Origin of the sequence: Devosia neptuniae, from assembly GCF_025452235.1 — a bacterium.
In the GTDB taxonomy this organism is placed as follows: Bacteria; Pseudomonadota; Alphaproteobacteria; order Rhizobiales; family Devosiaceae; genus Devosia.
The window spans coordinates 3033313-3256999 of the sequence record NZ_CP104965.1; the positions used below are offsets into that span (position 1 = coordinate 3033313).

224 protein-coding genes, 4 tRNA genes, 3 pseudogenes and 1 other annotated feature (2 of these 232 running past the window's edge) are annotated in these 223687 nt (G+C 61.8%); of the genes and pseudogenes, 138 read left to right on the forward strand and 93 right to left on the reverse strand.

What is annotated here, in order from left to right:
- The 3 genes from cysN to N8A98_RS17690 all read left to right on the forward strand — a co-directional run.
- Positions 1-1724, forward strand: partial view of a sulfate adenylyltransferase subunit CysN gene (gene cysN, locus N8A98_RS17680; protein ID WP_262167270.1) — the 3' portion only. It extends 151 nt beyond the left edge of the window; only the last 1724 of its 1875 coding nucleotides appear in the window; its start codon lies off the left edge, out of view; its stop codon occupies positions 1722-1724.
- Between the two features lie 116 nt (positions 1725-1840).
- Positions 1841-2548, forward strand: a complete 708-nt coding sequence (locus tag N8A98_RS17685) for a DUF1345 domain-containing protein (RefSeq protein WP_262167271.1) — start codon at positions 1841-1843, stop codon at positions 2546-2548.
- A 75-nt stretch (positions 2549-2623) separates the two neighbouring features.
- Positions 2624-3751, forward strand: a complete 1128-nt coding sequence (locus tag N8A98_RS17690; protein WP_262167273.1) for an S-(hydroxymethyl)glutathione dehydrogenase/class III alcohol dehydrogenase — start codon at positions 2624-2626, stop codon at positions 3749-3751.
- 6 nt (positions 3752-3757) lie between these two features.
- Here the strand turns inward: N8A98_RS17690 and N8A98_RS17695 are convergent, their stop codons facing one another.
- Together N8A98_RS17695 and N8A98_RS17700 are read right to left on the reverse strand one after the other, a co-directional pair.
- Positions 3758-4270, reverse strand: coding sequence for a hypothetical protein (locus tag N8A98_RS17695; protein WP_262167275.1), 513 nt, complete (start codon positions 4268-4270; stop codon positions 3758-3760).
- 94 nt (positions 4271-4364) lie between these two features.
- Complete coding sequence (locus N8A98_RS17700) at positions 4365-4721, reverse strand: cupin domain-containing protein (RefSeq protein WP_262167277.1); 357 nt, start codon at positions 4719-4721, stop codon at positions 4365-4367.
- 72 nt (positions 4722-4793) lie between these two features.
- Here N8A98_RS17700 and N8A98_RS17705 point away from each other — a divergent pair, with 72 nt between their 5' ends.
- The 3 genes from N8A98_RS17705 (at position 4794) to N8A98_RS17715 (ending at position 6813) form a co-directional block, all read left to right on the forward strand.
- Positions 4794-5345, forward strand: coding sequence for an AAA family ATPase (locus N8A98_RS17705; RefSeq protein ID WP_262167279.1), 552 nt, complete (start codon positions 4794-4796; stop codon positions 5343-5345).
- Positions 5338-5802 carry a YaiI/YqxD family protein gene (locus N8A98_RS17710; protein ID WP_262167280.1) on the forward strand — a complete coding sequence of 155 codons (465 nt, stop codon included), beginning with the start codon at positions 5338-5340 and terminating at the stop codon, positions 5800-5802. The genes N8A98_RS17705 and N8A98_RS17710 overlap by 8 nt, the downstream gene beginning before the upstream one ends.
- Before the next feature lie 78 nt (positions 5803-5880).
- Positions 5881-6813, forward strand: a complete 933-nt coding sequence (locus tag N8A98_RS17715) for a polysaccharide deacetylase family protein (protein WP_262167282.1) — start codon at positions 5881-5883, stop codon at positions 6811-6813.
- A 168-nt stretch (positions 6814-6981) separates the two neighbouring features.
- Here the strand turns inward: N8A98_RS17715 and N8A98_RS17720 are convergent, their stop codons facing one another.
- Complete coding sequence (locus N8A98_RS17720; RefSeq protein WP_262167283.1) at positions 6982-7416, reverse strand: winged helix-turn-helix transcriptional regulator; 435 nt, start codon at positions 7414-7416, stop codon at positions 6982-6984.
- Between the two features lie 144 nt (positions 7417-7560).
- Here N8A98_RS17720 and N8A98_RS17725 point away from each other — a divergent pair, with 144 nt between their 5' ends.
- Both N8A98_RS17725 and N8A98_RS17730 read left to right on the forward strand, forming a co-directional pair.
- On the forward strand, positions 7561-8376 hold the full coding sequence (locus tag N8A98_RS17725) for an alpha/beta fold hydrolase (protein ID WP_262167285.1): 816 nt from the start codon (positions 7561-7563) through the stop codon (positions 8374-8376).
- 88 nt (positions 8377-8464) lie between these two features.
- Entirely contained in the window at positions 8465-9091 is a 627-nt protein-coding gene (locus tag N8A98_RS17730; protein WP_262167287.1) for an NAD(P)-dependent oxidoreductase, read from the forward strand.
- A gap of 328 nt (positions 9092-9419) precedes the next feature.
- Here the strand turns inward: N8A98_RS17730 and N8A98_RS17735 are convergent, their stop codons facing one another.
- From N8A98_RS17735 to dgoD, 3 genes are all read right to left on the reverse strand, one after another.
- Positions 9420-10139: a FadR/GntR family transcriptional regulator gene (locus N8A98_RS17735; RefSeq protein ID WP_262167288.1), complete on the reverse strand. Its 720-nt coding sequence runs from the start codon at positions 10137-10139 to the stop codon at positions 9420-9422.
- A gap of 72 nt (positions 10140-10211) precedes the next feature.
- Positions 10212-10979, reverse strand: coding sequence for an SDR family oxidoreductase (locus N8A98_RS17740; protein WP_262167290.1), 768 nt, complete (start codon positions 10977-10979; stop codon positions 10212-10214).
- Positions 10976-12148, reverse strand: coding sequence for a galactonate dehydratase (gene dgoD / locus N8A98_RS17745; protein WP_262167291.1), 1173 nt, complete (start codon positions 12146-12148; stop codon positions 10976-10978). Before dgoD ends, N8A98_RS17740 begins: the two co-directional genes overlap by 4 nt.
- A 137-nt stretch (positions 12149-12285) precedes the next feature.
- Here dgoD and N8A98_RS17750 point away from each other — a divergent pair, with 137 nt between their 5' ends.
- The 6 genes and pseudogenes from N8A98_RS17750 to N8A98_RS17775 all read left to right on the forward strand — a co-directional run.
- Complete coding sequence (locus N8A98_RS17750) at positions 12286-13191, forward strand: carbohydrate ABC transporter permease (protein ID WP_262167293.1); 906 nt, start codon at positions 12286-12288, stop codon at positions 13189-13191.
- Positions 13188-14033 (forward strand): carbohydrate ABC transporter permease, encoded by an 846-nt coding sequence (locus N8A98_RS17755; protein ID WP_262167294.1) that lies wholly within the window; start codon positions 13188-13190, stop codon positions 14031-14033. The genes N8A98_RS17750 and N8A98_RS17755 overlap by 4 nt, the downstream gene beginning before the upstream one ends.
- 32 nt (positions 14034-14065) lie before the next feature.
- Entirely contained in the window at positions 14066-15361 is a 1296-nt protein-coding gene (locus N8A98_RS17760; RefSeq protein ID WP_262167296.1) for an ABC transporter substrate-binding protein, read from the forward strand.
- Positions 15362-15424: 63 nt separating this feature from the next.
- Positions 15425-18109 carry a DUF8487 domain-containing protein gene (locus tag N8A98_RS17765; RefSeq protein ID WP_262167297.1) on the forward strand — a complete coding sequence of 895 codons (2685 nt, stop codon included), beginning with the start codon at positions 15425-15427 and terminating at the stop codon, positions 18107-18109.
- Positions 18106-19161: an ABC transporter ATP-binding protein gene (locus N8A98_RS17770; RefSeq protein ID WP_262167299.1), complete on the forward strand. Its 1056-nt coding sequence runs from the start codon at positions 18106-18108 to the stop codon at positions 19159-19161. Before N8A98_RS17765 ends, N8A98_RS17770 begins: the two co-directional genes overlap by 4 nt.
- 75 nt (positions 19162-19236) lie before the next feature.
- A pseudogene (locus N8A98_RS17775) lies at positions 19237-19437 on the forward strand (autotransporter outer membrane beta-barrel domain-containing protein); the annotation flags it as partial.
- A gap of 390 nt (positions 19438-19827) precedes the next feature.
- Here the strand turns inward: N8A98_RS17775 and N8A98_RS17780 are convergent.
- From N8A98_RS17780 to N8A98_RS17805, 6 genes are all read right to left on the reverse strand, one after another.
- On the reverse strand, positions 19828-20943 hold the full coding sequence (locus N8A98_RS17780; RefSeq protein WP_262167300.1) for an ABC transporter ATP-binding protein: 1116 nt from the start codon (positions 20941-20943) through the stop codon (positions 19828-19830).
- Positions 20944-20968: 25 nt separating this feature from the next.
- Positions 20969-21820, reverse strand: coding sequence for a carbohydrate ABC transporter permease (locus N8A98_RS17785; protein WP_262167302.1), 852 nt, complete (start codon positions 21818-21820; stop codon positions 20969-20971).
- The gene (locus tag N8A98_RS17790) at positions 21810-22745 is read right to left on the reverse strand and encodes a carbohydrate ABC transporter permease (protein ID WP_262167303.1); all 936 of its coding nucleotides are present in this window, start codon (positions 22743-22745) and stop codon (positions 21810-21812) included. The genes N8A98_RS17785 and N8A98_RS17790 overlap by 11 nt, the downstream gene beginning before the upstream one ends.
- Positions 22746-22800: 55 nt before the next feature.
- A complete protein-coding gene (locus N8A98_RS17795; RefSeq protein ID WP_262167305.1) occupies positions 22801-24015 on the reverse strand; it encodes an ABC transporter substrate-binding protein in 1215 nt (404 codons plus the stop codon).
- An 85-nt stretch (positions 24016-24100) separates the two neighbouring features.
- A complete protein-coding gene (locus N8A98_RS17800; RefSeq protein ID WP_262167307.1) occupies positions 24101-24910 on the reverse strand; it encodes a DUF4037 domain-containing protein in 810 nt (269 codons plus the stop codon).
- A 4-nt stretch (positions 24911-24914) separates the two neighbouring features.
- Positions 24915-26159 (reverse strand): alpha-L-fucosidase, encoded by a 1245-nt coding sequence (locus N8A98_RS17805; protein WP_262172056.1) that lies wholly within the window; start codon positions 26157-26159, stop codon positions 24915-24917.
- Positions 26160-26450: 291 nt separating this feature from the next.
- On the opposite strand from N8A98_RS17805, the gene N8A98_RS17810 reads away from it, so the two are divergent.
- Positions 26451-27464, forward strand: a complete 1014-nt coding sequence (locus tag N8A98_RS17810) for a LacI family DNA-binding transcriptional regulator (RefSeq protein WP_262167308.1) — start codon at positions 26451-26453, stop codon at positions 27462-27464.
- Between the two features lie 901 nt (positions 27465-28365).
- On the opposite strand, the gene N8A98_RS17815 is transcribed toward N8A98_RS17810, so the two are convergent.
- The 7 genes and pseudogenes from N8A98_RS17815 to N8A98_RS17845 form a co-directional block, all read right to left on the reverse strand.
- Positions 28366-28755, reverse strand: coding sequence for a hypothetical protein (locus tag N8A98_RS17815; RefSeq protein WP_262167310.1), 390 nt, complete (start codon positions 28753-28755; stop codon positions 28366-28368).
- Complete coding sequence (rlmB, locus tag N8A98_RS17820; RefSeq protein WP_262167311.1) at positions 28755-29507, reverse strand: 23S rRNA (guanosine(2251)-2'-O)-methyltransferase RlmB; 753 nt, start codon at positions 29505-29507, stop codon at positions 28755-28757. The genes N8A98_RS17815 and rlmB overlap by 1 nt, the downstream gene beginning before the upstream one ends.
- A gap of 85 nt (positions 29508-29592) precedes the next feature.
- Positions 29593-29677 (reverse strand) — tRNA-Tyr (locus N8A98_RS17825).
- A gap of 159 nt (positions 29678-29836) precedes the next feature.
- Positions 29837-31221: pseudogene (locus N8A98_RS17830) on the reverse strand (hemolysin family protein).
- Positions 31222-32009: 788 nt separating this feature from the next.
- Positions 32010-32858: a sugar phosphate isomerase/epimerase family protein gene (locus N8A98_RS17835; RefSeq protein WP_262167313.1), complete on the reverse strand. Its 849-nt coding sequence runs from the start codon at positions 32856-32858 to the stop codon at positions 32010-32012.
- Between the two features lie 85 nt (positions 32859-32943).
- Positions 32944-33017: transfer RNA gene (locus tag N8A98_RS17840), tRNA-Gly, on the reverse strand.
- A 70-nt stretch (positions 33018-33087) separates the two neighbouring features.
- On the reverse strand, positions 33088-34071 hold the full coding sequence (locus N8A98_RS17845) for a PAN domain-containing protein (protein WP_262167314.1): 984 nt from the start codon (positions 34069-34071) through the stop codon (positions 33088-33090).
- A 352-nt stretch (positions 34072-34423) separates the two neighbouring features.
- Here N8A98_RS17845 and N8A98_RS17850 point away from each other — a divergent pair, with 352 nt between their 5' ends.
- From N8A98_RS17850 to N8A98_RS17860, 3 genes are read left to right on the forward strand one after another with little or no spacing between them, the layout of a single operon-like run.
- Complete coding sequence (locus N8A98_RS17850; protein ID WP_262167316.1) at positions 34424-35659, forward strand: polysaccharide biosynthesis/export family protein; 1236 nt, start codon at positions 34424-34426, stop codon at positions 35657-35659.
- A gap of 29 nt (positions 35660-35688) precedes the next feature.
- Positions 35689-36477, forward strand: a complete 789-nt coding sequence (locus tag N8A98_RS17855) for a family 16 glycosylhydrolase (protein ID WP_262167317.1) — start codon at positions 35689-35691, stop codon at positions 36475-36477.
- A 33-nt stretch (positions 36478-36510) separates the two neighbouring features.
- Complete coding sequence (locus N8A98_RS17860) at positions 36511-37404, forward strand: polysaccharide pyruvyl transferase family protein (RefSeq protein WP_262167319.1); 894 nt, start codon at positions 36511-36513, stop codon at positions 37402-37404.
- 240 nt (positions 37405-37644) lie between these two features.
- Here N8A98_RS17860 and N8A98_RS17865 read toward each other — a convergent pair whose 3' ends face one another.
- From N8A98_RS17865 to N8A98_RS17905, 9 genes are all read right to left on the reverse strand, one after another.
- On the reverse strand, positions 37645-39138 hold the full coding sequence (locus tag N8A98_RS17865; protein ID WP_262167320.1) for a lipopolysaccharide biosynthesis protein: 1494 nt from the start codon (positions 39136-39138) through the stop codon (positions 37645-37647).
- A 49-nt stretch (positions 39139-39187) separates the two neighbouring features.
- Positions 39188-40183 carry a glycosyltransferase gene (locus N8A98_RS17870; protein ID WP_262167322.1) on the reverse strand — a complete coding sequence of 332 codons (996 nt, stop codon included), beginning with the start codon at positions 40181-40183 and terminating at the stop codon, positions 39188-39190.
- Positions 40180-41463: an O-antigen ligase family protein gene (locus tag N8A98_RS17875; RefSeq protein ID WP_262167323.1), complete on the reverse strand. Its 1284-nt coding sequence runs from the start codon at positions 41461-41463 to the stop codon at positions 40180-40182. Before N8A98_RS17875 ends, N8A98_RS17870 begins: the two co-directional genes overlap by 4 nt.
- Positions 41460-42665: a glycosyltransferase family 2 protein gene (locus N8A98_RS17880; protein ID WP_262167325.1), complete on the reverse strand. Its 1206-nt coding sequence runs from the start codon at positions 42663-42665 to the stop codon at positions 41460-41462. The genes N8A98_RS17875 and N8A98_RS17880 overlap by 4 nt, the downstream gene beginning before the upstream one ends.
- A 54-nt stretch (positions 42666-42719) precedes the next feature.
- Positions 42720-43079 carry a hypothetical protein gene (locus N8A98_RS17885; RefSeq protein ID WP_113121991.1) on the reverse strand — a complete coding sequence of 120 codons (360 nt, stop codon included), beginning with the start codon at positions 43077-43079 and terminating at the stop codon, positions 42720-42722.
- Positions 43080-43096: 17 nt separating this feature from the next.
- Complete coding sequence (locus N8A98_RS17890; RefSeq protein ID WP_113121992.1) at positions 43097-43768, reverse strand: sugar transferase; 672 nt, start codon at positions 43766-43768, stop codon at positions 43097-43099.
- 351 nt (positions 43769-44119) lie between these two features.
- A complete protein-coding gene (locus tag N8A98_RS17895; RefSeq protein ID WP_113121993.1) occupies positions 44120-44305 on the reverse strand; it encodes a hypothetical protein in 186 nt (61 codons plus the stop codon).
- Positions 44306-44708: 403 nt separating this feature from the next.
- On the reverse strand, positions 44709-46127 hold the full coding sequence (locus N8A98_RS17900; RefSeq protein WP_262167328.1) for an ROK family protein: 1419 nt from the start codon (positions 46125-46127) through the stop codon (positions 44709-44711).
- Between the two features lie 16 nt (positions 46128-46143).
- Complete coding sequence (locus N8A98_RS17905; protein WP_262167330.1) at positions 46144-47058, reverse strand: tagatose-bisphosphate aldolase; 915 nt, start codon at positions 47056-47058, stop codon at positions 46144-46146.
- A 184-nt stretch (positions 47059-47242) separates the two neighbouring features.
- On the opposite strand from N8A98_RS17905, the pseudogene N8A98_RS17910 reads away from it, so the two are divergent.
- From N8A98_RS17910 to N8A98_RS17925, 4 genes and pseudogenes are all read left to right on the forward strand, one after another.
- Positions 47243-48141, forward strand: a pseudogene (locus N8A98_RS17910) (sugar-binding transcriptional regulator).
- 407 nt (positions 48142-48548) lie between these two features.
- A complete protein-coding gene (locus tag N8A98_RS17915) occupies positions 48549-49541 on the forward strand; it encodes an ABC transporter substrate-binding protein (protein WP_262167331.1) in 993 nt (330 codons plus the stop codon).
- Between the two features lie 97 nt (positions 49542-49638).
- Positions 49639-50703 carry an ABC transporter permease subunit gene (locus N8A98_RS17920; RefSeq protein ID WP_262167333.1) on the forward strand — a complete coding sequence of 355 codons (1065 nt, stop codon included), beginning with the start codon at positions 49639-49641 and terminating at the stop codon, positions 50701-50703.
- Positions 50696-51445, forward strand: a complete 750-nt coding sequence (locus N8A98_RS17925) for an ATP-binding cassette domain-containing protein (protein ID WP_113121999.1) — start codon at positions 50696-50698, stop codon at positions 51443-51445. Before N8A98_RS17920 ends, N8A98_RS17925 begins: the two co-directional genes overlap by 8 nt.
- A gap of 8 nt (positions 51446-51453) precedes the next feature.
- Here the strand turns inward: N8A98_RS17925 and N8A98_RS17930 are convergent, their stop codons facing one another.
- Positions 51454-52473 carry a LacI family DNA-binding transcriptional regulator gene (locus N8A98_RS17930; RefSeq protein ID WP_262172058.1) on the reverse strand — a complete coding sequence of 340 codons (1020 nt, stop codon included), beginning with the start codon at positions 52471-52473 and terminating at the stop codon, positions 51454-51456.
- A gap of 131 nt (positions 52474-52604) precedes the next feature.
- Positions 52605-53783, reverse strand: coding sequence for an ROK family transcriptional regulator (locus N8A98_RS17935; protein ID WP_262167335.1), 1179 nt, complete (start codon positions 53781-53783; stop codon positions 52605-52607).
- Positions 53784-53934: 151 nt separating this feature from the next.
- Here N8A98_RS17935 and N8A98_RS17940 point away from each other — a divergent pair, with 151 nt between their 5' ends.
- The 8 genes from N8A98_RS17940 (at position 53935) to N8A98_RS17975 (ending at position 61465) form a co-directional block, all read left to right on the forward strand.
- Positions 53935-55011 (forward strand): Gfo/Idh/MocA family protein, encoded by a 1077-nt coding sequence (locus tag N8A98_RS17940; protein ID WP_262167336.1) that lies wholly within the window; start codon positions 53935-53937, stop codon positions 55009-55011.
- A complete protein-coding gene (locus N8A98_RS17945; RefSeq protein WP_262167338.1) occupies positions 55011-55832 on the forward strand; it encodes a sugar phosphate isomerase/epimerase family protein in 822 nt (273 codons plus the stop codon). The genes N8A98_RS17940 and N8A98_RS17945 overlap by 1 nt, the downstream gene beginning before the upstream one ends.
- The gene (locus tag N8A98_RS17950; RefSeq protein WP_262167339.1) at positions 55829-56629 is read left to right on the forward strand and encodes an alpha/beta fold hydrolase; all 801 of its coding nucleotides are present in this window, start codon (positions 55829-55831) and stop codon (positions 56627-56629) included. Before N8A98_RS17945 ends, N8A98_RS17950 begins: the two co-directional genes overlap by 4 nt.
- Position 56630: 1 nt before the next feature.
- Positions 56631-57320 carry a ribulose-phosphate 3-epimerase gene (locus N8A98_RS17955; RefSeq protein WP_262167341.1) on the forward strand — a complete coding sequence of 230 codons (690 nt, stop codon included), beginning with the start codon at positions 56631-56633 and terminating at the stop codon, positions 57318-57320.
- Between the two features lie 2 nt (positions 57321-57322).
- Positions 57323-58210: an ROK family protein gene (locus tag N8A98_RS17960; protein ID WP_262167342.1), complete on the forward strand. Its 888-nt coding sequence runs from the start codon at positions 57323-57325 to the stop codon at positions 58208-58210.
- A 120-nt stretch (positions 58211-58330) separates the two neighbouring features.
- Entirely contained in the window at positions 58331-59059 is a 729-nt protein-coding gene (locus N8A98_RS17965) for an SDR family oxidoreductase (protein WP_262167344.1), read from the forward strand.
- Positions 59059-60702 carry a GMC family oxidoreductase gene (locus N8A98_RS17970; RefSeq protein WP_262167345.1) on the forward strand — a complete coding sequence of 548 codons (1644 nt, stop codon included), beginning with the start codon at positions 59059-59061 and terminating at the stop codon, positions 60700-60702. The genes N8A98_RS17965 and N8A98_RS17970 overlap by 1 nt, the downstream gene beginning before the upstream one ends.
- A complete protein-coding gene (locus N8A98_RS17975; protein WP_262167347.1) occupies positions 60695-61465 on the forward strand; it encodes an SDR family NAD(P)-dependent oxidoreductase in 771 nt (256 codons plus the stop codon). The genes N8A98_RS17970 and N8A98_RS17975 overlap by 8 nt, the downstream gene beginning before the upstream one ends.
- Here N8A98_RS17975 and N8A98_RS17980 read toward each other — a convergent pair whose 3' ends face one another.
- From N8A98_RS17980 to N8A98_RS18040, 13 genes are all read right to left on the reverse strand, one after another.
- On the reverse strand, positions 61466-62746 hold the full coding sequence (locus N8A98_RS17980; RefSeq protein WP_262167348.1) for a D-tagatose-bisphosphate aldolase, class II, non-catalytic subunit: 1281 nt from the start codon (positions 62744-62746) through the stop codon (positions 61466-61468).
- Positions 62743-63687: a tagatose kinase gene (locus tag N8A98_RS17985; RefSeq protein WP_262167350.1), complete on the reverse strand. Its 945-nt coding sequence runs from the start codon at positions 63685-63687 to the stop codon at positions 62743-62745. Before N8A98_RS17985 ends, N8A98_RS17980 begins: the two co-directional genes overlap by 4 nt.
- A 184-nt stretch (positions 63688-63871) precedes the next feature.
- Positions 63872-65284, reverse strand: coding sequence for an amidase (locus N8A98_RS17990; protein ID WP_262167352.1), 1413 nt, complete (start codon positions 65282-65284; stop codon positions 63872-63874).
- Positions 65281-65856 (reverse strand): nucleoside 2-deoxyribosyltransferase, encoded by a 576-nt coding sequence (locus N8A98_RS17995; RefSeq protein ID WP_262167353.1) that lies wholly within the window; start codon positions 65854-65856, stop codon positions 65281-65283. Before N8A98_RS17995 ends, N8A98_RS17990 begins: the two co-directional genes overlap by 4 nt.
- On the reverse strand, positions 65856-66440 hold the full coding sequence (locus N8A98_RS18000) for an AAA family ATPase (protein ID WP_262167355.1): 585 nt from the start codon (positions 66438-66440) through the stop codon (positions 65856-65858). The genes N8A98_RS17995 and N8A98_RS18000 overlap by 1 nt, the downstream gene beginning before the upstream one ends.
- Positions 66441-66446: 6 nt before the next feature.
- Positions 66447-66749, reverse strand: a complete 303-nt coding sequence (locus tag N8A98_RS18005) for a cupin domain-containing protein (protein ID WP_262167356.1) — start codon at positions 66747-66749, stop codon at positions 66447-66449.
- 4 nt (positions 66750-66753) lie between these two features.
- Positions 66754-67530 carry an ABC transporter permease gene (locus N8A98_RS18010; protein ID WP_262167358.1) on the reverse strand — a complete coding sequence of 259 codons (777 nt, stop codon included), beginning with the start codon at positions 67528-67530 and terminating at the stop codon, positions 66754-66756.
- Positions 67527-68285: an ABC transporter permease gene (locus N8A98_RS18015; RefSeq protein ID WP_262167359.1), complete on the reverse strand. Its 759-nt coding sequence runs from the start codon at positions 68283-68285 to the stop codon at positions 67527-67529. The genes N8A98_RS18010 and N8A98_RS18015 overlap by 4 nt, the downstream gene beginning before the upstream one ends.
- The gene (locus tag N8A98_RS18020; RefSeq protein WP_262167361.1) at positions 68285-69094 is read right to left on the reverse strand and encodes an ABC transporter ATP-binding protein; all 810 of its coding nucleotides are present in this window, start codon (positions 69092-69094) and stop codon (positions 68285-68287) included. Before N8A98_RS18020 ends, N8A98_RS18015 begins: the two co-directional genes overlap by 1 nt.
- Before the next feature lie 13 nt (positions 69095-69107).
- A complete protein-coding gene (locus N8A98_RS18025) occupies positions 69108-69947 on the reverse strand; it encodes an SDR family NAD(P)-dependent oxidoreductase (RefSeq protein WP_262167364.1) in 840 nt (279 codons plus the stop codon).
- 2 nt (positions 69948-69949) lie between these two features.
- Complete coding sequence (locus tag N8A98_RS18030) at positions 69950-71344, reverse strand: amidohydrolase family protein (protein WP_262167365.1); 1395 nt, start codon at positions 71342-71344, stop codon at positions 69950-69952.
- 63 nt (positions 71345-71407) lie between these two features.
- Complete coding sequence (locus tag N8A98_RS18035; RefSeq protein WP_262167367.1) at positions 71408-72421, reverse strand: ABC transporter substrate-binding protein; 1014 nt, start codon at positions 72419-72421, stop codon at positions 71408-71410.
- A 158-nt stretch (positions 72422-72579) separates the two neighbouring features.
- Positions 72580-73608, reverse strand: coding sequence for an ABC transporter substrate-binding protein (locus tag N8A98_RS18040; protein WP_262167368.1), 1029 nt, complete (start codon positions 73606-73608; stop codon positions 72580-72582).
- Positions 73609-73732: 124 nt separating this feature from the next.
- Between N8A98_RS18040 and N8A98_RS18045 the strand changes: the two genes are divergently transcribed.
- Entirely contained in the window at positions 73733-74635 is a 903-nt protein-coding gene (locus tag N8A98_RS18045; protein WP_262167370.1) for a MurR/RpiR family transcriptional regulator, read from the forward strand.
- A gap of 5 nt (positions 74636-74640) precedes the next feature.
- Here N8A98_RS18045 and N8A98_RS18050 read toward each other — a convergent pair whose 3' ends face one another.
- Complete coding sequence (locus N8A98_RS18050; protein WP_262167372.1) at positions 74641-75597, reverse strand: nucleoside hydrolase; 957 nt, start codon at positions 75595-75597, stop codon at positions 74641-74643.
- Between the two features lie 306 nt (positions 75598-75903).
- Between N8A98_RS18050 and N8A98_RS18055 the strand changes: the two genes are divergently transcribed.
- The 7 genes from N8A98_RS18055 to N8A98_RS18085 all read left to right on the forward strand — a co-directional run bounded on the left by N8A98_RS18055 (position 75904) and on the right by N8A98_RS18085 (position 82118).
- Complete coding sequence (locus tag N8A98_RS18055; protein WP_262167373.1) at positions 75904-76329, forward strand: nitroreductase family deazaflavin-dependent oxidoreductase; 426 nt, start codon at positions 75904-75906, stop codon at positions 76327-76329.
- A gap of 121 nt (positions 76330-76450) precedes the next feature.
- Positions 76451-77464 (forward strand): glucose-6-phosphate dehydrogenase (coenzyme-F420), encoded by a 1014-nt coding sequence (gene fgd / locus N8A98_RS18060; RefSeq protein ID WP_262167375.1) that lies wholly within the window; start codon positions 76451-76453, stop codon positions 77462-77464.
- Positions 77461-78294, forward strand: coding sequence for a coenzyme F420-0:L-glutamate ligase (gene cofE, locus N8A98_RS18065; RefSeq protein WP_262167376.1), 834 nt, complete (start codon positions 77461-77463; stop codon positions 78292-78294). The genes fgd and cofE overlap by 4 nt, the downstream gene beginning before the upstream one ends.
- Positions 78295-78296: 2 nt before the next feature.
- Positions 78297-79247, forward strand: coding sequence for a putative F420-0 ABC transporter substrate-binding protein (locus N8A98_RS18070; protein WP_262167378.1), 951 nt, complete (start codon positions 78297-78299; stop codon positions 79245-79247).
- The gene (locus tag N8A98_RS18075) at positions 79247-80263 is read left to right on the forward strand and encodes an iron chelate uptake ABC transporter family permease subunit (protein ID WP_262167379.1); all 1017 of its coding nucleotides are present in this window, start codon (positions 79247-79249) and stop codon (positions 80261-80263) included. The genes N8A98_RS18070 and N8A98_RS18075 overlap by 1 nt, the downstream gene beginning before the upstream one ends.
- Positions 80260-81051, forward strand: coding sequence for an ABC transporter ATP-binding protein (locus N8A98_RS18080; protein ID WP_262167381.1), 792 nt, complete (start codon positions 80260-80262; stop codon positions 81049-81051). The genes N8A98_RS18075 and N8A98_RS18080 overlap by 4 nt, the downstream gene beginning before the upstream one ends.
- Before the next feature lie 65 nt (positions 81052-81116).
- The gene (locus N8A98_RS18085) at positions 81117-82118 is read left to right on the forward strand and encodes a TIGR03842 family LLM class F420-dependent oxidoreductase (protein WP_262167383.1); all 1002 of its coding nucleotides are present in this window, start codon (positions 81117-81119) and stop codon (positions 82116-82118) included.
- A gap of 23 nt (positions 82119-82141) precedes the next feature.
- Here N8A98_RS18085 and N8A98_RS18090 read toward each other — a convergent pair whose 3' ends face one another.
- Both N8A98_RS18090 and N8A98_RS18095 read right to left on the reverse strand, forming a co-directional pair.
- Positions 82142-82906 (reverse strand): 2-keto-4-pentenoate hydratase, encoded by a 765-nt coding sequence (locus N8A98_RS18090; protein WP_262167384.1) that lies wholly within the window; start codon positions 82904-82906, stop codon positions 82142-82144.
- 49 nt (positions 82907-82955) lie between these two features.
- On the reverse strand, positions 82956-83993 hold the full coding sequence (locus N8A98_RS18095; protein WP_262167386.1) for a LacI family DNA-binding transcriptional regulator: 1038 nt from the start codon (positions 83991-83993) through the stop codon (positions 82956-82958).
- A 348-nt stretch (positions 83994-84341) separates the two neighbouring features.
- Between N8A98_RS18095 and N8A98_RS18100 the strand changes: the two genes are divergently transcribed.
- From N8A98_RS18100 to N8A98_RS18125, 6 genes are all read left to right on the forward strand, one after another.
- On the forward strand, positions 84342-85478 hold the full coding sequence (locus tag N8A98_RS18100; RefSeq protein WP_262167387.1) for an ABC transporter permease: 1137 nt from the start codon (positions 84342-84344) through the stop codon (positions 85476-85478).
- On the forward strand, positions 85475-86512 hold the full coding sequence (locus tag N8A98_RS18105) for an ABC transporter ATP-binding protein (RefSeq protein WP_262167389.1): 1038 nt from the start codon (positions 85475-85477) through the stop codon (positions 86510-86512). The genes N8A98_RS18100 and N8A98_RS18105 overlap by 4 nt, the downstream gene beginning before the upstream one ends.
- Positions 86509-87549, forward strand: coding sequence for an ABC transporter ATP-binding protein (locus N8A98_RS18110; RefSeq protein WP_262167390.1), 1041 nt, complete (start codon positions 86509-86511; stop codon positions 87547-87549). Before N8A98_RS18105 ends, N8A98_RS18110 begins: the two co-directional genes overlap by 4 nt.
- Positions 87539-89644 carry an alpha-amylase family protein gene (locus N8A98_RS18115; RefSeq protein WP_262167392.1) on the forward strand — a complete coding sequence of 702 codons (2106 nt, stop codon included), beginning with the start codon at positions 87539-87541 and terminating at the stop codon, positions 89642-89644. The genes N8A98_RS18110 and N8A98_RS18115 overlap by 11 nt, the downstream gene beginning before the upstream one ends.
- Before the next feature lie 68 nt (positions 89645-89712).
- Positions 89713-91647, forward strand: coding sequence for an ABC transporter substrate-binding protein (locus tag N8A98_RS18120; protein WP_262167394.1), 1935 nt, complete (start codon positions 89713-89715; stop codon positions 91645-91647).
- Between the two features lie 62 nt (positions 91648-91709).
- Positions 91710-92696: an ABC transporter permease gene (locus N8A98_RS18125; protein ID WP_262167395.1), complete on the forward strand. Its 987-nt coding sequence runs from the start codon at positions 91710-91712 to the stop codon at positions 92694-92696.
- 34 nt (positions 92697-92730) lie between these two features.
- Here the strand turns inward: N8A98_RS18125 and N8A98_RS18130 are convergent, their stop codons facing one another.
- From N8A98_RS18130 to N8A98_RS18180, 11 genes are all read right to left on the reverse strand, one after another.
- Positions 92731-93648 (reverse strand): LysR family transcriptional regulator, encoded by a 918-nt coding sequence (locus N8A98_RS18130; protein ID WP_262167396.1) that lies wholly within the window; start codon positions 93646-93648, stop codon positions 92731-92733.
- A 16-nt stretch (positions 93649-93664) separates the two neighbouring features.
- On the reverse strand, positions 93665-95140 hold the full coding sequence (locus N8A98_RS18135; RefSeq protein WP_262167397.1) for a carboxylesterase/lipase family protein: 1476 nt from the start codon (positions 95138-95140) through the stop codon (positions 93665-93667).
- Positions 95141-95150: 10 nt separating this feature from the next.
- Complete coding sequence (locus tag N8A98_RS18140) at positions 95151-95945, reverse strand: ABC transporter permease (RefSeq protein WP_262167399.1); 795 nt, start codon at positions 95943-95945, stop codon at positions 95151-95153.
- A 1-nt stretch (position 95946) separates the two neighbouring features.
- A complete protein-coding gene (locus N8A98_RS18145; protein ID WP_262167400.1) occupies positions 95947-96798 on the reverse strand; it encodes an ABC transporter permease in 852 nt (283 codons plus the stop codon).
- Positions 96795-97853, reverse strand: a complete 1059-nt coding sequence (locus tag N8A98_RS18150) for an ABC transporter ATP-binding protein (protein ID WP_262167402.1) — start codon at positions 97851-97853, stop codon at positions 96795-96797. Before N8A98_RS18150 ends, N8A98_RS18145 begins: the two co-directional genes overlap by 4 nt.
- Before the next feature lie 13 nt (positions 97854-97866).
- The gene (locus N8A98_RS18155; protein ID WP_262167403.1) at positions 97867-98931 is read right to left on the reverse strand and encodes an ABC transporter substrate-binding protein; all 1065 of its coding nucleotides are present in this window, start codon (positions 98929-98931) and stop codon (positions 97867-97869) included.
- Between the two features lie 24 nt (positions 98932-98955).
- The gene (locus tag N8A98_RS18160; RefSeq protein ID WP_262167405.1) at positions 98956-99969 is read right to left on the reverse strand and encodes a dipeptidase; all 1014 of its coding nucleotides are present in this window, start codon (positions 99967-99969) and stop codon (positions 98956-98958) included.
- On the reverse strand, positions 99969-100589 hold the full coding sequence (locus N8A98_RS18165) for a 2-hydroxychromene-2-carboxylate isomerase (RefSeq protein WP_262167407.1): 621 nt from the start codon (positions 100587-100589) through the stop codon (positions 99969-99971). The genes N8A98_RS18160 and N8A98_RS18165 overlap by 1 nt, the downstream gene beginning before the upstream one ends.
- On the reverse strand, positions 100586-102031 hold the full coding sequence (locus N8A98_RS18170; RefSeq protein WP_262167408.1) for an NAD(P)-binding domain-containing protein: 1446 nt from the start codon (positions 102029-102031) through the stop codon (positions 100586-100588). The genes N8A98_RS18165 and N8A98_RS18170 overlap by 4 nt, the downstream gene beginning before the upstream one ends.
- A gap of 207 nt (positions 102032-102238) precedes the next feature.
- Entirely contained in the window at positions 102239-102799 is a 561-nt protein-coding gene (locus N8A98_RS18175) for a hypothetical protein (RefSeq protein WP_262167409.1), read from the reverse strand.
- Between the two features lie 27 nt (positions 102800-102826).
- Entirely contained in the window at positions 102827-104953 is a 2127-nt protein-coding gene (locus tag N8A98_RS18180; RefSeq protein ID WP_315974507.1) for a putative bifunctional diguanylate cyclase/phosphodiesterase, read from the reverse strand.
- Positions 104954-105174: 221 nt separating this feature from the next.
- Here N8A98_RS18180 and N8A98_RS18185 point away from each other — a divergent pair, with 221 nt between their 5' ends.
- On the forward strand, positions 105175-105543 hold the full coding sequence (locus tag N8A98_RS18185) for a DUF2200 domain-containing protein (RefSeq protein WP_262167411.1): 369 nt from the start codon (positions 105175-105177) through the stop codon (positions 105541-105543).
- Positions 105544-105600: 57 nt separating this feature from the next.
- Here the strand turns inward: N8A98_RS18185 and N8A98_RS18190 are convergent, their stop codons facing one another.
- The 5 genes from N8A98_RS18190 to N8A98_RS18210 form a co-directional block, all read right to left on the reverse strand.
- On the reverse strand, positions 105601-107898 hold the full coding sequence (locus tag N8A98_RS18190; RefSeq protein WP_262167412.1) for a succinoglycan biosynthesis protein ExoP: 2298 nt from the start codon (positions 107896-107898) through the stop codon (positions 105601-105603).
- Positions 107891-108805, reverse strand: coding sequence for a glycosyltransferase family 2 protein (locus tag N8A98_RS18195; RefSeq protein WP_262167414.1), 915 nt, complete (start codon positions 108803-108805; stop codon positions 107891-107893). The genes N8A98_RS18190 and N8A98_RS18195 overlap by 8 nt, the downstream gene beginning before the upstream one ends.
- The gene (locus N8A98_RS18200; RefSeq protein ID WP_262167415.1) at positions 108802-109818 is read right to left on the reverse strand and encodes a glycosyltransferase family 2 protein; all 1017 of its coding nucleotides are present in this window, start codon (positions 109816-109818) and stop codon (positions 108802-108804) included. The genes N8A98_RS18195 and N8A98_RS18200 overlap by 4 nt, the downstream gene beginning before the upstream one ends.
- Positions 109815-110906, reverse strand: coding sequence for a glycosyl transferase family 1 (locus tag N8A98_RS18205; protein ID WP_315974508.1), 1092 nt, complete (start codon positions 110904-110906; stop codon positions 109815-109817). Before N8A98_RS18205 ends, N8A98_RS18200 begins: the two co-directional genes overlap by 4 nt.
- A gap of 544 nt (positions 110907-111450) precedes the next feature.
- Positions 111451-112038, reverse strand: coding sequence for a HupE/UreJ family protein (locus N8A98_RS18210; RefSeq protein ID WP_262167418.1), 588 nt, complete (start codon positions 112036-112038; stop codon positions 111451-111453).
- Positions 112039-112185: 147 nt separating this feature from the next.
- On the opposite strand from N8A98_RS18210, the gene N8A98_RS18215 reads away from it, so the two are divergent.
- From N8A98_RS18215 to N8A98_RS18225, 3 genes are all read left to right on the forward strand, one after another.
- On the forward strand, positions 112186-112578 hold the full coding sequence (locus N8A98_RS18215) for an MAPEG family protein (protein WP_262167420.1): 393 nt from the start codon (positions 112186-112188) through the stop codon (positions 112576-112578).
- 59 nt (positions 112579-112637) lie between these two features.
- Positions 112638-112713: transfer RNA gene (locus tag N8A98_RS18220), tRNA-Trp, on the forward strand.
- A gap of 181 nt (positions 112714-112894) precedes the next feature.
- Positions 112895-113104, forward strand: a complete 210-nt coding sequence (locus N8A98_RS18225; RefSeq protein WP_035102601.1) for a cold-shock protein — start codon at positions 112895-112897, stop codon at positions 113102-113104.
- Positions 113105-113247: 143 nt separating this feature from the next.
- On the opposite strand, the gene N8A98_RS18230 is transcribed toward N8A98_RS18225, so the two are convergent.
- Positions 113248-113601, reverse strand: coding sequence for an antibiotic biosynthesis monooxygenase (locus tag N8A98_RS18230; RefSeq protein ID WP_113122054.1), 354 nt, complete (start codon positions 113599-113601; stop codon positions 113248-113250).
- Positions 113602-113729: 128 nt separating this feature from the next.
- Between N8A98_RS18230 and N8A98_RS18235 the strand changes: the two genes are divergently transcribed.
- The gene (locus tag N8A98_RS18235; protein ID WP_262167423.1) at positions 113730-114611 is read left to right on the forward strand and encodes a LysR family transcriptional regulator; all 882 of its coding nucleotides are present in this window, start codon (positions 113730-113732) and stop codon (positions 114609-114611) included.
- A gap of 24 nt (positions 114612-114635) precedes the next feature.
- On the opposite strand, the gene N8A98_RS18240 is transcribed toward N8A98_RS18235, so the two are convergent.
- Positions 114636-114932, reverse strand: a complete 297-nt coding sequence (locus N8A98_RS18240; protein WP_113122056.1) for a hypothetical protein — start codon at positions 114930-114932, stop codon at positions 114636-114638.
- A 67-nt stretch (positions 114933-114999) separates the two neighbouring features.
- The gene (locus N8A98_RS18245) at positions 115000-115281 is read right to left on the reverse strand and encodes a hypothetical protein (RefSeq protein ID WP_262167426.1); all 282 of its coding nucleotides are present in this window, start codon (positions 115279-115281) and stop codon (positions 115000-115002) included.
- 257 nt (positions 115282-115538) lie between these two features.
- Here N8A98_RS18245 and secE point away from each other — a divergent pair, with 257 nt between their 5' ends.
- The 9 genes from secE to N8A98_RS18290 all read left to right on the forward strand — a co-directional run bounded on the left by secE (position 115539) and on the right by N8A98_RS18290 (position 129119).
- The gene (gene secE, locus N8A98_RS18250; RefSeq protein WP_113122058.1) at positions 115539-115733 is read left to right on the forward strand and encodes a preprotein translocase subunit SecE; all 195 of its coding nucleotides are present in this window, start codon (positions 115539-115541) and stop codon (positions 115731-115733) included.
- A gap of 38 nt (positions 115734-115771) precedes the next feature.
- Positions 115772-116302, forward strand: coding sequence for a transcription termination/antitermination protein NusG (gene nusG / locus N8A98_RS18255; protein ID WP_035102605.1), 531 nt, complete (start codon positions 115772-115774; stop codon positions 116300-116302).
- A 154-nt stretch (positions 116303-116456) separates the two neighbouring features.
- Positions 116457-116885, forward strand: a complete 429-nt coding sequence (gene rplK, locus N8A98_RS18260) for a 50S ribosomal protein L11 (protein WP_035102606.1) — start codon at positions 116457-116459, stop codon at positions 116883-116885.
- A gap of 3 nt (positions 116886-116888) precedes the next feature.
- Positions 116889-117581 carry a 50S ribosomal protein L1 gene (gene rplA / locus N8A98_RS18265; protein WP_113122059.1) on the forward strand — a complete coding sequence of 231 codons (693 nt, stop codon included), beginning with the start codon at positions 116889-116891 and terminating at the stop codon, positions 117579-117581.
- A gap of 311 nt (positions 117582-117892) precedes the next feature.
- A complete protein-coding gene (gene rplJ, locus N8A98_RS18270) occupies positions 117893-118414 on the forward strand; it encodes a 50S ribosomal protein L10 (RefSeq protein ID WP_113122060.1) in 522 nt (173 codons plus the stop codon).
- Positions 118415-118480: 66 nt separating this feature from the next.
- Positions 118481-118852 (forward strand): 50S ribosomal protein L7/L12, encoded by a 372-nt coding sequence (gene rplL / locus N8A98_RS18275; protein ID WP_113122061.1) that lies wholly within the window; start codon positions 118481-118483, stop codon positions 118850-118852.
- A 407-nt stretch (positions 118853-119259) separates the two neighbouring features.
- The gene (rpoB, locus tag N8A98_RS18280) at positions 119260-123402 is read left to right on the forward strand and encodes a DNA-directed RNA polymerase subunit beta (protein ID WP_113122062.1); all 4143 of its coding nucleotides are present in this window, start codon (positions 119260-119262) and stop codon (positions 123400-123402) included.
- 78 nt (positions 123403-123480) lie between these two features.
- Positions 123481-127668 (forward strand): DNA-directed RNA polymerase subunit beta', encoded by a 4188-nt coding sequence (gene rpoC, locus N8A98_RS18285; RefSeq protein ID WP_113122063.1) that lies wholly within the window; start codon positions 123481-123483, stop codon positions 127666-127668.
- Between the two features lie 152 nt (positions 127669-127820).
- Complete coding sequence (locus tag N8A98_RS18290; RefSeq protein ID WP_262167446.1) at positions 127821-129119, forward strand: esterase-like activity of phytase family protein; 1299 nt, start codon at positions 127821-127823, stop codon at positions 129117-129119.
- 68 nt (positions 129120-129187) lie between these two features.
- Here N8A98_RS18290 and N8A98_RS18295 read toward each other — a convergent pair whose 3' ends face one another.
- Positions 129188-129655, reverse strand: coding sequence for a YbjN domain-containing protein (locus N8A98_RS18295; protein ID WP_262167448.1), 468 nt, complete (start codon positions 129653-129655; stop codon positions 129188-129190).
- A gap of 500 nt (positions 129656-130155) precedes the next feature.
- Between N8A98_RS18295 and rpsL the strand changes: the two genes are divergently transcribed.
- The 31 genes from rpsL (at position 130156) to rplQ (ending at position 148432) form a co-directional block, all read left to right on the forward strand.
- On the forward strand, positions 130156-130527 hold the full coding sequence (gene rpsL, locus N8A98_RS18300) for a 30S ribosomal protein S12 (protein WP_035080811.1): 372 nt from the start codon (positions 130156-130158) through the stop codon (positions 130525-130527).
- Between the two features lie 12 nt (positions 130528-130539).
- Positions 130540-131010: a 30S ribosomal protein S7 gene (rpsG, locus tag N8A98_RS18305; protein WP_035102613.1), complete on the forward strand. Its 471-nt coding sequence runs from the start codon at positions 130540-130542 to the stop codon at positions 131008-131010.
- Positions 131011-131022: 12 nt separating this feature from the next.
- Complete coding sequence (fusA, locus tag N8A98_RS18310; protein WP_113122066.1) at positions 131023-133113, forward strand: elongation factor G; 2091 nt, start codon at positions 131023-131025, stop codon at positions 133111-133113.
- Between the two features lie 55 nt (positions 133114-133168).
- Positions 133169-134359, forward strand: coding sequence for an elongation factor Tu (gene tuf / locus N8A98_RS18315; RefSeq protein ID WP_035102615.1), 1191 nt, complete (start codon positions 133169-133171; stop codon positions 134357-134359).
- 68 nt (positions 134360-134427) lie between these two features.
- A complete protein-coding gene (gene rpsJ / locus N8A98_RS18320; RefSeq protein WP_035102617.1) occupies positions 134428-134736 on the forward strand; it encodes a 30S ribosomal protein S10 in 309 nt (102 codons plus the stop codon).
- Between the two features lie 83 nt (positions 134737-134819).
- The gene (rplC, locus tag N8A98_RS18325) at positions 134820-135521 is read left to right on the forward strand and encodes a 50S ribosomal protein L3 (RefSeq protein WP_035102619.1); all 702 of its coding nucleotides are present in this window, start codon (positions 134820-134822) and stop codon (positions 135519-135521) included.
- Entirely contained in the window at positions 135521-136138 is a 618-nt protein-coding gene (gene rplD, locus N8A98_RS18330) for a 50S ribosomal protein L4 (RefSeq protein ID WP_035102621.1), read from the forward strand. Before rplC ends, rplD begins: the two co-directional genes overlap by 1 nt.
- Complete coding sequence (locus tag N8A98_RS18335; RefSeq protein ID WP_113122067.1) at positions 136135-136428, forward strand: 50S ribosomal protein L23; 294 nt, start codon at positions 136135-136137, stop codon at positions 136426-136428. Before rplD ends, N8A98_RS18335 begins: the two co-directional genes overlap by 4 nt.
- 15 nt (positions 136429-136443) lie before the next feature.
- Positions 136444-137283: a 50S ribosomal protein L2 gene (rplB, locus tag N8A98_RS18340; RefSeq protein WP_035102623.1), complete on the forward strand. Its 840-nt coding sequence runs from the start codon at positions 136444-136446 to the stop codon at positions 137281-137283.
- A gap of 3 nt (positions 137284-137286) precedes the next feature.
- Positions 137287-137565, forward strand: a complete 279-nt coding sequence (gene rpsS, locus N8A98_RS18345) for a 30S ribosomal protein S19 (RefSeq protein ID WP_113122068.1) — start codon at positions 137287-137289, stop codon at positions 137563-137565.
- A 1-nt stretch (position 137566) separates the two neighbouring features.
- A complete protein-coding gene (gene rplV, locus N8A98_RS18350) occupies positions 137567-137947 on the forward strand; it encodes a 50S ribosomal protein L22 (protein ID WP_035102626.1) in 381 nt (126 codons plus the stop codon).
- The gene (gene rpsC, locus N8A98_RS18355; RefSeq protein ID WP_035102628.1) at positions 137947-138687 is read left to right on the forward strand and encodes a 30S ribosomal protein S3; all 741 of its coding nucleotides are present in this window, start codon (positions 137947-137949) and stop codon (positions 138685-138687) included. The genes rplV and rpsC overlap by 1 nt, the downstream gene beginning before the upstream one ends.
- 15 nt (positions 138688-138702) lie before the next feature.
- A complete protein-coding gene (gene rplP / locus N8A98_RS18360; RefSeq protein WP_035102630.1) occupies positions 138703-139116 on the forward strand; it encodes a 50S ribosomal protein L16 in 414 nt (137 codons plus the stop codon).
- Between the two features lie 11 nt (positions 139117-139127).
- A complete protein-coding gene (gene rpmC, locus N8A98_RS18365) occupies positions 139128-139322 on the forward strand; it encodes a 50S ribosomal protein L29 (RefSeq protein ID WP_113122069.1) in 195 nt (64 codons plus the stop codon).
- A 12-nt stretch (positions 139323-139334) separates the two neighbouring features.
- Positions 139335-139592: a 30S ribosomal protein S17 gene (rpsQ, locus tag N8A98_RS18370; protein ID WP_035102633.1), complete on the forward strand. Its 258-nt coding sequence runs from the start codon at positions 139335-139337 to the stop codon at positions 139590-139592.
- The gene (rplN, locus tag N8A98_RS18375; protein WP_035102635.1) at positions 139589-139957 is read left to right on the forward strand and encodes a 50S ribosomal protein L14; all 369 of its coding nucleotides are present in this window, start codon (positions 139589-139591) and stop codon (positions 139955-139957) included. The genes rpsQ and rplN overlap by 4 nt, the downstream gene beginning before the upstream one ends.
- Complete coding sequence (gene rplX, locus N8A98_RS18380; RefSeq protein ID WP_092184714.1) at positions 139957-140268, forward strand: 50S ribosomal protein L24; 312 nt, start codon at positions 139957-139959, stop codon at positions 140266-140268. Before rplN ends, rplX begins: the two co-directional genes overlap by 1 nt.
- Positions 140261-140818 carry a 50S ribosomal protein L5 gene (gene rplE / locus N8A98_RS18385; protein WP_113122070.1) on the forward strand — a complete coding sequence of 186 codons (558 nt, stop codon included), beginning with the start codon at positions 140261-140263 and terminating at the stop codon, positions 140816-140818. The genes rplX and rplE overlap by 8 nt, the downstream gene beginning before the upstream one ends.
- Positions 140819-140848: 30 nt before the next feature.
- A complete protein-coding gene (rpsN, locus tag N8A98_RS18390; protein WP_262167477.1) occupies positions 140849-141154 on the forward strand; it encodes a 30S ribosomal protein S14 in 306 nt (101 codons plus the stop codon).
- A 12-nt stretch (positions 141155-141166) separates the two neighbouring features.
- A complete protein-coding gene (gene rpsH / locus N8A98_RS18395) occupies positions 141167-141565 on the forward strand; it encodes a 30S ribosomal protein S8 (protein WP_113122072.1) in 399 nt (132 codons plus the stop codon).
- A 38-nt stretch (positions 141566-141603) separates the two neighbouring features.
- On the forward strand, positions 141604-142137 hold the full coding sequence (rplF, locus tag N8A98_RS18400; protein WP_113122073.1) for a 50S ribosomal protein L6: 534 nt from the start codon (positions 141604-141606) through the stop codon (positions 142135-142137).
- Between the two features lie 12 nt (positions 142138-142149).
- Entirely contained in the window at positions 142150-142509 is a 360-nt protein-coding gene (gene rplR, locus N8A98_RS18405; RefSeq protein WP_113122074.1) for a 50S ribosomal protein L18, read from the forward strand.
- Between the two features lie 23 nt (positions 142510-142532).
- On the forward strand, positions 142533-143066 hold the full coding sequence (gene rpsE / locus N8A98_RS18410) for a 30S ribosomal protein S5 (protein ID WP_113122075.1): 534 nt from the start codon (positions 142533-142535) through the stop codon (positions 143064-143066).
- A 23-nt stretch (positions 143067-143089) separates the two neighbouring features.
- Positions 143090-143278 (forward strand): 50S ribosomal protein L30, encoded by a 189-nt coding sequence (gene rpmD, locus N8A98_RS18415; protein ID WP_035102649.1) that lies wholly within the window; start codon positions 143090-143092, stop codon positions 143276-143278.
- A 17-nt stretch (positions 143279-143295) separates the two neighbouring features.
- Complete coding sequence (gene rplO / locus N8A98_RS18420) at positions 143296-143796, forward strand: 50S ribosomal protein L15 (protein WP_262167485.1); 501 nt, start codon at positions 143296-143298, stop codon at positions 143794-143796.
- 127 nt (positions 143797-143923) lie between these two features.
- Positions 143924-145261 (forward strand): preprotein translocase subunit SecY, encoded by a 1338-nt coding sequence (gene secY / locus N8A98_RS18425; RefSeq protein WP_113122077.1) that lies wholly within the window; start codon positions 143924-143926, stop codon positions 145259-145261.
- Entirely contained in the window at positions 145258-145827 is a 570-nt protein-coding gene (locus tag N8A98_RS18430; protein WP_262167488.1) for an adenylate kinase, read from the forward strand. Before secY ends, N8A98_RS18430 begins: the two co-directional genes overlap by 4 nt.
- 180 nt (positions 145828-146007) lie before the next feature.
- Entirely contained in the window at positions 146008-146376 is a 369-nt protein-coding gene (gene rpsM / locus N8A98_RS18435; protein ID WP_035102654.1) for a 30S ribosomal protein S13, read from the forward strand.
- 79 nt (positions 146377-146455) lie between these two features.
- Entirely contained in the window at positions 146456-146848 is a 393-nt protein-coding gene (gene rpsK, locus N8A98_RS18440) for a 30S ribosomal protein S11 (RefSeq protein ID WP_035102656.1), read from the forward strand.
- A 100-nt stretch (positions 146849-146948) separates the two neighbouring features.
- On the forward strand, positions 146949-147974 hold the full coding sequence (locus N8A98_RS18445; protein WP_244445809.1) for a DNA-directed RNA polymerase subunit alpha: 1026 nt from the start codon (positions 146949-146951) through the stop codon (positions 147972-147974).
- A gap of 32 nt (positions 147975-148006) precedes the next feature.
- The gene (gene rplQ / locus N8A98_RS18450; RefSeq protein ID WP_262167497.1) at positions 148007-148432 is read left to right on the forward strand and encodes a 50S ribosomal protein L17; all 426 of its coding nucleotides are present in this window, start codon (positions 148007-148009) and stop codon (positions 148430-148432) included.
- Positions 148433-148496: 64 nt separating this feature from the next.
- Here the strand turns inward: rplQ and N8A98_RS18455 are convergent, their stop codons facing one another.
- The 3 genes from N8A98_RS18455 to N8A98_RS18465 form a co-directional block, all read right to left on the reverse strand.
- Positions 148497-149231, reverse strand: a complete 735-nt coding sequence (locus N8A98_RS18455; RefSeq protein ID WP_262167499.1) for a phosphotransferase enzyme family protein — start codon at positions 149229-149231, stop codon at positions 148497-148499.
- Positions 149232-149468: 237 nt separating this feature from the next.
- Positions 149469-149999, reverse strand: a complete 531-nt coding sequence (locus N8A98_RS18460) for a P-loop NTPase family protein (protein ID WP_262167501.1) — start codon at positions 149997-149999, stop codon at positions 149469-149471.
- A gap of 132 nt (positions 150000-150131) precedes the next feature.
- Positions 150132-151313: a type III PLP-dependent enzyme domain-containing protein gene (locus N8A98_RS18465; RefSeq protein ID WP_113122082.1), complete on the reverse strand. Its 1182-nt coding sequence runs from the start codon at positions 151311-151313 to the stop codon at positions 150132-150134.
- A gap of 199 nt (positions 151314-151512) precedes the next feature.
- Here N8A98_RS18465 and N8A98_RS18470 point away from each other — a divergent pair, with 199 nt between their 5' ends.
- Complete coding sequence (locus tag N8A98_RS18470) at positions 151513-152991, forward strand: DegQ family serine endoprotease (RefSeq protein WP_262167503.1); 1479 nt, start codon at positions 151513-151515, stop codon at positions 152989-152991.
- Here N8A98_RS18470 and N8A98_RS18475 read toward each other — a convergent pair.
- Positions 152988-153554: an HI_0983 family protein gene (locus tag N8A98_RS18475; protein WP_262167504.1), complete on the reverse strand. Its 567-nt coding sequence runs from the start codon at positions 153552-153554 to the stop codon at positions 152988-152990. The two genes, N8A98_RS18470 and N8A98_RS18475, sit on opposite strands and share 4 nt — an antisense overlap.
- A 125-nt stretch (positions 153555-153679) precedes the next feature.
- Here N8A98_RS18475 and N8A98_RS18480 point away from each other — a divergent pair, with 125 nt between their 5' ends.
- Genes N8A98_RS18480 through N8A98_RS18500 form a run of 5 tightly spaced genes read left to right on the forward strand, consistent with a single transcriptional unit; the run spans position 153680 to position 157811 of the window.
- Positions 153680-154993 (forward strand): replication-associated recombination protein A, encoded by a 1314-nt coding sequence (locus N8A98_RS18480; protein ID WP_262167506.1) that lies wholly within the window; start codon positions 153680-153682, stop codon positions 154991-154993.
- Between the two features lie 9 nt (positions 154994-155002).
- Positions 155003-155386, forward strand: a complete 384-nt coding sequence (gene crcB, locus N8A98_RS18485) for a fluoride efflux transporter CrcB (RefSeq protein WP_262167507.1) — start codon at positions 155003-155005, stop codon at positions 155384-155386.
- Positions 155383-156369: an RluA family pseudouridine synthase gene (locus tag N8A98_RS18490; RefSeq protein WP_262167509.1), complete on the forward strand. Its 987-nt coding sequence runs from the start codon at positions 155383-155385 to the stop codon at positions 156367-156369. The genes crcB and N8A98_RS18490 overlap by 4 nt, the downstream gene beginning before the upstream one ends.
- Positions 156366-157028 (forward strand): HAD-IA family hydrolase, encoded by a 663-nt coding sequence (locus N8A98_RS18495; protein ID WP_262167510.1) that lies wholly within the window; start codon positions 156366-156368, stop codon positions 157026-157028. The genes N8A98_RS18490 and N8A98_RS18495 overlap by 4 nt, the downstream gene beginning before the upstream one ends.
- 3 nt (positions 157029-157031) lie before the next feature.
- The gene (locus N8A98_RS18500) at positions 157032-157811 is read left to right on the forward strand and encodes an ATP12 family chaperone protein (RefSeq protein ID WP_262167512.1); all 780 of its coding nucleotides are present in this window, start codon (positions 157032-157034) and stop codon (positions 157809-157811) included.
- Here the strand turns inward: N8A98_RS18500 and N8A98_RS18505 are convergent.
- The 4 genes from N8A98_RS18505 to cysP all read right to left on the reverse strand — a co-directional run bounded on the left by N8A98_RS18505 (position 157808) and on the right by cysP (position 160885).
- Complete coding sequence (locus tag N8A98_RS18505) at positions 157808-158155, reverse strand: dihydropteroate synthase (RefSeq protein WP_262167513.1); 348 nt, start codon at positions 158153-158155, stop codon at positions 157808-157810. The genes N8A98_RS18500 and N8A98_RS18505 overlap by 4 nt on opposite strands.
- A 26-nt stretch (positions 158156-158181) precedes the next feature.
- Positions 158182-158997 carry a sulfate ABC transporter permease subunit CysW gene (gene cysW / locus N8A98_RS18510; protein ID WP_262167515.1) on the reverse strand — a complete coding sequence of 272 codons (816 nt, stop codon included), beginning with the start codon at positions 158995-158997 and terminating at the stop codon, positions 158182-158184.
- 2 nt (positions 158998-158999) lie between these two features.
- Complete coding sequence (cysT, locus tag N8A98_RS18515; RefSeq protein WP_262167517.1) at positions 159000-159836, reverse strand: sulfate ABC transporter permease subunit CysT; 837 nt, start codon at positions 159834-159836, stop codon at positions 159000-159002.
- Positions 159837-159901: 65 nt separating this feature from the next.
- Positions 159902-160885: a thiosulfate ABC transporter substrate-binding protein CysP gene (gene cysP, locus N8A98_RS18520; protein WP_262167518.1), complete on the reverse strand. Its 984-nt coding sequence runs from the start codon at positions 160883-160885 to the stop codon at positions 159902-159904.
- A gap of 406 nt (positions 160886-161291) precedes the next feature.
- Between cysP and N8A98_RS18525 the strand changes: the two genes are divergently transcribed.
- Together N8A98_RS18525 and N8A98_RS18530 are read left to right on the forward strand one after the other, a co-directional pair.
- Complete coding sequence (locus N8A98_RS18525) at positions 161292-161627, forward strand: ArsR/SmtB family transcription factor (RefSeq protein ID WP_262167519.1); 336 nt, start codon at positions 161292-161294, stop codon at positions 161625-161627.
- A complete protein-coding gene (locus tag N8A98_RS18530) occupies positions 161624-162091 on the forward strand; it encodes an SRPBCC family protein (RefSeq protein WP_262167521.1) in 468 nt (155 codons plus the stop codon). The genes N8A98_RS18525 and N8A98_RS18530 overlap by 4 nt, the downstream gene beginning before the upstream one ends.
- Positions 162092-162356: 265 nt before the next feature.
- On the opposite strand, the gene rimO is transcribed toward N8A98_RS18530, so the two are convergent.
- Positions 162357-163688, reverse strand: coding sequence for a 30S ribosomal protein S12 methylthiotransferase RimO (gene rimO, locus N8A98_RS18535; protein ID WP_262167522.1), 1332 nt, complete (start codon positions 163686-163688; stop codon positions 162357-162359).
- Between the two features lie 264 nt (positions 163689-163952).
- Between rimO and N8A98_RS18540 the strand changes: the two genes are divergently transcribed.
- A complete protein-coding gene (locus tag N8A98_RS18540) occupies positions 163953-164330 on the forward strand; it encodes a DoxX family protein (RefSeq protein ID WP_113122095.1) in 378 nt (125 codons plus the stop codon).
- A 71-nt stretch (positions 164331-164401) separates the two neighbouring features.
- Here N8A98_RS18540 and N8A98_RS18545 read toward each other — a convergent pair whose 3' ends face one another.
- Together N8A98_RS18545 and lipB are read right to left on the reverse strand one after the other, a co-directional pair.
- Positions 164402-164941 (reverse strand): DUF4282 domain-containing protein, encoded by a 540-nt coding sequence (locus N8A98_RS18545; protein WP_113122096.1) that lies wholly within the window; start codon positions 164939-164941, stop codon positions 164402-164404.
- A gap of 50 nt (positions 164942-164991) precedes the next feature.
- Positions 164992-165732: a lipoyl(octanoyl) transferase LipB gene (lipB, locus tag N8A98_RS18550; RefSeq protein ID WP_262167525.1), complete on the reverse strand. Its 741-nt coding sequence runs from the start codon at positions 165730-165732 to the stop codon at positions 164992-164994.
- A 77-nt stretch (positions 165733-165809) separates the two neighbouring features.
- Here lipB and N8A98_RS18555 point away from each other — a divergent pair, with 77 nt between their 5' ends.
- The 5 genes from N8A98_RS18555 to N8A98_RS18575 all read left to right on the forward strand — a co-directional run bounded on the left by N8A98_RS18555 (position 165810) and on the right by N8A98_RS18575 (position 169045).
- Positions 165810-166043: a FliM/FliN family flagellar motor switch protein gene (locus N8A98_RS18555; protein ID WP_113122098.1), complete on the forward strand. Its 234-nt coding sequence runs from the start codon at positions 165810-165812 to the stop codon at positions 166041-166043.
- Positions 166044-166224: 181 nt separating this feature from the next.
- The gene (locus N8A98_RS18560) at positions 166225-167418 is read left to right on the forward strand and encodes an MFS transporter (protein WP_262167528.1); all 1194 of its coding nucleotides are present in this window, start codon (positions 166225-166227) and stop codon (positions 167416-167418) included.
- 124 nt (positions 167419-167542) lie between these two features.
- Positions 167543-167629: transfer RNA gene (locus tag N8A98_RS18565), tRNA-Leu, on the forward strand.
- Between the two features lie 137 nt (positions 167630-167766).
- Positions 167767-168405 (forward strand): FMN-binding negative transcriptional regulator, encoded by a 639-nt coding sequence (locus N8A98_RS18570; protein ID WP_262167530.1) that lies wholly within the window; start codon positions 167767-167769, stop codon positions 168403-168405.
- Positions 168398-169045 (forward strand): LysE family translocator, encoded by a 648-nt coding sequence (locus tag N8A98_RS18575; protein ID WP_262167531.1) that lies wholly within the window; start codon positions 168398-168400, stop codon positions 169043-169045. Before N8A98_RS18570 ends, N8A98_RS18575 begins: the two co-directional genes overlap by 8 nt.
- Positions 169046-169094: 49 nt before the next feature.
- On the opposite strand, the gene N8A98_RS18580 is transcribed toward N8A98_RS18575, so the two are convergent.
- Both N8A98_RS18580 and N8A98_RS18585 read right to left on the reverse strand, forming a co-directional pair.
- Positions 169095-169259 (reverse strand): hypothetical protein, encoded by a 165-nt coding sequence (locus N8A98_RS18580; protein ID WP_162740262.1) that lies wholly within the window; start codon positions 169257-169259, stop codon positions 169095-169097.
- Positions 169260-169360: 101 nt separating this feature from the next.
- Entirely contained in the window at positions 169361-169732 is a 372-nt protein-coding gene (locus N8A98_RS18585) for an MmcQ/YjbR family DNA-binding protein (protein WP_262167533.1), read from the reverse strand.
- 132 nt (positions 169733-169864) lie between these two features.
- On the opposite strand from N8A98_RS18585, the gene mgtE reads away from it, so the two are divergent.
- From mgtE to N8A98_RS18615, 6 genes are all read left to right on the forward strand, one after another.
- Positions 169865-171280, forward strand: a complete 1416-nt coding sequence (gene mgtE, locus N8A98_RS18590; protein WP_262167535.1) for a magnesium transporter — start codon at positions 169865-169867, stop codon at positions 171278-171280.
- A complete protein-coding gene (locus N8A98_RS18595; protein ID WP_262167537.1) occupies positions 171281-171856 on the forward strand; it encodes a chloramphenicol phosphotransferase CPT family protein in 576 nt (191 codons plus the stop codon).
- Positions 171857-172209: 353 nt separating this feature from the next.
- Positions 172210-172890: a glutathione S-transferase family protein gene (locus N8A98_RS18600; protein WP_262167540.1), complete on the forward strand. Its 681-nt coding sequence runs from the start codon at positions 172210-172212 to the stop codon at positions 172888-172890.
- Positions 172887-173312: a DUF1489 family protein gene (locus N8A98_RS18605; protein ID WP_262167541.1), complete on the forward strand. Its 426-nt coding sequence runs from the start codon at positions 172887-172889 to the stop codon at positions 173310-173312. The genes N8A98_RS18600 and N8A98_RS18605 overlap by 4 nt, the downstream gene beginning before the upstream one ends.
- Before the next feature lie 234 nt (positions 173313-173546).
- A complete protein-coding gene (locus N8A98_RS18610) occupies positions 173547-174374 on the forward strand; it encodes a division plane positioning ATPase MipZ (RefSeq protein ID WP_262167543.1) in 828 nt (275 codons plus the stop codon).
- 93 nt (positions 174375-174467) lie between these two features.
- Positions 174468-175307 carry a division plane positioning ATPase MipZ gene (locus N8A98_RS18615; protein ID WP_262167545.1) on the forward strand — a complete coding sequence of 280 codons (840 nt, stop codon included), beginning with the start codon at positions 174468-174470 and terminating at the stop codon, positions 175305-175307.
- Between the two features lie 12 nt (positions 175308-175319).
- Here N8A98_RS18615 and N8A98_RS18620 read toward each other — a convergent pair whose 3' ends face one another.
- The 3 genes from N8A98_RS18620 to N8A98_RS18630 all read right to left on the reverse strand — a co-directional run bounded on the left by N8A98_RS18620 (position 175320) and on the right by N8A98_RS18630 (position 178533).
- Complete coding sequence (locus N8A98_RS18620; protein WP_262167547.1) at positions 175320-176339, reverse strand: serine hydrolase domain-containing protein; 1020 nt, start codon at positions 176337-176339, stop codon at positions 175320-175322.
- 258 nt (positions 176340-176597) lie between these two features.
- The gene (locus tag N8A98_RS18625) at positions 176598-176867 is read right to left on the reverse strand and encodes a hypothetical protein (RefSeq protein ID WP_035102719.1); all 270 of its coding nucleotides are present in this window, start codon (positions 176865-176867) and stop codon (positions 176598-176600) included.
- A 79-nt stretch (positions 176868-176946) separates the two neighbouring features.
- Positions 176947-178533 carry an SPOR domain-containing protein gene (locus N8A98_RS18630; RefSeq protein ID WP_262167550.1) on the reverse strand — a complete coding sequence of 529 codons (1587 nt, stop codon included), beginning with the start codon at positions 178531-178533 and terminating at the stop codon, positions 176947-176949.
- A 523-nt stretch (positions 178534-179056) separates the two neighbouring features.
- Between N8A98_RS18630 and N8A98_RS18635 the strand changes: the two genes are divergently transcribed.
- The 3 genes from N8A98_RS18635 to clpA all read left to right on the forward strand — a co-directional run bounded on the left by N8A98_RS18635 (position 179057) and on the right by clpA (position 182348).
- Positions 179057-179314, forward strand: coding sequence for an invasion associated locus B family protein (locus N8A98_RS18635; RefSeq protein ID WP_262167551.1), 258 nt, complete (start codon positions 179057-179059; stop codon positions 179312-179314).
- A gap of 289 nt (positions 179315-179603) precedes the next feature.
- Entirely contained in the window at positions 179604-179999 is a 396-nt protein-coding gene (clpS, locus tag N8A98_RS18640) for an ATP-dependent Clp protease adapter ClpS (protein ID WP_390888847.1), read from the forward strand.
- A gap of 9 nt (positions 180000-180008) precedes the next feature.
- Entirely contained in the window at positions 180009-182348 is a 2340-nt protein-coding gene (gene clpA / locus N8A98_RS18645; RefSeq protein WP_315974512.1) for an ATP-dependent Clp protease ATP-binding subunit ClpA, read from the forward strand.
- Between the two features lie 146 nt (positions 182349-182494).
- Here clpA and N8A98_RS18650 read toward each other — a convergent pair whose 3' ends face one another.
- Positions 182495-182995, reverse strand: a complete 501-nt coding sequence (locus N8A98_RS18650) for an SRPBCC domain-containing protein (RefSeq protein WP_262167553.1) — start codon at positions 182993-182995, stop codon at positions 182495-182497.
- A 217-nt stretch (positions 182996-183212) separates the two neighbouring features.
- Positions 183213-183944: an SDR family oxidoreductase gene (locus N8A98_RS18655; protein ID WP_262167555.1), complete on the reverse strand. Its 732-nt coding sequence runs from the start codon at positions 183942-183944 to the stop codon at positions 183213-183215.
- Between the two features lie 72 nt (positions 183945-184016).
- Between N8A98_RS18655 and N8A98_RS18660 the strand changes: the two genes are divergently transcribed.
- On the forward strand, positions 184017-184646 hold the full coding sequence (locus N8A98_RS18660; RefSeq protein ID WP_262167557.1) for a TetR/AcrR family transcriptional regulator: 630 nt from the start codon (positions 184017-184019) through the stop codon (positions 184644-184646).
- Positions 184647-184923: 277 nt separating this feature from the next.
- Complete coding sequence (locus N8A98_RS18665) at positions 184924-185277, forward strand: hypothetical protein (protein ID WP_262167559.1); 354 nt, start codon at positions 184924-184926, stop codon at positions 185275-185277.
- 51 nt (positions 185278-185328) lie between these two features.
- Here N8A98_RS18665 and N8A98_RS18670 read toward each other — a convergent pair whose 3' ends face one another.
- Together N8A98_RS18670 and N8A98_RS18675 are read right to left on the reverse strand one after the other, a co-directional pair.
- Positions 185329-185982 (reverse strand): YoaK family protein, encoded by a 654-nt coding sequence (locus tag N8A98_RS18670; RefSeq protein WP_113122117.1) that lies wholly within the window; start codon positions 185980-185982, stop codon positions 185329-185331.
- Positions 185983-186005: 23 nt separating this feature from the next.
- On the reverse strand, positions 186006-186497 hold the full coding sequence (locus tag N8A98_RS18675) for a hypothetical protein (RefSeq protein ID WP_262167562.1): 492 nt from the start codon (positions 186495-186497) through the stop codon (positions 186006-186008).
- A gap of 114 nt (positions 186498-186611) precedes the next feature.
- Positions 186612-186669 (forward strand) — a sequence feature (sul1 is cis-regulatory element that is thought to sense ions involved in sulfur or methionine metabolism; They are found in Alphaproteobacteria).
- A 57-nt stretch (positions 186670-186726) separates the two neighbouring features.
- On the opposite strand from N8A98_RS18675, the gene N8A98_RS18680 reads away from it, so the two are divergent.
- From N8A98_RS18680 to N8A98_RS18690, 3 genes are all read left to right on the forward strand, one after another.
- Positions 186727-188208 carry a SulP family inorganic anion transporter gene (locus N8A98_RS18680; RefSeq protein WP_262167564.1) on the forward strand — a complete coding sequence of 494 codons (1482 nt, stop codon included), beginning with the start codon at positions 186727-186729 and terminating at the stop codon, positions 188206-188208.
- 365 nt (positions 188209-188573) lie between these two features.
- Positions 188574-192029: a DNA polymerase III subunit alpha gene (dnaE, locus tag N8A98_RS18685; RefSeq protein WP_262167566.1), complete on the forward strand. Its 3456-nt coding sequence runs from the start codon at positions 188574-188576 to the stop codon at positions 192027-192029.
- Positions 192029-192397: a VOC family protein gene (locus N8A98_RS18690; protein ID WP_262167568.1), complete on the forward strand. Its 369-nt coding sequence runs from the start codon at positions 192029-192031 to the stop codon at positions 192395-192397. The genes dnaE and N8A98_RS18690 overlap by 1 nt, the downstream gene beginning before the upstream one ends.
- 6 nt (positions 192398-192403) lie before the next feature.
- Here N8A98_RS18690 and N8A98_RS18695 read toward each other — a convergent pair whose 3' ends face one another.
- Positions 192404-193666 carry an MFS transporter gene (locus N8A98_RS18695; RefSeq protein WP_262167570.1) on the reverse strand — a complete coding sequence of 421 codons (1263 nt, stop codon included), beginning with the start codon at positions 193664-193666 and terminating at the stop codon, positions 192404-192406.
- 293 nt (positions 193667-193959) lie between these two features.
- Between N8A98_RS18695 and N8A98_RS18700 the strand changes: the two genes are divergently transcribed.
- From N8A98_RS18700 to N8A98_RS18740, 9 genes are all read left to right on the forward strand, one after another.
- Complete coding sequence (locus N8A98_RS18700; protein WP_262167572.1) at positions 193960-194991, forward strand: substrate-binding domain-containing protein; 1032 nt, start codon at positions 193960-193962, stop codon at positions 194989-194991.
- A 78-nt stretch (positions 194992-195069) separates the two neighbouring features.
- Entirely contained in the window at positions 195070-196587 is a 1518-nt protein-coding gene (locus N8A98_RS18705; protein WP_262167574.1) for a sugar ABC transporter ATP-binding protein, read from the forward strand.
- Positions 196577-197584 carry an ABC transporter permease gene (locus tag N8A98_RS18710; protein ID WP_390888781.1) on the forward strand — a complete coding sequence of 336 codons (1008 nt, stop codon included), beginning with the start codon at positions 196577-196579 and terminating at the stop codon, positions 197582-197584. The genes N8A98_RS18705 and N8A98_RS18710 overlap by 11 nt, the downstream gene beginning before the upstream one ends.
- An 11-nt stretch (positions 197585-197595) precedes the next feature.
- Entirely contained in the window at positions 197596-198573 is a 978-nt protein-coding gene (locus N8A98_RS18715; protein WP_262167576.1) for a sugar-binding transcriptional regulator, read from the forward strand.
- Positions 198570-199559: an aldo/keto reductase gene (locus tag N8A98_RS18720; protein ID WP_262167578.1), complete on the forward strand. Its 990-nt coding sequence runs from the start codon at positions 198570-198572 to the stop codon at positions 199557-199559. The genes N8A98_RS18715 and N8A98_RS18720 overlap by 4 nt, the downstream gene beginning before the upstream one ends.
- Positions 199559-201283: a glycerol-3-phosphate dehydrogenase/oxidase gene (locus tag N8A98_RS18725; RefSeq protein WP_262167579.1), complete on the forward strand. Its 1725-nt coding sequence runs from the start codon at positions 199559-199561 to the stop codon at positions 201281-201283. Before N8A98_RS18720 ends, N8A98_RS18725 begins: the two co-directional genes overlap by 1 nt.
- Entirely contained in the window at positions 201259-202098 is an 840-nt protein-coding gene (locus tag N8A98_RS18730) for a class I fructose-bisphosphate aldolase (RefSeq protein ID WP_390888782.1), read from the forward strand. Before N8A98_RS18725 ends, N8A98_RS18730 begins: the two co-directional genes overlap by 25 nt.
- Before the next feature lie 23 nt (positions 202099-202121).
- Positions 202122-203624 (forward strand): FGGY-family carbohydrate kinase, encoded by a 1503-nt coding sequence (locus tag N8A98_RS18735; RefSeq protein WP_262167580.1) that lies wholly within the window; start codon positions 202122-202124, stop codon positions 203622-203624.
- The gene (locus tag N8A98_RS18740; protein ID WP_262167582.1) at positions 203621-205234 is read left to right on the forward strand and encodes a GMC family oxidoreductase; all 1614 of its coding nucleotides are present in this window, start codon (positions 203621-203623) and stop codon (positions 205232-205234) included. Before N8A98_RS18735 ends, N8A98_RS18740 begins: the two co-directional genes overlap by 4 nt.
- Before the next feature lie 10 nt (positions 205235-205244).
- On the opposite strand, the gene xth is transcribed toward N8A98_RS18740, so the two are convergent.
- The 5 genes from xth to ligD are packed head-to-tail and all read right to left on the reverse strand — an operon-like array spanning position 205245 to position 211110.
- A complete protein-coding gene (xth, locus tag N8A98_RS18745) occupies positions 205245-206018 on the reverse strand; it encodes an exodeoxyribonuclease III (RefSeq protein ID WP_262172065.1) in 774 nt (257 codons plus the stop codon).
- Positions 206015-206659, reverse strand: a complete 645-nt coding sequence (locus tag N8A98_RS18750) for an alpha/beta hydrolase family protein (RefSeq protein ID WP_262167584.1) — start codon at positions 206657-206659, stop codon at positions 206015-206017. The genes xth and N8A98_RS18750 overlap by 4 nt, the downstream gene beginning before the upstream one ends.
- A complete protein-coding gene (locus N8A98_RS18755; RefSeq protein WP_262167586.1) occupies positions 206660-207733 on the reverse strand; it encodes a tetratricopeptide repeat protein in 1074 nt (357 codons plus the stop codon).
- A gap of 6 nt (positions 207734-207739) precedes the next feature.
- Entirely contained in the window at positions 207740-208642 is a 903-nt protein-coding gene (ku, locus tag N8A98_RS18760; RefSeq protein ID WP_262167588.1) for a non-homologous end joining protein Ku, read from the reverse strand.
- Between the two features lie 41 nt (positions 208643-208683).
- Positions 208684-211110 (reverse strand): DNA ligase D, encoded by a 2427-nt coding sequence (ligD, locus tag N8A98_RS18765; protein ID WP_262167590.1) that lies wholly within the window; start codon positions 211108-211110, stop codon positions 208684-208686.
- Between the two features lie 213 nt (positions 211111-211323).
- On the opposite strand from ligD, the gene N8A98_RS18770 reads away from it, so the two are divergent.
- From N8A98_RS18770 to N8A98_RS18825, 12 genes are all read left to right on the forward strand, one after another.
- Complete coding sequence (locus N8A98_RS18770) at positions 211324-212274, forward strand: NAD-dependent epimerase/dehydratase family protein (RefSeq protein ID WP_262167592.1); 951 nt, start codon at positions 211324-211326, stop codon at positions 212272-212274.
- Between the two features lie 61 nt (positions 212275-212335).
- On the forward strand, positions 212336-213172 hold the full coding sequence (locus tag N8A98_RS18775) for an ABC transporter permease (RefSeq protein WP_262167594.1): 837 nt from the start codon (positions 212336-212338) through the stop codon (positions 213170-213172).
- 9 nt (positions 213173-213181) lie between these two features.
- A complete protein-coding gene (locus tag N8A98_RS18780) occupies positions 213182-214432 on the forward strand; it encodes an ABC transporter ATP-binding protein (RefSeq protein ID WP_262167596.1) in 1251 nt (416 codons plus the stop codon).
- The gene (locus tag N8A98_RS18785) at positions 214429-215463 is read left to right on the forward strand and encodes a glycosyltransferase family 2 protein (protein WP_262167599.1); all 1035 of its coding nucleotides are present in this window, start codon (positions 214429-214431) and stop codon (positions 215461-215463) included. The genes N8A98_RS18780 and N8A98_RS18785 overlap by 4 nt, the downstream gene beginning before the upstream one ends.
- 11 nt (positions 215464-215474) lie before the next feature.
- Positions 215475-215987, forward strand: a complete 513-nt coding sequence (locus tag N8A98_RS18790) for a class I SAM-dependent methyltransferase (protein WP_262167601.1) — start codon at positions 215475-215477, stop codon at positions 215985-215987.
- Positions 215984-216943: a polysaccharide deacetylase family protein gene (locus tag N8A98_RS18795; RefSeq protein WP_262167603.1), complete on the forward strand. Its 960-nt coding sequence runs from the start codon at positions 215984-215986 to the stop codon at positions 216941-216943. Before N8A98_RS18790 ends, N8A98_RS18795 begins: the two co-directional genes overlap by 4 nt.
- A complete protein-coding gene (locus tag N8A98_RS18800) occupies positions 216936-217805 on the forward strand; it encodes a glycosyltransferase family 2 protein (protein ID WP_262167605.1) in 870 nt (289 codons plus the stop codon). Before N8A98_RS18795 ends, N8A98_RS18800 begins: the two co-directional genes overlap by 8 nt.
- Positions 217806-218708 (forward strand): glycosyltransferase family 2 protein, encoded by a 903-nt coding sequence (locus tag N8A98_RS18805; RefSeq protein WP_262167607.1) that lies wholly within the window; start codon positions 217806-217808, stop codon positions 218706-218708.
- Positions 218705-219622 (forward strand): glycosyltransferase, encoded by a 918-nt coding sequence (locus N8A98_RS18810; RefSeq protein ID WP_262167609.1) that lies wholly within the window; start codon positions 218705-218707, stop codon positions 219620-219622. Before N8A98_RS18805 ends, N8A98_RS18810 begins: the two co-directional genes overlap by 4 nt.
- Positions 219619-220617 (forward strand): glycosyltransferase, encoded by a 999-nt coding sequence (locus N8A98_RS18815; protein ID WP_262167611.1) that lies wholly within the window; start codon positions 219619-219621, stop codon positions 220615-220617. The genes N8A98_RS18810 and N8A98_RS18815 overlap by 4 nt, the downstream gene beginning before the upstream one ends.
- Positions 220614-221648, forward strand: coding sequence for a Gfo/Idh/MocA family protein (locus tag N8A98_RS18820; RefSeq protein ID WP_262167613.1), 1035 nt, complete (start codon positions 220614-220616; stop codon positions 221646-221648). The genes N8A98_RS18815 and N8A98_RS18820 overlap by 4 nt, the downstream gene beginning before the upstream one ends.
- A complete protein-coding gene (locus N8A98_RS18825) occupies positions 221645-222715 on the forward strand; it encodes an NAD-dependent epimerase/dehydratase family protein (RefSeq protein ID WP_262167615.1) in 1071 nt (356 codons plus the stop codon). The genes N8A98_RS18820 and N8A98_RS18825 overlap by 4 nt, the downstream gene beginning before the upstream one ends.
- Here the strand turns inward: N8A98_RS18825 and N8A98_RS18830 are convergent.
- Positions 222697-223687, reverse strand: the 3' portion of a protein-coding gene (locus N8A98_RS18830; RefSeq protein ID WP_262167617.1) for a glycosyltransferase family 2 protein. It continues 77 nt past the right edge of the window; 991 of the gene's 1068 nt are visible here — the last part of the coding sequence; the start codon falls outside the window, past its right edge; its stop codon occupies positions 222697-222699. The genes N8A98_RS18825 and N8A98_RS18830 overlap by 19 nt on opposite strands.

Sequence of the window (223687 nt, forward strand, 5' to 3'; positions counted from 1 at the left end):
AGCTCGCCAGCCTCAAGAAGGAAAGCCGCAATCGCACCACGGGTGACGAGGGGATCGATTTCTCGCTGCTGGTCGATGGTCTTTCCGCCGAGCGGGAGCAGGGCATCACGATCGATGTGGCCTATCGGTTTTTCTCGACCGACAAGCGCAAATTCATCGTCGCGGACACGCCCGGCCACGAGCAATATACCCGCAACATGGCGACCGGTGCCTCCAATGCCGATCTGGCGCTGCTGCTGATCGACGCCCGCAAGGGCGTGCTGACGCAGAGCCGGCGGCATAGTTTCATCCTGTCGCTGATCGGCGTGAAGCATGTCGTCCTGGTGGTCAACAAGATCGATCTGGTCGATTACAGCCAGGACGTGTTCGATAGAATAGTTGCCGAATATCGCGCTTTTGCGGAGCCGCTGGGTTTCAAGACGCTGGCGGCCGTGCCGGTTTCGGCGCTGCGGGGCGACAATATTCTGGGCCAGAGCGCCAATACGCCGTGGTATCGCGGGCCGGGCCTCGTGCCCTATCTCGAAGGCATCGAAGTTGCCGATGACCGGGCCGGCCAGAAATTCCGGTTCCCCGTGCAATGGGTGAACCGGCCGAACCTCGATTTCCGCGGTTTTTCCGGCACGGTAGCGGCGGGCGTGGTCAGGGTGGGCGATGACGTGCTGGTGGCGGCCTCGCGCAAGCCGGCGGTTATCAAGGCCATTGTCACCATGGATGGTGAGCTTGAGCAGGCGGTGGCGGGGCAGGCGGTGACGCTGGTGCTCGACCGCGAGGTGGACGTGTCGCGTGGCGACGTGCTCACCCATGCGGGCGAGACGCCCGAATTCTCCAATCAGTTCCAGGCCCGCGTGGTGTGGATGAATGAGGAGCCGGCCTATCCGGGGCGCTCCTATCTGCTCAAGATCGGCTCGCAGATCGTCCCCGCGACGATCACCGATCTCAAGTTCCGCACCAATGTGAATACGCTCGAACATACGGCGGCGACCAAGCTGGACCTCAATGAGGTGGCAACGGTTACCATCGCGACGGACCGGGCGATTGCCTTTGATCCCTATGCGGCCAATGCCGTTACCGGCGGCTTCATTCTGGTCGACCGGATTTCGAATGCCACTTTGGGCGCTGGGACCGTGGAATTCGGCCTGCGCCGGGCGCAGAACCTGACCTATCAGTCCTTCGATGTGAACCGGCAGGTTCGCGCGGACATGAAGGGGCAGCAGCCGCAGATCGTGTGGTTCACCGGGCTTTCGGGCTCCGGCAAGTCCTCGGTCGCCAATCTGCTGGAAAAGCGCCTCACGGCTGAGGGCAAGCACGCCTATATCCTTGATGGCGACAATGTCCGCCATGGGCTCAACAAGGATCTCGGCTTTACCGAAGCGGCGCGCGTGGAGAATATCCGCCGTGTGGCCGAGGTTGCGAGGCTAATGGCCGATGCCGGGCTGATCGTGCTGGTCTCGTTCATCTCGCCCTTCGAGAAAGAGCGGCGGCTGGCGCGTGAAATCGCTGGCGATATCACCTTCACCGAAGTCTATGTAGATACGCCTATCGAGGTGTGCGAGGCGCGTGACCCCAAGGGGCTCTACAAGCGTGCCCGCGCTGGTGAGATCAAGAATTTCACTGGTATCGATTCCCCGTTTGAAGCGCCGACCAACCCGGAGCTGGTGCTGCATGGCGCCGAGCATGAACCGCTCGATCTGGCGGATCAGTTGCACGGCTTGCTGCGGTTTTAGGACCGGATTATTACGAGTCGCGGAAGGCGCGCTGCGCCCTCCCGCTTTCAATGCCGCAAGCCGCCTTGCTTCCCTCAACCAACTCGCTAGGCTCACCCCAATTGGGGGAGCGAATATTGGCCAAACGCAGGGCAAGGCGTACATCCAGCGGCAAGGCACATGCCTTGGCCGTGTGGATAGCATCGCGGCATTTGCCGCGGCATGGCACTTTCTTCATCGCTTTGGTCGTTGGGGCCGTGGTGCTGCTGCTCAGCCTTTGGCTGGCGCCGGCCTTTGCGGTGGTTTTCGGCGCCATTGCCATGTTCGTGACCTATCTGGCGCTGGTTGCACTAATGCTGCCACTGTTGAGCGCGGAATTCCTGCGCTCGCGCGCCGATGAGGCCGATACGCCGACCGGGCTGATCTTTGCCGTTGTTATCGGCGTAGTTGCAGTGTGCAGCGTCACGCTGTTCATGACGCTGAACGGCAGCGAAGGGCCGCGGGTCGTCGAGGTCAGCCTGAGCATCGTGTCGGTGCTGTTGAGCTGGTTCGTTGTCCACACCATGGCGTCACTGCATTACGCCTATGAGTTCTATGAGCGCGCGGTGGAGGGTGGCGATGCGGTGGCTGGAGGCTTGGATTTTCCCGAGGGCGACGGGCCGGACGGGTTGGCTTTCCTCTATTTTGGCTACGTGATCGGCACGGCCTTTGCGGTGTCCGATATCCGCGTCACCTCGGCCAAGATGCGCAAATTCGTGTTGGTGCATTCGGTGTTCTCGTATTTCTTCAACACACTGATCGTGGCGGCGACGGTCAATGTCGCGGTGGCTGTCGGGGCGGGGTGATGCCCTGGGCGGTTGCCGCCCCGGCCCGCTTTGTGCAACACCATCGCCAAAGATATGCCCCAAGGAGAATCTGTCATGAAGACCCGCGCCGCCGTCGCGTTCCAGGCTGGAAAGCCGCTCGAAATCGTCGAAGTGGATCTCGATGGCCCCAAGGCGGGCGAAGTACTGATCGAAATCAAGGCGACCGGCATTTGCCACACCGATGATTTCACCTTGTCGGGCGCCGACCCGGAGGGCCTGTTTCCCGCGATCCTCGGCCATGAAGGTGCGGGCGTGGTGGTCGATGTGGGCCCAGGCGTCACGAGTCTGAAAAAGGGCGACCATGTCATCCCGCTCTACACGCCCGAATGCCGCGAATGCTATTCCTGCCGCTCGGGCAAGACCAACCTGTGCACCGCCATCCGCGCCACGCAGGGGCAGGGGCTGATGCCCGATGGCACCTCGCGTTTCTCCTTCGAAGGCAAGCCGATTTTCCATTATATGGGCTGCTCGACCTTCTCGAATTACACCGTTCTGCCCGAGATCGCGGTCGCCAAGATCGATGCTGCGGCCGCCTTCGACAAGGTCTGTTATGTGGGCTGCGGCGTCACCACCGGCATTGGCGCGGTGATTAATACGGCCAAGGTCGAAATCGGCGCCACGGCCGTGGTGTTCGGGCTGGGCGGCATTGGCCTCAATGTCATCCAGGGCCTGCGCCTCGCCGGTGCCGATATGATCATCGGCGTTGATCTCAACAACGACAAAAAGGCCTGGGGCGAGCGCTTCGGGATGACGCATTTCGTCAATCCCAAGGAGATCGAGGGCGATATCGTGCCCTATCTCGTCAACCTCACCAAGCGCCGGGGCGATCTGATCGGCGGGGCCGATTACACGTTCGATTGCACCGGTAACACCACGGTTATGCGTCAGGCGCTGGAAGCCAGCCATCGCGGTTGGGGCAAGTCGGTGGTGATCGGTGTTGCCGGGGCAGGCAAGGAAATCTCGACCCGCCCGTTCCAGCTGGTCACCGGCCGCACCTGGATGGGCACGGCTTTCGGCGGCGCGAAGGGCCGCACCGATGTGCCGAAAATCGTTGATTGGTATCTCGACGGCAAGATCCAGATCGATCCGATGATCACCCATACGCTGCGCCTCGAAGACATCAACAAGGGCTTCGAGATGATGCATTCAGGCGAAAGCATCCGCAGCGTCGTGGTTTACTGACGCCGGTTATTGGCTCTCGTAGCGCTTTTGCATCACCCGCCCTTTGAAGGCGGGTGACTCGCTGACGAGTTTGAATGGCTTGTGCTGGAGGATTGCCTTCAGCAGTTCGCTTGCTTCCCCGTTTTGCGGGGTGAATGCATATAGGCGCTGGCCGGCTGCGCCATAGAGATAAAGCCCGTTGACCGAGGGCTTGTTGGTGACCAGTGATTTAATGTCGGCCAAGGCGATACTCGTGCTTGGCTTGCCCTTGGGCTCTATCAGCAGGTTATCGTCGTCGAAGCTGACCTGCATCGGCGTGCTCATGAAGCGCAGCAGCAAAGCTACGGGCAAGAGCACGATGATGCCGATCACAAAGGCAAAGCGGCCAATGCCGCCCTCGGCGCCGCTATTCACAAATTCGGCTGAGGCGTCGATGCCAAAGACGAAGAACACCAAAGCGAGCAGGGCGGCGAGATAGAGCAGACCTATGGCCATCACGCGCCGGCGCTCTTGCTGACGGAAGCTGATGGTGTTCGTCATTTTCTGCCCACTCATGGAAGTCAGTGCCGGAAGCTGCCTGATTCCCGGGCTGTTGTCTGAGAAATGGTGGCGGGACGGTGGCTTTCACCGCCGCTCATTCCAACCAAGTCGTCTCAAACAGCCCGGCCTCGTGAATATCGATATTCTCCAGCGGACCGGGGCCGGCATTCTCGAATTTGTGCGGCACGCCTGCCAGCGCAACGACGATCTGCCCTTCCACCGCCTCGAACACTTCGCTGCCGACGGTGAAACGCGCCCGGCCCTTGCGGATGATGAAAGTTTCGGGATAAGGATGGCTATGCAGCCGCGGCCCACCGCCGACTGCCTCGGTGTGATTGAAGATCACCGAAATGCCGGCCCCATCTGGCCCGCCCTCCCACTCTCCTGACCATCGATCCGCTGGCGAAGCGGGGTAAGCCCACGCTGTGCGCTCGATCACTTTTCCAGCCATTTTTCTCTCCCTTGCTCCGTGTGACGACCGCTTCGGCGGCGTCGGCCCATACCTCATGCTCAAGGACGCACCATGACCATGCACGCCGACAATCTTTTCATCATCACCGGTGGTCCGGGCGCCGGCAAGACCACGCTGCTCGATGCCGCCTCCGCGGCCGGCATTCGCGTCGGGCGCGAGGCCGCCCGGGCTATCATCCAGTCACAGACCGCCATTGATGGACCCGCGGTGCACTGGCGGGACAAGGCGCTTTTCGCCGAACTCATGCTCGACCGCGATATCCAGACCTTCCACACATTGAGCGCGTCGGCTGAACCAGCGCTGAGCGATCGTGGTATTCCCGATCTTGTCGCCTATGCGCGAATGTTTCCGCTCGCATACGACGCGCATTTCCAGCGAGCGGCCGAGCTCTACCGCTACAATCCCATCGCCTTCTTCGCTCCGCCCTGGCGGGAGATTTTCGTGACCGATGCCGAGCGTATAGAGGGATGGGAGCATGCCGTAAGCATCTACGCGCCGATGCGTGACGTTTATGCCGAACTGGGCTATCGCATTGTCGAGCTGCCAAAGGTGTCCGTCGCCGAGCGGCTGGCCTTTGTGAGAGATGTTATCGCCAATGCCTGACCCGACCATATTCGTCGATGCCGATGCCTGCCCGGTGAAAGACGAGGCAATGCGGGTCGCCGAGCGCCTTGGTCTGGTGGTCACTTTCGTCAGCAATGGCGGCGTGCGGCCGTCGCGCGACCCGATGGTGCGTGTTGTAGTTGTCGCAGCGGGCGCCGACGCGGCTGACGACTGGATCGTGGAACAAGCGCGGGCCAATGATATCGTGCTGACGGCAGATATTCCACTGGCGAGCCGCGCCATAGACAAGGGCTGCCACGTGCTCGGCTTCACCGGCAAGCCGTTCACACCGGCCTCGATCGGAATGGCGCTGGCAATGCGCGGTCTCAAGCAACATCTGCGCGAGACCGGGGAGATCAAGGGCTATAATCCCGGCTTCCGCCCGGCTGATCGCTCGACTTTTTTGAGTGCGCTCGATACTTTGGGACGCAAGGCGAAAGCGGCTGCGGGTAAGTAGTCGTTAAGGTCTCGCGAGGGGAATATTAACCATAATAGCAAAAAGTGAACTCAGCTGTGGTTGTGCAGAGTTCAGGTCGTGTCGCTTACGCGTTTTGCTGTTTGTCTCGTATTTGTCGGTGCGTCTCTGGGAGCCTGCGCCAAGCCGCCCAGCCATCTCACCGCCAGTGCCGACCTCGCGCCGCATGCCTATCAGGCGACGGATCGCACAATCACCAATTCCATCTTTGCCGCGTCAAAGCCGGTCACCGACCAGCCTATGCCCGAGCGGATTTTTACCTCGGGCCATCTGGCGGGCCGGACCCTGGCCGTGGCGTCGACTGCCGACATCATCCTACGCCCCGGCGAAGTTATCCTCACCTTCGATGATGGCCCGCGACCCGGCAAGACGCCTGCCATCCTGGACACGCTGGATGCGTTCGGCGTCAAGGCGACATTCCTCATGCTGGGACGGGCCGCTGCGGCCAATCCCAAGCTCGCCGCCAGCGTTGCGCTGGCTGGGCACACGGTGGGCAGCCACACCTATGATCATGCCGATCTGTCGGGCAAGACCCACCAGGAGGCGCTGGACGACATCGCCCAGGGCGAGCGCGCCATTTCGGCGGCGCTGGCGCAGTCAGGGCAGGTGCTGTCGCCGTTTTTCCGCTTTCCCTACCTGGCGCAGACCGGCTTCCTGCGCACTAATCTCATGCTGGGCAATATGGTGGTGCTCGACGTTGATATCGACAGCAAGGACTATTATTCCGAGACCAGCGAACAAGTCGCCGCCCGCACTATGGCGCGGCTGGAAGCGCGCGGCAGCGGCATCATCCTGTTCCACGATATCCACCAGCGTACGGTCGACATGCTACCCGGTTTCCTCGCCCAGCTCGAACAGAAGGGCTATTCGGTCGTCCGCCTCGTGCCCAAGGACAGCGGTGTCTTCGGTCGCGACGTTATCACGGCTGATGCGCCGGTAATCGACGGGGCGCTGCGACCGGGTGCTCCGCATCCAGGTCCTGTCCTACAGTAGTGTAGAGAGTAATTCGGAACGTCCAAGTTGAACGGATTTCATTGAGTTTTTAGGCCTGAGTGAAATCGGAGGTGCCCAATAACGGTAATCGGGAAGCGGACCAACAACTTTTTGTCAGCTGGTCAGAAAAGCAGCCATTAGTTGATGGCGGATTGGGGCGCGTTACGGTCATGCCTCCTCCAAGGCTGACCCTAACGACCGTCGTGACACCCTGCTATTTTTCAGCCTCTCGCCGAACGAGCCGATCTCGCTAAAGACGGGCAATAAGCTCTGCCCCAACTCCGACAAGACATAGGCTTCGGCGCCTTCGTGGCGGGTCAGTGTCGCCCCACGCTCAACCAGTCCGGCGTTCTCCAATTCACGCAGGTTCCGCGTCAACTCCTTTGCGCTGATTCCCTCAATCGAGTGGAGCAAGCGATTGAAGCGCTGTGCGCCGCCCAGGAATAGCGACCGCAAGACCAGCAACTTCCATCGGCCCGCGATCACCTCGATTGCCGCCTCGACCGGGCAGGTCGATGCGGCTTCGGGGAAGGCCGCATCAAGGTGTTCGTCCGCGATCCGAGCCGGGAGGTTACCTCGCGGTGCGTTGATGACTTCCGCCATTATCGGGCCCTTACGGTAAGGCTAAACAATCAGGCACTTATGGCAATGCTACATACCGATCCGAGATACCTCAATCCCCCGACCTGGCTCGACCGCACGGAGTATCCCTTCACCTCGCGATACTTCCAGACGCCCAGCGGACGGATGCATTACATCGACGAGGGTAAGGGTGAAACGCTCGTATTCATCCATGGCAACCCGAGTTGGTCATTCGAGTATCGTCGACTGATCGCGCATTTCAGGAACGACTATCGCTGCATCGCAGCCGATCACATTGGCTTTGGACTGTCTGATAAGCCCTATGAAGCGTCCTATCTCCCGCAGTACCACGCGAAAAATCTTGCATTGCTGCTGGATTCGCTCGAACTCGACAGAGCGACGCTGGTTATGCATGATTGGGGTGGCCCGATCGGCATGTCGTGGGCATTGGATCACCCGGAACGGGTTTCGCGCTTGATCGTGCACAACAGTTGGTGCTGGTCGGTCCAGGATCAAAAGGCCATCCGAGCTTTCAGCGATTTGGTTGGCGGGCCGGTTGGTCGCTTTTTGTGCCGCTATCTCAATGCTTTCCCGCGTGTGGTGATGCCGGCTTCGTTCGGCGACAAGGCGAACCTGTCGGATATCGCTCGCCGCCACTTTGTAGCGCCTTTTCCCACGCCTCGCTCACGCAAGGGAACATGGGTGTTTCCTCGAGCAATTATCGGGGAGAGCGAGTGGCTTGATGGGCTCTGGCAGCGTCGTGAGACGCTTTCGAAGCTGCCCCTGCTGCTGCTTTGGGGGATGAAGGACGCGGGGTTAACGGGCGATGTGCTCGCACAATGGGAAGGCGCTTTTCGGCGTCATACGACCGAACGGTACGCCGACGTCGGCCATCATGTCCCGGAAGAACTCGGTGACCGCGCGATCGCCCCGATCGAACGCTTCTTGACCGCCAATCCCGCGAACGAGGTGCACCCGTGAGCCGGCAAGGTGCTGTTCTCCCGATCGGCGCACGGGCAGGAACCCCTCGAAAATTCGTCGCAGTAGCTGCTTTGGTCAGGTCTGCACGATGAAAGTACTTGTTCTAGGCGCAAGTGGTCGACTTGGTCGACACATCGTCGGTGGCCTGCTGGGTCGGGGCCATAGCGTGCTCGCCTTCATTCACAGCAACAACGTTCTTGCCTCTCACAGCCAGCTTGAGGCGTTTCGCGGCGATGTCCAGGACGGAGTGGGGGTGGGCGCCGCCATTCAGGGCGTTGACGGGGTTGTCTCGGCGCTGAGCAGTGCGGCCGCGCCGCCGAAACGCGTGACGTCAAACGCGATGCGGCACGTCATTCCAGCGATGACGGCGTCTGGCGTTCGACGAATTGTTTCGGTGACTGGTTCAGCAGCGTGTCGGGACAACGAGCGCAAGTCGCCGCATCCGTTTCTACATGCGCGCCGCGAGCAGTTGATGCGGGTCATCCCGGAACTGGTGATCGATGGTGAGGAGCATATGAGAGCGCTTGAGGATTCAGAGCTCGACTGGACCGTGATTAGGGCGCCTCTGATGCAGGGCGAGTTCAATGGCAACTACACGCTCTCACTGGACCCGCCGCCGGTCCATACGACTTCGTCCTATGCAGGGGTTGCGACGGCGATGATTGATCAGCTTGCGTCGGATGAATGGTTGGCGGCTGCTCCGTTCGTCCGATAATCGCCGCCAGCCTGATGATTGCAACCCACAGGCACACGGCTGCACCAAGGACGCTAGGGATGACGTCCGCTTTCAGGACCCGGATCAGGTCCGTCCATCGACCGAACGGGGGCGCGAGGCTGGTGTTGCCCTGTGACGGCGAACGTCGGCATTTGGAAAATCGTACTGAGGATCCGAATGGCCGAAATGGGGTCGGCACCCGCCGCCCGGTAGGTTGCTACAATCGCCCTCCTACGGCCGCTTTGGCCGATGGGGGTCGTCCCGAATCGATAAATGCAGGCCGAGTCGATAGGTACCGGCAGGGCAAAGTCCACGCTGCGCGGACAAGCTATCCCTGATGCAAACCCACATCGACAATGGCAATGTTGAGCAGCCGGGTCATCGCCTCGAAGGCGCCGATGCTGTCCCGCATGCGGATGCGTTCGATCACTTCGCCATGATTGGGCAGGGAAGCGCCGGGCTCCCGGGCGCGGGAGATGGTCAAGCGGAACGAATAGGCCAGCGCCGCGCCGATCGTATTGGATAATTGCTGGAAGACGATGTTGCCGCTGGCCCGCAGCAGGGCGGTGTGGAAATCGATATCGGCCTTGTTGAAGGCTTCGAAATCCTGCGCTGATTTAAAGCGGCTCATGCGGGCAAAGGCGTCTTCGAGGGGTGCGATTTCGCCGGCGGTCGCCCGCAACGCGGCAAAACGGGCGGCTGCCGGCTCGATGACCTGCCGCGCTTCGATCAGGCTCAGCACCAGCTCGGCGCTGGGCTGCAATTCCATGGACCAGGCCAGTACGTCCGGATCGAGCAGGTTCCAGGCCTCCCGGGCGCGGACCACTGTGCCGATGCGTGGGCGGGTCGTGACCATGCCCTTGCTATCGAGCACCTTGATGGCTTCGCGCACCGCGCTGCGGCTGATGCTGAAGGTTTCGCAAAGGTCCGGTTCAGGGGGGAGCGCGCTGCCGGGCGGATATTGCAGGCTCAGGATGCGCTGCGCGAGGGTCTTGACGACATGGCGATGCACGCGCGGCTTGAGCAGGGGCTTGCTCGTTTCGGCCATGGACAAGGGAGGGATCCTTTTCGTCTGCGCTGGGGCAAGCCTTAACAGGGGTCTGGCGGCGACGCCAAGCGCTCACTCATGATAGAGCACCGAGCGGCCACCATCGATGGCGATTGAGGTGGCATTGATGAAAGGGGCTTCGTCGCTGGCGAGAAATACTGCCGTCATGGCCACCTCTTCCGGCTTGCCGATGCGTTTGGGCGGGTGGAGATCATAGGTGCGCTGCCGCTCGGCCGCCGGGTCGGGGAAGGTATTCCAATAGTCCAATGCCAGCTCGGTCTCGATATAGCCCGGCGCAATGGCATTCACCCGAATATTGCGCGCCGCATATTCGATGCCCAAGGCCCGGGTCAGGCCGAGTAGGCCGTGCTTGGCCACGGGATAGGGGAAGGTGCCGGGAATGATGGTGGAACTGTGCGAAGAGGCGATATTGACAATGCTGCCGGCATTGCGCTCCAGCATGGCGGGCAATGCTGCCCGACACATGCGCCACACGCCTTCGAGGTCGACCGCCATGCAGCGCTGCCATTCGGCATCGCTGGTTTGCAGCGGTTCGTGAAAGACATTGATGCCGGCATTGTTGACCAGCACGTCGATGCGGCCGAACCGCTCGCGCACCATGGCGATGGCGGCGTCCACAGAGGCCTGGTCGGTGACGTCGGTCTGCACGAACAGGGCATTCTCGCCCAGCCGTTCGGCTGTTGCCGCGCCTGTTGCGCTGTCGCGCTCGGCGATCACGGCGATGGCGCCTTCGCGCACAAAGGCCTCGGCTATGGCGGCGCCGATGCCGCGGCCTGCGCCGGTAATAATTGCGATCTTGCCGTTGAGCCGCATGTTCACCAATCCACTATGGTCCCATCCGCCAGCACCGCATTCTGCGTGTGCAGCACTTCCTGCTTATAGGGGTGCCTGGCGCATTCCGTCTCGTCTACCACGATGCCGAGGCCCGGCGCGTCGGGCACCTGCCAGAAGCCGTCCACGCGCCGGATCGGGCCTTGCACCACGTCGAAATACCATGGCACCGCGCCGACCATTTCTTCCTGGATGACGTGGTTGGGGGTCGAAACGGCGAAATGCAATGCGGCGACCCCGGCAATGGGACCCAGTGGATTGTGCGGGGCGACGCCGATGCCCAAGGCTTCGGCTCGGGCGGCGATCTTTTTAGCTTCCAGCAAGCCGCCGCAATGGCAGATATCGGGCTGCACGATATCGATGGCGCCGGTGGCAAAGAGCGCATCGAATTCGGTGCGATCGATCAGCCGCTCCCCGGTCGCCAGCGGCACATTGGTGCGCTGCGCCAAGCGTGCCAGGCTCTGGAAATCGCCCGGGGGCACCGGTTCCTCGATGAACATCGGCCGGCCCGGCGCCAGGGCCTCGATATAGGCGAGGGCGGCGCCGGCCGAGGCGGGGCGGCCATGAAAATCGACCATGATCTCGATGTCATCACCCACCGCGGAGCGCATCGCTTCCATCATGCGGGCGACCTTGTCCACCTCGGGCAGCGGCGCATGATAATGGGTATAGGGCACGAAGACCGCCTTGAAGGCGCGATAGCCGTTCTCGACCACTTCGCGCGCCCGCTCGACCAGCGGTTCGATGGAATCGGTCTCATAAACGGCCCGCATATCGCCCATGCCCAGATGGGTATAGACTCCGACTTTGTCGCGCACCTTGCCGCCGAGCAGCCGCCAGACCGGCACATTGAGATGCTTGCCAAGGATATCCCACAGCGCCAGTTCGATGCCGGATACCGCGCTCATGCCGATGGCGCCCAATCGCCAGAAGCTCTGCTTGGTCATGACACGGACGGCCTGCTCAATGTCGCGCGGGTCGCGGCCGAGCAATAGCGGCGTCAGGTCTTCAATGGCCCCCGCGACGGCGCGGGTTTTCCACTCCAGTGTCGCCTCGCCCCAGCCGAACAGGCCGGGCTCGTCGGTCTCGACCTTGACGAACACCCAATTGCGCATTTCGGCATTGACCACGCGTGTATGGATGGCCGTGATCTTCATTCTTTAATTGCCTATCATCTGATTATTGTGACTTGTGCAGGGCTGGTATCCGCCTGTCAAGGCGCCGAAGCGGCTAATCATAATATTGACGGCAATCATTCATCAGATTATTAAAAGCGGAGACGGAGGAGCGCTGCATGGTTTCCAGTTCGGCTTGGAATGGGGTTCGAAGGAATGGCGCCTTCTATGCGTCCATTGCCCCGTTCTTCCTGATTTTCCTGGCATTTTCCATTTTCCCCGTCGCCTTCTCGTTCTATCTGGGCCTGTCCGACTGGGACGGTTTCAGCGATCCGCACTTCGTCGGGCTGGCCAATTATGGCCGGGCCCTGAACGATCCGGTGTTCCAGAAGGCCATCTGGAACACGCTCTATCTGTGGTTCTGGTCGACCCTGTTCACCGTCGGGCTGGCGCTGGCGCTCGCCGTGCTGGTCAATGACCATGTGATCGGCGGGCGGACCTATTTCCGGTTGGTTTTCCTGCTGCCACTGCTGGTGGCGCCGGCGATCGCCGCCATCATCCTGCGGGTGTTCTTCACCTCCAATGGCGGCATCGTGAACATGCTGATGGGTGCCGCGCAGGGGCAGCCGAGCTATTTCAACTGGCTGGCCTCGGAGGTCTGGATCAAGCCGCTGGTGACGCTGCTGGTGATCTGGCGGTGGACCGGCTGGCACATGATCATTTTCCTGGCCGGACTGCAGGCCATTCCGCGTGATATCTACGAGGCGGCCCGCCTCGAGGGCGTCGGGCGCTGGGCGATATTCTCGCGCATCACGTTGCCCCTGCTCGTGCCTTCGCTGGTCTTTTCCATCGTCACGGCAACGCTGGGCGGCCTGCAGATGTTCGACGAGCCGTTCGTGCTCACGCAGGGGCAGGGCGGCACCAATAATTCCACCACCACTTTGGGCATGTATCTTTATGCCACCGCATTCACGCAGTTCGATTTCGGGCTGGGCGCGGCGGTTAGCTGGTACATTTTTGCGGCAGTGGTTGGCTTTACCCTGCTCAGCCGAGCGGTCAACCAGCGCCTGGGGGGGTCGGCATGATCAAGCTCTTGGCCAATCGGGAGCGCCGCTTCAACCTGCTGGTGACATTGGCGCTGTTTGTGGTGTCGCTGATCTTCGTGCTGCCGCTCTATTGGACGGCGGTGTTTGCGACGCGGACGCTGAGCGAGGTCTTCCAGTTTCCGCCGCCAATCTGGTTCGGCGATGCGCTGTTCGACAATTATGCGCGGATCGAGGCGGTGTTTCCTCCGTTCCGGCCGATCATCAATAGCCTGATCGTGGCCGTGCCTAAAACGCTCGGCCTGGTGCTGGTGAGCGCCTTGGCGGGCTATGGTTTTGCCCGCTATGTGCGGGCACCCGGACGCGGTTTCCTGCTGGCGGCGACCTTTGCCACCCTGTTCTTTCCGCCCTCGCTGGCGCTCATCCCGTTCTTTTTGCAGATGAGCTGGATCGGCTGGCTCAATACGTTCTGGCCATTGATCGTGCCGGCTGTCGCCTCGGGTTTCGGGGTCATCTGGATGTACACCTATATCGGCTCGACCGTGCCCCGCGAATTGTACGAGGCGGCCGAAATGGATGGCGCCAAGGGCTTTGCTACATTCTTCTTCGTCGTCCTGCCGATCATACGGCCGGGTCTGGCCGCCCTGGCGGTGTGGACGGTGATCGGCACCTGGAACGACTTCCAGCTGCCCTTGGTCGTGCTCGGCGATGGCACCCGTTTCACCGTACCGCTCGCGCTGACGACGCTCTCGACCACCCACTATTCCGATACGCCCGCCGTGATGCTCTCAACGCTCATGGGCCTCGTGCCGGTGTTCGTCCTGTTCGCCCTGCTCAGCCGACAATTCATCGCAGGGCTGACATCCGGCGCGGTCAAATCCTGATCGTGGCAATGCAAAGTTCAAGGAGGGAACTCATGCGACCAATCAAGACTGCTCTTCTCTCGGCCCTGGCCGCCCTGGCCCTGGCATCGGCACCTATGGCGCAGGAGGCGGCGCCCTATCGTCCGGGGCCCGAAACGTCGGGCACCATCAAGGTCTGGACCTGGCCCAATAATGATCGCACCTTTCAGGCGCTGATGCCGGCATTCAACGCGGCCTACCCCAATATCAAGGTCGAGGTGCAGGGCTTTCCCAATGGCGACAGCCAATATCTCAATACGCTGCAGCGCGCCCTGCTGAGCAATTCCGGTCCGGACGTGGCCATGATCGAGATCGGGGTGCTCGCCCTGCTACGCGAACGGCCGCAATGGGTGGATCTGGCGCAGGACCCCTATAATGCGGACGCGCTGATGAGCCAGTTCGCGCCCTTTGCCGCGGCCAATGTCACCCGGCCCGATGGCAAGATCGTCGCGCTGCCCAAGCACACTGGGCCTGGCGGGCTGTTCTATCGGCGCGACATTTTCGCGGAAGCGGGCCTGGCCAATGCGCCGGGGGATGTCGAGGCGCTGTTCGCCGATTGGAATAGTTTCATCGAAGAAGGCCAGAAGGTGGTCAAACCCAATGAGCGCTGGCTGATCGCCAATGGCATGGAAATCGTGTCGACGATGATGGCCCAACGCGGGGTCAACTGGTTCGATGCCGAGGGCAAGCTGCAGCTGGAAAATCCGGTGGTGCTCGAAGCGTTGCAGGTGGTCGACAAGGCCGCCGATGCCGGTCTCATCTCGCCTTTTGCCATGTGGTCGCCGGAATGGCAGGGGGCCTTCGGCCGCGGCCAGATCGCCACGATCATGTCCGGCAACTGGTTTGGCGGGTTGCTCAAGCGCGCCTTTGCGCCGGACGATGACGGCAAGTGGGGCGTTGCTGCGGCTCCCGCCGATAGCACCGGCAATCGCTCCTTCAACGCCGGGGGCGATCATATCGGCATCCTTGAAACCTCGCAGAACAAGGAAGCCGCCTGGGCCTTTATCAGCTGGGTGGTGACCGATGGCGAAAGCCTCAAGCAGCAATACCAGAACGACGACCTTTATCCGGCCTGGACGCCAGCGGGCACGACCGAGTGGATCAATTTCGCTGATCCCTATTACGACGGCCAGAACGTCAACGAGGTCTTTGCCCAGGTTCAGGCCAATCTGATCCCCGCCACGCTCAATACCGACGACAGCGTGGTGAGCGCTGCCATGCAGACGGTGGTCAACAATATCGTCCAGGGCGTTTCGACGCCCGAGCAGGCGCTGGAACAGGCCAAGGCCGAAGTCGCCGCGCGGCTTTGAATTTCCAGGGCGGCGGGTGGTCCCGCCGCCTATTCCTCAATCTTTATCGCACGAGACGTTTTCATGCTTTCCAGCCTCGATCTTTCCGGTACCTGGTCCTTCGCGCTTGATCCCAAGGGGGTGGGCCTCGAACAGGATTGGGCCGCAAGCCAGCTTGCCGATACGATCGCGCTGCCCGGCAGTGTCGACGAGGCCGAAAAGACGCCGCTGACCACGACCACGACCATGGCCTATCTCAGCCGGCGCCACCCCTATATCGGCAAGGCCTGGTATCAGCGCATGATCACCATTGCCGCCGAGCAGGGCGATCTGTTCCACTGGCTGTTCCTCGAACGTCCGCATGGGCAGGTCGATCTTTATGTCGATGGCACCAAGGTGGCGCGTGACGAAAGCCTGTCGACGCCCAACCGCTTCTTCCTGGGCAAGCTCGCTGTGGGCGAGCATGTGCTGACCATGCAGATCGACAATAGCCGCTTCGAGGCGGTCGGGGATTCCCACCTGCCGCGCAATCCCGATGTCGCCCATTCCAAGTCCGACCATACCCAGACCAATTGGAATGGCGTGGTGGGGCGCCTAGAATTGCAGTCACAGGTCGCGGGCATTGCGCGGTTGGCGGTCTTTGCGCCATCCCGGTCGATCCGTATCGAGCTTGATCTTGAGGCCTATGACACCGAAACCTTCTGGCCCACCTTCTGGAAGGGTGAGCACAAGGACATGGTCCGGCTCACGCTGCGCCTCGCCGGGCAGGAAAAGCTCGTGGTCGATCATCCGGTGCAGATCACGTCGGCGCTGACGCATGCGAGGATCACGCTGGACCTGCCGGAGGCCGCGCGGCTATGGGATGAGTTCGATCCCGTGGTGCATCAGGTCGACGCCGAATGGCTGCGGGACGGGCAGTCGCTCGATCGGGCGACGAGCCAATTCGGCATTCGCTCGATCACCACCGAGGGGCGTCATATCCTGCTCAACGGGCGCCGCATCTTCCTGCGCGGCACGCTCGATTGCTGCATTTTCCCCCTGACCGGCTATCCGCCCACCGACAAGCCTGGCTGGCGCAAGGCCATGGGTACGGCCAAGGCCTATGGCCTCAACCATATTCGTTTTCACTCCTATTGCCCGCCCAAAGCGGCCTTCGAAGTGGCGGACGAGCTCGGGCTGATCTTGCATGTCGAGACACCCATCTGGGCGTTTCTGGGCACCGATCCGGCGCTTGATCGCTATATCCATGCCGAGGCCGATCGCATCGTGGCCGAATATGGCAATCACCCGAGCTTCCTGATGTTTACCGTGGGCAACGAGGTCTATGGCGGGCGCATGCATGCCTTCCTCGAACGGTTCGTCGAGGGCTGGCGCAGCCGCGACGACCGGCGCATCTATAATGGCGGTTCGGGCTGGCCCACCACCGAACGGGCGCAATATGTCAGCAAGCCCGAGCCGCGCAGCCATCGCTGGGGTGAGGGCATGGGAAGCCGCCTCAACGCGCGGCCGCTGGAAACGCGCACCGACTGGTCGGAATGGGTGGAGAAAGTGCCCATGGCGCTGGTCAGCCACGAAATCGGGCAATGGTGCGTTTACCCGGACCTCCAGGAAATCGCCAAATATACTGGGGTTGTCGAGGCGCGGAATTTCATGATGGTGCGCGACGACCTTGCCGCCAAGGGCATGCTGGACCAAGCCGATAGCTTCATGCGCAATAGCGGGGCCTTGCAGACTATGCTCTACAAGGAAGATATCGAGGCGGCGCTCCGTACCCCCGATTTTGCCGGTTTCCAGCTGCTGGGCCTGCAGGATTTCCCGGGTCAGGGCACGGCGCTGGTCGGCGTGGTCGACGCCTTCTGGGACGAAAAGCCCTATGTCACGCCTGAGCGGTTCCACGAATTCTGTGCGCCCACCGTGCCTTTGTTGCGCGCCGATGGCTTCGTGATGCGCCAGGGCGAGGTTTTCGCCGCCGATCTGCAGATTGCCCATTATGCCGCCGGCGCCCTGCCGGCGGGTCAGGTGACGGTGCGGGTGGTGGACAATGCCGGGCATCAGCATGGCGAATGGTCATTGCCGGTGCGGGATCTCGCCACCGGTGCCTTGCATGACATTGGCACGGTGGAGATCCCCACCGCGGCACTGCCCGAGGGGCTGCATGAAATACTTGTCACCGGCGATGGCTTTGCCAATCGCTATGAATTGGCGGTGCTGGCGGGCGGCGATCAGGCGACGCTCGATATCGTGCATGACCTTGATGCCGACCTGCTTGCCCAGGTCGAGGCGGGTCGGAGCCTTGTTCTGGCGGCGGCCCCCGAAAGCATGGTTCCCAATGCCGAACTTGGCCACACCGTGCTGTTCTGGAACACGCTATGGACCCGCGATCAGCCGCCGCACACGCTTGGCCTGATCAATGATCTCGACCATCCGGTGTTTGCGCGCTTCCCCGCTCTGGAGCATAGCAGCTGGCACGAATGGGAGCTGACCCATGGCCGCCGGGCGTTCGATGTGAGCGGGTTGCCAGCACGGCATATCATCCGCGTCATCGACGACTGGAACAAGAACCGCGATCTGGCGCTGGTGGCCGAAATACGGATCGGCAAGGGGCGATTGCTGCTCTGCGCGGTTGATATCGAAACCGATCTGGACCGGCGGCTGGTCGCTGCCAAGTTGCGGGTCGCACTCGCCAACTACGTGTCGGGCGAGGCCACTGCGGCGCCGGAGGTTGCGGGAGCCGATGTGCTCTCCTGGTGGGAAAGGGTGCGAGCATGAGTGAGATCGTCCTCAAACAAGTCCGCAAAAGCTATGGCGGCTCCGAAGTCATTCATGGGGTCGATCTGCAGGTTGGGGAGGGCGAGTTCTGCGTGTTCGTGGGACCGTCGGGCTGTGGCAAGTCGACCTTGCTGCGCATGATTGCGGGACTTGAGGATATCAGCGGCGGCACGGTCGAGCTGGGTGGCCGGGTGGTCAACGATGTCGAGCCCTCGGCGCGGGGCTTGGCGATGGTGTTCCAGTCCTATGCGCTTTATCCGCATATGAGCGTCAAGGCGAATATGAGTTTTGGGCTGCGGATGACCGGGCACTCCAAACAGGAGACCGAGGCCCGTGTAGTGGAAGCCGCGCGCATCCTGCAACTCGATAGTCTTATGGACCGCAAGCCGAGCCAGTTATCGGGCGGACAGCGGCAGCGGGTGGCGATCGGGCGCGCCATTGTGCGCCAGCCCAAGGCGTTTCTGTTCGACGAACCATTGTCCAACCTCGATGCCGAATTGCGCGTCGCCATGCGGGTCGAGATTGCCAAGCTGCATCGCGATCTCGGCGCGACCATGATTTACGTCACCCATGATCAGGTCGAAGCCATGACGCTGGCCGACAAGATCGTGGTGCTGCGCGCCGGCGTGGTCGAGCAGGTGGGCTCGCCCGCCGAACTCTATACCAATCCCGGCAACGTGTTCGTCGCGGGATTCATCGGCTCGCCGCGGATGAACTTGCTGTCTGCTGTCTCTGATGGCCAACGCGTGTCGCTCGGCGCCGTGCAGTTCAAGCCATCGTTGAACGCGCCGCCGCCCGCCGGTCCGGTGACGATCGGCATCCGGCCCGAACAGTTCGAGGCCCAGCAGGATAGCGTCGTACTCAAGCTCGCGGTCGAGGTTGTCGAAAATCTGGGCGCCAGCTCGATCGTGCATGCCCGCCTGCCGGACGGGCAGGAAGTGCTGGTCGAGCAGCGCGGCAAGAGTCGTGCCGGGGACGGGGAAATGATCGAGGTTCGCGTCGAGCGGCAGGAAATCCTGTTCTTTGGCGCCGATGGCATCCGGCTACGGTGATTTGAGCAGCTGCCAAGGCCGCGCGAACAGCGCGATTGCTTTGCTGGCGCTGTGACAGCATGGCGATGACGACGGTACGCCTATCGCCTGTATCAAGGGAGCGTCAGCGCGCCTACAGATGGTGACTGGTACCTGCGGTCCGCCTTGATCAATGGGGCTATCCCGACGGGGCCGCTTTATCAGGCCGGAGCTCCGGTCTACGAGGCCTATGCAGCGATGCTGCAGAGTTTCAACGAGCTTGAAACCCTCCAGCAGCGCGTCGGCAACCGGTCCTGGACGGCCGGTATGATCGAAACGGGCGCCTTGCCCGAAGCGGTCGGCGCCAAGAGCGGCATCTGACGGCCGATGCCGGGCAATCTCGTAAATCCTGTCAGTCAGCTTGATATTGTCGCGGCTGCCATGGGATCGTATTCGGCGGTCCGCAGAATGGCCCATCCCGGTCGTTGCAAACGATCCGAGAAATTCCCAAAGCTGCCATTCGCGTCGGCGGACTTAAAGTCCAGAGCAGCCATTTCGAGCGAGAGCGCCGCGTCGACATACATATCGTCCCGATAGATTATGGCCGAGATCGCGACTGCAGCCAGCTGGTCCGGCGGGCTGACTGACACTGTTGCCGACGCCGAAATCGGCCAGGGTGTCGATTGTGTCGGGATCGCCGGGACGCTTTTAGTCGCGGGCGGTCTTGGCCTCGACGCGGGGATAGACCTCTTGATGGTCGGTCAACCGAATCCCAGTCTCCATGTCGAAAAGCAGGATGTTGGCGGCGTCATAACTAAAGCTGACCGGCTCACCTATGGCGAGCTTAGGTCGATTGCCCAGTACAGCAACGACAATGTCGTCGCCGGCCTCGAGCTGCAAGTGCGTTTCCGCTCCGGTCGGTTCGATGCTGCGGACGCTGGCGGCAATGCCGTCCGAAGTCAGCTCGATATGCTCGGGGCGGATGCCCAATTGGATGGATCTGCCATCATATTTCGCTGGAAGCGGGGGCAGGGGCCAGAGAACGCCATTTGCGGTCTGTAAGGCGGGAGCACTATCGGCATCGACCACGACGCCTTTAATCAAGTTCATGGACGGCGAACCGATAAAGCCGGCGACGAAGCTATTGGACGGGGTGTCGTAGATGTCGAGCGGCGTCCCGACCTGCTCGATATTGCCCGAGCGCATCACCACGATGCGATCAGCCATGGTCATGGCTTCCATCTGGTCGTGCGTCACATAGATCATCGTCGCGCCGAGCCGGTGATGTAGCGCCTTGATCTCGCTGCGCATCTGCACCCGCAGCTTGGCGTCGAGATTGGAAAGGGGTTCGTCGAACAGGAACACCGCCGGATTGCGCACGATGGCGCGGCCCATGGCGACGCGCTGCCGCTGGCCACCGGAAAGCTGGCGCGGATAGCGATCAAGCAGCATGCCGATATCGAGAATGCCGGCGGCGCGGTTGACCTCGCTTTCGATTTCGTCGCGGCTGCGTTTGGCCAGTTTGAGTGCAAAGGCCATGTTATCGCGCACCGTCATATGCGGATAAAGGGCATAGCTCTGGAACACCATGGCGATGTCCCGCTCCTTAGGCTCGAGTTCGTTGACCACGCGGTCGCCGATCTCGATTTCGCCATCGATTATGGATTCAAGGCCCGCGATCATCCGCAGCAAGGTCGACTTGCCGCAGCCGGACGGCCCGACCAGCACGACGAATTCACCGTCGCGCGCGGCGAGGGAGACGCCATGGAGCACCTCGGCGGTGCCATAGGCCTTAACGGCACTGCGGATGGTAATACTGGCCATTCAATTGCTCCGTAATTCTGAGGGTCTAGCGTCCACCCATGCCGGCATTGAGGGCGATGGAATTATAGATGAGCTTTTGCAGCAGGATCGCGAGGATGATGCCTGGCAGCATGGAAAGCGTGGCGCCGGCCATGATGTAGTTCCAGGCCGTGCCTTGCTGCGTCTGGAACAGGGTGAGGCCCACCGGCAGCGTGGCATTGTCGGCGCCGGTCATCACGATCAGCGGCCAGAGGAAGTTGTTCCACTGACCGATGAAGGTGAAGAGCGACAGTAGCCCAATCGCCGGCATCGACAGCGGCACGATGATGCTGACCAGGATTCGCAATCGTGAGGCGCCGTCGATCCGTGCCGCTTCTTCCAGTTCGGTCGGGATGGACATGAAGAACTGGCGCAACAGGAACGAACCGAACGTGCCGAACGCTACCGGCAGGATCACGCCCTGGAAGGTATTGACCATGCCCAGATTGTTGACGATCAGGAACAGCGGGATGATTAACATGATGCCGGGCACCATGAGGGTGGCGAGATAGCCCATGAGCAGGGCATCGCGCCCCGGAAACTTGAGCCGCGCGAAAGCGTAGCCCGAGAGGCATGAGACGACCACGGTGATGACCGTAACGCTGATCGAGACGATGAGGCTGTTGAGAAAGAAGCGCCCGAACGGCAGTTGTGTCCATGCGGCCGCGAAGTTGTGCCACTCGAACACATTCGGCAGGATACGCACCGGAATAGCCAGCACTTCGGCATTGCTGCGCACCGCGTTCGACACCATCCAGAAGAACGGAAACAGGAACAGCAGCGCCACAAGCGCCAGCGCGCCGTGGTTGAGAATGTCGAGCGCCAGCGCCCCGCCGCGGGATTTGGACTTAATTGTCATAGTGCACCCATTTGCGCTGGAGCCAAAATTGCATCGCGGTAAGCGCCATGATCATCGCGAACATCACCCAGGCGATGGCCGAGGCGTAGCCCATCTGAAAATTCTGGAAGCCCTTCTGGTAGATGGCATAGCCCAGCGTCGCCGTGGCATTGCCCGGCCCGCCGCGCGTCATCACATAGATTTGGTCGAACACTTGCAGGGAGGTGATCGCGGTCATGACGGTACCGAAGAACAGCGTCGGCGAGATCATGGGCAGCCGGATTTTCCAGAACCGGTCCCAGGCCGTGGCACCATCAATGCGCGCCGCTTCGAGATAGTTCTGCGGCACCATGTCGAGCGCTGCATTGAACAGCACCGTATTGTAGCCCACACCCGCCCAGAGCGAGACCACGATCACCGCCTGCATGGCCAGCGTCTGGTCGGTCAGCACGCTCGGCACGTGGATCGACAATGCGCCCATGACGAAGTCAAAGAAGCCATCCGGCGCGAAAATCAGCATCCACACGATGGCGACGGCAATGCCCGGCGTGAAGGTCGGGAGAAAGAAGATCACCCGGAACCACTTCTGCCCGACCTTGAGGCTGGATATCCAGACCGCCAGTCCCAGCGAAATGATCAGGTTCAACACCAGATATTCGGCGGTGAAGAACAGCGTATTGCGCAGCACCGGCCAGAATTGCGGATCGGCGGTGAACAGGCGGGTATAGTTGGCGAAGCCAACGAAGGCAGGCTGGCCAAGCAGCTTCCAGTTGGTGAAGCTCAACACCACCGAAGCGATGATCGGCAGCACGAGAAACAGGATCACGCCGATCAAGCTGGGCAGCAGGAAGAAGAAGGCGGTGCGCCCTTCTTTTACGTCTAGCCGGTTGCGGCGGCGTGCGGCCGACCGGCTCACCGTTATGGCAGTCTCTTGCGCAATCGTCATTAAGTCCTCCTCCCCACCTCTCCCTCGAAAGGGAGAGGTGGCCGGGCCTCCTGGCCTACATCGGCAATTGGCTCTGGATATTGGCCAGCACTTCTTCGGTGGTGCTGTCGCCGTTGAGGGCCAGCGGCATGTACTGGGTCACCAGGTTCTCGAACTCATTCCAGTATTCGTTGAGGCGGAATGGGGTGGAGTGTTCGAACATGTACTGCAGCGTTTCGCGCGTACCGGCCACGTCCTTGGCGGCGACATCGTACCAGTAGGTTTGTTCGGCCAGACGCCCGGGTAGTGCCCGGCCGGCGGACGCCAGGATTTCGGCGGCCTTGGGGCCGGTCAGCACTTTCAGTGCCTTATAGGCCTCCTCCTTGTGCTGGCTAGCCGCGGCTATACCCCAGCCGGACCCTGCGGTGATGAAGCGGGATTCGCCCTCGCCACGCGGCAAGGGTGCAACGCCAATGTCGAAATCGACGCTATCCTTGGTCTGCAGCAACACCCAGGGGCCGTCGATATACATGGCCGCGCTGCCGGCTGCAAAGCGACCGCTGCCAGTAATGGCGCCCGTGCCCGAGGCAAAGACCGGTGAGGCCTTATCGACCGAAACGAGATCGGAGAATTTGGTTACCGCATCGACATAGCCGGCATTGGTGATGTCGAACTGGTTGGAATCATTAAAATATTCCGCACCCAAGGCGACCGGACCTGCAATGAAGTCGAACGCCTGCACGGCGTAGCCGTAATTCCCGCCCTCCGTCAGCGCATCCGCCGCGGACTTGAAGTCGTCGAAGGTCCAGTCCAGTGCCGGCTCTTCCAGGCCCGCTGCGGCGAACTTGTCGCGGTTATAGTAGACCAGCCAGGGACCCACATCATAAGGCAAGGCATATTGGGTACCGTCATGGCCCAGGCCGGCAATGATCGAGGATTCGAATTCCGCAGTGTCGAGCCCGTCGGCCTCCATGTAGGAATTAAGTGGCTCCAGGATCGAATAAAAGCTCGGCATGCGCATGGACTGCATCGCCACCAGGTCGGCGATCTGGCCGGACGATGCCAGCACCGGCAGGCGGGTCCAGTAGTCGGTCCAGCCGGAAAACTGCGGCGTCACCGTGATGTTGGGATATTCGGCGGTGACCAGGTCGGCCAGACTTGTAAAGAGCGCAGTATCATTCTCGTCGCCCCACATTTGCCAGGTCAGGTTGACCTGCTCCTGGGCGTGGACCGTGGCAATCAGTGAACTGCCGGCCAGAGCCGCAGCAGCCAGAACAAGCGAAAGTCTCACGATAGTCTCTCCTCTGATATCGTTCGGTTTGTCGTTTTGTTCGTCCGGAGTTCTTGAGCCCCGGCATAAAGCTGGCAGCCCTTTGTCAGGCCGCCACCAGCAGTTCCAGATCGGCGATCATGGCAATGAAGTCCTGGCGCTGCCGCTTGAGGGCATCTGCGTCACTGCCGGCACTCAGGATCGATGTCATGCGGGAAACGAAATCCGGCGGCAGGCGCTCGAGTTCTGCCGCCATCGGCAGGTTCCAGCCATCGCCCGGGAAATAGGCGCGGTTGAGCGCGAACACGACCTGCAGGATCGCATTGGCGAGCTTGCCCGTGAGCCCCACCAGAAACACCAGATCGCGGCGCGCGACCTTGCTCTCATAATGGTAATCCTGGGCCCAGTATTGCAGCACCTCCCAATATTGCTGCAGCACCGAGGTCGCGAGCGCCTCGGGATAGACAGCAAGCTGCTGTTTCCAGCCGTCCAGCACGCCCTCGGGGTCAAAAGTGATCTGCTGGTTGGCCAGGTCGGTTGGTAGGTGATAGCCCCAAATCGTCCATTCGAACGTCTTGGGCACGGCCGTGCCGCCGAGCCACGCATCAAGATCGCGCCGCACGCCGGCATAGCTGCGCATCCACACGCCATCCATGCGAAAGCCCCGAGCCTCCCACTCGCGCATGGCGCTCTCGAAGCGCTGCCACTGCTCGGTCTGCCGGACATCGGGACCACGATACGCATCGGCATAGACACGGAAATCATAATCCGATTGCTCGTCCGACCGCCCTTTGCCACGCGATCCCGCCAGAGCCACGGCACCATTGCCGTTCTCGGCGAGATCGGCGATCAGCGGCGTCATCGTCGCGATGAGGTCGGCTTCGCGATCCAGTGCGCCGGTGTCGGGCTCGAGCACCGCCCTAATCCTTTAGGATCAGTTCGATCACCGGCACCACGACGTCCGGCTTGATCACCGGCAGTTCCAGCGTCAGCATGCTCTCGCCGACGGCTACCCCAATATTGGAATCCACCTCGGCCTTGGGATCGAGCCAGTGAATCTCACTGGCGTCATGCAGGAACTGCGCATACTTCACCTTCCCGCCGAGCCCATCGATGTGGATATGGCGGAAAGGCCAATTCTGGATATGCAGATAAAGCCGGTTGCCCTTCTGGGTGAATTTGGTGCCATTGGGCGCTGTGAAGGCCGATGGCCCCGCGCCATAGATGGCGCGCCCATTGAGCCGCAGCCATTCACCATAGGTTTCGAGGGCTGAGATCGCCCGCTTGTCGAAGGTGCCGCGCGCCGTCGGCCCTACATTCATCAGCAGGTTGCCGCCCAGCGACACCGTATCGATGAGAATATTGATGAGCTGACCCGCATCTTTCCAGGTGCTCTCGTCGCGGTGATAGCCCCAGGAGCCACTGAACGTGTGGCACACTTCCCAGCGTACCGGCTTTCCGTTCACCGTCGGCGCCACGCGCGGCGTGTATTGTTCCGGCGTCGCCAGGTCCTTGGGGAAATTGCCGTCGGTCGGCAGGTCAAGCCGGTCGCCGACGATGATGTTGGGCTGCAACTGACGAACCAGGCCAATCAGCTCTTCGCTCTGCCAGTCATCGCGGCCCTTGCCGGGCATGCCGCGATATTCGCGCTTGGGGTAGCTGAAGTCGAACCAGATGACCGAGATATCACCGAAATCGGTCAGCAGTTCGGTGACCTGATTGCGCATATATTCCGCATATTTGCGAACGTCGCGCGTCTTGTTCATCTCGATCGCATCGGGATGGTTGCGCAGCGGATGGATGCCGTCGATCGGGAATTCGGGATGGTGCCAGTCGATCAGCGAATAATAGAAGCCGACCTTGAGCCCCTCGGCCCGGTAATCCTCGACATAGGGCTTCAGCAGGTCCTTGCCATAGGGGGTGTTGGTCGCCTTGTAGTCGGTGAACTTACTGTCCCACAGGCAGAAGCCTTCATGATGCTTGGCGGTCAGCACCACATATTTCATCCCCGCTTGCTTGGCGCGCCGCGCCCATTCGCGTGGATCGTAGAGATCGGGATCGAAATGCTCGAAATATTTGGCGTAGTCCGCCGGGGCGATTTCCTCGCGATGCTGGAGCCATTCATGCCGCGCGCCCAGGGCGTAGAGACCAAAGTGGATGAACATTCCGAAACGGTCATCCGTGAACCAGGCCTTGCCCGGCGTAGTGTCAATGCTGCCGCCAAAAGTGAGAGCGCTATCCAACGTCGTTTCCTCCTCTTCCGATATCATCGAACCGGTTCGATATTTATCCTCTTTTGGCGGGCCGCCGAAGTCAAGCCAAAATCGTTAACCTGGTGCTATGCTACATTTGCATTGCGCAAGAGACGAAAAATGGTAGCTATTGCGGCGAGATACGACAACAGAGCCATGCTGCGAGCGCGGTTTGGAGTGTAGAAGCGGTTCGAGAAAGATTCGATGGCCACCATCCGAGATGTTGCCAAACTTGCCGAAGTGTCGGTCTCGACAGTGTCTTTGGCGCTCAGCAATCCGGGCCGCGTCAGCGCGAAAACCCTTGAGCGTATTCGCCAGGCGGTTGCCGCCGTGGGCTATGTCGCCGACCCTTTGGCTCAGAGTCTGGCCCGTGGCCGCAGCCGCATGATCGGTTTCGTCGTCGGCAATGTGGGCAATCCGTTTTTCGGCGACATCCGCCGGGAGCTCGAAAACTACGCCCTCGAACACAACCACTTCGTGCTCATCACCGATTCCTCGGGTGAGCCCGATCGCGAGCAGGCATTGGTCGAGCACCTCATCGGCCTCAAGATCGCCGGTCTGGCGCTGGCGCCGTCAAGCTTTGGTCCGGAATACGTGAATTTCATCCAGAGCCTCAAGGTGCCGATGGTCTGCTTCGACCAGAAGGTCGCGGGCATCGAGCGCGATTTCGTCGGTTCGGATAACTACTTGGCCGGCGCCATGCTGACTGAGCACCTGCTGCAATTGGGCCACCGGCGCATCGCCTTCATCGCCGGCCCGCAGCATATGCACACCGCTTCGGAGCGCTATCGCGGCTTTGCCGAGACCATGGCCAGCGCTGGCGTCGAGGTGAACCCCAATTACGTCGTCGACGGCCAGTTCACCCGTTCGGGCGGCTATGGCGCGGCCATGCGCCTGCTTATCCAGCCCGAGCGACCCACCGCAATCCTGGGCGCCAATAATGCCGTCGCCCTGGCTGCCCTTCAGGCCATGCAGGAACTGGGCTTCAACTGCCCCAACGATATTTCGCTGGCGATGATCGATGATGTGGCCTGGAGCAATGTCATCACCCCGCGCATCACCATGGTGGTGCAAGACACGCTCAAGCTCGGCGGCATCATCGCGCGCCGCCTGCTGCACCGCATCACCAATTCGGAAGCCGCGATCGACCCGCCGCAGGATTTCGTGCTGAGCCCGAAATTCGTTCCCGGCAACTCCTGTCGACGAATTTCAAGTTAGTTGCTGCTCATATGGAACAGGTACAAGCCTTGAATAACACGAGTTCTGAGTGAACCCACGTTCTGCATGTTGATCTGACCGACCTCCAGAAGACGAAGATGCCTTCTTCAATCGTAAGGCCTTTTTCCATCCTTCATTCCGGCCGTTGGCCTCCATTGCAGGAGGCGCCGAGAACCCGGAGGCGTGGATTTTCGGCGTCCCTTGGGGTGGGGGCTCCCCCGCTTTCGCTCTTGCCTCTCGCCCTTGTTGGTCGCCTGCGCGCCCGTGCTGGGCCTTCGGCCATCTCGTCCTCATAGCCCGCCGTTTCGACCACACTTTCCGAGCTTTCCAAGCCTGTTGGTCTCCAGCGTCGCAATCAGTGCGGCCCATTACAGGGAGGTCAGTCGATGACCTTGTCGCGCTCGACTATGACCTGCGAGGCCAGCAGATTGGTCACCGCGAAGTGGACTACGATCCACGGCATTTCACCCCTGCGCAACACATTGCATCATCAGCGGATTGGGGTGACGAGCATCTCCCGCAGAGGACGGCCGACTACGAGGGGCCTCAATGTCGGAGCGGTCAACGAGCCCATCATCCTGTTCGGCATCTTGGCGGCGCGTATCGAAATCGGCGATGGGTCTTCCTTGGCTTCGAGCATGTCAATATACCACCGGGTCAGGGTACTGCCGGCCGGGAAGTAGGCAATGCGCGGGCCAAAGGCGCCCAATGGCAGCAGGTTTTAACTGCTGCCCAAGCTATTTCCCCCTAGACGGCTACTCCTGCGACTTGATACTTGGCAGGTCCGATATCGACACAACGGACGCCCAATCAGACCTAAACCGCTGAATACTGCGAGTATGTGTTACAGGCGAGCATGCTTTGGAAAATCCGTATCGCTAGCAACACCTGCAAGTAGTCTCTATTCCTCGTCGTCCTCGACATCGGTGAGATAGACCGAGATTTCGATGTCGATGCCGTAGGCGGCGATTGCAGCGGCCATGTGGGCGGGCAGGCGGGCTGACATAGCTTCGCCATTCTCGGGGTAGTCGAAGGCGATGTCGAGCACGGCCTTGCCGATGCGGCGGTCGTCCAGCATGGCGGCGATAGCGGGGCCGGAGCGCTCGGCCAGTTCCAGTAGCGAACGGACCGGGTTTTTGACCGCGATATCCACCTGGGCATAGTGGCTGTCTTCGGCGTCCTCGGGCTCGAAGCGGGTGCACAATTGCTTGAGCGCCGCATCGAGTTCGTATTGCGTGACGGTAACGCCCGACAGGCGCAGTGCGATGGCGAAGGGCTCGAAGCTAGTCATCAGGATCGTCCGGCAGTGGCCGCAAACAGAGCAATGGCGGCGGCGTTGGAAACGTTCAGCGATTTGATCGGGCCGGGCATGTCCAGCTTGACCATTTCGTCGCAGAGTTCGCGGGTGCGCTGGCGCAGGCCCTTGCCCTCGGCGCCCATCACGATGGCCAGCGGCTGATCGCCACTGCGCGGCTTGAGCTGATGTTCTGATTCAGAATCAAAGCCCAGCACTAAGATGCCGCGATCCTTGAGCTTTTGCAGGGCGTCACCCAGGTTGCGCACCTCGATCATCGGCACCAGGTCAAGCGCGCCGGAGGCCGATTTGGCCATGACGCCGGTTTCGCGCGGCGAGTGGCGGGCGGTGGTGATCACGGCGTCGGCGCCGAAGGCGCAGGCAGTGCGCAGAATCGCGCCCACATTGTGCGGGTCGGTGATCTGGTCGAGCACGACCACTAGCTTGAGCGGCTTGATATCATCCAGGCCAAACCGGCTCACCGGATCGACTTCGAGCGCGGCGCCCTGATGTACGGCGTCGTCGCCCAGCAGGCGATCGAGCTCCTTGGGCGTGGTTTCCTTGACGGTGACCTTGCCAATCTCGCCGGTCTCCTTGAGCCGCATCAGCGCATTGGGCGTGGCCAACAGCACTTTCTTGATGCGATTCTTGTTGTCCAGCGCGGCGCGCACCGTGTGCAGGCCATAGAGATAGACCGGGCCGTCATCAGGGTTGTAACGCGGCTTTGGCGGAAATTTATTGATGCTCATAGGCCAGGGGTATCGCCTTTGCGGCGCGCCAGCAAGCGGGGCGCCGCGTTGCGCTCTAAACCGCGTGTTTTTCGAAGGGGGGCGTTGGTGGAGGGGACTGGATTCGAACCAGTGTACGCTAAGCGGTCAGATTTACAGTCTGATGGATTTAACCACTCTCCCACCCCTCCACTGACAACGTCGCGCGAGCGAGACAACGAAGCGCTAGGCGTTTCGTCGGGCGGTTTATGGTGGTCTGTGGCAACAGTGTCAACACCCCTTCCGCCATTGCCCGCAAGAAATCGGTTAGGCAGGGGAAAACTCTGGGCTTTTTCCGCTGCTTAGGCTGATCAAGATGAGTCGGAGTCACGATCAGCCGCAGGCGTCAAACGCAGCTCCGGGTAAACGAGCTCCGGCTGCGGTATGCGGGTGGCGCGCATTTTGTCGATGCGGCGGGCTTCCATGGCGACGACCTCGAAGCGCCAGCCTTCATAGTCGAAATGCTCGCCCTGCTCGGGCAGGCGCTTGAAATTGGCCAGCGCAAAGCCGGCAATTGTATGAAAGCTGGTGCCCGAGGGCAGGCGCTTGAAGCCCAGCCGCATGAAGGCTTCGTGTACGGGCATCATCCCATCGAGCAGGAACGAGCCATTGGGATATTCGGTGATGTCGGGGCCATCTTGCCCGCTGTCGGGCAGGTCGCCGGCAATGGCCTCAAGCAGGTCGGTTTGGGTGACGATGCCTTCCAGCGTCCCATATTCGTTGACGATGGCGGCCAGCCGCACCGGGGCCTTTTGAACTGTTCCAGCACGGTGAAGATCGAGGCGGTTTCCAGCACGACCAGGGGCTCGACAATGACGGAAAGCGGGTCGAGTGCGCCGCCGCCCAGCACTTGATCGAGTAGATCCTTCTTGGCCACCATGCCCAGCGGATCATCGATTCCGCCCCGCCCGACTAGCAATTGTTCGTGCACCGAGGCCCGAATGCCCTCGAGCATCTGTTCGCGGCTGTCCTCGAAATCGACCCAGTCGATATCGCGCCGCGGCGTCATGATGTCGCTGATGCGGCGGTCGCCAATGCTGAGCACGCGGCTCACCACGTCCTGCTGGCCCGCCAGCAGCAGCCCGGCTTCCTGGCTGGCGGTGATCAGCATTTTGAGCTCTTCGGGCGAATGCAGCGAGCCCTCGCCGGCGCCCGGCTGCAGACCGAACAAGCGCAGTACCAGATTGCCCAGCCCGTTGAGCACGACGATGGGCGGACGCAGCAAGAACAGGAACAGGCCCAGCGGCCGCACGATCCACAGCGCGGTGCCTTCGCTGCGCTGCAGCGCCAGGCTTTTGGGCGCCAGCTCGCCCAGCACGATATGCAGGGTGGTGATGATAATGAAGGCAATCGCTACCGCGACCGCATGCGATCCAGCTTCGGCGTAGGGGCCGAGCAAGGTGGTGAGCAGCGGCTCGATAAGATGGGCCAGTGCCGGTTCACCCACCCAGCCGAGGGCCAGGGAGGATATGGTGATGCCGAGCTGCGTGGCTGCCAGGTTTGCGTCGAGATTGTCGACCGCGCCCAGCAGCGCTGCCGCATTGACGCGCCCTCCGGCGACCAATTCTGCCACGCGGCTGCGTCGGACCGCGACCAGCGAAAACTCGGAGGTAACGAAAAAGCCGTTGGCTGCAACGAGCAGGAAAACCAGGAAAATCCCGAGAATATCGGATAAGCCACCACCGCCGTTCGGCATGCATCTCTCGTAAAATCATAAAAACCGAGAGCTATGCTAATGACCCGGCTGGGGCGCGCGTATAGGCGTTGGGCCCCTGTCGTTGGTTGAAACCTGTATTCGGGCCGCCGTCCGGCCCTGCCGGATAAACGGTATTTTCTTCGCGAACAATGTTTCGAAATCGGGCAGAGCGGCCGCCAGACGCGAGTGCCGGCGGCGAGTTAATCACGCACGAGCCCAGATGCGCGGAGCTATCTTTGATGACAGGAATCTGGTCCGTTAGTATCCGGTATTCCTTAGAGTGCACATTATGCTTAGACAGTTTTGGGCGACAGTCTTCATTCTTTGCAGCGTGCCAATTGCAGCGGCAAATGACACGTTGAGCTATGATGAAACCAAGGCGATATTCGCGGGTCAGACAACGATGTCCTATGACTCGACCCATGGGACGCAGGTTGAATATCTCTCGACCACTGGGAGTGCGTACCTCCTTTACCCAGGCAATACGACCATCCTCAAAGGCCAGTGGAGGCTTAACCGAACAGACGAGCAGGGCGTTTTTAACTTGTGCTTTCGATATCCTGGCAACTCATACAATCCAGCGACAGGCCAGGCCGGTGGGCAATGGGAATGTCAGATCGCCGGCTTCTATTATCAGAGCCTATCCGAGCTAAAAGGGGGCGATTTTCTTGGCCTTGCACGAAGTTCCACGCCGCCCTTCATCCTCAGCCCAAAGAAAACCACGATAATGGAACTAATCACGCAGCGGCTGCGGAGCCAATAGCTGGATAGAACCTACATGCCTCTGCTTAGGCGGCCGCCCAGCCCTGCCGGATGAAGCTAATTCCCTCCGCAAACAAGGTCTCGAAATCAGGGAAGAGCGGTCGCCAGACGCGGGTGGCGGCGGCGAGTTCGGGCAGGCCGGCGCCGAAGGCTTCCAGCACGACCCAGCCGTTGAAGCCGGCCTGGCGCACGGCGGTGAAGACTTCGGCGAAGTCGATCTGGCCGCGGCCGGGAATGCCCCTGTCGTTCTCGGAAACATGCAGCACGCCCATATGCTTGCCTAGCGTGGCGATGGCGCGGGACTGGCTCTGTTCCTCGATATTGGCGTGGAACGTGTCGTACATGATGTGGAAGGCGGGGTGGTCAACTCTATCCACATAGGCGCGGGCCTGGGCCATGGTGTTGAGGAAATAGGTCTCGAAACGGTTGAGGTGTTCCAGGCTAAGATAGATGCCATTGGCCTTGGCACGTTCGGCCAGGGCATGATGGGCCTCGGCGCCATAGCGCAGCTCATCCTCCGTTGGCCCGAAGCCGGTGAAATGCCCGATCGGCGCATGGATCGGCCCGCCGACGCTTTCGGAGCCCAGGGCAATGGCGCAATCCAGTGCCCAATCGAGATGATCCATGCCCGCCTTGCGAATCTTGGAATCGCTGCTGATCGGGTTGGCGGCGATGGAGGGGATCACCGAGGTGCTGGTGCGGCGCAGGCCGATAGCGTCCAATTGACGCCCGAGCCATTGGTAATGTGCCACGCTGCCGCGCAGGATCGGGATTTCCACCCCATCATAGCCCAGTTCCTTGAGCCGCCGAATCTGGGGCAGGTGCTGCTCTTCGATAAACCCGCTAAGGCAGAGCAAATTGATGCCGACCTGCATGTTTCCTCCTCGATCCGTAACGGACCCCATGCAGCACTCTTGCCACACAAAAGTGGCGACGGGCAGGGCGTAAAGAGGGGAATTTTGGAGCGGGTAGCGGGAATCGAACCCGCATATTCAGCTTGGAAGGCTGCTGCTCTACCACTGAGCTATACCCGCCCGGTCGGAGTGATCCGAAGCAGTGATCGATTAGCCCGACAGGGGGCTTAATGGCAAGCCCCGTGATGGCCTACTCCAGCGGGATCACCTCGGCCGGCGCCACCTTGGTGCCGTTGACATCAAGCACGCCATCGAAGCCGGCCGCCAGGAAGGCGCCGGAAATGGCGTGTTCATAGGGCTCGGTGCGGCCCATGCCGCTTTTGAGGAAGCAGTTGGGGCCAGTCTTGATCGCTGGGTTCAGATTGATGGTCATGGCCGAGCATTGCTGGTTGTCGACGCATGCCTGGAAGCATTGCTCGAGCGTTTCGGCCCGAATCTTGTCGACATCGGCGCCATAGAAATCGAGGCCTTCATAGATGGCGAAGCGCGCTACGCTTTGCGACGGCGTATTGCCGCCGCCACTGCTTGCCGTGGTGGTTTCAGGCTGGGAGCCGGGGCTTGTGCCCATGGCCGTGAGCACATCTTGTGGCAATTGGCGGAACTGGGAGAGCGTGGTGTCGAGCTGGTTGGGATTGCGGTCGATGCGCAGCTGCGCGACCTCCTCGGCGTTAAAGACATATATTTGGTCTGCGCGGGTGCGCAGCATGCGGTTGATGACGGCTTGCGGTGTGCCGAAGCCGGTCAGAATTCCCATAATGTCGGTCACCCCGAGCTGGGAGGCGGCATTGCTGTCCCCGCCGTAGAAGTGATGCACGCCCAACTCGCCATGATCGAGCCGCGCCGCCCCTGCCAGAAATACGTAGGCGCAACTGGACTGGCAGATGGAATTGGGGGGGATATAGGTGTTGATGCCGCGCCGGTAGACTTCGTCGGCCAGCAGTAGCGCCCCGGCCATGGTGCCGCCGTCGCTGGAGAGTACCAGCGTCTTGATATTGGGCTGGCTGGCCAGCACGGCCTTGAAGTCGTCGGGCGTTTGATTGCTGATGTCGCCCGCCAGAACGGCGAAATCGAAGCCGGCGCCGGGCACGATAAAGGCGCCGTGACGCGCAACACCGGCCGAAAAAGCCGGGCCAATGGACAAAATGAGTGCCAAAACGGCAACCAGAATACGCATGTTACGCCTCGATCAAGCCAGCGAACTGTCTTAAATCGAGGCTGGGCCATGAGTCCAGAACCTGCGCAGGCGGCAAATTTTCTTTTGTCTGGCGTTGCTTAGCGAACACGCTGGTTTCGTTCTGTGTAGCGCGGCTTTTTTGCGGCGGCAGTTTCCCTTTGAGCGCAGGGCTGGGTTGAGCCGGGCGGGCGAGCCAAGCGCGCGAACCATGCTAGGGTGCTGATAACGTTTTAGGGATGGACCGGTGTGCGGCACCGTTGTTCTCCCCGCAGCCAAGAAGAGGCTGGCGCGTACGGCCCGGAAACAGGGCCTTTACCGATCGTTCCGGAAGCTCAATCACGAGGCCTGGCCCATGAAGAAAGCGACTCCGTTCCGGCCCAATGTCCTGCGCCAAGGCGCTCTGGCACTGGGTTTGGTCGTCGCACTGAGTGCGGCGTCCGCTGCTGCGGAACCCTACACACTCAACGTCTCCGACAAGATCAACGTTCGCGTGGTCCAATGGAAGGCGGCCGAATCCACCTTCGAGGAATGGACGGCGCTGGGCGGGGAATATGTGGTGGGTCCGGCGGGCACCACTGCATTCCCCTTTGTGGGCGATGTGGAAAGCGCCGGCAAAACCTCCCAGGATCTGGCGCGTGAATTGGCCGATGGGCTCAAGCAATCGCTTGGCTTGGTGGTTTCACCCAATGTCAGCATCGAGATTGCCGAATTTGCCCCGATCTATGTGGCAGGTGATGTGCAATCGCCGGGTGAATACAAATTCCTGCCGGGGCTGACCCTGATCAAGGCACTCAGCCTTGCCGGGGGCGAGCGCCGCGGCGCCGATGCGAATTCCCGGGCCGAGCGCGATGTGCTCACCGTCAGCGGTGCCTATCAGGTGCTGCAGGACGAACAGCTACGACTGCTGGCCAAGCGGGCACGCATCGACGCCGAATTGGCCGGGCAGGACACCATTGCGCCGCCCGAGCAGTTTGCCGGGGTCGAGGGCGTCGAGCCGCTACTAGCCGACGAGCAGGCCGTGCTGGTGGCGAATCTCAAGGCACTCAATTCGCAAAGCACGGCGCTGGATAGCCAGACCACTGTGCTGCAACGGCAGATCGAGACTTTTGGACAGAAGCGGACCGCGACGGAACGCCAATTGTCGGTGGCGCAGGAGCAACTGACCAATGTGCGCTCGTTGGCCAATGATGGCCTGGCCGTGGTGTCGCGTGTCGCTTCGCTCGAAACCAGCGTCGCCGATTATGAAACGCGCCTGCTCGATATCGACATGGCCCAATTGCAGGCGCAACAGGCCATTGGCGATGCCGAAATCCGCCGCACCGACCTGGCCGATAGTCACGCTTCCCAACTCACGGTGGAGCGGCAGGAGGTCGAGGCGCAGCTGGCCGAAGTCAATCTCAAGCTCGCCACCCAGCAGGGTCTGGTGCGCGAGGCCGTGGCCTATTCCGGCATTGCGCCGGGCACGGCGGGGTCGCTTGCCAGCTACACCTACAGCATTGTCCGTGACGGCGAGGAAATCCCCGCCGAAATGTCGACGCCGGTTTTGTCCGGCGATGTCGTCCAGGTCCGCCTGGTTGTTGCCGAGTAGTTTTGTGTTTTAGTGATTGGAGTAAGCCCATGTCCAGCGTCAGCCGCCTTGCAGCCTCCGCAATTGCCGCTCTGTGTTGCCTTGCCACGCCCGCTCTCGCCCAAAGCGCCAGCTTCTTTGACGATTTTGATACGCTCAATGGCCAGCGCTGGTATGTTTCGGATGGCTGGGCCAATGGCGCGCACCAGAATTGCACCTGGTCGGCCGGGCAGGTGAAGACGCAGGACGGCAGGCTCAAGGTGGGCTTTGCCCCGAGCAGCGGCGCTGGTGGCCGCAAATATGCCTGCGGGGAAATCCAGACCAAGACAGCCTTTGGCTATGGCACGTTCGAGGCTCGCCTCAAGACGCCGGCGGGTTCGGGGCTCAATGCGGCCTTTTTCACCTATATCGGCCCGCAGCAGGGCAAGCCGCATGATGAGTTGGATTTTGAAATCCTTCTCAAGGATACCAACCACGTGGAAACCACCAGCTTCGTTAATGGCGTGAGCGGGGACGGGCAGGTGGGCAGCGGCATGTCCCATCAGCTGCCCTATGCCTCGGATTCCGATTTCGTCAATTTCGCTGTCACATGGACGCCGGGACGACTGGATTACTACATCAACAACCAGCTCGTCCGCACCATGACCGAGAGCTATCAGGTGCCCAACAATGCCATGCGCATTTTCTTCAGCCTGTGGGGCACCGATACGCTGAGCGACTGGATGGGCTCGTTCGCACCGCCCAGCGGGCCGATCGCCATGGATGTGGATTGGGTCGCCTTCACTGCGCAGGGCGAAAGCTGCGCTTTTCCGCAATCGGTGCTGTGCACACTGCAATAGCTGGCCGCCGGCCAATCAGAAAAGGGATTTTGAATGAAGCTGGTGTTCTTCCGCGGCAAGGTGCCGAATTTCGGTGATGAGCTCAACACATATGTCTGGCCGGAAATCCTGCCGGAAGGGTTTTTGGACGAGGACGAGAGCGAGCTGTTTGTCGGCATTGGCTCGATCATCGGTACGCATCTGCCTGAGACGTCCCGCAAGTTCGTGATGGGCTCGGGCTATGCCGGCTATATGGGCCTGCCCGATGTGCATGACGGCACCTGGGACATCCGCTTCGTGCGCGGGCCCAAGACCGCCGAAAAGCTCAAGATTTCGCCTGATCTGGCCATTTGCGACAGCGCGATCCTGCTGCGCCAGATGGAACTGGCCAAGCCAGCCACTGGCATCGATGTCGCCTTCATGCCGCATTACGAAAGCCTCGAGCGTGGCCCCTGGGACGAGGCCTGCCGTCTGGCGGGTATCAAGCTGATCGACGCCACCGATCCGCTTGAAAAAGTCATTGCCGAGATCAAGGGCGCCCGCGTGCTGATCACCGAGGCCATGCATGGCGCCATCGTTGCCGATGCGCTGCGTACCCCCTGGATCGGCGCCAAGCCGATCTTTGCCGGGCACCATATGAAGTGGCTCGATTGGTCCGGCGCACTCGATATCGAGCTGCGCATGCATGAGCTCAAGCCATCCAGCGTGCTCGAATATTATATCGGCCGCACCGGCCGCGGTGGTCCCGCCGGCAAGATCGGCGCGCTGAGCCGCAGTCCGTTGGCGGCGATCCCCAATGCGTTTTTGACCCATTCGGCCGCCAAGCATTTGCAGAAGATGGCGACCTATGAGCCGCAACTGAGCAGCGATGCGAAGATTGGCGAGGTGACGGAAAAGGCTGCAGCGGCCGTGGACGGGTTTGTGCGGTCGCGGTTGGCGGTGAGCTAGGTAAACCGCTAGCTACGCCGACGGCCGTTAACAATGGGGCACTCAACCGCCCCACCCACAATGTCATTCCGGCGCAGGCCGGAATCCATTCTGTGAACTCTCCACTACAGCTATCCGTGGAGGGCCTTCAGCATGGATTCCGGCCTGCGCCGGAATGACGCCGTGAGTAGAACTGGAACTTGGGTTACCCGCGGCCCAGCACCTCCCCCTCGACGGGGAGGGTGCAGCTCGGGGCTCCCCCTACGCTTTCGCCTTGCGCTTCTTCAGCACCATGCCCTTGACCGCCAGCAGGCGCTTGCGGGCCAGCACCAGGATTGCACCGCCATACACTGCCGCGCACACGGCCACTGTTGCCGCCAGCCGCAGCACGGGGTGGGCGTCGACCAGCTCCAGCTTCACAAAGATTCCCGCGCCGATCATCAGCGCTGTCGCCAGCACGGGCGTGGCGAAGGTCCCCAGATACGCCCAGGCCGATACCCGCAGGATGCGGATGACCATGTGCACCGAGGGCGGCCACATGATGAAATTCTGGATGACGATGGCCAGCGTCAGCGCGTTGACGCCCCACTTGTAGAACAGGACGACATAAAGCACCGTCGTGACCTGCTTGCCGATCAGGTAATAGAACCATAGATCGGCCTGGCCCTGGCTTTTGACCAGGGACGATTGCAGCACGCCGATGCTGGTGATCAGGCCCAGCAGGCAGAAGGCCTGCACGGCCGGAACCGCTTCCACCCAATTGTGCCCAAAGGCCAGCGGCACGAAATCGTCGGCAATCAGCGCCAGCCCCATGAAGACGGGGAAGGACAGCACGGACGAGGCGAAGGTGCCGAGGAAATAGGCCTCGCGCAACTTGTCGCGCTCGTTCTGCAGCGAGGACAGCAGCGCGTAGGACACCGAGCTGAGCGCGCCGGTGATGAGGTCGGTCAATATCTGGAAAATGCGGCGGGCAAAGCTGTAAATGCCAAGCCCGGCGGGCCCGAGTAGCGTGCCGATCAGCAATTGATCGATGCTGACCAGGGTGATGATGCGATTGCCCGAGGCGAAAAGTCCGAAGCTGGCCAGCTCGCGCAGGGCCTGGAAGCTGAAGCGGAATTTGGGGAGCCAGCGCACCGAGACCAGCGCGCCGATACAGGTGGTGATGGCGGTGGCGAGTTGTGAGAAAGCCAGTGCCCAGAGACCGAACCCCAGCCATAGCAGCGCCAGGCACAGCAATGCCGCGACGACCGAGGCCACAGTGGTCCGCATCGCCAGCTTCTTGAACGACATGGAGCGGACCAGCAGCGCATTGGGCACTGCCGCCGCCATATCGAAAATCACCCTGATGCCGATAAAGGGGAGGAGGGCGTTGAGAATGGGTTCGTTGAGCTGATTGGCCAGCGGAAAGGCGGCAAAGCACAGCCCGGCATAAATCAGTAGCGCCGCTCCGGTGCAGAGCCAGAACACGGTATCGAGATGGCGCGGCTCGATTTTGCTGCGCTGGATAATGGCTTCGCTGAACCCGGCCGGGGCGATGGCGGTGCCGAGCATGGCAATGCTGGCGGCATAGGAGACGATGCCGAATTCGGCCGGCGAGAGCACGCGCGAGGTCGCCATGAAGACCAGAATGCCGAGCGCCGCCGGCGCGAAGCTGTTGACCACCGACCAGAGCACGCCGCGAATGGCTGCGCCGGACCGGTTGGTGCGGACATGGTCGAGCACAGGGCCGCGACCGATCTCATTGGTAACACTCATATTTACTCGATACGGGCCGGTTATTTGCTGCCCGTGGGGGCGGAATGACTCAACGTTGCACGGCCGGCAGCCGCGATTGCACGAAGGCGTGGAAATCCGGTGTGGTGCGGCCGAAGAGGCGTATGGCGAGGCCACGCGCCCGCAGGCGCAGCGCGTCCTTGAAGGCAATGGCCGATGAGGCGCCGTCCATGATCAGCGCCTTGGCGAGGCCGCTGGCCCGGGTTGGCGCCTGGGCTGCCCATTTCGGATTGGTCATGAAGCCGTCGCGCAGGCCTTTTGGGGCCGTCTGCCAGGCCAGCCGCTGCAATTCCTGCACCGAGCGCTTCAAATCAAGCTCGCGCCGCAGATAGGAGGCCTTGAGTTCGGCATTGCGGGTGGTCTGTTCGGCATTTTCCGCCCAAACGGCGAGCGGCGTCATGGCCACGTAGATCGGCTCGACGATGGAGAAGGAGCGCATATATTCCTGTAGCGTGGCGGTGCAGCCAAAGCCGATTTCGAGTTGGCACGCCGTATTGCGGGACCAGAACAGCCCGCCATTGGACACGCCGATCCCCATCAGCAGCGACAGGCGGAATTCGTCGGGCTGGTACAGCCCTTCGACGAACAGGTCATCGAGCACGCCGCCGACGCTCAAATGGGCCGCTGTGGTGCCGCTCTTGTGCTCGACATATTGGTTGCGCAGCACGACATTGACGCCGTCCTCGCGGCAAATCCGCATGTTTTCGGCGAGGAAGTCGGGCAGAATGAGATTGTCGTCTTCCACCACGCAGAAATAGTCGGCGTTATTGGGATTTTCGGCTGTGAAGCAGTGGTCGATATTCTTGGAGGCAAAGCGCTGCGGCGCGTTGTGGTGATAGCGGATACGGGAATCGTTGAAGCTCTCGCACACCGCCTTGCCCGCCTGGGCGGCATCGTCGTCATAGACGTCGCAGACCCAATTGGCCCAGGTTTGGTCGATCATCGATTGCAGCGCGCGTTGCAGGGCGACGGGGCGCTTGTAGGTGGGCGTGCGAATCTGGACCAGGCCGGAATTGGTTTCAGTCATGGTTGGACTCCGATGGGGCGAATATACACCTGCCGCGACGCGGGCAGGGGAGAGCGGCGATTGGCGCGCAATTCGTGCAGCACGCCCTGGGCACCATAGATGAAGGTCACCACCACCAGGATCGAGCGCACGGAAAACTCGAAGAAGACTTCGACTTCGATGAAGCTGCGCAGGATGACCAGCAATTGCAGGCCGACCAGGAACGCGTTTTGCGGATTGGGCCGCAGGATGGTGGCGATCACGATCAGCAGAAAGCCGCCATAAATGAGGAAAGCCTGCAGGCCGACGCCAATCAGGCCGATTTCTACGGCGTTGGAAATATAAGTGTTGTGGAAGTTGAAGCCCGAGCCCGAGGGCACGAGGAACATAGCCCAGAGCTGTTCAGCGGGCGCAAAGCCGGCCACCCAGAAGGCGCGGAAGCCAATGCCCTGCAGCGGCCGTTCTGCAATGAAGGTGAAGGCGGTGGCCCACAGATCCGTGCGCCCGGTCAGCGTCGGGTCCTTGCCCGAGCCTTCGAGAATTTCCGACAGCAACGTCTGGCCATTGGCCATGATGAACAAGCCCAAGGCCGCTCCAACGATGATGACGCCCAGCGTCATGAACAGCTTCTGATTGCCGGTCAGGCGTCCTGTCAGCAGCAATAGCACCATGACGGCGACGCAGGGGACGACCATCATGATGGCGCCAGCTGATTGCGCCAGGACCATCAAAGGCCCGGAAATCAGCAGGCCGGCCAGAGCCCCCAGCCGCAGCAAAAGCCCGGCATGGCGATCGACGACGACCGCCAGCGAGGTCAAGGCGAAGACGGCGATATGGGCCGCAAAGGCGTTCTTGCTGCCAAAAATGCCCAGCCAGGGCGCCCCGGACGGCCGATTGCCGATGGTGACGCTGGCCAATATCCCCACGGCGTAGACGACGAACAGGGCTCGCACGAGAGTCGTCGGCTTGACTCGTCCGGCCATCACCACGGCGATGGCGAGTGTGATCATCAGCTGGATCGAGGCCCGCAGCGTGATCTCGGGATATTGCGACCACAGCGTCGACAGCATGCAATAGGCCGGTAGCAACAGCAGGAACCACCAGCGGGCGACCAGAGTGATGCTTTGCTGGGGATCGCTGATCAGCAGCAGCCCGCCAAAGCCGAGAAAGGCCATAGCGGCTAACGAGCCGACCAAGGCGTTCAGCACCAGTCCTGACAGGGCCAGCACGGTGAAGGTGGCGGCAAGATCGATATCGACCAGAGGCCCGGCAATGCCGCGGCGGCGCAGTAGCCGTGTCATGTCGCCACCGCCGGCGCATTGGTCGCGAGCTGGTTACGGATCGGCGTGGGCGCAGCGGCAGCCGGAATGAATCCGGCGGCATAGCGGGCGGCAGCGTCCTTGGCGATGATCTGGTGAGCGTTTGCGCCTTGCGTCGCGAGCGCCAACCAGGCCGGATCGCGGCGGAAACGGGGCCAGTCTACCTTTTGGCTCGGCACATAGGGGGGCAGGGTGGCATGTTTATCGACGTTCAGTAGGCCGGCACTCGCTGCAACCTGCGGCGTGGCAGCACGGCGCTGCCGGCCTTCGGTGAACGAGTTCCATAGCCGCCGCAACAGGGCAGGGCGCCGCGCGATGATTTTGAGGACGGTGCCCGGCGAACGAGCCTTGATTGCCTCCACCAGCCGGCCGAAATCCAGCGCGCCCTGCAAGGCATCGCGGCGCTGCGCAAAGGCATGGGCCAGGCCGGCCTCGGGCTTGATCCCAGCCAGCAATTGCGCCTGATTGGCCAGCATGGCGCCAACATCGTTGGTCGACAGCCGGTGGGAAATCGAGCCGCTGTGGCGGCGGTATAAATACCAGGGTTCCGGCACAATCCACATGCTGGCGCCGGCCAGCAGCGTGCGCAGCAGCAGATCGTAATCCTCGCCGATCCGCAGGGTTTCGTCATAGCGCAGCAGACCCAGCGCCTCGGCACGGATCAGGGGCTTGAGATAGCCGAGCGCGGGCAGCTTGCCATCCATGCCGGCGGTCACCCAGGCTTCGGCACTGACGGGGAATGGTTTGTCGTGGTCGGCCAACAGCAGGGTCGGCGGGCTGCCGTCCTCGTGGAAATGCAGCAGGTCATCGGCCACGATATCGGCCTTGAAATGCGCCGCCGCGGCCAGCAAGCGCTCGAGCCGTTCGGGATGCACGATATCGTCGGAATCAATGATGGCGATCCATTGCCCGCGGGCCCGCGCCAGCGCCAGGTTGCGCGTGCGGGCCGGGCCGCCATTCTGCGGCGAGGCGAGCAGCCGCACGCGCTCGTCGCGCGCCATGATGGAGGTTACTACCGACACGCTATCGTCGGGCGAAGCGTCGTCTGAAACGATGATTTCGAGATTGCCCATGGTCTGGGCCAGCACGGATTCCAGCGCACGCGCCAATGTCGCGCCGCCGCGGTAATTCGCCATGATGACGGAAACCGTCGGAATCCCCTGCTGTGCGCGCGTGGGCTGCATGGCGAGCTCCGGTTCGAAAGATTGCCAGGCGCCAACAGGCGCCGGCTTGTCCCGTCAGGCCTGCGGCGCCGTAGCGTCGAGAGTGGCCAGCACGGTTTTGAGCTGTTGCATATGCTCGCTGATCTGGCCGATCCTGAGGCGGGCCGCAGCGGCATTGCGCTCGGCGTCCTCGATGGCGCCTTCGTCTTCTTCCGAGCGGGTGCCGAACTCGCCCGAATTGTCGATCAGATTGGTGGCCTGGGCATAGTAGACGTCGAGGCGTGTCTGCAGGCCTTCGCGTTCCCGCTGAGCCCCCTCGATTGCCGCCAGCAGCGAGCGGCGGACCGTCATGAAACGGTCCTTGTCGGTGCTGGCGTCGCGCGAAGGATCACGGGTGCGGAAGAGGCGCGTGCCGACGGAAAGGATCGAAGCCATTCATCGCCTCCTGTAGTCTAGCGGCTGCCCGTGCGCATCAGCACGACCTTGACGGTGCGCAGCATAATAACAATGTCACCGATGAAGGACCAGTTACGAGCATATTCGGCGTCGAGCCGGACGCGCTGTTCATAGTCCACGTCGCTGCGGCCGCTAACCTGCCACAGGCCGGTCAGGCCCGGACGCATGCTGGCATAGGCAGTGATGTCGTTGGCATAGCGAACGATTTCGTCCTGCACGATGGGACGGGGCCCCACCAGGCTCATGTCGCCGCGAATGATGTTGATCAGCTGGGGCAATTCGTCGAGGCTGGTGTCGCGCAGGAACTTGCCCAGCGGGGTAATGCGCGGATCGTTGCGCAGCTTCTGGGTCGCTTCCCACTCTTCGCGGGCCAGCGGGAACATTTCGAGGTGCCGTTCCAGCGCCTCTTTGGAATTGACGATCATGGAGCGGAACTTGAGGCAGCGGAACTTCTTGCCGCGATGTCCGACCCGTTCATGGGAGAAAAATACCGGTCCCCGATCGATCGAGAACATGGTGACCATGATGAAAAAGATCGCCGGAAGCGCGCAAAAGAGCATGATGGATGCAATCGTGACATCGAATGCTCGTTTCAGCGCGCCGCCCTTGGGCGACTTGGTTTGGGTCTCGATGCCCGAGAGATCGAGGCCTGCGTTGACTATCGACATTTTTGTTCACCCGCCATGTTGAACGTAGTTCGAGTTGCTACTGTGCTTTTCGTGTCCAGCTGTAATGGTTTGCGATGATGCCCCGGTGCCGCAGGGCGGGGGGCCGTGATTACCGCAGTCCCGCCCGGATGTCTCCGCTGCGAGGGTTCGTAGCAAACGCTTGATGTTTGCCGACTTCTGTCGGTTTGGTCCTGCAAAGGCGCGGTTCGCTCAAAAGCAAATCAAGCGCATGTTTGCGGGATCAAAATGATCACGATTATGTGGGGCAGGCAACAGCGTACGCGCATGGCTGTCATGCGGGCACGTGATCATGAGATGATCACAATTGGCAGGATGGGAGGTGGCGGAGGGTTACCGCGCGAAGACGAAGATGATGCCGTTCCACAGCAGGTAGACGCCGACCCAGGCGAGGACGATCACGGCCAGCGCGGTCATGCCAGTAGGCCAACGGCTCCAGATCTGGCTCCGAAGATTGGCGACGGGTGCCCCGACGCCGTTTTCTGCGGCGCCTTTCTTGTCGTGTCCGTCCTGGCTCATGTTCTGGCTCCTGCCCCAAACGTTGCGATACTGGCAACTCCGTGCCGTCTATCGCAAACCTCGGAAAACTACCCTAACGTCTATAGTGAAATTTTCAGCAATGGATGAGTTCAAGCAACTGGTAAACGCACGACAGCGTTTCCAGTGCCACGACTTGCACAAAATACCGAAAACCTCACCGCCTTATTGCTCTGGCGGCTTCACACAATAGAAACGCTATATAGCGTTCACCGCCCCGCCACAAGCGGCGGCAAATCAACTTTAGGACTAGCACTAATGGCGTGGAGTGGCGGTGGGTGGTGCTGCCGATCGCCGGAGCGGAGATATTGCCCTCGACCACCGCGCGACCCGTCGCGGTCCGACAAGCGGCGTTGCTCGAGTAATCTGCTCCGCGCAAACAAACCTAAAGCGCCTCCGGCCAGTGCCCGGCAATCCAGCTCGCCATCGCCCCTATATCGGTCGCCTTGGTCGTATCCACGTCAAACACTGGTCCGCGACCCACCGGCTCCGCACGTGCCACCAGCGCCGCCAATTCCGGCAAATACGCCGCCCCCGGATGCCCCGGCAGCCGATCCTCCAACCGGCCGGCATAGCGCTCCACCACCACCTCGGCCGGCGCCTGGCACCAGATTTCCAGCGTTTCGCTCACTCCCGCCATAGTCAGGTGGCTTTCGAGCAGTTCACGTGACTGAAACCCGAACCAGGCATCCACAATTACCGTGGTCCCCGCCGGCGCATCCGCCACCAGCGACCAGATCGCCTTGTAGCTCGCCTTGCCAAGCGTGCGGTTGAACTTCCGGTCCACCCCCTCGATCACCTCAAGAAACGGGTTCTTGACCGTATCGAGCGTCAATAGCGGCCATCCGGTTTGTACCGACAAAGCATGCGCCACCTGGCTCTTGCCACTGGCCGGCACGCCATTGACCAGCACGGCCCGCTTGCGCCCTCGCGCCGCAAATCGGTCCATGGCGCAACGCGCCGCACCGATCACGCCAGCGTCGTCGCCCAATTGCGCCGCTACAATCGGGCTCTGATACCAGCAATTCTCCGCCGGAATCCCCGCCAGCGCCGCCACAGCCCGTCCGCCCATGCCACCACCCAGCAGCACCAGATCAGGATCAAGCGTCGCCACCAGCCCATCAATGGCCCGCCGCAGCGGCCCCGCCCAGGCGGTCAACACCGCCGATGCCTGCGCATCGCCCTGGTCGCGGCGTTCCAGCAATGTGTCGGCATTGGTGCCGGGCGGCAGCCCCGCCTCGCAGACATGCCGGCCAAACGCCGTGCCGGAGCTCAGTGTCTCCACGCATCCCCGCCGCCCGCAAGCGCAGAGCAGCCCATCAGGCGCCACCACCACATGTCCGAACTGCCCGGCCGTGCTCCGCCCACGCAGCAAATGCCCATGGTCCAGTGCTGCCCCGCCAATGCCGGTGCCGATGGTCAGCATGACGAGGTTCTGCTTGCCCTGTCCGGCGCCAAACGCGGCCTCGCCGAGCAGCGCCATGCTGCAATCATTTTCCAGCACCACGAATTGCCCGGTCGCCTCGCGCAGCAATTGCGCGAAGGGCAGCTTCGACAGATCGACATAGCCGCCCGAAAACACAATTCCGGTGCTGCCATCGACCCGCCCCGGCACGCCGACGCCAATGCCGGCAATGCCATCGACCATCAATTGGCCGATCAAATCGATCGTGGTGGCCAGCACCTGTTGCGGATCGGCCGAACTCGGCGCCCGCACGCTGGCCAATATCTGTCCGCTGTTGCTGACCCGGGCGGCGCGCACATGCGTGCCCCCGATATCGACGCCAATAGCCGTCTGCCCCATGGCACGCTCCCAACGCTCAGGCGACCCGCGTCTTATGGGCGCTATAGCGGGCAATCACCGCCTGAATTTCGCGCAGGCGCGGCACGGCAATGGTCTCCAGCCGCTGCTTGGTCTCGGCCCTGTCCAGCGAGATACAATCCTTCCACAAGGACCGCCCCGCAATCACCCCCGAGGCGCCATTGTGCATGGCGATCTCGACCTGTTGCAAGAAGGTTGCGTGATCCACCCCGGCCGACAGGATCGCCCACGGGACTTCCCCGCACAGACGGGTGACCTCGGCACAAGATTCGGGCGAGCCGGGGTAGGGGAGCTTGAGCACCTTGGAACCCACATCAAGGCAAAGCCGCGTGCCGCCCTGGATCAGCTCGGGAATCTTGGCCGCATAGGCCTCCTTGCTTTCCCCTTCGAGCGCATAGGTCAGAAATTCCACCACCAGCAACAGGTCCTCGCTGGCGAAATCGGCAATAACCCGTTCCAGTGTCGCCATGTTCTGACTATTGGCGGCAGGCGTGTCCGAGCGCAGATAGATCATGATCTTGCCGCCCGTGCCGCCCAACTCGCGCACCCGGCGAGCCGTGATGCCATCGACCATTTTGGAAATCCGGTAGCCTTCGGGCGAGACATCCCACCCCGATGCATCCAGCCCGATCAGCAACGCCGTATCGCGCGACAACACGCCTTCATCCACCACCTGCGGCACAGCGCAGATCGGATCCACCAACACGCAAGACGCCTGGCTGGCGAGATAGCGAGTGATATCGGCCTTGGTATTGCCCAGCATTTCATTGCTGATCCTGGCCTGGGCCTCCGGGTCCGTCGCCAGCAGCGTGCGCATGCCCCCGCGCTGGTCGCAGGCGATCACCATCATCGCGCCATCTTGTCCACAAATCTGGTGGTAGCCGCGTCTTTCGGCGGTGGTCATGCGTGCCATGTCGAATATGCTCCTCGTAAATTGCGACAAAGAGGCTCCGGTCACGCAAAACGGTGTTTTGCGCGGCAATTGCCTAACAGCGGGGTTTGGGCGATAAGGGTTATCGTTGTCGACGATGTAACACATTGCTGAAAGGAATTTCAAGCTGTCTTCGCAGTCCGGGGATGCAGGCGTTTCCCGCTCCATGATGCATGCGGTCGCCAAGCTGCATTACGAGAGCGACATGAGCCAGGTGGACATCGCCAAGCGCATGGGCGTGTCGACGGCCACAATTTCACGCCTGCTGCAGCGCGCCCGCGTTGAAGGCATTGTGCGCATCGAAATTCGCGACATCGTCGCCCCCGAAGCCCTGCGCGACCGGCTGATCGCCGGGCTGGGCCTCGAGCGCGCTGCCGTTATCGACGCCCCCTCCGCCGGCGTGCTCGAAGCCTTGGCTACCCCATTGGGTGATCTCCTCAAGGAAGCGGGCCTGGGCGCCGGTTCCGTGCTCGCCATCGGTTGGGGTAGGGCGGTCAGCGCCGTCATGCAGGCGGGGCTTCCCCCGCTGCCAGGCATCATCACCGTGCCCGCCACGGGCGGCATGCAGCAGCATGCGCCGCATTTTCAGGTCAACGAATTCGTCCGCGTCGCTGCCGGGCACATGGGCGGGACGCCCCATTTCATCCACGCGCCCTATCTGCCCTCGGCCGAAACCCGCGCCGCCTTCCTCGCCGATCCATCCATTGCCGATAGCGTTGCCCTGTGGGATCGGATCGATGCCGCCATTGTCGGCGTCGGCCTGCCGCACGCCGTCAACGCCCCCGAAGCCAGCGCCGCCACGCCCAGCGAGCAATCGTTGAGCAATGCGGTGGGCGACGTGATCCGCCATTATTTCGACCGCGACGGCAAACTGATCCAGTGGGAAGGCGAGTCCCGCATGATTGCAGCCTCTCCCGCCCAGCTCCGCGCCGCCCCCTGGTCATCGGCGTGGCCGCCGGCGAGAATAAAGTCGGCGCCATCATCGGCGCCGCCAAAGCCGGCTTTATCACCGCGCTGGTCACGGATGCCCGCACGGCTGAAGCAATCCTCGATACGCTGGGCTAGATTCCGCTTCGGGCAGTGCCCCCAGTCCGTCCCATCCACAAGGTAATTCCGGCCCCCGCCGGAATGACCGCAAACGTGGTGGCAACAGGCCTCTAATCTTTCTCCGCGTAAAAATTGATATTTGCGCGCCTAAATCGTGTTGACACGGCGGCCCTGCCGTGAAGTTCTATATGCGCGGCATCCGGAACAATCGGAGCCGCGGAGGACAGACCCTTTACCGATCATCCGCATGCCCGGGATCGCAAAATGCGACAGGTCTTGACGGCTGTTTTGTGTGAAGTAAATTGCAGAAGAAAATTTCACTTGACGGTTTCGATGCGTCGGGATGAGATATGTTAACTGGACAAACAAATCTGTTTGGCCAGCCGAATGACTGTCAACGAACAGCTCAATGAGGGAGGAAAACCATGGAGCGCCGTTCTATTCTCAAGGCCGTAGCCGCTGCCGCGCTGGTCACCACGATCGGTCTCGCTGCCGGTCCGTCTTTTGCGCAGGAGAAGAAATTCACCATCGCGCTGATCCCGGGCCTGACCACTGACGGCTTCTATATCACCATGCGTAAAGGGGCCCAGGCGGCCGCCGATGCTCTTGGCGTAGAGCTGGTGTTTCAGGGCGCGCCCGATTTCAACCCCGTCACCCAGGTGCCGGTGCTCGATGCCATCATCGCCCGCGCACCCGATGCCATCCTGATCGCCCCCACCGACACGACCCAGCTGATCGAGCCGCTGCGCAAGGCCAATGAAGCCGGCATTCCGGTCATCACGGTCGATACGTTTATCGGCACGGGCTCCTACCAGACTGGGGCAGGCGACGCGGATTTCCCGCTCGCCTATATCGCGTCTGACAACGTGCTCGGCGGCCGCATCGCCGCCCGTGCCCTCGCCAATGCCATTGGTGGGGAAGGCAAGGTCTTCGTTTCCAACGTCAATCCTGGCATTTCCACCACCGATCAGCGCGAGGAAGGCTTCAAGCTGGAAATGACCGAGAACTTCCCCAAAGTGGAAGTGCTCGAAACCCAGTTCAACAAGAACGATGCCAATAACGCGGCCAGCCAATTGCAGGCCGTTTTCGCCCGTAATGCCGATCTCAAGGGCGTGTTCGGGGCCAATCTGTTCTCCGCCCTCGGCTCTGCCAATGGCGTCCAGCAGGCCGGCCAGAGTGGCACCATCAAGGTGGTGGCGTTTGATGCTCCCGTCAGCATTGTCGACAATATCAATTCCGGCCTCGTCGACGTGGCCATCGCCCAGCACCCTGCCGAAATCGGATATTACGGCGTGGTCTCGGCCTTTGCCCACCTGACCGGCCAGTCGATCCCGGTTTCGATCGGCACCGGCTTTACCATCATGGACAAGGCCAATATCGCCGATCCTGAAATCTCCAAGTACCTTTACAACGAGTAACGCCTCACCGGGACGGCCTGCGGCAATGCCGCGGGCCGCCTTGCCATAACGCACAGTTCGCGGGGCAACCTGCGTCGACGCCGGATCAGGTGACACCATGACCGCTTCAGTTCCGCAGGCTCAGCCTGCTTCCACTCATATAGCCCCGCAAGCCGATCACGCTGAACGCGCGCTCAATTGGATGCAGCGCATCGCCAATCTGCGCGCCTGGCTCTTCCTCGCCGCGCTGATCATCGGCTTTGAAATCTGGGCCCGCCTCAGCTTCGGCGGCACCTTCATTCTCAATCCGTTCAACATCCAGTCCATCGCCATTTTCGCGGTCGCCCCGCTGCTGCTCGCCACCGGGCAGACTTTCGTCATCATCTCGGGCGGCATCGATCTATCGCTGGGCTTCATCATGGGCCTAGCCGCGGTCGTCGCCGCCCATGTCATCAACTGGGCCACGCCCGGCATGGGCTTCCCGCTTGCCGTATTGTTTGGCGCGCTGGTCGCCGTCCTCGTCGCGGGCCTGCCCGGCGTGGTCAATGGCCTGCTCGTGTCCCGCCTCCGCGTACCGCCCTTTATCGGTACCTTGGGCATGTTCGGTGTGGCACGCGGCGTCGCGTTCCTGCTGGCTGGCGGCACCACTGTTCCCGTGCGCAACGAATTCTTCGCCGCCATCGGCAACGGCAAGTTCCTCAATGTGCCCTATATCGTCATCATCACGGCAATCTTCGTGGTCGCCATGCATTACGTGCTGAGCCAGACCCGTTTCGGCCAGCACAATTACGCCATCGGCGCCAATGCCCAGGCCGCCCGCCGCGCCGGCATCGACATCAAATGGCATTTGCTGCGGCTCTACATTCTGTCCGCCATGTGCGCGGGCCTGGCCGGCGTCGTCTATTCCGCCCGCTTCAGTGCCGGCGCCGCTCAGGCCGGCGAGCCCCTGCTGCTCGATTGCGTGGCCGCCGTGGTCATTGGCGGCGCGAGCCTCTTCGGTGGCTCGGGCACCATCTTTGGCACCGTGGCCGGCGCGCTGGTCATCGCGGTCATTCAATACGGTCTGGTTTTCGTCAATGTCGAGCCGTTCTGGCAGTTCATCAGTGTCGGCGTCGTCATCATCATCTCGGTCCTGATCGACCAGGCGCAACGCCGCTTCACCGGAGGGCGCATCGATGAATAACGCAGCCGAACCCCTGCTTGACGTTCGCAATCTCTCGAAAAACTTCGCCGCTGTGCAGGCCCTCAAGGACTTCTCCATGGTGGTCCGCCCCGGCGAAGTCGTGGCCCTGGCCGGCGACAATGGCGCGGGCAAAACCACGCTGATCAAGGCCATATCCGGCGTCTATAAACCATCCTCGGGCGAAATCCGCCTGCGCGGCGAACCCGTCAGCTTCGCCACCCCGCAAGAGGCGCGCGACAAGGGCATAGAGACCATCTACCAGGACCTGGCCCTGGCCGATAACCTCTCCATCGGCGCCAATATCTTTCTCGGCCGCGAACCCATGCGCAAAGCCTTCGGCTTCCTGCCCGTGCTTGATCGCAAGAAAATGGCCAACGCTGCCAAATCCACCATGGCCCTGCTCGATTTCCATGTGAACCGCATGGAAGCCCCGGTCAGCAACTTCTCCGGTGGCCAACGCCAAGCCGTCGCCATCGGCCGCGCCGTCTATTGGGACGCCCAAATCCTCATCATGGACGAACCCACCGCCGCCCTCGGTGTCCCCGAACAGCGCAAGGTCATCTCGCTCATCCACCAGCTCAAAGCCCAGGGCAGGGGGGTAATCTTCATCTCGCACAATCTGCAGGACATTTTTGCGGTGTCGGACCGCATCGTCGTGCTGCGGCGCGGGGTGCAGGCGGGCGAGCGCAAAATCTCGGAAACAACCCACGACGAGGTGGTCAAGCTGATGGTGGGGGGCTAACCCCCCATCTAAGCCGAAGCCCGCAACACCAATTCCGCATTCAGCAAAATATGCTGCCCCTGCATGCGCGGATCATCAAACACCCGCGAACTATCGAGCTTTGACAGCAGCAGCATAATCGCCAGCCGCCCCATCTCCGTGGTGTTCTGCGACACGGTGGTCAGCGGCGGCCAGATATATTCGCTCAGCGGCTGATCGTCATGCCCCGCCACCCGCAAATCACAATCCGGGCCGATCCCGACCTTGAGTCCAGCCTGGTTCACCGCCGCCAACACTCCAAACGCCACCCGGTCATTGCCGCACAGCACCGTCTTGCTGGGAAACCCGCCCGCTGCCAGCACCTTGTTGGTCTGCTCGAACGCGTAGCGCTCAAATTCCCAGGTCTCCGAGCGCTCCACCGGGATCAGCAGCGGCTCCAGCCCCCGCCGCTGCATCGTGGCGATATAGCTGGCGCGTCGTTCCTGCGTATTGCTGTTCACCACGGGCATATCGAAATAGGCCGGCCGGTCGCCCGAGCGCGTCAAATAGTCGGTAATCAGCGCAATGCTCTGCGCATTATTGGTGCCGACAAACGCTTCCTCGGCGTCAAATGGCGCGTCGATAAACACGATGGGAATATTGCGCGCCAGCGCCCGCACCTTGTCGTGGTGTGCGCCGTGCCCGCCCACGGGCGCCATGATCACTCCGGCCACATTCAGCGACGTCAGCGTCTCGATCGCCTCGGCCTCCAGTTCTCCGCGGCCGTCTGAGCTGAACACGAATGGCAAATACCCAGCGGCCGTCGCCTCCGCCTCGATGCGTCGCCGCAACCCCATGTAAAACGGGTCGAGCGAGCTGGGAAATACCAGCCCGATAATCTTGGATCGCCGCCGGTTGAGATTGACCGCAAACAGATTGGGCCGGAACCCGGTCTCGGCCAGCCCCGCATCGATCTTCTCGCGCACCTTGACGCGCACCGAGCCGGGATCCTGAAAATATTTTGAAACCGTCGGCCGCGACAACCCAACCGCCTTGGCAAACTCTTCCATCGTCCGGATTGCCTTGCGCGTCATCTCAGTCTTTCCCTTGCACCACCCGTCCCTTGCTGCCACCAGCAACCGGCCATGTCAAATATTGTTTGACGCGCGGAAAAGCACAATTTTTACAGGAAAGATTTGGGTTAGGTCCGCAGATCGAGGTTGGAAAGATCAAACTCCTCATGATGCGCCAAGGCGGCCGCCCCGATCGCACATTCAAACGCCCCAATCCGCGACACCGTCAGCAGCGGCAGGCTCATCCCCGGCACCATGCGTCGCCTCAGTGGCCCCGCCACCCGCTCCACCACCGCATCCAGCACCGGCAGCATAGCCCCGCCCAGCACCACCTCATCGGGGTCAAAAATATTGGTGATATCCACCAGCCCCTCGGTCAAATGCCCCGCCAGCGTGGTCACCGCCCGCTCGGCATCCGGGTCACCCTTGGCCAGTCCCGCCGCCACCTGCGCCGGCAATTGCGGATCGGTCGCCGCCTCATCGACATCCCTATTGGTCGCATAGCGCTGCAGCGCCTTCAGGTTCACAAAAGTCTCCATGCACCCGCGCTGCCCGCAGCTACACAGCGGCCCATCCGCCGCAATCCGCAAATGCCCGAACTCCGTCCCCAGCCCATTGCCCCCACGCAGCAGCTTGTCATCAATGATCACCGCGCCGCCGCAACCGGTCCCGATCTTGAGATAAACCACCACCCCATGATGCGGCCGCGGGTCCGAATAAATATGCCCGAACGCGGCCGCATTGGCATTGTTCTCGACATGGCAAGGCAAATCGATCCGCGCCGCAATCAGCGCCCCGAGCTCGACATCCTTCCACCCCAGAATCGGCAGGTTGATCACATGACCATCCCGCCGCACCAGCCCCGGCACGGTCATCCCCATCGCCCGGATGCTGTCGCGATAGAGCACCAGGCTCGCCAGCTTGTCCGCCACCAGCCCCACCACCTGTTCCGGCGCCAGCCCCCGGTCAAACGGCATTTCGTCCGTCTCGGCCACGCCCGCCGCCAGATCGAGCAGGGCAAAGCGCAGCACGCCCACCCCGATCTCCACGCCAAAAAAATACGCCCCCTTGGGCTCCAGCGCGATATCGATCCCCGGCCGTCCTACATCGCGCCGCTCGGGACTGTCCTCGCGCGCTCTCTCGCTGACCATGCCGCGCGCCAAAAGGTCATCGATCATCCCGGTAATAGAGGCCCGCGTGAGGGATAGCCGCCGCGCCAGCTCCGCCCGCGACACCGGCCCGCTGACCCGCAAAATCCCCAGCAGCCGCCGCTCATTGATGTGCCGCACCAGCGACTGATTGGCCATGTTTCCGGTTTCCGTGACGGCGTAAAAACTCACCAAGCTCTAGCGGCGCCATGTTGACAGCACAACTCTGCCGCTATTATGTTTCTTAAGTTAACAAATTATCGAACCGCCCGGCAATGGCGTATTCGACCAGCGGCGGGAGCACATCGAAATGCCCAAAAAGCAGGAGCGGCTGCTGCGTGTCGGCGTGCTGGGCTGCGGCGCCATCGCCCAGGCCGCCCATTTCGAAAGCTGCACCAAGGCGGCAAACGCCGATCTCTACGCCATCTGCGACGTGGCCGATGATTTGCGCAACCGCATGGCCGCCACCCACGCCCCGCAAAAAAGCTTTGCCGATTACGATACCATGCTGGCCGATCCGGACCTAGAAGCCGTGATCATCGCTACCTCCGACGCTTTCCACGTCCCCGCCGCCCTGCGCGCCCTCGAAGCCGGCAAGCATGTGCTCTGCGAAAAGCCCCTCGCCACCTCCATCGAGGAAGCCGAAAGCCTGCGCGCCGCCGTGGCCACCTCAGGCAAACGCCTCCAGGTCGGCCACATGAAGCGCTTCGACGCGGGCCTGCAGGCCGCTAAATCCTTCATCGACAATGGCATGGGCCAGCTCGTTGCCCTCAAGGCCTGGTATTGCGACAGCACCCACCGCTACCCCATGACCGACGCCGTCCAGCCCCTGATCATCGCCAGCGCCGCCGCCCGCAAACCCGCCGAAAACCCCAAAGCCGATCTCGACCGCTATTACATGCTCGCCCATGGCAGCCATCTGGTCGATACCGCCCGCTATTTCGCCGGCGAGATCACCGCCGTCCAGGCGCGCCTCTCCAACCGCGCCGGCATGCGCTGCTGGTTCATCGATGTCGAATTCGCCAATGGCACGCTGGGCCATCTCGATCTCACCGTCGCCGTCCGCATGGACTGGCACGAGGGCTTCCAGATCTATGGCGAAAACGGCTCCATTCTCGGCAAGACCTATAATCCCTGGTATTACAAAACCAGCGAGGTTGACATTTTCGACGAAGCCAAAGGCGCCAGCTCCCGCGTCCTCGGCGCCGATGGCCATTTCTATCGCCGCCAGCTCGAAGCCTTTGCTGATACCATCCTGACCGGCGCCCCCCAGACCGGCGCCGATATCGAAGACGGCATCGCCTCGGTCCGCGCCATGGTCGCCATCACCCACTCGGTCAAGTCCGGCCAGCCCGCCCGCCTCGCCGACGTCGCGGGAGCCCTCTGATGCGCCTGGGCATCTTCGCCAAAACCTTTCCCGGCGCCGATCCCATGACGGTCCTCGCCCAAGCCAAAGCCGCCGGCTTCGCCTCCGTGCAATACAACATGGCCTGCTCAGGCCTTCCCTCCATGCCTGACGCCATCACCCCAGCCCAGGCCCAGGCCGTCCACCACGCCTCCGAGCAAACCGGCCTCGCCATAGCCGCCGTTTCCGGCACATACAATATGATCCACCCCGATCCCGCCATCCGCGCCGCGGGCCTAGCCCGCCTCGAAATCCTCGCCGCCGCCAGCGCCGATATGGGCACAAGCCTGCTCACCCTCTGCACCGGCACCCGCGACCCCCACGACCAATGGCGCCGCCACCCTGACAACGACACACCCGAAGCCTGGCGCGACCTCCTCACCGAAATGGAAAAGGCCGCCGCCATTGCGGAGCGCTACGGTATCCGCCTCGGCATCGAACCCGAACTCGCCAATGTCGTGGACTCAGCCGTCCGCGCCCGCCAATTGCTCGACGCCATCGCCAGCCCATCCCTCGCCATCGTGCTCGACCCGGCCAATCTGTTCGAACACGCAACCCTGCCGGAACAGCGCGACATCATCGCCCACGCCGTCGATCTCCTCGCCGACCACATCGTCATGGGCCACGCCAAAGACCGCACCGTGGATGGCGCCTTCACCACAGCCGGCACCGGCGTCCTCGACTATCGCCACTATATCGCCCGCCTGCGCGCCATCGGTTTCACCGGTGATCTGATCACCCACGGCCTCGAAGCCCGTGAGGCTCCCGCCGTCGCCACCTTCCTGCGACAAGCCCTGTCATGAAGCGCCAGGTCCTGGTCCGCGACGGCGTCTCCCTGTCCTGGTACGACAGCGGCGGCTCCGCCACGCCCATCCTCTTCCAACACGGCCTCTGCGGCGACATCAACCAGACAAGGGAAGCCATCCCCGCCAGCCTGCGCCTGATAACCCTCGAATGCCGCGCCCACGGCGCCTCCGAAGCCGGTCCGCTGGAAAACCTCTCCATCGCCACCTTCGCCGCTGACATCGCCGCCCTCATCACCGAGCTCGATCTCGGCCCCGTCATCCTCGGCGGCATCTCCATGGGCGCCGCCATCGCCACGCGCCTTGCCGTCCACCGCCCCGATCTGGTGCGCGCCCTCGCCCTGATCCGCCCCGCCTGGATCACCGCCAGTGCCCCGCTCAATATGCAGCCCAATGCAGATGTCGGTGCGCTCCTCGCCCAAATGCCCGCAGACGCCGCCCGCGCCACCTTCCACGCCAGCCCCACTTACGACCATCTCGCTAAAACCGCGCCTGACAATCTCGCTTCCTTGCTGAGCTTCTTCGAGCGCCAACCCGTCGCCACCACCGCCGCCCTGCTGCAAGCCATCGCCGCCGACGGCCCCGGCATCACCGAACCCGATCTGGCCGCGCTGACCGTGCCCACTCTCGTCATCGGCACCAGCCACGACGCCATCCACCCCTGGCCCATAGCCACCCGCCTCGCCGCCCTCATTCCCGGCGCCAAACTGCTCGAAGTCACGCCCAAATCCGTCGACAAACCCGGCTATCTCGCCGACCTTCACACCGCGTTCGCCGCCTTCTCCGAGGAAATCTGAAATGCCCAGCTCCACCTGGCTTGCCGATCTGCCACGCCATCGGCTGCTCGCCGAATATTCCATGTGGTCGGCCGATCTGATCCGCCTCGCCGATGATTTGGCCCGCATCGAGCCCCATGCTGATCTGCTCCATATTGACGTAGCCGATGGCCATTTCGCCCCCGCGCTCCTGTTCTTCCCCGACCTCGTCGCCCGCATGCGCAGCGCCACAACCCGGCCCATCCACGTCCACCTCATGGTGGCCGACGCGGTCCTGCTCGAGCAGATCACCCAATTCGCCGATGCCGGCGCCGACCTGATCAGCATCCACGTCGAAAACGCCGCCGTTGCCGACGCGGCCCTCGCCCTCCTCGCCGGCCGCAACGTGGCCAGTGGCATGGTCGCTCGCATCGAAACCCCCGTCGCCAACCTGGCGCCCTATCTCGACCGCCTTAATTTCTTCACCCTGCTCGGCACCGCCATCGGCGTAAAAGGGCAGGGGCTCGACCCCACAGCCGGCCCCCGCCTGCAGGAGGCTAAAGCCCTGATCACCCAATCGAACCGCAATATCGTCCTCGCCGCCGATGGCGGCATTCGCGACACCACCGTCCCCCTGTTGCGCGCTGCTGGCGCTGAAACCGTCGTCATGGGCTCGCTGGCCTTCGGCGCCCCAGACCTTGCCGCCCGCATGGCCTGGCTGCACGCGCTCTAGCCATGAACAGCGCCCGCGCCATCGGCATCGATATCGGCGGCACCAGCCTGCGCGCGGCCCTGGTCGACAGCTCCGGCCATATCCTCGCCCGCGAGGAAACCGCCACCCTCGCGCAAGCCGGCCCCCAGGCCGTCGTCCAACAGATCGCCGACCTCGTCGCCAAAATCGCCCCCGACCGCACCGGTATTACCGGCGCCGGCATCTCCTCACCCGGCCCCATCGACACCGAACGCGGCCTCGCCTTGGGCGTGCCAACCCTGGCCGGCTGGTCCGATATCCCCATCGCCAGCATGATCCAGACCGCGCTGAGCCTGCCCGTCCGCCTCGAAAACGACGCCATCGCCGCCGCCATCGGCGAATGGAAATTCGGCGCCGGGCAGGGCCTCGCCCACCTGGTCTATATTACCATCAGCACCGGCATTGGTGGCGGCATCATCCTCGATGGCAAAGTCCTGCACGGGAGAATGGGCATGGCCGGCCATATCGGCCACATGACCGTACACCGCGACGGCGCCCCCTGCGCCTGCGGCAATCGCGGCTGCTGGGAAGCCTACGCCTCCGGCACCGCCTTCGCCCGCCGCATCGCCCCCCATTTCCCCAATCCAAAATCCGCCTTCACCGCCGCCACGTCCGGCAATTCCCTCGCCCTCCAACTCGTCACTGAGGAGGCCGATTGGCTCGGCATCGGCCTAGCCAACCTGCTCCACCTCTTCAGCCCCCAAACCGTGATCCTGGGCGGCGGCATCGCCAATGGCTTTCCGCTGCTGCTCCCGGGTATTCGGCGACGCGTCCAGGCCAATGCCATGCCGGCGTTTCGTGATGTCCCGATTGTCCCGGCGGGCCTGGGTGAGAATGCAGGTCTGGTCGGCGCCGCGGCCATGGTGATGTGAGAGCTGGCCGCTCAACGATAATTTTTACGCAAGCAAACATATATATTGACGAGCTGAAGCAATCTCCCCTACCGTCAGCCCACCCAGAAGCGCATCAATGCGCCGGGCAGGGAGAACCACATGAGCCAAAATCTCGCCGGCAAGGTCGTGCTGGTGACCGGCGCCAGCTCCGGCATCGGCCGGGCCCTCGCGCTCTCCGTCGCCGAAGCCGGCGCCAGCGTCGCCCTGGTCGGCCGTTCGGCAGATCGCCTGCAACTGGTCGCCAACCTCATCGGCCCCAACGCCCTCGTCCTCCCCGCCGATCTGGCCGATGCCGCCGCCGTCGAAACCGTCGCCGCCAAAACCCTCGCCCATTTCGGCCGCGTCGATATCCTGCTCGCCAATGCCGGCCTCTACATTCCCGGCGACGTGGCCGATGGCGATGCCGACACCTGGGACGAGCTGGTGCAGGTCAATGTCAGCAGCGTCTTCCGCCTGATCCGGGCCGTGCTGCCCGGCATGATCGCCCGGCGCTCTGGCGATATCGTCGTCACCAGCTCGATTTCCGGCCATCAGGCCATCCAGTGGGAGCCGGTCTATTCCGCCTCCAAACACGCTATCCAGTCCTTCGTGCATGGCCTGCGCCGCCAGGTCGCGCCTGACAATGTGCGGGTTGGCGCCGTTGCGCCCGGAATCGTGCTCAACGAACTCTGGGGCTATGACGATCTCAATGAGATCGACGCCAAGGTCGCCGCCCATGAAGGTCTGCGCTCGCAGGACGTCGCCGACGCCGTCCTCTTTATGTTGACCCGCCCGCCCCATGTCACCATCCGCGATCTGGTCATCCTGCCGCAGAACCAGGATATCTGATGCAGCCCTACGACTACGTCATCGTGGGCGCCGGCGCCGCCGGTTGCGTGCTCGCCAATCGGCTCTCCGCCGACCCCAATATCCGCGTCGCGCTGGTCGAAGCCGGCCCCGACCGCAATGCCCGAAAAACCATCATCCGCATGCCGCTGGCCATGGTCACCTTCATGGCCCCCGCTTTGGCCTTTCTCGGCGGCCCCAAATTCATGTCCTGGTTCACCACCGATCCCGAACCGGGCCTGCAGGGCCGCCAGATCGCCCTGCCGCGCGGCAAAGGCTCTGGCGGCAGCACCAATGTGAACGGCCAGATATTCATCCGCGGCCAGCGCAAGGATTTCGACCACTGGCGCGACTTGGGCAATCCCGGCTGGTCCTATGACGATCTACTGCCCTATTTCCGCAAACTCGAACGTTTCGAACCCGATCCCACCAGCCAGATCGATCCCGCCTTCCACGGCACCAATGGCCCCCTCACCGTCGCCCCCCTGCGCAGCGTCAATCCAATGGCTCGCGTCTATCTTGAGGCCGCCACCCAAGCCGGCATTCCCCTCAATCCCGATTTCAACGGTGCTAATCAAGCCGGCGCCGGCCTCTACACCTTCACCCAGCGCAATGGCGAACGCGTCACCGCCGAAGGCGCCTATCTTGATCCCATCCGCCACCGCCCCAATCTGCACATCCTGAGCGAACGCACCGTCACCAAAATCCTGTTCGACGGCAAACGCGCCACCGGCATCGCCTACGACAGCGCATCAGGGCAGGGCACTCTCCCCGCGCGGGAAGTCATCCTCTCCGCCGGCTCCTTCGTCTCGCCACACCTGCTCCTGCTCTCGGGCATAGGCGACACCGGCCAATTGCAGCGCCACGGCATGACCCCCGTCCAGCACCTCCCCGGCGTCGGCGAAAACCTGCAGGATCATCTCGACGTCACCCTGGAATATCGCGCCAAATCCACCGCGCCCTATGGCATTTCCTGGCGCGCCCTCCCGCGCAATATCCTCCACGTCCTAGACTGGCTCTTCCGCCGCCGCGGCCTCTTCGCCTCCACCACCGGGGAGGGCGGCGCCTTCATCTCAACCGTGCCCGGCCAGTCCCGCCCCGATATCCAACTCTTCTTCTGCACGGCCGTCGGAAATACCCAAAACGCCGGCGGTTTCACCGGCCACGGCTTTCTCATGCATGTCTGCCAGCTCCGCCCCGGCAGCATTGGCCGCGTCAGCCTCACCAGCGCCGATCCCCACGCTAAGCCCTCGATCCTCTACAATTTTCTGCGCCATGAAGGCGCCATGGACACGCTCCGCGCCGGCATCCGCATCGCCCGCAACATCATCGCCCAGTCCCCCTTCGCCCCGCATCTCGACCGCGAAGTCGATCCCGGCACCGACGAACAAAGCGACGGCGCCCTCGACGCCTTCATCCGACGCAGCGTCGGCACGCTGTTCCACCCCGTGGGCACTTGCGCCATGGGCACAGGCCCCGACGCCGTTGTCGACCCGGCGACCCTCCGCGTCCACGGCGTCACGGGCCTGCGCGTCGTCGACGCCTCCATCATGCCCACAATCGTCTCCGGCAACACGGTCGCCGCCACCTATTGCATCGCCGAAAAGGCTGCCGACCTCATCATGAAGGAACCAAGCAATGGCTGATTTCACCGGCAAGGTCGCCCTGGTCACCGGCACCACCGGCATTGGCCGGGCCGTAGCACTCAAACTCGCCGCCGAGGGGGCACAGGTCATGGCCTTGGGGCTCGACACAGCGGGCAATGCCGAGCTCGCCACCCACGCCAACATCGCCACGCGCCTGACCGATGTGTCCGTCCCCGAACAGGTTCAGGCCGCCATAGCCGAGACCGTCGCCCGCCTGGGCGGCCTCGACATCATCGTCAATTCGGCCGCCATCCATCCCTATGGCGATTGCGTCACGACGAGCCCGCAAACCTTCGCGCAATGCCTGGCCGTCAATGTCGGCTCGATCCACCTCACCGCCCGTTTCGGCGTGCCGCATTTGCGCCAGCGCGGGGGTGGCAGTATCGTCAACATTTCCAGCGTCCAGGGCCATGCCAGCCAGAATAACGTGGCCGCCTATGCCGCCTCCAAAGGTGCCATCCATGCGCTGACCCGCGCCATGGCGCTCGATTTCGCCGGCGACAATATCCGCGTCAATTCGGTCAGCCCCGGCTCGGTCCGCACGCCCATTCTCGAGCGCGCCGCCCGCCATAGCGATGGCCAGGATGTTGATATTGCAGCCGCTTTCGCCCGCTTCGGCGCCGCCCATCCGCTCGGCCGCATTGGCGAGCCCGAAGAAATCGCCGAGTTGGTCGCCTTCCTCGCCTCGTCCCGCGCCGCCTTCATCACCGGGGCCGACCACCGCATCGATGGTGGTTTGACCGCCGGCATTGCCGTACGCTGATTACAGTACCCCGGCAGCGCGCGAATAGAGGTCCGTCTGTTGCCGTACGGCGAGTAGCAGCAGTGAGCGGGCATCTATTTTTTGCCCTTTCGCCGCCGCCGCCGCATGCAATGTGCCAAGAAACTGGCTGATCAGCGGCATGGGAATCTCGCGCTCCCCAAGTGCGGTCATGAGCCGGTCCACGGCCGCAATCGCATCGGGATGCGGCCAGTAATACCGGATGCGGTCCGAGTAGCTGAAATGGCGCTGGACCCGCAGGGCAGCATCATCGCCGTGATAGTATTTTTGCCAGTGCTGCGGCTCGCGCAGCATCAGCTCTTCCATCGCTAGGGCGACCGTCTCGTTTGGGGCAAGCAGATCCAGCGCAACGGCGATTTGGTCAAGTCCATAGATTGCTTCACGCAGCACAAAGGTCAGTGCCGGGCCAACCTTGAGGATCGAAAATCCGTCGGCCACCAAACCCGCCAGGGCTGTCTCAGGCTGGTAGTCGGTCGAATGGGCTTCGAAGACGAATTGCGGCACCTGTCGCAGCACGGCGCTCAGCGCTTGCGCCTTGGCCGGGTCATAGACAACGAGGTCTTCATTGCCGAATTCGACTCCCGGCTGCACGACGATCCCAACCACGCGGGCAAATGCATCCTCCAGGCTGTGCGCTGCGAATGCCTTGCGGTGTACCTCGATCGTGTCCAGCGCCGCTCTGGGCGTGGTCACCTGCAAATGGTCCAACGCTTCCAGCGCGCCACCGGGGACCGGCACTTCGGTGCCGATGATATAGACCGGCTTGTCGCCACCAGCGGGCAGGGCGCCCTCGGCCGCTTGCGCCAGCGAAGCCGCACGTTCGGCTGTGGTCTCATCCGGCAGTGCGACAGGCTCACCCCGGCAGCCCATGCTGGTGTCGAGATGCAGCTTGGTAAAACCGGCGGCGGCAAAGGCGGCGATCATTACCCGCGATTTCTCCATCGCTTCGTCAGCCGGCAGATGCTTCCAGGGATTGGGCCCGAGATGGTCTCCGCCCAGAATTAGCTTGCCCGGATCGAAGCCAACCTTGGCAGCAATCCCCTCAACAAATTGTCGGAAGTCCAGCGGCGTCATCCCGGTATAGCCGCCATCCTGGTTGACCTGATTGCAGGTGGCCTCGATCAGCACTGCATGCTGGTTATCGCGCCCGGCAATCAGCGCGCTTTCGATCACCAAAGGATGCGCCGAACAGATCGACACAATGCCGACGTGCTTGCCAGCGCGATGTTGCCTGGGGAGGTCCAACAGTATTGCGGTGCTCATGCCGCCACCTGCTGGCTGACAAACGCATCGAGTTCGGCTCGGGTGGACGTCCCTTCCATCGGCCCCTTGCGGCCCACGGCCAGTGCGCCGGCGCCATTGGCGCGGCGCAGGTTCGTTTCCGCATCCAGACCGCCCAGCCAGCCGGCAAGGAAGGTTGCGCCAAAGGCGTCACCGGCACCGGTAGGGTCGATCTCCTCGACCGCGAAGGCTGGAACGAACAGATCGTCCTTGCCATCCAGATAACGTGCCCCCGCGGCGCCCTGCTTGAGCACGATGGCGCGAACGCCGCGCGCCAGAATATCCCAGACAGCCGTCTCTTCGCTGCTTTCTTGAGAAAAGAGCAGCACTTCCGACCCGCTCGGCATGAACAAATCCGTCTGCGCCAGCACCTTGTCCAGCGCCTCCCGCAACCCCACAAAGCCCAGCATTTCCTTGCGGATATTGGGGTCAAACGACACCGTGCCGCCGCGCGCCTTGATCTGCTCAAGTGCGAACAAAACCGCCTCGATGATCCCCGCTGATACCAGCGAGGACCCCATGACATGCAAATGTCCAGCCGAGGCGATGACGGCCTTTGCCGCCTCCGTCAGCCCGATCTGTCCATTGGCACTGTGCTTGATGTTGAACACGAAATCGCGCTGCCCATCCGTGCGATAGCGTACGAAAGCGCTGCCGGTCACCGCGTCTTCGTGCACACGAATAGCCGAGACATCGACACCGTCCTGCCGCAGCCGCTCGATATTGAGCCAGCCGAAATCGTCATTGCCTACGCAACTGACCATGGCGCAGGGCTGCCCCTGTTTGGCAAGCTGGTCGATAAAGATGGCTGGAGCTCCCGAGGGATAGGGACCAACCAACTCGATGGGTTCGCGAAAACCCTTGCCCGGCGCGACGGCCATGATCTCGACGACGATTTCGCCAATGGTAACGACTTTGATCACGGTCTTAGCGGCCTTTCAAACGAAGGGCCGCTTGCAAGCTCCGGCCACGCCGGACGATACCTTGTTCTCCTCTTTTGGCGAAAGCCAAAGACAATAATGTTGTACGATTGATGGAGACGATTTGGCACGGACGCCGCAGCGGTGATCTGCACGGGGGCGGTTGGCCATCGGTAGTTCGATGGTTTTAATTTGCTCTAGCAGGGCTCATCAGTTCGGCAAGGCGGATCGGCGTGTAGTCTTCAAGATATGGGCCGATGATCTGTACCCCGAGCGGGCGGCCGTCCGGGGTTTTGCTGACAGGCATCACTGTGGCTGGAAGGCCGGCGGCGGTGGCAAGGCTCGCCCAAGCGACGGTATCTCCAGCGTCGATGGTTTGTCCGTCCACCTCGATATGGGTAGCGGCCGCGTCGGCATGGGTCAGGGCGGGGACCGAGGTGGGCGGACAGATCACGGCGTCATAGGACTTGAAAAGTTCACACCAGGCCCAGCGCAATTTTACGCGGGCTTCGTTGGCCACCAGCCAATCAGCATGCGAAATCACGCTCGCAAGCAGGCGCATGGCAGATATGGATTGATCTTCGGGGAGGAGGGCCGCGACTTTTGCGCGGCCTTGTTCGGCCGCCTCTGCTGTCTGCCCCAGGCCCAGGGCTCCGCCCAGCAGCGCCATGTAGATGGATGTGCTTTCCGCAGGATCGGGAATGATGCCGAGCGCTGATTGTACCGAGGCGCCACGGCGAGCCAGGGCCAGGGCGAAGGTTTCGACGGCTTGGCGAACGCAGGGTTCGGTGGGCACGAGGGGATGTTCGGGCAGCACCAGGACGCGGAAATCGGAGATCGTATCATGCCGGGCCGCGGGAAGAGCGAGGCGGTAGCCGGTGGCTTCGTCAAGGTCCGGACCAGCCATGATGGAAAGGCCCAGCGCAAGGTCGCGGGCGCTGTTGGCCATGGGGCCGGGCGCCGACATGTCGAGGCGGGCCTTGCGCCCAGCGAGAACATGGCCGCGCAGCGGCAGCAGGCCGGCGGTGGAATTATGCCCGAAGATGCCGCAGAAATGGGCGGGGCCGCGGATGGACCCGCCAAGGTCGGAGCCGATGTCGAGTGCGGAGAGACCGGCAGCAATGGCGGCGGCGCCGCCCGAGGACGAGCCGCCGGGCGTGTGGCCGGGTGCAAGAGGATTGTCGGTCCGGCCATAGACGGCATTGGTGGCGTTCCAGCCGCTCAGACCCTCGGACACATTGGTCTTGCCAAGAATAATCGCACCGGCAGCGCGCAGGCGGCCGACGACAACAGCGTCTTCGGCCGCAATGGCGTGGCGGAAGGCTTCGAGACCCCAGGAGGTTGGCAGACCGGCGGTGTCGAAGGATTCCTTGATCGTAACGGGTACGCCCAACAGCGGCAGGCGCTCGCCGGCGGCCAGGCGCTTGTCGGCTTCTACCGCGGCGCGGCGGGCGCGGTCAAAGTCGTGGACCACCACGGCATTTATGGCGCCGTCCTTGGCCTCGATGGCGGCAATCGCTGTTTCCGTGAGGTTCCTTGCCGAGAGCGCACCCGCCGCGAGGTCCGCGGCGAGTGCGGTGGCATCCTTGTTCACGGTCATGATGCTTTGTCGTACCAGTCCCGAGCGGCCTTGAGGGCCAATTCGAACACCGAAAGGTCGCTCCAGGGCAGGGTTGCACCAGCGGGGGCTCGGACGACAAGGCCGCCGCGGGCAATGATGCCGCCGTCAAGCATAAGGTTGTCCACCATGGCATGGTCCTCGACCATCCAGCCATCGCTGTGACCGCGCACCATGCCGTCGGCAGCCGGCCCGACCTGACCGGCATAATAGTCTTGGGTCAAACGGACATCGTAATAGCGTGGGTCATTGGTATAGGCGAAGGCATCCTTGCCCAGGGCGCACATGAAGCCGATCTCGTAGGCCGTTCCGACATCGGCCGACACCCCGCGAAAGGGTGTCATATTGGCAAGAACGAAATCGGAGCCGCGCATCACCTCTTCGTTGGCCTTGCTGATGGCCATGCCGAAGGCGAACTTTTCTGCAGGAAAGTCGCCCGATTCAAAGCTATTGGCCTCAAATCCATATTGGCGGGCCAAGATACCCTTGCGGGCGATGATGTCGGCCCCATCCGGAAAAAAGACTTCGGGACCGGCAATATAAACCTTTTTCATCAGGCAAGCTCACCCGCAGCAATGGCCGCCATGATGCGGTCGCGATAGGAGGTGTCGACGTCGGTGATCTTGTTTTCGACGCGGCTGGCTTCGGTCATGAAGTGCTCGTAGCCCCGGCCCATTTCCCAGCCTCGTTTGGTGTGCATGTCGATGGCGAAGTCCGGCACCTCCGGTCCCTTGCCGCGCACCTGGTTTTCGAGCTTGGCGAAGTTGACCATGTCGTCGGTCGTACGATCCTTGGGACTGTCGGCGATCAGACGAATGGCGTGGGCGGCAAAAAGGAAGCGATCGCCGATCGGACGCGGATAGCGCGCGTGGTTGCGATAGAGCGCGTCGATGGTGACGATCAGGTCCTTGTTGCCGTAGCCGACGTCTTCGACCGCAATCACGATAAGGCGGGACCAGAGCATTTCCTCCATTTCCGCGCTCGTCATGTACATTTCGTAGGCGATGAGGAGGGCGGTTTCGGCGAGGCCACGCCGCAGGCTCTTCTGAAGGCCGGAGATCACCTCGTCGGCCGGCAGGCTATGCAAGGTCTTGACGTTCTGCCAGGGATCGGGCGGGAGAGTTACTTTAGTGCTCATCTGGTCCTACTTGAGTTCGATTTCGACGAATTCGACAGTGTTGTCGGAGAGGTTGGCGACGTCGTGCTCGGCGCCGAGGGTGCGAAAATAGGATTCGCTCGGGACATAGTCGACGTCGCGGGTGGAGCCATCCTTGTCGATGATGGTCAGCGTGCCGGCGCGGGTTGGGACAACGACATAGTCATGGCCATGGGTGTGCCAGCCGGTGTCGGTGCCGGGAGGAAAGGTATAGCGGGTCACCTTTACCCGTTCATTGTCCACCTGCACGGCGGCAATACAGGGCTTGAGGTCTTCGATCTTGTACGGCATCGGTTCATTTCCACTTGTCGTTGATGAACTTCTCGGCGGCCACTGCCGAGGTGAAGCATAGCACCGAGATTACCGTGGCGATGACGCTGGTGCCGAATGCCCGTTCTGTCGCAAATTCGGTCGCCGATTGGCGGAAAAGAAAGCCGAGGCCGCTCTTGCCCATGAGGAATTCGGCCAGCATGGCCGAAAGCACAGCCGGCGGCGCCGAAAGACGCAGGGCAATCATCCAGTTGGGCACCGCCGAAGGCAGGACCAGATGGACGAACCGACGCCAGCGATTGGCCCCGAGCACCTTGAAGAGATCGCTGCTGCCGGCAGGAAGCGCGTTGAGGCCGGCGGCGGTGAAAACGAAGGCGGGGAAAAAGGAAATGATGATGACGATGCCCAATACCGTCTTCATGTCATAGCCCAGCAGGCGGGCGAGAACCGGGATCAGGGCGACAACGGGCACGGATGAGAAGATCAGCCCGAGCGGCACCAGAATGCCGCTCAGAATGCGCGACGACCAGGCGATGACCGCCACCATGGTGCCGAGCGCCATACCCAGGATCAGACCGGCTGCAGCCAGAAACAGGGTCTGGCCGGCATTGACGAGATAAACGCCCGGATTGAAGACAATGTCGCCCACAACGCTGATCGGGTGCGGAATGACGATGGAGTTGACGCCCGTGATCGTCACCCATGCCTGCCAGGTGATGAGAACGCCGGCGACGCCCCAATAGCGGGAAACGAGGGTCTTTACCCAGTCGAGCGGGCTCTTGGTTTGCGATAACTGGTTCATTTGTACCGTCCGTAAACGAACTGTTCGAGCAGGCCCATGAGGCCGAAGACGATCAGCGAGGCGGTCGAGGCAATCAATACGGCGCTCCAGAGCAGGGGAATCTGGAAATTCTGCATGGCACTGACCATGAGCAGACCCAGGCCACGCGAGGAGCCGAACCACTCGCCCAGGATGGCGCCGATGAAAGCCGCCGGCACCGAATATTTCAGGCCGCTGACGATGGCGGGCAGGGCAGCGGGCAGATCGAGACGGAGCAGACGCGTCATGCGGCTGGAGCCGAGAACCTGGAACAGATCCCGGTGCCCCGTGGTCGAATTGTTGAGGCCAGAGGTCGTCGACACATAGAGGATGAAGAAGACGTTGAGCGCGGCGATCGCCATGCCGGTGAATTCGCGATTGATCAGCACGATGAAGAGCGGGGCCAGCGCGATAGCCGGGATGGCGTGGATGACGCTGGCCAGCCGATCCATGCCGGGGCGCATGACGGGCAGCACATGGACGAGACCGGCAAAGCCAATGCCGGCAACGCTGCCTGCGGCATAGCCCAGCGCCACCATGGTGAAGCTTGCTGCCATGGCCCGGCCGAAAAGCTGGGCGCGGGAAGGCTCGAACATGAACTGGAACACCGCGCTCAGCGGCGGCCAGGTGAGGCCAGCAAGGCGATTGGCGCCGATGGCCTCCCAGGCGGCGAGAAAGAGGACGACGCCGACAATGCCCAAGGTCAGCGATTGCCAGCGCTCGGCGGTCATCTTCATCAATGGTGCCCTTCGGGTTCGAGGGCGAGGGTGAGTTCGTCGGCCAGGTGGTGGAACTCCGTGGTGCGCTGCACATCGGGGCTGCGCGGCCGGGCGAAGGGCACCTGAAGCTCCTTGATGATGCGGCCCGGGCGGCCGCTCATGACGATCACCCGGTCGGCAAGGAACAGTGCTTCTTCGACGGAGTGGGTGACGAGGAGCGTGGTGATCCGCTGCTCGCTCCAGATGCGCTGCAGTTCGACATTCATGTGGCGCCGGGTGACGGCGTCGAGGGCGCCGAAAGGTTCGTCGAGCAACAGGACATCGGGCTTGAGCGCCAGAGCGCGGGCAATGGAAACGCGTTGCCGCATGCCGCCCGAAAGCTGGCGGGGGCGGGCCTTTTCGAAGCCGGACAGTCCAACAAGGGCAAGAAGTTCGGCGATGCGCTTGTCGTCCACTGGTCGACCGGCGACCTTGTAGGGCAGGGCAATATTGTCGCGGATCGTCAGCCAGGGCAGCAGGGCATGATCCTGGAAGGCGACGCCCAGGCGGTGGGCTTTGGACAGGTCGGTGGGATTGCTGCCTTCCACGGTGATGCGACCGGTGCTGGCATCTTCAAGTGCCGCGACGAGGCGCAGGATGGTGCTCTTGCCGCAGCCGGACGGGCCCAGCAACGCGACGAATTCGCCTTGCCCGATCTTGATGTCGACATCGTCGATGGCCTTGAGTTCCTGGCCGCCATCGAGCGTGAAGGTCTTGCCGACGTGATCGACATTGATGGCCCAGGCTTCGACGGTAGACGTGGGGGCAGGGGAGATGGGAGCGTTCATCGGCGTCTCGAGTTCAATAAGGGGTGTCGCCGGCATCGGCATTGACCGCCTGGCCACGGATCATCATGGCGTCGTCGGTGAGCAGAAATGATACGATGCGCGCCACTTCGCGCGGTTCGGTGTGGCGCCCCAGAGTTGCGCTCTGCATCTGGGCAAAGACGTCATCGGCGGGCGTCTGGGTGAGCCCGGAATAGACGGCGGCTACTTCGCGCAACATGGGCGTAGCCATGCCGCCAGGGCAGACGCAGTTGACGTTGATGTCATGTGGCGCGAGCGCCTCGGCCAGGGTCCGGGTGAGGTTGATCAAGGCCGCTTTGCTCGCGCTATAGGCCATGGAATCGACATGGCCCTTCTTGCCGGCTTCCGAAGCGATATTGACGATGGCGCCGCGAACACCGTCGGCGATCATTCGCCGGGCGACCAGGCGGGCCAGGTCATAGGCGCCGAAGAGGTTGACTTCGAACTGGCGGGTCCATTCGGCGCGGGAAATGGCGAGCGGATCGGCATGCAGGACAATGCCCGCGCAATTGACGAGGCCGTCCAAACCGCCGAGCCAGGCGGTGGATTTGGCGACGCAATCGACGGCGGCAGCTTCGTTGGCCACATCGAGCGCATAGCCGAAGACACCTTTGGTGCTGCCGCCCAGTTCGGTCGCCGCTGCATCGACCGCGTCCTGGCGGAGGTCGACAACGACGAGCTTTGCGCCTTGCCCGACCAACAGGTTGGCAATGGCCTTACCGAGGCCGCCTGCGGCGCCGGTGACAATGAAGCGCTTGCCGGCATGGACCGGAAAGATCGCCGGCTCCCGAATGGGGAGGGGACCCTTGTTTTGGACAGTCTCGAATTTCGTCATGGTCAGGCCACCAATTTTTCGAAGCGCTCGGTTATTACAGGCAGGCGTTGCTTGAGCTTGGCCTTGATGGCTTCGGCATCGATCCCTTGAAGTTCCCGATCCTTCATCACCACCTTGCCGTCGACAACGACCGTCTCGACGTCCCTGCCGACCAGTACGCTCGCGGCTGTGAAGAGCGGATCGTAGAGGGGGGCCGCATCCATCATGGAGGTGTCGCAGAGGATGAAGTCGGCCTTCTTGCCCACTTCCAGACTACCGACCTGATCGAAAATGCCGAGGGCCCGTGCGCTACCCTGGGTGCCGATCTTGAGTAGTTCTTCGGCCGAAATCGGCTCGCGTTCGTGATAGACGGCGCTGTTGACAGCTTGCTGGCCGACGCGGGCCACATGGGCGACCTGAAAGATGTCGAGCGTGCCGCCCGCGCCCGGGCCGTCGGTGCCGAGGCCGATGTCGATGCCACGGCGCCACATTTCGATGAGGCGGGGCGAGCCGATCGAATAATTGTTGAAGCCGCAATGGCAGGCTGAAAGCCGGTGCCGTTCGTAGAGGTCCACCTCCCGGGGGGAGAGCAGGACCGAATGGGCACAATGGAGGTGATGGCTGAGGACACCCATCTGGTCGAGCCATTCGGTGGGGCGCTTGCCGAATTTTTCGAGCGTGTAGTCGATCTCGTAGCTGCCCTCGCAGAGATGGGTGTGGATCTTTACGTCCAGCGTGCGCGACGCTTCGGCGATGTCGCGGATGAGGTCAGGCGAGCAGACGATCACCTGGCGGAGCGAGAGCCAGGCCGAGACGCGGTCATTGCCCTTCCAACGTTCGACCAGCGCCACATTGCGTTCCAGCGCTTCGTCATGGCTCATCAGCATGTTGGCCGGAACTTCGGCGCCGATAGTCTCGCTCTGGTCGACCGTGGACAGCGCGATGAAGCCGCGAATGCCCACATCCATGGCGGCGCGGCCCATTTCGTCCGGATGCGGCCCGCCGGCTTCGGCAAAGCAGGTGGTGCCGACCTGAAGCATGTTGGAATAGGCGACGAGGCCGGAGAGATAGACGTCTTCAGGGTCGAGGCAGCTTTCCCACGGGATGAGATAGTTCTTCCAGACGGGCAGCTTGAGCGGACGACCGCGGGCAATGTCCTGCAACTTGCCGCGCAGCAATTGCTGGCCGGTATGAAAATGCGCATCGATAAGGCCCGGCAGGATGATGCGGCCATTGCCATTGATGACCGCCTTGCCCTTGTAGCGCCCCGCTTCATTGGTTGGGCCCATCCAGACGATCCGGTTGCCGTCCACGGCAATGGCGCCGTCGCGGATGACGCGGTTCTCCTTGTCGAGCGTGACGATTTCGGCGCCGGTGACGAGAAGGTCGACGTCTTGGGGTTCCTGGGTCTGGGTCATCTGAAAATCCTAAAATCAAAGGCAGAGAGACCCGCGCCGTAAATGCCGGCGCGGGCGGCAGGGTCAGGCCAATTTGAGCGCGTCTGCGACGATCGATGTGTCGATGATGTCGCCGATGGGCGGCAGATCGGTGCGGCCGGTGGCACGCGCCGCGTCATACATCGGGCCTTCCATCTTGGCGGGGTCGAGCGCGTAGAGCGGGAAGTCCGGATCGCCGCCGGGCCGCATGAAGCCGATCTGCAATTCGTTCTGGCGGGTCTGCTGATCGACATCGAGGCCGAAATCGGCGCCATATTTCTCGACCGTGATCTTGGCACCAAGGGCGGGGTCGGCCTCGTCGGCCTTGAAGCCCTTGATGATGGCCGCTGTATATTTGACCAGCGCATCGCGATTGGCTTCGAGATAGGCCCGCGAGACGAAAGCGATGCCGGCATAGCCGGGAAAGCCCAGTTCGTCGAAAGACCGGAAGAAGAAGTCCTTGTCGCGCACCAAGCCCATCTGTTCGAGCGTGATTGTCTGGTTCGTGGCAAAGGCGGTGTAGCCTTGTCCATCGCCGGCCACCAAGGGCTCGGGCGAAAAGCCGGCGGTGACCATTTCCCAGTCATTGGGCAGGCCATTGAGGCTCAGCGTCGCCTCAATGGAGGTCTGCTCGGCCGGACCCTGGGCCAGGATTTTCTTGCCCACGATGTCCTTGGGTTCGAGGATCGGTGCGGCAGCGAGCGAGATGATACCAAGCGGCGAGGTTTGCATACGCGCGGCAATGATGACGAAGTCATTGCCCTTGCCCACGGCGTCAAGGAAAGGCAGCCAGCTCGTATAGCCGATTTCGGCGCTGCCGGCGGCGACCATGGTCAAGGGATCTGGGGCGTTGGGGCCGCCCGGCATGACGGTGACGTCGAGCCCCTCTTCGGTGAAATAGCCATTTTCGAGGGCGAGCCAATGGTCGACATATTCGACATTGGAAATCCAGCCCAGTTGCACGCGCAACGGCGTCAGGTCTTGGGCGAAGAGGCCTCGGGGAAGCCCGGCGGCAGCCAGGCCAAGGGCGGCGGATTTGAGCAGAGTGCGTCTTTGCATCGTGGCAGACTCCGGAATTTCCGTTTGGAACAGGCGAGGGCATTGACCGTCCGGAGGGTGCCGGACGGCGTTGGGCGGAGTGGCGATGACCTCTTGGCGATTTTCCTCAACGTCCCGTGCATGGAGAGAGGAGCCGATGGGGCCTGTCCAGCAGCAGATCAGAGCGTCGCGTAAGCCTCTTCGGCGATGCTGAAATCGACGAGATCGGCAAGCGGCGGAACCGTACGACCGGCCGCTTGAGCGGCTTCCGTCATGTTGCCGGTGATGTCGGCGGGATCGAACAGATAGAGCTTATAGTCCGGCGTTGGCTTCATCAGCGGGATTTGGAGTTCCATCTGGCGGGTCTGCTGGGCCAGATCGAGGCCGAGGTCAGCACCGTAATTGTCAATGACGATTTGCGCCGCATAGGCAGGATCGGCGAAGGCGTATTCCCAGCCCTTGATCATGGCGCGCGTGTATTTGACCAGCGTCTCGCGGTTTTCCGCGACGTAGTCCTTTTTGGCCACCATCAGACCGGCCTTCACGACATAGCCAATGTCGTCGAAGAGCGTCACGATGAAGTCCTGGTCCTGCACCATGCCCATATTCTCAAGCGTGATCGGCTGGTTGGTAGCAAAGCAGAGATAGACGTCGCCATCGCCGGCCAGCAGCGGTTCGGGCGAGAAGCCCGTGGGGATGACTTCGTAGTCGAGCGGCAGGCCGGCCTTGGCCAGCACTGCGTCGAAGATGGAGGTGTCGGATGGGTTCTGGGCGAGAATGCGTTTGCCCACGAGGTCTTGCGGCGTACGCACCGGGTTGGCGGCGAGAGACAGCAGTCCCGAGGGGCTCTTTGCCCAGGCAGAACCAAGAATCTGAAAATCATTGCCCTTGCCGATGGCGTCAAGCAGGGGCATCCAATTGGCAAAAGCGAGCTGAGCCGCATCGGAGGCAAGGGAAACCAGAACGTCGGGGGCGTTGGGTCCGCCGGCGAGGTAGGGCGCATCCAGGCCCTCCTCGGTGAAATAGCCCTGGTGGAGCGCGGCCCAGAAGCCGGCATATTCAACATTGGAGATCCAGCCAAAGGCGGTGGTGATACCGGCTGTTTCTTGGGCGAATAGCGGACGGGGCAGCCCACCGGCGAGAAGGCCCGCTGCCCCTGCCATTAGCAGGTGGCGCCGGGTTAGTTCAAAATCCCTGTTCTTCGGCACTTTTGACGTTCCCTTGGCATCAACTGACCTCCCGCTCTGCTTGCAAGTTTCTTCCCTTGCAATCTCTTGTTACAGTGACGCTACCACACGTAATATCTTTTACAAGATTGTTCTGAGGCAAAAAATGGTAATGCATAAAAAAGCGGCAACTGGCTATTTGCCCGCCGGTTCGGTCGTCGCGGAACGCATCGAGGCGGCCTATCCGGAGATGTCGCAAGCCCTTCAGACGTTTGCAGATTTCGTGCTGAGTGAGCCAATCCGCATTGCCCATATGTCGATCAACGAGACCGTGGAGGCAACCGGGGTTTCGGTGGCAACGGCCAACCGGTTTGCGCGCAAGCTTGGCTTTGAGGGATATGCGCAGTTTCGCGGGGAGGTGATCCGCGGTTTTGAGTCTATCTTCGAGCCGGTCGAACGGCTCAGGACGACACTGTCGAAGGGCTCAAGCGTACAGGAAGCGGTGTTGGCCTCTCTCGAGGAGGACTTGCGCAACCTCAGTGAGACCATGCAGGGGCTCGACACCACGCGCATCGAGCAGGCCGTCAACATGATTCTGGCCGCGCGCAACATCTTCTTCATCGCCTTCGATGCGGCGGCGGCCCTGGCTAACGTCATGTCTCACCGGCTCGAACTGGCCGGCCACTACGCCCGCACAATCGACAATGGCGGCGGCATGCTGTCGGCTTCGCGCGCACTTTCGCACTACGACGAGAACGATCTGGTCATCGCGATCGCTTTTCCGCGCTATATGCGTGAGACGGTGGAACTGGCAACGGCCGCGCATCGGCGGTCCATCCCTGTCCTCTCGATTACCGACAACCAGACTTCGCCACTGGCACGGTTGGGTACACTCACGCTCTATGTGCGCGCCCGCCGCACTTACAGTTCGACTTCGGACACTGCCATTCTCGCCATGCTCGAAGCCTTGGCTGCCGGGGTGGCGGCCAAGTCACCGGGTGCTGCGGATGCCGCGCAGAAATTTGCGGACTTCGCCTATCCCTGGCTGATTACGCCGGAAGGCCGATAGGCGCTTCAGGCACCCGTCACCATGGTTTCCACAAACAGGGCTTCGAACTTTTCGGCCTCGACAGCGATAGCCACCTCGGCGTTGGGGACAGTCGTACCAGTGCGCCGTCGGTCGGGGATGACCTGGCCGCGGGTCAGTTCGCCCACGCATTCGACATCGACCTGCATGGCTTCGAGGGACACGACGGAGGGATCTTCCGCCACGGCTACGGCTAGAGGATCGTGCAGGGCGCAATAGGTGATGTCCGGATATTGCGCCTGGTAGGCAGCCAGATAGAAGCGCGCTGCCTGCATGACGATACCGGCCGCCGGCCCGCCGCGCTTGGCAATGTCGTCCATCATCGGAGCGGTCAGCCTAGTCTTCATGGTGACGTCCATGCCGACCATGGTGATCTTGGCGCCGGATTTGAGCACGATACGGGCGGCTTCAGGATCGTTGAAGAAATTGGCGTCTGCGACGGGGCTGGGAATGCCGGGCACGCCTGGATGCCAGATCGTGCCACCCATGAGCACGATGCCGGCGAGTTTTTCGGCAATATCGGGCGCCTTCATCAGGGCATGGGCCACATTTGTCATCGGACCAACTGGAACCAGGGTCAATTCCCCTGGACTGGCCCGGACCAGTTCGATGATGAAATCGGGGGCCCAGATATCGAGTGCCTTGGCCTTGGGGGCCGGCAGTTCGATATTACCGATGCCGTTTGCCCCATGGATGCGGCTGCCGAGCTTGGTGAAGGGGCGCGTCAGGGCGCGCGAGGCACCCGAGGCCACGGGAATTTCCGGGCATCCTGCTGCTTCCAGAATTTGCAGGCTGTTCCGCGTCGCAGCGGCGACGTCAATATTGCCATAGGTCGTGGTCAACGCCTCAAGCGTAATGCCGGGCCGATTGACGGCATAGAGGATCGCCATGGCGTCGTCGATTCCGGTGTCGACATCGAGGATGATGCGGCATTGTTTTGGCACGAGGCGGCTCCGAAAGTGCGTGTGGGGGATGGTACGGAGCCTATCGACTGTAATTTATTTTGCAATTCCTCGCGGAGGTGAAAATTTCACACCAGCGGTGTGAGCCAAGGGTGGCGATTTCTCGGCTTCGTGCCGCCTCTGCTGCGTGAATCCCCAGAACCTATTTCCACCCCGCCATTGCTCGAAGTGTTGGCGCGGGTCATGGTGATCTTCGGCGCGGAATACCTATATGGATCGTGTCTAGAAGCACTGGAACGGCCGAGCCGAATTCAACTTAAACGGCACGGACCCCAAGAGGAGCACAGCATGAGCGAATTCAATGATCAGGTGATTGCCGATTTCAACCAGAACGGGGGGCATCCCGGGGGCATGTTTGCGGGCGCTCCGGTGCTGCTGCTGCACGCTATCGGCGCCAAGTCCGGCTTGGAGCGGGTTCAGCCGCTCATGTATCTTCGCCCGCAGAACGACGGTCCCTGGTATATTTTTGCTTCCTATGGCGGCGCCCCCAAAGACCCCGCATGGTTCCGTAACCTGCTGGCGCACCCCGACGTCGAAATCTCCGTTGGCGATGGCAAGACCATCGAGAAAATCCCGGTCCGTGCGCGGGTCGTCGAGGGCAGCGAACGCGACACCATCTATGCCGAACAGGCCCGCCGCTTTCCCCAATTCGCCAAATACGAAGAAGTGACGACCCGCGATATCATCCCGGTGATTGAACTCACCGCCCGCTGATCGGGCCCCGCATGACTGGGCAGCAAATCGGAAAGACGGTCAGCGACTTTCCGATTGGCAATTGACTTGCTTGGAATTTTGACCAAACGATCAAATAAATGGTCGAGGGAGAATTTTGAACATGCGCTTCGGGTATAAGGCGTCGGCCGAGCAGTTTGCTCCCAGTGCCCTGCTTGGCTTCGCCGTGGAGGCGGAGCAGGCCGGGTTTGACAGCGTTTTCGTCAGCGACCATTTCCAGCCCTGGAAACACACCGATGGCCATGCCCCGTTTGCCCCGGCCTGGATGGCGGCAGTGCTGGCGCGGACCGAACGCATTGTGCTGGGCACGTCGGTGCTGACGCCGACATTTCGGATGCATCCCTCGGTCGTGGCGCATGCCTTCGGGACACTGGGCTCCATGTTTCCCGGCCGGGTGATCCTGGGCGTCGGCACCGGGGAATCCCTCAATGAAGTGCCTGCGACCGGTCTGGAATGGCCCGAACTCAAGGAGCGCTCGGCGCGACTGCGCGAGGCGGTCAAGCTGATCCGCTTGCTCTGGACCGAGGACCGCGTGAGTTTTGAGGGCGAATATTACAAGACCGTCAACGCCACCATCTACGACAAGCCGGCCGAACCAGTGCCGATCTATATCGCTGCCGGTGGCCCGCTTAACGCCAAATATGCCGGCCGGGCTGGCGATGGTTTTATCTGCACCTCCGGCAAGGGCGCCGAGCTTTATGTCGATCAACTGCTGCCCAATGTCGAAATCGGCCGGGCCGAGTCCGAGCTGGCGGGAAAACCCTTCGAGCGCATGATCGAGGTCAAGGTGTCGTTCGATACCGATCCCGACCGGGCCTTGGATGACACGCGCCATTGGGCCGCGCTTTCCCTCTCGGCCGAGGAAAAGCACTCGGTGCGGGACCCTGCTGAAATGGAACGCCTGGCGTCAGAACTGCCGATCGAGCGGGTCGCCAAGCGCTGGATTGTGTCCAGCGATCCCGACGAGCATGTCGCTGCGATCAAGACCTATATCGATTATGGTTTCGATCATCTGGTCTTCCACGCGCCGGGCACCGACCAAAGCCGGTTTCTGGCCCTTTATGCCAAGGAAATCCTGCCTCGCTTGCGCCGGCTGACCGCAGGCGCGCCATCATGACGCTGCCGCGCTTTTCTGCCTGGGCCGTGACCGGTATTCCCGAAGTGCTTGACGGGGACGATCTGGCCACACTGATCTGCGACGCGGTGGACAAGCAGGCCGAAGGCGACGCCGAACTCGCGCTCGCCGAGGGCGATATTCTTGTCGTCGCTAGCAAGATCGTCGCCAAGGCGGAGGGGCGCTTGGTGCCGGCGACGGACCGCGAAAAGGCTATCACCGAGGACACCGTTCGTGTCGTGGCGGAGCGGGTGCATGCCGGCGGCGTGACGCGGATCGTGGAGACGCGGCAGGGGTTGATCATGGCGGCGGCGGGCATTGATATGTCCAATGTGCCGGACGGCTTCGCGCTGCGCCTGCCCGAGGACCCAGACCTGTCGGCGCAACAGCTTTGCGCCATTCTGCGCGAACGGCTGGGCATTTCGCTGGGCATCATCATCACCGATACATTCGGGCGGCCCTGGCGCGTCGGCCAGACCGATGTCGCCATCGGCGCGGCCGGCCTGCAACTGACCGAAGACATGCGGGGCGGCAATGACGCCAATGGACGCCCGCTGCACGCCACTATCGCCGTGGTCGCCGATGAAATCGCCGGCGCCGCCGATCTGGTCAAAGGCAAGGCCGGCGGCCTGCCGGTCGCCGTGGTGCGCGGGCTGGGTCGGCTGGTTACCGGGCTTGATGCGCCGGGTGCTCGATCACTCGTGCGCTCGCTTGAGGAGGACATGTTTCGCTTCGGCTCGGCAGAAGCCTACCAGCTTGGTTATGACACAGCGCGGGCGGAATTTGAGGGCGGCGCCGCCGCCACGCCGCTCGCGGGTAGACAGGGAAATTGATCATGCGCCTTTTCGCGCTCGCACTCGTCGCTGCCTTGCCTGCACTAGCCGTCAATCCGGCCCTCGCCGCCACCACCTATCCCCTGACGCTGCAGAATTGCGGCATGGCGGTGACCTTTGACAAAGCCCCCGCCCGCGTTGTCAGCATCAAGTCGACCGCGACCGAACTGCTGCTGTCGCTCGGCCTGGCTGATCGCATTGTCGGCGTCGGGTTCCAGGATGGGCCCTTGCCGGACGAACTGGCTGCGGCGGGCAGCGATCTGAGCGTTCTCTCGGACAAGCTGCCGTCCCAGGAAGTCGTGCTCGAAACTGAGCCCGATTTTGTGTATGGCGGTTGGGAAAGCAATTTCGCCGCCGATGGCGCCGGCGAGCGGCCAACACTGGCCGCTCTGGGCGTTGCCAGCTATGTGGCGCCGGCCGCCTGCCGCAGCGTCAAGCCACCAAAATTGACCTTCGATGCCATCTTTGGCGAGTTCGAAGAGATGGGCGCTATTTTCGACGTCGAAGCCGCTGCAACCACGCTGGTCGACGCTCAGAAGGCCAGCCTTGCCGCTCTCAAGCCCGATCCGCGCGGCCTAACTGCCGTGTGGTATTCCTCGGGCACCAAGGCCCCCTATGTGGGCGCAGGCAATAACGCCCCGGCCATGGTGATGGAGGCGCTCGGTCTCAAGAACATTTTTGGCGATGTCGATGACGGCTGGATTTCGGCGAGCTGGGAAGCCGTGGTCGATGCCAATCCCGATGTGATCGTGCTGGTCGATGCCGCGTGGAACTCCGCCGCACAGAAGAAGAAACTGCTGGCGGAAAATCCGATCACCAGCCAGCTCGATGCAGTCATCAACCAGCGCTACCTCGTCATTGCCTTCCCGGCGTCCGAGGCCGGCGTGCGCAATGTGCCGGCCACGCTCGACATGGCGCGCCAATTGACGGCGCTTGATCTGCCGACCCCGTGATGGCGCCGAAAGCATCCTACGGCCTCGCCTATACGGGCCTGTGGATTCTGTTGCTCGCCAGCGTGGCTATCGCGGTTACCCTTGGGCCTGCCAGCATCTCGGTAACCGAGGTCTGGCAGACCATTCTGCACCATCTGGGGCTGGCTGTGGACAGCCCCGTCTCGCGCCTGCGCGATGCCATTGTCTGGGAATTGCGGCTGCCGCGCGTGCTGGCGGCCCTGGGCGTCGGCGCCGGGCTAGCGCTGGCGGGCACGGTGATGCAGGTGCTGACCCGCAACCCGCTGGCCGACCCTTATCTCCTGGGCCTGTCATCCGGCGCGGCACTAGGCGCGGTGATTTTCCTGCTCGCCGGAGCGGCGCTGCTCATGCCGCTGGGCGCCTTTATCGGTAGCCTTACCGCGCTTGCGTTAGCCTTGCTGATCGCCAGATTATTGGGTGGAGCGACGCCGTCGCGCGCCATTCTGGCCGGCATCTGCATTGCCGCGCTCGCCTCGGCGGGCACTTCGCTGCTGATCTTCTGGTCGGCAACGGGGGATTCCTACCGGGAAATCCTGAGCTGGCTGATGGGCTCGCTCAGCGGCACCTCCTGGAGCGACACGGGCCTGGTGGCCCTGGGACTGCTGCTCTGCGCGCCCGTCATCCTGTTGTCCGGGCGGGGTCTAGACGCCTTTGCCTTTGGCGAGACGGCCGCTGCCGGGCTGGGCATCGATGTCACACGGCAGCGCTGGACGCTGCTGGCGGCGACGGCGCTCCTGACCGGCGTCATGGTCGCCATCGGCGGTGCCATCGGGTTTGTCGGCCTTGTCGTGCCCCACGCGGTTCGCCTTGCCGCAGGCTCGCGCCACCGCGTGCTGCTGCCCATGTCCATGCTGGTCGGCGCCATTTTCATGCTGTGGAGCGACACTGCCGCGCGCAGCCTGTTCGATCCGCGTGAATTGCCGGTCGGCATCGTCACCGCGCTGGTGGGCGCGCCGGCATTCCTGCTCATCCTGCTACGCTACCGGCGGGTGACATGAGCGGGCTGATCATCAAGAACGCCATTGTGCGGGCAGGGGAACGGACCATTTTGGCCGATGCCAGTTTTTCGGCCCCCGCTAGTGCCGTCACCGGGCTGATCGGCCCCAATGGCGCAGGCAAGTCGACCCTGATTGCCGCCGTGATGGGCCGGCGGCGTCTGTCCGGTGGCACGATTGCCTTTGATGGCATTGACCTGCCCGGAACGCGAGCCGCCGAGCGGGCCAGGCTATGCGCCCATGTCGAACAATTCGCCACCACCACCGAGCGGCTCAGCGTGCGCGATGTGGTGGCCCTGGGCCGCGTGCCCTTTCAGTCAGACTGGCAGGCCGTGCCCTCGCCCCATGACGACGTCGTGGTGACGGACGCGATCGAGGCTCTGGGCATGTCCGCCTTTGGCGACCGGCTCTACCACCGGCTGTCAGGCGGCGAGCAACAGCGTGTCCAGATTGCCCGTGCGCTGGCGCAGGAACCGCAACTCCTGCTGCTCGACGAGCCGACCAGCCATCTCGATATCAAGGCGCAATTGCTGGTGCTCGAGGTGTTGCGGCAGCGGGCGCTGGCGGGCTGTACTATCGTGGTCGCCATGCACGATCTCAACTTGGCCGCCCGCTATTGCGATCATCTCGTCATGCTCAATAATGGACGAACCGCAGCCGAGGGGACACCGGCCGACGTGCTGGCCCCGGACCTACTGTTGCGGGTCTATGGCGTGCAGTCGACGATCGTGAACGTGCCTGGCAGGGACTATCCGATCGTGATTTACGATTCCGCCGTCAATTCCGATTGACAATAGCGCGCCGTCAGCCAAAATTTGATCGTCTGGTCAAATTTCAGTGCGGGGAGCGCGCAGCCATGGAATTCGGGATTACTTTCAAAGGCTTTGTCGACGCCGAGCGGGCCCGATATCTGGTGCGAGCGGCCGAATATGCCGGCTTTACCTATTGCTGGTTCTACGATTCCCACATTCTCTGGCGCGATTGCTACGCCGCCATCGCCATGTGCATGGAACATACCGAGCAGATGCGCTTCGGCCCGCTGGTCACCAATCCCGATGTGCGCGACTGGTCGGTCGCAGCCTCCATCTTCGGCTCGCTGTCCAAGCAGAGCGGCGGGCGCTTCGACCTTGCCGTCGGGCGCGGCGATAGCTCGATGCGCGTCATGGGCAAGAAGCCTGCGACCCTGGCCCGTGTCGCCGATTTCATCACCAAGACCAAGGCCATGATCCGCGGCGAGGAAGTTTCCTATGGCGAAATCCCCGCGCCGGTGAAATTTCCCTGGGCCGTCGGCCACGAGATCCCCAGCTGGATCGCCGCCTATGGCCCGCTGGCGCTCAAGACCGCCGGCGAATCCGCCGATGGCGTGGTGTTGCAGATTGCCGATCCAGGCCTCTGCAAATGGTTCACCGACCAGTGCCTCGAAGGGGGCAGGGCGGCCGGCAAGGACATGTCCAATTTCCGCTCGATGGCGGCGGCCCCCGCCTATTTCGGCGACAAGAAAAAGGCGATCGAGGCGGTCAAATGGTTCCCCGCCATGGTGGGCAACCACGTCGCTGACATCGTAGAAAAATACGGCGCCGATTCCGATCAAGTGCCCAAGAGCCTCACCAGCTATGTCGAAAAGCGCCGTGGCTACGACTATTCCAAGCACGGTCAGGCCGATAACCCGTTCCTGGATTTCATCACCGATGACATCGTGGAAAGCTTCTGCGTGCTGGGCGAACCGCAGGATCACATCGCCAAGATCCGCGACCTCGAAACAGCCGGCGTCACCCAGTTCAACATCTATCTCGACTCTGGCGACGAAGAAGAAATCATCTCCCGCTACGGCCGCGAAGTCATCCCGGCATTCCGCTGAGCCGCATCAGGGTCTGAGGGGAATTAGGTGAGCGCGGCCCAGACGGAGCCAAGGCCGCCGATTTCGCCACGGATAGATTTGGCGCCGCCGATTGGTGCGACTAAGCGCGAGCCTGTCGTAATCACCTGTCCCTTGCGCAAGGAAACGCCACGTGTAGCGGCATGATTTGCCAACAGCGCCAATGTGCGCAGGATGGTGTGAAGGTCGCAGCCGGTCGACGTCGTAGCCACTTCGACGCCATCGAGCCGTAATGCCGATCCGACGCCAGCCGGATCGAAAGCCTGCCAGTCCGCCATCCCGTCACCAACTACAAAGCCGGCGCTATTCTGCAGGTCGCTCAGCTGCGTCAGCCTGTCTACCTGGTCCCGGTCCGTCCAACTAAAGGAGATGAGTTCGAGCAGGGGGTGAAAGCTTGCAATGGCCTCGCGGACGGTTGGGACATCATAGGGAATGTCCCTCGCCGGCAGATCCTGGCCAAGAGTGAGAGCGATTTCCAGCTCGACAAGGACAATCGGCAACGGGCTCTTGGGTGCCTGATGGCCCTGGTCAAAAACCAGACGTGCTGGCAGCGGCGACAGAAAGGGCGCCGGTTCATCACCGGCAAATATCTTCCAGCCTCCCACCGTGCCAAGCTGGGCGATAATCGCATCCTGAATGCGGTGGGCATCGGCCTGCGATCGTGGCCGCAAATGCTCGGGCAAGTGTGGCAGCGTCGTTCCCGTTTGGCGGGCATCCAGCAAGAGACGGGCCGCCTCAGGCGCTCCAGAAGTGTTCACAATGGTCTCCATTTAGGGAATGCGGCGGGCCGCACATTGCCGGCCGCGGAGCGGGGCAGCTTCATGCAGAGCTGGGCGCTCCGCGCAAACGGTGCCGCCATGATTCATGACTTGCCGGGCCGCTTGATTGCCGCTCGACCAGATGGGGGACAAGGTTGATCCGCTGGGGTGGCAATTCATTCATGAATGGCGACTGCCCGGCGCGGGACAGCAGCACCCTGACTGCTGCAATACCCATTTCGCGGTGGGGCATGTGAACGGTGGTCAACTGCGGCGAGATCTGCGTGGCGATAGCATAATCGGCATGGCCGACGACGGAGACGTCCTCTGGAATGCGCAGTCCAAGCCGCATCAGCTCGGATACCACCGTCACGGCGACAATGTCGCTGCCGCAGAAGAACGCCGTGGGCTCAAAACCGCTCGCCGCCATGGCGGTTACAGCCTCGCGCAGGTCGCCGGCCGCCCGATCGTCGGAGAAGCCAATCTCACGCAGCTCCATGTCTTCTACTTCAGCGATTGCATCGGCAAAGCCGGCGAGGCGCGCCAGCCGCCCCGGATAACCGAGCCGTCCATGCGCGTAGACGACGCGGCGGTGGCCCAGGGATTGCAAATGGTGCGCAACGTAAACACCTGCTTCTACGTCCGCCGCGCTCACCTGATCTTTCTGCCACAAGGGCGGAACGATGTGATTGACCACCACGGCCGGTAGCGCGCTGCTCAGGGCCGTCTCAAGCATCGCCGGCGTCTGCGGTCCGACCAGGATATAGCCAATGGCGCCGTTCTCAATGCGCGGTAGCTCGGCTGGATCATCCAGCCAACGCACCGACATGACACAACCGTGGGCGGTCGCTTCGTGGTCGATGCCGTTTTGTACGTCGACCCATAATTCCCGGCTGGCTGTCGCCCGGTTCTTGAAGATCACCTCAATGTTCTGGCCGGCACCTTGGCGCCGGGCGTTGTAGCCAAGAGCGGCGGCCGTATCCACGATCAGGTGCCGTGTCGGCTCGCTCACCCCGGGCTTCCCGCTCAGCGCGCGGGAAACGGCAAATTTGGAAATACCCAAATGGTCGGCAATTTGCTGGATCGTTACCCGCTTCATGGCGCGTGCCCGAAGACACATCCTCTCGTTATTTTTATTTTTGTTAGGCTGCGCCTTTTGCGGTGTCAACGTGAATTGCTCTATGCCGCCCGTTTTTGTGGCTTTTTGACACCGCCTGGCGTGCCCCGGCACCCTGAATTCGCATTGAAATTCAGGGCATTATCGGATTCATCCTTCGAAAGTTACTCTCAAAACACAAAACAAATAACAAAAATTATGGGTTGACCTTCGTATTTTCGTATGGTCAGTTTGGATAACAAAAAAGATAACAACGCACTTTTTGATGCGGAGGCAAGGTTAACTTGCCGGCAGGGGAGGGACTCGCCGAAGGGCGAGGGTTGAGAGCGCATGGCCATTGTCGAGGTCCAGCAGGCTGCAAAAGTGCCGGCCGCAGACCAGGTGGGTCTGGCCAGTCAGCGCCAGCTGGTGTGGCTCAAATTTACCGAGCACAAACTGGCCGTGGTCAGCCTTGTGGTTATCGCGCTCATTTATCTGATCGGCGCATTTTGCGAGTTCGTGGCACCCCGCACACCGGACCACTACGATTCCGCCTATACAATGCTGGCGCCCCAGCCACTGAAGTTCTTCTATACCGATGAGAACGGCACCACTCAGTTCGGCCTGCACGTCACCGGCTTTTCATCGCAACGCGACCCGGCAACGCTCCGCCGCGTGTTCACGACCGATGAATCGATCCGCGTGCCGGTATCGTTCTTCGTAAAGGGGCAGCCCTATCAGATGTGGGGCTTCATTCCGGGTGATATTCATCTGATTGGGCCGGTCGATCCTGCCCAGCCATTCTATCTGCTGGGCTCGGATCGTATGGGTCGTGATGTGCTCAGCCGGGTGATCTACGGGACCCGCATATCGACCTCCATCGGCCTGATCGGAGTTGCTGTCAGCCTCGTGCTTGGCGTGATCCTGGGCGGTATTTCGGGCTATTTTGGCGGTGTGGTCGACAACCTCATCCAGCGCGTGATTGAATTCATCATGTCGGTGCCCACAATTCCATTGTGGATGGGCCTGGCGGCAGCGATCCCGGTGACCTGGTCTCCGGTGCTGGTTTATCTCATCATAACTATGATCATCTCGCTGATCGGCTGGACCTCGCTGGCGCGTGAGGTGCGCGGGCGCTTCATGTCCTGGCGGAACGAGCCATTCGTCACGGCTGCCCGGCTCGATGGCACCAGTCAGATGACGATCATCGGACGTCATCTTGTCCCGGGCTTCATTTCGCACATCATCGCGTCGGTGACGCTGGCCATTCCAGCCATGATCATTGCCGAAACCTCGTTGTCCTTCTTGGGCATTGGACTGCGGCCGCCGGTCGTGAGCTGGGGTGTGCTGCTGCAGGAAGCCCAAAACATTCGCTCGTTGGCTGAAGCACCTTGGCTGCTGGCGCCCGGCGTACTCGTCATCATCACCGTGCTTGCCCTGAATTTCCTTGGCGATGGCCTGCGCGACGCGGCGGACCCTTATTCATGAGTACCGAACCCCTTTTGAGCATTCGTGGCCTCAATGTGCACTTCAAACTGCGCGAAGGGTTGATCCGAGCGGTGGACGGCGTCGATGTTGAGGCGCATGCGGGCAAGACGCTGTGTATCGTGGGCGAGAGCGGGTCGGGCAAGTCGATGCTGGCCCGCTCGATCCTGCAGATCGTTTCCCCGCCCGGCCGGGTGACCAGCGGCGAAATCATGTTCCGCCGCCCCGGCCAGGCGCCGGTGGACATTGCCAAGCTCGATCCGAAGGGAAAGCCGATCCGGGCCATTCGGGGCCGCGATATCGCGATGATTTTCCAGGAACCGATGAATTCGCTGTCGCCAGTCCACAGCATTGGCGATCAACTCGTCGAGAAAATCCTGCTGCATCATAAGATCGGTCAGAAGGCCGCAATCGACCGCGCCGTCGATGCGCTGGATAAGGTTGGCATCCCCAATCCCAAGCAGCGATTGGTCAACTATCCGTTCGAGCTGAGCGGCGGCATGCGGCAGCGCGTCATGATTGCCATGGCGCTGGCGTGCCAGCCGGCCCTGCTCATAGCCGACGAACCCACAACGGCGCTCGACGTCACCACCCAGGCCAATATTCTCGATCTGATTGCCGGCTTGCAGGACGAATTCGGCATGGGCGTAATTTTCATCACGCACGATCTCGGCGTCGTGGCCGAAATCGCCGATGAGGTCGCGGTCGTCTATCTGGGTCGCGTCGTCGAACGCGGCAGCGTCGACGATATTTTCTACAATCCGCAGCACCCCTATACGCTGGCTTTGTTGTCTTCGATCCCAAAGCTCGGAGCCCGCCGGGCCAAGGGGCAGCGCCTGCATGCGATCGAGGGCATGGTGCCCCACCCGCTCAACCGTCCGGCGGGTTGTCCGTTCAATACGCGCTGCCCGGAGGCAAGGGCAGGGCTGTGCGACGTCGTTGATCCGCGCAATTTGCAATTGGAGCCGGGCCATTTCGTCGCTTGCCACATGCGGGACCCCGAAGTGGCGCAACTGCGGACCGAGGTGTTGGCATGAGCGTTACGCCAGCAGAAGGCGGCCTGCTCATGCGGGCGCGCGACCTCAAGGTGCATTTCCCGATCAAGCGTGGCGTGCTCAAGCGCACGGTTGGCCATGTCCGGGCTGTCGATGGTGTCAGTCTCGATATCCGTTCGGGCGAGACGCTCAGCATTGTGGGCGAGAGCGGCTGCGGCAAGACTACGTTGGGACAGGCGCTGGTGCGCGTGCTCGAGCCTACCGCTGGGAGTATCGAATATCGGAAGGCGGGCGAAGGGCCCGCCGATATCGCCCATCTCGGGGAGACCGAGTTGCGGCGTTATCGCTCCGATATCCGCATGATCTTCCAGGATCCGTTTGCCTCGCTCAATCCGCGACGGCGCGTCGTCGACATTATCGGGGAATCACTGCGCAATTTTGGCGTGAAGGACGAGCGTGATGTGGAAGCCCGCGTCGCCACGCTGCTGCGCAAAGTTGGCTTACGGCCCGAATATATGAGCCGTTATCCCTATGCCTTTTCAGGCGGCGAACGGCAGCGCATCGGCATCGCCCGGGCACTGGCGGTTCATCCGCGGCTCGTTGTTGCCGATGAATGCGTTTCGGCCCTCGACGTCTCCATTCAGGCCCAGACGCTCAATCTGATGCAGGATTTGCAGGAAGAGTTTGCGCTCACCTACGTCTTCATCAGTCACGATCTGAGCGTGGTTGAATATATCTCTGACCGCGTGGCGGTGATGTATGCTGGGCGGATCGTCGAGTTGAGCGACACCGAACCGCTCTTTGCCAAGCCACGCCACCCCTATACCGCCGCGCTGCTGGCCTCGGTGCCTCGGCCCGATCCGCGCAGTGCCCGGATGCGCAAGCATATGCGGCTCAAGGGGGAAGTGGCTGATCCGGCCAATCGCCCCAGCGGCTGTGCCTTTCATCCACGCTGCCCATTCGCCACGGACCTTTGCCGCGCCGAAGACCCGCAATTGCGCTCGGTCGGCTCGTCCGATGTGGCCTGCCATTTTGCCGACAGCCTCGATCTTAAGGGAGTGAACGCCGATGCTGCATGACCATGAACCGAGCTCGGCGTCAGGCGCCACTGACACCAAGACGTGGTGGCAGCGGCCATACCGCATGGTGCAGACGAACCTGCGACAACCCGATGCGCTTTACGATCAGCGCAAGCTGGCGCGGGAGATCAAGGCATTCGGCGCCGATGTGCTGCTCTACAATATCGGCGGCATCTACGCCTTCTATCCCACCAAACTACCGCTGCAGGCCATAAACCCGATGATGAAGGGTGATGCGCTGGGCGATGCAATCGAAGCCGCGCATGCCGAAGGCATCGCATTGGTTGGCCGCTTCGACATGTCCAAGGCAACTCGCCTTGGCTATGAAGCACATCCCGAGTGGTTCGTGCACAATGCCAAGGGCGAGGCCCTTGAATACAACGGGACCTATCAGGCCTGCGTCAACGGCGGCTGGTATCAGGATTATGCGCTCGACATCATCAGCGAGTCACTGGGCAAGTACGATGTGGACGGCGTGTTCTTCAACATGTTCGGCTATACCAACTTCACCTATTCGGGGCATTATTTCGGCACCTGCGTGTGCGACAATTGCCGCCGCCGTTTCCACGACATGTACGGCAAGCCGCTGCCGCTCAAGGAAGACTTTTCCGACCCGTCCTATGCGGATTATCTGGAATTCAAGGATCGCACGTCGCTTGAGTTGCGCTCCAAGGTTTATAAGCACATCAAGCAGGTCGCGCCCAAAGTCGCGATGACCGGGCACCGCGGCGATAGCGACCTGATCCGCATGGAGACGCAGCGCGCCGTGGATCGGCCGCAACCGGAATGGCCCTATCAGGCTGGCGAGCAGGCACGCTGGGGCCAGGCCTATGGCCAGGGCAAGACCGTCTCGTCTACTTCGGCCAATTTCATCGATTTTGCCTGGCGCTTTGTGTCGGAAACCGGCGCCTATCAGCTCGCCCGCGCGGCCCAGCAATTGGCCAGTGGGGCCACGCTCGACTTCTATCTGCTGGGGGTAATGGATCAGGACGACAAATCGGCTTTTGCCGACACGTCCAAACTGTTCCAGTGGCACAAAGCCAATGAACGGAACTATGCGGGGCTGAAGCCCGCTTCCAGGATCGCGCTCTATCATTCTCATAACGTGGTGCCCGGACATGGTGCCGGGGGCTATTCCAAGCGCCCGGCCAGCGGCAAGCATGCGGAGGCCGCATTCCGTGGGGCTTATCGCGCTTTGCTCGAAGCACGCCTGCCGTTCGATATGGTGGTGGACGAAGTCATCACGGGCAAGAATGGCGCCAAGGTGCTTGCTCAGTATGAGGCGCTGGTCATGCCCAATGTGACCTGTCTCTCCGATGCCGAGGCCACAGTCATCGATGCCTGGGTTGAGGCAGGCGGCGTCTTGTTGGCGACCGGCGAAACCGGGTTCTATGATGAAAAGGGCGTGGCGCGGGACGAACCGGTTCTGCAAAGCCTTCCGATCATCGGAAACCCCATGCCGCGCCAAAATATGAAGGGGTCATATTTCCGCGTCCGGCCCGGCGAATTGCCCATCGGCGATGACGTGAAGCTGCTGATGCTCGACCACACCTATTATGTGGCCCAGGCAAAGCGGGGCGCCGAAACGCTGCTGACTTTATTGCCTCCGCAACGCTTCGGCCCGCCTGAATTGTGCTTCCCCGATTATGAAAGCGTCCTGCCGGGGGCGATCACAGGCACCCACGGCAAGGGTAAGGCGATCTACGTGCCTTGGCACGCCGACGCGCTTTACTACCGCGACAGCCTTCCCCATACCCGCACCTTCTTGACGGACCTGGTGGTCCGCAACATACCGGCTTCGCCGGTCAAGGTTGAAGGCCGGGGCGCGCTGGAAGTGACCATCCAGGCTCAGCCCGACGCTGGCAAGACGCTGGTTCACCTCGTCAATTATGGCGGGCAGCGCAACAACCTCTACGAAGATGCGCCCGCGCTGCACGGCCTGCGCCTGGCTATGCATGGTGTGGGGGGCGAGGCAATCGCGCTGGTGTCTGGCAAGACGATGATGCCCGAAGGGGAAGCCGATCAGGACGGCTATGTCTGGTACGCCCTGCCGCCCGTCGAGGCATTCGAAGCAATCCAGTTCTCGACGGCCTGATTTTTTTCGCACCGGGACCAAAGCGGCGACAAGCCGCGGCCCGGATAAAGCTAGAGGAGGAAGAACCCATGCAAGCCGCACTGACTTCACGTTGGTTATCGCCCTTCGTCGGCGTCGCAGCAATTCTGCTGTCCACGGCCGTCGTCGTCGCACAGGACTACAAGGAAGCCCCCATATTGGCCGACCAGGTCGCTGCGGGCACTTTGCCCCCAGTGGCCGACCGGCTCCCGGAAAACCCGATGGTGGTCGAGCCGTTCGAAAGCGTTGGGCAATATGGTGGCACCTGGCGCCTGGTGATGAGCTCGCCCAGCGACATCGGCACGCTGGCCCGCACCATCGGCTACGAGAATTTTGTCCGCTCGGTGACCTGGCAGCCCGATGTCGAGCAGGCCGATATCGTGCCGGACGTGATCATGAACGTCGCCGAAAGCGTCGACGTCAATGAAGATGGATCGGAATACACCTTTCACCTGCGTAAGGGCCACAAATGGAGTGACGGTGAGCCCTACACGGCCGACGATGTGATGTTCTGGTACACGGACGTTTATTCAAACACCGAACTGTTCCCGGCAAAGCCGACATGGTCGGTGCGCAATGACAAGCCTCTGGTGGTCGAGAAGATCGACGAAACGACCGTCAAGTTCATCTTCGGCGGGCCCAATGGCCTGCTTCTTCAGTATATGGCAACGCCATCCAATGACGCCGAGCAGAACCAGCCCTTCGCGTATCCGCGGCATTATCTCGAGCAGTTCCATCCCACCTATAATGAAGCTGCTGCCGGCGCTGAATGGGTGCAGAATTTCCACGCCAAAGCCGACATGTGGCGCAACCCGGAATTGCCACGGCTGCATGCATGGATCATTACCCAGGGCATTGGCCAAGGCAGCGGTGCTCAGGTGATCGCCGAGCGCAACCCCTATTACTTCAAGGTCGATAACGCGGGCAATCAATTGCCGTATATGGATCGCGTCACCGTCGACATCATCACCGATCCCCAGGTCACCCTGCTCAAGGCCGCCAATGGCGACTTTGACATGTTGGATTCCTATGTCGGCTTCGTCGCCACTCCGGAAAACCGGGGTACCTTCTTCGACAACCAGGAATCCGGTGGCTACGAGTTCTACGAAGTGCTGCCCAACCGCGCCAACCTGATGATCATCTCGCTGAATATGACGCACAAGGACCCGGTCCTGCGCGAAGTGTTCGGCAACAAGACGTTCCGCCAGGCCCTGTCCACGGCCATCAACCGTGACGAGGTTATCGAACTGGTCTGGCTGGGGCAGGGGCTACCCTACCAGACGGTGGAGCGACCAGAATCCCCGCTGTTCGACGAGGAAATGGCGACCCAGTTCACCCAGTTCGACATTGCCAAAGCCAATGAAATGCTCGACGGGATCGGACTGACGGAAAAGGATGGCAATGGCATTCGGCTGCTGTCCGATGGCCGGCCGTTGCAGTTCACCATGGACATCTCGGTAATCCGTCAGCCCTGGATCGACAGCGCCGAGTTGATCAAGGGATATTGGAAGCAGATCGGTGTCGACCTGCTGATCAACACCTCCGACACGACCGCGCTCAACCAGCGCATCGAATCCAATGAGCATGACTCGGCCGTCTGGTCGGCCTCTGGCGGCCCGGACTCCCTGTTCGATCCCAAATACTATTTCCCCTCGTCATGGGCGGCCTTCTACGCCACCACGTGGGGACAGTGGTTCACCAAGGACACCAATCCGGAAGAGCCGCCCGAGGCGGCCAAAAAACAGATGGTGCTCTATCAGGAAGTGTTTGCCACGACCGATGTCCCTAAACGCCTGGCGTTGATGAAGGACCTGCTCGCGATCTCGGCAGAGGAATTCTATACGATCGGTGTCATGCAGCCGACTTCGGACTACGGCATCGTCAACAAGCGGATGGCCAATTTCCCAGGCGTGCTGCTCGCCAGCAGCGAATATGCCCATCCAGGCGCTGCCAATCCCGAACAGTTCTACTACGCCGCCCCGTAACCCTCCCGACCCCACCATCCGGCCCACGGGGCTGGATGGTGCTTTGCTGGAGTATGACCCAAATGACCGCCTTCATCGCCCGCCGCTTGTTCTACATGCTGGTGACTATCGCGGCCATTTCGGTCATGACCTTCATCATCATCCAATTGCCGCCCGGCGACTATGTGACGGCCATGGTGGCCCAGCTCAACCTGCAGGGGACCACTGTCGATCCCGCCGAAATGGCGGCATTGCGGGCCCGTTACGGGCTCGATGATCCGGTGCATGTGCAATATTGGAAGTGGATTTCCAACATCATCTTCGCCGGCGACTTCGGCTATTCGCTGGAATGGCGTCGGCCCGTTGCGGACCTGCTCTGGAATCGGCTTGGCCTCACCTTCGTGCTGGCGCTGATCACCCTGCTTTTCATCTGGGCGATCTCGCTGCCGATCGGCATTTACAGCGCCGTGCGCAAGAACTCGATCGGGGATTATCTGGCGACTTTCGTGGGGGTGCTCGGGTTGGCCATCCCCAATTTCCTGTTCGCGCTGGTGCTGATGTATTTCTCGTTTCGCTATTTCAATACCGGCATTGGCGGGCTGTTCTCCCCTGAATATGAGAATGCGCCCTGGAGTTGGGGCAAGCTCGTCGATCTGGGAACGCACCTGATCATTCCGACGATCGTGCTCGGCACCAGCGGCACGGCCTCGCTGATCCGTATCCTGCGGGCCAATCTGCTGGACGAATTGGGCAAGCCCTATGTCGTCACCGCGCGCGCCTATGGCTTGTCCGAGAACCGGTTGCTGCTGAAATATCCGGTGCGCATCGCGCTCAACCCGTTCATTTCGACCGTGGGTTGGGTGTTGCCCACGCTGGTGTCCGGCGCGACCATCACTGCCGTTGTGCTCAATTTGCCCATGACCGGCCCGCTGCTGCTGCAGGCACTGATCAGCCAGGACATGTATCTGGCCGGCAGTTTCATCATGATGCTGAGCGTGCTCACCGTGATCGGAACGCTGCTGTCCGATCTGCTTCTCGCCTGGCTCGATCCACGCATTCGCTATTCGTGATCGATGGCAGGGAGCAATGTGGGGGTGCCTGCAATTAATCTATCGTGACGACGCTCGGCACTTCGGCGAGAGCGGTTTTTCGCATTTCACGGATAATCACTTCGGTGGCGGCCGAGAGTGGCCGGCCGATTGCGGTAATGACGCTCCAGCGGAACGGTATTCGGAAGGTGAGCGGAATGACCCTGACGCCATCTAGCGGGAGTCCGATGGCGGTCAGGGGTTCGACGATGGCGACGCCAAGGTTTTTGCGGGCGAGGGACAAAGACACATAGGTGGCATTGCAGTCGATGACCGAGGACATGCCGATGTCATGCGCGGTCAGGGCCTCTTCGATCGGCATTCTCAGGCGATACGGATTGGCCGCGACGATCAGGCGTTGGTTCTTGAGGTCGGTGGCGGCGATAGCCGACAAGCCCGCCAGCGGGTGATCGACCGAGACCACAGCATTGCATTGGACTTCCGCCTGCCAGTGCACTTCGATGCCCGGATTGTCGAGCGGCCAGCTTGCAATGCCTATCTCAGCTGTGCGCGCAATCACGGCCTGAACCACATTCTCCGACGAGATGCTCTGGATGTGGATCTTGTTGGGCAGAAGTTCCGGCGGAATGTTGGCCAATGCGTTGGGCAGCAGGCTACTGGCCAGGGCGGGTACCGCAGCGATCTGGATGGGGAGCTGTTCCGATTTTTCGATTGCCTCGGCGCGATCACCAATAGCGCGAAGGCCGGAGAGAAACACTTCTACCTGCTCTGAAAAGGCCAGGCCCTGTGCCGTGGGCGAGATGCGCGGGCCATTGCGATGGAGGAGGGCAAAACCGACTTCCGCCTCAAGATCCTGGATAAGCCGGGTGATGACAGGCTGCGAGCGGCCGATGGCCTTGGCGGCGCCGGTCATGCTGCCGATGGACACGACAGCAGAAAATGCCTCGAGCTGTTTGGTTTCGAAATATTTCATCGTCTGCGCCCTCCTGCTACGGCCTTTGCCAGAGTCCCAGCCTCGCCGCAAACATGTCCGCTTCCACGCCGACTGCGCCCTGCGCCACGTGCAGCACCACCTGGTTGTCGGCGGAGAAGCGCGGCCAGTCGTCCGGCACCGCGCCGGCAATGAACGCGCGCCAGATTTCGTGCACCTGATCGGCGAAGTCCGGATCGGTGACGCGCTGGCGCTCGGGTTGGCGGGAGAGGTCCATGCCATCGCGATACCAGACAGCGCCCAGTTCGGCGCCATGGGCGGCTCCGGTCTCGTCGGCGGCGATTGGGCCGTAGAGATATTTCCACACCGGCTGGTGGGCGGAACAGAGCCGCGCAAAGCGGCTGGCCGGATTCTGAAACACCAGGTCGCCGGCCACCGCGCGCCAGATGCCGTGCGGGGAATGGCCTGGCAGGGCGGCGCGATAGCGCTCGACAATGCCCCCTCCGGTCAGGTCCAGCGGTCGGACGCGCTCATGCAGCAGGCCTGCGGCGCCGGCATAGTCGAGTTCGGCGGGCAGGACGCTGGAATGGGTGAGATATTCCGCGCTGGTGCAGCCGATCATCATGGGCACACGGGCTGTTCTTCCCGCAGCGGCGGCGGTTTCGGGATGTTCGAGCAGGGTGATGCCATCGATGATGGGCACGAAGGGCACGCCGAGCATGGCGGCGGCACCGTCGCGGTCGAAATCGTGGTGCTCGTAGCTCTGGTTGCAGAGATCGCGCTGGGCGACCAGCAGGTCGTTGATGGGAATGTTCACCAGGCCCTCGGGACTGGTACCCAGGGCCGCGCACATGCGGGCGGTGAGCTTTGGCGCATCCACCATGGTGGCAATGGCGGTGCTGGCGCCGCTTTGCGGCATGGCGCGCGCGAAGAGACCCTGTGCGGCTGGCATGGCCATCACTGCGGCAACGGCAAAACCGCCGGCCGAGCGGCCCGCAAAGGTGACGCGCTCGGGATCGCCACCGAAGCTGGCGATATTGTCGCGCACCCAGTTCAGTGCCGCGAGCAGGTCGAGCAGGCCGCGATTGTCGGGCTGGCCGGGGATGTGCAGAAAACCCAGTGCGCCGAGCCGGTAATTGACGGTGACTTCGACTATGCCGCTGGCGGCGAAGGCACCGCTTTGCAGGATCGGTTCATTGGCCGAGCCCACGGCATAGCCGCCGCCATGCACCCAGACCAGCACAGGCGCGGCGCCATCAAGCGAAGGCGTGCGGATATTGAGGGTCAGAAAATTGATGCCATGGGCGAGGCCGGACGTAGCATTGCGCCCCACCGGGCCATAGGTGGCGATCTGCGGGCAGACCGGCCCCAGCTTGGTCGCGTCGCGAATGCCGGACCAGGGCTCGACCGGCTGCGGCGCGAGGAAGCGGCGCGCCGGGGTGACCGGGGCGGCGTAGGGCACCGAGAGAAAGGAGAGGTAGCCGTTTTCGGCCAGTCCTTCGATCGTGCCGCCGGGCAGGGTGAGCATGGTCATTGGCGGTTCCCTATACGGCCTTGCGCAGCCCGATCAGGCGCTCGAGCGCGATCACCACGACAAGCGAAATGAGAATCAGGATCACCGAAAGCGCGGCAATCTGCGGATCGGTGGAATATTCGAGGTAGCGATAAATCTCGGTGGGCAGGGTCGAGGCTTTGACCGAGACGAGGAACAGCGAAATCGTGGTCTCGTCGAACGAGATGAGGAAGGCGATCACCCATCCGGCAATGAGGCCGGGGCGGATCAGGGGCAGGGTGATGCGCCAGAATACTTTGAGCGGCGAAGCCCCATGCACCATGGCAGCTTCCTCGACGCGCCGGTCGACCGAGGACAGGCTCATGCTCACGGTGCGCACCGTATAGGGAATGGTGACGCCCAGATGGGCGAGGATAATACCGGGATAGGTATCGAGCAGGCCGAAATTGGCCAGCACCAGCACCAGCCCCACCCCCAGCACGATATTGGGCACGATGAAGGGCGCGATGACGAGGAAATTGACCGCGCCTTCACCGCGAAAGCGATGGCGGGTCAACGCCAGCGAAAGCAGCGTTCCGATCGCCACGGCGCCGAATCCAACCACGATGCCAATGCCCAGGCTGCGCCAGAAGGCGCCGATGAACGTGGCGTTCTGGAACACCAGGGCATAGGAGCCCAGGGAATAGCTTTCCGGGGGGAAGGCTAGATATTGCCGGGTGTCGAAGGAAACGATGAAGACGATCAGGATGGGCGCGAGCAGGAAGAGGTAGATCGCTGTGATCAACAGGCGCCAGGACCAGCGGGCGAGCAGGGACGTCTGGTTCATCTCAGGCCTCCAGAGCCCGCAAAGCGCGGCGATAGAGGATAATAACCGAGCTGAAGATGATCAGCAGTAGCAGCGCCAGAGCGGCGGCCAGCGGCCAGTTAAGCGTGACGGTGGCTTCGGAGAAGACCTCGGTACCCAGCACGAACACGCGGCCACCACCCATGAGGCGTGGGGTGACGAAGCCGGAAATGGCGAGCACGAAGACCAGCAAAGCCGCCGTCAGTACGCCGGGCAGGCTGAGCGGCAGGATGATACGCCAGAATACCTTGAAACGATTGGCGCCCAACATGGCGGCGGCTTCCTCAAGCTGGGCATTGAGCCGGCCCAGGCCAGAGAGAATGGCGAGGATGGCATAGGGCATCAGGATTTCGATCATGGCGATGGTGGCGCCGAGGAAATTATTGGCCAGGCGAATGGGGGCGTCAGTCAGCGCCAGTGCCTGCAAGCTGCCGTTGATGACGCCGCGATCGCCCAGAATGACCATCCAGCCATAGGTGCGCACCACGCCCGAGGTCAGCAGCGGGGCGATGGCGAGGGCGGTGAGCAGGCCGCGCCAGCGGCTGGTGGTACGGGTAAGAAACAGGGCGATGGGGTAGGAGAGCAGCACGGCAAAGAAGGTGACCGACAGGCCATAGGTCAGTGTATTGGTCGCCACCCGCCAATAGAACGGATCGAAGATCACCGTGCTGTAATTGGCCAGCGTCCATTCCCCGTTCGGCCCGCCAAACGCCGAAGTCGAAAAAGAGGCCCGCAGCAGCCAGAGCATGGGCATCACGAAGCTGACGCCGAGTGCCAGAAGGCCCGGCAAGAGGAGCCAGAGCAGCAGCCCGCGGTGCGATGCTTTGTCGGTCACGAAGCCGCCTCGCCAATCAGGGTCACGTCATCGGGCGCGATGGAGAGGGAAACCGTTTCGCCCAGCGCAGGCAGCTTGCCGGCATGGGTGGGCAGGTCAGCGACGATGGTGCGCTCGCCCACCCGAACGGTGAGGGTCAGCAACTGGCCGCGATAGACCAGATGTTCAACCACGCCGCTGAAATGGTTCGGACCTTGGTCGCCCAGCACAATGCGGTGTGGCCGGACCAGCAGGCGCACGGCTGTCCCGGCGGGAACGGGCTCGCTAAAGGCGAGGCGGCCGAAGCCGGGAATATCGGCCTGGCCGTCGCTGGCGGTGCCGGAGAAGAAATTGCCGGCGCCGATAAAGCCAGCGACGAATTCGGTGGCCGGGCGGTCAAAGACTTCACGCGGTGTGCCGATCTGCTCGATACGGCCGGCCGACATCACCGCCATGCGGTCGGCCATGGAGAGCGCTTCGTCCTGATCATGGGTGACAAAGATCGAGGTGACGCCGGTGCGCGCCTGGATGTCGCGGATTTCGTCGCGCATTTCCTCGCGCAGCTTGGCGTCGAGATTAGACAGCGGTTCGTCGAGCAGCAGCAGATCGGGTTCGATGACCAGCGAGCGGGCAATGGCGCAGCGCTGTTGCTGACCGCCCGAGAGCTGGGTGATGCGGCGTTCGCCATAGCCGGAAAGCTTGACCAGATCGAGCGCCCGGACCACCCGATCAGCCCGTTCGGCCTTGGGCACGCCGCGCATTTCGAGGCCGAAAGCGACATTTTCGGCGACGTTCATATGCGGAAACAGGGCATAGGACTGGAACACCATGCCCATATTGCGCCGATAGACCGGCAGTTGGGCGATGTCGCGCCCTTCGAGCAGGATGCGGCCTGAACTTGGCGCGATGAGCCCGGCCACCATGCGCAATATCGTGGTCTTGCCGCAGCCCGAAGGGCCGAGAAGGGCGAGCATTTCGCCCTTCTGCAGGTTGAAGTCGACATGGTCGACCGACGAGGCCGTGCTGCCCGGATAGGTCTTCGTCAGGCTTTCGACGATGAGGTGGGAATCGGGCATCGGCTCAATAGTCCTAGTTAAACGCGATGACTTCGCGGTTGATGCGCTGGATCCAGTCCGAATAGACCGTGGCGATATAGGGCCAGTCTAGGCTGGTCTGGGCGGCCTGGGCTTCCTTGCTGCCATAGATGCGGGCGGCAACGGCATCGGTGAGTTCCACCTTGGAATTGACCGGACCATAGAAGCTCTGTTCGGCAAAGGTGGCCTGGGCTTCAGCGCTCAGCGCATAATTGATGAACAGCTGGGCGGCTTCCGCGTTCTTGGAGCCTTCGACCAGATTGATCGTGTTGGTCTGGCCGATGCTGCCTTCCTTGGGTGCGGAAATGCCGATAATGCCGCCCTGGGTGTCATGCAGATATTGCGCCCGGCCATTCCAGCAGATGGAGAGATCGACTTCCCCGCTCTGCACTACGGCATAGCAATCGGGCGCCGGGTCCCAGGTCAGCACATTGGGCGCGAATTCATTGATCGCGGCGATGGCCGGATCGATGCTTTCTTTGTAATCGGTGCCGGCGATCTTATCGAGAATGGGGATCAGGATCACACCACGGGTATCGGCGAGGCGGGCGGCGATGCGGCCCTGATATTTGGGGTCCTTGAGATCGGTCCAGCTGGTGGGCGGCTCGGAGACGGTCTCTGTATTGTAGAGGATAACCAGATTGTCCTGCGAGAAGGCGATATTGCGATCTTCCCCGATCCGGGCCCAGTCGGGCGTGTCGGCGAGGTTGGTGACCACGGCCGGGTCGAGCGGGGCAAACAGGCCCTCGGCATTGCCCTTGATGGCGACGGCAACGTCGATCAGCGCCACGTCGACGGTCGGATCAGCCTTTTGCAGGGTCAGCAGCGCCAGCGTTTCAGCCGAATTCTTGGACTGCTCATAGGTGACTTCAATGCCCGGATGCTGGGCCTTGAACGGCTCGATGATGAACTTCTGATAATTGTCGGCGAAGACGCCTGAAAAGCCCACAATGTGGACGCTGCCAGTGGTGGCGTCCTGCGCCATGGCGATGCCGCCGAGGGTGAAGGCGGTTGCCGCGGCGAGGATGGCAGTCAGGTGGCGGATGGTCGGTCGGGTCATGATGTCGTCTCCAAGGGATGTCAGTTAGCCGCGTGGTGTCCAGGCCGCGCCGAGAACGCGCAGCCAATTGCCGCCGAGCAGTTTTGTGATGGTTGCCTCGCTCCAGCCGCGCGCCAGCATGCGGGCGGTGAGGTTTGGCATGTCGGTCATCCGGCGAATGCCCTCGGGCTTGTTGATCTTGACCGAGCCAAATTCAGTCAGCGTGCGTGCCGTGCCCTTGTCGCGATTGGCCCAGAGCAGCCAGTCGCTGGGGCGGGGCCGGTCGAGAGAAAAGTCGGTGCCGATGCCGACATGGTCTTCGCCAATCAGATTGATCACATGCTCCATGGCGTCGAGCACGTCTTCGACCGTGGCGTCATTGCCGGCGGCAAGGCCGGGCGCGAAGAGGCTGATGCCGACAAGGCCGCCCTTTTCGGCGCAGGCCTGGAACAGATGATCGGGCTTGTTGCGCTTCACATTGTGCAGGGCGCGCGGCAGGACGTGGGAAATACAGACCGGCCCCTTGGCATAGGCGATAGCATCGGCGCTGGTCTTGTCGCCGACATGGCTCAAATCACACAGCACGCCGACGCGGCCCATTTCATCCAGCACTTCGCGGCCGAAACCGGTGAGGCCGCTATCGTTTTCTTCCAGATATCCGGCGCCGGAATAGTTCTGGGTATTATAGGTCAGCTGCATGATGCCGACGCCCAGATCCTTGAAGATCTCGACATAGTCGAGCTTGTCTTCGAGCGGGGACGTGTTCTGCCAACCGATGATGATGCCGGTCTTGTTCTCGGCCTTGGCGGCGTGGATATCGGCTACGCTGCGCACCGGGCGGATGATATCGGCATGCTCGCGCAGGAAGTGTTTCCACTGCGAAACATAGTCGATGCCTTCGCGGAAGTTCTCCCACAGCACAGTCGAGACATTGACCGCGGTGAGCCCGCCGGCGCGCATTTCCTCAAAGATCGGCCGGCCCCAGAGCGAGGTCTGCAGGCCATCGACGATGATCGAGCGATCATGCAGGGCTTGGGCTTGTTCGGGGACTTGGCTCATCAGAAGGTTTCCTTGGAATGCTGCGTGGCGCCCAGGGCGCGGGCGACAAAGTCCAGCCGGTCCTGGCCCCAGAACAGTTCGTCGCCGACCACATAGGTCGGCGTGCCGAAAATGCCGCGCCGTTCGGCCTCGGCGAGATTGTCGTGCCACTGCGCAATGATGGCCTCGGGTTGCGGGTCTCGCACCAACGCGGCCCCTTCGGCCCCGATGGTGGCCAGGGCCAGCTCGCGCAGTGTATCGAGATCGGCAATGTCGCGGTCCTCGGCCCATAGCGCGCGCTGGATGGCGAAGGAGAAGGCAAACGCATCCAGCCCCGCCTGCTGCGCTGATATCACCGCCTGGGCGGCGGGTTCGACGGTGCGGCAGGGATAGAATCTAGGCGTCAGGTTGAGCGGAATATCGAGGAATTTGCGCCAACGATCGAGTTCGACCGCGTGGTAGTTCTGCCGGCTGTCGGGCCTGGTGCGCAGTGGAATGCCGCCATTGGCCTCGATGATGCGGATGGGGCGCAGCACCAATTTGGCGCCGGCCGCCTCGGCAATGTTTTTGGCGCGCTGGGCGCCGAAATAGGCCCAGGGCGAGGAAATGCCGTAAAATATCTGCAGGACTGGTTCGCTCATGCGGACAGCACCTCCTCATCAGCGTCAATCCATTCGTCACCGAGAAGCTCGGGCACGGCAAAGTCGCGAAACGCCTGCAGGTGCACGGCGCGGTCTTCGACAAAGAGCGAGCGGGCGATCGCTTGGGCGAGACGAGTGGCGCCTTCGCCGATTGACGGAATGCCGCTGGTAATCTTGCCGTGGGTGAGAACCGCCGGATAGGCAAAGCAGAAGATGTTGGAAATGGCGGGCGGCGCGTTGTCGCGCGGCAGGAATTGGAAGCCTGGGCCGAGATAGGGCATGGCCGCAAGGCCGGGATGCTCCTCACCGGCCGGTGGCCGGTAAGCGTCTGCCCAGCGCCGGATGAATGGCGCGATGGTGGCAAATTCCGGTCGGCCGGCGAAATCGACGGCAAAGCCGGTGGCGAAAATGATGAAATCCGTCGCGTACTTGCCCTTGGGGGTGGTGATTTCCACCATCCCGCCATGCTCTTCGAGCTTTTCAATGGGGCTCGCCAGATGGAAGTGGGCGTTGGCGTGACGGGTGACCCGCAAGACGCTATGGCGCGGCGGGGGAATCTGGGCGCGCTCGCCTTCGACCATATAGGCCCATTTGGCCGCGTCAGGCAGGCCGAGATAGCCATAGGTCATGCCCCGGCTGCCGACACCGCTGAATTTGTCCACGCGCGGAATGTCGGCACGGCGGATGAAGATGTCCACTCGCGCCGCACCCGCCTCTAAGGCCGCTGCTGCGTTGTCCATAGCGGATGCGCCGGCGCCCACTACAGCGACGCGCTTTCCCTTGAGTGCCACCATGTCGATGCGTTCGGAACTATGCGCGTAATAACGGGCCCTCAGGCCTTTTGCCACCTCGGGCAGTCCGGGCGTGCCGAGCCCGTCGATGCCCGTTGCAAGCACGGCGCGCCGGGCGAGGAGGGTGCCTGGCCTGCCGGCTCTATCGAGGCTCAAGGCGATAAGGCCATCATCACGCAGGGTCACGGCGGTAATGGCGGTGTCGTTTTGCACTGGCAAACCGAGCACCTGCCGGTACCAAACCAGGTATTCCATCCACATAGGGCGTGGAATGAGGCTCATCTCTGTGAAGGCCTGGGCGCCATACTGTGCCTCGAACCAGGCACGGAAGGTGAGGGATGGCACACCGAGGGCCGGGCCGGCCGCATCCTTGCGGGTGCGAAGCGTTTCCATGCGGGCGGAGGTGATCCAGGGACCTTCTTGGCCGGCAGGTGCGCGATCGAAGGCTCGAACGGCATCAACGCCGATATTGCGCAGCGCAGCAGTGGTAACCAAGCCCAACATGCCGGCACCGATCACCGCCACGTCAAGAACTCGCTCGCCGCGTTCCACGCGGGCTGGAACCCAAGGCTTGGCCGGCAGGTTGAGCCAGCCTAGATCTTGCCTCAGGCGCTCTTCGAGTTCTCGTAGCGGTGCGGTGTAAGCGGTCATATCAGTTCAGTGCTGTGATAACCTCATTATGCATATTTAGAATTGTCATTGCTCTAGGATGTGTCAAACGAATTTTCTAGTTGGTCACCGGCGTGTAGAAAAACGCCCTGCCCATTGGAAGATTCTTGGGAGAATTAAGCTGAACCGCGTTTAACGGCCTCAGCGCCTGACAGGCATGGCGGAGGCCGATCGCGGGCCGTCGGCTGATCAAGCGTTTCGCTGGCGATACCGGCTGGCGCCCCAGCGTGATGTCAGCAGGAACAATGCTGCGGCCGCAGCCACGAACATGCCAAGCCGCACGAACTGCGGTGCCACGTCGTCTTCGGCGGCAAACCAGAAGTTCGCCAGCAGCCCATAGGCGGCGAGCTGGTAGAGAATAGCGACGCCGAAAAAGCCCAGCACGGCGCGCCGGTCCAGCCAGCATGCACACAGGCATAGCCCCGCAAAGAACCAGAAATGCATGTCTTGATAGAGCTGCAGGCCATCGAGATGGAGCGGCAGGGTGGTCATGGTCAACAGGGTAATCTGGGCGGCCAGTGCCATGCTGGAAACTACCGGCACGGCGCCATTCTGCCGCCGCCGGCGCCAGTAGAAGGTTGGCAAGGCAGCCACTAGGAGGCCGCCTGCCAGCATGAGGAGCGAGGGCAGCGGGCCCTCGATCAGCCAGTTCAGGCCGGCCAGCAGCACCGGAAGGATCCAGAGCAGGGCGATGAAACCATTCTCAAGTCGCCCTCGCTGGGGCCCAGATTCAGTCGCGTTCAAAGTCATGCAGATACCCCCAAGGATCAGATGAAATCAGGCCGAACGAGCGATCAAATTCATTTCTACGGTCTCGGCGCGGACGATCACGACGGCCTGTGCCGCCACGTTGTGTCCGGTCAGGGTCAACTGGCCGCTGGTAACGATCTGCTGCAGCGGGGCAGGGCGGCCAAACAGATAGCCCTGCGCCTCATCGCAGCCCTCGGTGGTCAGCAGCGCCAATTGGCCATGCGTCTCGATACCCTCGGCCAGAACCGGAATTTCGAGACTTTTGCCCAGTGCCAGCACGGCGCGAATAATGGCCTTGGCCTGGGGGCTCGATTCCACCTCGCTCATGAATGAGCGATCGAGCTTGATCTTGTCGAAGGGGAAGGCCCGCAGCGTGTCGAGCGATGAATAGCCGGTGCCGAAATCGTCGAGCGCAATGTTCACGCCCAATTCCTTGATCTGGCGCAGCATATGCAGTGAACGTTCCTTGTCGGCAAAGATCGTCGACTCGGTCAATTCCAGTTCCAGCCGGTCAGGCGCCAGCCCGGTTTCGCGCAGCACTTCCATGACCAGTTTGGGCAGGTCGGTATGGGCAAACTGCACCGGGGAGAGATTGACCGCCACCTTGTAGGGCGGCTCCCATGAGGCAGCCCTGGCGCAGGCGGTGCGCAATACCCATTCGCCCATCTGCAGGATAAGCCCGTTTTCCTCGGCCAGCGGGATGAACTCGGTCGGCGGAATAAAGCCCCGTTGCGGATGCTCCCAACGCAGCAACGCTTCGTAGCCGCGGATTTCGCCGGTCGTCAGCGAAGTCTGCACCTGATAGTGCACGTCGAGCTGGTTGCTCTCGAGCGCCTCGCGCAGTTCGCCCGCCAGATTGCGGCGCGCCCTGACCATTTCGTCCATGGATCGTTCGTAAAAGCAGACGGCGCGGGTGATATCGGCCTTGGCGCGATACATGGCCAGATCGGCATTGTTGACCAGCGCTTCTTTGTCGGTCGCATTATCGGGATAGATGGCCACGCCCATGCTGGCACCGGGAATGACCTCGAAATCATCGAGACGAATGGGCTTGAACAGGGCCGTTTCGAGCCGCGACAGGAAATTGGGCAGCTCGGCCGGGCCCTGCATGCGATAGATCGCTGCGAATTCATCGCCGCCGAGCCGGGCTGCAAACTCGCCCTCGCCCAGCAGCTTGTTCATGCGCCGCGCCAGCACCTGCAGCACTTCGTCACCGGTGCCGTGGCCGTGCAGATCGTTGATCTCCTTGAAGCGATCCAGATCAATGCCGATCAAGGCGACCTTGCCGCCGGTCTCGGCCGCCAGATCGATTTCGTGGTCGAGATGATCGTTGAAGCTGGCCCGGTTCGGCAGGCCGGTAAGGCTGTCGCTCATCGCCATATGGCGCAGTTGCTCGTAGGATTCGGCACGCATGCTGCCATCGATCAGGTAGCTGGCGGCGCCCGCTCCCAGAATGACCAGTGCGACGCCCGCCACAGCAATTGCCAGGGCCTGCAAGGCGGACGGATTGGAGAATGAGCCGTCGATCAGCATCGGGGAGACCTGGAACGCCGTCATGCCGGTAAAATGCAGGCTGACAATCGCCAGCACCAGCACGCCTGTTGCCAGATACTTGTCCGCCCAGGAGACGCGGCGCATCGCCAGGTGCAATGCCAGCGCGGAAAACACCACTGACAGCACGATCGAGGCCACCAGATAGTCCATGTCCCACGACACCAGACCCTGCACGCGATAGGCCATCATGCCGGTATAGTGCATCGCGACGATTGCGGCCCCGACAACCGCTCCACCCAGCGCCGGCGCCAGCCGCGTCAAACCGCTTGCCGCCAGGATAAACCCCAGCTGTACGCCCAGCATGGCGATCAGCAGCGATACAATGGTCATGACCGGATCAAAACCGACCGGGGCGCCGGGATCATAGGCGAGCATGGCAATGAAATGGGTGCACCAGATCGCCGAACCCGCCGCCACCGCGGTCAGGAAATGCCAGCCGGCCCGCTGCAGGCCGGTGGTATTGGCGGCGCGATTGAACAGGCGAATAGTGGCCGAAGAGCCGGCCAGGCAGACCAGTGCCGCTACGGCCACCAACCAGATATTGTGGTCATAAAATACGCAACCCAGCACAGTCATCATGGTCGTTTGAACTTTCGACAATCTTCGCCGGCTTAGGTTGGCGTACGTACGCCTTTATCCCGAGATCAGTTGAAAGTTGATGAATAGAGTTATGTATTTCTGGTTACTTTATCCGACAAACATCTTGGGCGATCGCAGTGACGGTGCCACCAACTACCAAGCAAGCAGTTTGAAAACCTTTTTCGGTCCGACCGCATCGGTTATCCTGGTGCGACGCTCCGTTGTGCCGCCAGGGAGGACGCATGAAAAAGCACCGCGTTTACGCAATCAGCGTCGCGAGCGTCTATCCGCACTATCTGGCCAAGGCAGAGAAAAAGGGGCGCACCAAAGCGGAGGTCGACGAAATCATTTGCTGGCTGACCGGGCATAGCCAACAGACGCTGGACGAGGAGCTGGCAAAGCAAACCAGCTTCGAGGATTTCTTCGCGCAAGCGCCCAGGCTGAACCCGGCGCGGACACTGATCACCGGAATGATCTGTGGTTACCGCGTGGAGGACATCGAAGAACCGCTCATGCGCGAACTGCGCTATCTCGACAAGCTGATCGACGAACTCGCCAAGGGCCGGCCCATGGAAAAGATCCTGCGCAAACAGCCTGGCCCTTCGGACTGAGAGCCATCGTCCCCCTCCCGCAGGGGGAGGGGGGCAGATCGAGAACCGCCCAGGCACTCAGACCTTCTCGGTCGCATCCACCTGATAATAGCGGCTATAGGAGCCCATATAGCGCTCGGCGCCGCCCGGATCGCTATATTGGGCGAGCTTGCGGAAATCGACCTTGTTGAGCACGACGCCGACAATGTCCTCGGCCAGTTCGGGCTCGTGCTCGATCAGCGAGCGGACCAGCCGGCGCGGCGTGCGGCCCCATTCGGTGACCAGGATAAAGCCATCGGTCCAGGGCAGCACGGCGCGGGCATCCATGACCGGGCCGAGCGGGGGCAGGTCGATGACGACATAGTCGTAGCTCTGCCGCGCCTCTTCGAGCAGGCTTTGCATGCCGTCCGAGGAGAGGAAATCGCTGCTCTGGCCGGAGGAGGACAGTGCGGGCAGGATATGCAGGCCACTGCGCGGATCAGCCAGCACGACATCGCGCCAGGATATCGTCCCGCCAATATCCATCAGCCCGCTGGTGGCGCCGGGTGCTACCAGGCGCGTCGAGGCGGCCTGGCGCAAATCGGCGTCGATCAGCAATACCCGCTCGCCATCGGTGGCGAGCATTTCGGCCAGCGCGACCGAATAGGTGGTCTTGCCTTCGCCCGGCAATACCGAGACCACGCCGATAACGGCGCTGCGGTCCGGCTTACCGCGCGCCCGCATCACCAGCTTAGCCGATTTCAGCGTTTCGACGAACGCCGTGGTCGGTCGGTTGGCGCGGCGTTCTTCCACCTGCTTCTTGATCATGCCATGCAGGGCGAGAGCAGCCTTGGTTTGGTCGCCGCGGCTACCCTTGTGCGCGTCGGGGCCCAGCCGGGGCAGATAGCCCAGGAAGCGCAGGCCCAGCTCGTTCCCGACCTGATCGCCAATGCGGAAGGTGCGTTCGCGCAATTCGTTGAACGTGCCGAACATCAGCCCCAGGAACAGCCCGAAAATGACGCCGCCGGCCGCCACGAACAGGGTGCGCGGACCCGAGGCGCTTTCGGGCGCCTGCGCCACGGTGATGATGCGAGCCGAGGGAATGGGGAAGGACTGGCGCTGCACCGCTTCTTCGTAGCGCGACAGGAAGGAATTGTAGATCACGCCCAGCGTGGTCGAACGTTGCTGCAATTCGGTGAGCTTGACCTGCGCCTGATTGGTCTGGGAGGCGAGCTGGCCTTCGGTCTCGATGGCGTCGCGCAGGCTCGCTTCCTGCCGCTGGGCAATGGTCAGCTGGCTCTGATACTGCTCGTTCAGCCCTTGCAATTGCGCAAAAATCTGGGCCTGCAGCGCCTGGTTTTCCGCCTTGAGCGCCGTCACCTGGGGGTGATCCTCGCCATAGGTGGCCGACACTTCGTTGATGCGGCTCTGGATCGAGGCATAACGGATGCGCAGATCGGATATGGTCTTGTCGTCAACGCCCGAGCCGCTGAGCAGCGCAATGCTGGCGCCGGCAGCCGATGGCCCGGCGTCGATCGTGGCCTGCAGCTGCACGGCCAGCGCGTTAACGCGAGCGCTTTCGGCCTGGGCCGTGACCAATTGGGCGGTTAGCGCCTGCAGCCGCTGGTTGCTGAGATTTTCGTCCTCGCTGGTCGAAAGCCCGCTTTGCTGGCGATATTCCTCGACGGCAAGCGTGGCCTGGCGCTGGTTGTCGCCCAGTTCGGTCAGCCGCTGCTGCAGCCAATCGGCGGCCTGCTTGGTCGCGTCGATATCGGCATTAAGCTGGTCCTGCACGAAGACATTGGCATAAGCAGCGGCAATGCGCTGCGCCAGTTCGGGGCTGGATGCCTCGTAGCCGACGCGGATCACCGCGCTGCGGCCGACACGCTCGACGAACATATTGGCGCGTAGGGCCCCGGCGGCTTCCTCAGGCGTGGCCTGCAAATCGTCCGGATCAGCCTCGGGCGAACCCAGGATCGGGCTCAGCAGACCGAGCAGCATGCCCTTGACGCGCCCGCTGAAGGAGGGCGGCGGATTGAGGAATTCCCGATCCGTCATCAGGTTTTCCGCTTGCGCCACCGCAGTGGCAATCCGGCTCGAGCGCATCACCTCGATCTGGTTGAGCACTTCGGATTCAAGATCGACTGCGCTGGTCTGGGGCGCGATGTCGCTGACAGAATCCTTCAAATTCTTGTCGAGCAGGATCTGACTGGTTGCCACATAGCTTTTGGGCGCCAGCATCAGGTAGATCACGGCCAGCATCAGGCCCAGCCCGAGGCAGAGCAGCAGCACGCGCAACTGCCGGCGCAGGATCGAGAACAGGCGATCGACATCGAGCAGCCCGCGATCGGAGCTGTGAGGGTCGGACATGGCCGGCAATTGGCTCCGTTCAAGCATGTGACTGGCTTCCTTCCGTTGGCTGGCCATAGAGAACGGCCTGTTTGGCGCCAAAAATGCCGCCGATGACGCCGACATGCAGGGCGCCGCGCAGCAGGTTTTTCCTCCAGCGCGATGGCGAGAATAGGGTCAAAATGGTCATGACCCCGCAAAACGCCGCTTTGCCTGATGCAATCGCGGCAGCTTTGATATTGGCCACGACACCTTGGCTCAGATGCGTGCCATGGGTCTGCCCGGCCCGAAACCGGCGCTGCACCAGCCAGCCCACGGCGGCGCGATTGGGCGGTACGATCTCGGTGACCAGCGCGTCAGGCGCAAAGGCGATACGGCCACCCATGCCCGAAAGGGCATAGAAAAACTGGGTGTCTTCACCACCCGATCGCCCGAGCGCCAGGTCGAAGCGCAACGAATTATAGGGCGCGACCCAGCGGATCAGGGCGTTGCAGGTATAGCCGGTGCGGATTTGTCCATCGACATAGACAGGCAGTGTGGAGTGGAAATCCCCCTCGACCATCCATTGCGGTGCGTCGGGACCATAAATGGCTTCGACCGGCCCCAGCACGACATCGGCCTGTTCCGCCTCGGCTGTCGCCAACAGCGCCGTCAGCCAGTGTTCGGTGACCAGTTCGTCATCATCGACAAAGGCGATGAAATCGGCGTCCGCCGCATCGAGGCACGCATTGCGGGCAATCGAGATATTAGAGGCGGGGCTATGCACATAATGGATCGGGAACGGGAAATCCGCCGCCAGCGCCGCGACCATCGTGCCGGCTGACGGCGTCGTGTCATTGTCCGAGACGATCACGCGAATGCGGGCGCCATTGGTCGCAATCTTGGCGACCGAAGCCAGGGTCTCGGCCAGATAGGGACGGCGATAGGTGCAGATGCAGATGTCGACGCTGGTCATGCGCGCTTGGCTCCAAAACCTGAAGTGGCGGCCTGCGCCAGATGCAGCCAGAAGCCCGAGGACCAGGCCAGGTGCATGATCATGGCGGCAAAGCCCACCAGCGGCGCGCCGCTCATGGGCAGGCCATATTCGGTGAAATGCTTGCGCGTGGCGACAAAGCCCATGGCAAGGCAGAGCGCGCACCAGGCCAGCAGCGGGATCAGCGCCACCCAATGCACGAAGCTCAGCGCCGCCAGCACTACGGCCGGCAGGATGGCCAGCGGCAGCATCTGGCGGATACGCGGAATGACGCGATGCTTGAGCACATTGCGCGCCCGCCCGCGGCCATAGCCGAAATATTGCTTGAACAGGCCCGAGGGGGTCGAGCGCGGATAATAGGTCATCTCGGTCGCGTCGGTCAGCCAGATGCGATAGCCGGCCTGCCTCAGGCGGTGGTCGAGCTCGGCATCCTCATTATGCCGGAAGGTCTCGTCATAGCCGCCGACCGCGCGATAGGCCGGAATGCTCATCAGGGCATGGTGCCCATGGTCGACAAAGGCGCCGCCCTTGCCGGTGCGATGGGCCGAACCGCCCGTGCCGACCAGCGAGTTCTGTGCCGTCGCCACCGCCCGCTGAAAAGTGTTCTGGCCCACCGTGGTCATCGGGACCACGACGCTATCGGCGCCGATGGTCTGTGCCTCCAGCACTAAGGCGCGGCAATAGTCCGCCGGATACTCGCCATGTGCATCGATGCGGATCACATAATCGAGCCCATCGCCGAACTGCGCCACCGCCTGGTTCATCGCCGCGCTCTGGATGCGCTTGGGATTATGCGCCAGCTGCACCGGCTCGCCCCGGGCAATGAAGCTCTCAACAATGGCCGGCGTGCCATCGGTGCTGCCACCATCGATCACCACCACGGGCCAATCCATTGCCTTGGCTTCCACCAGCAATTGTTCGAGCAGGTGGGCAATGTGCTTGGCCTCATTGAGCGTGGGCACGGCGATCAGGCATTTGCCGGTGGGCAAGCTCATGCGGCTTCCTGTTCTGGCTGCGAGCTGCTGCCAAGCTGTTGCAGCCGTTCCACCAATTGGCGGCAATCGGCGTCGTGAAACGAGAAATTGGCCGGGTCTTGCTCCAGCACGGCCGAAGCCAGCGCCTGCAGCCGGGTTGCGTCGAGTTCGCCCAAGGCCGCGGCCAGCGTGCCCGCTTCGATATCGGGTACGGTAATGCCGATGCCCAGCCGCTGGGTGAAGGCCGAGGTTTCCGTGCCGGCCAGCGTCACCGGGATGGCGCCGTGAAAGCTGCCCTCGTAAATACGGTTGGGCAGCAGCCATTGCGAATTCTTGCCGGCCTCGAAAAAGTCGATGGCCCAGGCCAGGTGCACATCCGAATAGATCGAGGCCAGATCGTCGGGATTGCGATATTCGCCGTCGAACCGCAGATAGGGCTCGGCGTCCACAAAGCCGTGGAAGTCCTCGAACTCACTGAGCGCCGGACGGCCGCGCAGGATCACCTGCACGCGCCCGCTCATCGCCCGGGAGAAGGTCGCCAAAGCGTCCAGCGACCGGCGGCAGCGCAAGGCGCCGAACCAGCCGATCTTGATCACGCCGGTATCGGGCAATCCCAGCGCCGGATTGCTGCCGCGCTCGGTGCTGTGCGGCACCTTGTTTTCCACCAGCAGCGCGGGCAGGGGACCCAATCCGCCAAGATGGTTGGAAATGAAGGCGGGCGAGCTGGTCATCAGCAGGGATGCCGGCTGCGCCCAGCGCCGTTCCGCGCCCCGCATGGCCTGGCCGATCAGGTCGGTGCGCAGCAGCAGGCGGTGAATATCGAGGCATTCATAGACAATGGGGATCGTACCGCCCCAATGCGCCTGCAGCCGTCCGGCCAGCGGCAGCATTTCGAGGTTCCGCGCGATGATGACGTCCGGCGGCGGCAAATGCCCCAGACGCCGCACGATCGACATGGCCGCTGATACCACCGCCATGATGCGCTGGGCGAACCGCGCATCGAAGGTTTCACCCAATTGCACGGCGTGGGTGACCGGCAGATCGGGCATGGCGACGCCGGAGCGGCGGAAGCCGGCAGCGACGATTTCCGCGCCGCCTGTCTTCAGCATGCCTATACGGCGGCCGACCGCTGGGTCGGCCAGGTTGGGAACCAGGTAAAGTACCCTTAGCAACGTTGCGTCTCCTGCCTGCCGGCCCGCCACGATCCAGGAATGGATCGCGATTCCGGCTCTCGCTGGCACTGGGTTGCGCATTTGAGGCGGCCTAGGCCTCGTAGCGCTCCATGCACCAGGTCAGTTTTATCAACTTGCGCTCATTCAAGGCTGCTGCCCACGACGGATCGCGAGCGGTCATCACTTCTGTGACTCGGTTTACGGCGAAGGGCACACTGCGCCCTCCGGGGCCACCCGAAGGCGGCGGTCGAAGCAGTGGCGCTAGTTAACGCGGGCGTGATGGAAGGGGTCAATACGAGTGGCCGGGGAACAGGTCTGCGACCAGCGCATGCGTCCGGCACACTCTACGGCCGTCAATAAAATGAAGTATTACAAGGATTTGTCGAGCAAAGCTGGAGCTTTGATTCCGAATGAGGTTTGTAGAAACAAATCGGCCCGCGCCTTGACGGTGCGGGCCGTGCCACGAAAAAGCCTGGAAAGGTCAGAGCCAGCCGGCCAGGATTCCAACGCCGCCAATAGCAAAGGCGCCGCCCGCAACCTGCGCTGCGAGCTTGCCATGCCGGCCGATCAGGCGGGCAATGCCGAAAGCCGCCGCGATACCAGCCAGATGGAGCAGGGCGGTCGAGATCGCGAAGCCCGCTGCATAGGCGATGCCGCTCGAATCCGCTGGCATTTCCGCGCCATGGGCATGACCGTGGAACACGGCGAACACGCCAACCAGCGCCATGGCAGCTGCCACCGGCATCGGTCGGCCCCACGCCGCCGCTGCGCCGATGACAACGCTCGACAGCGCAATGCCCAATTCGACGAAGGGTAGATCGATCTGCGCCGCACCCAGGATGAAGCCGACAATCATCATGCCAACAAAGGACAGCGGCACCAGCCATAGGACGCGGCCGCCCAGCACATAGGCAAACACGCCGACCGCCACCATTGCCAGAATATGGTCGAGCCCGCCGATCGGGTGCTCAAAACCATGGAAGAACCCGGCCGTGTGGCCGACCCCTGTATGGGCAAAGGCGAGGCTGGGGCTGAGGACCAATATGGCCAGGGCAATGATAAGACGCATCGTCATCCTTCCGGGGACGCCGCCCCTTGAGTGATCGTTTCCGCCTGAGGCGCTTCCTGTAACTCGCAAGGGTATTTATTGCTGTGCGGCGTCGTTTGTAAACGGATTCGCGCTACCACCCGGCCCACCACAGAAGAGGCGAAAACAATGCTGCTGATGATTTTCCTGGTGCTGGCCCTATTGGTCGTGGCGGTACAATTGCCCGGCAGCTACCTCACCAAGCAGGTGGGCGTCGCGGCGCAGATCGGGCCGCGCGACGATCTGCCCGAGCCCACGCAGGAACTGGGCCGCTCGCGCCGCGCCCTGGCGAACCTGCAGGAAACGCTGCCGATTTTCCTGACACTGGCCGTGCTGTCCATCATCTACAATGAGCAAGGCTGGGCCTCGCTGGCCGGCGCCGGGCTCTATTTCCTGGCGCGCGCGGCCCATCTGTATTGCTATCTAAAAGGCCTGTCGCCCTGGCGTTCCGTGTGTTTCCTGGCCGGCTTGCTCGGCTGCTTGATGATGGCTGTGCCGCTGGTTCCACACATCTGGTCATGAACCTGCTTGAGGTACTTGCGCGAAGCGATCTTTGCCATTAGACACTGCCGCACGCCTACAGGGGTTTAGCTCAGTTGGTAGAGCATCGGTCTCCAAAACCGAGGGTCGTGGGTTCGAGTCCCCCAGCCCCTGCCAGGCGTAATCATTGATTTAGAACTATTTTTCGCCCGGTACCCTGCCAGCCGGGCGTTTTGCTCGTGGCCCCGTTTGACTCCGGGTCAATAATTTGCGATTTATGGTGCCCCTAAGCATGTTGCTTGGGGAAACTCCGCCCGGACGCATATGCGGATGGGCCTTAAATGGCAGAACGACACACATGGCCACTACTGGCACCGTAAAATTCTTCAACACCACCAAGGGCTTCGGCTTCATTTCGCCCGAAAATGGCGAAAAGGACGCTTTTGTCCACATCTCCGCTGTGCAGAAGTCGGGCCTGCAGGGCCTGTATGAGGGCGACAAGGTGACGTACGAGCTCGAGACCGGCCGCGATGGCAAGGTTTCGGCTACGAACCTGACGCTGCTCTAAGCGAATTCAAGGATCGCGCCCGCCGATGGCGGTCGCAACCGATCAGGAGCCACCGGCGCGTTCATCGCCCGGTGGTTTTTTGTTTTGGTCGGGTAGCGGCGCATGGCGGGCGGCCGTGACTTAAGCCGCCCCCGTTCAGCTATTCACCCGTTCAGCGGGCGTGGAAGCACAAGGTCGTTGACCTTATAGATGTGGAATTCGCTGTCCGCGACGGCATCCAGCATCTTGAACTTCTCGACGAAAGCCGGGTCGGCGAAGAATTCGTCGACATTGTTCTCATCGCGGATCGCCTCGATGTTCACTACGGTTTTGCCGTCTGTGCTCTTGGACAAATTGCTCCATAAAAATCCCTCCTTTCGCTCCGCGACGTAGTGCACGACGTCCTGGATGATCCTGAATGCTTCCTCCTGCTTGCCGGGATGAGCATGGATGACATTGACGACGAACACGGTGGGCTGGGGAGCGAAGGCAAATTCGGCCTTAGGGGCAGAGGTCATGAGATATCCAATCAAAGTCGCCGGCGGGATCTGCCAGCGGCTTGAGAGTTAGCCGGCGACAGCGGCGGAAAAAACAGGCTAATGCTCCAGACATATCGGACATCTATGTCCGCAATGGAGGCCGCCTCATGGATAGTATCGGGTCTTTGAATGCCTTCGTCGTGGCGGCCGAAGCGCGCAGTTTCGTTCGGGCCGGCGAGACGCTGGGGGTGTCCTCGTCAGCGATTGGCAAGACGATCGCCCGCCTCGAGCAGCGCCTGGGCGTACGGCTGTTTCACCGCAACACCCGCAGCATTGCGATTACTGCCGAGGGCGCCATGTTTCTGGAGCGGTGCCGGCGTATTTTCGACGAACTGGAAGCTGCCGAGCAGGAACTGTCGCAAACCATGGCGGCGCCGCGCGGCAGGATTCGCGTGAGCCTGCCGCTGGCCGGCATGCTGTTCATGCCCACGATCACCAAATTCATGCAGATGTTCCCTGACATCACGATCGACCTCGATTTCACCGATCGGCTGGTCGATGTGGTTGAGGAGGGGTTCGACGCGGTGGTGCGCACGGGGGAGGTCAGCGATAGCCGCCTGATGATGCGCACCCTGGGCAAGTTCTCTCATCGGGTCGTGGGGTCGAGAGACTATTTCAGCCGGTTCGGCGTGCCGGAAAAGCCGCAGGATCTTTCGGCGCATGTCTGCCTGCACCACAAATATCCCTCGTCGGGCAAGCTGGAGCGCTGGCCGCTGCGTCACGACATTGCGGCAGGCAAGCTGGACCTGCCGATATCATCGATGGCCAGCACGCTGGAGCCCTTGATCAGCATTGCCGAAGCCGGGCTCGGCATTGCCTGTCTGCCGCTCTTCACGGTGGGGCAACATATCGCTGATGGACGGCTGGTTTCCGTCCTGGAAGATTATGTGGAGGATGCCGGTGAATTCCGCATTCTTTGGCCCTCAAGCCGCCATCTCTCCCCGAAGGTGCAGGCCTTCGTAAAATTCATGGCAGACAATCTGCTTTGAATGGCGGCCTCTTCGGCGGCGATACTAATTGTTCGGAAACGTCGGCCTTGGCTGAAACACCGGCGGCGTGAATTTGGGCAGGCTGTCCAGCCGCTGCTGCAATTGCATGTCGCGGAGCGTGTTCTGCATGCTTTTGAGCTGGATATCGTAATTCTGCTGCTGGCCGGTCTGGCGCGCCTCATCCTGCAGGCAGGCAATACGCTGCTGGTTGGCGGCGATTGCGTCGGGCGTCGAGCCCGGCACGCGGCTGGGGCAGGCGGCCTGGGCCAGTCCCGTCGAAATAATGATAATGCCGGTCGCCAGGGCGATGGATTTGAACATACCGTCCTCCTATCCTTATAGATGGAGGTCGCAGCGCCTATTCACAAGTCACGCTTGAGACAAGTGCCTATTCGGCGGCCATGGGCAGCTTGTCGGTGTGGCGCGCCTTGAGCCGATTGAGCTGGTGGGCAGCATGAGCGAGCAGGGCGGTACGCACTTCGGCTGAAGAGACCGACCCCACATCGGCGCGCACCTTGAGGTCCAGGTGATAGGTCGTATCATTGCCCATGAAGCGCTCGTGAATGGTAACGCGCACGACACCGGTTACCCGGCCGGCAATCGTCTTGTGCGGGCCGTAATAGCGGACCTCGCAGGCTTTGACCTCGAACAACGCATTACTATATGCCATGGTGCCAGCGTCCCGCTGCCACTTTTTGGTCGCAATTGGATCAAATGCCATTGCAAGCGGGTATGCAACAACAAACCACGATGTTTTACACTCGTCGTTAATGGCCGCGGGTCGAGCCGGCCGCAAAGCCCTGGTCCAGAATCTTGCCCCGGCCTGTTGCATTCGCTGCGCAGATTGAATAGATACCGGCATTCCAGCCGTGCGGGATTCCTGCGCGGCCTTTGGTTTTGCACCAAAACACCAGAGTAGATTCGCCTATGGCCCGACCGAACCCAATCCAGTTTCTGCAGCAAGTGCGGCAGGAAACATCCAAGGTTACCTGGCCTAGCCGGAACGAAGTCCTGATCTCGACGGTCATGGTTCTCGTGCTGGTTACGGCGGCGAGCCTGTTCTTCCTGCTGGCCGACCAGGTTATTTCCTGGGGCGTGGGCCTGATGCTTTCGATCCGCTGAGCGGGTCACGGACACAAGACTAGGAGCGGCGACGCGGCATGGCCAAGCGCTGGTACATCGTTCAGGCTTACAGCAATTTCGAGCGCAAGGTGGCGGAAGACATTCGCCAGAAGGTTGCGCAGAAAAAGCTCGAGCATTTGTTTGAAGACGTGATCGTTCCGACCGAAAAGGTCGTCGAGATCCGTCGCGGCCGCAAGGTCGATGCCGAACGCAAGTTCTTCCCGGGCTATGTCCTGGTCAAGATGGATATGACCGACGAGGCGTTCCATCTGATCAAGAATACGCCCAAGGTTACCGGTTTCCTCGGTTCGGACAACAAGCCGATGCCGATCTCGGAGAAGGAAGCCATGTCTATCCTGCAGCAGGTGCAGGAAGGCGTGGAGCATCCCAAGCCGTCCGTCAGCTTCGAAGTGGGCGAGAATGTCCGCGTGTCGGACGGTCCCTTCGCCAGCTTCAATGGCGTGGTGGAAGAGGTCGACGAGGAACGCGCCCGCCTCAAGGTGGAAGTATCGATTTTCGGGCGCCCCACTCCGGTGGAGCTCGAATATGGTCAGGTCGAGAAGGTCTGACCACTACAAAATTCTGGCGTAAGCCAGGATACGCTCGGCTTTAGGTCGAGTGAAATCTGTGGGAGAGGGCGGTGGCTGCCAAGCTGCCGGGAAAACCTCCTACCACAGCGTCAAACGGTCCGCATGACAGCGGGCGCAATTAGATAGGACGATTATGGCAAAGAAAATCGTTGGCTACGTAAAGCTGCAGGTGCCCGCGGGCTCCGCAACGCCTTCCCCGCCGATTGGCCCCGCACTGGGTCAGCGCGGTCTGAACATCATGGAATTCTGCAAGGCGTTCAACGCCGCCACGCAGGAAATGGAAAAGGGTTCGCCCATTCCAGTCGTGATCACCGCCTATGCCGACAAGAGCTTCACTTTCGAGATGAAGCAGCCGCCGGTGACCTACTTCATCAAGAAGGCCGTGAACCTGAAGTCGGGCTCCAAGCTCCCCGGCAAGGAATCGGCCGGCACCATCACGACGGCTCAGCTGCGTGATATCGCCGAAAAGAAGATGAAGGATCTCAACGCCGACAATATCGACGCTGCTGTGTCGATGATCGCCGGCTCTGCCCGTTCCATGGGCATTCAGGTCGAGGGCTGATAGATGGCACACGTCGGTAAGAAGATCACCAAGGCCCGTGAGGGCATCGACCGCAACAAGCTGTACAAGCTTGATGAAGCGGTGAAGATGGTCAAGGCTCGCGCCTCGGCCAAGTTCGACGAAACCATCGAAATCGCCATCAATCTCGGCGTCGATCCGCGTCACGCCGACCAGATGGTCCGTGGCGTGGTGAGCCTGCCCAACGGCACCGGCAAGACCGTGCGCGTGGCAGTGTTCGCCAAGGATGCCAAGGCAGACGAAGCCCGCAAGGCTGGTGCCGATATCGTTGGCGCCGAAGACCTGATGGAACAGATCCAGGCTGGCAAGATCGATTTCGATCGCTGCATTGCCACCCCGGACATGATGCCGCTGGTCGGTCGCCTGGGTAAGATCCTCGGGCCGCGCAACCTGATGCCAAACCCCAAGGTTGGCACGGTTACGCCCGACGTCGCTGGTGCCGTTAAGGCTGCCAAGGGCGGCGCTGTCGAGTATCGCGTCGAAAAGGCCGGTATCCTGCATGCTGGTATTGGCAAGGTGTCGTTCTCGGACGAAGCCCTGCTGCAGAACATCAAGGCGTTCACCGACGCCGTGCAGAAGTCCAAGCCCGCTGGCGCCAAGGGCACCTATGTGAAGCGCGTTGCGGTGTCTTCGACTATGGGCCCCGGCGTTCACGTCGAGCCCGCTTCGGCGCTCTAAGAATTTCGGGCGGCCGCAAGCCGCCCGGATTGCTTCCCGCAAGGGGAGCATAAGTCCTGTCCGAGACTGCCGGTGCTGAACGATCTGGTTCAGCTTAATGTCGCAAGACGCCAGCATAGATGGGGTGCAGACCCAAGTTTTCCTGCCTCAAAAGGGCAGGGTGATTGCGGTTTGAACCAGGCCAGTTGCCCTTTGGGCAGCACGGTTGACAGGCATGTAACCGTTGCTCCTCTCCTCCTTCGGGAGATCGGAGGGCAGCAATTGGCAATGGCCCGGCAGCACTTTTGTCGGGCTCAATGTGGAGACTAGCAGTGGAAAGAGCGGAAAAGCGTGAGCTTGTCGCATCGCTTCAGTCAGCCCTCTCGGGCGCTGGGTCGATCGTACTCGCGCAAAATGCCGGTCTGACCGTGGCCAATCTGGAAGTGCTTCGCCGTGAGGTGAAGGCTGCCGGTGGTCAGGTCAAGATCGCGAAAAACCGTCTTGCCAAGCTTGCTCTTAAAGAAACCGACAATGCGGACATGTCGGCCCTGTTTACCGGGCCGATCGTCATCGCTTATGCGGCCGATCCCATGACTGCGCCGAAGCTGGCGCAGAAATTTGCTGAAAAGAACGCGAAATACGTCGTTCTTGGTGGCGCCATGGGCAAGACCGCGCTTGACGCGAATAACGTCAAGGCGCTGGCGACCATGCCTTCGCTCAACGAACTGCGCGCTACGCTCGCCGGGATGCTCAAGCAGCCTGCGACCCGTATCGCTTCGGTCATCGTTGCGCCGGCTGGTGGCATCGCTCGTGTGTTGGCCGCTCACGCGGAAAAGAGCAACGAAGCAGCGTAACCCCATCGGTCCTTTCGGGGACCATCCTGGTTTAAACTGAACACCTGAAAAAGAGAGATTTATCAAATGGCTGATCTCGCCAAACTCGTAGACGACCTGTCTGCCCTGACCGTCCTGGAAGCTTCTGAGCTTTCCAAGCTGCTGGAAGAAAAGTGGGGCGTTTCCGCCGCCGCTCCGGTTGCTGCTGCTGCTGCCGCCGGTGCTCCGGCTGCTGCTGTTGAGGAAAAGACTGAATTTGACGTGATCCTTGCCTCGTTCGGCGAGAACAAGATCAACGTCATCAAGGAAGTCCGTGCGATCACCGGTCTGGGCCTGGGCGAAGCCAAGGCACTGGTCGAAGCTGCTCCCAAGGCAATCAAGGAAGGCGCTTCGAAGGCCGAAGCTGCTGACATCAAGACCAAGCTGGAAGCTGCCGGCGCCAAGGTCGAACTCAAGTAAGTTCGTCTCGACCCTTGAAATTTGCGAAATGGCGCGCTATGTGCCATTTCGCATCCTCGTTTTCACGAGACGATTCGCCGGACCGATTGGATGGGTCCCTGGCGCCAATTAGCGGAATATATGACGATTTCGATGTCTGAGGCACGCTGACGTCCACGAAACCTCATGGTTGTTGACCATGGGGTGTTTGGCGTTTCTGGCCCTCCTTCCCTTGGCTGGGGAAGGTCAACAGGCGTCGCTGAGCCCACTAACTGCCTAACAAGGCATATATCCCGAGACCCGACGGCTGATAGTCGGATTTTTGGATATCTGCCTCCGAGACAATCGCACTGCAGCGTTTTGTGGAAGAGCGTCCCCCGCTTTTCCGTCTGGCGCGGCATATAAAAAGCGCACAAACAGGAGCTTTCATGGCTACCACGTTCAACGGCCGCCGCAAGGTTCGTAAATCTTTCGGTTCCATTCGCGAAGTCACGGAGATGCCCAACCTGATCGAGGTCCAGAAGGCCTCCTATGATCAGTTCCTCCTCGTGGACGAGCCCAAGGGCGGGCGTCCCGACGAAGGGCTTCAGTCCGTCTTCCGTTCGGTCTTTCCGATCACCGACTTTTCCAACACGGCCTCTCTCGAATTTGTGAAGTACGAATTCGAGCAGCCCAAATACGACATCGACGAGTGCCGTGCGCGCGACATCACGTTCGCTGCCCCGCTCAAGGTGACGTTGCGCCTGATCGTGTTTGAAGTGGACGAAGAAACCGGCGCCCGCTCCGTCAAGGACATCAAGGAGCAGGACGTCTATATGGGCGACATGCCCTTCATGACGTCCAACGGCACGTTCATCGTCAACGGCACCGAGCGCGTCATTGTTTCGCAGATGCACCGTTCGCCTGGCGTGTTCTTCGACCACGACAAGGGCAAGACCCATTCGTCCGGCAAGCTGCTGTTCGCCGGCCGCATCATTCCGTACCGCGGCTCCTGGCTCGATATCGAGTTCGACGCCAAGGACGTAGTGTTTGCCCGTATCGACCGCCGCCGCAAGATTCCGGTCACCAGCCTGCTCAAGGCGCTTGGCATGGATACCGAGGAAATCCTCGAGACCTATTACAACAAGCTGACCTACGAGAAGACCGCGACCGGCTGGCAGAAGCCGTACGATGCGGAAAAGATGAAGAATGCCAAGCCGACCATGGACCTGATCGACGCCAAGACCGGCGACGTCGTCCATGAAGGCGGCAAGAAGCTGTCCGCTCGCCAGGCCAAGAAGCTGGCTGAGAACGGCCTGACGCACCTGCTGGCGGTCAATGAAGACCTCTATGGCATGTATGTCGCCGAAGACCTGATCAACATGAAGACCGGCGAGGTCTACATGGAGGCAGGTGACGAGATCGACGAAAAGAACCTGACCAAGCTGCTTGAGCTGGGTTTTGACGAGCTACCGCTGCTCGACATCGATCACATCACCATCGGCGCCTATATTCGCAACACGCTGGCCGTGGACAAGAACGAGACGCGTGAAGACGCCCTGTTCGACATCTACCGCGTCATGCGCCCGGGCGAGCCGCCGACCGTCGATACCGCCGAAGCCATGTTCCAGTCGCTGTTCTTCGACAGCGAGCGCTATGACCTGTCCGCCGTGGGCCGCGTCAAGATGAACATGCGCCTCGAGCTCGATGCGCCCGACACCATGCGCACGCTGCGCAAGGAAGATATCGTTGAAGTCGTCCGCACGCTGGTCGACCTGCGCGATGGCCGTGGCGAAATCGACGACATCGACAATCTGGGCAACCGCCGCGTTCGCTCCGTCGGCGAACTCATGGAAAACTCCTATCGCCTTGGCCTGCTCCGCATGGAACGCGCCATCAAGGAGCGCATGAGCTCGGTCGAAATCGACACGGTGATGCCGCAGGACCTGATCAACGCCAAGCCGGCTGCTGCCGCTGTGCGCGAATTCTTTGGTTCCAGCCAGCTGTCGCAGTTCATGGATCAGACCAATCCGCTCTCGGAAATCACCCACAAGCGTCGCCTGTCGGCGCTTGGGCCTGGTGGTCTCACCCGTGAGCGCGCGGGCTTTGAAGTCCGTGACGTGCATCCGACCCATTACGGCCGTATCTGCCCGATCGAGACGCCGGAAGGCCCGAATATCGGTCTGATCAACTCGCTGTCGACCTTCGCCCGCGTCAACAAGTACGGTTTCATCGAGACCCCGTACCGCAAGATCGTGGACGGCGTGCTGACCGAGGACGTGGTCTACCTCTCCGCCATGGAAGAGGCTAAGCACTACGTCGCCCAGGCCAACGTGCAGTTCAACAAGGACGGCACGCTGCAGGACGATCTGGTCGTGGCTCGCCACGCCGGTGACAACGGCCTGACGCCCAAGGAAAACGTCGACCTTATGGACGTTTCCCCCAAGCAGATGGTGTCCGTTGCCGCCTCGCTGATCCCGTTCCTGGAAAACGACGACGCCAACCGCGCTCTGATGGGCTCGAACATGCAGCGTCAGGCTGTGCCGCTGCTGCGCGCTCATGCTCCCTTCGTGGGCACGGGCATGGAAGCGATCGTGGCCCGTGACTCCGGCGCTGCTATCGTTGCCAAGCGCAAGGGTATCGTCGACCAGGTGGACGCCACCCGTATCGTTATTCGTGCAACCGAAGAAACGGATGCGTCCAAGTCGGGCGTCGACATCTATAATCTGATGAAGTTCCAGCGGTCGAACCAGTCGACCTGCATCAATCAGCGTCCGCTGGTTGTGGTTGGCGATCACGTCAACCAGGGCGACATCATTGCCGATGGTCCCTCGACCGAGCTGGGCGATCTGGCTCTGGGGCGTAACGTGCTCGTCGCGTTCATGCCCTGGAACGGCTACAACTTCGAAGACTCCATCCTGCTCAGCGAGAAGATCGCTATGCAGGACGTCTTCACCTCGATCCATATCGAGGAATATGAAGTGATGGCCCGCGATACCAAGCTTGGTCCTGAGGAAATCACCCGCGACATTCCGAACGTTTCGGAAGAAGCGCTGAAGAACCTCGACGAAGCCGGTATCGTGCATATCGGTGCCGAAGTGGCGCCGGGCGATATCCTGGTCGGCAAGATCACCCCCAAGGGTGAATCGCCGATGACGCCGGAAGAAAAGCTTCTCCGCGCCATCTTCGGCGAGAAGGCTTCGGACGTTCGTGACACCTCCCTGCGCGTGCCGCCGGGCGATGCTGGTACTGTTGTTGAAGTGCGCGTGTTCAATCGTCACGGCATCGACAAGGACGAGCGCGCCATGGCTATCGAGCGCGAGGAAATCGAGCGTCTTGCCAAGGACCGTGACGACGAACAGTCGATCCTCGACCGTAACGTCTATGCTCGCCTCAAGGAAATGCTGTTCGGCAAGGCCGCTACGGCAGGTCCGAAGGGCTATGTCGTTGGCACCAAGCTCAATGACCAGATGTTCGAGGCGCAGCCCCGTTCGAAGTGGTGGCAGTTCGCGGTCGATGACGACAAGGTCATGACCGAGATGGAAGCTCTTCATGCTCAGTATGAAGAGAGCCGCAAGCTGCTCGAACAGCGCTTCATCGACAAGGTCGACAAGCTGCAGCGCGGTGATGAACTTCCGCCGGGCGTGATGAAGATGGTCAAGGTCTTCATCGCTACCAAGCGCAAGATCCAGCCGGGCGACAAGATGGCCGGCCGCCATGGTAACAAGGGTGTGGTTTCGCGCATCGTTCCCGTGGAAGACATGCCGTACCTCGAAGACGGTACGTCGGTTGATATCGTGCTGAACCCGCTGGGCGTGCCCTCGCGCATGAATGTGGGCCAGATCCTCGAGACGCACCTGGGCTGGGCTTGCGCCGGCATGGGCAAGAAGATCGACGAGATGGTTCGCGCCTACCAGCGCAATGGCGATCTGAAGCCGCTGCGTCTTGAAGTGCAGGACCTGTTTGCCGGTGATGAATCCATCACCGACCTCGACGATGACGGTCTGGTGCGTCTGGGCGAACACCTCTCCAAGGGCGTGTCGATCGCGACCCCGGTGTTCGACGGCGCCAAGGAAGCCGATATCGTGGTGATGCTGGAAAAGGCAGGCCTCAAGGCCTCCGGCCAGTCCACCGTGTTCGACGGTCGTTCCGGCGAGCAGTTCGATCGGCAGGTGACGGTTGGGTATATTTATATGCTCAAGCTGGACCACCTTGTGGACAACAAGATCCACGCCCGTTCGATCGGTCCGTACTCGCTGGTCACCCAGCAGCCGCTGGGCGGCAAGGCCCAGTTCGGCGGTCAGCGCTTCGGCGAGATGGAAGTGTGGGCTCTCGAGGCCTATGGCGCGGCTTATACGCTCCAGGAAATGCTTACCATCAAGTCGGACGACGTTGCAGGTCGTACCAAGGTCTACGAAGCCATCGTGCGTGGCGACGATACTTTCGAGGCGGGTATCCCCGAAAGCTTCAACGTTCTGGTCAAGGAAATCCGGTCGCTCGGGCTCAATGTCGAGCTTGAGAACCGCGAGATCGAAGACCTCAACAGCGAAGCTGAAGCGGAGCTCGCACCTCCTCAGGAAGCGGCGGAATAATCCGGCACTTCCTACCCCCATTCACTTCCTGAGGGAGCCGGGCGGCAGCCCGCTCCCGATGGAAAGAGGAGAGAATTGATGAACCATCATTCCCACGTCATGGACCCGTTCAATCCGGCCGTTCCGGTGCAGACCTTCGATCAGATGAAGATCTCCATTGCGAGCCCGGAAAAGATCCTGTCCTGGTCCTACGGCGAGATCAAAAAGCCGGAAACCATCAACTATCGTACGTTCAAGCCTGAACGCGATGGCCTGTTCTGCGCGCGCATCTTTGGCCCTGTGAAGGACTATGAATGCTTGTGCGGCAAGTACAAGCGCATGAAGTTCAAGGGCGTCATCTGCGAAAAGTGCGGTGTCGAAGTCACCCTGAGCCGCGTTCGCCGCGAGCGCATGGGCCATATCGAACTGGCTGCGCCGGTTGCTCACATCTGGTTCCTGAAGTCCCTGCCGTCGCGTATCGCGCTGTTGCTCGATATGACGCTGAAGGACATCGAGCGCATCCTGTACTTCGAGAACTACGTCGTTCTCGATGCGGGCCTGACGCCCTTCACCCAGCATGAATTGCTGACCGAAGAGCAGTTCCTCGACGCCCAGGACGAATATGGCGCTGACAGCTTCACCGCCAAGATCGGCGCCGAGGCTATCCGCGACATCCTGATCGCGCTGGATCTCGAAAAGATCGCGGCCGACCTGCGCGTGGAAATTGCTGAGTCCACCACGGAACTTAAGCCCAAGAAGCTCGCCAAGCGCCTCAAGATCGTCGAGCAGTTCATCGTGTCGGGCAACAAGCCCGAATGGATGATCATGACCGTCATTCCGGTCATTCCGCCCGAGCTGCGCCCGCTGGTGCCGCTGGATGGTGGCCGCTTTGCCACGTCCGATCTCAATGATCTCTATCGCCGCGTCATCAACCGCAACAACCGGTTGAAGCGCCTGATCGAGCTGCGTGCGCCTGACATCATCATCCGCAACGAAAAGCGCATGCTGCAGGAAGCTGTGGACGCGCTGTTCGACAACGGCCGCCGTGGCCGCACCATCACCGGTGCCAACAAGCGTCCGCTCAAGTCGCTGTCCGACATGCTCAAGGGCAAGCAGGGCCGCTTCCGCCAGAACCTGCTCGGCAAGCGCGTCGACTATTCGGGCCGTTCGGTCATCACCGTGGGTCCGAACCTCAAGCTGCACCAGTGCGGCCTGCCCAAGAAGATGGCGCTCGAGCTGTTCAAGCCCTTCATCTATAGCCGCCTTGAAGCGAAGGGTTTCTCTTCGACCGTCAAACAGGCCAAGAAGCTCGTCGAGAAGGAAAAGCCCGAGGTTTGGGATATCCTGGACGAAGTGATCCGTGAGCACCCGGTTCTGCTGAACCGCGCTCCGACCCTTCACCGTCTGGGCATCCAGGCGTTCGAGCCGATCCTGATCGAAGGCAAGGCTATCCGTCTGCATCCGCTCGTCTGCTCGGCTTTCAACGCCGACTTCGACGGTGACCAGATGGCCGTGCACGTTCCGCTGTCGCTCGAAGCGCAGCTGGAAGCGCGCGTCCTGATGATGTCGACCAACAACATCCTGCACCCTGCAAACGGCCAGCCGATCATCGTGCCGTCGCAGGATATCGTGCTGGGCCTCTACTATCTCTCTCTCATGAACGAGAAAGAGCCGGGCGAGGGCATGGTGTTCGGTTCCTACGCCGAACTCGAGCATGCGCTCGACAACAAGGTCGTCACGCTCCACACCAAGATCAAAGGCCGCGTTGTGTCCTTTGACGCGGATGGCAAGCAGACCACCGAGATCGTCGAGACGACCCCGGGCCGCATGCTGATCGGTCAGATTCTTCCCAAGCATCCTGCTGTGCCGTTCTCCACGGCCAACCAGCTGATGACCAAGAAGATGATCTCCAAGATGATCGACACGGTTTACCGTGGCTGCGGTCAGAAAGAGACCGTGATCTTCTGTGACCGCGTGATGCAGCTTGGCTTCAAGAACGCGTGTGACGCCGGCATCTCGTTCGGCAAGGACGACATGGTTATCCCGCCGTCCAAGTACACGATCGTGGAAGCCGCCCGTAAGCAGGTCGAAGAGTTCGAGCAGCAGTACAATGACGGCCTGATCACTCAGGGCGAAAAGTACAACAAGGTGGTCGACGCCTGGGCCAAGTGTGGTGACAAGGTTGCCGAAGAGATGATGAAGGGCATTGCGGCCGTTCAGATCGACAAGGAAACCGGTCGTCAAAAGCCGATCAACTCGGTCTACATGATGAGCCATTCGGGTGCCCGTGGTTCCCCGGCCCAGATGAAGCAGCTTGCCGGTATGCGCGGCCTGATGGCGCGTCCCGACGGCTCGATCATCGAGACCCCGATCACGGCTAACTTCAAGGAAGGCCTGAACGTTCTCGAGTACTTCAACTCGACCCACGGTGCCCGTAAGGGTCTGGCCGACACCGCGCTCAAGACTGCGAACTCGGGTTACCTGACCCGTCGTCTCGTGGACGTGGCGCAGGACGCCATCATCGTGGCCACCGATTGCGGCACCGAGCGTGGCCTCACCATGGAGCCCATCGTCGATGCCGGCCAGATCGTTGCGTCGATCGGCCAGCGCGTGCTGGGCCGCACGGCAGCTGACGACATCAACCATCCGCTGACCGGCGATCTGATCGCCGCCAAGGGGACGTTGCTGGAAGAAAAGCATGTCGACATCATCGAGGAAGCCCGGATCCAGTCGATCCGTATCCGCTCCCCGCTGACTTGCGACATGCGCCAGGGGACCTGCGCGGCCTGCTATGGCCGTGACCTTGCTCGCGGCACGCCCGTGAACATGGGTGAAGCTGTCGGCGTTATCGCCGCTCAGTCGATCGGTGAACCCGGCACGCAGCTCACCATGCGCACGTTCCACATCGGTGGTACGGCTCAGGTGGTCGATAGCTCGTTCCTGGAATCGGGTGCTGAAGGCAAGATCGCCATCCGTAACCCCAACGTTGCCAAGGTCGAGGGCGGCAAGCTTGTCGTCATGGCCCGTAACGTGTCGCTCGCCATTCTCGATGCCGACGGCAAGGAACGCACCACCCACAAGGTGACCTATGGTTCCAAGCTGCTGGTCAAGGAAGGCGACATGGTTCGTCGTGGCCAGCGTCTGGCCGAATGGGACCCCTACACCCGTCCGATCCTCGCTGAAGTCGAGGGTGAGGTCGTGTTCGAGGATCTCGTTGACGGTGCATCGGTTGCGGAAAACACCGACGAGGCAACGGGCTTCACCAAGCGCGTTGTCATCGATTGGCGCACCAATCAGCGCGGTGACGGCCTCAAGCCGGCCCTCGCGATTGCTCGCGGCGGTGTGGTTGCCAAGGTGGATCGTGGCGGCGACGCCCGTTATCTGCTCTCGGTCGATGCCGTTATCAACGTGGAGCCCGGCGAGAAGGTCGCGCCCGGCGACGTGCTGGCCCGTATTCCGCTGGAATCGGCCAAGACCAAGGACATCACGGGCGGTCTGCCGCGCGTGGCTGAATTGTTCGAAGCACGCCGTCCCAAGGATCACGCCATCATCGCCGAGATCGATGGTACGATCCGTTTCGGTCGCGACTACAAGAACAAGCGTCGCGTCATCATCGAGCCGAACGAAGAAGGTGCAGATCCGGTTGAATACCTGATCCCGAAGGGCAAGCCCTTCCATCTTCAGGAAGGCGACCCGATCGAAAAGGGCGAATACATCCTCGACGGCAACCCGGCGCCGCACGACATTCTGGCCATCAAGGGCGTGGAAGAGCTTGCTCGTTACCTCGTCAATGAAATCCAGGAAGTTTATCGTCTGCAGGGCGTGTTGATCAACGACAAGCACATCGAGGTGATCGTTCGCCAGATGCTGCAGAAGGTCGAGATCGTGGATCCAGGTGAGTCTGGCCTGCTCAAGGACGAGCAGCTCGACAAGCTGGACTTTGACGAGCTCAACGATGCTCTGGTCGCTGAAGGCAAGAAGCCTGCGACGGCCAATCCGGTGCTGCTGGGCATCACCAAGGCATCGCTGCAGACCCGTTCGTTCATCTCGGCTGCTTCGTTCCAGGAAACCACCCGCGTCCTCACGGAAGCGGCAGTGTCCGGCAAGGCCGATCTGCTCGAAGGTCTCAAGGAGAACGTCATCGTCGGCCGCCTGATCCCGGCTGGTACCGGTGCTGGCATCTCCTCGGCCAAGTTGATCGCCACCAAGCGCGACGACCTGATCCTCGACGAGCGCCGCCGCCAGGCCAACACCCAGGCGATCCCGGCTCCGACCGCCGCCGAGTAAGCGACGCAACAAATCCGAATTTGAGGGAAGGGGGCCGCAAGGCTCCCTTTTCTTTTGGGCCTGTGCATTGTCAACGAACTGCCATTGGCCCGTAGCCGGACCGACACGTAGCCGCGCTAGCAGCGGATCACTTCCTTTTCCGGAGATGATCCATGTCCAAGAAGACGCTGCTTGCCGCGCTGGCCGTCGCGATGCTTTCAACTTCTGCCTTCGCCCAGACCCAATTCGACGCGACCCTCAAGGCCCATGCCGAACTGCCGGCGCAGACTTTCGTGCCCGCTCCGGCCAACGCGCCCTATAGCCTCAACATGTCGGGCCGCTTCACCTCGGGCACCCGGGTCGAGACACCCTATGGCTGGGCCAATCCGGCCTCCGGCATTGCCATGCCGTTTCCCGGCCAGCCGCTGCAAGGCATGTCGGGCGTGCGCTCGCTGGACGATGATCGCTTCCTGCTGCTGACCGACAATGGCTTCGGCAACAAGGCCAATTCGTCCGACGCCATGCTGATGTTCAACATCCTGAAGATGGACTGGGAAGCCGGCAAAGTCGGCATTGAGCGCACGGTGTTCCTCAAGGATCCCAACCGCGTCGTGCCATTCCCGATCGTCACCGAGCATAGCGACACCCGCTATCTGACCGGCGCCGATTTCGACCCGGAATCCATCCAGCCGGTCGGCGAGAACTACTGGATCGGCGACGAGTTCGGCCCCTGGCTGATCGAAGTCGATGCGAACGGCGTCGTGCTGCAGGTCATCGCCACCAATCCGGGCGGCGTTGATTACAAGTCGCCCGACAACCAGTTCGTCTCGACCCCGGCTGCAGGCGCCGTTCCGACCGGCGTGAACACCGGCCGCTCGGGCGGCTATGAAGGCATGGCCCAGTCGATCGATGGCAAGACGCTCTATCCGTTGCTGGAAAAGCCGTTCTACGACGAAGAGGCCAAGGCCCTCGAGCTGATCGATGGCAAGCCGGTCCTGCGCATGCTGGAATTCGACGTCGCCAGCGCCAGCTGGAATGACAAGGTCCGCTACTACCCGCTCGAAGACGCCACCCACGCGATCGGCGATTTCAACATCATCGATGGCACCCGCGGGCTGATCATCGAACGCGACAATGGAGAAGGCGACGATGGCCGCGAAAAGGCCGCTGCCTTCAAGCGTATCTATCTCGTCGATCTGGAAAAGGCCGATGCCAACGGCGTGCTGGAAAAGCTGGCCTATATCGACCTGATGGCGATCAAGGACCCCGACGGCATCGGGCCGCGCGGCACCAAGGACGGCGTATTCACCTTCCCCTTCGTCACCATCGAAGACGTCGATCTGGTCGACCCGACCACGATCATCGTCGCCAATGACAACAACTATCCCGGCTCGACGGGCCGCGAAGCCGGCCGTGCCGACGACAACGAATATATCCTGCTCGACGTCGCCGACTTCCTCAAAGCCGAATAACCGCACCGCGCGCCAGAAATGCAAAAGGGGCCGAAAGGCCCCTTTTATTTGTCGCCATGTAGGTCAGCCTAGCTCTTATAGCCGACATGGTCGGCAAACTGCTCGACCACCATCTTCCACAGTGAGAACTGGGAATCGAGATATTTGGCGCTGACACCCTGGACCAGGTCGAGATCCATTTCGACGCAGGCGTCCTTGTCCTGGTCGAGATAGGCGCGGCTGAAGCGCTTGTTGAAGTTCCAGTCGTTGATCTGTTCCAGGGTCGGCTTGATATCGAGGAAACCGAGATAGAAGTTGAGGTCTTCGCAATTCTTGTTGTTGGTGCAATTGCGGAAATAGACCTGATAGGCGACCCCGTTGATCTCGCCGGTGATCTGCGGATCGCCATTGGACTGCTTGGTCATCGAGGCGTCGCCATAGTTCTTGGCGATGCTGAGGATTTCGTCGGTATTGGCGCCCGTCACCGCCTGGGCCTGTGCCGATACGGTCAGAGCCAGGCCGAGGGCCGTGCCGGCGATCATCGAGGTAAATTTCATGGCAGTCTCCCTTGTCCGGCTCTCTGCTTGGCCGGCGATTCAATGGGATCGATATCGATCGGGCTGAATGCTACACGTTTCGCGATGACCCGAAAATGACCGTTTGGTAAAATGCTGGCAGGGGGGCAGGGCAGGGATGGATTTTCGTTCGCCCAGTCACGGACGCCAAACCATTGCAAGCCTACGCATAGCTCCACCACGGATTTTTCATGAAAGAATCCTTGACGGGGCGAGTCATCGGCTCTAAACAGCGCCTACCTTAGCGGTCGGTCGTGAATGTCACACCGGGTCCCTGCCATCTAGCGCGGGAATCCAGGACACTCAAACACACTGTCGGGTAGTTAGACGAAGCAAATCCTTGTGCGCATGACTGCGGCCGGTTTCGGTCTGTGGTCCGCTGCAATAAAGGCGCCGCCGTATCCCCTGATTGGGGTCGGATGAGCGCCGTTTTGGTTTGCTTGTCTAGACCGAAAACTATTTTGGACGATGGAAAGAGCGCAATGCCCACCATTAATCAGCTGATCCGCAAACCACGCGCCAGCAAGCCAAAGCGGAACAAGGTTCCGGCCATGGAAGCAAACCCGCAGAAGCGCGGCGTTTGTTCTCGTGTGTATACGACGACCCCGAAGAAGCCGAACTCGGCTCTGCGCAAGGTTGCCAAGGTTCGCCTGACCAATCAGCGCGAAGTGATCTCGTATATTCCGGGTGAAGGCCACAACCTGCAGGAGCACTCCGTGGTCCTGATCCGTGGCGGCCGCGTTCGCGACCTTCCCGGCGTTCGTTATCACGTGCTCCGCGGCGTTCTCGACACGCAGAGCGTCAAGGACCGCAAGCAACGCCGTTCGAAGTACGGCGCGAAGCGTCCGAAGTAAGGAGATCGAGATATGTCCCGTCGTCACCGCGCAGAAAAACGCGACGTTATCCCGGACGCCAAGTTTGGCGATCTGGTCCTTACCAAGTTCATGAACTCGCTCATGAAGGACGGCAAGAAGTCGGCTGCCGAAAGCATCGTTTACGGTGCCTTCGATATCGTCGAAGCCAAGTCCAAGCAGGACCCCATCACGGTGTTCCACACCGCGCTCGACAACATCCGCCCGGCGGTTGAAGTTCGTTCGCGTCGTGTTGGCGGCGCCACCTATCAGGTCCCGGTTGAAGTTCGCACCGATCGTCAGCAGGCCCTGGCCATTCGCTGGCTGATCGAATCCGCCCGCAAGCGCGGTGAGAACACCATGCGTGAACGCCTGTCGGGCGAGCTCATGGATGCTCTCAATGGTCGCGGCCAGGCCGTCAAGAAGCGCGAAGATACGCACCGTATGGCTGACGCCAACCGTGCCTTCTCGCACTACCGCTGGTAGTAGGAGAGCTTTATGGCACGCGAATATCCGATCAATCTGTATCGTAACTTCGGCATCATGGCTCACATTGATGCTGGCAAGACGACCACGACTGAACGCATCCTCTACTATACCGGCAAGTCCCATAAGATCGGCGAAGTCCATGACGGCGCCGCGACCATGGACTGGATGGAGCAGGAGCAGGAACGCGGTATCACCATCACGTCTGCTGCCACCACGACCTTCTGGAAGGATCGTAATGGCACGATGCACCGCTTCAACATCATCGACACCCCCGGCCACGTGGACTTCACCATCGAAGTCGAACGTTCGCTGCGCGTGCTCGACGGTGCGGTAGCGCTGCTCGACGCCAATGCCGGTGTTGAGCCCCAGACCGAGACCGTCTGGCGCCAGGCCGACAAGTATGACGTTCCGCGCATGATCTTCGTCAACAAGATGGACAAGATCGGCGCCGACTTCTACCGCTGCGTGGAAATGATCGGCTCGCGCCTCGGCGCCAAGGCCGTTCCCGTCCAGCTGCCGATCGGCGCTGAGAACGAGTTCAAGGGCGTTGTCGATCTGATCGAGATGAACGCACTGGTCTGGCGCAACGAAGAGCTGGGCGCACAGTGGGACGTGGTTGAGATCCCTGAAGATCTCAAGGAACGTGCTGCTGAATACCGCGAAAAGATGATCGAAGCCGCCGTCGAAATCGACGACGACGCGATGGAAGCCTATTTGAACGGCGATCTGCCGAACAATGACACCATCCGTCGCCTGCTGCGTCGTGGCACGATCGACACCAAGTTCTTCCTGGTGTTCGCCGGTTCGGCCTTCAAGAACAAGGGCGTTCAGCCCCTGCTCGATGGCGTTATCGACTTCCTGCCGTCGCCTGCCGACGTTCCGGCCATCCAGGGCATCGATGCCCGTACGGAACAGCCGATCGAGCGTCATGCCGACGACAGCGAGCCGCTGGCCATGCTGGCATTCAAGATCGCCAACGACCCGCATATGGGTACGCTGACGTTCTGCCGCATCTACTCGGGCAAGCTCGAGCAGGGCATGATGCTTGAGAATACCGTCAAGGAAAAGCGCGAGCGCGTTGGTCGCCTGTTCCAGATGCATGCGAATAGCCGCGAGCAGATCACGGAAGCCTATGCAGGCGACATCGTGGCTATCGTTGGCCTCAAGGACACCACGACCGGTGATACGCTCTGCCCGCAGAACGCACAGGTCATCCTTGAACGCATGATCTTCCCCGAGCCGGTTATCGACATCTCGGTGGAACCCAAGTCCAAGGCCGACCAGGAAAAGATGGGCCTCGCGCTCAATCGTCTGGCTGCCGAAGATCCGACGTTCCGCGTCAAGACCGACGAAGAATCCGGCCAGACCATCATTTCGGGCATGGGCGAACTTCACCTCGACATCCTCGTCGACCGTATGCGTCGCGAGTTTAAGGTCGAGGCCAATATCGGTCAGCCGCAGGTGGCTTATCGCGAAACCATCACCAAGTCGGCTTCCGTGGATTATACCCACAAGAAGCAGTCGGGTGGTTCGGGCCAGTTTGCTCGCGTCAAGCTCACTGTTGAGCCCAGCGAAGTCGGCAAGGGTCTGGAATTCGTGAACGCCGTCGTCGGCGGTTCGGTGCCCAAGGAATATATCCCGGGCGTCGAAAAGGGCGTGAAGTCGGTGATGTCGGCCGGTCCGCTGATCGGGTTCCCGATCGTTGACGTCAAGGTGACGCTGACTGAAGGCGCCTACCACGACGTTGACTCCTCGGTGCTGGCATTCGAAATCGCCGGCCGTGCAGGTTTCAACGAAGGCCTTCGCAAGGCGGCTCCCAAGATCCTGGAGCCGATCATGAAGGTTGAAGTTGTGACGCCGGAAGACTACATGGGCGACGTCATCGGTGACCTGAATTCCCGACGCGGTCAGATCCACGGCACTGAAAGCCGCGGCATCCTCCAGGTTGTGAATGCCTATGTCCCGCTCGCGAACATGTTCGGGTATGTGAACTCGCTGCGCTCCATGAGCCAGGGTCGTGCGCAGTACTCGATGACGTTCGACCATTACGAGCAGGTTCCGCAGGCAGTCGCCGACGAAGTCCAGGCCAAGTACGCCTAAATAATAAACTGAAACTCAAGGTTGGCCGAGCGGCTAACGAATACGGAGAGAAGCGATGGGCAAGGAAAAGTTTTCCCGCAATAAGCCTCACTGCAACATCGGCACCATCGGTCACGTTGACCATGGCAAGACCTCGCTGACTGCAGCGATCACCAAGGTGCTGGCTGAGACCGGTGGCGCGACCTTCAAGGCGTACGATCAAATCGACGCGGCCCCCGAAGAGAAGGCCCGCGGCATCACCATCAACACGGCTCACGTCGAGTACGAGACGACCAATCGTCACTACGCTCACGTGGACTGCCCCGGCCACGCCGACTATGTGAAGAACATGATCACCGGCGCTGCCCAGATGGACGGCGCGATCCTGGTCGTGTCGGCTGCTGACGGCCCGATGCCCCAGACCCGTGAGCACATTCTGCTCGCTCGTCAGGTTGGCGTGCCGGCTCTGGTCGTGTTCCTGAACAAGTGTGACATGGTCGACGATCCGGAACTGCTCGAGCTCGTTGAGCTGGAAGTCCGCGAGCTGCTGTCGTCCTACGAATTCCCGGGCGACGATATCCCGATCATCAAGGGCTCGGCTCTCGCCGCTCTCGAAGATTCGGACAAGAAGCTCGGCCACGACGCCGTTCTTGAGCTGATGGCTGCCGTTGACTCGTACATCCCGCAGCCGGAACGTCCGGTTGACCAGCCCTTCCTGCTCCCGATCGAAGACGTGTTCTCGATCTCGGGTCGCGGTACGGTTGTGACCGGTCGTGTCGAGCGCGGTATCGTCAAGGTTGGCGAAGAAGTCGAAATCGTCGGCATCAAGGCAACCCAGAAGACCACCGTTACCGGTGTCGAAATGTTCCGCAAGCTGCTCGACTCGGGCCAGGCTGGCGACAACATCGGCGCACTGATCCGCGGTATCGATCGCACTCAGGTTGAGCGCGGCCAGGTTCTCTGCAAGCCCGGTTCCGTGACCCCGCACACCGACTTCGTTGCTGAGGCCTATATCCTCACCAAGGAAGAAGGCGGTCGTCACACCCCGTTCTTCGGCAACTACCGTCCCCAGTTCTACTTCCGTACGACTGACGTGACGGGCATCGTGACCCTGCCTGAAGGCACGGAAATGGTGATGCCGGGCGACAACATCAACATGAACGTTCAGCTCATCGTTCCGATCGCCATGGAAGAGAAGCTCCGCTTCGCTATCCGTGAAGGTGGCCGCACTGTCGGCGCCGGCGTCGTCGCGAAGATCCTGAAGTAAGCCCATAAAGATATTCGCGGCGCGCGGATGAACGCGCGCCGCGATCCATTTTCGTCAGGATTTACAAGATGAACGGTCAGAATATTCGCATCCGCCTTAAGGCGTTTGACCATCGCGTTCTCGACGCTTCCACGCGCGAGATCGTGTCGACGGCCAAGCGTACGGGCGCGCAGGTTCGCGGGCCGATCCCGCTGCCGACGCGAATCGACAAATTTACCGTGAACCGCTCGCCGCATATCGATAAGAAGGCACGCGAGCAGTTCGAGATTCGGACCCACAAGCGTCTTCTGGACATCGTGGACCCGACTCCCCAGACGGTCGATGCTTTGATGAAGCTCGATCTCGCCGCCGGCGTCGACGTCGAAATCAAGCTCTAAAACTAAGAGTTTCCGCGCTCACCAAATAAAGGGTCCTCTGAAGCCATGACCCGGTGCAGCGCCAAGAGAGAAGGTAATAACCGATGCGTTCTGGATTGATCGCACAGAAGCTGGGCATGACCCGCATTTTCGCAGAGGACGGCTCGCACGTTCCGGTGACCGTGCTGAGCTTGCAGAACTGCCAGGTGGTAGGCCAGCGGACCGCTGATAAAGACGGCTATGTCGCGCTGCAGCTCGGCGCTGGACAGGCCAAGGCCAAGAACACGACCAAGGCAGAGCGCGGCCAGTTCGCCGTCGCCAAGGTCGAGCCCAAGCGCCATGTCGCTGAATTCCGCGTGGACGAAGCCAACCTCATCGAGGTCGGTGCAACGCTCCAGGCCGACCATTTCGTCGAAGGCCAGCTGGTGGACGTCACCGGTACTTCGATCGGTAAGGGTTTTGCCGGCGGTATGAAGCGCTGGAACTTCGGCGGCCTGCGTGCAACGCACGGCGTGTCGGTGTCGCACCGCTCGATCGGTTCTACCGGTGGTCGTCAGGACCCTGGTCGTACCTTCAAGAACAAGAAGATGCCGGGCCACATGGGCGATCGTCGCATCACCACGCAGAACGTGAAGGTCGTCAAGACCGACATCGAGCGTGGCCTGATCATGATCCAGGGTTCGGTTCCTGGCGCCAAGGGCGCCTGGATCATGGTCAAGGACGCTGTCAAGAAGCCTGCTCCCAAGGACGCCCAGTTCCCGGGTTCGTTCAAGGCCGCTGCAGACGTTGCAGGGGAAGCGAAATAATGGAACTCCAGGTTACAAGTCTCGACGGCAAGTCCGTCGGCAAGATCGAGCTGGCTGATGACGTGTTCGGTTTGGAAGTCCGTCAGGACATCCTGCACCGCATGGTTCGTTACCAGCAGCTGAAGGCAATGTCCGGCACGCACGACGTCAAGAATCGTTCGGAAGGCGTTCGCACCGGCAAGAAGTTCAAGAAGCAGAAGGGCGGCGGTGCTCGTCACGGCGATCGCAAGGCTCCCCAGTTCCGTGGTGGTGGCCGTGCATTCGGTCCGACCCCGCGCAGCCATGCCATTGATCTTCCCAAGAAGGTTCGCGCTCTGGCTCTCAAGCACGCTCTGTCGGCCAAGGCCGCTGCAGGCGAGCTGATTGTGCTGGACAGCGTCACGACTTCGGCTCCGAAGACCGCGACCCTGCGCACCACCTTCGGCAAGCTCGAATGGCTGAACGCGCTGATCATCGACGGTGCTGCTGTCGACCAGAACTTCGCTCTGGCCGCTCGCAACATCCCGCATATCGACGTGCTGCCGGTGCAGGGGATCAACGTTGTTTCGATCCTCAAGCGCAACAAGCTCGTCCTGACCAAGGCAGCGCTCGAAGCGCTGGAAGCGAGGTTCGCATGAACAAGCTCAGCGCTTATGACATCGTCCGTAACCCCGTCGTGACCGAAAAGTCGACGATGGCTTCGGAACATAACCAGGTCGTTTTCGACGTGGCGATCGATGCCAACAAGACCGAGATCAAGGCTGCCGTCGAGCAGCTCTTCTCGGTCAAGGTCAAGGCCGTGAACACCCTGGTCCGCAAGGGCAAGGTGAAGCGGTTCCGTGGTCACATCGGTACGCGCAACGACGTCAAGAAGGCCGTTGTTACCCTCGTCGACGGCCAGTCGATCGATATTTCGACCGGCCTCTAAGGGACAGAGACAAAAATGGCTCTTAAAACTTACAATCCCACCTCCGAAGGCCGTCGCCAGCTCGTGACGACTGACCGTTCGGAACTCTGGAAGGGTGCTCCGGTCAAGACTCTGACCGAAGGTCTCTCCAAGTCCGGTGGCCGCAATAATCGTGGTCGCATCACTGCCTTCCATCGTGGTGGCGGTCATAAGCGCACCTATCGCCTGATCGATTTCAAGCGCGTCAAGTTTGACGCGGTTGGCACCGTCGAGCGCCTGGAATATGACCCCAACCGTACGGCCTGGATCGCTTTGATCAAGTACGAAGACGGTGAACTGGCTTACATCGTTGCGCCGCAGCGTTTGTCGGCTGGCGACAAGGTCATCTCGTCGATGAATACCGTCGACGTGAAGCCGGGCAATGCCATGCCGCTCGAGCGCATGCCGGTCGGTACGATCGTGCACAATATCGAGCTGAAGCCCCGCAAGGGTGGCCAGGTCGCCCGTTCGGCTGGTGCTTATGCCCAGTATGTCGGTCGTGACTCCGGTTGGGCGATCCTTCGCCTGAACTCGGGCGAGCAGCGTCGTGTGCATGGCACTTGCCTTGCAACCGTTGGTGCCGTTTCGAACCAGGATCACTCCAACACCTCGCTCGGCAAGGCCGGTCGTAGCCGTTGGCTGGGTCGCAAGCCCGTCACCCGCGGCGTGGCCATGAACCCGATCGATCACCCCCACGGTGGTGGTGAAGGTCGTACGTCTGGTGGCCGTCACCCGGTTACTCCTTGGGGTAAGCCGACCAAGGGCAAGAAGACCCGCAGCAATAAGGCAACGGACAAGTTCATCGTTCGCAGCCGTCACGTGAAGAAGGGCAGGTAAGCCATGACCCGTTCAATCTGGAAGGGGCCGTTTGTCGACGGCTACATGCTCAAGAAGGCCGAGAAGGCCCTCTCGTCTGGCCGCAACGATGTGGTCAAGATCTGGAGCCGCCGTTCGACCATCCTGCCGCAGTTCGTGGGTATCACCTTCGGCGTCCACAATGGCCACAAGCACGTCCCGGTAAGCGTTACCGAAGACATGATCGGTCACAAGTTCGGCGAATTCGCACCGACCCGTACCTATTACGGTCATGCGGCCGACAAGAAGGCCAAGAGGAAGTAATATGAGCAAGCCGAAAACTGAGCGCGCTCTCAAGGACAACGAGGCTAAGGCTGTGCTGCGCATGCTGCGCATCAGCCCTCAGAAGCTGAACCTCGTCGCGCAGTTGATCCGTGGCAAGAAGGTCGAGAAGGCTCTGGCCGATCTCGAATTCAGCCACAAGCGGATCTCCGGCCAGGTCAAGAAGGTGCTGGAAAGCGCCATCGCGAACGCCGAAAACAACCATGGCCTCGATACCGATGCCCTGGTCGTTGCTGAAGCCTTTGTCGGCAACTCGCTGGTCATGAAGCGGTTCACCGCTCGTGGTCGTGGCAAGTCGTCGCGCATCGAAAAGCCGTTCTCGCATCTGACGATCGTCGTGCGGCAAGTTGAGGAGGCCGCATAATGGGCCAGAAGATCAATCCAATCGGCTTCCGCCTCGGCATCAACCGTACGTGGGACAGCCGCTGGTACGCCAATAAGGGCGAATACGGCACGCTGCTGCAGGAAGACCTGAAGATCCGTACGGCTCTTCTGGAAGACCTCAAGGCCGCTGCGGTGTCCAAGATCGTCATCGAGCGTCCGCACCGCAAGTGCCGCGTGTCGATCCACACTGCCCGTCCGGGCATCGTGATCGGCAAGAAGGGCGCTGACATCGACAAGATCCGCGCCAAGGTGAAGAAGTTCACCGACAGCGAAGTGCACATCAACATCGTTGAAGTGCGCAAGCCGGAAACCGACGCGACGCTGGTTGCCCAGGGCATTGCCCAGCAGCTGGAACGCCGCGTGGCCTTCCGTCGCGCCATGAAGCGTGCCGTGCAGACCGCAATCCGCATGGGCGCCGGTGGTATCCGCGTCAATGTTGGTGGTCGTCTCGGCGGTGCCGATATCGCTCGTACCGAATGGTACCGCGAAGGCCGCGTCCCGCTGCACACCCTGCGTGCTGATATCGACTACGGCACTGCCGAAGCCGAAACCACGTATGGCATCATCGGCATCAAGGTCTGGATCTTCAAGGGCGAAGTCCTTGAGCATGATCCGACTGCGCACGAACGTCGCGCAACCGAAGGTGCCGATCAGGGCGGTCAGCGCGCTGAACGTGAACCGCGCCGTGAGCGCGGCGACCGTGACCGCGAACGCGCATAAGAAGGTTAGTTCATTATGCTGCAACCTAAGAAGACCAAGTTCCGCAAGGCCCATAAGGGCCGTATCCATGGCGTTGCCAAGGGCGGTACCGATCTGGCATTCGGCCAGTATGCCCTCAAGGCAACCGAACCCGAGCGCGTTACTGCTCGCCAGATCGAAGCGGCTCGCCGCGCGATCACTCGCGAGATGAAGCGCCAGGGCCGGGTATGGATCCGTATCTTCCCGGACGTGCCGGTTTCCAAGAAGCCGACCGAAGTGCGTATGGGTAAGGGCAAGGGTTCTGTTGAATTCTGGGCCGCCCGTGTCAAGCCGGGCCGTATCGTATTCGAGATCGACGGCGTCCCCGAGGACGTTGCCAAGGAAGCCCTGCGCCTCGGCGCAATGAAGCTCCCGATCATGACGCGGGTTGTTACCCGCATTGCCGACTAAGGAACACGAGCATGAAAGCCAGTGATGTGCGGGCTAAGACCGCAGACGAACTGAAAGATCAGCTCGTCGACCTGAAGAAAGAACAGTTCAACCTGCGTTTCCAGCGTGCTACCCAGCAGCTGGAAAAGCCGACCGAGGTCAAAAGGGTCCGCCGCGATATCGCGCGGATCAAGACGATCCTTGGCGAAAAGAACGCAGCGAAGTAAGGAGCCGCGACCATGCCAAAGCGCGTTTTGCAGGGGACTGTTGTCTCCGACGCCAATGAAAAGACGGTCGTGGTGCGCGTTGAGCGCCGTTTCACGCATCCGGTGATGAAGAAGACCGTGCGCCGGTCCAAGAAGTACCATGCGCACGATGAAGCTAATGTGGCGAAGGTCGGTCAGATCGTCTGGATCGAAGAATGTGCGCCAATCTCCAAGAATAAGCGCTGGACGCTTGTTGTTGGTGCGGCTCAGCAGGAAGGCGCTCAGTCATGATCCAGATGCAGTCCAATCTCGACGTTGCCGACAATTCCGGCGCCCGTCGTGTCATGTGCATCAAGGTGCTGGGCGGTTCGCACCGCAAGTACGCTTCGGTCGGCGACATCATTGTCGTGTCGGTCAAGGATGCCATTCCGCGCGGTCGCGTTAAGAAGGGCCAGGTCATGAAGGCCGTGGTCGTTCGGACCGCGTTCGACATCCGTCGCCCCGATGGCACCGTGATCCGCTTCGACAAGAACGCCGCGGTTCTGATCAACAATCAGAAAGAGCCGATCGGCACTCGTATCTTCGGACCAGTTCCGCGCGAACTTCGCGCCAAGAACCACATGAAGATCATCTCGCTCGCACCAGAGGTGCTGTAATGGCCGCCAAGATTAAGAAGGGCGACAAAGTCGTCGTCCTGGCCGGCAAGGACAAGGGCAAGACCGGTCAGGTCCTGTCCGTCATCCCGACCGAAACCAAGGCACTTGTCCAGGGTATCAACCTGGTGAAGCGCCACACCAAGCAGACCGCGTCGACCGATGCCGGCATCTTCACCAAGGAAGCGCCGATCCATCTGTCCAATCTCGCGATCGCCGACAAGGATGGCAAGCCCAGCCGTGTTGGTTTCCAGATCAAGGACGGCGTGAAGACGCGCGTCGCCAAGTCGACCGGAGATTCGATCGATGGCTGATACAGCTTACGTTCCGCGTCTTCGTACCGAGTACGAAGAGAACATCCGTAAGGTTCTGCAGGAGCAATTCTCCTACAAGAACACCATGGAACTGCCCAAGCTCGACAAGATCGTGCTGAACATGGGCGTTGGCGAAGCCGTCAACGACACCAAGAAGGTCAAGTCGGCTGCTGCCGAGCTGGAAAAGATCGCTGGCCAGAAGCCGGTTATCACCCACGCTCGTAAGTCGATCGCTGGCTTCAAGGTGCGTGAAGAGATGCCGCTCGGCGTCAAGGTGACGCTGCGCAAGACGCGCATGTACGAATTCCTGGACCGCCTGGTGAATATCGCACTGCCGCGCGTTCGCGACTTCCGCGGGCTGAACCCGAACTCCTTCGACGGCCGTGGCAATTATGCTATGGGCATCAAGGAACACATCATTTTCCCCGAAATCAACTATGATCAAATCGATCAGGTTTGGGGCATGGACATCGTGATCACCACGACGGCCAAGACCGATGATGAAGCGCGCGCGCTGCTCAAGGCATTCAACTTCCCATTCCGCACGTAAGCGGATAGGGAAGGGAAAAAGGATCAGGATATGGCAAAGACCAGTTCCATCGAGAAAAACAACAAGCGCGCCGCTCTGGCCGAGCAGTATGCTGGCAAGCGTGCGGCGCTCAAGGCGCAGACCAAGGATCAGTCGATCCCGGCCGATCAGCGCTTCGCCGCTCAGCTCAAGCTGGCCGAACTGCCGCGCAATTCGGCCAAGGTTCGCGTCCGCAATCGCTGCGAAGTCTCGGGTCGTCCCCGTGGCTATTATCGCAAGCTCAAGCTGAGCCGTATCGCTCTGCGTCAGCTGGGTAACCTGGGTTTGATCCCGGGCCTGGTTAAGTCGAGCTGGTAAGGAGAACAGAAAATGAGCTTTTCCGATCCAATCGGCGATATGCTGACTCGCATCCGTAATGCACAGATGCGCCGCAAGAATACCGTTTCGACGCCGGCTTCGACCCTTCGTGGTCGGGTGCTGGACGTGCTCCAGTCCGAGGGTTTCATCCGCGGCTATTCGGAGACCAAGTTCGAAAACGGTGCTGCCGAGTACGAAATCGAACTGAAGTACTCGGATGACGTGGCTGTTATCCGCACGATCGAGCGCGTTTCGCGTCCCGGCCGTCGCGTTTACGCTTCCGTTAAGAATATTCCGCAGGTTGCCAATGGCCTCGGTGTCTCGATCCTCTCCACCCCCAAGGGTGTGATGGCCGACCACGAAGCCAAGGCTGCCAATGTTGGTGGCGAGGTACTCTGCCGCGTCTTCTAAGAGACGCGGTAAGACGATTACTCAAGGATTGAACTAGAATGTCACGTACTGGCAAGAAACCGGTTGCACCGGTCAGCGGTGTAACGGTCACGATCAATGGTCGTACCGTCACCGCAAAGGGCCCGAAGGGCGAACTGAGCATCGAGCTCATGGATGTTGTCAATGTGGAGAATGGCTCCGACGGTCTCGTCGTGACGCCGGCCAATGACACCCGCGAGGCTCGCGCCGCCTGGGGCACGACCCGTGCACTGATCCAGAACATGGTCACCGGTGTTTCGGCTGGCTTCGAAAAGAAGCTGGCGATCCAGGGCGTGGGTTATCGCGCCGCCATGCAGGGCAAGGATATCAAGCTGTCGCTTGGTTTCAGCCACGAAGTGATCTATCAGGCACCGCAGGGCATCACCCTGGCTGTTCCGGCGCCGACGGAAATCATCATCACCGGCACCGACAAGCAGCAGGTTGGCCAGGTTGCGGCCAATATCCGCGCTTGGCGCAAGCCAGAGCCCTACAAGGGCAAGGGCGTTCGGTATGCGGGCGAGTTCGTCTTCCGCAAAGAAGGCAAGAAGAAGTAAGGAGCGCCTGCAATGGCTATCAGTGCAAAAGGTGCGGACCGCCGCAAGGCTCGTGTCCGCAAGGCGCTCAAGGCTCGTGCCTTCGGTCGTCCCCGTCTGTCGGTTTTCCGTTCGGACAAGAATATCTACGCTCAGATCATCGACGATGCGACCGGCCGTACGCTGGCCGCCGCTTCGACCCTCGACAAGGACGTCAAGGGCACCATCAAGGGTGGTTCGGCGGAAGCCGCTGCTACGGTCGGCAAGCTGATCGCAGAGCGCGGCACCAAGGCGGGTGTGGGCGAAGTCATCTTCGACCGCGGCGCATACATCTATCATGGCCGTGTAAAGGCCCTTGCAGACGCTGCCCGTGAGGGCGGCCTGCAGTTCTAGGCACGGACAAGGAAAGAAACATTATGAGCAGAGACGTTCAAGAACGCGAAAGCGAATTCGTCGATCGCCTGGTCCACATCAACCGCGTGGCCAAAGTGGTCAAGGGCGGCCGTCGTTTCGGTTTTGCCGCACTGGTGGTTGTCGGTGACCAGAAGGGCCGCGTTGGCTTTGGTCACGGCAAGGCCCGTGAAGTGCCAGAAGCGATCCGCAAGGCTACCGAGCAGGCCAAGCGCCAGATGATCCGCGTGCCGCTGCGCGATGCCCGTACGTTGCACCACGACGTGCAGGGCCGTCACGGCGCCGGCAAGGTCATCCTGCGTGCCGCCGTTCCCGGTACCGGCATCATTGCCGGTGGTCCGATGCGCGCCGTCTTCGAGACGCTGGGCATCAACGACATCGTTGCCAAGTCGCAGGGGACTGCTAACCCCTACAACATGGTGCGGGCCACTTTCGATGCGCTGAAGCGCGTTGACAGCCCCCGCTCGGTTGCCGCCCGCCGCGGTCTCAAGGTTTCCGAACTGCAAGCTCGCCGCGGCGAGACTGCTGTCGAAGCCTGATAGATCAGGTCTGGAGAAGCATCATGGCTAAAGACAAGACCATTACTCTGCAGCAGATCGGCTCCCCGATCCGCCGTGAGAAGAGCCAGCGCGCGACCCTGATCGGTCTCGGGCTCAACAAGATGAACAAGCAGCGTCAGCTGATCGACACGCCTGAAGTGCGTGGCATGATCAACAAGGTGCCGCATCTCGTCCGTATCATCGGCGAGTGAGAGAGAAGGTCCCTCAAATGACCCGTTTGAATGAACTTCGCGACAATCCCGGTGCCAACAAGGTCCGTCTGCGCATTGGTCGCGGTATCGGTTCCGGTAAGGGCAAGACCGGTGGTCGTGGCGGCAAAGGCCAGACTGCACGTTCCGGCGTTGCGATCAACGGCTTCGAAGGCGGCCAGATGCCCCTTCACATGCGTATGCCAAAGCGTGGCTTCAATGCGCTCAATCCAGGCAACTGGAACGAGGTCCGCATCGATCGCCTGCAGGCCTATATCGACGCTGGCAAGCTCGACCCCAAGGCGGTGATCGATGCTGCGGCGCTGATCGCTGCCCGCGTGATCCGTCGTCCCAAGGACGGCGTGCGGCTGATCGGCTCTGAGGGCTTCACCTCCAAGAAGGTGACCTTCAACGTCAATTATGCGACCAAGGGCGCACTGGCAGCTATTGAATCTGCTGGCGGCAAGGTCGATATCATCCCGGCAAAGGCGCCGTGGAAGAAGACCCCATACGCCGGTTAATTTCGGCTTGGCGCACCCGGCCATTGGTCGGGTGCGCCTTTTTTGGTTTGTTGCGCTAGGGCTGCAGCCGGGTCTGCGTCCGACCCGCTCCGAGCGCGCCTGGCCTTGAAGCCATAGGGAGCGATACATGGCGTCCGCAGCCGAACAGCTGGCACGTAATCTCAATTTTTCGACCTTCTCGAAGGCGAAAGCCCTGCAGCAGCGCATCTGGTTCACACTGGGCGCGCTGCTTGTCTATCGACTGGGCACTTTCATTCCGGTTCCGGGCATTGACCCCGATGCATTCCGCGCGACGTTCGAACAGTCGCAGCAGGGCATCATTGGCATGTTCAACATGTTTGCCGGTGGCGCCGTCGAGCGCATGGCAATCTTTGCGCTGAACCTGATCCCCTACATCACCGCCTCGATCGTGGTGCAGGTCATTGCGACCGCGTCGCCGCGTCTGGAAGCTCTCAAGAAAGAGGGCGAGGCCGGCCGTCGCAAGATGAACCAGTATACCCGGTATCTGGCGGTCGTATTCTGCGCCGTGCAGGCCTATGGCATTGCCGTGGGCCTGGAAGCGAGCCAGGGCGTCGTGCTCAATCCGGGCTGGTTCTTCCGCATTTCGACCGTCATCACGCTGGTCGGCGGCACCATGTTCCTGATGTGGCTGGGTGAACAGATCACCTCGCGCGGCGTCGGCAATGGTATTTCGCTGATCATCTTTGCCGGTATCGTGGCCAATCTGCCCACCACCATCGTGCAGACCCTCGAGCTGAGCCGTACTGGCGCGCTGCCGCCGCTGGCGGCCTTCGGCATCGTGGTGCTGTCCATCGTGGTCATCGCCGGCATCGTGTTCTTCGAACGCGCCCAGCGCCGCTTGCTGATCCAGTATCCAAAGCGCCAGGTCGGCAACAAGATGTTCCAGGGCGAAAGCTCGCATCTGCCGCTCAAGCTGAATACGTCGGGTGTTATCCCGGTGATTTTCGGCTCGTCCCTGCTGCTGCTGCCGGCCACCATTGCGTCCTTTGCGGCGCAGGGGAACGCTCCGGTCTGGCTGCAGACGGTGACGGCTCTGCTGGGCCGCGGCCAGCCGCTTTATCTGGCGCTGTTTGCCTTCTTCATCATCTTCTTCGCCTTCTTCTATACCGCGATCGTGTTCAATCCGACCGAGACGGCTGATAACCTCAAGCGCTCCGGCGGCTTCATTCCGGGCATTCGTCCGGGCGAACGCACGGCCGCACATATCGACTATGTGTTGACCCGTATCACTGTTATCGGTGCGCTCTATCTTACGGTGGTGGCACTGATTCCCGAGATCATCCACAACCAGCTGGCGGTCAGCCAGTTCATCGGTGGCACCTCGCTGCTGATCATGGTGACGGTGACGCTCGATACGGTCAGTCAGATCCAGAGCCACCTGATCGCGCAGCAATATGAGGGGCTCGTGAAGAAGTCCCGTCTAGGGGGAGGTAAGCGTCGATGAGGCTAATTCTGCTCGGACCGCCGGGAGCGGGGAAGGGTACTCAGGCCAAGATTCTTGTCGAGGCCTATGGTATTCCCCAGCTCTCGACCGGCGATATCCTGCGCTCGGCCATTGCGGCCAAGACCCCGCTGGGTCTCGAAGCCAAGGCCATCGTCGATCGTGGGGATCTGGTCAGTGACGCCATCGTCAACGGTATCGTCTCCGAACGGCTCGACGCCGAGGATTGCAAGCCTGGCTTCATCCTCGATGGCTTTCCGCGCACCATTGCGCAGGCCGAGGCGCTTGACCAGATGCTGATCGACAAGGGCGTCAAGCTCGACGCCGTGGTCGAGATCAAGGCCGATGCCGATGAATTGGTGCGCCGGGTGGTCCAGCGCAGCAAGGAAAGCGGCGGCGCTCGTGCCGACGATAATGAGGAAGTGCTGCGCAAGCGCCTCGATATCTATAAGGAGCAGACCGCTCCGCTCGTCGCTTACTACAGCGACAAGGGTCTGCTCAAAGCAGTCGACGGCATGGAGCCGGTCGAAAAAGTCACGGCTTCGATCAAGTCTGCGATCGAAGGCTGAGAACAGGGCAGGGGTTTGGCAGTTGACTCTGCCGAATCTAGTCCTTAAAGAACCGCGTCAGTCTCATGGATTATTGGGCTGGATTCGGTTCTCCAGGTGTTGGGGGTCGAAATCCGGTCCCTTGTTGTTTAACGGCACGGCCCCCTGATGGTAACCCGTGTTGAATGAAGGAGAGCAGACGTGGCTCGTATTGCTGGCGTCAATATCCCGACCAATAAGCGCGTGATCATCGCGTTGCAGTATATCCACGGGATTGGCGAAAAGTTCGCCAAGGATATCACTGAAAAGGCAAACATTCCTGCCGAGCGCCGTGTCAACGAGTTGACCGATGCTGAAGTGATTTTGATCCGTGAAGCTATCGACCGCGACTACGTCGTGGAAGGTGATCTTCGCCGCAATGTGGCGATGAACATCAAGCGGTTGATGGATCTGGGCAACTACCGTGGCTTGCGCCACCGTCGTGGCCTGCCGGTGCGCGGTCAGCGTACCCACACCAATGCCCGCACTCGCAAGGGTCCGGCAAAGCCGATCGCTGGCAAGAAGAAGTAAGAACCCGTCTCGGGTTCTTCGATGTAGCTGCTGGGGCCAAAGGGCTGACGGCAGCGCTGATATCGTTCAGAGGAATTAAATGGCTAAGACTGAAACGACGCGCGTCAAGCGCAAGGAACGCAAGAATATCACTTCGGGCGTTGCCCACGTGAATGCTTCGTTCAACAATACCATGATCACCATTGCCGATATGCAGGGCAACACGATTTCGTGGTCCTCCTCGGGTGTCATGGGCTTCAAGGGCTCGCGTAAGTCGACCCCCTATGCGGCTCAGGTCGCTGCTGAAGATGCTGCCAAGAAGGCGCAGGAACACGGCATGAAGACCCTTGAGGTCGAAGTGCGCGGTCCTGGTTCGGGCCGTGAATCGGCTCTGCGCGCGCTGCAGGCTGCCGGCTTCAACGTCACCTCGATCCGTGACGTGACCTCGATCCCGCACAATGGCTGCCGTCCTCGCAAGCGGCGCCGCGTCTAATCTAGAGCGATTGAAGAGCTCCCGGCCGATTGAATGGGCCGGGAGTCTTATTGCGTTTGCGGCGGAGCGGCTCGGGCTGGAGCCGCGATTTTGAAAGGACATTACCGTGACGATCCAGAGGAACTGGCAAGAACTGATCAAGCCGACCAAGCTGGAGATTGTTTCGGGCAGCGACAACGCGCGCGTGGCTTCGGTAGTTGCCGAGCCGCTTGAGCGCGGTTACGGGCTTACCCTGGGTAACGCTCTTCGTCGTGTGCTGCTGTCGTCGCTTCAGGGCGCGGCAGTTACCGCAATCCAGATTGACGGCATCCTGCATGAATTCTCCTCGCTTCCGGGCGTGCGTGAAGACATGACCGACCTGGTCCTCAACGTGAAGGAAATCGCGTTGAAGATGGGTGGCGAAGGCCCCAAGCGCCTTGGCCTGACCAAGCAGGGTCCGGGTGCCGTGACCGCTGGTGACATCAAGGTCACCGGCGACATTGAAGTGCTGAACCCCGAGCTGGTGATCTGCCATCTCGACGACGGCGCCGAAATCAACATCGAGTTCACCGTCGATACCGGCAAGGGTTACGTTGCCGCCGACAAGAACCGTCCGGAAGATGCACCGATCGGCTATATCCCGGTCGATGCGCTGTTCTCCCCGGTTCGCCGCGTCAGCTACAAGGTCGATGCCACCCGTGCGGGTGAAAGCCTCGACAAGGACAAGCTGACCCTGCAGGTCGAAACCAATGGCGCCGTGTCGCCGGAAGATGCCGTGGCTTATGCTGCGCGTATCCTCCAGGACCAGCTGTCGGTGTTCGTGAACTTCGAAGAGCCCAGCAAGGAAAAGGCACAGGATGCCGTTCCCGAACTGGCCTTCAACCCGGCGCTGCTCAAGAAGGTCGACGAACTCGAGCTTTCGGTGCGTTCGGCCAACTGCCTCAAGAACGACAACATCGTTTATATCGGCGATCTGATCCAGAAGACGGAAGCCGAGATGCTGCGGACCCCGAATTTCGGCCGCAAGTCGCTCAACGAAATCAAGGAGGTCCTGGCACAGATGGGGCTTCATCTCGGAATGGACGTCAACAACTGGCCACCCGAGAATATCGATGACCTCGCCAAGCGCTACGAAGATCACTATTGATCCCGCGCTGCCAAGCACTTTAGGAGACCAAGATGCGCCACGGTAATTCCGGCCGCAAGCTCAACCGAACCGCCAGCCACCGTAAGGCTATGTTCGCCAATATGTCCGCCGCGCTGATCAAGCACGAGCAGATCGTTACCACCCTGCCCAAGGCGAAGGACCTGCGTCCGATCGTCGAGAAGCTGATTACCCTTGGCAAGCGCGGCGACCTGCACGCTCGCCGTCAGGCGATCGCTCAGATGCGCGATGAGGGCCAGGTTCAGAAGCTGTTCGCAGTTCTGGGCCCGCGCTACAAGGACCGTCAGGGCGGCTATATCCGCATCATGAAGGCCGGCTTCCGCTATGGCGACAATGCGCCGATGGCTGTGATCGAGTTCGTCGATCGCGACGTCAATGCCAAGGGCCTCGATAGCGGCCCGGTGCAGGTGCGTGACGAAGACGAGTCCGAAGCCGCGTAAGCGATATTCGGTTCAAGATTTAAGGCGGTCCGCGTTTGAGTACGCGGGCCGCCTTTTTGTTTGTTCAGATCGCTCGAACTTCGGCGAGCCGCTCGACGGAATGGTCGTCCTTCCAGCAGACCGCTGCCTCCCATGCCGCCGAGGCTTGCGCGGCGATGTCATGCGCCGCGTCATCAAAGCCGGCAGCATTGTAGGGCAGGGCCAGATCGAGCTCCGGGACATCGACATGGGCTTCGTCCCAATCGATCAGCGCAATCGCATCCGCAGTCATGCGAATATTGCTGGGATTGGTGGGATTGCCATGCACCACGCAGCTCTGCCGCCCGGCCAGCCGCGCCCAAGCCGCCCGGCAGCGCGCCACGGCTTCACCCGGCATCGCGGTCAGGTCGATCCTTGTTCCCGTATCGGCATGCAACAGGTCAGTTGAAGATCGCCACCCCGGCCGCTGCGGCCAGTCCTGCGTCAGGTCATGCAATTGCCGGAGCGTGTCGGCCACCCGCCGCCAATCCGCCTCGGTCTCGGGCGGCCCGCCCGCCATATATTGCATCACCACCAGGCCATCAACGAACAGCCTGCCATCCATGGTCGGGATCGGCACTGGTACAGTCATACCCGAACGGTCCAGATGCTGGAGCAGGCCGGACTCCCATGCCAGATCCGCATCGCTCCGCATACCCAGCCGAGCGACCGCAAGCTGCCCGTCGATGCGCACGCTCCACACGTCATTGGAGGAGCCACCGGCCAGCCGCTCGATGCGCTCCGCGTTGGCACCCCATTGCCCAAGTGCGTCCCATCCCATGGTCAGGAGACCGCGCCCCAAAACAGCGCCACGCCCAGACCCATGCAGAGGAGCCCGACCAAAAGCATGGCGAGCCGACGGCGGCGCGGCGACTTCATCATCACTCCCAGCATGGTCCTCTCCTCCACTTCGCACCCAGTTTAGGCCCGAATGGCGTGATGGGGCAATCGCGGCGGTCGATGCTAACAGTCCGCTAGCCTCTGGCACCCAAATGTCACGTCAACGCTAACAGTCCGCTCACAGATTCCACGCCCGTCCGAGCGCTTTCACCTCGCGGAGCGACGAACAGAAAACCAGCGGCAAACCCGTTTGTCTCGCAAACCCATGATAGCGCCCGACGCTGTTCCGCGTCTTCCAGATCCAGTTGATCATTTCCCATTTGACGCTGTCGCGATTGCCCGGAAGATGGCCGGCCCGCTGCTTTTCCAGCAGCGTCCGCCGGAAATACCGGCTAAAGCGACGCAGGTAATGGTCGTCCACGACGATAATTCCGGTAGCCCGGGCAAAGCGCTGCGGCATGAGCACGGAGTAATTGCCCTCCATCACCCAGCCCGGCTCAAGGATCGCCGCGTCGTGCAGGGCGTGGAATTCGTCGTCGGGCCGCACCTGCCAATCGGTGTTGGGCAAGTGGCGCAATTGATCGAGATGAATGGCGGGAATATCGAGCTTCTTGCCGATGGCGACGGCCAGCGTCGACTTGCCGGCATTGGTCGGCCCCATGATGACGATGCGGCGGCCGAGGGCTTCAAGTGGTTGAAAGGTCTGCATTTTCAGTTCCGATATATGGTTTGATGGGATCGGGGTGGAAAAGCGAAGAAGGGCAGGCGGCATCCTTTATTGGAGAGACAAAAATCCCCGCCGTAGCGGGGATTAGTAGTTGATTACGAGCTGGCGCCAGGCCTATTCGGGCTGCACATCCTTGCCGGTATAGACTTCATCGACCCAGAACTGGTCGCGGCGATCGAAGCCGTTGAACGGGGTCAGCGAGGCCTGGGTATAGGCACCCATTAGGCCGAACTCGATCCAGTCGTCTTCATCGATATCGGCCGGCAGGGTGAACACCTGGGGCAGCACGTCATAGCTGTCACAAGTGGGGCCCCAGATGGTGAATTCGGAGAATTCGGCATCATTGTCATGCACCCGCGCACCGCGCCACACCCGCACCGGCGGGGTGAAATGCATGAACTTGACTTCCATCAGGCTGCCATAGGCGCCGTCATTGACGTAGACCGACTGGCCGCCGCGCTGATGCTTGACGCGCAGCAGCAGCGAGGTCGACGACGTCACCAGCGCACGGCCCGGCTCGATGATCAGCTCGGGCTTGTTCTTGTCGCCGAAATGATCGCTGACCGCGGTCGAGATGGTCTCGAAATAATAGTCCATCGGCGGCGCTTCGCTGGTCGGGTAGGGGGCCGGATAGCCGCCGCCGATATTGAGGCGCTTGAGCTGGATATTGGATTCCTCGACGATGCGGGACGCCGCTGCGATGTGGCGCTCATAGGCATAGGCGTCTTCGCACTGGCTGCCGACATGGAAGCACAGGCTGGGCGTATAGCCCATCTGGTCGACCATGGTGACGATTTCGGCCGCGCCCTGTTCCATGACGCCGAATTTGATGCCGAAGTCGTAGGATTTCAGCGCCTTGCCGGCCTTGAAGCGGGTGGTCACTTCGACATCGCGCGACGGCGAAACTACCGAGGCCAGCTGGTCGAGCTGCTGGGGATGGTCGATGGTGAAGGAGCGAACGCCGAACTCTTCATAGGCGCGAGCGATCTCGCGCTTGTTCTTGATCGGGTTGTTGTAATGCATCACCGCGCCCGGCGCATGATCGCGCACCAGTTCCATTTCGGTGTTGGAGGCGACGTCGAACGCCTTCAAACCTTCGCGATGGAGCTGGGCGATGATGTGCGGGGAGGGATTGCACTTGACCGCATAGGTCAGCAGCCCGTCAAAGCCCTTCTTGAACACCTTTGTGGCCTTGTGCAGCTCGCGCTCGGAAAACAGGAAAGCCGGGAAATCCGGGGCTTCCGCCGCGATCAGCGCGGAGGTATTCGGGTAAACCTGCTTCGGCTCAGTGGTCATGGACGACTTGCCTTTCGGGGCTGGAGAAATGCGGAAAACGAGCGCTGCATATAGGGCCGTGTGCCCCCTCACGCAAACGTTTATTTGGCCTCCAATTGCGACGGGGGCGTGACGCCTTTTTCGTGACAGAATCCGGGCGTTTGCCTTGCCCCGCGCGGATGCCACATCAGGGCAGAAGCGGTGACCGGAGGTTGGTTCGATGTCGATGCGCTCGTGGATTATGGCTGGTTGTGCCGTGGCGGTTCTAGCGGTTGGAGGCACACTGGCCTTCTCGCCCTGGAATGCGCCCAGCCTGGCCCAGGCAACGGCGCCAGCGCCCGTGCCGCCCGCTGCCGTAGCTCCAAGCGTGGAAGTGCCGCGCAGCGATGCCGAGATCAAGCTGAGCTTCTCCCCGGTGGTCAAGGCCGCCTCGCCCTCAGTGGTCAATGTCTATGCCACCCGCATCGAGCAGCAGACGGTGTCGCCTTTTGCCAATGACCCGTTCTTCTCCCGGTTCTTCGGACGCAACCAGTTCCAGAGCCGGCCACGCGAGTCCCAATCGCTGGGCTCGGGGGTGATCGTTGATGCGGGCGGCGTCATCCTCACCAATCGCCACGTCATCGAAGGCGCGACCGATGTGCGCATCGCCCTTTCGGACGGGCGCGAATTCGCCGTCGATATCGTCATCGAGGATGCGCAGACGGACCTTGCCGTACTGCGCGTGCGCCAGCCCGGCGATGCGGTCTTCCCCGCCATCGTCTTTGCCGATTCCGACTCCCTCGAAGTGGGCGATCTGGTGCTGGCCATCGGCAATCCGTTCGGCGTCGGCCAGACGGTGACCAGCGGTATCGTCTCCGCCCTGGCCCGCACCGGGGTGGAAAGCTCGGATTATGAGTTCTTCATCCAGACCGATGCGGCGATCAATCCCGGCAATTCGGGCGGTGCCCTGGTCGATCTCGATGGGCATCTGGTCGGCATCAATACCGCCATTTATTCGCAGACCGGTGGCTCGGTCGGCATCGGCTTTGCCATTCCGGCCAACATGGCCAAGATGGTGGCGCAGGCCGGCGTCAGCGGCGGCCAGATCGTGCGGCCCTGGTTCGGCGCCAAGATGCAGGCGGTCAATTCCGATATTGCCCAGAGCCTTGGCATGCCGGCGCCGCATGGTGCGCTGATCACCGAAGTCGCCCCCGGCGGCCCGGCAGAACGCGCCGGCTTTGCCTCGGGTGATGTGATCCTGAGCGTCGATGGCATGGCGGTCGATGACCCCAGCGCCTTCAACTTCCGCCTCGCCACCAAGCCCATCGGGCAGATGACCGCGCTCGAGCGCGTCCGTGCCGGGCAGAGCGACACTGTCAATTTCACCATCGAAGCCGCGCCGGTGGCCGCAGGCGACATGGTCGCCACCATCACCGGATCGTCGCGCTTCACGGGCACCAGCGTGCGCCAGATCGATGCCGCGCTCGCCGAAATGAAGGGGCTGCCCTATGACGCCAAGGGCGTGATCGTGACGGCAATTGAGCCCGGTTCGCCCGCCGAGCAGATGGGGCTCAAGGCGGACGATGTGATCCTCTCGCTCAATGACGTGCCGATGGATACTGCCGCCGCATTCTCGCAGACGGCGAGCCAGCGCGCCCGCACCTGGCAGATTATCCTGCAGCGCGACGGCCGCGTGACGCGCTCGATTGTCAGCGGCTAATCGAGGCTGATTTCAGGCACATCCATCTGCGCCAGGGCGTTGATCGCGCTTTGGCGCCGGTCCTTGAGGCCGGTGAGCAGAGCCTTGGCGCCGTCCTCGCCATAACCGCGCCGGCTGATGGCATAGAGCACCAGCCCATCCTCGAGCGGGGCGTAGCGATAGGCATTCCATTCGACGATCATGGTGCCGCTGCTGGAGTCGCTGAGCAGGAAATCGAGGATGATTTCGCCGGTCTGTTCGTTGCGGAGCACGTCGTAATTGACCACCGGATCGCTGCCCTTACGCTCACTAAGGCCCTTTATCATAACGGCCGCCGCTGCTTCGGGCGTGGTGCCATTGGTCAGCACGTCGATCGTGAACATGTCTTCGAATTGCTCGACAGTCTGGCCGGCCGGTACATATTCCTGCTTGAAGTAGGTTTCTTCTGGGTGGCTCGTCCAGGCGAGGGCAAATTCGACATCCTCGAAGACAATCGGCCCCGGCGCGCCAATGGCGTCGGTCTGGGCGCTCGCCGGCAGCGCCATGGCGGCGAGGAGCAGGAATGCGGTGACGAAGCGATGCATGAAACGTCCTCGAAATTGTGGTCGCGCATTAATGCTGACAAACGCCAGCTTGGCAATTCGCCGGTTTGTCTTGCTCGCGCCGCCGCCCTATCTTACGCAGAGCCCTCCACAGAGATTGTTTAGGCATGGCTGACCTTTTCGCCGCAGACCCCAGTGAAACCGACCGCGCGCGCCCGCTCGCCGATCAATTGCGGCCGCGCTCGCTCGATGAGGTGATCGGCCAGAGCCATCTGCTTGGGCCGGAAGGCACGCTGCGCCGCATGATTGCCTCCGGCCGGCTGGGTTCGCTGATCCTGTGGGGGCCGCCGGGCACTGGCAAGACCACGGTGGCGCGGCTCTTGGCCGACCAGATCGGCTATACGTTCGAGCAGATTTCGGCGGTGTTCTCGGGCGTTGCCGACCTCAAGAAGGTGTTCGAGAAAGCCCGCTTCGAGCGGCTGTCCGGCCATCGGACGCTGCTGTTTGTCGACGAAATCCACCGCTTCAACCGGGCACAGCAGGATGGTTTCCTGCCCGTGATGGAAGACGGCACGGTGGTGCTGGTGGGCGCGACCACCGAAAATCCGTCCTTCGAGCTGAACGCGGCTTTGTTGTCGCGCAGCCAGGTATTGCGGTTCGAGTCGCTGTCGCTGGACGATCTGGAAAAGCTGGTGACGCGCGCCGAGGAATTGACTGGCGCCGCGCTGCCTCTTGACCCTGAAGCCCGCCATACACTGCTGACCCTTGCCGATGGCGACGGCCGCGCCCTGCTGGGCCTCGTCGAGGAAGTGCTGGCGTCGGCCAAGGAAGGCGAGGTGCTCGACGCTGCCACCATGCTGACCGTGGTCCAGCGCCGTGCGCCGATCTATGACAAGGCGCAGGATGGGCACTACAATCTGATTTCGGCGCTGCATAAGACCGTGCGCGGCTCCGATCCTGATGCGGCGCTCTATTATTTCGCCCGCATGCTCGACGCCGGCGAAGATCCGCTGTTTCTGGCTCGCCGGCTGATCCGCATGGCTGTTGAGGATATTGGCCTGGCCGATCCGCAGGCGCTGCCGCAGGCCGTTGCCGGGCGCGATGCCTATCAGATGCTGGGTTCGCCCGAGGGCGAACTGGCCCTGGCGCAGGTGGTGGTCTACCTAGCGCTCGCGCCCAAATCCAATGCCGTCTACACCGCCTTCAAGGGCGCCACATCAATCGCCAAATCCACCGGCTCGCCGACCCCGCCCATGGTCATCCTCAATGCGCCGACCAAGCTGATGAAGACCTCCGGCTATGGCGACGGCTATATCTATGACCACGACACGCCCGAGGCTTTTTCGGGCCAGGAATATTTCCCGGAAAAGATCGGCCGGCAGCAATTTTATCAGCCGGTCGAGCGCGGTTTTGAACGCGATCTGCGCAAGCGCATGGATTATTTCGAGCGCTTGCGGGCCGAGAAGAAGCGCGAGGAATAGGGCAGGCACATGCAGAATTTCCTCCTTGTCGGCCTGGGCGGCGCGATTGGCGCCATGGCGCGCTATGGTGCGTCCATCGGTGTCGGGCGCGTGTGGCCGCATGGCTTTCCGCTCGGCACGATGCTGATCAATATTGTCGGCTCCATCGCCATGGGCCTGCTCATCGGCATTCTGGCTCGCACCTTGCCGCCTTGGGCGCCGGAGGCGCGGCTGTTCGTCGCCGTGGGTATGCTGGGCGGCTTTACGACGTTTTCGTCCTTTTCGCTCGATACAATCGTGCTGATTGAGCGCGGCGAAATGGTACAAGCTGGCTTCTATGTGCTGTTGTCGGTTGTGGTTTGTCTCATTGGCCTTTATCTCGGGCTTTTGGTGACCAGAGGCAGCCCGGCATGAGTGCGGTACAACAGCGGCAGGTAAGCAGCGACGAAGACGGGATGCGTCTCGATCGCTGGTTCGCACAGAATTTTCCGCAACTCGGTTTCGGGCGGCTACAAAAGCTCATTCGCAATGGCGAAGTGCGCGTCGACAAGGGCCGCGTGCAGACCAGCACGCGCCTGACTGCCGGGCAGACCGTGCGCATTCCCCCGATCGACGATGCCGAGACGGTCAAGCCGGTGCGCGTCAATTCGGGCGATGCGCAATTCCTGCGCGATATCATCCTTTATGAAGACGAGGATATTTACGTCTTCAACAAGCCCCATGGCCTGGCCGTGCAGGGCGGCAGCGGCACGTTCCGCCATCTCGATGGCATGCTGAAAAGCCTGCCCAACAAGCTTGGCGAGGCGCCGCGACTGGTCCATCGTCTCGACCGCGACACCTCCGGGTGCCTCGTGGTTGCCAAGACCCAGTCGGCCGCCAGCCATTTTGGCGAGGTGTTCCGCTCGCGTGCGGCCCGCAAGATCTACTGGGCTGTTGTGGCCGGCAATCCCAATCCGCGCCAGGGCGAAATCTCGTGTTTCCTCGCCAAGCAGGCCACGACCGATGGCGAGCAGATGGTGGTGGTCAAGAATGGCACGCCGGGCGCGCAGCATTCGATGAGCTATTATTCGACCACCGACACGGCCAGCCGCCGTTTCGCCTGGGTCACGCTGAAGCCGGTGACCGGCCGCACCCACCAGTTGCGTGTGCATATGGCCCAGCTTGGCACCCCGATCATCGGCGATCCGCGCTATTTCAATATCGAGAACTGGCAGGGCGCGCCTGGCCTGGGTGAGGGTTTGCAGCTGCATGCCCGCCGCATTGCCCTGCCGCTGCGCAATGGCAAGCGGCTCGATATTTCCGCACCGCTGCCGCCGCATATGCGTGAGAGCTTTGACGCCCTGGGCTTTGATCCTGACCGCTTCGATGTCAGCAAGGACCCGGAGGACGGCGCATGACCCTTGTCATGTTCGACATGGACGGCACGCTGATCGATACGCAGGCCCTGATCACCGAGCATATGGCAACGACCTTTGAGGGGGCAGGGCTCGATGCACCAAGTCCCGCCGCGTCGCGTCGCGTGATCGGGCTGTCGCTACCGGTAGCGCTGGCGCGCCTGGCCCGCACCGATGACCCGGTGCTGATCGACAAGCTGGTCAAGGACTATCGCACCCATTACCGCGCCTCCGTGCTGACCCATAATGACCGCGAAGGGCTGTTTCCCGGAGCTCTGGAGGCACTACAGCGCCTGCGGACATGGGATGGCATGCGATTGGGCATTGCGACGGGCAAGGGCCTCAGCGGCGTCCACCGCATTACCGGTAACCACAACATTGCCGATTACTTCGTCACCTTGCAGACGCCGGACCATAATCCGTCCAAGCCGCATCCCGGGATGCTGCTGCGCGCGATGGCCGAAACCGGGGCGCTGCCGGCCGAGACGGTGATGATCGGGGATACGACATTCGACATCGAAATGGGCAAGGCGGCCGGTGCCTGGGCCATTGGGGTGACCTGGGGCTATCATGAGCCGGCCGAGCTGATTGCGGCCGGCGCCGATATCATGATCGACCGCTTCGACGAGCTTGATGCGGCGATCCGCAAGGTATTGGAGTAGGCCATGCGCGACCAGCTGGAAGATGCCCAGAAGCATATCAATGACGGCTATGGCCGGGCGCAGCATGCCAATCGGGTTGAGCTGCCCAAGCGGTTCTACAAGGATGTTGGCGTAGCCCCGGTCGATGGCGGCTTTGTCGTGACGCTGGATGGCCGGCAGGTGCATACGCCGGGCCGGAAAATCCCGGTCGTGGTGCCCGCAGCGGCCATTGCCACGATCATGGCCGAAGAATGGGCCGCGCAGGGCGAATTCATCGATCCGGCGAGCATGCCCATGGTCAGATTGATCAATTCGGCCGTGGAAAGCGGGGATGAGACCATTCCGGCGTTCCGCAAAGAGGTAATCAAATTCGCCGCGAGCGATCTGATGCTCTATCGCGCCGATGCGCCGCAGGAATTGGTCAGCGAGCAGGAACTGGTGTGGGACAAGGCGCTGGTCAAGCTGGCGCGGCACTTCGGCGTGCGGTTCCAACCCACGATCGGCATCATCCATCAGGCCCAGCCGCAGGCGAGTTTGGATCGGTTGGCCGAGACGCTGGATGGCGAAAATCTCTTCGTCCTCACCGCGCTGGTCAACATAACCGGCCTCACCGGGTCGGGGCTGCTGGCCATCGGGCTGTGGCACCGCCTGTTCACCGCCGACGAGGTGTGGCAGGCGGCGCATGTCGATGAGGATTATCAGATCGGCCTATGGGGTCAGGATGAGGAAGCGGCAGCGCGGCGGGCGCAGCGGCGGGTCGAATTCGACACAGCCGTAGCCGTGCTGGATGCATTGCGGGCTTAGATAGCGGCGAGTCTCGACGCCCCATGCAGCGCGATGATTTCGGCTATCTCAGCCCCTTCCTCACCCTCCAGCGGGCACACAAGGGTCGCGCCTGCCTCGATAGCCTGGTCGACCACCAAGGCCCGGCGGCTGGCTATGGCGATTGGCGCTGCGAATCCCGCATCGACTAACGCCTCGATTGCCGGAACAATGCAGTCCAGCTCGCGCTGAACGCTGGCCGTGTCCTCGCTCGCCACTTCGATGATTTCGGCCCCGTCTGCCAACGCAGTTCTGGCGCGTGACACGACATCAACGCCCGTGACGACATGGGCAATGCGGGGCGATCTGAATCCGGAAGCGGGCATATCGGAAGCCTATCGGCCCAGCGCCATCATTGCCAGCCGCGAGATTCCAGCGTCGACTTCAAAATCAGAGTCACCACGGCAATCAGCGCCAGCGTGGATGACGCCGCGAAGGCGCCGGTGACGTTGAAATCGTTGAACAACTGGCTGATCTGCAAGGGCAGGGTATTGGTCTGGCCGCGAATGGAGCCGGAGACGACCGAGACGGCGCCGAATTCGCCCATCACCCGGGCATTGGTCAGCACTGCGCCATAGAGAATCGCCCAGCGGATATTGGGCAGGGTGACGAAGCGGAACATCTGCCAGCCATTGGCGCCCAGCGAGAGAGCGGCTTCCTCGTCCTCGGTGCCTTGCTGCTGCATGAGTGGGATGAGCTCGCGGGCCACAAAAGGCGCGGTAACGAACAGGCTGACCAGCACTATCGCCGCGACGGTGAACATGAGCTGGATGCCCATGCCCTGCAGCACCGGACCAAGCAAGCCTTGGCCGCCATAGAGGAACAGATAGACCACGCCGGCCACGATGGGGCTGACCGAAGCGGGCAGCTCGACAATGGTGATGATCAATTGCCGCCCGCGAAAGCGGAAGCGGGTGACCAGCCAGGCCACGCAGATGCCGATGACGATATTGATCGGCACGACGATGACCGCCGTCAGCACGGTGAGGCCGATGGCGTGCAGCGTGGTGCGCTCGATGATGTTGGCAAAATAGACCCCGATGCCCTCGCGCAGGGCATAGGCGAAGATCAGTGCAACCGGCACCACCAAGATCAGCGCCGAGAGCACGACGGCAAGGCTGATCAGGATAATTTCGGCAGGGGAGCGGGTGTGGACGCGCGTTGTCATGGTCACGTGCTCCGATCCGCGTAGCGCACCTGCCAGGATTGCAGCGCATTGGTGGCGAGCAGCGTGAGGAAGGCGGCGAGGAGTAGGACGAAGGCCAAGGCGGCGGCGCCTTCATAATTGAATTCGTCGAGGCGGATGAAGATCAGCAGCGAGACGATTTCGGTGAAGCCGGGCAGATTGCCGGCGATGAAAACCACGGCGCCGAATTCGCCCAGCGAGCGGGCGAAGGAGAGCACGCAACCGGTCATGAAGGCGGGCAGGATGGTGGGCCAGATGACGCGGGCAAAGACCTGCCAGCCGGTGGCGCCCAGGGTTTTGGCGGCTTCCTCATAGCCGGCTTCCACGTCTTCGAGCACCGGTTGGACAGTGCGGACAACGAAGGGAATGGAGGTGAAGCTCATGGCCACGATGATGCCGAGCTGGGTGTAATTGACCTTGAACCCATTGGGTTCCAGGAATTGGCCATACCAGCCGGTTTGCGCGAACAGCGTCACGAGGACCAGCCCAGCAACCGCGGTGGGCAGGGCGAAGGGCAGGTCGACCAGCGCATCGAGCAGGCGCTTGCCGGGGAAGCTGTAGCGGGTCAGCACCCAGGCCAGCAGCAGGCCGAAAAAGCCATTGAAAACAGTGGCGGCAAGCGCGGAACTGAACGTGATGCGATAGGCGGCCAGCGAGCGGTTGGACGCGACGATGCGCCAGAATTCGGGCCACCCCATGCCGCCCACCTTGAGCAGCATGGCCAGCAGCGGCAGCACGATGATGATGGTGAGATAGAGCATGGAGACGCCCAGCGTCAGCCCGAAGCCGGGCAGCAGATGCTTGCTGCGTCGCGATGCCATGATCTTCCTTACGCAAAAAGCGGCGTGACCGGGGGCACGCCGCAAAACCTTGATGCTTGTTGGCCTTACTGGTTGAGGAAGACCTTATCGAGCAGGCCACCATCGGCGAAATGCTCCTCGGAAACCTTTTCCCAGCCGCCAAAAGCGTCTTCTACGGTGACCAGGCGAATGGCGGGGAAGTCAGCGGCGTGAGCGGCGGCGACGGTCTCGTCATGGACACGATGGAAATTAGTGGCGGCGACTTCCTGGCCTTCGGGCGTGAAGAGGAAATCGAGATACGCCTTGGCCAGATCGCGGCTGCCGCGGGCATCGACCACCTTGTCGACAATGGCGACGGGGAATTCGGACAGGAAGCTGACCGAGGGGATCACGGCATCATATTTGTCGGCGCCTAGCTGCTTGCGCACCCCGAGCACTTCGGCCTCGAACGTCACCAGCACATCGCCCAGCTGACGCTCGGTGAAGGCGGTGGTGGCGGCGCGGCCGCCTGTTTCGAAGACGGGCACATTGCTGAACAGCTTGGTGAGGAAAGCCTCGATCTGGGCTTCGTCGCCCTTATATTCCTCAGTCGCCCAGGCGCGGGCGGCGAGATAAGTGTAGCGGCCATTGCCGGAGGTTTTGGGATTGGGGAAGATTACCTGCACGCCATCGGCAGCCAGATCGCCCCAATCCTTGATGCCCTTGGGGTTGCCAGCGCGCACCAGGAAAGCCGGGAAGGAATAGAACGGCGCTGCGTTATTGGGGAATTGAGTCGCCCAATCGGCCGCCACAAAGCCGCCATCGACGAGCTTCTGGATATCGGTCACCTGATTGAAGGTGACGACGTCAGCGGCAAGACCTTCGAGCACGGCGCGTGCCTGAGCGGATGAGCCGGCATGGGACTGGTTGACGGTGACAGTAGCGCCCGTAGCCGCATAGGCGGCGTTTTCGGCCTCGAACAGCTCGCGCGCAATATCATAGGACGCGTTGAGAATGTCGGTGGGCTGGGCGAAGGTCGGGGTCGCGCCGAGGGCCAGGACGGCCACGGCGGTGGCGAGAAACTTGTTCATGTGACGCTGAAGCTCCAAAGGCGCGTATGCATTGGCAGTTTGATGCAATGGCAGCGATTGCGGCGTCAAAGGCTAAAGTCTTGGTTTGGATGAGTAATTTATAGCGCCGTGCTGTGGGGCAAAGACGTTGCGCGGCGGTGGTCAGTGGCGCGATAAAGTTCCGGTGAGCGTGGGTGTTTCATTGATGCGGCAACGCACTCGGTGTCACCCCGGCGCAGGCCGGGGCCCATCCTGAGTTCTTTGGCATGCCGCCAGGTGGTGGGTGAAGGCCCACACAGACCTTGCGGCTGGGCTGGTGTCTCGAGATGGGCCCCGGCCTGCGCCGGGGTGACACCGAGGGTGAGGTGAGGGTTGCGATAAACACTTAGCCCTTGCGCTAAGTGTTCACACCATGATACTTAGCCTTATGGAACAGTATCAGCAACTCGACGGGATTTTTCAGGCATTGGCCGATCCGACGCGGCGGGCGGTGCTCAGCCGGTTGGGGCAGGGGCCGGCCAGCATTAGCGATTTGGCGCGGCCCTTCGACATGGCGCTGCCCTCCTTCATGAAGCACATCCGGTTTCTGGAGGGGAGCGGGCTGATCCAGACCCGCAAGAGCGGCCGGGTGCGGACATGTGCCATCGACAAGCAGCGGTTTGCGGCGGTGGAGGCGTGGCTAGCCGATCAGCGGGCGCTGTGGGAAGGCCGGACCGACCGGCTGGAGCAATTTGTTATCGCGGAACGGGACAAGACAAAATGAACAAGACGAATCCGGAACTCGACCTGACGATTACGCGGGTGATCAAGGCGCCGCGCGCGGCCGTGTGGCGCGCCTGGACCGACCCGGCGCGCTTTGAGAAATGGTGGGTGCCCGAGCCGGCTCTGTGCAAGGTGGTGGCAATGGACCTGCGACCCGGCGGCGCCTTCACCACGCAGATCAGCGAGGATGGTACCGCGTTTGGCGCTCACATCAATGGGTGTTTTCTGGCGGTGGACGAGGGCGAGCGGATCGTGTTCACCAATGCGCTGGTGGATGGCTGGCGGCCGGCGGCGCAGCCCTTCATGACCGCAATCATCACCCTGGCCGATCATCCCGAGGGCACGGAATATATGTCCTACGTGATGCACAAGGACCGCGCCGACCGCGACATGCATGCGGAGATGGGATTTTATGACGGCTGGGGCATGGTGATGGGGCAGTTGGCGAAGTTGGTGGAGGGGTGAGGCCCCGAAAGCTGTCTCACCTACGGTGTCACCCCGGCGCAGGCCGGGGCCCATCCTGAGATTGTAGGCATGCCGCTAGGTGGTGGTCGAGGACATACACCTTGCGGCTGGGGCGGCATATCGAGATGGGCCCCGGCCTGCGCCGGGGTGACATCGAGTTTTTTGGGGCGTGGTGGGTAGCGGTGGCTGCTGGACATAGAAAAAGGCCGCTCTCGATCGAGAACGGCCTTTTGCATTTGAATCCGAAAGCCAGCCTAACGCGCTGTTAGTTCAACACTTTCGCTGGCTCAGCGAACAAATCATATTCGTCGCTACCGGTAACTGTCACCGAAACCAGATCACCCACCTTGATGCCGTCGGCCTTGGAAACGATGACCTGGCCGTCAATGTCGGGGGCGTCCCACTTGGAGCGGGCGATGACGCGGTTATTGTCGGGATCGACGTCGTCGACCAGCACGTCGATAGTGCGGCCGACCTTTTTGGCGAGCTGACCGGCGGAGACGTTCTGCGCCACTTCCATCAGCCGTTCCCAGCGATCCTGCGCCACGTCGTCAGGGACGATGCCGTCGAGTTCGTTGGCGGGGGCGCCGGTGACGGGCTCATACTTGAAGCAGCCGGCACGGTCGATCTCGGCTTCCTCGATGAAGTCGAGCATCATTTCGAAATCGTCCTCGGTCTCGCCAGGGAAGCCGACGATGAAATTGGAACGCACAGTCAGATCAGGGACTTGGCGCTTCCAGTCGAGAATGCGATTCAGCGTCTTTTCCTGGTGCGCCGGGCGCCGCATGGCCTTGAGGACCTTGGGGGAGGCGTGCTGGAAGGGGATGTCGAGATAGGGCAGGACCAGGCCTTCGGCCATCAGTTCCATCACCGCGTCGACATGCGGATAGGGATAGACATAGTGCAGGCGCACCCAGGCGCCGAGCTGGCCGAGTTCCTTGGCCAGGTCGTAGAACTTGGCTTTGACGGGGCGGCCGCGATAATTGCTCTCGGCGTATTTGATATCAACGCCATAGGCGCTGGTATCCTGGGAGATGACCAGCAGTTCCTTGACGCCGCCGCGGATCAGGCCTTCGGCCTCGCCCAGAATGCCGGCGGCGGGGCGGGAAGCCAGGTCGCCACGGATCTGGGGGATGATGCAGAAGGAGCAGCGATTGTTGCAGCCTTCGGAAATCTTGAGATACGCGTAATGGCGCGGGGTGAGCTTGAGGCCCTGCTCGGGAACAAGGTCGATGAACTTGTTCGGCACCGGCGGCAGATGCTCGTGCACCGCATTGACGACGTTTTCGTATTGGTGCGGGCCCGAAATGGCGAGCACCGACGGATGGGTCTTGCGGATCAGCTCTTCTTCGACGCCGAGGCACCCGGTGACGATGACGCGGCCGTTTTCGTTGAGGGCTTCCCCGATGGCTTCGAGCGATTCCTGCTTGGCGGAATCAAGGAAGCCGCAGGTATTGACCAGCACGATATCGGCGCCGGCATAGTCGCGCGAAAACGAATAGCCCTGCGAGCGCAGGGTGGACATGATGCGCTCGCTATCGACGAGGGCTTTGGGGCAGCCGAGGCTGACGAGGCCAATTTTTGGCGCTTGGCTCATGTGAGCAGGATTTCCAATGCGTGGATTTGTTGGGCGCGTCATATAGAAAGTTTGACGGTTACGCAATGTGACTGTCCCTCGCCACACGCGGGGCTGACCTGCCAGGCGTGGCGAACACGGCATCTTGAACACGCGAAAAGGTGAACAGTGCGTCCGGCATTGTTCGGGTTTGCGCTTGCAAGCGGTTGAGTTAGTGGAGAATTTGCCTAAGCGTCACCGGGATTCGTTCCCTGCGCAGCACTCAACGCTCACAAGGATCACTGAATGTTCGATCGTCTCTCCGCCTACGCGCCGCAGGCCCTCGCCGTGCTACGCATTATTGCCGCCCTGTTGTTTATCGCCCATGGCACGCAGAAGCTGCTGGGTTTCCCCGCGACCGACATGAGCCCGCCCGCTTTCTCGATCTTCTGGTTTGCCGCCATCATCGAAATCGTGACCGGCGTGCTGATCGCCATCGGCTTCTTCACCCGTCCGGCCGCCTTCATCGCTTCGGGCACCATGGCGTTTGCCTATTTCATCGTGCATGCGCCGATGAACTTCTTCCCCGTCAACAATGGCGGCGATGCAGCAATCCTGTTCTGCTTCGTGTTCCTCTATCTGGTCTTTGCCGGTCCGGGCGCCTGGAGCGTCAACAAGCAGTAAGCTTGCGCCCGTAATGAAAAACCCGCCGGGACATGGGTCCCGGCGGGTTTTTTGTGCTGTGGATTCCGCTTCTAGCTGGCGTCCTTGGGCGGCGGGGTGCGCTTGGCGGTGCGGCGGGGCTTGAACACTTCGCCCGAACTGGTGGCTGGCGCGCGAGGCGCGTCGGGCGAGGGCTGCGCGGGCGGCACATAGGGGGCTGGGTCAGTGGCCGGGGTGATATATTCGTCGGCTTCGGCGTAGTCGGCGTCTTCGCCTTCCTCGGCGAGGTCACGAATGGCGTCGCGCACTTCATCGAGCAGCGAGGCCGAATAGCGCGAGCGATTGACCGTCTCGCCACTCGCCTCATTGGTCTTGAACCACACCAGCAGCGCTTCGCAGGCAATGCGCAGGCTGACCAGCGCGAGCAGGCCGAACACGGCGATCTCGAGCAGGCCCCACAGGCCATTGCCGAAGCCGAACCCGAAGCTCCAGAACAAATGGCTGACCGCCCAGAGCAGAATGCCGGCCAATCCCAAAGCGTAGAGAATCGGCACCAGCTTTGGCGACAGAATGGCGTCGAGCCGGAACAGGGTTTGGCGCGTAAACAGGCGCTTCAGGTCATCCAGGGTCATTTCAGGCTCCTTCCGAGGCTCGATTCGAGCTTAACCGCAACTTGGGCAAGTCAGCTAGCCGAAACAAGGCCTTCTGCAGCCGAACTCATTGTCGGCCCAAAGCGCTGTTCGAAACACCGGCGCAGCACCGAATCGACTTCGGGCATCGAGACGAGCTGGCCCAGATCCTCAAAGCTGGTCACGCCCTGGTCGGTAATGCCGCACGGGACGATGCCGTCATAGTGGCTGAGATCAGGGTCCACATTGAGCGAAATGCCGTGGAAGGTCACCCATTTGGAGACGCGCACGCCGATGGCGGCGATCTTGTCTTCCTTTCCAGCGCCCTTGTCCGGCCGGTCGACCCACACCCCAATGCGGCCCGTACGGCGCTCGCCGGCAATATTGTGGGCGGCCAGCGTGTCGATGACCCAGCCCTCGAGCCCCTGCACCAGGCACCGGATATCGCGGCCACGCTCGCGCAGGTCGAGCATGATGTAAGCCACGCGCTGGCCGGGACCATGATACGTATATTGCCCGCCGCGCCCGGCATCATAGACCGGCAAACGGTCCGACAGCAGATCGCCCGGCACTGCCGAGGTGCCGGCCGTATAAAGGGCAGGGTGCTCCAGCAGCCACACGGCTTCGCCCGCCTCGCCTGCTGCAATGGCCATGGCGCGAGCCTGCATGGCCGCAAGCGCTGCCGGGTAGGGCACGGGTTCGGACGAAATCAGCCATTCCACCGGCTTGTGGTCGGCGCGGATGAGTTTGCTGGTGCTCTCGCAGCCCTCGGGAGGTGTCGTTAACGCTTTCATAACCATAAATGCCTGACGATCATGAGACAGAGATTCCGCGCGCCTATCGTGCTGCGGACGAGGTTGCTGACTTATCTATGAGCACATTAGACAATATTGAAGTGGACATCACCGTCGAGCTTGGCGCGACGACCATGCCGATCCACCATTTGCTGCGCATGGGCCGTGGCGCGGTGATCGAACTGGACGCGATGGAAAACGATCCGCTCAATATCTACGCCAATAACACATTGATCGCCCATGGCGAGGTCAGCGTCGAAGAAGGCCACCTGCGGGTGCTGATCTCGCAAAAGGCGATCAAGCGGGGCTAGGACTTGCCCCGGGCCTGGTCCGGGGCTAGCGTGACCGCTCTAAGGAAACACCAAATGCTGCAGTCCCACATCGTCGTTGTAGGTGAAAGGTGCATGGTCCGGTAGCGGAAGCCATATCCGTTCGCCATGCGCCCCCGAACAATCGTTCGGGGGCTTTTTTGTTTTTGGAGGATGAAAACCGATGCGCCAGGCAAGCGCCCCGCCGGCTCTGACCACGCTGATCCTGATCACGGCGACCTCCGTGGTAACGCTGAACATGATCGTGCCCTCGCTGACCAATATCGCGCGCGATCTGGATGCAGACTATGCCCTGGTCAGCCTCGCCCTGGGCGGCTACCTCGCCGTCACGGCTGCGGTCCAGCTCAGCGTTGGCCCGCTTGCCGATCGAATTGGCCGGCGGCCGGTCTTGCTGGTAGCGCTGGCCGTGTTCACGCTCGCTTCGCTTGGCTGCGCCATGGCGCAGAATGTGTGGATGCTGCTGGCATTCCGCATGCTGCAGGCCGCGGTGGTGTCGGGCTATGTGCTGTCGCTGGCGATCGTTCGCGACACCAATGAAGGCAGCGATGCTGCGCGATTGCTGGGCCGCATCAGCATGGCCATGGCGCTTGCGCCCATGTTGGGGCCGATGCTGGGCAGCGTGCTGGACGCAGCCTTTGGCTGGCGCATGATCTTCGTACTTTATGCGGTGGCTGGGGCAGGGCTGCTGTGCCTGGCATGGGCAGACGTGGGCGAAACCATCCGGCCTTCTGCAAAACCCGGCGAGAGACGATTGAGCACGCTGCTCAGCAAGCCAGTGTTCTGGAGCTACGCGCTGTGCACAGCCTTCTCGACCGGTGCCTTCTATATATTCCTGGCCGGAGCCCCGCTGATTGCCACCGCCGTTTTCGGCATCGGCACGGCCGAGCTCGGCATGTTCGTCGGCAGCATCACGGCTGGTTTCATCGCGGGTGCTTGGTTGGCAGGCCGTCTCGCCGGCCGGTATTCGTCTGCGACGATCATGTTGATGGGCCGGATTTTTGCCTGCCTGGGACTCGCCGCGGGCCTGATCTTGGTCGCTATGGGCGAGCTGTCGCCGCTCCTGTATTTCGGATCCACGATCTTTGTCGGCCTGGGCAATGGCATGACCATGCCGAACAGTAATGCCGGAGCCATGTCGGTGCAGCCGCGGCTGGCGGGAAGCGCTGCGGGCATAACCGGCGCGCTAACCGTGCTGGGTGGCGCGTTGCTGACCACGGGGACCGGGCTGGCATTGTCCGGCCAGCCGTCGCCCATGCTCCTGCTGGGGTTAATGCTGCTGGCTTCGTTCATGGGCCTGCTGGCCGCGGTTGCGGCCATCAGGCTGAGCAAGTCCGTGCCCAGCGGCCAGCCGGCCTAGGGTGGCAGAGCGCCTCCCAATCCACAGCTTTCGCGGAATCTCGATTTAACCGCTTGAGGTTGGGTAAGACCTTTGCTACATCCCCACTCGCTTCGGGCCTTTGGGAACGGAGCCTACCAAGCGTGCGGTCGTGGCGGAATTGGTAGACGCGCAGCGTTGAGGTCGCTGTGCCCGAAAGGGCGTGGAAGTTCGAGTCTTCTCGACCGCACCAAATATTCAAAAAAGCCGTGTAATCCCTAGATTACGCGGCTTTTTGATTCCTGGTCCATTTCGATGTCGCGGAGCGGGCATGTCGGCTCTGCGCGTTTTTCGCGTGAGAACGCCGAACCGGGATGATATTGCTGCCGCATGTACACACCACCCGCCTTTCGCGAAGACGACCCCCAGGCCCTGCGCCAGATTATGCGCGAGACCAGGCTTGCCACGCTGGTGACCGCCACGGCCGAGGGCCTGATGGCAACGCCGCTACCGCTTATTCTCGATGAGAATGAGGGCGAGCATGGCGTGCTTTATGGGCATTTGGCCAAGGCCAACCTGCAGTGGAAAGCGCCGGTTATCGGGGATGCGCTGGTCATCTTTTCGGGGCCGGATGCCTATGTTACGCCGTCCTGGTACGCCGCTAAGCAGGAACACGGCAAAGTCGTTCCGACCTGGAATTATGTGGCCGTTCACGCCCATGGCCCGATCGAGTTTTTCGAGGATGAAGCGCGCCTGTTCGATGCAGTCTCCCGGCTCACCCATCTGCATGAGCAGCCGCGAGAAAAGCCTTGGGCCGTCACCGATGCGCCCGCCGAATATATCCGCGCACAGTTGAAGGGCATTGTCGGCCTGCGCTTGCCGATCAGCCGTATCGAGGGCAAGCGCAAGATGAGCCAAAATCGCCCGGAGGCCGACCGGAGCGGTGTGGCGGCCGGTCTTGCCGGCAGCGAGCGGAACAGCGACCACGATGTCGCCACCATGATACCGACGGGACCCAATCATGCCTGATACCAGCCAACTTATCCTATATTTCGGCGCCTGCCTGCTGCTCGCAATCACGCCGGGGCCGGGCATTTTCTATGTTGCCGCCCGCACGCTGGCCGGTGGTCGTGCCGAGGGCATTGCTTCCAGTTTCGGCAATGGACTGGGCGGCATGGTGCATGTTCTGGCTGGGGCGCTGGGCGTATCGGCCATCGTGCTGGCCAGTGCCGAGCTGTTCACGCTGCTGAAATTCGCCGGGGCGGCCTATCTGGTCTGGATCGGCATTCGCACCATCCAGGCGGCACGGCGCGATGCCCGCGCGGCTTTGGGCGGCGAACTCGTGGCTTCGGCGGTCGGGGCAGGGCGGGCGTTTCGCGAGGGGGTGCTGGTCGAAGCACTCAATCCCAAGACGGCAGCGTTTTTCCTCGCCTTCATTCCCCAGTTCATCGATCCCGCGGCGGGCAATGTGGCGCTGCAATTCGTGGCCCTGGGCACCGTCTCGGTGGTGCTGAACACCCTGGCCGATATCGTCGTGGCCTTTGCCGCCAGCCGCATTCGCGCCGGGGCGGCGGCTAATCCCTCGCTGGTGCGGCGGCTGCGCGAGGCTTCGGGCGGCGCGATGATCGCGCTGGCGGGTGTGCTGGTATTGGCCCGGCGCCCGTCCTGACGGGAAGCACCGGAAAGGAAAAAGGCCGCCTGTTGAGGCGGCCTTTGCATTATGGGGAAGGCGTCGCGGGCGCCGGTTCAGCAGGCGGCGGCGTGGTTGCCGGCGTGCTGGTGTCGGCCGGGGGCGTACCACCACCGGCAGGGGCGTCGCCGCCACAGGCCGCCAGGGCAAGCGCCATCATCAGGGCTGCCGGGGCGATGAGGAATTTGGACATGGGATCACCTTTGTTGTTTGATCTTGGTCGTTCACACATCAGTGAGCTAAGCGGCATAATCGGGCAAAAGTTGGGACCCAAGGTGTTTTTGCCGTGGCGACTTACGCCCCGCCTGGCGCCGGACGCTGAGCAATCAGCGATTTGGGGGCCTTGAAGCGCCAGGCATCTTCCAGCCGCAACGAAAGTTCTTCGTCGGCTATGGCGGGCAGCCGGATCAGTACGGCCGGATAGCCGATATAATGGGGCGTCTCGAAATAGATTTGCGGCGAGATTTCCATCAACAGGGTCTTCTGCTCGGCCGGACACAGCAGCACGAGGGTATCGGCGTCCTTGAGGCGGACGATGAGCTTGCCGCGCACCTTGAGTGCCGGCGTGCCATAGCTGGTGGAGCGGGTGATGCCCGGCAACTGGCGAGCCTGGGCCAAGGCATGCACGCGCTCGAAGACGGTATCGAGGTCACCGGCGTCGCTCATCGGACGTTCCTCCCAATGCTCTGATTTTTCGGTACTTGTTGACCGAAAAACGCCGCCCCCAGTCTGGCGCATTGTGAGCCGATTGGCTACAGGTGGGCCTGCCCCCGACACCAGCGACACAAAGGGCCTCCAGTGAGCACAGATAGTGAAACCGTGCCCGGCCCAGAGGTCGGGATTGATCCCGATGCGCTGCGCGATGCGGAGGACCGCATCAGTCCGCTGTGGCTGGAACGTCTGCGCGCCTATTTGGATGCCGGGCGGGGGGATGACGTCGCCGCGGTAATGGAGCCGCTGCATGCCGCCGACGTCGGCGACGTGCTCGAATCGCTCGATGCCGAGGAGCGGCTGGCGCTGGTGCGCATGCTGGGCGACCGGTTCGACTATTCGGCACTGACCGAGGTGGACGAGAGTGTCCGCGTCGAGCTGATGGACGAGCTTTCCAACGCCGATATTGCGCGCGGCGTGACGGGATTGGACAATGACGACGCCGTCGCCATTCTCGAAGATCTCGAGCAAGTCGACCGCGACGAGGTTCTCTCGCAACTGCCAACCTTCGAGCGGCTGAGCCTCAAGCGCAGCCTCGATTTCCCCGAGGAATCCGCCGGCCGGCGGATGCAGACCGATTTCATCGCCATTCCGCCATTCTGGACGGTGGGGCAGACCATCGATTATCTGCGCACCGAGCCCGATCTGCCCGACGAATTCTACCAGATCTACGTGGTCGACGCGTCCTATCAGGTGCTGGGCACCATTCCGCTCGACAAGTTCCTGCGTGCGGCGCGGGTGGTCTCCATCGAGACTCTGATGAACACCAATTTCGTCCTGGTCGATGCCAATGAGGACCAGGAAGAAGCAGCCCGCGATTTCGAGCGCTACGATCTGGTCGAAGTGGGCGTGGTGGACGAGAGCAAGCGGCTGGTCGGCGTGCTGACCATCGACGATATCGTTGACGTCATCCACGAAGAAGCCGACGAAGACATCAAGCTGCTGGCCGGCGTGGGCGACGAGGATATTTCCGACACCACGATCGATACGGTGCGCAGCCGCGTGCCGTGGCTGGTGGTCAACCTGTTTACCGCGGTGGCCGTCTCCTACGTCATCGGCCTGTTCGATGGCACGATCGAGCAGATGGTGGCGCTGGCCGTGCTGATGCCCATCGTGGCCTCGATGGGCGGCAATGCCGGCACCCAGACCATGACCGTGACCGTGCGGGCACTGGCCATGCGCGAGCTGGATGGGCGGCGCCTGCGCCGGCTGATCACCCGCGAAATGGTGGTGGGCCTGGCCAATGGGGTGATCTTTGCCGTGCTGATCGGCCTGGTCACCTGGCTGCGCTTCGGCAATATCGAACTGGGCGGCGTGATCGGGCTGGCCATGGTGATCAATCTGATCGTGGCCGGCACGGCTGGCATTTTGATCCCGCTGGCGCTGGACAAGCTCAAGGCCGACCCGGCCATCGCCTCGGCGGTATTCGTGACCACCATTACCGACACGGTCGGGTTCTTCGCATTCCTCGGTATTGCGGGGCTGTGGTTCGGGCTGTTCTAGATGATCGAGCCGGGCAAGATCATCTTTGTGCATGGGGCCTCGAGCAGCGGCAAATCCACCATTGCGCGGGGCATCCAGGCGCAGATCGGGCTACCGTTCTGGCACATTTCCATCGATCACCTGCGGGATGCGGGCGTGCTGCCCTCGGGCCGTTTCAAAAGCGGTGAATTCGACTGGAAGGCGGCACGGGCACCGTTTTTCGACGGGTTTCACCGCTCGCTTGCAGCCTATGCGGCGGCAGGCAATAATCTGGTGCTCGAGCACATTCTGGATACGCCGGGCTGGTTGGACGAGCTGGTGGCTCTATTCGCCCCCTTCGACGTGTTTCTCGTCGGGGTGCATTGCCCACTGCCTTTGCTGATCGAGCGGGAAAAGGCCCGAGGCGACCGGCCCCTGGGCAGCGCCGAGCAGGATTTCCATACCATCCACCAAGGCATGGAATATGACTTTGAGGTGCAGACCGACTCGGATGCCCAAGGCAATGTCGAGCGGGTGATTGCGGCCTGGGAAAATCGTACCGGCCCGTCATTTTTTGCCCGCCGGGCGATGGCCTCCGGCGCCGCTCAACATCGCTAAAATGCCGGGAATTCGGGTTGGAACGTCTTAACCGCGCCCGGAATCAAGCCTGTGGACTGTGGCAACTTCGCCGCTTGCAAAGCATTTATGACGCAGTTAACGATTCATGACCGGGTGTGACCCCTGCGCGTCAGTGGCGTCGCCAACCGGAAGTGAACGGCTGACAAGGAGCGATCTATGCGAAGTCAACCGAAGGCCAATATGTGGCGAGCAGCGACCTGGACCATGGTCTGCCTGCTCTCGATGGGACTGGTTTTCTCCGTAATTGCTGGCGTCTAGGCGCTAGAGTTCTTCACTCACACGATTTAGGAGGGCGCCCAAGCCACTGGGGCGCCCTTCTTGCTTAGGAAACAATGATGAAGCTGCTGATCGGCAATCGCAATTATTCCACCTGGTCGCTGCGGCCCTGGCTGGTCCTCGCTCATTTCGACATTCCATTCGAAGACGAAGTGTTGCAACTCGCCGGCGAAGGCTGGCGCGAGACGCTGGCGGCGCGCTCGCCCACCGGCAAGGTGCCTGTGCTGATCGATGGCGATCTGGTGATCCCCGAGACGATTGCGATCATCGAATATCTGGTCGATCTTTATCCCGACAAAGCCATCTGGCCGGCCGATCTGCGGCAGCGGGCAATGGCGCGCGCCGCGAGTGCGGAAATGCATTCGGCGTTCCAATCGCTGCGCAGTCATGCGCCGATGAATTTGCGCGCCGCCCACCCCGGCAAGGTCAATATCGACACCGTCGGCAAGGACCTGCATCGGCTGGAAACCCTGCTGGGCGGCCTGCTGACTCAGTCGGGCGGCCCGTTCCTGTTCGGCGAATTCACCGCGGCCGACGCCATGTTCGCTCCGGTGGCCACACGCATTCGCACCTATGCCTTGCCGGTTTCCGATCTTCTGAACGCCTATGTCGAAGCCATCTACAGCCTGCCGGCCTTCCAGCAATGGCTGGCTTTAGCCCTGCGCGAACCGTGGGTCGTCGACGACGACGAAATCGACGTGATGCAGGGACGCGTCAAGCCGGGGACTTTGGCATGATCCATATGGTCAAACTCAGCGTCGGGGTGGCAAGCCTGGCGGAACTCGAAAGCTACCGTGACGAGCGCGCCCATTGGTGGGGCGCCGATTACGGCGAGGACGTGCATGTGCACCGCACCCGCATGCGCCCCAAGCGTGCCGAGGAGATGGAAGGCGTGTCCTCGATCTATTGGGTCATCGCCGGCGCCATCGTCTGCCGCCAGCCCATCCTGCGCCTGGCGCCCTATACCGATGCCGAGGGCAAGGATTACTGCGACATCATCATGAGCCGCGACATGGTGCGCACCGTGCCCTATCCCAAACGTCCCTTCCAGGGCTGGCGCTACCTCCGCCCCGAGGACGCCCCGCCCGACCTGGGCGCGAACGAGAATGCCGAAGCGCTGGCCCTGGCAGCGGATCTGGCGAAGCTGGGGCTGATCTAGCGTCGCTTATGCCAACCCACGGTGTCATTCCCGCGAAAGCGGAAACCTCCGTTTTCTTTATGCCAGTGCGTAAAACAGAGGTTCCCGCTTTCGCGGGAATGACATTGTGGCAAAGCACAAATTTCGCTCCGAGGGCACCTTCTCCCACACAGAAACCGCCGCGTTAACCAACCCTTAACCATGCGGGTTCGATGTGTTGACCAAGAGTTAATCGTTCCTGATTTGGAGACGGCGATGGGGCAGGGGGCACATGTCATTGTGGTGGGCAATGAGAAGGGCGGGTCGGGGAAGTCGACCACGGCGTTTCACCTCGCCATTTACCTGATGCACCATGGCTATCGCGTCGCCACCATCGACGTGGACAGCCGGCAGCAGACCTTTACCCATTATGTGCGTAACCGCCGCGCCTGGACGCGGGAGCGGGGCCTTAATGTGCCCAATCCCAAGCATTTCCATCTGCCAACGGCCTGGGGCGATTCGATCAAGGACAATCAGCAGGCCGAGCTGGCGGTGTTCCGCAAGGCGATTGCCGAGGTGGATGGGGCGGTCGATTACCTGGTGATCGACACGCCCGGTTTTGACACCAATCTGACGCGGCTGGCCCATACCATGGCCGATACGCTGGTGACCCCGCTCAATGACAGCCTGATCGATCTGAACGTGCTGGCGCGGGTCGACCCCGAGACGGGCGAGCCGGTCGAAACCAGCCATTATGCACGGCTGGTGCAGCGAGCGCGCTCGGAGCGGCTGGCCGCAGATGGCAAGAACATCGATTGGGTCCTGGTGCGAAATCGCATTTCCATGCTGGGCTCGCGCAATGCCAATCAGGTGCATGCGACACTGGAGCGGATCGGCACGCGCTTTGGCGCCAGGGTGGCCGATGGCATTGCCGAGCGGGTGATCTTCCGCTCGCTGTTTGCCAGCGGCATGACGGTGTTCGATCCGCTGGAGGAGGTTGCGCTGGGTGGCGCGCCCTCGATGTCCCATGTCAGTGCGCGGCAGGAATACCGCAATCTGGTGGGGGCGCTGCAATTGCCGGTGCGGCAGCGGATGGCGGCATAGGCTCTGCCTGTTCAGCAATATTTGTAACAGAACCACCCTTGCCGGGTGGCGCGAAACACTGACACTTGCCAGACGTAGTAGGAGTGATTTGCCGTGCGACAGGGCCCGCATGTCATCGTCGTCGGCAATGAAAAGGGCGGGTCGGGCAAATCGACTACGGCCTTTCATCTGGTCATCTACCTGCTTTACCAGGGCTATCGGGTCGCTTCGATCGATGTGGATAGCCGCCAGCAGACCTTCACCCACTATGTGCGCAATCGGCGCGACTGGGCCAGGGCACACGGCTTGAGCCTGCCGCATCCGACCCATTTCCACCTGCCATTGGCGCAGGGGGATTCGGTAAAGGAAAATCACGGCCGCGAGTTCGAGATGTTCCGCCAGGCGATAGGCGAGGTGGAGGACGATACCGATTTCCTGGTGATCGACACACCGGGCTTCGACACCAATCTGACGCGGCTGGCGCATTCGCTGGCCGACACGCTGGTCACCCCGGTCAATGACAGCCTGATCGATCTCAATGTATTGGCGCAGATGGACCCGGTGACGGGCGCGCCGCGTGAGATGAGCCATTATGCCCGGCTGGTGCAGCGAGCCCGCTCGGAGCGTCTGGCCATCGATGGCAAGACCATGGATTGGGTGCTGGTGCGCAACCGCATCTCGATGCTGTCTTCGCGCAGCATGCGCCAGGTGCAGACCATGCTGGAGCGGATCGCCGCCCGCTTCGGCTGTCGGGTCGCCGAGGGCATTGCCGAGCGCGTGGTGTTCCGCTCGCTGTTTCCCATGGGCCTCACAGTGTTCGACCCGCTGGACGAGGCGCTATTGGGCGGCGCGCCATCGCTGTCGCATGTGGGCGCGCGCGAGGAGTATCGCGCGCTGGTGTCGGCATTGCATCTGCCGGTCAAAGCCCGCGCCAAGGTGTCCGCCGAGGGGTAACGAGAGCAGGGCTTAGGCCACCAAATTCGCCAGCACAATCTCCCGCCACACCCGGTTGGGCGTCACCCAGGCATCCCATTCATTGTAATGGCCCGAATAGATGACCACGGCCACGCCAGCGTCCGGCATGAGCCACAGCCGCTGTCCGCCATTACCGAAGCCGGCCGCCCAGTTGCGCTCTCCGGAAAGAGCCGGCGTAGGCGCCTCACCAAGGAACCACAGCCGGCCATAACGCAGTCCGTCGCCGGTCTCGATGGCCGGCTTCAGCGATGCCTCGATCCAGCCCCGCGAGACGATGCGGCGTCCCTCATATTCGCCGCCCTTGAGCACCATATTCCCGATCCGCAGCAGGTCGCGCGGTCGCAGCCGCAGGCCGGAGGCGGCGGATGCAACGCCATCGGGGCCGCTATTCCATTGGAATTGCTTGATGCCGAGCGGGCCGAACAGCGTTTCGCGGGCAAAATCGGGCAGCGATTGCCCAGTACCGCGGGCGATCAGTGCGCCGATCAGCGCCACGCTGCCGCCGGAATAGATCCAGCGCGTGCCCGGCTCGGCGACGACAGGCTGTTCGAGGATAAAGCGATAGCGATCCGGCGCATTTTCCATGGCAATTTCGCTATTGAGCGGATCGGTATAGGGGCGGTTCTCGTCCCATTGTAGCCCCATACTCATGGTCAGGGCGTGCTCAATGGTGATGCCGGCTTTGGTCGTGTCGGCCTGCAGGTCGGAATAATCTGGGAATTGGGCGAAGAGCGGGGCTTCGGGCGGCGGCACCAGGCCCCGGTCGACCGCTATGCCATAGAGCAGGCTAACCACGCTCTTGGTGACTGAGCGGAGGTCATGCAGCGTCTGGGCCTCGAAGGTGATGTCACCAAGCGGATCGCCCCAGTTTTCGTCTTGGCCAGTGTAATAAGTTTCGAGCGCCAATTCGCCGTTGTGCCCGATAAGCACGGCATGCAGGTGGCGAAGCAGACCGGATTCTATGCCGGCTTCGAGCTTGCGGGGCAGGCTGGGATCGAAGGAAGGCGACATTTCCTGGCGGTCTCCACTGGGTTGGGTGTGGAGCCTAGTGAAATGTCGGGTGAAAATTCAAGGAGGCAGATCACTCAGGACGCACATCACCCACGATGTCATTCCGGCGAGGCCGGAATCCATGCTGTGAAGCATCAGGGTGCGCCGTGGTTGTGGCTACATGCGGACATGGATTCCGGCCTTCGCCGGAATGACACCGCATTCTCGAGTACGTTCAGGGGTAAACACCGCTGCAACAAAGGCGGGTATTGCCGTCCGTTACCGCTTGCCAAAGCTCATACGCAAAGCCCGCTTGCCGCCGGGGGCGAACACATCGATGTCGATATGGACCGGCTCCTGCACCATGCGGCGGGTGCGGGCGGAGAGGGCCAGCACGACGCCGAGCAGGTCGCCGACGCCGCGGCGGCGGGGCAGCATGCGGCCGGTCATTCCGGCCAGCACGCGGTTGCGCGCGGCCATGTCGTCCGAGGTCAGGGCTGAGCGGCCAATGAAACTGGCAAGCTCGGCGAGGGCAGTACGTTCGCTCATTGGGCTACTCCAAACACAGGCACCAATTTGCTTCCCTGGTCACCGGCGATGCGTGCCGCCGGTCATTCTCGTTATCTCGCTAGCTCTGCATGGCCAGGCAGGACAGGTTCTGCTGCTTGAGCTGGTTGCACATGGCCGTGGCCCCGTCGCGATCGCCAAATCCAACGAAGCGAGCGCGGAAGAAGGTCTGGCCGTTCTTTTCGAAGCGCTCCACATAGGAGCGGAAATCGCCCAGCGTGCCGACCTTGCCGGCAGCATCCGAGAGCATGGCGCGGGCGCTGTCTTCCGACGGGCCGGCGCCGATCTGCACCACCCAGCCACCAGGCGGCACGTCGCCGGCAGCAACCTGCACCGAGCCCGAGGTCATCAGGTCGACAGGCTGTTCCTGCGCGGCGGCGGGCGCCGGCATTTCGAGCGGAGCGGAGGGCGCGGTCTGGCCGAGGGCCGTCGGAGGGGCGCCCAGATTATAGGTGTCGCTCAGCCAAGCGCCGATAACGTCCTGGCTGGGATATTCCGGCTGGGGCGCCTGGCTGGGGGCCGCAAGGATATTGGCCGCCTGGACAGCGGGCTGCAGGCCCAGATCGGCCGGCATGGGCTGGGGAACGGGCGCGGCATTGGCCACGACCACTTCGGGCGCCACGGAAGCGCGCGGCTGGGCCTGGGCGCCATTGGCGGCCACCAGCTGGGCCAGGCGGAAGCCGGGCAGGGGCATGGGCTGTACGAACACCGGCTGGCTCGGCTGGGCGACAGCAACCTGGACGGTCGCGCTGCCCTGGCGGCCCGGCTGGGGGATCATCGCGGTTTGTAGGTAATTGCCCTGGCGGCTCTTGGGCAGATAATTGGCAACCAGCTGGCGGACCTTCTCATCGCGGGCGCCGCTGGAATTGAACCCGAAAGCGACCACGACGATGTGGCGATTGTCGCGGCGGGCGGCGGTCAGCAGGTTGGAGCCGGCGGCATTGATATAGCCGGTCTTAATACCGTCCACGGCGCCCATATAGCCCAGCACGCGATTGTGGTTGCCATAGGTATTCTTGCCGTAGCTGAAGCTCTTGGTCTGGAAGAACTCGTAATAATTGGGGAAGTGCTGGTAGACGGCGATGCCCAGGATGGCCTGGTCGCGCACAGTGGTGATCTGGCCGCCATCGGGCAGGCCGGAGGCGTTGCGATATGTGGTGTTGCGCATGCCCAGGGCGCGGGCCGTGGCGGTCATGCGTTCGGCGAATTTGGCTTCCGAGCCTGAGATATGCTCGGCGATGACGCGGGCCATGTCATTGGCCGACAGGGTCACCAGCGCCTTGATGGCGTCTTCCACGGTGATGGTCGAGCCGGCGCGCAGGCCCAGCTTGGTGGGCACGGCCGCCGCGGCAAAGCGCGACACGGTCATTTTGGTGGAGAGCTTGAGATTGCCCGCGCTCAATTCCTGAAACAGGATGTAGAGCGTCATGACCTTGGTGACGGAGGCTGGATAGCGACGGCTATCGGCGGCCTCTTCATACATCACCTGCCCGGATTTGGCGTCGACCACGATACCGGCATATTTGCGGAGATTTTCGATAGCCTGTGCGGGCGCTACGGTATGAGCCGTAACTGCAAACAGGACGAGGACTGCGGCAAAGGCGCGGACAACAACCGTACGCCATGGGGATTTCGCCTGAGAAGCCACCCGGTACTCCAACTCTTATTCCTCGGACGCTTCTGCGCCCGTACGCAACACACACTGGCGGATGGTCCCGGCGTGCCCCAAACACTCCGGTCTATCCTCTCCTTTTTTGGAGATTACTGGCTCGCCGTTACCATTCCGTAAAATGCCACCGAATTTGTCATGAGTGTGGAGAGCCGGTCACGGGCAGTGGTGGAGGGGGATTCTATTTTGTACGATTCTTCGTGATCAGCCGAATGCACCGGTACCGTTCCCGCCGCCTGCTCGGCGCAAAAGGGGCTGCTATGAAACGTATAGTTCGTCTGTTTGTCGTTGCTATCGTGCTTTTCGTGGCTGGGGTGCCGATTGCATCTGCGGCGAGCCTCCAGAATGGCCGGTGGTACAAGGCCTGCGACGGTAACGCTTGCATTGTTGGAATTCGTTCTCGGCAGGGCGTCTCCTACTGGGTCCGCAATGATCCGTCCCAGGGGCAGTCGCGATTGCTGGCGGTCGCGCGGGTTTGGCCAAATGTCCTTCTGCCTTACGGGTGACCTGGACGATTGACCGCGGCCTTGAGATCAGGGTGCCTTTTATGAAGTGCGACGGAAGCTGGTGCACGACGCAAGTCGTTCTGAACGAGGATTATCTTGCCCAGTTGAAGGGTGGGGCGTCATATCGCCTGGGCGTGAATGTTGACGGTCGCGACAAGGTCATTGAGTTGACCTTGCGGGGCTTCAGCGCGGCCTGGGATGGCGAACCAACCACGTCTCTTGCCGATTTGTTGGCATTTCTTGACGCGAAGTGATCACCAAAAGGCAGAAGGTGGCTTTTTGGCCGTAGCGCTGCAGCGGTTCCCCCTCGTTTTGGCGATAGCGGGGCGGTGCGAGAGCCTGCCCGCCTTCATCGCCGCCCGCCCGGAAGCGCAGCCGGATTACCCGGAAAGCGCCGGTTAACCGGCCTTTTTCCGCTGTCACAAAAACGCGATGCATTGCCCCTTAACACGGGCCTGATTTTGCCTACATAATGGGTCCACCATGCTGCTTCGTTTCTCTTACGACAGATGTCTTCCTATGACCGATATTGACCTCTTCGCCATGACCGATGAGGCCCCAGCCGCCTTGCGTCTGGAGCCGATGCCCGCTTGGGCCGGGCCCAAGGAGGATGATGGCGGCAAGGATGGCGGGGGAAAGAACGGCACCGAAACCGGGACGATCACCAAGACCCGGCCAAAAACCAAGCGCCCAAATCTTTATCGCGTGCTTTTGCTGAATGACGACTACACTCCGATGGAGTTCGTCGTGCTGGTCCTGCAGGATGTGTTCAACAAGACGCGTGAGGAGGCGATGCGCATCATGCTGCATGTTCACCAAAAGGGGGTGGGTGAATGCGGCGTCTATCCATACGAGGTCGCCGAAACCAAGGTGACCCGCGTCATGGACACTGCACGCAAAAATCAGCATCCGCTGCAATGCGTGATGGAAAAGCAATAGGAACATCATATGCCCTCATTTTCCCGCGGACTTGAAAAGGCTCTGCATCAGGCGATGAACCTGGCGCGCGAGCGCAACCACGAGTTCGCAACGCTCGAGCACCTCTTGCTGGCCCTGACCGACGACCGTGAGACGATCGCCGTGCTGACCGGTTGCGATGTCGATATCGACGCGCTCAAGAGCGATCTTGAAGATTTCATCAATGAAGAGCTCGATAGCCTGATCGTGGCCAATGGCCAGGATGCACGGCCCACCGCAGCCTTCCAGCGCGTGATCCAGCGCGCCGTCATCCATGTGCAGAGCTCCGGCCGCGAAGAAGTTACCGGCGCCAATGTGCTGGTGGCGATCTTTGCCGAGCGTGAGAGCCACGCCGCCTATTTCCTCGAACAGCAGGACATGAGCCGGCTGGACGCGGTCAATTTCATCAGCCACGGGATTACCAAATCGGGTCCCAGCGAGGAGCGCAAGGTGCGTGGTGCTGAGGACGGCGAAGGCAATACTGAAGGCGGAGCGGAGGCCAAGAAGAGTTCGGCCCTGGCCGATTTCTGCGTCAACCTCAATGAGAAGGCGCGGGCCGGAAAGATCGATCCGCTGATCGGCCGCGATGCCGAACTGCGCCGCACCATCCAGATCCTGTGCCGCCGGTCCAAGAACAACCCGCTTTATGTGGGCGATGCCGGCGTAGGCAAGACGGCGATTGCCGAAGGCCTGGCCCGCAAGATCGTTGAGGGCGATGTGCCCGAAGTGCTCAAAGAAGCAGTGATCTACTCGCTCGACATGGGCTCGCTGCTGGCCGGCACCCGCTATCGCGGCGACTTCGAGGAACGCCTCAAGGCCGTGATGAAGGAGCTGGAAAAGCTCCCCAATTCGGTGCTGTTCATCGACGAAATCCACACCATGATCGGTGCTGGCGCCACCTCGGGCGGCGCACTTGATGCTTCCAATCTGCTCAAGCCCGCTTTGGCGAGCGGCGCGATCCGTTGCATCGGCTCGACCACCTACAAGGAATATCGCCAGTTCTTCGAGAAGGATCGGGCTTTGGTCCGCCGCTTCCAGAAGATCGATGTCAACGAGCCGTCCGTGCCCGATGCCATCGAGATCGTGAAAGGTCTGCGGCCCTATTTCGAAGAGTTCCACAAGATCAAGTACACCGACGATGCTCTTAAAGCGGCGGTGGAACTGAGCGCGCGCTATATCAATGACCGCAAGCTGCCGGACAAGGCGATCGACGTGCTCGACGAGACGGGCGCCAGCCAGATGCTGGTGACCGAGGACAAGCGCAAGAAGGTCATCGATGTCGAGGATATCGAGGCGACCATCGCCACCATCGCGCGCATCCCGCCAAAATCGGTCTCCAAGTCCGATGCCGAGCTGCTGTCCAGCCTCGAGCAGAGTCTGAAGACCGTGGTGTTCGGTCAGGATATCGCCATCACGGCGTTGTCGTCGGCGATCAAGCTGGCCCGTGCCGGCCTGCGCGAACCGGAAAAGCCGATCGGCTCGTACCTGTTCACCGGCCCGACCGGCGTCGGCAAGACCGAAGTTGCCAAGCAACTCGCCGATACCCTCGGAGTGGAACTGCTGCGCTTCGACATGTCCGAATATATGGAGCGGCACACCGTGTCGCGCCTGATCGGCGCCCCTCCGGGCTATGTCGGGTTCGACCAGGGGGGCCTCCTCACCGATGGTGTGGATCAGCACCCCCATTGCGTGGTGCTGCTCGACGAAATCGAGAAGGCTCATCCCGATCTCTACAACATCCTGTTGCAGGTGATGGACCATGGCAAGCTGACTGACCACAACGGCAAGTCGGTGGATTTCCGCAATGTCATCCTGATCATGACGTCCAATGTCGGCGCCATGGATCTGCAGAAGGCGCCGATCGGCTTTGGCCGCAAGCGCGAGCAGGGGGACGACGAAGAGGCGATCAACCGCCTGTTCACCCCGGAATTCCGCAACCGGCTCGATGCGATCATTTCCTTCGCACCGCTGCCGCGCGAAGTGGTCCGCCGCGTCGTCGAGAAGTTTGTGCTGCAGCTTGAAGGCCAACTGGCCGAACGCGGCGTCACGATCAACCTCACGCCGGAAGCCGCCGATTGGCTGGCCGAACGTGGCTATGACGAACGCATGGGCGCGCGCCCGCTGGGCCGCGTGATCCAGGAGCACATCAAAAAGCCCCTGGCCGACCAAGTGCTGTTCGGCGAACTGATCAATGGCGGCACGGTAACCGTCGCCGTGGTGGGCGAAGGCCAAGAAGCCAAGCTGGAACTGGTGGCCGTACCACCCCGCCCAGCGAAGCCCAAGGCCCTGCCCAAGCCGAAAAAGCCCAAGGCCACGGCCGACAAGAACTAATGCAAAAGGCCCGGAGCGATCCGGGCCTTTTTTGTTATTGAGCGTCAGGGGGGCGCTGCTCTTGCTGAACAACGGCACGACCATCGCCAGCGAGTGGCGGCTTTCGACTCCGCCGTTGCCGGACAAGACGCGAAAGGTCGCCGGCTCTATTTGATCGCTTCCATCGCCATGCGCAGGGCGATGCTCGGGCGTTCTTCCACCAGATCTTTGATCAGCGGCAATGTGCTACGCCAGTAAAAGGCCACATGCCTTTCACCGGACTCGGGTCCTATTTCGAACGTCCTGCCCCTTCGGACGGGGGATGGTGGCACGGTATGGGAAACCGATAGCGTTACGCCTGATGCGGCTGGCTTTAGGCGAAGTGTGACGCGCGAATAGCTTTCAGGAACATCAGGCAGACCAGATATTCGTGGGAGGAATTCGTAGGCGAGCACCGATGGTTGGGTGCACTCAAGCACGGTGCCTTTGTCCTTATAGCGCTTGGATCCGATGTGGGCCGTGATGGCGATCGGCGATCCTGGCTGCCAATCTGTATCGAAGTCGGCACTCCGCCAGATTCGCCCCTTGGCGCGGTCAATAAGCACGCTCCACACAGCCTCAAGAGTCGCCGCGATCTCAATCGATTGGGTGACCACTGCATCGACCATCCATTCCCCCAGAATTTGACCAGGCCGCGCTGACTCACGATGCACGTACTCTAGAGGGTGTGCGGCCTGTCAGCTTCTGCCTGTTGTCGTCCGAAAGCGGCCTTTCCGCAATCCACCTAAAGGCACCGGACCGCCACCGACCCCAATTCAGTCCTGGGGATTTAGACAAGCTCGCTGCGAAGCGGGCGTTGCTGGCAAGCGCAATTCTAGTCATGCCCTACCAGGGGATGTTGCCCTTCGGCTCGACAAAGCTGCCAGAAACGGCATCGGGGCCGAGCAAGGCATACTCGACCGGAAGGCGTGCACCTTCGGCAGGTGTCATGAAGCCGTTGCCGCCTGTCAGGTCGGTCTTGACATAGCCTGGGGCAACCGAGTTCACGACAATGGTCGTGTTCTTCAGTTCCGCCGCCAGCTGGACTGTCAGCATGTTGAGGGCGGCCTTGGACGCATTGTATCCGATCAGCCGGGCCTCGTAATAAGGCGAGCTCGGATCGCCGTTGATTGCCAGCGAACCCAGCGTCGTTGAAAGGTTGACGATGCGACCGGCGTTCGACCGGCGCAGCAAGGGCAGCATGGCTTGCGTAACGGCAAGGGTGCCCAGGAAATTGGTTTCCATAAGCCGGCGCGTCGCGGCCGTCGAGCTAACGGAAGGCGGACCATCTTCGGGATCGACGATCCCGGCATTGTTGATGAGAATGTCGAGCGGGCCATATTTGGCGGCAATCTTTTCAGCCGCCAAAGCTATGCTCGCCTCGTCTATGAGGTCAATTTTGATTGCCTCGACGTCCAGCCCGGTCTTTGCCAGATCGCTGGCGGCATCCTGGCCGCGCTGCAGGTTTCGCGCACCCATGATCACCGCAATGCCGACCTGGGCCAATTGCCGGGCAATTTCCAAACCGATGCCTTTGTTGGCGCCGGTCACAAGCGCGACCTTCTTCATATCCTTCATTGAATTTCCTTAGATATCAGCCGAAATGATGTGATCAATATATGAAGGATCATTCGTTTTCGGGATTCGCATATGGACGCGACACCGCCTCAACATCTCAGCGCCCGCAAAAAGCCGCGCCAGGCACGATCTGCAGCGACGCTCGAGGCGATTTTCGAAGCGACCATTCAGGTTTTGCTGCGCGAAGGCATCCATCGACTGACGACCACACGCGTGGCCGAACGCGCAGGCGTATCGGTGGGCACGATGTACCAGTATTTTCCGCACAAGCAGGCGCTGCTCTATGCGCTCAACGAGCGTTATCTCGATCTGGTGGCTGAACGCGTTGAGGCGGCCTGCCAGGCCCAATATGGGGCGTCGACGAAAACGATGGTCGAGGTGCTGGTCACCACCTATTGGCAAGCCAAGACCGAACGAAGCGAGGTGACGCGCGCGCTCTACAGGTCGGCGGTGGAACTCGACAACGAGGCCCTGATCGACGCGTTCGCCAGGCGCATGGACGCAGCAACCATCGCCATGCTGAAAAGCGCCCCCGACGCGGTCTATGCCAATATCGATCTGGTCAACGTCACGCTCCTGTCGGTGATCTTCGGGACGGTGCGAAACGACTTTGAACGCGATCTGCCGGCGTCCGAACAGGCCGAAATTCGTCACCAATTGACACTTATGTGCCTGTCTTATCTCGAAATGTCGGGAGGCTGAGCGTGGTTGCTTTCTCCAGCCGCGAGCCAGGAGCAGACCGTCCGCGAGCCACCCCATCTCGGACTTCTCCGGCTATGGATAGAGCAGCGGAACCCGCTGCATGAAAACCTGGCCCACCTGCGCGACAACTACCGGCCTTGGCCGGCGAATTGTTGACGCGCATGCCGGAGGGATTTCCGGGGCAGTTGGCGGCATGCACAACGAATCCGCTGTGCCGTGACTTCGGCCGCCCAAGCGGCTAGGCTGAGGCGTCTTCTGTCAGCATGAGGAGCGCAAGATGCCCCGTTTCCTTGCCGTTTACACCATGAAACCCGAAGATTTGGCCCGCTTTCGCAGCATGCCCAAATCCGAGCAGGATGCGGTTGATGCCGTCGGTTTGCCGCTTTGGGCGGAGTGGGAGAAGAAAAATGCCGCCTCCTTCCCCGATCGCGGCGGCATGGTGGGCCGGACGACACGCGTCACCAAGGACGGCATAGCCAGTGCCACCAACCCCTTCTGCGGCTATATCGTTGTCGAGGCCGACACCATCGAAGCGGCCGCCCGCCTGTTCGAGAACCATCCTCATTTCACGGTCTTTCCTGGGGATGGCGTGGATATTATGCCCTTCCTCACCGAACCCCCGCAGTCCTGAACGTCGGGCACCTTCCACAATGTCGTTCCCCCCCGAACGCGGCACCTTTGTCTATGGCACTACCTTCGCCGGTCGTCGGATCAAAAACGCCACCAGAAACCCTAGATACACCACCCCAGGCACCATCAACGCATTCACCCCCACTAACCCATAGCCTTGCGCCCCGAGTAGGCCTCCGAGCAGCAATGAGGCCCAGACCAGCGCATGCTGCGCCCAGCGCCATGGCGGGGCGAGGCCGCACAGGGCGCGGGCCAGGTCCTGGCCCGCGGCAAACAGGGTGCCGGTGACAAAAGTTGTGCCCAGCCGGACCGAGCCGATGGAGGGCAGGATAGCGTTCTGCGCCCCGGCGCCGGTGGCCAGGATCAGCATGAACTGGCTGGGCGGAAAGCCGGTAACCGCCAGCCCCAGCGTGGCGGCAAAGCAGATCACCACCAGCCCGGTCACGGCGCTCGCCCCCCAACGCGGGCCGGCCAGCAAGGCGAGCAGGGAACCAAAGACGCTGCCGAGGAAGAAAAGCGCCACCAGCGAGCCGGTGAGCTGCGCCACCGGCCAGCTGCCTTGCGCCAGAGCGTCACCCAACTGGGTGGTGTTGCCGCTCATGAATGAGGTGAAGTGCCCGCCGAGTTCGATAAAGCCGACGACGTCGGCAAAGCCGGCCGCCGCGGTAAGCAGCAGGCCGAGGCTGAGTTGGGGCATGGGCGTCATGGCCGAAACCGAACCCCTGTATTTCAGGCCGGTTTGCGGCTCGACCAGTAAATCAGCGCGCCAGCGGCGAGCAGCACGACCATGCCGATATGCGGGCCGATATTGATGAGATTGCCCGGTGAGCCGGCAGAGGCGAGGGCGCGGTTGACCTCGGCGAATTGAGCCGCGGCTGGGGAGAAGAACCAGCCGACGAGCACGGTGACCACGCTGGCGAGCAGGCCGGCCAAGGCCAGAATATTGCGATAGGGCGCCAGTTGGGTGACGCGACCCGAGGCCGCGGCGAGCACGAAAATCAGCAGTGCCAGCCAGGCGATCCAGCCGGCAGCGGCGAAGCCGTTAAAACTGCCGGATTGGTCGAGGCCCAGGCCCATATTGGTCGAGATGCTGACAAAGGGCAGCAGCAGGCCAAGCAGGGCCAGCACGGCGGCAGAAACGGCGAGGCCAAAGCCCGTTCCAGTGGCCAGGGTAACAAGCTGCTGCAGGGTAACTTGTGGCGTGGTGTTCGGCTCGGACATGGACTCAATCCAGTTGCTGAGGTGACACGTCTATTATCACAGAAGCGTGAGAACTGGTCGAGAGAGCCGCGTGGCTTGATTTCCGGCGGAGATCAGGACATTTATCGAGCCTTCGTCGGACTCGGGGCTTTGACCCGGGTGGCTTCTCCGGGCGCCTATCCCCCGGTCACCAACTTATCGCCTCCCGCTATTCGTGCGCTGCCGCGCGGGACGCCTGTTGGGTTTTTACATGTTTGATTTCGATCAGTACCGCCAGGAGTGGTTCGGCAATATTCGCGGCGACGTGCTGTCCGGGCTCGTCGTGGCGCTGGCGCTCGTGCCCGAGGCCATCGCCTTTTCCATCATTGCGGGGGTGGACCCCAAAGTGGGGCTCTATGCCTCGGTGGTGATAGCCATCGTCATTTCGTTTTTTGGCGGCAGGCCGGCGATGATATCAGCGGCGACCGCTGCTACTGCCGTGCTGATGGGCTCGCTGGTGCGCGAGCATGGGCTACAATATCTGTTGGCCGCAACGATCCTGGCCGGGCTGCTGCAGATCGCCGCCGGCTGGCTCAACCTGCATCGCGTGATGCGGTTCGTCTCCAAATCGGTGATGACCGGCTTCGTCAACGCTTTGGCCATTCTCATCTTCATGGCGCAATTGCCAGAGCTGATCGATGTGCCCTGGTTGACCTATCCCATGGTCGCGGCAGGGCTGGCGATCATCTATCTGTTCCCACGGCTGACGCGGGCCGTGCCGTCGCCGCTGGTGTGCATCGTGGTGTTGACGGCTCTGGCGTGGTTCTCGGGCATGAACCTGCACACGGTCGGCGATATGGGCGAGCTGCCGCGGGCTTTGCCTCAGTTGTTGATTCCGCAAGTGCCGCTAAACCTCGACACACTCATCATCATTTTGCCCTACGCCATTGGCGTCGCGGCGGTGGGGTTGCTTGAATCGTTGATGACCGCGCAGATCATCGACGAAGCGACCGACACCGGCAGCAATAAGCGGCTGGAATGCGTCGGGCAGGGCGTGGCCAATTTTGCCTCGGCATTTTTCGGTGGCATGGCCGGCTGCGCCATGATCGGCCAATCGGGCATCAATGTGCGCTCGGGCGGGCGAGGGCGGCTCTCCACTTTCCTCGCCGGAGCATACCTATTGGTGCTGATGGTGCTGCTGGGCGATCTGCTGCGCATCATTCCGATGCCGGCGCTGGTGGCCATCATGATCATGGTGTCGATCGGCACCTTCGACTGGCGCTCGATCCGCAATTTGAAAGATCATCCGCGCAGCTCGTCCTTCGTGATGCTGGCCACTGTGGCCTTTGTCGTGGGCACGCATAACCTGGCCATTGGCGTGTTGGTCGGCGTGCTGCTGTCGGGCGTGTTCTTCGCCTGGAAGATCGCACAGATATTCGCCGTGCGCCCGGAGCTGTCCGACGACGGCGCCACGCGCGTCTATCATGTCAGCGGCCAGCTGTTTTTCGCCTCGGCCGATCAGTTCATGGCTGCGTTCGATTTCAAGGAGAAAGTGACGCGCGTCATCATCGACCTGGCCCATGCCCATATCTGGGATGTTTCCAGCGTCGCCAGCATCGACAAGGCGGTGCTGAAATTCCGCAAGGCCGGCGTTGATGTGCAATTGCGCGGACTGAATCGGGCCAGCGCGACCATCGTCGACAATCTGGGTACCCATCAGCGCAATGACGCCGAGATCGTCATCGGGCACTAGCTTGGGGCAGCATGCTCATCACGCCGCCGGCTGACAACGCTGGCGGTCTCAAGGTGAACAGTCCGGCAACCTTTCCTAATGATTTGCTAACCAAATGTGCTCAATCCCCGCTGTTCCCGCTCCTCCCCCACTGGACAAGAACAAACGATGAACTTATAAGAACATTATAGCAACACGGGAGATGCAGATGCTCACTTTCATCAAGGACTTCGCCGCATTCGTCACGCTCGGGGCCTTCACCATCGGCTCGCTAACCTGGATGGATATGCTGACCCGACTCGTGTGACCTTCCCCTGTGGATTGCGGCGCCAAATGGTTTCGCCGTCCGCCATGGCCTGTCACAAAGGCAGGCTAGGAGAGCATTCATGAGCGGCCCTGGCTTCATCCACCTGCACGTCCATTCTGCCTATTCGCTGCTGGAAGGCGCGTTGCAGCTGGACACGATTCTCAAGCTGGCCAAGGCGGACCATCAGCCCGCTTTGGGCATTTCTGATACCAGTAACCTGTTCGGGGCGCTGGAATTTTCAGAAAAGGCCAGCAGCAAGGGCATTCAGCCGCTGATCGGGGTGGAGCTGCCGATCGACTTTGCCGCCAGTGAGGAGCGGGTCAGCGAACGCGGCCACGTCGCCTGGTCAGGCAAGTCCAGCGTCGTGCTGATGGCGCAGACCGAATTGGGCTTTGAAAATCTCTCCCGCCTGGTGTCGCGCGCCTATCTCGATGGCGAAGGCGGCGCGGCCACGGCGCGGCTCGATTGGCTGAGTCGGGAAGGCCTGGAAGGCCTGATCTGCCTCAGCGGCGGGCCCGAAGGGGCCATCGACATGGCCTTCGCCCAGGGGCAGGACGCCAATGCCACCCGCCGGCTGGACCGGCTGGCGGATTTGTTCGGCGATCGATTCTATATCGAATTGCAGCGCCACGGCCGCCCACAAGAGGCCGCCGTCGAGCCGCGGCTGGTGGATTACGCCTATCGCAAGGGTATTCCGCTGGTAGCGACCAATGAGCCCTTCTTCAAATCGGTCGCCGAGGCCGAGGCACACGATGCCTTGCTGGCCATTGCCGGCGGCACGGTGATTGCCCAGACCGAGCGGCGCAAGCTCAACGATCAGTATTATTTCAAGACGCGGGCCGAGATGGTCGCGCTGTTCTCGGACTTGCCCGAGACGCTGGATTCGACTGTCGAGATCGCACAGCGTATTTCCTACCGGCCGCTCAAGCGCAAGCCGATCCTGCCCAAATTCGCGGCCGCTCCTGATCTGAGCGAGGACGAGGCCGTGGCCGCCGAGGCGCAGGCCTTGCGCGAAATGGCGGTAAGCGGATTGGAGAACCGGTTCAAGACCGGGGTGATCGATCCGACCAAGACCGAACAGGAATATCGCGACCGGCTGGAGTTCGAACTCAACATCATCCAGTCGATGAAGTTTCCGGGCTACTTCCTTATCGTGGCTGATTTTATCCGCTGGGCAAAATCGCAGGGCATTCCGGTGGGGCCGGGCCGCGGCTCGGGTGCGGGCTCGCTGGTGGCCTATGCAACCACCATCACGGACCTCGATCCGCTGCGCTACAACCTGCTGTTCGAACGCTTCCTCAATCCGGAACGCGTGTCGATGCCGGACTTTGATATCGACTTCTGCCAGGACCGCCGCGAAGAGGTGATCCGCTATGTGCAGAGCAAATACGGCTTCGAACAGGTATCGCAGATCATCACCTTCGGAACGCTGCAGGCCCGCGCCGTGCTGCGCGACGTCGGGCGCGTGCTGCAAATGCCCTATGGGCAGGTGGACCGGCTGTGCAAGCTGGTGCCGGCCAATCCGACCGATCCGTGGTCGATCGAGCGGACGATGAATGAGGAACCCCAGTTCCGCCGCATGGTCGAGGATGACGAGACCGTGGGCGAATTGGTGGCCATCGCCAAGAATCTGGAAGGCCTGTACCGGCACGCTTCGACCCATGCCGCCGGCATCATCATCGGCGACCGGCCGTTGCAGGATCTGGCGCCGCTCTACCGCGATCCGCGCTCGGATATGCCGGTCTGCCAATACAATATGAAGTGGAGCGAGGCGGCCGGGCTGGTTAAGTTCGACTTCCTCGGCCTCAAGACGCTGACCACGATCCAATATGCCGTCAACATGGTCAACCAGGATGGCGGCAGCTTCCGGATCGAGGATATCTCGATCGATGACGTGCCGACCTACAAGCTCTACCAGAGCGGGGACACGTTCGGCGTCTTCCAGGTGGAAGGCGGCGGCATGCGGCGCGCGCTGGTCGATATGAAACCTGACCGCTTCGAGGATATCATCGCTCTGGTGGCGCTGTACCGCCCCGGTCCGATGGACAATATTCCCCTGTTCTGCGCCCGTAAGCGCGGCGATGAGGAAATCGAATATCCCCATGACGCGCTGAAATCGGTGCTCGACGAGACCTATGGCATCATCGTTTACCAGGAGCAGGTGATGCAGATCGCCCAGCTGCTCTCGGGCTATTCGCTGGGCGAAGCCGATATGTTGCGCCGCGCCATGGGCAAGAAGATCAAGGCCGAAATGGATGCGCAGCGCGAGCGTTTCCGCGATGGCGCGGTCAAGTTCGGGCTGACCAAGAATCTGGCCGATACCATCTTCGACCTACTCGCCAAGTTCGCCAATTACGGCTTCAACAAAAGCCACGCGGCGACCTATGCGCTGGTGAGCTACCAGACTGCCTATCTCAAGGCGCATCATCCGCATGAATTCTTCGCGGCCTCGATGACGCTCGATATGGGCAATACCGACAAGCTTTCCGAATTCCGCCGCGAGGCGGGCAAGAAGGGCATCGAGATCGTGCCGCCTTGCGTCAACAAGTCGGAAGTCCTGTTTTCGGTCAAGGACAAGAAGGTTCTCTACGGGCTGTGCGCCGTCAAGGGCGTGGGCCGGCAGGTAGCCGAACATATTGTTGAAGTACGGGGCGATAAGCCATTCAAGGATCTGGGTGATTTCGCCCGGCGCGTTGATCCGCGCATGATGAACAAGCGCACGCTGGAAACGCTGGTCAGCGCTGGTGCATTCGATGAATTGGCGCCGCGGCGCGAGCTGGCTTTTGCCGCCATCGAAACGGTGATCGGCACGGCCCAGGCCTTGGCGAGCGAGCGCAATGAGGGGCAGTGGAACATGTTCGACACCGGTGAGCCGGAGCCGTTCAAGCTGCCGGCCGGGGTGCCGGCCTGGACCACGACCGAGCGCGCCGATCGCGAATTGGCGGCGATCGGGTTCCACCTGTCGGCGCATCCGCTGGATGCCTATTCGGACCTGTTCGAGCGCATGCGCGTGCAGCGCTGGAGCGATTTCGAGCGGGCGGTCAAGGATGGCGCGTCGGCCGGCCGACTAGCCGGGACCATTGCCTCGCGACAGGACAGGCGCACGCGCAAGGGCACGCCGATGATGATCCTGACGCTGTCAGATCAAAGCGGCAGCTACGAATGCATCGCCTTTTCCGAGCAGATCAATGAATTCGGCAGTCTCTTGCAGCCCGGCAAATCGGTGATCCTGATGGTCGGCGCGGATGAGCGCGCCGAAGGGATCAGCGTGCGCCTGCTCTCGGCCGAAGCGATTGACGGCATTGCCGAAAAAGTCGACCGGCGGCTGACGGTGTTTGCGGCGGATGCCAAGGCACTGGGTTCGATCAGCAGCCAGCTCAAGCGCGGCGGGGAGGGCTCGGTCAATTTCGTGGTGATCCGCGATGGCGGCGCGCGCGAATACGAGATCGAGCTGCCGGGCAGTTACCGGCTGACGGCCGAAGTGGCCGGCGGCATCAAGGCGCTTGATGGCGTAACGGATGTGCGGTTCCACTGATGCTCGGGCACGTCTCGCTCGGTGTGCGTGACCTGACCAAAGCCGCCTTGTTCTACGACGCCGTGCTCACCGCACTGGGATATGTGCGGCTTTGGACGGGCGAGGGCGGCCTAGGCTATGGCAGTGCCGGTGGCGGGGAGAGGCTCAACATCTTCGAGCGCGCCGGAGCAGCGTCACCCGGCGAGGGATTTCATCTGGCTTTCGAGGCGTCCGATCGAGCCGCTGTGGATCGCTTCCACGCTGCAGCTTTGGCGCATGGCGGCACGGACGCCGGCGCACCAGGCCTGCGGCCCCACTACGGTGCGCATTATTATGCGGCCTTCGTTGTCGATCCGGAAGGGCACCGGCTTGAGGCGGTGTATCAATAGGCAGGATCAAGCTACTTTGACCTGCGTTGCGCCCAAGTCGGGCCGGAAGCTGCTGCCCCAGGCGCCGACCAGCGCAATGAGTGTGCCGGAGGCCAGGATTGTCGGCGCGGCGCCCAGGCCACCGAAGAGGAAGGGCGACACAGCAGAACCCAGCATCATAGCGGCGGCGCTGAGGGCCGCCCGGAAGCGGATCAGGCTGCTCAGATCGGGGCGGTTCAGCCCGGTCTGAAATAGGGTCATCATGGGGATGAAGAACATGGGCCCGCCCAGGCCGGCGGCAAAGCAGGCCAGCAGCATTGCGGGCAGGGCGAGGAATGGCGGCAGAATCCATAGCAGGATCGGGATCAAGGCCAAGCCGGTTCCCAGGATAAGATAGCCGGTGAACATGAAGCGGCCAACGCGCTTTGGCCGCGCGCCTGCTACGAGCAGATTGGCGGTGAAATCGCCGGCTCCATATGCGCCGGCCAAGGCGGCCAGGGCGCCGATGCCGGTCAGTGGCAGGCTCGCCACTTCGGTACTGGCCGCGAGGAAGGGCAGGCCGAGCCCGACCGCGATGAACCAGGCGGCCAGCACGATGGTGTTTGCGGCAAGCACGATGCGGACTTCCGGTTCCTTTTGCGCCACCATAAAGCCGCGCGCCAGCCGCTCCCCGATGGACGCGGTGTCTTTTGTGCGGGCGGGGGTGCCGATGGATTTGCCGACAAGCGCGATCCCGCAGGCGGAGACCAGAAAGCTGGCCGCGTTGATCGTCAGGAAATGCAGCATCGGCACGAAGGCGCTTAACGGGCCGGCGAGAAACGGTCCCAGCAATCGCGACAGGCGCGCGGTGGCGTCGAGCAGTGCGTTCACGCTTTGAATGCGCTCGCGGGTTTGGGCGATCAGCGGGACGCTTGAAAGCAGGGCTGGCTGGAACAGCGCGCCCAATGCGGCAAGGGCCATGGATGTGCCGATCAAGACTTCAAGGCTCAGGCCGATAGTGCTGGCAAAGACCAGGGGCACGAGCACGACGAGCGCCGCCAGCAGGTCGGTGGCGATCATGAGCGAACGGGGCGCGATCCGGTCGGCAAAGGCCGATGCGCCCAGGCTGACGATCAGGGCAATGGCGAATTGAGCCGTTGCAACCCAGCTGGCATTCGCGCCGGCGATCTGGATGGCAAGCCAGACCATGGCGATCCGGTTCAGCTCATTGCCGATTCCCGAAAAGGCGAGCCCGGTCCACAGGGCGCCGATCTTGCGATCGCTGAGAAGATTGAGAAAGGGATGGGCCATGCTGGCCTCCTGCCGGCTCGCGAACCCGCATGATGTCAGAGCGGCGCTCGATGAGAAGTGCGGAAGGCGGTACTTGCGTTCGGTTGGGCTTTGTCCCGATGCGCAGCAGCTCAATTCACAAGTCTCCTGAAATATAATTCAGGCGATGAATTATATTGACATCGACTCACTCTGCGGACAATTGTGGGCCCGCTGCGGTTCGGAGGAGGATCGCGGTTTCACAAAATCCATGCCCCACCGGCATTGCCGGCAAGGGAGATGCATTGCGACGGCTTCGGCCGGAGGGAGGAATCTTGCGCAAAATTCTGAGCACGCTGGCAACGGCGTTCGTCACCACGGCTTTGCTTGGCTCTGGCCATGCTGCGGCCCAGACCGAGAACCCGTTCAAATGCCAGCCGGGCGAAAAATACGTCATGAACGTCATGGTCTCGGGCGTCGAATACTGGTTCCCGGTCTATGAAATGTTCAAGCAGGCCGGCCAGCAATTCGGCTGTGAGACCGCCTATACCGGCACGCCCGAATATGACGTGACCAAGCAGATCGCCAGCTTCGATCAGGCCTTGGCGCAGAACCCGGCCGGCATTCTGGTGCATCCGATGAATTCGGACCCATTTGTCGAGCCGATCAATCGCGCTGTCGATCAGGGCGTGGCTGTGGTGACCTTCGCGGCGGACTCGCCCAATTCCAAGCGAACCTCCTTCATCACTTCGGACAATCTAGCTGAAGGCACCTATGCGGCCGATGCCGTGGCCGAGGCCATGGACGGCAAGGGCGAATATGCCGTGCTCGAAAACCCGGGCCAGGACAATCATGACAAGCGCGTCGCCGCCTTCATCGCCCGCATGGAAGCCAAGTGGCCCGACATGAAACTGGTCGGCCGCGCGGCCTCCAACCAGGACCCAGCCAAGGCGTACCAGGCCGTGCTGAGCCTGATCCAGGCCAATCCCGATCTGGGCGCGGTGTTCATGCCCGAGGCCAATTCAGCCATCGGCGCAGCGCAGGCCAGCAAGGAAAACGGCGGTAAGGTTCGCGTCATGCTGGCCGACGTCAACGAGAACATTCTCGACATGATCAAGGCCGGCGACATTTTCGGCTCGGTCAATCCCAACCAGGGCATGCAGGGCTATATGGGCTTCATGCTGCTCTGGATGGCGGCCCATCCCGAGTTGATCGATCCGATGAACGATTATGCCCGTTCCGGCGACAATGCCATGGCGGTGCCCTTCGTCGACAACGGCTTCTCGATCGTCACTGCCGAGAATGCCGACGACTTTTATTGGGACGATTATCTCAAGCGTCGCGGCACCAAGGGCATCGAAGAGTAAGCCGCTAGCACCACGATTATCGCCGGAGAGCTACGGCCCTCCGGCCCTCCGGCCCACCGAACCGATGAGACGAGACCCATGAGTACCGATCCTGTGCTGCAAATGCGCGGCGTCTCCAAGCAGTTCGGCGCCATTCACGCATTGACGGAAGTCGATTTCTCGCTCGAACGCGGCGAGATTCACGCCCTCTGCGGTGAGAATGGCGCAGGCAAATCCACCTTGATGAATATTGCCGCCGGTATCCTGCAGCCCACATCAGGCGAAATCCTGCTTGATGGCGCGGTGACCACGATTTCTTCCCCGGCGACGGCGCAAAAGCTGGGCATCGGGCTGGTGCATCAGGAGATCGCGCTCTGCCAGGATGCAAGTGTGGCCGAGAATATCTTCATGGCGGCGACCAATGCCCGCCGCTCGCCGCTGATGAATTACGCGACACTCAATCGCAATGCGCAAAAGGTCATGAACCTTTTGGCCCCCATCCCGGTGCGCCGGCGGGTGACGGAGCTATCGATCTCCAACCAGCAATTGGTGGAGATCGCCAAGGCGCTGACGCTGGATTGCCGGGTGCTGATCTTTGACGAGCCGACTGCCGCCCTCACCGAAACCGAGACGCAGGCGCTGTTCCAGATCATTCGCGTGCTCAAGGCGCGCAGCATTTCGATCATCTATATTTCCCACCGCATGGCCGAGATTTTTGCGCTGTGCGACCGGGTCACCGTATTTCGCGACGGCAGGCATATGTCCACCGACAAGGTGAGCGACATGACGCCAGATCTGGTGGTGCGCCGCATGGTCGGTCGCGAGATTTCCCAGATCTATCCGCCCAAGCTGGAAGGCGAGCCGGGCAAGACGTTGCTCTCGGTCGAGGGGCTTTCCGACGGCGAACGCTTCGCCGACATTTCCTTCGACCTCAAGGCTGGTGAAATCCTCGGCCTCGGCGGGTTGATCGGCGCCGGCCGCACCGAGATTGCCCTGGGCCTTTGCGGCTTGCGCCCGGTGACATCAGGCAAGGTTGTGCTCAACGGCGAGCCGGTGAGCATCCGCGATTATCCCTCGGCGGTGCGCAAGGGGCTGGTCTATCTGTCGGAAGACCGCAAGGCGTCCGGCGTCTTCCTCGATATGTCGATCGCGGCCAATATTTCCGTGCTCGACCTCAAGCAGGTCACATCAGGCATCCTGCTCGATCGCAAGAAAGAGGCTGACCAGGCGCGCGCGCTGACCCAGAAAATGGGCGTCCGCATGGGCGGCATCGACGATGCCGTGTCATCACTATCCGGCGGCAACCAGCAGAAGGTCGCCATTGCCAAGCAGATGTCGGTCAATCCCAGGATCATCATCATGGATGAGCCGACGCGCGGCATTGACGTGGGCGCCAAGACCGAAATTCACAAGCTGCTGCGCGAATTGGCCAAGAGCGGTGTCGGCGTCATCGTCATCTCCTCCGAACTGCCCGAATTGATCGGGGTCTGCGACCGCGTAGTGGTCATCCGCGAGGGGCGCGTGGCTGGGGAATTATCTGGAGCCATGACTGAGGAAGCCGTGATCCGGCTGGCCTCGGGCGTAACGAATACAGGAGATTTGGCCCATGTCGCTTAATCAAGCTGGCGAGACCACGTTGGCCGCGCCCGGCCAGGCGCCGCAAAAACTGTCGATAGGCCGGCTTTTCGCCATGCGCGAAACCGGATTGATCGTCATCATTCTGGCGCTTTCCGTCGCCATGACCTTTGCCTCGCCGCACTTCGCCACCTGGGGCAATGTGCGCGCCATGCTGATGAGCTTTTCGGTGGAAGGCATTGTCGTTGTCGGCATGACCGTGCTGCTGATCGTGGGCGGCATCGACCTGTCGGTGGGCTCGGTGGTCTGCTTCTCGATGGTCGTTTCAGGCGCCATGTTCCTGATGGGCGTCGACCCCTGGACGGCCAGCCTGATCGGCATTTCCGTCAGCGCGCTGATCGGCGCAGCCATGGGCTTCTTCGTCACGGTGGTGGGGCTCAACCACTTCATCACCTCGCTGGCTGCTATGGTCATCGTGCGCGGCATGAGCCTGATCGTCACCAAGGGCACGCCGCTCTCGCTCTTTACGCTACCACCTGAGTTCAAGGCGATCGGGCAGGGCGAATTCTACGGCATTCCCTTTGTCATCATCATCTTCGTGGCTGTTGTCGTGATGTTCGACTTCCTGCTGCGCCGGGCGACCGCCTTCCGCAAGGTGTTCTATACCGGCTCCAACGAGAAGGCGGCGCAGTATTCCGGCATCCGCACCCGCCAGGTCAAATTCTGGGTGACGGTGCTGTGCTCAACTTTGGCCGGTGTTGCCGGGGTCATCTATATGAGCCGGTTCGGCGCCGCCACGCCCACTTTTGGCGTCGGCATGGAACTCAATATCATCGCCGCTGCGGTGATCGGCGGGGCCTCGCTCAATGGCGGCTCCGGCACGATTTTCGGCGCCATATTGGGCATGGCGCTGCTGTCGGTGGTGAGTAGCTCACTGATCCTGCTCGATGTGTCGGTTTACTGGCAGGACATGATCAAGGGCTGCATCCTGCTGGGCGCCGTATCGATCGATCATTTCCTGCATAGCAAGAAGCGCTGAGGACCATTTTCATGACTTCCAAGACCCTCCGCGACGATATTGCCATTGCCCGCCAGATGCATCGCGCGCTGGTTCTGCACTTCATCGAAGGGCAGACCCAGGGCGAAATCGCCAAGGCGCTGGGCATCAGCCATGCCAGTGTCAACCGCCTGATCAAGCGCGGCCGTCAGACCGGGCTCGTCGAAATCAAGATCAAGTCGCCGGTGGAACATCTGGTGGCCATCGAGGAGCAATTGCGCGCCCTAGGCGGCATCAGCCGCGCCATGGTGGTGCCGACCGTGTCGGACAATCCGCTGACGACGCTGCAAAGCGTTGGCGAGGCGGCCGGGCAATTGCTGGTCGAGACCATTCGGGATGGAGACGTGCTGTGCATCAGCGGCGGCAAGGGCGTCAGCGCCATCGGCAATGGCCTCAAGGGCCAGCACGGCTTCAACGTGCAGGTGGTTCCGGCGACGGGCCTGGTCCAGGGCAAGCATTATACCGACGTCAATCACGTGGCCACCGAACTGGCCGAGCGGCTGGGCGGCCATGCTTTCCAGATTCATGCCCCGCTATTTGCCGATAGCGCCGAGGAACGCTCCATGCTGATGAAAATGCGCGCCGTCGACGACGTGTTCCGCCGTGGCCGCGAGGCCAATCTGGCCGTGGTCGGTATTGGCTCTATCCTGGCCGACGACTCCAGCTATTACGATCTGCACCCGACCTCGGGGCAGGATCGCAAGACAATCGAACAATCGGGCGCCGCCGGCGAACTGCTGGCGCATCTGATCGACAAAAACGGCCAATTGGCCGGTTACACACTCAACGACACGTTAGTGTCGCTGACGCTGCCCGAATTCGCTGAAATCCCCAACAAGATCGGCGTGGCCAGCGGACCCAGCAAGGTCATCCCCATTCTCAGCGTCATGCGCGGCAATCATCTCGATACGCTGGTGACCGACGAGGCGACTGCCATCCAGGTCATCGAAGCCGCCGCGGTGGCAGCATGAGCCAGCTCACTCGGGAGATTGGCCGCTCGGGCATTGTTGCTTCAGCGGTAGGCCTGGGCACCTGGGCCATTGGCGGCTGGATGTGGGGCGGCACCGACGAGGCGGCCGCGGTCAAAGCGATCGAGGCGTCCATCGATGCCGGCATTTCGCTGATCGACACGGCCCCCGCCTATGGCCTGGGCCGCAGCGAGGAGATTGTCGGGGCGGCGATTGCCGGAAAGCGCGACAAGGTGGTGCTCGCCACCAAATGCGGGCTCAACTGGCACCACGGCAAGGGCAACTACTTCTTCGACGCAGACGGCAAGCCGGTACACCGCTATCTCGGCGCCGATGGCATTGCCTATGAAGTCGAACAGAGCCTGAAACGGCTCGGCACCGACTATATCGACCTCTACATCACCCATTGGCAGGACCCGACGACGCCGGTGGCCGAGACGATGGAGGCGTTGGAGCAGCTCAAGGCGGCGGGAAAAATCCGCGCCATCGGGGCCAGCAATGCCAGCGCCGACGACCTCAATGCCTATGTCGCCGCCGGCCAGCTTGACGCGATCCAGGAACGCTTTTCGATGCTGGATCGGGAGATCGAAACCACGCTCCTGCCGATTGCCCGGCAGCACGGCGTCGCGACGCTGAGCTATTCGTCGCTGGCGCTGGGCTTGCTTACCGGCAAGATCGGGCCGGATCGGCAATTCGAAGGCGACGATCAGCGGCGCAACGATCCGCTGTTTTCTGCCGGCAATCGCGTCAAAGTCGCGCGCTTTGCCGATGCGGTTCGGCCCTTGGCCCATGGTCACAGCGCCAGTATCGCCCAGTTAGTGATCGCCTGGACACTGCAGCAACCCGGCATCACCTTCGGCCTCTGCGGTACCCGCAATCCGGTGCAGGCGCTGGACAATGCGCGGGCCGGCACCCTGGCACTCAGCGCCGACGATCTTGCTGGGATCAATGGCGCCATCGCCACCCATCTGGTGGGGCTCGATCGCTGATGACCCGCGCACAGAGCTGGACCCGGCTGCGCGAGCGGCCTGAAATTGACGTGCTGGTCATTGGCGGCGGCATCAACGGCATCTCGGTGTTCCGCGAGCTGGCGCTGAACGGCGTCGACGTGGTGCTGGCCGAAAAATCCGACTTCTGCTCCGGCGCCAGCGCGGCCCTGTCGCGCATGGTGCATGGCGGTCTGCGCTATCTCGAAAATGGCGAATTCAAGCTGGTGCGCGAAAGCCTGCTCGAGCGGGATCGCCTGCTCCGCAATGCGCCCCACTACGTGAAGCCGCTGCCAACCACCGTGCCGATTTTCGACCGTTTCTCGGGTCTGACCAATAGCGCGTTCCGCTTTCTCGGCCTGACGCGAAAGCCCAGCCGACGTGGCGCACTCGTCATCAAGACCGGGCTCGTGCTCTATGACCTGTTCACCGGCGGCCGCCGCGCCATGCCAAGGCACGAATTCCGCAGCCGGCGCGAAACCATGGCGCGCTGGCCGGCGATCAATCCGTCGCTCTGCAATTCGGCGACCTATTACGACGCCTGGGTTAGCCATCCCGAGCGGCTGGGCATGGAAATGTTGCGCGACACCGTGGCGGAATGCCCCGGCGCGGTGGCGATCAACTATGCCCGCGTCGAGCGCGGTGGCGAGGGCCTAGTGCTGCACGACGAGCTTGGTGGGGAGGCATATGCCATCGCACCCAAGCTGATCATCAACGCGACAGGCGGCTGGATCGACCTGACCAATGCTGCCATCGGCAGCGCGCAGCATCGCATCATGGGTGGCACCAAGGGCTCGCATCTGGTCATCACCAACCGCGCGCTGTTCAAAGCGCTCGATGGCCACATGATCTATTACGAGAACGAAGACGGCCGCATCTGCATCCTCTTTCCGTATCTGGGCAATGTGCTGGTCGGCTCCACCGACATTCGCACCGATGATCCGGAAAGCGTGCGTTGCGAGCCCGATGAGCGGGCCTACATCCTGCAATCGCTGGGCTTTGTCTTTCCCGACATCGAAATTGCTGACGAAGACATCATCTTTCAGTTTGCCGGTGTGCGGCCGTTGCCAGCCAGCGACGACAAGGTGACGGGCCGCATCCCGCGCGACCATTTCTGCGAGGTGATCGAGGGCGACGTGCCGGTCGTCTGCATGGTGGGCGGCAAGTGGACGACATTCCGCTCCTTCGGCGCCATGGCGGCTGATCTGGTGCTGGACCGGTTGGGGCGGGCCCGCTTTCGCGACACCGAGACGCTTGCCATCGGTGGCGGCCGGGACTTTCCCGTCGATGCGGACAATTGGGTTGCCGCCCTTTGCGCCCGCTATGATCTGGATCGCGCCGTCACGCAGAGCCTTTTCGAGCGCTATGGCACCGAGGCCGAGAACGTCGCTGGTTTCATGGTCGCCGGCCCCGACGTCGAGGTCGGCCGGAGCGGGTATTGGCGGCGGGAACTGCTTTATCTGATCGGCGCCGAACATGTCGAAACGCTTGCCGACCTGCTGCTGCGACGCACAGCCATTGGCATCAGCGGCAGGCTGTCGCTGGGCGTGATCGACGTCACGCTCGATCTGCTGGGCATGGAACGCGGCTGGCCGGCGGATCGCCGGGCGGTCGAGCGCGCTGATTTCCTCGCGCTGCTGGCCCGCAATTACGGCCTCGACGAGGCAACACTTTTACATCGAGATAGTGAGGAGTCCCCGTTATGGGAGCCAAGAAAGTCCGCCTGAATCGTCTGTTCGGCAAAGGGCGGTGCCTTGATGTCGCGATCGATCATGGCGTGTGCAATGAACCCAGCTTCCTCGATGGTCTGGAAGATATTGGAGCTGTCGTCGATAGCCTGGTCGCGGCGGGACCCGACGCGATCCAGATGAATTTCGGCCAGGCCGATCTGTTGCAGGAGCGCGAGGGCAAGGACAAGCCGGCTTTGGTGATGCGGCTCGATATGGGCAATCCCTATAACAAGCAGCGCCACCGCGTGATGTGGGCGCAATTGCAGAACGAAGCCGAGCCGCTGATCGGGGCTTTGCAGTTGGATGCGGCCTGCGTCGTGGTCAACCTGTTCATGTTGCCTGACGAGCCGGAGCTGTTCCGCCAATGCGTCGCTAACATCGCTCGCGTCCGGGCCGATTGTGACAAATATGGCATGCCGCTGATGATCGAGCCGCTGGTCATGCTGCCCAATTCCGAACGCGGCGGTTATCAGGTCGATGGCGACGCCGAAAAGATCGTGACGCTGACCCGGCTGGCCCGAGAAATGGGTGCCGATATCATCAAGGCCGACCCGACCAGCAATGCCGCCGATTTCCACAAAGTGGTGCAGGCAGCGCGTTGCCCGGTGCTGGTGCGCGGTGGTGGCAAGGAAGATTTGCGGGCCGTGTTCGACAAGTCGGCCGCGCTGATGGGGCAGGGCGCGCAGGGCATGGTCTATGGCCGCAATATCTATCAGCATGCCAATCCGGCAGCGGTGGTGCGCGGGCTGATGGCTATCATCCACGAGAACGCCAGCGGCGAACAAGCCTGGGATCGTTACAACCAGGGCTAAAAACTACGTCCGGGGAGGACCTTATGGCGGACTATATTCTGGGACTGGATGCGGGCAATACCGTCATCAAAGCCATCATTTTTGATCTCGATGGCAATGAACTGGCGGTGGCCGCGGAGGATGGCCACAGCACCATGCCGCAGCCGGGCCATGTCGAGCGTGACCTTGATGAACTCTGGGTCAATACGCAGCAGGTGATCCGCCGTTGTGTCGAAGCCGCGGGGATCGATGCGGCCGATATCCGCGCCATTGGCTGCGCCGGGCACGGCAACGGGCTCTATGCGCTGGATCGCGCTGGCGCCCCGCTGATCGGCATCCAGTCGATCGATACCCGCGGCAGCCAGACTGTGCGGGAATGGCAGGCATTGGGCGTGGGCGAAAAGACCTTTCCGCTGTGCCGGCAAAAGCCCTGGGCGGCCCAAACGCCGACACTGCTGGCTTGGCTCAAGCAGCACCGGCCGGACCTGTTTGCCGAGATCGGCACAGTGTTTTTGTGCAAGGATTATGTCGTCTGGCGGCTCACCAGCGCGCGTGTTTCGGAGACCTCGGACATGGCCGGTTGCGGCCTGCTGCAGGTGCCCGAGCGGAGCTATTCGGCCGAGCTCATGGCCGCCTACGGGCTGGACGATTGCCTGCCCCTATTGCCCGCCTTGCTTGAGCCGACCGATATTGCCGGGCAGATCAGCGCGGATGTTGCGGCTGCGACTGGCCTTAGGACCGGCACGCCGGTTGTGGCCGGCTTGTTTGACGTGGTGGCCAGCGCCATCGGCTCCGGCGTGACGCAGACCGGGGCCGCCTCGATCATTGCCGGCACCTGGAGTATCAACCAGGTGGTGACCGATGAGGCGCCCGATGATCCCTCGATTTTCATGCTCTGCACGTTCGACCGGCAGCGATGGCTGGCGATTGAATCCAGCGCCACCTCGGCGGTGAATCTCGAATGGATGGTGCGTGAATTCTTCGGCGAGGACCATGGCGCAGCGTTCGAGCGCTGCAGCGAATTGGTTGCCTCGGTCGATCCGCGCGACGAAATGCCGATCTATCATCCTTTCCTGTTCGGCGCGCAGCAGGATGGGCAGGCCCGAGCTGGCTATTACGGCATACTGGGCTGGCACACCAAGGCGCATATGCTGCGGGCGCTGTTCGAGGGCGTGGCGTTCGAGCATCGCCGGCATATCGAAACGCTGGCCGCGGCAGGGGCCGGGTTTACTGAAGCGGTGCTCTCGGGCGGTGGCTCGCGCAGCTCGGTCTGGCCGCAGATATTCGCCGATCTGCTGGGCGTTCCGGTGACGGTGGCGCGTGGCCGCGAGACCGGCGCACTTGGCGCAGCCATTGCGGCGGGCACCGGCATTGGTCTTTTTGCCGATTTCACCGCAGGGGCAGCTGCAATGACCGCCGTCGCCAAGCGCTTCGAGCCCAGTCCGGCACTCAAACCGGTCTATGATCGGCGCTATGCCACGTTCCTCGAACTTGGCCAGGCGATGAAGCCGATCTGGGCCCATATGGCCAAGGACAATGCCGCGTGACTGAGCAACTGGGGAGCTTCGATTTCATCATTGTGGGCGCCGGCTCGGCCGGCTGCGTGCTTGCCAATCGGCTGAGCGCCGACCCAGCCAATCGCGTGCTGGTGCTCGAGGCCGGCGGCAGCGATCGCTATCATTGGGTCGATATTCCCATCGGCTATCTCTATTGCATGGGCAATCCGCGCACCGACTGGATGATGAAGACCGAGCCCGAAGCCGGGCTCAATGGGCGCGCACTCAATTATCCGCGCGGCAAGGTGCTGGGCGGCTGTTCCTCGATCAACGGCATGATCTATATGCGCGGCCAGGCCGCCGACTACGATCACTGGCGGCAGCTGGGCAATGTCGGCTGGGGTTGGGACGATGTGCTGCCCTTCTTCCGGCAGTCCGAACATCACCATGCCGGCGAGACCCCATTGCATGGCGGCGGCGGCGAATGGCGCGTGGAAAAGCAGCGCCTCGCCTGGCCCATTCTCGATGCCTTCCGCGACGCAGCGGCCGAGATGGGCATTCCCAGCGTTGATGATTTCAACGGCGGCAACAATGAAGGCGCCGGTTATTTCGAGGTCAACCAACGTAACGGCGTGCGCTGGAATACCTCCAAGGCCTTCCTCCGCCCAGTGCTAAATCGCGTCAATCTGACGGTCCTGACCGGCGCTGAAGTCGAGAGCCTGACGCTTGACGGCCGCCGCGTCACCGGCCTGCGCCTGCGGCACGAGGGCAGGGTGAAGACCGCCACGGCATCCCGCGAAGTGGTGCTATCGGCCGGTGCGGTCAATTCGCCCAAGATCCTCGAACTCAGCGGCATCGGCCGGCCCGATGTTCTGGGCGGCCTCGGCATTCCCATGCGGCACGAACTAGCCGGTGTCGGCGAGAATCTGCAGGACCACTTGCAGATCCGCACCGTCTTCAAGATCCGCAACGCGGTGACGCTCAACACCCGCTACCACAACCTCTTCAGCCGCGCCGCCATGGGCGCCGAATACGCCCTGCGTCGCACCGGCCCGCTGTCGATGGCGCCCAGCCAGCTCGGCATTTTTGCCAAGTCGCATCCGGGGCTCGAAACGCCCGATCTGGAATATCATGTGCAACCACTCTCCACCGACCGGCTGGGCGAGCCGCTGCACAAGTTCGGCGCGGTGACCGTGTCGGTCTGCAATCTGCGGCCCGATAGCCGTGGGACCATCCACATGGAAAGCCCGAATGCGGGCGCTGCACCCAAGATTCGGCCGAATTATCTCAGTGCCGAAACCGACCGCCAGATCGCCGCCCGCTCCATCCAGCATGCGCGCCAGCTGATGCAGACCAGGGCCATTGCCCGCTTCCAGCCCCATGAGCATCTGCCCGGCCCCCAATTCACCTCCGAGGCGGACCTGGCGCACAAGGCAGGCGACATCGCCACGACGATCTTTCACCCCGTTGGCACCTGCAAGATGGGGACGGACGACATGGCCGTGGTGGACGCGAGCCTCAAGGTGCGCGGTCTCGGCGGTCTGCGCGTCGTGGACGCCTCGATCATGCCGACCATCGTTTCCGGCAACACCAATTCCCCCGTGATCATGATCGCCGAGAAAGCCGCTGTCCTGATGTTACGCGAGATGAAAAGCGCCTAGTCATTTGAAATTAGACGTTTAACTCAATCCACACCGGCGAATGGTCGCTGGCATGCTCGGCGCCCCGCACCTCGCGGTCCACGCCTGCATCCACCAGCTTGCGCGCCAGCGGCTTGCTCAGTAGCAGATGATCGAGCCGCAACCCGGCATTGCGGGGCCAGCGGTTCCGCATGTAGTCCCAGAAGGTGTAGATCGTCTCGTCCGGATGGATCTTGCGGATCGCATCGGTCCAGCCCTGCTCAAGCAGTCGAGCAAACAGCGCCCGGCTTTCCGGCTGCACCAAGGCATTGTCGCGATAGGGCGTGGTCTCGTAGATGTCGCGCGGCTCGGGCACGATATTGTAGTCGCCCGCCAAAACCACTGGCAGGCCGGTAGCGAACAGCTCTTCGGCGTGCGCAAGCAACCGCTCCGTCCAGGCTATCTTGTAGTTGAATTTCGGCCCCGGCCGCGGATTGCCATTGGGCGCATAAAGCGAGGTCACGATGACCCCGTTGACTGCCGCCTCGATATACCGCGCCTGCTTGTCATCCTCATTGCCCGGGAGCCCGATCCGCGTCAGCACCGGCTTGACGCCCTTGGCAAGAATGGCGACGCCGTTCCAGGCGGATTCCCCCTGCCACACCGAGCCATAACCGGCATCGGCCAGCGCACCCGCCGGAAACTGCCGCTCATTGGCCTTGAGCTCCTGCAGACACACCACATCGGGCGCGGCGTCGGCGAGCCAGTCCATCAAATTGGCCAGCCGCGTATTGACGCCATTGATATTGTAGGTGGCGATTTTCAGGGCGCGATCCGCCGTGTCCAGGCCTCGACCTCGCCAGCCATGGTTTTGAGGTGATCGGCCGCGCTGAACCCCGAAATGGATTTGCGCGGCTTCAGATCATGGTCACCGTCTTCGAGGAACTTGACCGCGATATTGGATGACAACGCGTAGCCCGCGATCTCTTCGGGTGAGCCGAATTCGTCGCGCGTCCCCTGAAAGATCAACGTAGGCGTATCGAGATCGGCCAGATGCTTGGTGCGGAGCTGGTCTGGCTTGGCCGGAGGATGGAACGGATAGCCCAGGCACAGCAGCCCGGCGATCCGGTTGGCCGCAAAGAGCGGATCGGCCACCATGCTGGCCACCCGCCCGCCCATGGATTTGCCGCCAATGATCAGCGGGCCATTGGTGGGGCCCAGATCGTCCACGGCGGCGATGAATTCGGGGATCACCTTATCGGCGCGCGGCGGCGGCTTGCGGCCCGCCTCGGTCCGGCGGGCGGCCATATAGGCAAACTCGAAACGCGCGACGCGAAATCCGGCATCGGCCAGCGCTTTGGCCGTGGCGGTCATCGAAGCAGAGTCCATCGGCGCTCCAGCCCCATGGGCCAGCAGCAGCGTGACACGCGCATCTTCGGGGCCGTCGAAGAGAAAGTTGGTTGTCATTTAGCCTGCCGATTTCCGTAAATGTTGATCCGCCACAGCAATGCCGGCGCGGGCGCGCTTAGCCCAGTCCGAGGTGGCGTCGAGTTCCAGATACCGCCGCCAATAGTGCCGGGCACCCGCAAGGTCGTCCGTGTCATAGGCGATGGCCGCCAGATTATAGACCGCGTCCGCATAGAGGGGGTCCAGCTCGACCGCGCGCGCCAGATGCTGCCGCGCGGGTTTGAGCTTGCCGACGTCGCGCAGCAGGCCGCCATAGTTGAACCAGGCCTCGACAAAGCCGGAATCGCGCTTGAGGGCAGTGGCATAGGCCAAAGCCGCCTCGTCGAGCTGGTTCAGCGCGCGCAGGCAATTGCCCAGGTTAAAGGCAGCGGTGGCGTCGCTGGGGTCGATAGCCGAACAATGGGCATAGAGCGTGGCGGCTTCGGCCAGCAGCCCCGCGGTCTCGGCGGTTTCCGCCAGCCCAAAGTAATCCTCGGCCTCGTCCTCGCCTTCGGGCAGAGCCAGCAGGCGCTGGCCATCGAGTTCGGAAAAGGAATGAGCGTCCTGCGTGATGATCTTCTCGGCGCTCGAATGCAGCGTCAGCGCAGTCAGCGAGCCGACTGGACCGATCTGATGGATGGAGCGCGCCACGGCGCTCCAAGCCGCGCCACTAGCGAGCAGGCCCGCATATTTCCTGGCAAGAATGACGTCGCGAAATGAGAACGGCTCCGCGGGATGCTCGAAGGCATCGAACAAGGCGAGCAAGTTGAAAATCGGTCCGGCCAGGCCCGATTGGTCGAGAATGGATTGCTTCGTGATATTGGCAGCCGGAACCGGGGGCAGGGAGCCAAGCAGGCGCAGAAAGCCGTTTTCGCTCAGGGTTTTGGCCGAGGCGGGTGCGGCCTGCACCCGGCGCTCGATTTCGGCTTCGTCATGCCGTGCCAGCAGCGTGCGGCCGAAAACCACTGTCGTCGTGGCGCGGGTGACATTGCGGTGCAGCCGGCCGCCATGGCTTTCGACGCGCCTGGCGGCCAGCCGGAGCGGGAAGGCCTGCAGGGCGCCAACGACGCCAAAGCTCTCCCCGCTCAAATCCATGCTCGTTTAGGCCTTTTTCTTCGATGCCGCCTTGGGTGCTGCGGCCTTGGAGGCGTCCAGCGCCGCCTTCAGCGAGGCTTTGACCGGGGATTCCTTGGGGGCAGGGGCAGCCTTGGTCTTGCTCTTGGCCGCCGGCTTGGCTTCGCCCAGGCTCGCCTTGAGCGCATCCATCAGGTTGATGACATTACCGCGTTCGGGCGCCGCCGCAATGATTGGATTGTGGCCTTTGAGCTTCTCGCGGATCATCGCCATTAGCGCCTGCTCATAGCGATCCTCATAATCCTTGGGATTGAAGGTCGTGACCTTTTGCTCGATCAGCTTTTGCGCCAGATCGAGCATTTCGGGGTCAGGCTTGCCCACCGGGATATTGTCGAAATATTCGGCCGTGCCGCGCACCTCATTGGGATTGCGCAAAGTGGTGACGAACATGCCGGTTTCGCGGGCGCCGATGGTCACCACGCGCTCGCGGCTGGTCAGCACCAGCCGGGCAATGGCGACCTTGCCGCTTTTGCGCAAAGCTTCGCGCAGCACCACGAAGGTTTCCTCGGCCATGGCCCCATCGGGCGCCAGATAATAGGGCGTGTCCTGATAGAGCACGTCCACCTCGCCGGCATCGACAAAGGCTTCGATATTCATGGTGTGGTTGGATTCGATGCGCACCGCATCGATATCGGCATCATCGATGATGATGTATTGCTTGGGCTCATACTCATAGCCGCGCACTAGGTCGCTCCGCTCGACCAGGCCCAGTTCGGGGTCCACCGCTTTCATATTGATGCGGTTATGGGTTTCCTTGTGCAACTGGTTGAAACTGATGCGTTCCGAGGCACTGGTTGCCGGAAACAGCTTCACCTGACAGCTCACCAGGCTCAGTCGCAACTGGCCCTTCCAACTTGCTCTCGCGGCCATCTTCGCCTCCTACGCGCGAATAACTTCCTCACCACAAGAAATCATGGCGGCAAATCCCGTGCGGACTCGTTAATTTCAGCCCAAGGGTCGCCTGATGTGGTTAATAGACCCGGAAGCGAAGAATAATTGAGGTCAACCGGAGAGTCGATGGACTCCAGATCGCGCCAATCAATTGGCGTCGATGCTGGCAGGTGGGGCCTCGCCCGCAGCGAATAGGCGGCAACAGCTGTGGCGCTACGCGCATTGCGGTAGAAATCGATGAATATCCGGCCCTTGCGATTATCCGCGCCCATCTGGGTGACGAAGGTATCGCGGCCGGTGGCGGCGAGGCGGCTGGCAATGGCCGAGCTGGCCTGATGCACCTGTTTCCAGCCCAGCTTCTGCGTGATGGGCACCACGATATGCACGCCCCGTCCGCCCGAGGTTTTGACGAAGGGGACCAGCCCCATGCGCTCAAGTTCTCCGCGTAGATGCACGGCGGCATTGACCACGTCGCGCCATTCCACGCCCTCGCCGGGGTCGAGATCGAAGATCACCCGGTCGGGCTTGTCGAGGTGGTTTTCGTGGGTGCCCCAGACGTGGAATTCGACCACGCCGAACTGGGCCAGTGCCAGATAGCCCTTGGCGTCTTCGACCGAGATATAGGTCCGCGTTTCGTCATCCGAATTCTTGGTCTCGAAGACCTTTATGGTCGATGGCATGCCGGTGAAGGCGTGGCGCTGAAAGAAGCAATCCTTGGTGCTGCCGCTGGGGCAGCGGAACAGCGAGACTGGCCGATTGAACAGATGCGGCAGCATGTAATCGCCCACGGCGGCATAATAGACGGCGATATCGAGCTTGGTTGGGCCGGACTTGCCGAACAGCCGCCGCGTCGGATTGGTCACCCAGATGCCGGCGAGGTCCGCATCCGAAATGATGCGCTGGCGCGGCGTGGTCGCGGGCGTTGTTAGCTCCGCCTCGCGCAAGCCTTTGAACGTGGCGTGGCGCAGCATGCCGTCCGTGGTGATGACGGCATATTGGATGCGGGCGGTGAGCGTGGGGCGCACCGGCATGATTTCGGGCGGAGCGCCGTCCAGCTTGCCGGGGATACGCATCGGCTCCAGCCGCTTGAGCAGGGCGCGCATGGTCGTCGCGTCAATCCCGGTGCCCACCTTGCCGCGATAGTGCAGCTCGCCATCGACCCATTCGGCCATGCCCAGGGAGCCGATGCCGCCGGCCTTCTCGCTGTCGCTATAGCCGGCAATGACGAAGTCTCCGGTCAGCAGCGCCTTGATCTTGAGCCAGCTGGATGAACGCCCACCCAGATAGGGGCTATTGCTCCGTTTGGAGACGATGCCTTCAAGACCCTTTTCCGACGCCAGATCATAAAGCGGGCCGCCATCGCCCTCCATGTGGTCGCTGTAATGCAGCGCCGAACGCGCATTGATATGGCCGGCCAGCAATTGCGTCAGCAGGGCCTTGCGCTTGTGCAATGGCGCGGCCCGCAAATCCCAGCCATCGAGATAGAGCAGGTCGAAAGCATAAAACACCAGCTTGTTGCCCGCGCCCTCCGATAGCGCATCCTGCAATTTGCCGAAGCGGCTGATGCCCTGATCGTCCAGCACGACGATTTCGCCATCGATGATCGCCTGCTTGCAATCGAGTGCCGCAAACGCCGTGGGCAGGTCGCCATATCGGCGGGTCCAGTCGAGACCGCCGCGGGTGATCAGGCGGGTTTTGCCGCCTTCGATGAAGGCCAGGGTGCGATAGCCATCGAACTTGATTTCATGCAGCCAATCCTTGTCCTTGGGCGGCGCGGCAGCGGGGCTGGCCAATTGCAGGTCGATCTTGTCCGGCATCGGCGCCTTGATCGCATTGGGCAGTTTACCGGGAACCAGTTTGTTACGCTTTGCCGGGGCAGGGGCCGCCACCAGCTCTTCGATGCGGCGGCCGCTTTTCACGCTTTCCGGTCGTGCCGTGAGGATATCGATCTCGGTATCCATGGCCGGGTCGCGTTCCTTGAACAGCAGCCAATTGTCGCGTCCCTTGTCCTCCGGCTTGCCCTTGAGCCGAGTCAGCATCCAGCCGCCATTGAGCTTCTCGCCCGCGAGGCGAAACTTGAAACTACCCTTTTCCAGATCAGCATGCGGATCGCCCATCGGCGCCCACACACCTGTGTCCCACACGATCATCGGCCCGCCGCCATATTCGCCCTCGGGGATCACGCCTTCGAAGTCGATATAGTCGAGCGGGTGATCTTCCGTCGCCGCCGCTAGCCGCTTGTCGGCAGGGTTCAGCGAAGGGCCCTTGGGCACCGCCCAGCTCTTGAGCACGCCATCAAGCTCGAGCCGCAGGTCATAATGGTCGGCAGTGGCGGAATGCTTGTGCACGACGAAGCGATTGCCCGTCTCGCTGACCGTGCCGGTCGGCTCCGGCGTTTTGGAGAAATCGCGTTTCTTCCGATAGGTCTGGAGTTTTTCGCTGCCCATGCCGAAAAGCTACACCGGAACGGCCCAAATGCCAGCTCAATGTGAACAGTCTGCTAGCATTAGGCGGCTGCATCGGCATCCAGCGGGGAGCCAAATTGCATTGAAGTGCACGGATTAAGGTAAACTCAACAGTGAAGTTGCGGCCAATTCATCGGTAATATAAAGTTACTTTTAGACTGTAGTCCGCCGACATGTTTCGGCAGGGAATGCAATATGAAGAAAGTACTTCTTGCTGGAGGTTGTGGATTTATCGGATCACATCTGGCTGATCGCCTTTGCCGTCGCAACGATATCGATCGGCTGGTCATAGTCGACAATCTATGGACGGGTCGGCTCGAAAATCTGGCCGCAATTTCTGACGCCCGCGTCGAATTTGTACGATCGGACGTCGAAACTTTCACGTCTGACACCAAGTTCGATGAAATCTATCACCTGGCGTCACCGGCGTCTCCGCCCTGGTACATGACGCAGCCTTTGCGCACCATTTCGGCCAATGTGGTCGGCGCTCTCAATTTGCTCAACCTGCTCAAGCCGGGTGGCGTGATCGGATATACTTCCACCTCTGAAGTTTATGGCGACCCAGTGATCACGCCCCAGCCCGAGACTTACCGCGGCTCTGTTGATTGCACCGGTCCCCGCTCGTCCTATGACGAGAGCAAAAGATGCGTCGAAGCCATGCTGTTCGAGGCCCACAGAGTGCACGGCACACGCGTAAAAGTCGTGCGCCTGTTCAATGTCTACGGCCCACGCACCCGTCCCGACGATGGCCGTGCCGTCTCCAATTTCATCACCCAGGCGCTCCAGGGCAAGCCGATCACCATCTATGGCGACGGCTCGCAAACCCGCAGCTGGGGTCATATCGACGATATCGTGGAGGCGTTGGAACGCTATTTCTGGCGCGACGGCACAGACTTTCCCGGCCCACTCAATGTCGGCAATGACCGTGAAATTTCGGTGATCGAAGTGGCTGAGTTTATCCAGAGCCATTTCCCCAAATCCCCGATCGTGTTCCTTCCGCCTGTGGCGCAGGACCCGACCAATCGCCGTCCCGATCTGACATTATGCAACCAGATTTTGCCGGGCTGGGTCTGCGCCATCCCCTATGAAGAGGGAGTGATGCTGAGCACCGAATGGTTCCGCAAGGAAGTCTTGGTCCCCGCGTAATTAAGGCCTCGCTCCATTTGCTCCCACCACGCACCGCCAGCAGTTTTCTATTGGAGCCTTGATGTCAGAGCAGCCTGAGCGGCACGCAACGATCATCACGCCGGACCGGGGCTCGATTGTCACCTACCTCCGCGAGGTGTGGGACAATCGTGATCTCGTCGCTTTCCTCGTATGGCGCGACATCAAGGTGCGCTATCGCCAGACCTTCTTCGGCGCGGCCTGGGCGCTGGTGCCGCCGTTTTTTGCTTTGGTCGTTTTCACGCTGATTTTCGGCACGCTGGTCAAGGTTGCCTCTGATGGCCAGCCCTACTGGGCGTTCAGTATCTGCGCGCTGACGGCCTGGAACTACTTTTCGCAAGCTCTAACCAATGCCGCGAACAGTGCAATCAACAATGCCTCGCTGATCGAGAAAGTCTATTTTCCGCGCCTGTCGCTGCCACTTTCGGCGATCCTGTCGCCATTGCTCGATCTGGCAATTGCCCTGGCATTCCTGGTTCCGGTGCTGGCCATTGCCGGCATTGTGCCCAGCGTGCGGCTACCGTTCTTGATCCCCTTGACGGCCATTGCGCTCGCATCGGCCCTCGGGCTGGGCGCCATTCTGGCGGCGCTGAATGTGCGCTATCGCGATGTCCGCCACCTCGTGCCACTGCTGCTGCAATTGGGGCTCTTTGCCACGCCGGTAGTCTATCCGGCTAGTCTCGTTCCTGAAGCGTTGCGCCCGTTGCTCGGGCTCAACCCGATGGCCGGCGTGGTCGAGGGCTTTCGCTGGGTGCTGCTCGGCTCGTCCACTGATCCCTGGCCGCTTGTCGCCGTCTCCGCCGTCACAGCGATAGTGCTGCTCGCTTGCGGCATCTTCGTTTTCATGCGGCTGGAACGCAGCTTTGCCGATCTCATCTAGGAACCGCTCATGCTGCCGGCAATCGAAGCTCGTGACATCGCCAAGCGCTATCGGTTAGGCCACAACGCGGGCGCCTCGACCATGGCGGAACTCCTTAGCGCCACTGCCGGCGCCATGCTGTCGGGCAAGCGGCGCAAAGCGCCGGGCAACGGTGCGCAGGACTTCTGGGCACTTAACGGTGTCTCGTTCGAAATTGCCCCCGGCGAGGTCGTCGGCCTGGTGGGAGAGAACGGCGCGGGCAAGAGCACATTGCTCAAAATCCTGTCCCGCATCACCCCGCCCACGCATGGGTCGGTGAATTATCGCGGCCGGATTGGCTCATTACTGGAAGTCGGCACGGGCTTTCATCCCGAGCTGAGCGGTCGGGACAATGTCTATCTCAGTGGCGCCATTCTGGGCATGCACCGGGCCGATGTGAAACGGCATTTCGACGAAATCATCGACTTTTCGGGGGTCGAAGCTTTCATTGACACGCCAGTGAAACGCTATTCCAGCGGCATGTATATGCGGCTCGCTTTCGCGGTGGCCGCCCACCTCGACACTGACATTCTGCTGGTGGACGAGGTGCTCGCCGTGGGCGACTACAAGTTTCAGCAGAAATGCCTCAATCGCATGGATTCCATCGCCCATGACGGGCGCACGGTGATCTTCATCAGCCATAGCCTCATCGCGATCCAGGCCATCTGCCGGCGCGCCATATGGCTCGATCGCGGCACGATAGCTGCCGATGGGCCGACCGCCAGCGTCATTGCGCGTTATGCCGGAACTGAACATACCGGCGGCGGGATCGCGCGCGATTGGCCCGATATGGACAAAGCGCCGGGCAATGCCGCGATCCGCCTGCGCAATGCGCGGGTCGAGGCAGTTGGCGCCGAGCCGGGGGCCCCGATAGATGTGCGGCAGAGCTTCGCCATGAGCTTTGAATACGACAATCTGCGCGAGGGTGCCCATCTCAATGCGGGCCTCGTGGTAACCAACGAAGACGGTGTCGTGATATTCGATGCCGGTCCCAATGAAGAGCCGATCGCAACGGCAATCGGCCGCCGCCGCGAGCGCTGCGTGGTGCCCGGTGATCTCATGAACGACGGCACCTATCGGGTTTCCGTGGAGGTACGGGACCGGGGCGAAGTGCTGTTATCCATCCCCGATCTGCTCACCTTCGAAATTCTCGACAATCCGTATGGACGCTTTGGCTGGTACGGCAAATGGGAGGGTGCCGTGCGGCCACGACTGGACTGGACGAGCGAGAAACTCACATGAAGGTTTCCGTCATTGTCACCACCTATAATCACGCCAGATATTTGCGAGAGGCCCTCGAGAGCATCCGCGCGCAGACCTATTCCGCCGACGAAATTATCGTTATCGACGACGGCTCCAGCGATCACCCCGAAACGGTCGTCTCCGAATTTGCCGGCGTCGAGATCATCCACCAGCACAATCAGGGCCTCTCTGCGGCGCGCAATACCGGGCTGACGGCCGCGCTTGGCCGCTACATTCTGTTTCTCGATGCCGATGATCGTCTCACTGAGATCGCCCTGGAAACGCTGGTCCGGCGCATTGAAGCGCATGACGATTGCGGCTTTGTCTATGGTGCCTACCGGTTATTCGGCACGGATCCAGATTGGCGCAAGGAATGCGCACTGCGGCCGGTTGGACGAGACCCCTATCAGACGCTGCTGACGCAGAACTGCATCGGCATGCATGGAACCGTGCTGTACCGGCGGGATTTTCTGGCCGCCATTGGCGGTTTCGACACAGTGCTGCTGGCCTGCGAGGATTATGACGTCTATCTGCGCATGGCGCATGGTCACGGTGTCAGTTGCGGGCCGGAAGTGCTGGCCGAATATCGCCAGCATGATAGCAATATGTCGTCCGACCTCGCCCGGATGAACAAGGCCGTCCGCCTTGTGCTGCACAAGCAGAAGGCGATTGCCGACACTAACCCACTCTGGAAAGCGGCCCGACAGCGTGGCCTGCGCTACTGGTTCGACTATTACGGCACGGCGCAACTGAACCGCCTCAAAGCTTCCGTCAGGTCGGGCCAGCGGGTGGGCAGCTCACTCTCCCAAACCGCCTCGTTCATGCTGCCTTTTCCGGGCCAGGCAAGCCGGCTTATCGGCTCCGATCTCCGGCGCCTCCTGCGGCGGCGGACCAAGGGCGACAGTGTGGCTGCGCGAGGTCCTTTTCGGGGCTCGGCACCGAACGGGTCAGTACCGAATTTGGCTATGATCGCGGCAAGCCCGTTGATCGGCGCTATGTCGAGGATTTTCTGGCGCGCCATGCGCAACTGATCCACGGGCACGTGCTCGAAATCGGCGACACCGCCTACACGGTCCAGTTCGGCGGCGACCGGGTGGTTGCAGCCGAAGCATTTCACCGCTTTGCCGGGCAGCCCGGCGTAACCTATGTCGGTGATATATCGGGCGCGCATAATCTGCCCGACGACACGTTCGATTGCATGGTCCTTACCCAGACGCTGCATCTGATCTTCGACATGCCCGCGGCCATCGCGACAATCTGGAACGCACTCAAACCCGGCGGCTCCGTCCTCGTTACCGTCCCCTGGATCACCTCGATCGACAAGGGTGAATGGAATGCCACCTGGTATTGGGCGCTGTCGCCGGCTGGGCTGCGCAAGTTGCTCGAAACGCGGTTTGCGCCCAGCGATATCGCCGTCAATGCCTATGGCAACGTTCTTGCCGCATCGGCCTTCCTCTATGGCTTTGCCGAGCATGAAGTGCGCCCCCAGGACCTCGACGTGGATGACCCGCTCTGTCCGGTGATCGTCGCGGCCAGTGCCAGGAAGGCCCTATGAGCACCCGCAGCGCATTGGGCGCGATGGCGCGCACTGTCCGCCGCCTGCTGGGCACCGAGCGTCCGCTGATCCTGATGTATCACCGCATTGCCGACCTCGAGCACGATCCTTGGGAGCTGGCTGTATCGCCGACCCGGTTTGCGATTCAGCTCGAGATCTTGCGCACCAAGCGGGACGTGGTGCCCCTGTCCTGGTTGGTGGACCGGCTCGAGCGGGGCCAATCCGCTCCCCGCGCTGTCGCCATCACTTTCGACGATGGCTATGTCGATCTGCTGGACAATGCCAAGCCTTTGCTGGCGCGCTATACCTGCCCGGCCACCGTTTTCCTGCCGCCTGCCTTTGTCGGCCAACCCGGAGGTTTCTGGTGGGATATTCTGACCCGGATTTTTCTGGCAACGCCGGAGCTGCCTGCGCAACTGACGCTCGACCACGCCGGCGGAAGCACGGTTTGGGATATACGAGCCGGTACACGCCGCAAGGTCCATGACGAAGTCTGGACGGTGCTCAAATTCATGGGCGACGGGGAGCGGGCAGGGCACCTTGCCACCCTGGTGGCATGGGCCGGCATTTCGGCTGACGCGCCCACCAGCGATCGCTGCATGGATGAGGAGCAGTTGCGGGCCTTTTCTCAGCCGGGCGTTCTCGACTTCGGCGCCCACACTATGAACCATCCATCGTTGCCACAGCTCTCTGCATCGGAGCAGGCCGAGGAAATGAGCCGCAGCCGCAATTGGATCGTGGAAACACTCGGCATCCAACCCCATGGGCTCGCCTTCCCTTTCGGCGATTACAACAAGGAGACGCTGGCCGCCGCGCGATCGAGCGGCGTGCAGTTTGCCTGCACGACCGTTCCGGACGCCGTAAGGCGCCGCGCCGATCGCTTCGCCCTGCCGCGCGTCGCCATCGGCAATCTGGATGCTGCCAGCTTCGAACGCCTGATCGCCAGCCATGGCTGAGCCCCGGGTCAGTGCCATCATCATCGTCTACAACGGCGACCGCTACCTATCCGAGGCGATCGACAGCGTGGTGGCGCAGAGTTTCCCCGATTGGGAATTGATCATCGCCGACGATGGCTCGAGCGACCGTAGCCTCGAAATCGCCCGTGACTATGCCGCCCGCCATCCGGGACGCATCCGCAGCATTGCTCACGCCAATGGCGCCAATCATGGCATGAGCGCCACGCGCAATCTGGGCATTGCCGCCGCTCGAGGGGCGCTGATGGGGTTTCTCGATTGCGACGATATCTGGCTGCCGCACAAACTAGCCGAACAGGTCGGACTGCTGGATCGCCACCCCGACGCCCAGATGATCTATGGCCGCACCCTGATTTGGCATTCGTGGCGAACCGGCCAGGCCGCCGACGATTTTTTCTATGATCTCGGCACCGCGCCGGACCGCGTCGTCGCGCCACCCGGCCTGCTGACAATTCTGCTGGAAAACCAGAGCCAAACACCAACGACCTGCAATGCGCTGATGCGCAGCGCCTTCCTCCGCGATCTAGGGGGCTTTGAAAGCCGGTTTCGTGGCATGTTCGAGGACCAGGTATTTTTCGCCAAAGCCCTGTTGGAGGCGCCGACCTACATTTCCTCGCGGAATTGGGCGCATTATCGCCAGCACAAGGAGAGCTTCTCGGCCAAATCAGCCGGCAACGGCGGCGATGGCCAGGCGTATCTGGCATTCCTCTTCTGGTTCGCTGGATATGTCGTTCGCCGGGCACCCGCCCGCTTGGGCGTTCTCACCCAGCTTGCCCGCCTCGCGGCGCAAACATGCTGGGCCATGATCAAGCCTCGCCGCCCCTTCTGGCTGAGGGTTCGCTAGATGCCAAAGGTCTCCATCATCACCCCGGTCCTGGACGCCGAGCGCTTCCTGCCTGCGGCCATAGACAGCGTACTGGCCCAGACCGAGACCGACTGGGAACTCCTGCTGATCGATGACGGCTCGACCGATGCCAGCCCGCAAATCGCCGCCGCGGCGGCCACTAGGGATACCCGCGTCCGCACGGTCTCTCGGCCCGCCAATGCGCGACACGGTGCCGCTGCGGCGCGCAATGCCGGCCTCGCGCTGGCCAAGGGCGAGTTCGTCGCCTTTCTCGATGCCGACGATCTTTATGAGCCGCAAAAGCTCGAAACCGAGCTGACCCTGCTGGCGGCCCATCCCGAAGCCGCAATGGTTTATGGTCCCACGCTTTGGTGGCGCGACGGGGAGCGGCCCTGGCGCTGGGTTGAGCCGATGCAGCGCCAGGCCAACCGCCAGCATCAGCCGCCGGCACTGGTTTCCAAGGTTATCCTGTCACTCGATTGGCACGTGCCCTGCACCTGTGCCGTGCTCATCCGCCACGCGGCCATTGCCGAAACCGGCGGTTTCGAAGAGCAATTCACCCTCTACGAAGACCAGACGCTCTGGACCAAGCTGTTCCTGCGCTATCCCGTTTTCATCCACGATCATTGCCTGTCGCGATATCGCCAGCACGAGCACTCCGTTTCCGCCGAGGCCGTCAGGTCTGGGCAATATCAGCGCCATGCCGAGCATCGCTCCCGCGCGGCTTTTCTCGATTGGGTCGCGCAATATCTGGATGGCAAAACAGCCCTGAGGCGGGCCTTGCGGCTCGCCCGGGCGCCCTATGCGCAGCCCGGACTGCAACGCAGCGCCGACCTTGTCTATCTGCGCGCCAAGCAGGCGACGCGCCGCGTTGAACGCTCCATTCGGCGGTGGCGGCAATGACGCTCGTGACCGTGCTTATCGTTACCTACAATCACGTGGGCTTCATCGCAGCGGCCATCGATAGCGCATTTGCCCAGAAAACGCATTTCGACGTCGAGATCATAATCAGCGAAGACGCCTCGACAGACGGCACAAGGGCAATTGTCGAGGATTATGCAGCCCGCTTTCCCAGCCGTATCCGCCTGATGCTGTCAGAGACCAATCTGCGCAGCAACGAAACCGTGGCCCGCGGCTTGCGCGCCGCCCGAGGCGAGTTCGTCGCCCTGCTTGACGGCGACGATTGCTGGACGGCCACCGACAAGCTGCAGCGCCAGGCCGATTTCCTGCTGAACAATCCCGATTGCGCCGCCCATTTCTTCAACGCCAGGATCATCCGGGGCGGGGCGCCGACCGAGGGCCTCTGGACGCCGCAAACGCAGGCCCGCCGTGTCGATCTGGCGCAAATCTGGCACGGCAATCCCTATGCGACGGCCGCAGGAATGCTGCGCCTCGCGCCGATCCGCGACGTACCCTCCTGGTATCACGGCTTCTTCCCGCGCACCGATTGGCCGCTTTACATCCTCTGCGCCATTTCGGGCCTATTGGCGTTCGATCCCGAGCCGGTCGCGCTTTACCGGCTGCATGAAGGCGGCATGTTCAGCCCGCAATCGGAGGCGAGCAAGCTCGACAGTACTTTCGCCTTCCTCACCAGCATGGATCAACGTCTTGGCGGTCAATACCACGACATGGCCCGCGCCGGCTGCTCGGGGCTGTTCTACGATTGGGCCGAAGATTATCTGAGCAAGGGCCAACCGCAATTATCACGGCAGGCCTATGCCTTTGCCCTGCGCGGCGGTGGCGTGGGCCAGACCGTGCGCTGGGGCGCATTTGGCCGGCTCGGCCTGCGGCTCGCCAAAGCCTCGGTGCTTCAATGAGCCGGTCCCCCATCCTCGACACGCGCTATCGCGATGCCGTGAGCCGGCCTCCGCCTGACCAATCTGTTCCATTCTGGTCGGTGATGATCCCCACCTTCAACAGCGGCGATTATCTCAGGCAAACGCTGGCCAGCGTCTTGGCGCAGGACCAGGGACCAGAGCGGATGCAGGTCGAGGTTATCGACGACGCCTCCGACAACGACGACCCCGCCGCCATCGTTGCCGAGCTTGGCAAAGGCCGCGTGCAGTTCACCCGCCAGTTGCGCAATGTCGGCCACATCGCCAATTTCCACACCTGTCTGCAGCGCGCTCGCGGGCAGGTGGTGCACTTGCTGCATGGCGACGACCTGGTCGAGCCGGGCTTCTACGAAGCGCTGGAGCATGGCTTCCACGCTGTGCCCGAAATTGGCGCGGCATTCTGCCGGGCGCGCTTCGTTGATGAGGATGGCCGCGATCTCGGCTTGACCGAGCAGGAAGAGGACCATGCCGGTCCGCTGCCTGACCACCTGGCGCGGCTGGCGCGCGAGCAGCGCATCATGACCCCCTCCATTGCCGTGCGCCGCAGCGCCTATGTCGCGCTTGGCGGCTTTGACCAACGTCTGGTCTGCAGCGAGGATTGGGAAATGTGGGTTCGTATCGCCGCGCGCTATCCCGTCTGGTACGAGCCGCGGCCGCTGGCGAAATACCGCATGCATCTGCAATCCAATACCGGGCGCCACATCCGCTCGGGGGACGACATGGCCTATACCCGCCAGGCCATCGATATCTTTGCCGACTATCTGCCGCCAGCGACGCGGCAGGCCGTTATACCCGCAGCGAAGCGAACCTACGCCCGTGCGTCGCTTGGCATGGCCGACCGCATGCTGCGCCTGGGCGACCTGCCGGCTGCGCGCGCCCAGCTCTGGCAGGCCATTCGCCTCGATGCCTCGCCACCCATTGTCTGGCCCGCCATTAAGATCATGGCGCGAACGCTCGCGGGAGCGTCCCAACCATGACCGCACCACAGGCAAACATCGCCATCGCTGGATGCGGCGCCGTTAGCACGCTTTATTACGCGCCCGCCCTCGCCATTCTGCAACAAAAGGGGCGGATTGACCGCGTAGTGGCCTTCGATCCAGACGCCGCGCGCGCTCGCGCGTTTGCTGGCTTGATCAGCGGCACAGAGGTATCCCAAAGCTTCGATGCGCTAGTGTCCTCGCCCGGCGATCTGCTGATCGTGGCATCACCCCCTATGGCCCATGCCGACCAGGTCATTGCCGCATTGAACGCCGGAAAGGACGTGCTGTGCGAGAAGCCGCTCGCCATCGGCAGCGTCCAGGCGCGGCAAATGATCGAAGCGGCGGCGCGTAATGACCGGCTTCTATTCGCTGGACACGTCCGGCGGCAGTTTCCGGCAACCAGTGCCATCCGCGACATTGTGCGCTCAGGGCTGTTGGGCCAGATTTCTGCTGTCACCTGCTTTGAAGGCGGCCCGTTTTCCTGGCCCGTTTCCGGGCCGGGATATTTCTCTCGCTCATCCTCCGGTGGCGGCGTGCTGCAGGATATCGGCAGTCACTGCCTGGATCTGCTGACCTGGTGGCTCGGCGAGCCAGACGATGTTGCCTACGAGGATGACGCGTTCGGCGGCGTCGAGGCGAATTGCCTTGTCACGTTGGATTATCCTGGCTTCCAGGCCAAGATCCGTCTTAGCCGTGATTGGGCGCAGCCCAATGTCTATCGCATCGTCGGGACCAACGGCTGGCTGGAATGGCCGGTGAATGATGCACGCAATTTCCGCTTTGCCATGTCGGGCGGCGACACCGCCGACACCCAGATGCGGGCGCCGCCGGGCGATGACTTCCACCAGGCCTTCGCAAGACAGATCGAAGCCGCGTTGGACAACGACAAGAACGCCGTCGGCGCTGCCGACATATTGCCAACCATCGCCATAATCGAGGCCTGCTACGCCAATCGCGCCGCGATGGCCCTGCCATGGTTGGGCGCAGACGAACTCGCACGCGCCCGCGCGCTTTCGAGGCCATCATGACTGAGCGCATCGCCATTCTGGGTGCCGGAGGCTTCATCGGCAATCGAGCCGTCGAAATGCTGACGCTTGGCGGGCATTATGAGGTCAGGCCCGTTGTGCGCGCGGCGCAATCGCTGGCACTGGCCAGCCGGTTTGCACTCGATGGCCGCATCGCGGATGGCCGTGATCAAGTGGCGCTTGAGGCCGCCTTTGGCGGTTGCAGCGCCGTTATCCATGCCATGGCTGGCGATCCCCAAACTATCGTGGCGGCCATCGAGCCGGTCTATCGGGCCGCTGCGGCGGCTGGGGTCAAACGACTGATCTATCTCAGCTCTGCGTCCGTTCACGGGCAATCGCCGGCTCTAGGCACGACCGAACTGAGTCCGCTCTCGGAGCGCCAACCCATCGAATACAACAATGCCAAGGTGCGCGCTGAACGGCTGCTCATGCGCTTGCGGCAACAGGGGGGCCTGGAGATCACCGTCCTGCGCCCCGGTATCGTGTACGGGCCGCGCTCCTATTGGATCGGCGGCTTTGCCGATGAATTGCTGGCTGGCGAGGCCTATCTGGTCGATGGCGGCGCAGGCCTTTGCAACGGCATCTATGTCGACAATCTCATCCATGCCATGACGCTCGCACTTAAGACCCCATCCGCCGATGGCCAGGCCTATCTGCTTGGCGATGAGGAGACCTATAGCTGGGCCGATCTGCTGCGGCCGGTCGCCGGGGTTTTGGGAATGTCACTTGATGATCTCCCCCAGCCCGAGATGGAGCGCCGAGCCGGTCTGGTGGCCCGTCTGAAAGCCATTCGTCAATTGCGGCGCGCCGCCAGAGCGCTGCCGCGTCCGCTCAAGGCGGCATTGCGGGCCGGGTTTCGCGAAATGGGCGCCGAAGCGGGGCAGTCCAGTTCCGGTCCCAGACGTCCGGTCGCCAGCCTGGAACGAAGCTTGCTACATCGCTGCACCTGGAAATTGCCGCACGATAAGGCGGCGCGCGAGTTGGGCTATGTGCCGATCATCGATTTCCCGGAGGCTCAGCGCCGAACGCTAGGCTGGCTAGAGTTCGCAGGCTATGCCGTCGCCCGCTGAAGCGTGTCTTGCAGGTGGGCATAAGCAATGTCGCGGGGCTCGACTTCGTTCAGAATGCGCTGCAAATGCCGGCTTAAACCAGCCGCGGCATTCTCACCGGTCGCGTAATCCGCAAAGGGCCGACGCTCCTTGTCGGCCTTGACCACACCCTTGCGGGTCTGCTGGCGGTGCATCACGTAACCCAGACCGTCCGCGAGTGACGCCAGGCTTGCGCCTTTTGTCCAGTCGCCGAGCAATGCCGCTGCCTGGCGCCAGTCGCCCTCTGCCAACACTTTCAGCCCCAGAAAAAACTGGTGCTTCTTGTAGGTCGCGCGGGCGGTGGTCGCCAGTTCCGGTAATTCCTGTTCCACAATGTCGAGTGCCAGCAGCCGCGAGCGCAGCATGGCGCCGTCATCGTTGGACATGGCATCGGCCCGCTTGCGATAGCCAACGAGATAACCATCATCCACTGCGATCTCGCCAAGCATTGCCAGCCGGATCTGAAACAGGAAGTCCTCGCAGCCCTGCGCCCCGCGCTCCTTGAGCCGCCGGTCATAGCCGCCTACCTGCAGCGCGTCCGCCCTGCGGAACATGATGGCGCTGCCATTGCCCACCGCATTGAATGCCGTCAGGCGATGGCAAGCCCAGCCGGCGAGCGTCGCCTGCGCAATCGTCTTGGTGACGATGCTTGCCTCGTCGATATTCCGCCGGCTGGAATAGACCAGCGTCACCTCCGGCCGCGCTTCCAGAATTGCCAATTGGCGCGAGAGCTTGTCAGGATGCCACAGATCGTCGGCATCGACCGGAGCAATATAGGCTGCTTGCGCCGCTTCAATTCCCACATTGCGCGCGGCGGCGACCCCGCCATTGCGCGTCGAGATCACCCGTATGCGCTGGTCCCGCGCCGCAAGCTGCTGGGCAAGGCAATGGGTGCCGTCTATCGAGCCGTCATCGACCACGATTATCTCAATATTCGGAAGCGTTTGTTTGCGA

Coding starts and splice junctions, on each gene's coding strand:
- N8A98_RS17690 (WP_262167273.1), top strand. CDS start 2,624: ATGAAGACCCGCGCCGCCGTCGCGTTCCAGGCTGGAAAGCCGCTCGAA.
- N8A98_RS17695 (WP_262167275.1), bottom strand. CDS start 4,270: ATGACGAACACCATCAGCTTCCGTCAGCAAGAGCGCCGGCGCGTGATG.
- N8A98_RS17700 (WP_262167277.1), bottom strand. CDS start 4,721: ATGGCTGGAAAAGTGATCGAGCGCACAGCGTGGGCTTACCCCGCTTCG.
- N8A98_RS17705 (WP_262167279.1), top strand. CDS start 4,794: ATGACCATGCACGCCGACAATCTTTTCATCATCACCGGTGGTCCGGGC.
- N8A98_RS17710 (WP_262167280.1), top strand. CDS start 5,338: ATGCCTGACCCGACCATATTCGTCGATGCCGATGCCTGCCCGGTGAAA.
- N8A98_RS17720 (WP_262167283.1), bottom strand. CDS start 7,416: ATGGCGGAAGTCATCAACGCACCGCGAGGTAACCTCCCGGCTCGGATC.
- N8A98_RS17725 (WP_262167285.1), top strand. CDS start 7,561: ATGCATTACATCGACGAGGGTAAGGGTGAAACGCTCGTATTCATCCAT.
- N8A98_RS17730 (WP_262167287.1), top strand. CDS start 8,465: ATGAAAGTACTTGTTCTAGGCGCAAGTGGTCGACTTGGTCGACACATC.
- N8A98_RS17735 (WP_262167288.1), bottom strand. CDS start 10,139: ATGGCCGAAACGAGCAAGCCCCTGCTCAAGCCGCGCGTGCATCGCCAT.
- dgoD (WP_262167291.1), bottom strand. CDS start 12,148: ATGAAGATCACGGCCATCCATACACGCGTGGTCAATGCCGAAATGCGC.
- N8A98_RS17750 (WP_262167293.1), top strand. CDS start 12,286: ATGGTTTCCAGTTCGGCTTGGAATGGGGTTCGAAGGAATGGCGCCTTC.
- N8A98_RS17755 (WP_262167294.1), top strand. CDS start 13,188: ATGATCAAGCTCTTGGCCAATCGGGAGCGCCGCTTCAACCTGCTGGTG.
- N8A98_RS17760 (WP_262167296.1), top strand. CDS start 14,066: ATGCGACCAATCAAGACTGCTCTTCTCTCGGCCCTGGCCGCCCTGGCC.
- N8A98_RS17765 (WP_262167297.1), top strand. CDS start 15,425: ATGCTTTCCAGCCTCGATCTTTCCGGTACCTGGTCCTTCGCGCTTGAT.
- N8A98_RS17770 (WP_262167299.1), top strand. CDS start 18,106: ATGAGTGAGATCGTCCTCAAACAAGTCCGCAAAAGCTATGGCGGCTCC.
- N8A98_RS17780 (WP_262167300.1), bottom strand. CDS start 20,943: ATGGCCAGTATTACCATCCGCAGTGCCGTTAAGGCCTATGGCACCGCC.
- N8A98_RS17785 (WP_262167302.1), bottom strand. CDS start 21,820: ATGACAATTAAGTCCAAATCCCGCGGCGGGGCGCTGGCGCTCGACATT.
- N8A98_RS17790 (WP_262167303.1), bottom strand. CDS start 22,745: ATGACGATTGCGCAAGAGACTGCCATAACGGTGAGCCGGTCGGCCGCA.
- N8A98_RS17805 (WP_262172056.1), bottom strand. CDS start 26,159: ATGTTCATCCACTTTGGTCTCTACGCCCTGGGCGCGCGGCATGAATGG.
- N8A98_RS17810 (WP_262167308.1), top strand. CDS start 26,451: ATGGCCACCATCCGAGATGTTGCCAAACTTGCCGAAGTGTCGGTCTCG.
- N8A98_RS17815 (WP_262167310.1), bottom strand. CDS start 28,755: ATGACTAGCTTCGAGCCCTTCGCCATCGCACTGCGCCTGTCGGGCGTT.
- rlmB (WP_262167311.1), bottom strand. CDS start 29,507: ATGAGCATCAATAAATTTCCGCCAAAGCCGCGTTACAACCCTGATGAC.
- N8A98_RS17835 (WP_262167313.1), bottom strand. CDS start 32,858: ATGCAGGTCGGCATCAATTTGCTCTGCCTTAGCGGGTTTATCGAAGAG.
- N8A98_RS17845 (WP_262167314.1), bottom strand. CDS start 34,071: ATGCGTATTCTGGTTGCCGTTTTGGCACTCATTTTGTCCATTGGCCCG.
- N8A98_RS17850 (WP_262167316.1), top strand. CDS start 34,424: ATGAAGAAAGCGACTCCGTTCCGGCCCAATGTCCTGCGCCAAGGCGCT.
- N8A98_RS17855 (WP_262167317.1), top strand. CDS start 35,689: ATGTCCAGCGTCAGCCGCCTTGCAGCCTCCGCAATTGCCGCTCTGTGT.
- N8A98_RS17860 (WP_262167319.1), top strand. CDS start 36,511: ATGAAGCTGGTGTTCTTCCGCGGCAAGGTGCCGAATTTCGGTGATGAG.
- N8A98_RS17865 (WP_262167320.1), bottom strand. CDS start 39,138: ATGAGTGTTACCAATGAGATCGGTCGCGGCCCTGTGCTCGACCATGTC.
- N8A98_RS17870 (WP_262167322.1), bottom strand. CDS start 40,183: ATGACTGAAACCAATTCCGGCCTGGTCCAGATTCGCACGCCCACCTAC.
- N8A98_RS17875 (WP_262167323.1), bottom strand. CDS start 41,463: ATGACACGGCTACTGCGCCGCCGCGGCATTGCCGGGCCTCTGGTCGAT.
- N8A98_RS17880 (WP_262167325.1), bottom strand. CDS start 42,665: ATGCAGCCCACGCGCGCACAGCAGGGGATTCCGACGGTTTCCGTCATC.
- N8A98_RS17885 (WP_113121991.1), bottom strand. CDS start 43,079: ATGGCTTCGATCCTTTCCGTCGGCACGCGCCTCTTCCGCACCCGTGAT.
- N8A98_RS17890 (WP_113121992.1), bottom strand. CDS start 43,768: ATGTCGATAGTCAACGCAGGCCTCGATCTCTCGGGCATCGAGACCCAA.
- N8A98_RS17895 (WP_113121993.1), bottom strand. CDS start 44,305: ATGAGCCAGGACGGACACGACAAGAAAGGCGCCGCAGAAAACGGCGTC.
- N8A98_RS17900 (WP_262167328.1), bottom strand. CDS start 46,127: ATGGGGCAGACGGCTATTGGCGTCGATATCGGGGGCACGCATGTGCGC.
- N8A98_RS17905 (WP_262167330.1), bottom strand. CDS start 47,058: ATGGCACGCATGACCACCGCCGAAAGACGCGGCTACCACCAGATTTGT.
- N8A98_RS17915 (WP_262167331.1), top strand. CDS start 48,549: ATGGAGCGCCGTTCTATTCTCAAGGCCGTAGCCGCTGCCGCGCTGGTC.
- N8A98_RS17920 (WP_262167333.1), top strand. CDS start 49,639: ATGACCGCTTCAGTTCCGCAGGCTCAGCCTGCTTCCACTCATATAGCC.
- N8A98_RS17925 (WP_113121999.1), top strand. CDS start 50,696: ATGAATAACGCAGCCGAACCCCTGCTTGACGTTCGCAATCTCTCGAAA.
- N8A98_RS17930 (WP_262172058.1), bottom strand. CDS start 52,473: ATGGAAGAGTTTGCCAAGGCGGTTGGGTTGTCGCGGCCGACGGTTTCA.
- N8A98_RS17935 (WP_262167335.1), bottom strand. CDS start 53,783: ATGGCCAATCAGTCGCTGGTGCGGCACATCAATGAGCGGCGGCTGCTG.
- N8A98_RS17940 (WP_262167336.1), top strand. CDS start 53,935: ATGCCCAAAAAGCAGGAGCGGCTGCTGCGTGTCGGCGTGCTGGGCTGC.
- N8A98_RS17945 (WP_262167338.1), top strand. CDS start 55,011: ATGCGCCTGGGCATCTTCGCCAAAACCTTTCCCGGCGCCGATCCCATG.
- N8A98_RS17950 (WP_262167339.1), top strand. CDS start 55,829: ATGAAGCGCCAGGTCCTGGTCCGCGACGGCGTCTCCCTGTCCTGGTAC.
- N8A98_RS17955 (WP_262167341.1), top strand. CDS start 56,631: ATGCCCAGCTCCACCTGGCTTGCCGATCTGCCACGCCATCGGCTGCTC.
- N8A98_RS17960 (WP_262167342.1), top strand. CDS start 57,323: ATGAACAGCGCCCGCGCCATCGGCATCGATATCGGCGGCACCAGCCTG.
- N8A98_RS17965 (WP_262167344.1), top strand. CDS start 58,331: ATGAGCCAAAATCTCGCCGGCAAGGTCGTGCTGGTGACCGGCGCCAGC.
- N8A98_RS17970 (WP_262167345.1), top strand. CDS start 59,059: ATGCAGCCCTACGACTACGTCATCGTGGGCGCCGGCGCCGCCGGTTGC.
- N8A98_RS17975 (WP_262167347.1), top strand. CDS start 60,695: ATGGCTGATTTCACCGGCAAGGTCGCCCTGGTCACCGGCACCACCGGC.
- N8A98_RS17980 (WP_262167348.1), bottom strand. CDS start 62,746: ATGAGCACCGCAATACTGTTGGACCTCCCCAGGCAACATCGCGCTGGC.
- N8A98_RS17990 (WP_262167352.1), bottom strand. CDS start 65,284: ATGACCGTGAACAAGGATGCCACCGCACTCGCCGCGGACCTCGCGGCG.
- N8A98_RS17995 (WP_262167353.1), bottom strand. CDS start 65,856: ATGAAAAAGGTTTATATTGCCGGTCCCGAAGTCTTTTTTCCGGATGGG.
- N8A98_RS18000 (WP_262167355.1), bottom strand. CDS start 66,440: ATGAGCACTAAAGTAACTCTCCCGCCCGATCCCTGGCAGAACGTCAAG.
- N8A98_RS18005 (WP_262167356.1), bottom strand. CDS start 66,749: ATGCCGTACAAGATCGAAGACCTCAAGCCCTGTATTGCCGCCGTGCAG.
- N8A98_RS18010 (WP_262167358.1), bottom strand. CDS start 67,530: ATGAACCAGTTATCGCAAACCAAGAGCCCGCTCGACTGGGTAAAGACC.
- N8A98_RS18015 (WP_262167359.1), bottom strand. CDS start 68,285: ATGAAGATGACCGCCGAGCGCTGGCAATCGCTGACCTTGGGCATTGTC.
- N8A98_RS18020 (WP_262167361.1), bottom strand. CDS start 69,094: ATGAACGCTCCCATCTCCCCTGCCCCCACGTCTACCGTCGAAGCCTGG.
- N8A98_RS18025 (WP_262167364.1), bottom strand. CDS start 69,947: ATGACGAAATTCGAGACTGTCCAAAACAAGGGTCCCCTCCCCATTCGG.
- N8A98_RS18030 (WP_262167365.1), bottom strand. CDS start 71,344: ATGACCCAGACCCAGGAACCCCAAGACGTCGACCTTCTCGTCACCGGC.
- N8A98_RS18035 (WP_262167367.1), bottom strand. CDS start 72,421: ATGCAAAGACGCACTCTGCTCAAATCCGCCGCCCTTGGCCTGGCTGCC.
- N8A98_RS18045 (WP_262167370.1), top strand. CDS start 73,733: ATGGTAATGCATAAAAAAGCGGCAACTGGCTATTTGCCCGCCGGTTCG.
- N8A98_RS18055 (WP_262167373.1), top strand. CDS start 75,904: ATGAGCGAATTCAATGATCAGGTGATTGCCGATTTCAACCAGAACGGG.
- fgd (WP_262167375.1), top strand. CDS start 76,451: ATGCGCTTCGGGTATAAGGCGTCGGCCGAGCAGTTTGCTCCCAGTGCC.
- cofE (WP_262167376.1), top strand. CDS start 77,461: ATGACGCTGCCGCGCTTTTCTGCCTGGGCCGTGACCGGTATTCCCGAA.
- N8A98_RS18070 (WP_262167378.1), top strand. CDS start 78,297: ATGCGCCTTTTCGCGCTCGCACTCGTCGCTGCCTTGCCTGCACTAGCC.
- N8A98_RS18075 (WP_262167379.1), top strand. CDS start 79,247: ATGGCGCCGAAAGCATCCTACGGCCTCGCCTATACGGGCCTGTGGATT.
- N8A98_RS18080 (WP_262167381.1), top strand. CDS start 80,260: ATGAGCGGGCTGATCATCAAGAACGCCATTGTGCGGGCAGGGGAACGG.
- N8A98_RS18085 (WP_262167383.1), top strand. CDS start 81,117: ATGGAATTCGGGATTACTTTCAAAGGCTTTGTCGACGCCGAGCGGGCC.
- N8A98_RS18090 (WP_262167384.1), bottom strand. CDS start 82,906: ATGGAGACCATTGTGAACACTTCTGGAGCGCCTGAGGCGGCCCGTCTC.
- N8A98_RS18095 (WP_262167386.1), bottom strand. CDS start 83,993: ATGAAGCGGGTAACGATCCAGCAAATTGCCGACCATTTGGGTATTTCC.
- N8A98_RS18100 (WP_262167387.1), top strand. CDS start 84,342: ATGGCCATTGTCGAGGTCCAGCAGGCTGCAAAAGTGCCGGCCGCAGAC.
- N8A98_RS18105 (WP_262167389.1), top strand. CDS start 85,475: ATGAGTACCGAACCCCTTTTGAGCATTCGTGGCCTCAATGTGCACTTC.
- N8A98_RS18110 (WP_262167390.1), top strand. CDS start 86,509: ATGAGCGTTACGCCAGCAGAAGGCGGCCTGCTCATGCGGGCGCGCGAC.
- N8A98_RS18115 (WP_262167392.1), top strand. CDS start 87,539: ATGCTGCATGACCATGAACCGAGCTCGGCGTCAGGCGCCACTGACACC.
- N8A98_RS18120 (WP_262167394.1), top strand. CDS start 89,713: ATGCAAGCCGCACTGACTTCACGTTGGTTATCGCCCTTCGTCGGCGTC.
- N8A98_RS18125 (WP_262167395.1), top strand. CDS start 91,710: ATGACCGCCTTCATCGCCCGCCGCTTGTTCTACATGCTGGTGACTATC.
- N8A98_RS18130 (WP_262167396.1), bottom strand. CDS start 93,648: ATGAAATATTTCGAAACCAAACAGCTCGAGGCATTTTCTGCTGTCGTG.
- N8A98_RS18135 (WP_262167397.1), bottom strand. CDS start 95,140: ATGACCATGCTCACCCTGCCCGGCGGCACGATCGAAGGACTGGCCGAA.
- N8A98_RS18140 (WP_262167399.1), bottom strand. CDS start 95,945: ATGAACCAGACGTCCCTGCTCGCCCGCTGGTCCTGGCGCCTGTTGATC.
- N8A98_RS18150 (WP_262167402.1), bottom strand. CDS start 97,853: ATGCCCGATTCCCACCTCATCGTCGAAAGCCTGACGAAGACCTATCCG.
- N8A98_RS18155 (WP_262167403.1), bottom strand. CDS start 98,931: ATGACCCGACCGACCATCCGCCACCTGACTGCCATCCTCGCCGCGGCA.
- N8A98_RS18160 (WP_262167405.1), bottom strand. CDS start 99,969: ATGAGCCAAGTCCCCGAACAAGCCCAAGCCCTGCATGATCGCTCGATC.
- N8A98_RS18165 (WP_262167407.1), bottom strand. CDS start 100,589: ATGAGCGAACCAGTCCTGCAGATATTTTACGGCATTTCCTCGCCCTGG.
- N8A98_RS18170 (WP_262167408.1), bottom strand. CDS start 102,031: ATGACCGCTTACACCGCACCGCTACGAGAACTCGAAGAGCGCCTGAGG.
- N8A98_RS18175 (WP_262167409.1), bottom strand. CDS start 102,799: ATGACTTTGAACGCGACTGAATCTGGGCCCCAGCGAGGGCGACTTGAG.
- N8A98_RS18185 (WP_262167411.1), top strand. CDS start 105,175: ATGAAAAAGCACCGCGTTTACGCAATCAGCGTCGCGAGCGTCTATCCG.
- N8A98_RS18190 (WP_262167412.1), bottom strand. CDS start 107,898: ATGCTTGAACGGAGCCAATTGCCGGCCATGTCCGACCCTCACAGCTCC.
- N8A98_RS18195 (WP_262167414.1), bottom strand. CDS start 108,805: ATGACCAGCGTCGACATCTGCATCTGCACCTATCGCCGTCCCTATCTG.
- N8A98_RS18200 (WP_262167415.1), bottom strand. CDS start 109,818: ATGAGCTTGCCCACCGGCAAATGCCTGATCGCCGTGCCCACGCTCAAT.
- N8A98_RS18205 (WP_315974508.1), bottom strand. CDS start 110,906: ATGCTGAAGACAGGCGGCGCGGAAATCGTCGCTGCCGGCTTCCGCCGC.
- N8A98_RS18210 (WP_262167418.1), bottom strand. CDS start 112,038: ATGCGTCTTATCATTGCCCTGGCCATATTGGTCCTCAGCCCCAGCCTC.
- N8A98_RS18215 (WP_262167420.1), top strand. CDS start 112,186: ATGCTGCTGATGATTTTCCTGGTGCTGGCCCTATTGGTCGTGGCGGTA.
- N8A98_RS18225 (WP_035102601.1), top strand. CDS start 112,895: ATGGCCACTACTGGCACCGTAAAATTCTTCAACACCACCAAGGGCTTC.
- N8A98_RS18230 (WP_113122054.1), bottom strand. CDS start 113,601: ATGACCTCTGCCCCTAAGGCCGAATTTGCCTTCGCTCCCCAGCCCACC.
- N8A98_RS18235 (WP_262167423.1), top strand. CDS start 113,730: ATGGATAGTATCGGGTCTTTGAATGCCTTCGTCGTGGCGGCCGAAGCG.
- N8A98_RS18240 (WP_113122056.1), bottom strand. CDS start 114,932: ATGTTCAAATCCATCGCCCTGGCGACCGGCATTATCATTATTTCGACG.
- N8A98_RS18245 (WP_262167426.1), bottom strand. CDS start 115,281: ATGGCATATAGTAATGCGTTGTTCGAGGTCAAAGCCTGCGAGGTCCGC.
- secE (WP_113122058.1), top strand. CDS start 115,539: ATGGCCCGACCGAACCCAATCCAGTTTCTGCAGCAAGTGCGGCAGGAA.
- nusG (WP_035102605.1), top strand. CDS start 115,772: ATGGCCAAGCGCTGGTACATCGTTCAGGCTTACAGCAATTTCGAGCGC.
- rplK (WP_035102606.1), top strand. CDS start 116,457: ATGGCAAAGAAAATCGTTGGCTACGTAAAGCTGCAGGTGCCCGCGGGC.
- rplA (WP_113122059.1), top strand. CDS start 116,889: ATGGCACACGTCGGTAAGAAGATCACCAAGGCCCGTGAGGGCATCGAC.
- rplL (WP_113122061.1), top strand. CDS start 118,481: ATGGCTGATCTCGCCAAACTCGTAGACGACCTGTCTGCCCTGACCGTC.
- rpoB (WP_113122062.1), top strand. CDS start 119,260: ATGGCTACCACGTTCAACGGCCGCCGCAAGGTTCGTAAATCTTTCGGT.
- rpoC (WP_113122063.1), top strand. CDS start 123,481: ATGAACCATCATTCCCACGTCATGGACCCGTTCAATCCGGCCGTTCCG.
- N8A98_RS18290 (WP_262167446.1), top strand. CDS start 127,821: ATGTCCAAGAAGACGCTGCTTGCCGCGCTGGCCGTCGCGATGCTTTCA.
- N8A98_RS18295 (WP_262167448.1), bottom strand. CDS start 129,655: ATGAAATTTACCTCGATGATCGCCGGCACGGCCCTCGGCCTGGCTCTG.
- rpsL (WP_035080811.1), top strand. CDS start 130,156: ATGCCCACCATTAATCAGCTGATCCGCAAACCACGCGCCAGCAAGCCA.
- rpsG (WP_035102613.1), top strand. CDS start 130,540: ATGTCCCGTCGTCACCGCGCAGAAAAACGCGACGTTATCCCGGACGCC.
- fusA (WP_113122066.1), top strand. CDS start 131,023: ATGGCACGCGAATATCCGATCAATCTGTATCGTAACTTCGGCATCATG.
- tuf (WP_035102615.1), top strand. CDS start 133,169: ATGGGCAAGGAAAAGTTTTCCCGCAATAAGCCTCACTGCAACATCGGC.
- rpsJ (WP_035102617.1), top strand. CDS start 134,428: ATGAACGGTCAGAATATTCGCATCCGCCTTAAGGCGTTTGACCATCGC.
- rplC (WP_035102619.1), top strand. CDS start 134,820: ATGCGTTCTGGATTGATCGCACAGAAGCTGGGCATGACCCGCATTTTC.
- rplD (WP_035102621.1), top strand. CDS start 135,521: ATGGAACTCCAGGTTACAAGTCTCGACGGCAAGTCCGTCGGCAAGATC.
- N8A98_RS18335 (WP_113122067.1), top strand. CDS start 136,135: ATGAACAAGCTCAGCGCTTATGACATCGTCCGTAACCCCGTCGTGACC.
- rplB (WP_035102623.1), top strand. CDS start 136,444: ATGGCTCTTAAAACTTACAATCCCACCTCCGAAGGCCGTCGCCAGCTC.
- rpsS (WP_113122068.1), top strand. CDS start 137,287: ATGACCCGTTCAATCTGGAAGGGGCCGTTTGTCGACGGCTACATGCTC.
- rplV (WP_035102626.1), top strand. CDS start 137,567: ATGAGCAAGCCGAAAACTGAGCGCGCTCTCAAGGACAACGAGGCTAAG.
- rpsC (WP_035102628.1), top strand. CDS start 137,947: ATGGGCCAGAAGATCAATCCAATCGGCTTCCGCCTCGGCATCAACCGT.
- rplP (WP_035102630.1), top strand. CDS start 138,703: ATGCTGCAACCTAAGAAGACCAAGTTCCGCAAGGCCCATAAGGGCCGT.
- rpmC (WP_113122069.1), top strand. CDS start 139,128: ATGAAAGCCAGTGATGTGCGGGCTAAGACCGCAGACGAACTGAAAGAT.
- rpsQ (WP_035102633.1), top strand. CDS start 139,335: ATGCCAAAGCGCGTTTTGCAGGGGACTGTTGTCTCCGACGCCAATGAA.
- rplN (WP_035102635.1), top strand. CDS start 139,589: ATGATCCAGATGCAGTCCAATCTCGACGTTGCCGACAATTCCGGCGCC.
- rplX (WP_092184714.1), top strand. CDS start 139,957: ATGGCCGCCAAGATTAAGAAGGGCGACAAAGTCGTCGTCCTGGCCGGC.
- rplE (WP_113122070.1), top strand. CDS start 140,261: ATGGCTGATACAGCTTACGTTCCGCGTCTTCGTACCGAGTACGAAGAG.
- rpsN (WP_262167477.1), top strand. CDS start 140,849: ATGGCAAAGACCAGTTCCATCGAGAAAAACAACAAGCGCGCCGCTCTG.
- rpsH (WP_113122072.1), top strand. CDS start 141,167: ATGAGCTTTTCCGATCCAATCGGCGATATGCTGACTCGCATCCGTAAT.
- rplF (WP_113122073.1), top strand. CDS start 141,604: ATGTCACGTACTGGCAAGAAACCGGTTGCACCGGTCAGCGGTGTAACG.
- rplR (WP_113122074.1), top strand. CDS start 142,150: ATGGCTATCAGTGCAAAAGGTGCGGACCGCCGCAAGGCTCGTGTCCGC.
- rpsE (WP_113122075.1), top strand. CDS start 142,533: ATGAGCAGAGACGTTCAAGAACGCGAAAGCGAATTCGTCGATCGCCTG.
- rpmD (WP_035102649.1), top strand. CDS start 143,090: ATGGCTAAAGACAAGACCATTACTCTGCAGCAGATCGGCTCCCCGATC.
- rplO (WP_262167485.1), top strand. CDS start 143,296: ATGACCCGTTTGAATGAACTTCGCGACAATCCCGGTGCCAACAAGGTC.
- secY (WP_113122077.1), top strand. CDS start 143,924: ATGGCGTCCGCAGCCGAACAGCTGGCACGTAATCTCAATTTTTCGACC.
- N8A98_RS18430 (WP_262167488.1), top strand. CDS start 145,258: ATGAGGCTAATTCTGCTCGGACCGCCGGGAGCGGGGAAGGGTACTCAG.
- rpsK (WP_035102656.1), top strand. CDS start 146,456: ATGGCTAAGACTGAAACGACGCGCGTCAAGCGCAAGGAACGCAAGAAT.
- rplQ (WP_262167497.1), top strand. CDS start 148,007: ATGCGCCACGGTAATTCCGGCCGCAAGCTCAACCGAACCGCCAGCCAC.
- N8A98_RS18455 (WP_262167499.1), bottom strand. CDS start 149,231: ATGGGATGGGACGCACTTGGGCAATGGGGTGCCAACGCGGAGCGCATC.
- N8A98_RS18460 (WP_262167501.1), bottom strand. CDS start 149,999: ATGCAGACCTTTCAACCACTTGAAGCCCTCGGCCGCCGCATCGTCATC.
- N8A98_RS18465 (WP_113122082.1), bottom strand. CDS start 151,313: ATGACCACTGAGCCGAAGCAGGTTTACCCGAATACCTCCGCGCTGATC.
- N8A98_RS18470 (WP_262167503.1), top strand. CDS start 151,513: ATGTCGATGCGCTCGTGGATTATGGCTGGTTGTGCCGTGGCGGTTCTA.
- N8A98_RS18475 (WP_262167504.1), bottom strand. CDS start 153,554: ATGCATCGCTTCGTCACCGCATTCCTGCTCCTCGCCGCCATGGCGCTG.
- N8A98_RS18480 (WP_262167506.1), top strand. CDS start 153,680: ATGGCTGACCTTTTCGCCGCAGACCCCAGTGAAACCGACCGCGCGCGC.
- crcB (WP_262167507.1), top strand. CDS start 155,003: ATGCAGAATTTCCTCCTTGTCGGCCTGGGCGGCGCGATTGGCGCCATG.
- N8A98_RS18490 (WP_262167509.1), top strand. CDS start 155,383: ATGAGTGCGGTACAACAGCGGCAGGTAAGCAGCGACGAAGACGGGATG.
- N8A98_RS18495 (WP_262167510.1), top strand. CDS start 156,366: ATGACCCTTGTCATGTTCGACATGGACGGCACGCTGATCGATACGCAG.
- N8A98_RS18500 (WP_262167512.1), top strand. CDS start 157,032: ATGCGCGACCAGCTGGAAGATGCCCAGAAGCATATCAATGACGGCTAT.
- N8A98_RS18505 (WP_262167513.1), bottom strand. CDS start 158,155: ATGCCCGCTTCCGGATTCAGATCGCCCCGCATTGCCCATGTCGTCACG.
- cysW (WP_262167515.1), bottom strand. CDS start 158,997: ATGACAACGCGCGTCCACACCCGCTCCCCTGCCGAAATTATCCTGATC.
- cysT (WP_262167517.1), bottom strand. CDS start 159,836: ATGGCATCGCGACGCAGCAAGCATCTGCTGCCCGGCTTCGGGCTGACG.
- cysP (WP_262167518.1), bottom strand. CDS start 160,885: ATGAACAAGTTTCTCGCCACCGCCGTGGCCGTCCTGGCCCTCGGCGCG.
- N8A98_RS18525 (WP_262167519.1), top strand. CDS start 161,292: ATGGAACAGTATCAGCAACTCGACGGGATTTTTCAGGCATTGGCCGAT.
- N8A98_RS18530 (WP_262167521.1), top strand. CDS start 161,624: ATGAACAAGACGAATCCGGAACTCGACCTGACGATTACGCGGGTGATC.
- rimO (WP_262167522.1), bottom strand. CDS start 163,688: ATGAGCCAAGCGCCAAAAATTGGCCTCGTCAGCCTCGGCTGCCCCAAA.
- N8A98_RS18540 (WP_113122095.1), top strand. CDS start 163,953: ATGTTCGATCGTCTCTCCGCCTACGCGCCGCAGGCCCTCGCCGTGCTA.
- N8A98_RS18545 (WP_113122096.1), bottom strand. CDS start 164,941: ATGACCCTGGATGACCTGAAGCGCCTGTTTACGCGCCAAACCCTGTTC.
- lipB (WP_262167525.1), bottom strand. CDS start 165,732: ATGAAAGCGTTAACGACACCTCCCGAGGGCTGCGAGAGCACCAGCAAA.
- N8A98_RS18555 (WP_113122098.1), top strand. CDS start 165,810: ATGAGCACATTAGACAATATTGAAGTGGACATCACCGTCGAGCTTGGC.
- N8A98_RS18560 (WP_262167528.1), top strand. CDS start 166,225: ATGCGCCAGGCAAGCGCCCCGCCGGCTCTGACCACGCTGATCCTGATC.
- N8A98_RS18570 (WP_262167530.1), top strand. CDS start 167,767: ATGTACACACCACCCGCCTTTCGCGAAGACGACCCCCAGGCCCTGCGC.
- N8A98_RS18575 (WP_262167531.1), top strand. CDS start 168,398: ATGCCTGATACCAGCCAACTTATCCTATATTTCGGCGCCTGCCTGCTG.
- N8A98_RS18580 (WP_162740262.1), bottom strand. CDS start 169,259: ATGTCCAAATTCCTCATCGCCCCGGCAGCCCTGATGATGGCGCTTGCC.
- N8A98_RS18585 (WP_262167533.1), bottom strand. CDS start 169,732: ATGAGCGACGCCGGTGACCTCGATACCGTCTTCGAGCGCGTGCATGCC.
- N8A98_RS18595 (WP_262167537.1), top strand. CDS start 171,281: ATGATCGAGCCGGGCAAGATCATCTTTGTGCATGGGGCCTCGAGCAGC.
- N8A98_RS18600 (WP_262167540.1), top strand. CDS start 172,210: ATGATGAAGCTGCTGATCGGCAATCGCAATTATTCCACCTGGTCGCTG.
- N8A98_RS18605 (WP_262167541.1), top strand. CDS start 172,887: ATGATCCATATGGTCAAACTCAGCGTCGGGGTGGCAAGCCTGGCGGAA.
- N8A98_RS18610 (WP_262167543.1), top strand. CDS start 173,547: ATGGGGCAGGGGGCACATGTCATTGTGGTGGGCAATGAGAAGGGCGGG.
- N8A98_RS18620 (WP_262167547.1), bottom strand. CDS start 176,339: ATGTCGCCTTCCTTCGATCCCAGCCTGCCCCGCAAGCTCGAAGCCGGC.
- N8A98_RS18625 (WP_035102719.1), bottom strand. CDS start 176,867: ATGAGCGAACGTACTGCCCTCGCCGAGCTTGCCAGTTTCATTGGCCGC.
- clpS (WP_390888847.1), top strand. CDS start 179,604: ATGACCGATGAGGCCCCAGCCGCCTTGCGTCTGGAGCCGATGCCCGCT.
- clpA (WP_315974512.1), top strand. CDS start 180,009: ATGCCCTCATTTTCCCGCGGACTTGAAAAGGCTCTGCATCAGGCGATG.
- N8A98_RS18650 (WP_262167553.1), bottom strand. CDS start 182,995: ATGGTCGATGCAGTGGTCACCCAATCGATTGAGATCGCGGCGACTCTT.
- N8A98_RS18655 (WP_262167555.1), bottom strand. CDS start 183,944: ATGAAGGATATGAAGAAGGTCGCGCTTGTGACCGGCGCCAACAAAGGC.
- N8A98_RS18660 (WP_262167557.1), top strand. CDS start 184,017: ATGGACGCGACACCGCCTCAACATCTCAGCGCCCGCAAAAAGCCGCGC.
- N8A98_RS18665 (WP_262167559.1), top strand. CDS start 184,924: ATGCCCCGTTTCCTTGCCGTTTACACCATGAAACCCGAAGATTTGGCC.
- N8A98_RS18670 (WP_113122117.1), bottom strand. CDS start 185,982: ATGACGCCCATGCCCCAACTCAGCCTCGGCCTGCTGCTTACCGCGGCG.
- N8A98_RS18675 (WP_262167562.1), bottom strand. CDS start 186,497: ATGTCCGAGCCGAACACCACGCCACAAGTTACCCTGCAGCAGCTTGTT.
- N8A98_RS18680 (WP_262167564.1), top strand. CDS start 186,727: ATGTTTGATTTCGATCAGTACCGCCAGGAGTGGTTCGGCAATATTCGC.
- dnaE (WP_262167566.1), top strand. CDS start 188,574: ATGAGCGGCCCTGGCTTCATCCACCTGCACGTCCATTCTGCCTATTCG.
- N8A98_RS18690 (WP_262167568.1), top strand. CDS start 192,029: ATGCTCGGGCACGTCTCGCTCGGTGTGCGTGACCTGACCAAAGCCGCC.
- N8A98_RS18695 (WP_262167570.1), bottom strand. CDS start 193,666: ATGGCCCATCCCTTTCTCAATCTTCTCAGCGATCGCAAGATCGGCGCC.
- N8A98_RS18705 (WP_262167574.1), top strand. CDS start 195,070: ATGAGTACCGATCCTGTGCTGCAAATGCGCGGCGTCTCCAAGCAGTTC.
- N8A98_RS18710 (WP_390888781.1), top strand. CDS start 196,577: ATGTCGCTTAATCAAGCTGGCGAGACCACGTTGGCCGCGCCCGGCCAG.
- N8A98_RS18715 (WP_262167576.1), top strand. CDS start 197,596: ATGACTTCCAAGACCCTCCGCGACGATATTGCCATTGCCCGCCAGATG.
- N8A98_RS18720 (WP_262167578.1), top strand. CDS start 198,570: ATGAGCCAGCTCACTCGGGAGATTGGCCGCTCGGGCATTGTTGCTTCA.
- N8A98_RS18725 (WP_262167579.1), top strand. CDS start 199,559: ATGACCCGCGCACAGAGCTGGACCCGGCTGCGCGAGCGGCCTGAAATT.
- N8A98_RS18730 (WP_390888782.1), top strand. CDS start 201,259: ATGGGAGCCAAGAAAGTCCGCCTGAATCGTCTGTTCGGCAAAGGGCGG.
- N8A98_RS18735 (WP_262167580.1), top strand. CDS start 202,122: ATGGCGGACTATATTCTGGGACTGGATGCGGGCAATACCGTCATCAAA.
- N8A98_RS18750 (WP_262167584.1), bottom strand. CDS start 206,659: ATGACAACCAACTTTCTCTTCGACGGCCCCGAAGATGCGCGTGTCACG.
- N8A98_RS18755 (WP_262167586.1), bottom strand. CDS start 207,733: ATGGATTTGAGCGGGGAGAGCTTTGGCGTCGTTGGCGCCCTGCAGGCC.
- ku (WP_262167588.1), bottom strand. CDS start 208,642: ATGGCCGCGAGAGCAAGTTGGAAGGGCCAGTTGCGACTGAGCCTGGTG.
- ligD (WP_262167590.1), bottom strand. CDS start 211,110: ATGGGCAGCGAAAAACTCCAGACCTATCGGAAGAAACGCGATTTCTCC.
- N8A98_RS18770 (WP_262167592.1), top strand. CDS start 211,324: ATGAAGAAAGTACTTCTTGCTGGAGGTTGTGGATTTATCGGATCACAT.
- N8A98_RS18775 (WP_262167594.1), top strand. CDS start 212,336: ATGTCAGAGCAGCCTGAGCGGCACGCAACGATCATCACGCCGGACCGG.
- N8A98_RS18780 (WP_262167596.1), top strand. CDS start 213,182: ATGCTGCCGGCAATCGAAGCTCGTGACATCGCCAAGCGCTATCGGTTA.
- N8A98_RS18785 (WP_262167599.1), top strand. CDS start 214,429: ATGAAGGTTTCCGTCATTGTCACCACCTATAATCACGCCAGATATTTG.
- N8A98_RS18795 (WP_262167603.1), top strand. CDS start 215,984: ATGAGCACCCGCAGCGCATTGGGCGCGATGGCGCGCACTGTCCGCCGC.
- N8A98_RS18800 (WP_262167605.1), top strand. CDS start 216,936: ATGGCTGAGCCCCGGGTCAGTGCCATCATCATCGTCTACAACGGCGAC.
- N8A98_RS18805 (WP_262167607.1), top strand. CDS start 217,806: ATGCCAAAGGTCTCCATCATCACCCCGGTCCTGGACGCCGAGCGCTTC.
- N8A98_RS18810 (WP_262167609.1), top strand. CDS start 218,705: ATGACGCTCGTGACCGTGCTTATCGTTACCTACAATCACGTGGGCTTC.
- N8A98_RS18815 (WP_262167611.1), top strand. CDS start 219,619: ATGAGCCGGTCCCCCATCCTCGACACGCGCTATCGCGATGCCGTGAGC.
- N8A98_RS18820 (WP_262167613.1), top strand. CDS start 220,614: ATGACCGCACCACAGGCAAACATCGCCATCGCTGGATGCGGCGCCGTT.
- N8A98_RS18825 (WP_262167615.1), top strand. CDS start 221,645: ATGACTGAGCGCATCGCCATTCTGGGTGCCGGAGGCTTCATCGGCAAT.